Consider the following 186,642-nt stretch of genomic DNA (forward strand, 5'->3'; position numbering starts at 1 on the left):
CGCGACAAGCTCGCAAGGCCTTGCGCCCTCCCCTGCGACGGAACCCCCAAATGCTGCCCCACGCACGAACCGACGTCGGAAAGTCGCCGCTGAAAAAACGCAGGGCGTTGAAAGGGCAAAGAAAGACGGGAGAAGTCGTCACAACTGCGCGCAGAGAGCCGACGCATCGCCTTCCCCGCTTGCCGGGGCGCCTGGCCGATCGCATGCGATCGGCCTGCGAGGCTCGCGAAGCGAGGCGGATGGGGTGGCTCGCGGGGCCTCGCTCACCGGTCGACGCTCGGCTTGATGACACAGCCACCCCATCCGACCGACGCTGTCGGCCACCTTCCCCGGCAAGCGGGGAAGGAAAAGGCAGGCGTCGCCCTACGGCTTCCGTTCTCGGCGGGACAGGACAGGCGGCCCGCGACCCTACGGCTCTGGACGTCGGGGCCGGCTGCGGCCATGTCGGAGGGATGAACCGTCGCGGGCTTCTGATCCGGCTGGGGGTGCTGGCCGGCGCAGTGGGCGGCGGCTGGTGGGTGAAGGATCATGTCCTGTGGCCGGCGCCCCGTCCGGTGTTCGACGGCAGGACCACCCCCTGGCTGAGCTATCGCGCGCCGGCCGTGACGCCGACGATCGACGTGACCGTGGGTGGGGTTCCGACCGTGGCCCTGATCGACACGGGCGCCCAGTATTCGGTGATCGACCGCGGCCTGCACGAGCGGCTGGCGGCGCAGGGGCGGGAGCGGCTGAACTTTCCCCTGCCCGTGCTCGCCTATGGCGTCGGAGGGCGGCCCCAGCTGGGGCGCGGCGCCGTGGTGGACGTGGAGACCGAGGGGCTGAGCCTGCCCGGGCTGCGTGCCGCCATCTTGGACCTGGGGCCCATCGCCGACCGCGAGCGGGGGCTGGGGGCGGAGCTGATCCTGGGCCACGACGTCCTGGAGACGATGGTTCTGGACGTCGAGACGTCGGCGCGGCGCAGCCGCCTGTCGGCGCCGGGCGCCCTGCCGCTTCCGGCTCAGGCGCGGGCCCTGCCGGCCCGGAAGTCGGGCGCCTCGATGCGGCTGGACGTCACGCTGGAGGGGCGGCCGGTGGAGGCGCTGGTCGACACCGGGGCCTCGTCGCTGCTGGCCCTGTCGCGCCGGTCGGCCGAGGCGGCGGGCCTGCTGGACGGCCGGGTGCTGACGCGCGGGTCCAGCCTGGTGCTGGGCGGACAGGTCGGCGCCCTGGTGGCGCGGGCCCGCACGGTCGGCGTGGGCGGGCGGACGTTCGCCGACGCGCCGGTGGCCATCTTCGCCGACGTCTCGGCCCCCGGCTTTCCGGGGGCCCTGCTGGGCATGGCGGCGTTCGCCGGTCAGGCGGTTCGTTTCGATCTGGCGAGCGCCGGACTGTGGGCGACCGAGGCGCCCGACGTCACCGTGGGGCCGCGGCGCCGACGCCGCTCCTAGCGCGCCGCGAAGGTGTCGCAGGCGGCGGGGTCGCCGCTCTCGTAGCCGCGACGCAGCCAGGCCGCCCTCTCCTGGGACGTGCCGTGGGTGAAGCTCTCGGGCGAGGCGCGGCCGCCGGTCAGGCGGTCGTCGCCGATGGCCGAGGCGGTCTGCAGTCCGGCCTCCAGATCGCCCGGCGTCATCGCCACCTGGCCGTTGGAAACGGCCGAGGCGTTGGCCGCCCAGACGCCGGCATAGCAGTCGGCCTGCAGCTCCAGCGCCACGGACCAGCGGTTGGCCTCGCCCCGGCTGCGCGCGTTCTGTTGCGCCTGCTGCACCTGCTGCGAGGCGCCGGTCAGGGTCTGGACGTGGTGACCGAACTCGTGGGCGATGACGTAGGCGCGGGCGAACTCGGCGCCCGATCCGCCCAGCTGTTCCAGCTGCCGCCAGAAGCTCAGGTCCAGATACACGGTCCGGTCGGTGGGGCAGTAGAAGGGACCCATCGCCGCCTGGCCGAAGCCGCACTGGGTGCCCGTGCCGCCTTCGTACAGCACCACGCGCGGCGGCTGATAGCCGACCAGGGCGCGGGACCAGACGTCGTTGATGTTGGCGCCGACCACGTCGACGAACAGGCCGGCCTGATCCTCGGGCGTGCCCTTCTCGCCCTCCTGTTGGGTCGCGGCGCCGAACTGGCTGGCGACCTGGGTGGTCGTGGCGGGGTCGATGCCGAAGAACAGATAGCCCAGAAGGGCGATCACGCCGACCCCCAGGCCCCCGCCGACCACGCCGCCCGCGCCCATGCCGCGCCGATCCTCGATGCCGCCGCCGCGACGTCCGCCCTGCCAACGCATGTGATCCCCTCCAGAATGCTTTGCCGGGCCTGAACTCACGCCCGCGACGTCGCCTGGAGCGCCGCCTCGGCCGACCTGGGCCCGTGGCCGCCACGGCCACGCTAGGTCAGAACGGGGTTAAGTCAAAAGGGATGCAGCCGCGTGACGGCTCAGCGCGGCGGGCCCAGCCAGGCGTCGATCTGGCCGACGTCGCCGCCGGGCGTCGAGGCGGGGAAGCCGCCGTTGGGCCGCACCGGAGCGACCGGCGCGGGCTGGCGGGCGCCGGGATAGGGCAGAGCCGGGGCGCGGCCGGCTTCGATCCGCGCCGCCGCGCCGCGCGCGTCGGCATGGCTGCGCGCCGCCTCGGCCTGGCGCAGGTCGGCCTGACGTCGCTGGTCGGCCATGGCCTGCAGGTTGCGGTCGGCGTCGTGGCGGTGGCGGTCGAACTCCGACGCGCCCGGCCAGGGCGCGACCTGGGCCTGGGCCGCGCCGGCGGCGAGGCTGAGACCGACGGCGAGCAGAAGCGGACGGATCATCCGCGCACCATGCGCCCAGCGGACGGCGCCACGAAGGCGCCCGCGATCACTTTCCGGCGAGGGGTTCCGGGCCGGGGCGAAGCTGGGCATTGTGGGCGCATGGCCGCCCGCCGGATCCGCACCGACCGCCTGATCGCCGTTCTGGGCGCGGCCGTGCTGCTGCTCGGAGCCGTGGTGGGCTGGCGCCTGATCGCGACGGAGGGCGTGGCCCCGTGGGAGACGCCGCCTCAGCGTCGGGCGCTGCAGCAGGTACGCGAGCGGTTCGGCCCGACGGGACAGGTGCGGCTGATCGAGCGGGGCCGGGGGCCGGTCGTCTGCGGCTATGCGGGGCGTCGTGGCGAAGCGGAGACCGTGGCCTTCGTGTCTCGCCCCAACCGCATCCTGTTCGCCGACGATCCGCTGGTGGGCGAGTTCCGGGCCATGGTCGACGTCGACTGTCCCGGCCTGCCCGTCGCTCCGCCCGCGCGAGGCGCGCCGTGACGGAGACGCCCACCGCCGGATCGTTCGACGGCCGCGAGCACCGGCTGCCCGTGCGCGTCTACTACGAGGACACCGACTTCACGGGCCTGGTCTATCACGGCAGCTACGTCCGCTTCTTCGAGCGCGGGCGGTCGGACTTCCTGCGCGCCGCGGGGGTGGGACACGCGGAGCTGATGGACGGGCCGTCGCCGCTGGCCTTCGTGGTGGCCGAGATGAGCCTGCGCTGGCTCAAGCCCGCCCGCATCGACGACGCCCTGATCGTGCGGACGCTCTACGAGCGGATCCGGGGGCCGCGCCTTATCATCGACCAGAGGATCACGCGCGGCGACGAGACGCTGTGCGAGGCGCGGGTGACGGCGGTGTGCATCCATCCCGACGGGCGGCCGCGGCGGCCGACCACTCTCCTGATGGAGAAGGTCCGGCCGTGGCTGGCGCCCGCATAAGCTGACCATAAGTGACGAAGCGTCCCGACCTCGCTAGACCCGCCATGAAATCGCCTTGCCGTCCTCCACGATGGGCGGCGCAACCTTGACCGGAACGCCCGCATGACCGTGCCCGCCGAAGCCAGCCTGTTGAACCCCGTCGAGCTGTTCATGGCCGCCGACTGGGTGGTGAAGGCCGTGATGGTCGGCCTGGCGCTGGCGTCGCTGTGGTCGTGGGCGGTGATCCTGGACAAGGCCTTCCGCTTTTCCGGCATGAACCGGCGGGCGGATCAGTTCGAGGACGTGATCCATTCCGGCCGACCATTGGAGGACGTGGCGGCGCAGGCGGGGCCGAACCCCACCGACCCCCTGCCGCGCATGCTGGTGCTGGCGGTGACCGACTGGCGCGACGCCCGGGCCAAGGGGCAGCTGGGCGAGGTGCAGGGCCAGATGCTGATGGCGCGCATCGACCGGGCGCTGGACAGCCTGATCGCGCGCGAGGGCCAGCGGATCGAGAACGGTCTGGGCGTGCTGTCGGTGGTGGCCACCGCGTCGCCGTTCATCGGCCTGTTCGGCACGGTGTGGGGCATCATGAACGCCTTTTCGGCCATCGCCTCGGCCGGGAACACCAACCTGACCACCGTGGCCCCGGCGATCGCCGAGGCCCTGTTCGCCACCGCCATCGGTCTGGCGGCGGCCATCCCGGCCTACATCGCCTACAACAAGTTCTCGATCGACGCGGGCAAGTTCACCGGCCGGATGGAGGCCTTCGCCGACGATCTGCAGGCCGCCGTGGCGCGCCGGGTGGGCGCCCCTTCGGCCCCGCCGGCGCCCGCGCCCGACTACAGCGACCGCCGGGGGCTCTGAGCCATGGCCCTGAGCGTCGGAGGCGGCGGGCATCAGAGAGGACGCAGGCGTCCCCGCAAGAAGCCGCTGAGCGAGATCAACGTCACGCCGCTGGTGGACGTCATGCTGGTGCTGCTGATCATCTTCATGATCTCGGCGCCGCTGCTGACGGTGGCCGTGCCGGTCGACCTGCCGGACACCGAGGCCGGCGCGGTCGAGGCGGAGCAGGAGCCGGTGGTCGTGTCCATCGACCGGTCGGGCGAGGTCTTCGTGGGCGAGGCCCGGGTCGGCTACGACGGCCTGATCGAGGGCGTGCGTCAGGCCGGAGGGTCGCCGGACGCGGCGGTGTCGGTGCGCGCGGACGGCGCCGCGCCCTATTCCGAGGTGGCCAAGGTCATGGCCCGGCTGTCGGCGAACGGCTACGCCAAGCTGAACCTGATCACCGACACCGCCCCGCGCGCCGCGCCGGCGGCGACTCCCGTCACGGCGACGGAGGGCTGACGGCATGAAGGCGCCCGGGCCCGGCACCATCGGCTCGATCGTCCTGCACGCGGGACTGGGCGCCCTGCTGTTCGTGTCGTGGCCGGACAAGCCTTTGCCGCCCGCGCCGACGGAGGGGATCCGCGTCTCGGTCATCTCCGACGTCCAGGTCGAGGCGGCCGCGGCCGACAATCCGTCCGAAGAACTGATCGCCGAGGACGGGGCCACGGTCCCCCCGCCGGAGACCGAGGCGCCGCCGACGCCGGAGCCGACCCCGCCCCCGCCGACGCCCGCCCCGCGCAAGGCACCCACTCCCACGCCCCGCCCGCCGGTCACCCGCCCTCCGACCCCGCAGCCGCGCCCGCCGGCGCCGGCGCCGAAGCGCGAAGAGCCGTCGCTGGACTTCGACCGCCTGGCGAAACGCCCCAACGAGGGCCGCACCAACCGCCGTCCCAACACCGGAGACGCGGGCCGCGGCCAGGCGCCGCGGGCGCTGGGGCGGGCGGACATCAGCGCGCTGGGGCGGCAAGTCAGCGTCAACTGCACCCCCGGCGTGATGCAGGCGGGGTCCATCGTGGTTCAGGTCAGCGTCACGCTCGACACGAGCGGCCGGCTGGTCGGAACGCCGCGACTGGTCAACCCGCGCAACGACGCCGCCTATCGCGCCATGTCGGACTCGGTCTTGCGCGGCATCCGTGCGGCGGCGCCCTTCGACATGCCGGCCGGGTATGAACAGCAGACATTCACCTTCGCCTTCGACAGCGCCTCGGCCTGTTGATGCGTGATGCATGATGCGCCGCATCATGCTATCATGCAGTCATGCGCACGACCCTGACCATCGACGACGACGTGCTGGAAGCCGCCAAGGCCCAGGCCGAACACGAGGGAAAGAGCGTGGGGAAAGTGATTTCCGAGACGTTCCGCGCCGCGCGGTTCAGGTCGGCGACCATCGAGGAAGGTCCCGTCTATCGCAACGGCATCCGGCTGTTGCCGCTGAGAGGCAAACCGGGTGACAAGCCGGTCACGCACGAATTCGTCAGGCAGCTGCTGGACGAATTTCCTTGATCCATCTGCTGGACGTCAACGTCCTTATTGCGCTGCTCGATCGACATCACGTCGGTCACATCTCGGCGTGGCGGTGGTTCCCCGAGGTTCAAGCTGACGGCTGGGCCACCTGCCCCTTCACGCAGGCGGGCTGGGTGAGGATCGTCTCAGGAGCAAGTTATCGTCCGAATCCAGTTCCCATCGCGGAGGCGACGTCTGCGTTGGCGGACATGTGCGCCTCTCCCGGCCACGTGTTCTGGCCGGCGGACGTCAGTCTTCTTGATGCCGGCTTCATCGACGCCGCGCGCCTCGGCAAGGGCGGCCACGTCACTGACGCCTACCTCCTGGCCCTCGCCGCCTCGCGCGGGGCCCGGCTGGCGACCTTCGACCGGAAGATGCGCACCGACGCCGTGCCGAACGGAAAGGCCGCCCTGTTCGTCATTCCCGCCTGACGCCACCTGACGCGTCGTCGTTAACCGCCAAGCTCGCCCGAAAGTCGCCGCATTGGGGCCGAGAGTGGTTTTTCGTCACGTCGTGCGTTCAGTATGCGGCGGAGATCATGAGCCGGAGCCTGCAATGCGATTGAAGACCGTCCTGACCGCGTTCGCCGCCGCCTGCGTCGCCCTGCCCGGCGCGGCGTTGGCGCAGGACCCGACGACGGGCGAACCGCAGATCGTGGTGATCGATCAGGCGGAGCTGCGGCCCTTCCCGATCGCGATCGTGGGCTTCACAGGCCAGTACGGCGACGACATTTCGAACGTCGTCCGCGGCAATCTGCGCCGCTCGGGCTTCTTCGATCCGCTGAACCCGGCGGGCTTCACCGAGCGGCCCGGACTGGGGGCGCGCCCGACCTTTCCGGCATGGACCAGCATCGGGGCGCAGGCGGTGCTGTACGGCGGCGTCACCCAACGCGCGGACGGCCGAGTGGACGTGGGCTTCCGCCTGTACGACACCTACCGCGAGTGCCAGCTGGTCAGCTACCAGTTCACCGCCACGGCCGAGCAGTGGCGGCGCATCGCGCACAAGATCTCCGACGTCGTCTATCAGCGCATGACGGGTGAGAGCGGCTTCTTCGACACGCGCGTGATCTACGTCGCCGAAAGCGGCACGCAGCTCAACAAGCTGAGCCGGCTGGCCATCGTGGACCAGGACGGGTTCAATCCGGTGTTCCTGACCCAGGGCGACGAGATCATCATGTCGCCGCGCTTCTCCACCTCGAACCCGGACGAGGTGACCTACGTCGCGCTGGGCAAGGACTACAGCCGCATCTACCTGTACGATCTGTCGACCGGGCGGCGCGAAAGCCTGGGTCAGTTCGACGGACAGGTGCTGGCGCCGCGCTATTCGAACGACGGGTCGAAGCTGGCGTTTTCGATCATCCGGGGCGGCAACACCGACGTCTACACGATCGACCTGAACACCCGCGAGCTGCGCCGCCTGACGACCGATCCGGGCATCGACACCTCGCCCAGCTTCTCGCCCGACAACTCCATGATCGCCTTCACCTCGGACCGTTCCGGCTCAGCGCGCATCTACGCCATGCGCGCGGACGGCACGGGCCAGCGGCCGGTCAGCCGGGGCGGCGGCCTGTACACCGCGCCGTCGTGGAGCCCGCGCGGCGACCTGATCGCCTTCACCAAGCAGCAGGGCGGACAATTCCACATCGGGGTGATGGGCACGGACGGATCGGGCGAGCGCATCCTGTCTTCGAGCTATTTCGAGGAGGGACCGTCATGGGCCCCGAACGGCCGCTACGTCATGTTCGCGCGCCAGACGCGGGGCGGCGACACCCGGCTGTGGACCGTGGACCTGTCCGGCCGCGTCGTGGCGCAGGCGGGGTACGAAGGCCGCGGCTCCGACCCCGCCTGGTCGCCGCTGCTGGACCAGCCGCCCGCCGATCTGGGCTTCAACCAGGGGGCCGACAGCTGCCCCACCTGACCGAACCTCACAATCGCGTCATCACCGCTGGCGAGGCGCGGTTTCAGGCGTTAGCCGATCACCAACGGTGAAGCTTCACCGGACGAAATCCAGGAGACCCACCCGATGCAGACGACCTCTCTCATCCGCCTGGCGCTGGTCGGCGCCTCGGTCCTGACCCTGGCGGCGTGCACGCGTCCGGCCCAGCCGGAACCCGGCGTCCCCGGCGGCGGCACGGTTTCGACCACGCCGGACACGCGCGGTCCGGGCGCCGGCACGGGGACCGTCGGCGGGGGGAACATTCCCGCCGCGGCCGGCTCGGTCGAGGACTTCTCGGTCAACGTCGGCGACCGGGTCTATTTCGACCTGGACAGCTATGAGATCCGCCGCGACGCCTATCCGCGCCTGGACGCCCAGGCCGCCTGGCTGCGCCGCTATCCGAACGTCATGGTCCGCATCGAGGGCAACGCCGACGAACGCGGCACCCGCGAATACAACATCGCGCTCGGCTCGCGCCGGGCGGAATCGGTGCGGTCCTATCTGATTGAGCGCGGCATTCCGGCGAACCGGATCGACGTCATCAGCTTCGGCAAGGAACGTCCGATCGCCGAGGGCTCGAACGAGGAAGCCTGGGCCCGCAACCGCAACGGCCGCACGGCCATCGTCTCGGGCGCGCCGGCCCGCTGATCCCGAGCACGCAAGTGCAAGAGGGCGGTCGCTTCGGCGGCCGCCCTTTTTCTTTGACCGGCGGCGCGGGTCGGGCGACATCTCGGGCGCATTGGACGCTTGGGGGCGGGCATGGTGGACATCGACGCGGCGGGCGGGGCGGCGAGCGCGGGGCTGGTCGCCTCGGCGATCGAGAAGCCGACCGGCCACGCGGGCGACGAACACGGAAACTGCACCGACTGCGGCCTGCCCGTCTCCGGAAACTTCTGCGCCAACTGCGGTCAGCCGACCCATGTGCACCGCAGCCTGCTGCACCTGGTGGAGGAGGTGCTGCACGGCGTGGTGCATTTCGACGGCCGCATCTGGCGGACCCTGCCGTTGCTGGCGATCAATCCGGGGCGGCTGACACGCGAATGGATCCAGGGCCGCCGCACCCGCTACGTGTCGCCGCTGGCCATCTTCCTGTTCAGCGTCTTTCTGATGTTCTTCGTGTTCAGCTTCACCGGCTCGCTTGAGCCGAACGTGACGGTGAATCTCGAAGAGGAAATCACCGAGACCCGGACGGCGCTGGCGGAAACGCGACGGGAATTGGCGGAGGCCCGGGCGGAGCCGGACGCACCCGGCGCCGCCGGCGTGATCGTCGGCCTGCAGCGGGCCGTCGAGACGTCCGAACGTCGCCTGGCCTCCCTGGAAGAAGCGCAGGCAGGCGGCGGAAAACGCACCGACGGTCTGGAACCCGGCAGTTGGCAGGCGGAGGTGCGCGACGCGGTCGAGGCGGGAAATCTGAACGTGAGTCTGGGGAACGCGGGGCTGAACGAAAAGGTGGAGAAGAAGCTGCTGAACCCCGACCTCGCGATCTACAAGGTTCAGCAGACCCTCTATAAATTCAGCTTCCTGCTGATCCCGCTGTCGATCCCGTTCGTGGCGCTGCTGTTCCTTTGGAAGCGGGGATTCACGCTTTATGACCACGGCGTCTTCGTCATCTATTCGCTGACGGCGGTGTCGATCCTGATGATCCTGACGGCCGCCTTGGGTGCGATCTGGGTGGGTTTCGGCGTCTTGGGCGCCGGGGTGTTCACTTTCGGCCTGCCGGTCCACATGTTCGCCCAACTGAAGGGGACGTATGGACTTTCGATCTTCTCGGCCCTGTGGCGGACGGTCCTGCTGCTTTTGTTCTGCATCCTGACCTCGACCTTGTTCTTGATCGCCGTCATCGTGCTGGGCCTGACCGGCTGACGAGATTCAGCCGCAAACTTCGTGGACGCTGCCTCTCATGCTCAAGCTGCCCAAACTCTCGCGCAACGCCCTGATGACCGCGCTGGGCGTCTCGCTGATCGCCGGCACGGTGATCGCCCAGGTCGCCCCGACCGAGCCGATCATCTGGGACAAGCGGCGGCTGGACCAGTTGGACCGCAACGTCCGCAAGCTGGAGCGCGCCATCTTTCAGCGGAACGCCGACGGTCAACCCTTCCTGATGGAGCCCGACCCCGAGGTCGTGGCCTTGCAGGGCCGCGTCGGCGGGGTCGATCGGCGACTGGCCGACGTCGAGGCGACGATCCAGCGCATGAACGGCGACATCGAGAGCCTGACCCTCGATCTGGAGCAGATGAAGACCGAGAACGGCCGCCTGCGCACCCGCCTGGGCGAGGCCGAGGCGCGGGTGGGATCCCTGGAGCAGCGCGCGCGGGAGGAGGCGGAGCTGAACGCCCCGATCGTCGCCAACAGCCCGACGGGCGCCGCGGCCGGCGACCTGGCCGCCGCCAACCGCCTGCTGTCCACCAATCCGGCGCGCGGCGAGCGGGCGCTGGAGGTCGTGATCGTGACCTGGCCGGACGCCGAAGAGGCGCGCCTGGCCAACGTGCGGCTGGGCGACCTGCGGGTCGAGGATCAGGACACCGCCGGAGCCGTGCCCTATTACGCCGCCGCGCTGCGCGGCTGGCCGACCGCCGGCTGGGCGCCGGAGGCCACGATCAAGCTGGCCGAAGCTTTGGAGGCCGAGGATCAGAGCACCGACGCCTGCATCGCCCTGCGCGAGTTCCGCACGCGCTACGGCACGGGCGCGCCGCAATCGCTGACGACGCGCGCCACGGCCGTGCGCACCTCGGCCGGGTGCCGCTGACCGATCCCGAGGCCCTGACGGCGCGGGTCCGGGCGCGTCTTGACGCGCGCCTGTGCCGGGATGAAGCGGCGCCGTTGGCGGTGGCGCTGTCGGGCGGCGGGGATTCCGTCGCCCTTCTGGCGCTGGTCGCGGACTGGGCGCGCGTGAACGGTCGGCGGGTGCTGGCCCTGACGGTCGACCACGGCCTGAACCCCGACAGCCGGGACTGGTCCGGCCGGTGCGCCGCGCAGGCGCGAGCTCTGGGCACGGACTGGCGCGAGCTGAGCTGGACCGGCGACAAGCCGGCGACGGGACTGCCCGCCGCCGCCCGCGCCGCGCGCCACGCCCTGCTGGCCGACGCCGCGCGCGCGGCCGGGGCGCGGGTGATCCTGATGGGACACACGGCCGACGACGTGGCCGAAAGCGACCTGATCCGCGCCGAGGGCACGCCCATCGGCCGCCTTCGTGAATGGTCTCCCAGCCCGGCCTGGCCCGAGGGTCGCGGCCTTATGCTGGTGCGCCCGCTGCTGGGCGAACGCCGCGAGGCGCTGCGCGATCTGCTGCGCGCGCGACGGCTGGACTGGATCGAAGACCCTGCGAACGCGGACCTGCGGTTCGCGCGAGCGAGAGTTCGCGCCCAGTTCCCTCTCCCGGCGGGAGAGGGCTTGAGGCTCGCAGAGCGTCAGCGATGCGCCAGCCGAAAGGGTGAGGGGCTCCCTGTCGAACGTAGCCCCTCACCCTTTCGCGTTACCAATCGCTTCGCTCTTGGACGCTCAAGCCCTCTCCCGCCGGGAGAGGGAACCATGCGTGCGGATCGCTCGATCGCCCCGGCTTCGCTCGCCGCAGCGCTGACCTGTGTCGGGGGCGGGGTCCGGAGTCCGCGCGGCGACGCGCTGGCGCGTTTGACGGCGCGTCTGCGATCCGGCGACGACTTCGACGTCGTCCTCTGCGGCGCGCGCCTGACGGCGCGGGGAGATGAGGTTCTGATCCACCGCGAACCCGGCGAGCAGCGGCGGCAGGGCCTGGCGCCGCTGCGCCTCGAACCCGGCCAGCCCTGCGTCTGGGACGGCCGGTTCGAGATCGCCGCCGACGCGCCCGGCCTGACCGTCGTGCCGGCCCGCGGCCTGCTCAATCGCCTTTCGCCCGCCGACCGGGCCGCGCTGAACGCCCTGCCGCCCGCCGCGCGGGGGGCCGAGCCGGTCCTGATCCAGGACGGCGATCTGCGCCCGGTTCTTGCAGGGAGCGCGGCCAGGGTGCGGTCGCTGGTCGAGGCGCGCCTGGCGGCGGCGCTGGACGCGACGTCGCATGAGGCCGACCTGTTCCGTGACCGGATGGCGCCCGGCCGTCCGCCCGCCTATCTTGAGACCGACGCGGCGATCGCCACCGGCGACCGCCTGACCGAGAGGACCGAATGAATCTGCGCAACCTCGCCGTCGCCGGCATGATCGGGCTGGGCCTTCTGGCCGTCTACGCCATGATGAGCCAGGGCGGCGGCCCCACCATGCCCGGCGCCAAGGCCGCCGCGGCCCGGCCCCAGGAAATGACCTACTCCCAGCTGCTGGCCGCCGCCGCCGACAGCCGCATCAAGTCCGTCGAGGTGCGCGGCGAGGCCATGACCGGGGTGTTGAAGGACGACACGCGGTTCACGGCCACCACGCCCCTGCCCAACGTCGAACTGGTCAACGAGATCGAGGCGTCCGGCGCCGAAGTGGCCGTGAAGTCCATGCGCCAGCCGCTGTGGATGAGCATCTTGCTGGGCCTGCTGCCCATCTTCGTGCTGGTCGGCCTGTTCTTCCTGATCACGCGCCAGATGCAGGGCGGGGCGCGCGGGGCCATGGGCTTCGGCAAGTCCAAGGCCAAGCTGCTGACCGAGCACAAGGGGCGCAAGACCTTCGAGGACGTCGCCGGCGTGGACGAGGCCAAGGAAGAGCTGCAGGAGGTCGTCGACTTCCTGAAGGACCCCGGCAAGTTCCAGCGCCTGGGCGGCAAGATCCCCAAGGGCGCCCTGCTGGTCGGCCCTCCCGGCACCGGCAAGACGCTCTTGGCCCGCGCCGTCGCGGGTGAGGCGGGCGTGCCCTTCTTCTCCATCTCGGGCTCGGACTTCGTGGAGATGTTCGTGGGCGTCGGCGCCAGCCGCGTGCGCGACATGTTCGAACAGGCCAAGAAGAACGCGCCCTGCATCATCTTCATCGACGAGATCGACGCGGTCGGTCGTCACCGGGGCGCGGGCCTGGGCGGCGGCAACGACGAGCGCGAGCAGACGCTGAACCAGCTGCTGGTCGAGATGGACGGGTTCGAGGCGTCGGAGAACATCATCCTGATCGCCGCGACCAACCGTCCGGACGTTCTGGACCCGGCCCTGCTGCGTCCCGGCCGCTTCGACCGTCAGGTGGTGGTGCCGAACCCGGACGTGGGCGGGCGCGAGAAGATTCTGCGCGTGCACATGAAGGACGTGCCCCTGGCCGCCGACGTGAACGTGAAGACCATCGCGCGCGGCACGCCGGGCTTTTCGGGCGCCGACCTGGCCAACCTCGTCAACGAGGCGGCGCTGATGGCGGCGCGCAAGGACCGCAAGATGGTCACCCACCGCGACTTCGAGGACGCCAAGGACAAGGTCATGATGGGCTCCGAGCGGAAGTCCATGGCCATGAACGAGGAAGAGAAGCGTCTGACCGCCTATCACGAGGCCGGCCACGCCATCGTCGCCATGAACGTCAAGATGGCCGACCCCGTGCACAAGGCGACCATCGTGCCGCGCGGCCGCGCCCTGGGCATGGTCATGCAGCTGCCGGAAGGCGACCGCTATTCGATGAAGTACCAGCAGATGGTCGACCGCATCGCCATCATGGCCGGTGGCCGCGTGGCCGAGGAGCTGATCTTCGGCAAGGCCAACATCACCTCCGGCGCCAGTTCCGACATCGAGCAGGCGACCAAGCTGGCCCGCGCCATGGTCACGCGCTGGGGCTTCTCCGACGTGCTGGGCACCGTGGCCTATGGCGAGAACCAGGAGGAGGTCTTCCTGGGCCACTCCGTCGCGCGCAGCCAGAACGTCTCGGAAGAGACGGCCCGGATCATCGACGGAGAGGTCAAGCGGCTGGTCACCAGCGGCTGGGAAGAGGCGCGCAAGATCCTGAAGCGCAAGAAGCTGGATCACGAAAAACTGGCCCAGGCCCTGCTGGAATACGAGACCCTGTCGGGCGAGGAGATCCGCGACCTGCTGGAGAAGGGCGTCGCCCCGAACCGCGACGAGACCGCCTTCCCCAACTCCGGCCCTTCTGTGTCCGTGCCCGTCACGCCGGTGTCGGACGGGACGACGGTGGAGACCCCGACGGTCCACTGACGCGCTGACCCTCTCCCAACGGGAGAGGGCTTGAGCGCACGGCGGCGCAGCCGTCGTCCTGGCGCGAAAGGGTGAGGGTCGGCTGGCGAAAGGTGCCCCTCTCCCTTTCGGCTGGCGCATCGCTTCGCTCTGCGAGCCTCAAGCCCTCTCCCGCCGGGAGAGGGTTCGCGATACCCCACATCTAGTTCCTGTGGACGGCACGAAATCCACATATTGCGCGTCTTAAGGGGAGGTTTACGATTAGTGGTGGGTCGCCGGCCACGCACCGGGGTTTCGGCGCCATATGTTGAATCTTGGAGGGCGACATGAGCCTGGGCTGGACCGAAGACCGCGTCGGCGCGCTGAAGAAACTCTGGCTCGAGGGCCAGTCGGCCAGCCAGATCGCCAAGCAGCTGGGCGGCGGCGTGACCCGCAACGCCGTGATCGGCAAGGTGCATCGCCTGGGCCTGTCCGGCCGCGCCGCGCCGTCGCAGCCGGCCCGCACCACCTTCCGCCCCACGCGCCCGCGCCCGGCCGCCGCCGCGCCGACGCAGGCCCCCAGCGCCCCGCGCCGCATCGAGGCCGCCCAGCCGCGCCCGGCCGCGCCGGTGGCCCCGCGGCCCGAGCCGATCCCCGACCTGCCGGGCACCGCCACGGTGATGACCCTGGGCGCCCATATGTGCAAATGGCCGATCGGCGACCCGTCCTCGGCCGAGTTCAGCTTCTGCGGCCGCCGCGCTTCGGAAGGCGTCTACTGCGTCGAGCACGCCCGCGTCGCCTATCAGCCCGCCCTGAAGAAGAACGGCGCCGGTGAGTTGGCCCGGTCGCTGCGGCGGTACATCTAAGCGCCCTATCGCTCGGGACGCGGTCCCTCGCTGCTTGAGGGCAGGGCCGCCACACAGGCGTCATGAACGGCCTCTAACAGGCCCGCCGTCCGCCCGGCGTCGCCCCGCAATGCGACGCCGGATCGGGACGGGGCTGCGGTTCTCCGGGTTGACGCAGCCCCGGTCTCGCCCCTCGCTCAGTTCAGCGTGCGCCCCGCGCCCGGCACGTCCAGACTGAAAGCCGGGATGGCCACCTCGAACCGCCCGCCCTTCTCGTCCGCCATCATGTACGTCCCCACCATGGCGCCCGACGGCGTCGACAGCGGGCAGCCCGAGGCATAGCTGTGCGACCCGCCTGGGGGGATCACCGGCTGCTCGCCGACCACGCCGGCCCCCCGAACCTCCTCCGTCCGCCCCAGACCGTCGGTGATGGTCCAGTGCCGCGCCAGCAGCTGCACCGGCTCCGGGCGGCAGTTCACGATCTCGACCTGATAGGCCCAGACCCAGCGCCCAGCTTCCGGGTCCGACTGCCCGGCCAGATAGCTGGGGCGGACGCGCACGATGACGTCGTGGGTCTCGGCGGAATAGGCGGGGCCGTCGTGCATCCCCCATGGTGACGCGCGCGACCAAACCGTGCAAACCCGGATCATGAGCTTGACCGAAACACCGGGCATCCTGCCCTGCCAGGGCATCGAGGCCCTGATCGCCGCCGGCGCCGTGACCACCGACACCCCGTGGGACGCCGACCAGGTGCAGCCCGCCAGTCTGGACCTTCGACTGGGGGCTCAGGCGTGGCGCGTGCGCGCCAGCTTCCTGCCGGGCGCGCGCCGCGTGGAGGACCGCATCGCCGACGTGGCCATGCATTCCATCGACCTGACCCCCGGCGTGGTGTTGGAAAAGGGCTGCGTCTACATCGCGAAACTGCAGGAGCGGCTGAGCCTGCCCCAAGGCCTGATCGCGCGGGCCAACCCCAAGAGCTCGACCGGACGTGTGGACGTCTTCGTGCGCCTGCTGACCGACCGGGGCGACGCCTTCGACGACGTGGCCGAGGGTTACGACGGGCCGCTGTATCTGGAGATCGCGCCCCAGACCTTTTCCATCTTGGTGCGGCCCGGCACGCGGCTCAACCAGCTGCGGCTGAAGGCGGGCGAGCCGCCGAAGCTGGAGACCCGTTCGGTGGGCGTCGACCTGGCCGGGGCGGACGGAGAGATCGTCGGGTTCCGCGGTCGCCGCCACGCCGGCGTGGTCGATCTCGACCGCATCGACGGCCACGATCCGCGCGACTTCTGGGAGCCCCTCTACGCGCGCAAGGGCGAACTGCTGCTGGACCCCGGCGAGTTCTACATCCTGGCGTCGAACGAGGCGGTCGAGATCCCGGTGCTTCAGGCCGCCGAGATGACGCCGATCGACCCCTCGGTGGGCGAGTTCCGCGTCCACTACGCCGGCTTCTTCGACCCCGGCTTCGGCACCGACGAGGCGGCAGGCAAGGGATCCAAGGGTGTGCTGGAAGTGCGCACGCACGACACCCCCTTCCTGCTGGAGCACGGCCAGACGGTGGCGCGGCTGGTCTATGAGCCGCTCACCGAAAAGCCTTCACGCCTGTATGGCCAGGGCGGCAGCCACTACCAGCGACAGGGGCTGAAGCTGAGCAAGCACTTCAGGGTGTGGGCGTAGACGCCGCCTTCGTCGGGCTTCCGGCGAACTCGTCGGCATAGGCGGGCGCCAGCAGCGACTGGAACGCCGACAGCGGCACGGTGACCGCATAGGCGCCCTCCGCATAGGGGCCGACCTGATAGGGGCCGATCAGGAAGGTCAGGCCGCCCGCCTTGCCGCCGGTCGTGCCGGGGGCCAGCACGAAGGGCGTCTCCGACGCACGGGGGCAGGCCCAGTCCTTGCCGCCCAGCGTCACGGGCTGAGCGTCGGGCACGCGGGCGCGCTTCTCGGCGTTGATGGCGGCGCACAGGGCGCGGTCCAGCGCGGTGAAGTCCGCGCCCTTGGCGAAGAGGTCCGTCCAACCGATCTGGCGCTTCAGCGCCTTGTCCCACAGCACGCCGGTCGCGGCGCTGTTGGGGTGCGCCCCGCCGGTGAATTCCGACGCGCTGCGGGTCAGGCTCAGCAGCTTGCCGGTCTCATGCGCGACCGTCAGCTCGACGGTCTGCTCATAGGCCATGTTCGGCGCGCCGGCCTCGGTGTTGTCGGCCTGGGCGCCCTCGGCGAACTCGCGCAGGTGGGCCACCTCGTCGGCATAGACCTTGGCGTGCAGGTCTGGCTGGGCCTTGATGGCGTCCGGCAGCTTCAGACTGACGGTGGCGAAGGCGGTCTTTTCAGAAAAGATCAGCGGCGCGGCCGCGTCGGCCGGGGTCACGGCGGCGCCCGGCGCGGCGGGGGCGGCGACGCCGTCGGCGACGGGCTCCCGGTCGCGGTTGCAGGCCGACAGCGTCAGCACGGCGGCGGAGGCGAGCAGCAGGAAGCGGGCGCGGGCGGTCATGGCGGTCTCCTTCGAGAGCTTCACCCTAATGCGCCCAGGCCTATGGCGAAAAGGAGGATCAGGCCGGCGTCGCGGTTGGACTTGAACAGGCGAAGGGCCAGCAGGCCGTCCTCGCGGCGGACGCGCGCGGTCTGGAAGGCGAGATGGAGCGCGAACAGGACGAGGCCCAGCCAGAACCAAAGGCCGAGCCAAGCCAAGGCTCCGGCCAGAGCGGCGAAGGCGACCGCCAGCGCATAGAAGACGCCCACGCCGATCCGCACGTTCGCCCCAAGACGCCGTGCGGAGGACTTCACCCCGATCATGGCGTCGTCCTCCACGTCCTGCAGCGCGTAGATCGTATCGTAGCCGAGGGTCCAGAAGACGCCGGAGAGCCAGAGGAGGACGGCGGGGGCCATGCCATTCCAGTTCGGGACGACGAAGTAGGTGTCGTGCAGGCTGTAGTCGATCGGCCCTGCGAAGCCGTAGGGCTGGATGGTCAGACCTGTCTCGGCGGCGAGCATCGCCGCTGAGGCCGATGCCGACGCCGCCGCGAAGCCCATCAGGGCGCCCCAGTTGAAGGTCATGCCCAGCCAGGCCTGCGGCCACCAGGTGATGCGCTTCATGAAGGGGTAGGCGGCGACCAGCGCCAGCGAGGCGACGCCAAGCGCGATGGCGACCGGCCCCAGAGTCAGCAGGATGCCCAAGGAGATCAGGCTGCACCCGACGACATAGGCCCAGGCCCCCTTCACCGAGATGCGCCCCGCCGCCACCGGCCTCGAGGCCGTGCGGGCCACCTGGGCGTCGATCTTGCGGTCCACCACGTCGTTGAAGGCGCAGCCTGCGGCGCGCATCAGGCAAGCCCCGATCAGAAAGCCGCCGTACAGCCAGGCGTCATAGGCGTCGGGCGCCTTCCGATATTGCGCCAGCGCGAGCGTGATCCCCTGCCAGCCGGGCAGCAGCAGCAGCCAGATGCCGATCGGCCGGTCGAAGCGCCCCAGCTTCAGCCAGTCCTTCAGCCCCTCCGGCGCATGGCGGTCGACCCAGTTCGTGGGCACAGCGTCGGGCAGGGGCGCGGTCATTCCGGAGGGATAGCGCGGCGGCGGATCAGACGAAACAATCCCTTCCCCGCTCGCCGGGGAAGGTGGCTCGCGGAGCGAGACGGATGGGGTGGCTCCGCGAGCCTAGCTCACTGTCGGGCGGTCGGCGTGAGGCAACAGCCACCCCATCCGACCGACGCTGTCGGCCACCTTCCCCGGCGAGCGGGGAAGGAAATCTTACGCCGCCGCCTTCTGCCCGGTGAACCGGCCGTAGAAGGTCTCGCCCTTGGCCGCCATGTCGCGGAGCAGCTGGGGCGGGCTGAACCGGTCGCCGTACTTGGCGGCATAGGCGTCGGCCTGTTCGACGAAGGCCTTCAGTCCATACTGGTCGATGTAGGTGATGGGGCCGCCGGTCCAGGGCGCGAAGCCCCAGGCCAGGATGGCGCCGACGTCGGCCTCGCGCGGATCGTCGATCACGCCCTCTTCCCAGCAGCGGGCGACCTCGACGGCCTGACGGAAGATCAGGCGGCGCTTCTGGTCCTCGACCAGCTCGGGCGTCGAGTCGCTGATGGTGACCGGCGCCAGCTCCGACAGGCCCTTCCACAGGGTCTTGGGCTTGGAGGCGTAGTCGTAGAAGCCCATGCCGTTCTTGCGGCCATAGCGGCCCAGGTCCTCGACCATGGTCTGGACGATCTTCCAGCCGGGCAGGGGCACATAGGCGTCGCCCAGGTCTTCTTTCGTCTGCTTGGCGATCTTCACGCTCAGATCGAGCGCGACGTCGTCGTGCATCTCCAGCGGGCCGCGCGGCATGCCCGTCATGCGGCCGATGTTGTCGATCATCGCCGGGGCATAGCCCTCCTCCAGCATGGCCAGGCCCTCGGCCACGTAGGTGCCGAAGCAGCGCGAGGTGTAGAAGCCGCGGCCGTCCTGGACGACGATCGGGGTCTTCTTGATCTTCATGACGTAGTCGAGCGCCTTGGCGAGCGCCGCCTGGCCGGTCTTCGCCCCCATGATGATCTCGACCAGCATCATCTTGTCGACGGGCGAGAAGAAGTGGATGCCGATGAAGTCCTCGGGGCGGACCGAGGCCTCGGCCAGGCCGGTGATCGGCAGGGTCGAGGTGTTGGAGCCGAACACCGCGCCGGGCGTCAGCTGGGCCTCGGCGCGTTTGGTGACGTCGGCCTTGATCTCGCGGTTCTCGAACACCGCCTCGATGACCAGGTCCGAGCCCTTGATGTGGTCGTAGTCCGTGGTGGCGATCACCGACGCCAGCAGGGCGTCGTACTTGTCCTGGGTCAGCTGGCCGCGCGACAGGCGCTTTTTCAGCAGCTCCTCGACGTGGGCCTTGCCCTTGTCGGCGGCCTCCTGGTCGCGGTCGATCAGGATGGTCTGGATGCCCGCGAGCGCGTTCACATAGGCGATGCCCGCGCCCATCATGCCGGCGCCCAGCACGGTGACCTTCTTGGGATCGGATTGGGGCACGTCCTTGGGCCGCACCGCGCCCTTGTCCAGCTCCTGCTTGGACAGGAACAGGCTGCGGATCATGCCCTGGGCCTGGGGCGTCATCAGGGTCTTGATGAAGTAGCGGGTCTCGATGCGCAGCGCCGCGTCCATCGGCACCTGCACGCCTTCATAGACCGCCTTCATCAGGTTCAGCACGGCCGGATAGTTACCGTAGGACTGCTTCCGCAGCATGGCGTTGCCGACCAGGAAGTTCTGGATGCCCGCCGGGTGATAGGGGCCGCCGCCAGGCAGCTTGAAGCCCTTGTCGTCCCACGGCTGGGCCGCCTTGCCGCCGCCCTTGATCCAGGCCTTGGCGGCCTCGACCTCGGTCCCGGCGGGCACGACCTCATGCACGATCCCCGCGCCCTTGGCGTCGTTGGGGCGGAAGGACTTGCCCTCGCTCATGGCCATCATCGCGGCCTGGACGCCGACCAGGCGCGTCAGGCGCTGGGTGCCGCCGCCGCCGGGGAACAGGCCGACCTTGATCTCGGGCAGGCCCAGCTGGATCTTCGGGCTGTCGCCGACGACGCGGTAGTGACAGGCCAGCGTCAGCTCCAGCCCGCCGCCCAGCGCCAGACCGTTGATCGCGGCGGCGACGGGCTTGCCGCAGGTCTCGAGCGCGCGCAGGGCCCCGTTCAGCTTCCAGCCGGCATCGTAAGCGTCCTGAAGCGAGCCGCCGGTCAGCATGCCCGCCGCCATCTCGCCCAGGTCCGCCCCGGCGCAGAAGCCCGAGGCCTTGCCCGACGTCAGGACCGCGCCCTTGATGGCGTCGTCCGATTTGATGCGCTCGACCACCTGCGGGATCTCGGCCATGACCGAGCCGGTCAGGGTGTTCATCGACCGGCCCGGCACGTCGAAGGTGACCAGGGCGATGCCGTCGGCGTCGACGTCGATCTTGAAGTTTTCCATCGGCTTCAGCCTTTGCATTCTGACGTCGGCGTTCGGACCGACCGTTGTTGTTTCTTCACCAAGGACACCAAGGGGCCACCAAGGACACAAAGGGATTGGAGCGAGGCGCTGCCGGCAATCCGACTTACGAATGCGCTGCGCGCGGCTGTTAAGGACTCCGCTCTCTTGGTGTCCTTGGTGGCCCCTTGGTGCCCTTGGTGATGAACCCCCTAAACCTAAACCCGCTCGATGACCGTGGCGGTGCCCATGCCGCCGCCGATGCACAGGGTGATGAGGGCGGTCTCCTTGCCGGAGCGCTCCAGCTCGTCCAGCACCACGCCGGTGATCATGGCTCCGGTGGCGCCCAGCGGGTGGCCCATGGCGATGGCGCCGCCGCAGACGTTGATCTGGTCGTGCGGGATGTCCAGCGCCTGCATGAAGCGCAGCACGACGGCGGCGAAGGCCTCGTTCAGCTCCCACAGGTCGATGTCGGCGGTGGTCATGCCCAGCTTGCCGAGCAGCTTATTCGCCACGAACTCCGGTCCCGTCAGCATGATGGACGGCTCCGACCCGATCGAGGCGGCGCCGCGGATCTTGGCCCGAGGCTTGAGGCCCAGCGCCTTGCCGGCTTCCAGCGAACCGATCAGCACGCCGGCCGATCCGTCGACGATGCCCGAGCTGTTGCCCGGGGTGTGGACGTGGTTGACGCGCTCGACCTCGGGGTAGCGCTGGTTGATCACGGCGTCGAAGGCCATCTCGCCCATCATGGCGAAGGACGGGTTCAGCGCGCCGAGCGTCTGCATGTCGGTGTTCGGACGGATCGTCTCGTCGTGATCCAGGATGGTCAGGCCCAGCTGGTCCTTGACCGGCACCACCGACTTAGAGAACCGGCCTTCGGCCCACGACTTGGCCGACCGCTTGTGGCTCTCGACCGCATAGGCGTCGACGTCGTCGCGGCTGAAGCCCCACTTGGAGGCGATCATGTCGGCCGACACGCCCTGAGGCACGAAATAGGTCGGAAAGGCCGAGGACGGATCGACCGGCCAGGCCCCGCCGTCGCTGCCCATCGGCACGCGGCTCATGGCCTCGACGCCGCCGCCGACGGCGAAGTCGGCCTCGCCGGACTTCACCTTGGCCGCGGCCATGTTCACGGCTTCAAGGCCCGAGGCGCAGAAGCGGTTGATCTGGACGCCGGCGACCGTCTGGGCCCAGCCCGAGTTCAGCACGGCGGTGCGGGCGATGTCGGCGCCCTGTTCACCGACCGGCGAGACGCAGCCCAGGATGACGTCGTCGACCTTTGACGTGTCCAGCCCGTTGCGGTCGCGCAGGCTCTCCAGCACCTGGGTCGCCAGCGACAGGGCGGTGATCTCGTGCAGCGAGCCGTCCTTCTTGCCCTTGCCGCGCGGCGTGCGAACCGCGTCGTAGATATAGGCGTCGGTCATGAGGGTCTCTCTACGTTCGCCCTACCGCTCGGCGCGCGGCGCCTCGCTGCATGAGGGCATGAGTGCGGAATCGAAACGTGCCCGCCAAAGACCCTACGTTTACGTCAACGTCAAGTAACGACTTGAACGTCAGCCTTCGGTGGAAAGGCGCACCAGCTTGCCGTTCTCCTCGTCGGTGATGACCCAGACGGCCCCGTCCGGGCCCACGGCGACGTCACGGACGCGTTCGCCGAGGTCGGTCAGCAGGCGCTCCTCGCCGACCACTTCTCCGTTCTCCAGGACCAGTCGCGCCAAATGCTTGCCGCCCAGTCCACCGATCAGCAGGTTGCCGTTCCAGCCAGGAAACATGGCGCCCTGATAGAAGGTCATGCCGCCCGGCGCGATGACCGGATCCCAGTAGTAGACCGGCTGAACCGTGCCTTCCTTCTGCGTCAGGCCGGCGTTGATCTGTCCGCCGCGATATTCGATGCCATACGCGACGTCGGGCCAGCCGTAATTCAGGCCCGCGCGGTCGAGGTTCAGCTCGTCGCCGCCGCGCGTGCCGTGCTCGATGGTCCACACCTCGTCACCCGCGACGGCGATCCCCTGCATGTTGCGGTGACCCAGCGACCAGATTTCCGGCAGGGCGCCCTCCCGACCCACGAAGGGATTGTCGGCCGGCACGCTGCCGTCGGCGTTGATCCGGATCGTCTTGCCCATGTGGGAACCCAGGTCCTGGGCCTGGGGCCGCATCTGCGGCACGGATCGGTCGCCGGTCGTGACGAACAGACTTCCGTCCCGTCCGAAGGCCAGCGACGAGCCGTAGTGCATCGTTCCGTCGAAGGTGGGCGAGGCGCGGAAGATGACCTGCACGTCCTCGATCCGCGTCGCGTCGGCCGACAGGCGGCCGCGCGCGACGGAGGTGGCGTTGCCGCCGTCGCGAGGTTCCGCATAGCTCCAGTAGACCAGACGGTCCTGGGCGAAGCCGGGCGAGACGACCACGTCCAGCAGGCCGCCCTGACCGCGGGCGTCGACGGCCGGCAGTCCGGCGATCGGCTCCCCGACCTGCCCCCGGGCGGTGATCAGGCGCAGGCGGCCCGGGCGCTCGGTCACCAGCCAGTTTCCGTCGGGCAGCAGGGCCAGACCCCACGGCTCGACCAGGCCCGAAGCGACCACGGCGTGAGTCAACGCCGCCTCGGTGCGGACGCCCGGCGCGCGCGTCTGGCCCTCGAAGGCCGGGCGCTGGTCCGGGGCGTTGGCGGGCCGCGTCTCGACCGGGGCGCCGGGCGCGGGATCCTGGGCCACGCCGGGGCCGCAGGCGGCCAGCAGGGCGGCGATCGAGACGGCGGCGAGGCGGATCATGGCGAGGAACTCCGGTCTGAAATCTCGGACCCGCAACGTCGGGCGCCCGAACGCGATCCGCAAGGCGCGGAATGGTCGCGCGTGGGCGCTTGAACCGGAGGCGTCCGGTCGTTATAGGCCACGATCCCTCGCGCGGCCCCTCGACCGGCCGCGGCGGGTTCCCTTTTTGGGGCTGGGTAGCTCAGCTGGTTAGAGCGGTGGATTCATAACCCACAGGTCGGCGGTTCGAGCCCGCCCCCAGCCACCATTTCGTGAACGCGTCAGCCGCCGCGCATCCGCCGTCCGCGTGGCGTGACCGCGCCCGTGTTCCCCGGGCAGATCTGACGCACGCGCAGCGCCATGTTGCGGTCGCCCTCGGCATTGGCCAGATCACGCGCCTCGCGGCAGCGGCCCTGATGGATCAGGTGATCGACGCGGACGGCGCGATCGACGCGATCGAGGCCGTAATGCTCGACCAGCTCCAGCCATGAGGACCGTCGGCGGCGGCGCTCCTCGTTCTCGAAGCGCGACACCTGCTGGCCCTCGGTGAGCTGCAGGGCCTGCTGAGCGGACTGGGCGGCCGCGTCCCCCGCGGCGCCGGACGCGGCCACTGCCGCCAAGGCGATCAGCACGCCCCTGAGGCTCATCCGCGCTGGCGGCAGGTTTGACGGATCCGGATGACCATCGAGCGCTCGCCGGCTTCGGAAGCCAGTTCGCGGGCCTCGCGGCATTTGCCCTGGTCGATCAAATCCGAGACCCGTCGGGCCAGATCCATGCGCTCGGCGCCGTACTCTCCCTCCAGCTCCTCCGGAGAGCCCAGCCGCGCCCGCCGCATTTCCTCGGACTCGAAGCGCCACGTCTGCTCGCCGGCGGTCATCCGGCCGATCGGCCCCCCGGCGGCCTGCTGGGGGCTGGGCGGCGCGCCGCTTTGGGCCGACGCGGCGCCGGCCGTGACCAGAATTGCGCCGGTGGCGCCGACGACAGTCATGAGCATGCGCATTGCGATCTCCTCGATGCTGGCGCAACGACAATGACACAGTCCCGACCCGCTGCAACCTCGCCGTGGCCGCCGCGTTCACGGCCAAGGTTCACATCAAGGAGACCGCCATGCGCATCCGCACCCTTTCGCTCGCCGCCGTCGCCGTTCTCGCCCTAGGCGCCGCCGCCTGCTCGGAATCGACGCAGGAAAGCGCCGAGGCCGACGCGGAGGCCGCCGCCGCAAACACCGGCGAGGCCGCCGAGGACGCGGGCTCTGCCCTGGCGGAAGAAGCCGCGCAGGTCGGCTCGGCCATCGAGGCAGGCGCCAAGGAGGCCGCGCAGGAGGTCGACGAGGCCACCGACCGTCTGGCCCGGGAGGCCCGCGAGCAGGAAGCCGAGACCCAGACCGACGCCCGCGGCAACTGACGTCTTGTTTGCCCTACCGCTCGCGACGCGGTCGCTCGCTGCTTGAGGGCGGCCTATCGCTCGCGACGCGGTCGCTCGCTGCTTGAGGGCGGCTCAGGCCGGTTCGGCCAGCAGGGCGTCGACCAGCGCCCGTGCTTCCGGACCGGCCCAGTCGGCTTCCCCCGAGAAACTGGCGCGCATGCGGCCCTGACGGTCCAAGATCACCGTCTGGGGCATCTTGCCCTCGCCCGGCAGGACGAAGGGCAGTTTGAAGTCCTTGTCGCCGTAGAACGGCAGGGGCTCGTGCACGTCGATGAAGCTCAGCGCGTCGGCCACCGCGTCGTCGGTGGCGTCGACGTTGATGGGCAGGACCACGAGGTCCCTGCCCGCATAGGCCTGGGCCAGAGCCTGCAGCGTCGGCATCTCTGTGCGGCAGGGCGCGCACCACATGGCCCAGAGGTTCACCACCACCACCTTGCCGCGGAAATCGGCGAAACGCGCGTCGGCCCCGCCGCGGGTCTTGAAGACGTAGTCGGGGGCGACCGGCGTGTCGGCGGGCGTTTCCAGACGGGCCAGCGAGCGCGTCGCGAAGCGCGCCAAATCGCTCTTCTGCGCCTCCGCCGGCGTCGAGCCTTTGAACAGGGCGTCGGGTTTGGCATAGAGCAGCGCGCCCCCGGCCGCGCCGAGTACGACCACGCCCGCGATCACGGCGATCGCCGCTTTGGACAGTCCCATGACCGAAAACCCCGCCTCCGACGCCGATCACAAAGACCCCGGCAGGGCTGAAGGTCAAGACATGTGGGGCGGGCGCTTCAGCCGCAAGCCGGCCGAAATCATGCAGGCGATCAACGTCTCCATCGGCCTGGACCGGCGCCTTTGGGCACAGGATCTGGCGGGATCGGAGGCGCACTGCCGCATGCTGGCGGCTCAGGGGATCCTCCGGCGGGAGGACGCCGAGGCGATCTTGGGCGGTCTTCAGACCATCCGCGAAGAGATGGCGGCGGGGACGTTTCCGTTCCGCGAACAGTATGAAGACGTCCACATGAACGTGGAGGCGCGGCTGGCCGAGCTGATCGGCGAGCCGTCGGGCCGGCTGCACACCGCGCGTAGCCGCAACGACCAGGTGGCGACCGATTTCCGCCTGTGGGTGCGCGAGGCGTGCGACGCGGCGGCGGAGGGGCTGAAGGGACTGCAGCGCGCGCTGCTGGTTCAGGCCGAGGCGCACGCCGACGCCTTGGCGCCCGGCTTCACCCATCTGCAGCCCGCGCAGCCGGTGACGTTCGGCCACCACCTGATGGCCTATGTCGAGATGTTCGGGCGCGACGCGGGGCGGTTCGCCGACGCCCGGGCGCGGATGAACGAGAGCCCGCTGGGGGCCGCGGCGCTGGCGGGATCGCCCTTCCCCATCGATCGGCACGCGACGGCGGCGGCGCTGGGCTTCGACCGGCCCATGGCCAACAGCCTGGACGCCGTGTCGGACCGGGACTTCGCGCTGGAGGCCCTGGCGGCCGCCGCGATCGCCGCCTCGCACCTGTCGCGGCTGGGCGAGGAGATCGTGGTGTGGATGACGCCGCAGTTCAGCTTCGTCTCCCTGCCCGACGAGCTGACGACCGGCAGCTCCATCATGCCGCAGAAGCGCAATCCGGACGCGGCGGAGCTGGTGCGGGCCAAGACGGGGCGGATCACCGGCTCGCTGGTGGCGCTGCTGACCGTGATGAAGGGCCTGCCGCTGGCCTATTCGAAGGACATGCAGGAGGACAAGCCGCCGGTGTTCGAGGCGTTCGACGCCCTAGGGCTGGCGGTGTCGGCCATGACGGCCATGGTCGCGGCGCTGGCGCCGAGCCGCGAGCGGATGGCGGCGGCGGCGGGCGCGGGCTTCTCCACCGCCACGGACCTGGCCGACTGGCTGGTGCGCGAGCTGGACCTGCCGTTCCGGCGGGCGCACCACGTGACGGGCGCGACGGTGAAGCGGGCCGAGGAACTGGGCGTGGACCTGGGGCAACTTCCTTTGGCCGAAATGCAGAAGATCGAGCCCCGCGTCACCGAAGCCGTTTACAAGGTGCTGTCGCCTGAGGCTTCGTGCGCCAGTCGCACCAGTTATGGCGGCACGGCGCCGGAACAGGTCCGCGCGCGCATCGCAGAGTGGAAGGCGCGCCTGTCATGAGCCGCAAGACCCTGATCCTGACGTTCTGCGTCCTTGGAAGCGCCGCCGTGGCCCTGTCCGCATGCGGGCGCATGGCCGACCTTGAAGCCCCGCCCGCGCGCAAGACCGAGCGGTCTGAACGCGGAGCCGAGGTCGCTCCGATGCCGGAGCCGGCGACCCAGAACCGATCGTCGAACCAGGTCCCGATCGACGGCGGCCCGAACAATCCGTATCGCGGCTCCGGCAGCCCCTTCCAGGAGTAGGGTCGGGTGCACCATTTCGCCCTGTCCGGGGGGGCGCTGAAGGCCGAGGCCGTTCCGCTGGCGACGATCGCCAAAGCGGTCGGCACTCCCGTCTACGTCTATTCCGCCGCGACCCTGCGCCGACACGCGCGGGCCCTGACCGACGCCTTCGCCGCGCATGAGGCGACGCTGGGCCGGCCGCTGATCGCGTTCGCGGTCAAGGCGGCGTCGAACGTCTCGGTGCTGAAGGTGCTGGCCGGGTGCGGGCTGGGGGCCGACACGGTGTCGGAGGGCGAGATTCGGCGGGCCCTGGCCGCGGGCGTGCCGGCCGATCGCATCGTCTTTTCCGGCGTCGGCAAGACGGACGCGGAACTGGCCTTCGCCGTCGGTCTGGGCCTGCGCCAGATCAACGTCGAGAGCACGGTGGAGATGGAACGGCTGGCGGCGGTCGCGGCGGCGGCCAGGCGCGTGCCGGATGTTGCCCTGCGCGTGAACCCCAAGATCGGCGCCGGCGGCCACGCCAAGATCACCACCGGAGGGGAGGGCGACAAGTTCGGCGTGCCGGTGGAGGAGGCGCTGGACCTGTATCGCCGCTTCGGGCGCGATCCGCGCGTGAACCTGGTCGGGCTGGCCTGTCACATCGGCAGCCAGATCACCGAACTGAGCCCCCTGCGGGGCGCGTTCGGCGTGCTGGCGGAGATGACGCGGACGCTGAGGGCCGAGGAACTGACCGTGCCGCGGCTGGACCTGGGCGGCGGGCTGGGCGTGGCCTATGCGGGCAGCGATCCGACCGCGCCGCTGGCGGAGTATGCGGCCATGGTGGCCGAAACGGTCGGCGGGCTGGGCGTCGCGGTGACGCTGGAGCCCGGGCGGCTGATCGCGGCCAATGCGGCGGTGCTGCTGGCGCGCGTGATCCAGGTGACGGAACGCGGGGACGGGCGGCGCATCCTGGTGCTGGACGCGGCCATGAACGACCTGCTGCGTCCGGCGCTGTACGACGCCTTCCACGACCTGATCCCGGTCGCGCCGCGTCAGGGCGAGGCCCTGCCTTACGACGTGGTCGGGCCCGTGTGCGAGACGGGCGACACCTTCGCGCGGGACCGGCCCCTGCCGCCGCTGGAAGCGGGCGATCTGGTCGCCTTCACCGGCGCCGGCGCCTATGGGGCAACGATGGCGAGCGAATACAACAGCCGCCCGCTGGTCCCCGAGGTGCTGGTCGACGGCGACCGCTGGGCCGTGGTGCGCAAGCGGCCGACCTACGACGAGATGCTGGCCCGCGAGCCGGCGGCGGACTGGCTCTGAGGAGCGCGGACGTCCACGTCCGCGATTGCCTTTTCGACTGTCTCGCGGACCTGGAGGTCCGCGCTCCATATCTGGCTCAATCCAACGCGCAGACGTCCGGCAGGCCGCGCCATTTGCCGGCGTGGTCGAGGCCGTAGCCCACCAGGAACCGCTCGGGCGCCTCCCAGCCGACGAAGTCGGGGACCAGGGCGCGGGGCTCGGGCCAGGGTTTGCGGGCGAAGACGCAGGTCAGCACCTCGGCGGCGCCCTCGCGCTTCAGCAGGGCCACGGCCTCCGACAGCGACAGGCCGGTGTCGAAGACGTCGTCGAGGATCAGGACGCGCCGCCCCTGGACCTCACGCTGGAATTTTCCATGGACGTCGATGCGGCCCCGGCTGGCAGTGCCGTCGCCGTAGGAGGCCAGCCACAGGGCGTCGAACCGCAGGTGCCGGCCGCGCCGGGCCAGGGCACGCGTCAGGTCGGCCCCGAACCACAGGCCGCCGGTCAGCAGAACCATGGCCACGGTCTCGTCGTCGACGACGGGGGCGATGCGGTCGGCCAGCGCCTCGACGGTCGCGGCCACCTGATCGGCGGGAAGGAGGACGGTCGGGGTCGCGGATGAGGGCTCGGCCATGGGCCGAGGTCAATGACCCGCGGCGGGCACGGCGTCCAGAGGGACGGCGTCGATCGGGGCCGCCACGGCCTCACGCACCGGACCCAGGGCGGGGCGCAGGGTGGCGGTTCCGGCGGCGGGGGCGGACGGCGCGTGGTCGGCCTGCGGTAGTGGGCGGGCCTTTGGCGCAGCCTCGTGATGCGTCTTCGGCGCCGGGGCGTTCGGGGCGAAGTCGGTCGCCACCTCCTGCGCGCGGCCGCCGGGGTCGGACAGGCGGACGGCGAATCCCTGAACCTTGCCCGGCAGGACCGGCGGCGCGTCCAGGCGGACGTAGTCGTGGGCGATCTCGTGCCCGTCCTCGTCCAACAGGGCGACGCGGATGGTCGGAACCACGCGTTCGTCGTCACGCACGTTGCGCACGGCGCCGGAGACGATGACCATGGACGGGTCGGCCGGCGAGGGGCGGGCGCTCAGCGCCTCGAAATCCAGACCGACGGGGTTCACGTCGACGCCGACGGCGGCGTAGGCGGAGGCGGTGCGGGGCAGGACGTCGACGACCTCCGCCCGGAACAGCCAGGCCGAGCCCAGCAGGCCCAGGGCGACGCAGGCCGTGCCGGCCCAGGCCACGCCGTGGGCGGCGGCGCGGCGCAGTCGGCGCTGCTGCTCGGCGCGGGCGCGATAGGCCTTGGGCAGCTCCGGCGCGGGCGTCTCGGCCAGAGTCTCGGGCGCGGGCTCGGGCGAGGGGGCGCGCGCGACCACGGGCGTGGCGGCGGCGGTCAGGTCCAGCGGGGTCTCCGGCAGGGCCTTCCAGGTGTGCTTGCACGACTGGCAGCGGACGGTGCGGCCCAGCGGACCGATGGCGTCGTCGGGGGCGAAATAGCCGGTGGCGCAGGACGGGCAGGTCAGTATCATCGCCGACTGCGTGGCCTGACGGCCGCCTCCCGAAGGGCGCGCCGCGCCCGTTGCTGCTGGTCCCATGCCGAACCCCGACCGCCGTGCCGTCCCGGCCGCCGCGCCCGTCGCCCGTCTGATCGGGGTCGTGGAGGCGCGCGCCAGGGGGGCCGGGCGGACCGACTCCGGCGAACTGATCCTGCCGCGCGGCTCTTTCCACTTCATTACCGGGGGGCCGGGAACCGGGAAGTCGGCTCTGCTGGCGGCGCTGGCCCTGACGCGGCCGCCCGTGCGGGGGCGGATCGAGGTGTTCGGACAGGATCCCTGGGCCCTGACGGAGGGCGAGCGGGCGGCGCTGCGGCGGCGGATCGGGGCGGCGCTGGGCGAGGACGGGCTGATCGACCGGCTGGGCGTGTTCCGAAACGCGGCCCTGCCTCTGCTGCTGGCCGGCGCGCCGCCGGAGCGGGCGGCGGACGTGCGCGAGATGCTGGCCTGGCTGGGTCTGTCGGAGCTGGCGGAGACGCCCGCCGGGGCGCTGGACCGGGCGCGGCGGCGCGCGCTGGCGGTGGCCCGCGCCCTGGTGGCCCAGCCGGAGCTGATCGTGATCGACGACCCGTTCGAGGATTTGGCGCCCGAGGTCGCCACCAAGGTGCTGGGCCTGTTGACCGCCTTGGGTCAGGGCGAGGCGGCGGTCGTCATGGCCGGTCGCGACCCCGCGCGGGCGAAGAAGGCGGGGGCGACGGTGATCACCCTGGGGGGCGCAGCGTGAGGAGTTGGACGGAGTTTCGCGGGGCCCGCCTGTTGCGGGCGCCGGCGCGGCGGGCGTCGGGCGTGGCGCTGGGTCTGGCGGCCCTGCTGGCCGGACTGGCGCTGATCGGGGCGGCGGCGGCGGACCGGGGGGCGTCCGGCTGGGTCGCCGAGATCGGGCGCGAGGCGACGGTCGTGGTGCGGCCGCGCGTCGATGAGACCGGCCCAGCCGCCGCCGCGCGCGCCGCCGAGGCTCTGGCCGGCGTGCGCGGGGTGGACGAGGCGCGGGCGCTGGACCGCGACGAGGCCGAGCGTCTGCTGCGGCCATGGATTCGCGAGGGCGACCTGCAGGCGCTGACCCTGCCCATGCTGGTCGAGGTGCGGCTGGACGCCGAGGCGCCGGCGGGGGCGCTGACGCTGAACCGGGCGCTGGCGGAGGCCGGGCTGGACGCCGAGGTCGACGACGACGCCCCGTGGCGGGCCGAGGCGGCGCGGGCGGCGACGGGGGTGCGGGCGCTGGCGGTCGCGCTGGCGCTGGCGGCGCTGGGCGCGCTGGGAGCCCTGGCCTGGGCGCGGGCCAGCGCGGCGGTGGTGGGCATGCGGACCGATCTGGCCGTGCTGCATCGCCTGGGCGCCGATCCCCGGCGACTGGGCCTGTTGACGCTGGGAGCGGCGCTGCCGCTGGTCCTCGTGGCGACGCTGGCGGGCGGGGCGGGGGCGGCGGTTCTGGCGGCGGCGTGGAAGCTTCTGGCGGGCGCGGGCCAGGCGGCCTCGGCCCTGCCGGTGGGCTGGAGCGATCTGGCCCTGGCCCTGGCGGCGCCGGCGACGGCCCTGCCGGCCGCGGCCATGGGGGCGATGCGCCTGCTGCGCGAAACGCTTGGCGCGCCCCCCGCACACGGCTAGGCTTCGTTCATCATGAAGTTTCTCGCCGCACTGGCCATCGCGGCCCTGGTCTGGCTGGTGGGGCTGTTCGCCTTCGCCGAGCGGGTCCGCGGGCTGACGCCGGCGGACGAGCCGGACCGCGCCGACGGCATCGTGGCCCTGACCGGGCCGTCGCCCGAGCGGGTCAACGCCTCGATGCGTCTGCTGGAACAGGGCAAGGGCGACCGGCTGCTGATCTCCGGCGTCAATCGTCAGGTCAGGCGGCAGGAGCTGCGCGAGGTCACGCCGGGGTCGCGGCGGCTGTTCAACTGCTGCGTCGACCTGGGCTTCGAGGCGGAGAATACGCGCGGCAACGCCCAGGAGATCGCCCGCTGGGCCCGCGCGCGCGGCTATGACCGGCTGATCGTCGTGACCTCGGATTATCACATGCCGCGCAGCCTGGTGGAGATCCGCACCGAGGCGCCGGAGATCACGCTGATCCCCCATGCCGTCACCACCCCGTCGCTGGACGATTCGCGCTGGTGGCGGGCCACGGTCACCGCGCGGCGGATGACGCTGGAATACACGAAGTATCTGGCCGTGCTGTTCCGCGAGCTGGTGCGGCGCGTCTCGGGCGACGAGGGCGCCCAGGCGGTGCAGGACGCGGCCGAGGCGGCCGAAGACGCGCGCAAGGCGGCGTGACGTTTGATGATCCCTCTCCCGGCGGGAGAGGGATCTTTTTTTGAGATGACCGCCAATCGGCAATCGGCCACACAGACCGCATGACGACCGTCCGTTCCCTGCTGTTCGTGGCCTGGCTCTATCTGTCGATGGCGATCTTCGCCGTCGGCCTGTCGCCCCTGCTTCTGGGGCCGCACGCCGGGGCCATGTGGGTGATCCGGAACTGGGCGCGGTTCGTGCTGTTCGGCCTGCGCTGGATCGCCGACGTCCGGGTCGAGTTCCGGGGGCTTGAGCACCGGCCGACGGGCGCCGGCCTGATCGCGGGCAAACACCAGTCCATGCTGGACGTGATCGCGCCCTTCGCCGTCCTGCCCGACAACTGCTTCATCATGAAGAAGGAGCTGATGTCCCTGCCCTTCTTCGGCTGGTTCGCCTGGAAGACGAAGATGATCGCGGTGGACCGCTCGGCCCACGCGAAGGCGCTGAAGGACATGGTGCGTCAAGCGCGGGACCGCTTCGCCGAGGGCCGCCAGCTGCTGATCTTCCCGGAGGGCACGCGCGCCCCGGTCGGTGCGCCGCCCGACTACAAGCCCGGCATCGCGGCGCTGTATCGAGATCTGGACGCGGCCTGCACGCCGATGAGCACCAACTCCGGCGTCCACTGGCCCGCCCACGGCTTCCGACGACGCCCCGGCGTGGTCGTCTACGAATTCCACCCCGCCATCCCCGCCGGCCTGAAGCGGGCCGAGTTCATGGCGCGGCTGGAGACGCAGCTGGAGGCGGCGTCGGGGGCGTTGTTGGCGGGACCGCTTTGTCGGCGCGCCGTTTCGACATAAAGTTCAGCAATGACCAATCCGGCGCGATCGCAACTGGATGAGCGGGTCCGTCCCAAGGCGGCAAAGCATCTTCGCCAATTCTCTCGTGAGGTGAACGGTCGGTTTCCCGGACAGGTGAGCAAGATTTTGCTGTTCGGCTCCCGCGCTCGCGGCGACGCCAAATCCAAATCCGACTACGACGTCGCGGTGGTGATGACCGCGATCGATGATCGTCGCGCGGTCGATCACCAACTGGCCGACCTGGCCTATCCTCACATTCTGGCGGGCGTTCACATACGCCCCATGTCGGTTCCCGCGTCCGCGCTTGATGGAGGCGCCGATCGTCCGCTGATCGCCAATCTGAAGCGCGATGGGCTTGAGGTCGGGCATGGCCCGTGAGCGGCATCCGCCCAAGAAAAAGCACCAGAACCGTCCCCGGCCGCTGCCCGTCGTGCCGTTGACCGACACGCAGCGTCGAGCGCGGGCGATCGAAGAAATGGTCAAGGCCGAGACTCTGCTTGCGGAGGCCGAAAAGCTGGCGGTGTGGGGCGAGGCGCCGCTGGCCTGCGTGCATTCGGCCTACTATGCCATGCATCACGCCGCCGTAGCCGCGCTTTTCGCAACCGGCGGGGTCGGCAGAGTGGGCGACGTGCCCAAAAGTCATGAGCATGTCATCCAGCATTTCGGAAACTTGGTGGAAGGTCTTGGCGACGAAGCCCTGCGGGCATCGGGCGTCGCCCTCAGCCGGGCGCGAACCGACAGGGTCGCCGCGGACTACGACATGGACGTCGGCTTCACCTCGGCGGAAGCCGCCGACCTCGTGGCTTCCGCACGGGCTCTGGTTGAGGCCGTGAAGGCGACATGGCCTTCGGTGAGCGCCGCCGCCCGCGCGCCATGACGCTAGGGGACAGATCGACGCTCGCATTGAGACCTTCCCTCTCCCATATAGGGCCCATGACTTTCAGACCCACGACGCTGGAGCGGGCCTATCAGCTGGCCGATTCCGGCGAATGCCGCACCGTCACCGAGGTGAAGAAGCGCCTGCAGGCCGAGGGGTACGACCGGATCGCGGACCAGCTGTACGGGCGGGTGGTGACCAATGCGCTGCGCGACCGCTGCGCCGCCGCGCTGGCCCGCGTCGAGGGTTGAGGGGCCGCGCGCCTTGCTTTCGCCGCCCCGGTGGGCCAAGATGTAGACGTCGATCTCTTCTGCGTAACGCTCTCGTTCTCCCGCGCTTCGCCCGAGATCCTCAGCCGCTCCCATAAAAGACCGACCTCTCCGGCGCGCGCTCTTGCGCGTCGGCAATGCAAGACGGAGGTCCAGAAAATGGCGACCGGCACTGTGAAATGGTACAACTCCACCAAGGGCTACGGCTTCATCCAGCCCGACAACGGCGGCAAGGACGTGTTCGTCCACGCCTCGGCGGTCGAGGCCGCGGGCCTGGGCGGCCTGAACGAAGGTCAGACGATCTCGTACGAGATCGAGCAGGACCGTCGCTCGGGCAAGGAATCGGCGGGCCAGCTGAAGGCCGGCTGATCGATCCCTTTCGGGTTTGAAATCGTCGCCCCCGTCGGTCCGCCGGCGGGGGCGATTTCGTTTCAGGCCAGCTTGTCCCAGCCGACGGCGTGGACCTTGTCGCGGCCCAGAACGGCGACCAGCGGGCGCGGCTCGAACAGGTCGGCGAAGGCGGCATGGCGCACGTCCAGACCGCCGGTGAAGGCGCCGAAGGCGGGCATGACCAGCCTGCGTCCGTCGGTGACGAACGCCGGCCGGCGCACGCCACGCGCATAGGCTACCACGGTGGCGCAGGGGTGCAGGTGGCCGACCACCTCTCCCGGCGCGGGCTCGGCTTGCGGTTCGTGGATCAGGGTCAGGCCGCCGACCGCCATCGTGGCGACCACCTCGCCCGCCAGCGTGTCCAGGGCGTCGGCCAGGGCCGCGACGTCGTGGTTGCCCTCCAGCCAGACCCACCGTCGCCCGGCCGCCAGCCGGTTCAGGCGCTCGCGGTCGGCCTCGGCCAGGCGGGCGATGGCGCGGGCGTCGTGGAAGCTGTCGCCCAGCAGGACGACGACGGCGGGATCGAGCTCAAGGATCTCCGCCTCCAGCTTGGCGATGGTGGCGAGGCTGTCGTAGGGCGGCAGCATCTGGCCGCGCGCGGCGAAGGCCGATCCCTTTTCCAGGTGCAGGTCCGAGGCGATCAGCGTCCCCTGCCCCGGAAGCCACAGGGCGCCGGAACAGCGCAGCACGCAGGCCTCGCCGTTCACCCGCACCTTCAGCCCGCCGCAGGGGTGGCGGAAGGGGGAGAGGGTCTGTCTGAGGGCGGCGTTCATCATCCTTCCCCGCTCGCCGGGGAAGGTGGGCGACGAAGTCGGTCGGATGGGGTGGCTGTTCGCATACGCTCATCGCTGGAGACTGAGCGCGTCGCAGTCAGCCCCCCCATCCGTCTCGCTCCGCGAGCCACCTTCCCTCGCAGGGAGGGAAGGATCCTGAGCCCGGCCCTCACGCCATCACCTCGGCGATCAGGGCTTCCTCGGAGAACTCCATGGCGCTGTCGTCCAGGATCATCTCGGCCGCGCCGCCGCCGACGCGCTCGCGGCCGATCTGGACCAGGACGGGCACGCAGAAGGGCGAGGGGCGCTCCAGCGGCTGATGCGTGATCCGGCCCTGGATGCGGGTCAGAAGCGCGCCCAGCCGCGCGACGTCCAGCAGGCCCGCGGCCGCGTCGGCCCGCGCGGTGCGGAGCAGCAAATGGTCGGGCTGATGGCGGCGCAGCACGTCGTAGATCAGGTCGGTGGAGAAGGTCACCTGCCGCCCCGTTTTTTCGGCGCCCGGCTGGCGGCGCTCGATCAAGCCGGAGATGAGGGCGCAATTGCGGAAGGTGCGCTTCATCATGAAGCTCTCCTCCAGCCAGGTCTCCAGGTCGTCGCCCAGCATGTCGGGCTCGAACAGGGCGTCGAGGTCCAGCCCGTCCATCGGCCGGATCGACCAGATGGCCAGCGAATAGTCCGTGACCACGAAGCCCAAGGGACCCACGCCGAGACGATCCAGGCGTCGCGTCAGCAGCATGCACAGGGTCGAATGCGCCACGCGGCCTTCGAACGGATGGCCGACGAGGAAGTGGCGCGAGCCGCGCGGGAAGGTCTCGACCAGCATGTCGCCGGCGCGCGGGATGATGGAGCGAGCCTCCTGCAGCTCAAGCCACTCCTGGACGTCGGGCGGCAGGAGGCGCCAGCGCCCGCGATCCTGGATCAGACCCCGAACCCGCTCGGCCAGGCTCGTGCCGAGCGGATATTTGGAGTTGCCCCAAGAGGGAAATTTCGGATCCGCGTCCTGTGCGCGGGTCACCAAGGCGTCCATCCCCGAAATTCCCCGGAACGCCCAGACCTGACCCGCGAACACGAAAGTGTCGCCGGGCGTCAACTGTTCGAAATACCACTCCTCGGCCTCGCCGACCTTGCGGCCCGCGGTCCAGCGCGCCGCGCCCGTGCCGCCGCCGCGCCGGTGCGCGACCTTGATGTTCATCGTGCCCGCCGAGACGATGGCGCCCACGTTCATGCGGTGGCGCTGGGCGACCTGACCGTTGCGGACCTTCCACTTCCCGTCCTTCGTCCGGACGATGCGGGCGAAGCGTTCGTAGGTGCGCAGGGCGTAGCCGCCGGTGGCGACCAGATCGACGACCTCTTCGAACGTCTCGTACGCCAGGCCGCGATAGGGGCCGCAGCCGGTGATCTCCGCATACAGATCGTCCATGGCGAACGGCTCGGAACAGGCGCAGCCCATGACGTGCTGGGCCAGAGTGTCCAGCGTGCCGACGTGCGTCGGCTCCCAGTCGAAGGCGTTTTCGGCCACCGCCTCGCGCGCGGCCTGGCACTCCAGCATCTCGAAACGGCTGGCGGGCACCATCAGGGCGCGCGACGGTTCGTCCAGCCGGTGGTTGGCCCGGCCGATGCGCTGCACCAGGCGGCTGGCCCCCTTCGGCGCAGCCAGCTGGACGACAAGGTCGACGTCGCCCCAGTCGATGCCCAGGTCCAGCGTCGATGTGCAGACCACCGCCCGCAGGTCGCCCCGCGCCATCGCCGCCTCGACCTTGCGCCGCTGCTCGGCGGCGAGGGATCCATGATGCAGGGCGATGGGCAGGTTTTCGTCGTTGATCTCCCACAGCCGCTGGAAGACGAATTCCGACTGCCAGCGCGTGTTGACGAAGATCAGGCTCATGCCCGCACGTTTGATGGCGTCATAGACCTCGGGGATGGCGTGCTGACCCGTGTGCCCCGCCCACGGCACGCGCCCCCCGGAGATCAGCACGTCCACCACCGGCGGCGCGCCGAGGTCGCCGTGGACGATGGTGACCGGCGCCTGATCCGACGGCGCCAACCACCCCGCGATCATCTGCGGATCGTCGACCGTCGCGCTCAGCGCCACTCGCCGCATGTTCGGCGCGAACCGCTGCAACCGACCCAGCCCCAGCGACAGCAAATCCCCCCGCTTGCCGCTCCAGATCGCGTGCACCTCGTCCAGCACCACGCACTTCAGGTCGGCGAAATAGGCGCGCGCGCCCTCCCAGGCGCAGAACAGGGCCAGTTGCTCGGGCGTGGTCAGCAGAACGTCCGGCGGAAACTCGCGCTGGCGCTGGCGCTTGGACTGTTTGGTGTCGCCGGTGCGGCTCTCGACGTGAATGTTCAGGCCGATCTCGCGGATCGGCGTCATCAGGTTGCGCTCGACGTCGGTGGTCAGCGCCTTGAGCGGGGACAGATAGAGGGTGTGCACCCCCGACCCCGGGCCATGCTCCGGCTTCGGGCCGCGCTCGGCCAGTTCGATCAGCGAGGGCAGGAAGCCCGCCAGCGTCTTGCCGCCCCCCGTCGGCGCGACCAGTAAGGCGTGCGCCCCGGCCTGCGCCGTCGCGACCATCTCCAGCTGATGCCGCCGGGCCGCCCAGCCACGCGACGCGAACCAGTCGGCGAAGAGCGGAGGAAGGGTCGTCACTGGCGAGGAAGCGCTCCCTCGCAGAACCCTCGCCCTTCATTCCAGCGCCCGCCCGCGTCCAGGCAGCCGTCCACGGCGTCGAACTCCGCGAACCAGCAGCCCGCGCAGAACGCCAAGACCAAGGCCATGGCGCCGAAGGCTATTTTGACGCGGCGGGAGACCTGTCGGGCCATTTTCAAACCTGTAGGCGATGACTGCACGGTCCGCCAGTGTTCCGGTTTCGTTTCCGGACCGGAGGGACTATCTTTCAAGTGTGTCCCTCGACTCGCCGACATCGCCGACGACCCGCGCGATTGCGCTCGCCGCCCTGCCCGCCGCGCTGGCCGTGCCGCCGGGCAGCGGGGCCGTGGCGGACGCCGAGGGGGCGCGGAAGATCGGGCGCGGGGCTGCGGAGGGGCTGTTCACCGGCGGGCCGGTGCTGGTGTGCCATGCCAGCCTGACGGCGCGGCGGCTGGGGATCGCGCCGCCGCTGCGGTCGCGGGATCTGCTGGACGTGCTGGAGCTGTTCGCCTTCGTGCGGCCGGCTCGGTTCTGCGCGCCCTCGCCGACCGGACTGGCGCTGGCCACCGGTCAGGCGGAGCCGAAGGGGGCGGAGGCGCAGGCCCTGGCGCTGCGCGAGGCGGGGCGGCTGCTGCTGGAGGAGATGACCGAGGCGGCGTGGCCGGGCCGCGAGGAGGCGGTGACCCTGGCCGAGACGCTGAACCGCGCGGGCTGGGCCTGGGGCGAGCGGGTGCTGGAGGCGCTGCACGCCCAGCCGGTGCGCGAACGACGGCAGAGGGGATCGGGCCTGGACGCCTGGTCCCGCCTGCCGGAATGGGAGGACGAGGCCCCGCGCGGGGAGGCGGGGTCGGCGCCCGTCGACTCGGAGAGCGCGCGCATTCGGCTGGAGAAGCTGCTGCAGGCCTCGGGTCTGGACGAGGCGCGGCCGACGCAGAGCGACTATGCCGCCGAGGCGGCCTATGCTTTTTCCCCCCGCGACGAGGAGGGGCGGCCGCGCGTGCTGCTGGCGGAAGCCGGCACCGGCACGGGCAAGACGCTGGGATACCTGGCGCCCGCCAGCCTGTGGGCCGAGCGGAATGCGGGAGCGGCCTGGGTGTCGACCTACACCCGCGCCCTGCAGCGGCAGATCGACCGGGAGAGCGCGTCGCTGTGGCCCGATCCGGCCGAGCGCAGAAAGAAGGCGGTCGTCCGCAAGGGACGCGAGAACTACCTCTGCCTGCTGAACCTGCAGGAGACGGTGCAGGCGGCGCAGCTGGGGAACGGCGATCTGATCGGCGCGGGGCTGGCGTCGCGATGGGCGATGCACACGCGTGACGGCGACATGACCGGCGGCGACTGGCCCGGCTGGCTGCCGACGCTGTTCGCCGTCTCGCCGGGGCAGCAGGCCTCGGCCGCCAATCTGGTGGACCGGCGCGGCGAGTGCGTGCACGCCGCCTGCCCCCACTACCGCACCTGTTTCGTCGAGAAGACCATCCGGGCCAGCCGGCGGGCCGATCTGGTCATCGCCAACCACGCGCTGGTCATGACCCAGGCGGCGTTCGACGGGGCACGCACGGCGCGGGGGCTGAAGCAGGACGGGGAGACGGCCGCGCTGAAGCGCATCGTCTTCGACGAGGGGCACCACCTGTTCGACGCGGCCGACGGGGCGTTCTCCGCGGCCCTGTCGGGGCAGGAGGCGGCCGAGCTGCGGCGGTGGATCCGCGGGCCGGAGGGGCGCGGCCGGCGCGGGCGCGGGCTGGAGCAGAGGATCGGCGAGCTTTGCGGGGACAGCGAGCAGGCCACGCAGGCGCTGAACGACGCCATCCGCGCGGCGGCCCAGCTGCCGGGCGAGGGCGTGTCCAGCCGCATCGCCCCGCCCTCGGGCGAGATCAATCCCGTCGGGCCGATCGAGCGGTTCCTGGTGGCGGCGCTGGAGCAGCTGCGCGCGCGGACCAGCGAGAACGCCACGCCCGGCGGGGGCGAGTTCGGCATGGAGTGCGCCCTGTTCCCCGTGACCGAGCCGGTGCTGGAGACCGCGCGGGCGGCGGCGCAGGCGCTGGCGGCGGTCGAGGCGCCGCTGCTGGCCCTGTCGCGGCATCTGGAAGACATCCTGGACGACGAGGCCGCGGATCTGGAGCCCTCGTCGCGCGCCCGAATCGAGGGGGCCCTGCGCGGGCTGGACCGGCGGGCGCGGATGACCCTGCCCGGCTGGCGCGCCATGCTGCAGGCGCTGGAGAGCGACACGGGCGAGCCGGATCCGGACTTCGTCGACTGGCTGTCGGCAGAGGCCGCCTTCGGGCGGATCCACGACGTGGCCCTGAGGCGGCACTGGATCGATCCGACCGTGCCGCTGGAGGCGGCGGTCGTCATGCCCTCGCACGGGGTGCTGGTGACCTCGGCCACGCTCAGCGATCCGTTGGCGCCAAGCGACTCTGGCGATCCGTTCGAGCTGGCCCGGCTGCGCACCGGGGCGGCGCGGCTGATCGAGCCGGCGCGGACGCTGAAGGTCGACAGCCCGTTCGACTATGCGGCGAACAGCCGGGTGATCGTGATCACGGACCTGATCAAGGACGACCCGCGCCAGACGGCGGCGGCGATGCGCGAGCTGTTCCTGGCGGCGGGCGGCGGCGGGCTGGGCCTGTTCACCGCCATCCGCCGGCTGAAGGCGGTGTACGAGCGGCTGGGGCCCGACCTGGCGAAGGCGGGCATCCCCCTGCACGCCCAGCATGTCGACCCGCTGGAGGTCGGGGCGCTGGTCGACGTGTTCCGGGCCGAGGAGGACAGCTGCCTGCTGGGCACCGACGCGGTCAGGGACGGGGTGGACGTGCCGGGACGGTCCCTGCGCATCCTGGCCTTCGACCGGGTGCCGTGGCCGCGGCCGGACCTGCTGCACAAGGCGCGGCGCGAGCGGTTCGGCGGCAAGGGATATGACGACGCCCTGGCGCGCGGGCGGATGGCCCAGGCGTTCGGCCGCCTGATCCGCCGGGCCGACGACCGGGGGGTGTTCGTCATGCTGGACGCCGCCTGCCCCACCCGCCTGTTCGCCGGCCTTCCTCCGGGCACGGAGGTCCGGCGGCTGGGCCTGGCCGAGGCAGTGGAAGAGGTGGGGGCGTTCCTGGGCTGAAGGAGCTCACCCCGTCCGGTGCGCGAAAACACCGTCCGTCGAGTCCGTCGAGTCCGCTGAGTCCGCGTCGGCGCGGTGCACGTGCCAGAGCGCCTCATCCTCGGCAAGCAGACGATGGACCTCCGCGTCATCCTCGTCCATGGCCAGGCGGACGCGGCGCCAGCGCAGGGCGTCGGCGGCGTCTCCGCGCAGCACGGCCCGCAGCATACGCCGCCAGGCGACGTAGGACAGTTCTCTCAGTTCGACCCGGTCCAGGTCGCCGCCGATCCGTTCCTCAAGCACCCGCCCCTCGTCCTGGGGGTCCAGCCGGTCGGGCGGCCTCCACGCCTGGTCCGCGCGGCGCCACCCCTCGCGCGCCGCCCGGCTGTGCAGGGCCGTCCGGCCGACGCCGTGCCGCCGGCAGGCCTCCGCCGCCGACATGCCGGAGACATAGTCGTCGCGCACCCGCGCCCAGACCTCGTCCGGCGCGATGCGCGGGTTCGCGCGGGTGAGGGGTGAGGGGGTTCCGGCCATGGATCGTCGTCCTGCGTGATGAAACGCGGGATTATGCGGGGCGCCGGGAGGGGTGTTCGAAAGAAAGGAGTTCGAACGGGGACGGGCCTTGATCCGAATGGGGAAATCTGGGCGTGCTGTGACGACTTCCCCAGTCTGCGCGGTCTCGACGGCTGTGCCGGACGGGTCCGGGAAAGGAAGGTGCGCCATGCGAAGACGAGGCATTCTGATCGCGACGATCGCGGCCGCAGTCGCTCCTGGCTGGGCGGGCCAGGCCCAGGACGGCGGGGCCCAGGACGGCGGATCAAGGGCCGAGGTGGCGGCGGCGAACGCGGCCTATGACGCCGCGATCCTGGCCCGGGACGCGGCGGCGCTGGACGCCCTGTTCGCGCCGGACTTCGTCTATGTCGGCACCCACGCCAACCGGCGCGACCGCACCGAGCAGATCCGCAACATGACGGCGGGCGAGGGGCGGCTGGTCACGGGCGGCAGCGAGGAGGTGGAGATCACCCTGCTGGGCGACGACGCAGCCCTGGTCACCGGCCGCGTCCGCGGCGTCTGGCGCGAAGGCGGGACCGACGAGGCGGTGGACGAACGCTACACCACCGTCTGGGTGCGGATCGACGGCCGCTGGCGGCTGAAGCACGAGCACGTCAGCCTGAGACCGGCGCAGCGCTAGCGGCGGGCGGACGGGCTCAGGCCGCCTTGGTCTTCCGGGGCTTCACCGGGGCGTCGGCGGCGGTGACGAGGTGACCCTTCCAGCCGGGGGGCGGCAGGAACTTGCCGGACTGTTCCTCGCGCGTGCCGTGCTTGGCCATCTCCGCCGCGCGGCGCAGGCCCTTCAGGACGGTCTCGTGATCGAAGATCGACTTGTTCATCGCGGTCCCCAATCTAGCAGTTCCGGGGCCTCGCCGCCACTGTCGTAGACCTTCCAGTCGTCGGCCAGGGGTTTGTAGGTCGTCTCCAGATATTCGAGGCTGAGCCCGAAGCGGCGTCGCAGAGCGTCCTCCGGGATGCCGTGGCCGCCTTGCGCCACGCGGCGCGCCACGCGGGCGACCGAGTGGTCCGCTGTGGGCAGGCGCAGATAGACCCGTTTGAACCGATAGCCATCGTCATCCTCCGGCCGGGCAAAGCCCGGACCGGGGGAGGCCTTCCAGTCGCGGATGCGCACCGCATGGGACCGCGTGGCGAGCGTCGTCTCCAGCACGAAGTCCGCCCGATCCGCCACCAGGGCCTCCAGACGCTCCAGCACCCGGCGCCCGGCCATCAGATCACGCGCGGCGCCCACGCCGGTCAGACCGCGCGCGACCTCGTCCGGATTGACGAACTGGAACGCCTCCGCCCGCTCGCGCAGAAAGCCGTTGATGAAGGTGGTCTTCCCGGCGCCGTTGGGGCCGGCGAGGAGGACGAGGGTGGGCATGGGTGGAGGTTAGCGCAAAGGTTGAGGCAAGGCGACGTTCGCATCGACCTTCGCTTCCGCCACGTCCCGGCGGCCCCCATGTGCGGGGCATGACCGACGCCGCGCCCCCTGCCCCCGCCATGACCCGCACCCTGAAGATCGACTTCGTCTCGGACGTGGTCTGCCCGTGGTGCGTGGTGGGGCTGGGCGGGCTGGAGGCGGCGCTGGCGACACTGAAGGCCGAGGGGATCGGGGCGGAGATCACCTTCCGGCCGTTCGAGTTGAACCCGCAGATGGCTCCCGAGGGCGAGAACATCGTCGAGCATGTCGGCCGCAAATACGGATCGACGCCGCAGCAGTCGGCGGCCAACCGGGCCATGATCACCGAGCGGGCCGCCGAGGCCTGGCCGGGGTTCGAGATGCGGATGGGCGAGGAGAGCCGCATCTGGAACACCTTCGACGCCCACCGCCTGCTGCACTGGGCCGGGACCGTGGGACCGGACGCCCAGCGGGCGCTGAAGGCGGCCCTGTTTACCGCCCACTTCACCGAGGGGCGCCGCCTGACCGACCCCGAGGTCCTGGCCGACGCGGCGGCGGCGGCGGGGCTGGATCGGGCCAAGGCCGTCGAGGTCCTGGCCGACGACCTGTACGCCGCCGAGGTGCGCGCCGAAGAGGCCCTGTGGCTCTCGCGAGGCGTCACCGGCGTGCCCGCCGTGGTGGTGGAGGGGAAGTGGCTGATCAGCGGAGGGCAGCCGGCGGGGGTGTTTGAGGAGGCGTTGCGGGGGATGGCGGGGGAGAGCCATCCCTCACGCAACTAGGGAACGGGCTTCAGGCGCACGACTGGTGCCGCTTCTTGCCGAAGGTAGCCGCGTGGCAGCGAGGCCAACAATTCGAGATCGCCCGGTTCTAGGCCTACGCCGTCCAAAATTTCCTCGCGAGTTAGCACCTTTCCCTCAATGCAGATTTTGACGGCCTCGGCGAGCGCCACGGGCAGTTCAGGCTTAAGATCATCATCCAGAGGTTCAGCTTTCCGCCAGCCTCTCGCGCTTAGATACTTGAACAGACGAGCCTTATATTCCGGTTCGACCACGCCAAGGGCGGCGGCGCGCATGATCATTCCTGCAACAGACACTCTCCATTTACGCTTGAGAGAAACGAAATGGTCTAAATCTAGCGAGTACAAATCTTTCGCGAACGACTCTGCGGGCAAGAGAAACGCGCTGGCAAACTTATGAGCTTGAGACTCCAGCTCAGCGTACTGAGCACGGTTGAGGCTCAAGGGTTGAATCCCTTGGTGCATGACCAAGTGGCCGAGCTCATGTGCGGCGTCAAAGCGCGAACGGGCGGCAGATGCCTTATCCGCGGAAAGAAGCACGAAGGGTCGCCGGCAATCGATCGACCAAGCCGAAACCCCGTCCATCTTCGCGCCGCCCAACTCCTCCCGTACGACAATGGCTCCAGCGTTCTCCAGAACTGCCACCATGTCGGCGATCGGCCCAAATCCTAGTCCCCAGTGCTCTCGACACGCCGCCGCTGCGGATTCGATACCAGCGTCATCAATCTGACCAAGATCGCCCATGTCCAGGGCGGGAAAATCCACGCGGGCGAAATCCACCCACTCGGACAAAAATTCTTTCAGCAATTCTGCCCAGCGCAGTCGGGACTTCGATTTCTTCTGAAGTCCAATGGTGATGCTGGCGTTAGACCGGAAGAAATGCTGCTCTGGACAGCTGCCTGCTTGACTGAACAACGTCGCTCGCACGCTCAGCGCTGCGCAGAGCTTCGAAACTGCATCCCAATCAGGGTTCTGACGTCCCGTTTCCCAAGCTGAGACCGTGGAAGAATCCCTGCCCACCATCTGAGCGAGCGAAGTCTGAGTGAGGCCACGCGCCAAGCGTGCCTCTTCCAGGCGTGCTCCATTAAAGGTCGCGATCCCGCGTGCCATATACTCTACCCTATCTTAGGTCGCAGACCGTCAACCGGTGCCTTCGTCGGCCGATCCCTCCGACTTGCGCCGGGGGCGCAGCTGCGGGATTCGACGCTCCGGGACAGGCGGGGTTTCGGCCCAATCGGCCTCTTCGTAAAGAGCAGTCACTTCATCAAGCGAACGATAAAAGTGCCACGCCTTCAGCGAGGACGTGGGTACGCCGAAATAGATGCCAGCCGGGAGGCTCTGGTCCTCATCGCGATGGGGTTTGGCGATTAGGAGCATTCCGAAGCGGAAGCCCTGAAGCGGTCGCTTCTCGTCTTCCTCCCAAAACGAGGGCTGCTGCGGTTCTAGTTCCTCGTTCAACTTGGCCAACTGGGCCCGCGCGTTGGAGCGTCGGAGATCATCCAACGAGTTCGTAATGCAGGTGGCCAGAATCATGCGGCCCAGCCGCACCAGCGGCATCGGATAATGGGACGAGCCGGCCCGAAGGATGAGCTTCTCCCCCCCTACCGCCTCTCCTGCATCCACGACCCGCTTCTGCACGGCGTAGTGCCGGTCCGTTCCTCGGGCGTAGGCATACTGCTCCGGCAGCACGCGCCCGTCTGCCACGGCCAAACGATGCGCGGAGGCGAAAGCCCCGTCGATCCCTTCGCGAACTGACGGGAAGAAGTCGCTCGGTATCTCCTGCCGGACGACCCGCGAGAAAAAGCCCATTTAGCCCACCTGATCTGTGCCTAGGCGGAAAATGGCGCATATTTCTGCGTCATGCAAGGGGACTGGAAGATTTTTATGTGGGCAGGACCTTCACCTCGATCTCCCCGCCCCCGGCTCGGAACTTCTCGCTCATCGCCTGCATCCCCGCCTCCGCCTCGGCCAGCGAGGCGCCCGCGTCGTTCTGGACGCGCGCGGCGTCGCGGATGTCCTGGCTGATCTTCATGCTGCAGAACTTCGGCCCGCACATGGAGCAGAAGTGGGCGGTCTTGTGCGCCTCCTTGGGCAGGGTCTCGTCGTGGTATTGGCGCGCGGTTTCGGGGTCGAGGCCGAGGTTGAACTGGTCCTCCCACCGGAACTCGAACCGGGCGCGGCTGAGCGCGTCGTCGTGCAGGCGGGCGGCCGGGTGGCCCTTGGCCAGGTCGGCGGCGTGGGCGGCGATCTTGTAGGTGATGACGCCGTCCTTGACGTCCTGACGGTCGGGCAGGCCCAGGTGCTCCTTGGGCGTGACGTAGCAGAGCATGGCCGTGCCGAACCAGCCGATCATGGCCGCGCCGATGGCCGAGGTGATGTGGTCATAGCCCGGCGCGATGTCGGTGGTCAGCGGCCCCAGGGTATAGAAGGGCGCCTCGTGGCAGTGTTTCAGCTGCTCGTCCATGTTGGCCTTGATCTTGTGCATCGGCACGTGGCCGGGGCCCTCGATCATGACCTGGCAGCCGTGGTCCCAGGCGACCTTGGTCAGCTCGCCCAGGGTGCGCAGTTCGGCGAACTGGGCCGCGTCGTTGGCGTCGGCGATGGAGCCGGGGCGCAGGCCGTCGCCGAGGCTGAAGGAGACGTCGTAGGCGCGCAGGATCTCGCAGATCTCGTCGAAGCGCTCGTACAGGAAGCTCTCCTTGTGGTGGGACAGGCACCACTTGGCCATGATGGAGCCGCCGCGCGACACGATGCCGGTGACGCGGTTGGCCGTCAGCGGCACGAAGGGCAGGCGCACGCCCGCGTGGATGGTGAAATAGTCCACGCCCTGTTCGGCCTGTTCGATCAGGGTGTCGGCGAAGATGTCGAAGGTCAGGTCCTCGGCCACGCCGCCGACCTTCTCCAGCGCCTGATAGATGGGGACGGTGCCGATGGGGACCGAGCTGTTCCTGATGATCCAGTCGCGGATGTTGTGGATGTTGCGGCCGGTCGACAGGTCCATGACGTTGTCGGCGCCCCAGCGGGTGGCCCAGACCAGCTTGTCGACCTCGTCGTCCACCGAGGACAGGACGGCGGAGTTGCCGATGTTGGCGTTGATCTTCACCAGGAAGTTGCGGCCGATGATCATCGGCTCGACCTCGGGGTGGTTGATGTTGTGCGGGATGATGGCGCGGCCGCGGGCGATTTCGGAGCGGACGAATTCGGGGGTGACATGGTCGGGAATGCTGGTGCCGAAGCTCTCGCCATCTCGCTCGGCCCTAACGCTCGCGACGCGGTCGCTCGCTCCTTGAGGGCCCTCGCTGCGGCCCCACAGATCCTTGGCCTCGGCCCGCCTCATGTTCTCGCGGATGGCGACGTATTCCATCTCGGGCGTGATGATGCCGGCGCGGGCGTATTCCAGCTGGGTCACCGGGCGGCCGGGCACGCCCTTGAAGACGCGGTGACGGCTGGTGTCGAAGCGGGGGGCGAGGTGCTTGCCCGAGGCATGGCCGTTGTCTTCCGGCTTCACCTCGCGCGGATGGGCGACGGGGGCGATGTCGCCGCGGTCCAGCTGCCACGACGACTTCACCTTCGGCAGGCCTTTCGTGATGTCGATGGTCACGGTCGGGTCGGTGTAGGGGCCGGAGGAGTCATAGATGGTCACCGGCGGCTCGTTGGCCGAGGGATGCACCGCCACCTCGCGGAACGGCACGCGGATGTCGGGGTAGAGTTCGCCCTGCACATAGACCTTGCGCGACCCGGCGCGCTCGCCGGTGGGGATCGATCCCGTCTCCTTCATCACGGCCTCGCGGGCGTCCTTGAGCGGGAGCGTGCTCTCCGGCTCGTGCGGCTGGTCGGCGGGGGTGACGTGGACGTTCATGGCGGCCTCTTCTCGACAAGAGGGACCGCCGGCGCGGGGAAGGACTCCGGACGTCGTCCGGAGCGTGTCTCGTCCCTTCGCCGGCATGACCCGGATCAGGTTCGGCCGGTCAGAGGGACACCTCTATCTCAGCGGCTGACCTGCCGCCCCCGGGAGAACGGGCGGACGATAGGCGCGCCCGGCCCGGGACACAATCGGCGAGAAAGGCGGCGGCCGGAGACCGCCGCCTTTCCCGATCCCGTCAGCGGCGACGCAGCGGCTTGCGGCCCGGCGTGGCCGGGAACTCCCGCTCGTAGAAGGCGGCGCCGGCGTCGTCGAGGACCAGAGACCCGCCGACCTGGCTCCCGTTGGTGCGGAACAGCTTGAAGGCCGTGCGCGGCGTCCATTGCGCGGCGGCGTGCTTTCCAGGCGTGGTCAGGTGGGTCTTGATCTCGGCGTTGCGGAACGAGCCGACCTGCGTCGCGCTGGTGTAGCCGAACTTGTAACTGAGGCTTCCCGAGACCTTGGTGCTGACCGGGCCGGCCTTGATGCCCGACTCATAGCTGACGGTGATGCCGACCTCGTGGCTGAAGGTCTTGGTCGACTGCTCGCTGACCCCGACCGTCACCGTGGTCTCGATGGTGTGCGGCTCGGCCTGCTGGTTGTCGTCGAACAGGGTCAGTTCGAAATTCTGCCAGCGCTCCAGGACATAGAAGGGGGATTCCTCGATCTGGCGATGCAGCTGATCGCGGAACTCCTCGTCGTGAACGGCGGTGAAGGGCAGCGTCACCTTGCGGTCCCAGACCTCGGTCGACTGGGCCGGCGGCCGCTCGCGGCTGGGGAGGGTCGGCACCGGCGGATTGGCCGCGCTGACCGTCGGGGGGGCCAGCTTCAGCACCCGCACCCGCACCGCCGGCCGGTCATGGCTGGCGACGCCGCGGAAGGTGTTGGGCGCCACCAGGATCTGGGTCTCGCTGACGAAGTCGGGTTTGGGCGACACGCCCCAGGCGCTGAAGTCGAGGTCGGAGCCGGTGCCGGCGTCGTCCCAGATCCATTCGGCGACGTCGCCCTCTCCGACCAGATCCTCGCGCACGCACCAGACGTCGCCGAGGTCGGGCTTGCCGTGTCCGGTCACGAAGACGTCGCCCAGCGCGACGTAGCCTTGAGGCGCGCGCGGCCGCCAGCACGAGCCGTCGGCGTCCGCGCCGGAACCCGCGTCGGACCAGACCCAATCATAGTCTTCAGGCGCGCGCACCGCGGTGGGATCGGCGTCGGCCGCGGCGACGCACAGGGCCCAGTAGCGGTTGTTCGGTCCCTCATAGCCCTGGATGCCGATGCTCCCCAGGGCTCGGAAACCGGTGAGGCCCGCGGGAATGCGCGGAGCGTAGAAGCCGGCGTCATAGTCGCCGCCGCTGCCCGCGTCGGTCCAGCGGTAGTCGAAGATGTCGGTGAAGGCCAGTTTGAGGCCGCCGAACGTGACCGGAGCGGCGGTGAGGACTGCGCCGTCACGTGGGCTGATGAGATCGTGAGCCATGTTTCGGCCCTCCATTGCGATCGCCGTTCTGCGAACGGTGCTCGTTTACACCTGAAGGGCGAACATGCGCGGGATATTCGTCCCTTGGGCGAGCCCAATGTGGGCAAGCCTGTGGATAAGCTGTGGATGAACTGCGGCGGTCAGGGTTCCGACCAACCCCTCACCACCGGCGGCGTCAGACCGGGATCGGCGGGGACGATCAGGGTCAGGCGGGCCTTGCCGTGGCCGGGGACCCAGTCGGTCTCGGCCTCCGACCCCATCAGGGCGACGCGGGCGCGGGCGGCTGTCTGGTCGCCGCGGTTGATGATCTCGATCTCCGCGGCCCAGACGTCGCCCAGAGGCCGGACCTCGACGACGTGGGCGGTCAGCTGAGGCGGGGTCGGCTGCCCGCGTCCGTCCCTGAGCAGCAGGGCCAGGGTCACGAGGACGACCAGGGCGCCGAGGGCGGCCATGATCCACTCCAGCACCGGCGGGCGGGGCGGGGTTTTCGGCTTCGGGGTCATCAGACCAGCAGCCGAGCGGCGGCGGCCCCCAGGCCGGCGGGAAAGCCGAGGACGACAGCGAGGGACGCGATCTCGTGCGCGCCCTGCCCGTCCGCGCGGCCCAGCAGCCACAGCACGTAGAGGCAGGTCAGCAGAACCAGGCCATAGCCCGCCAGGGTGAAGTGGAAGAAGGCGAGCAGGGGCCGGTCATGCTCCTCCTGCCCCGCGAAGCCGACCGCGAAGACGAGGGCGTGCATGACCGCTAGGGAGGCGGCCAGCAGGGCCACGGTCTGAAGCGGGCCGATGCGCCAGGCGATCAGGGCCATCTCCTCGGTCGGGGCCAGGTTCAGGGCCAGGAACAGGGCGCCGACGATCATCAGGAACAGTTCGGCCGGATAGGCGCGGGGCTCCTCCCGTCGGCCCGCCCCGCCCAGCTGGCGGCGGGCCAGGAGGGCGCCGACGCCGGCGGGCACGCTCTGCAGCGCGACCTGCCCCAGCCAGACGTCGGGCGGCAGGTCCAGTCTCAGCGCGCCGACGCCGAACAGAACGGCCGCCGAGACGCCGAAGCCCAGAGCCACAGCGGTCAGCGTCTCGAGCGCATGCTCGCGCCAGCCGCCGCCCGGGCGCAGGCCCACGGCCCAGGACAGGCCGAACAGCAGGGGCAGGCCCGAAGCCAAGAACAGGGCCAGTCGCGCCCGGTCCATGGCGTGGCCGAGCGACCACATCTCCATGGTCATGAGCAACGGGACGGCGAAGATCAGCGCCCCCGCCGCACCGCGCGCCAAGTCGCGGGCGAAGTGCAGGTCGGCCCCCTTCTTTACGGATGGGGCTCGTGGGGCGACGGCGCTCATGCCGGGGGAAACGCCCGTGTCGGGCGCCCGGCTCCCGTTCAGTCCGGATAGGCCAGAAGCATGCGTTCCAGAGCCGCCTCGACGCGGTCCCAGCCGGCGTCGTCCAGCGTGACGCCGGCGAAACGCCCGCGCGTTACGGCGGCCAGCGCCAGGTGCTGGATCGCAGCCAGGAAGACGACGTTCAGGGCCACCACGTCGACGCCCTGGGGCAGAGGCAGGTCGGGGCGGCGCGAGGCCGTCCACCGCTGCAGCACCACCGATCGCGACGCCTCCAGCCGGCGCAGCAGCGGCGTGTCCTCACCGAGGCCCCAGGCCACCAGCCGCAGCATCAGAGGACTGGCCCGCAGCGCCGCCAGATAGCCGGTCAGCATCTCGCGGGCGAAGTCGCGATAGGTGGTGGCGCGGGTCGGCGGCCGGGCGGCCAGGGTTTCGCCCAGCCACAGGTCCAGCCGGCCGGCCAGCCGCTCGACCACGCCCTCCACCCCCTCGAAGTAGCGATAGATCAGTTTGCGGTCGACGCCCGCCTCGACCGCCAGGGTCTGGACGTTCAGGCCGGTCCAGCCGTCGCGCAGCAGCAGCCGCTCGGCGGCGGAGACGATGGCCGCCTCCGTCGCGGCGCGGTCGCGTTGGCGCGGCGCTGTGGTCGCCTGATCCATCATCCGTTCGTGGGGCCGGCGGCGCAGGCGCGCAAGGCCCGGGCGCGATCGCGTTCGAAGGTTCGGGCCCAGCGCGCGTCGTAGGCGCCCATGCGGATCTCGGCGCGCGAGCCCTTCGCCGTGGGGCGGATCGTGACGCTCTCATAGGCCGCCCCGTAGCCGGCCAGCGAATAGCGCCAGTCGGGCCCGGTCATGACGAAGCGGCTGAGCGGCAGGAAGTCGGCCCGCTCCTTAAAGCAGGCGGCGACGGTTTCGACGGGCAGGGCGCTGTCCACGACCTCGTCCGGGACCTGCTCGGACAGGGCGTCGAGGTCGGCCACGCCGACGCGGGGGGCGGCGCAGGCCGCGAGGGTCACAAGCGTGGCCAGCGGCAGGATCAGGCGAAGGACGGGGGTCATCAGGGACTCCAGGCAGGGAAGTTCGAGACCGCGGGATTGACATGTCTCGTTATTGAGACATACATAAGTCCCATTACTGTGACAACAAGGGAAACGACATGACTTCCTCAACACGAACGGCGGGGGCGGCGATGGTCGGCTTCGCCTTGGCCGTGAACGGGCCGTATCTGCTGCTGATCGACCGGTTCGGGTACGACGACGTTCTGCGCGAGCCGCCGCTGCAGGTGCTGGGGGCCTTCCGCGACGGCGGGCCGGAGCTGATTCTGATCTGGCTGGCCTTCGCCCTGTGCGCGCTCGGCTTCCTGTGGGTCTCGGCCTGGACGGGCGCGGCGATCCGGTCGGGCGGCGGACGCTGGCCCGCATGGGCGGCGGCGGCCGGCGCGGCCTCGGCGGTGGCGCAGGCGGTCGGCCTGTCGCGCTGGACTTTCGTCGTGCCGGGTCTGGCGGAGCGGGCGCTGGACGGGTCGGCGACGGACAGCGCCGTTGCGGTCGGCATGTACCAGACCCTGCATCAGTTCGCGGGCGTGGCCGTGGGCGAATGGCTGGGCCAGACCCTGCTGGCGGCGTGGACTCTGGCGGTGGGGCTGGCGCTGGTGCGCGGGCCGCTGGCGCAGGGGCCGTGGACGCGGGCCCTGGGGCTGGTCGCCCTGATCCTGACGCCGCTGTGGATCGTCGGCCACGGCGAGCTGCTGGCCACCGTCAGCCCCACCTTCCCCGACCCCGGCATCACCCAGTGGGTCTTCACCGCCTGGCTGGTCTGGCTGCTGACGCTGGGCGTGACCTGGCTGGTGCAGGGAGATCGCAAATGAGCGCGCCCCTGGTTCAGACTCACGGCGGCGTCACCGGTTGGCCCGGACGGCTGCTGAGACTGGAAGGCCTGGGCCTGCTGGTCTTGGCGTGCGTGCTGTATCACCGCACCGGCCAGTCGTGGTGGATGTTCGCCGCCCTGTTCCTCGTGCCCGACCTGTCGTTTCTGGCCTATCTGCTGGGCCGGCGCGCGGGCACGCTGGCCTACAATCTGACGCACACGGAGGTGGGGCCGATGGCACTGGGCGTCGCGGGCCTGACGGTTCTTCCGGCCGCCCTGCCCTTCGCCCTGATCTGGGGCGCCCATGTCGGATGGGACCGGATGATCGGCTATGGGCTGAAGTACGCCTCCAGCTTCGACCACACCCACCTGGGGCCGGTCGGCAAGGCGGCCCGGTCGACAGGGTGAGGGGACCGGGCCGCCGGGGCCGGCGCGGCGGGAGAGGGCCCGCGCGGCGACGCAGATGACACGCGCGCGGCGGTCCTATCCGTCGCGCGGCGGCGGCGAAGGATGCTAGTCAGGCGCGTCGCCTGATCCCTTCCGGAGCCCGCCCCATGCACCTCGCCCGCTTTCCCCGCGTCCGCCTGGCCCACCTTCCGACGCCGCTGGAGCCCCTGCCGCGGCTTGGCGAGCGGCTTGGGATCGACCTGTGGATCAAGCGCGACGACGCCACCGGCCTGGCGGGCGGGGGCAACAAGACGCGCAAGCTGGAATTCCTGCTGGGCGACGCCTTCGAAATGGGCGCCGACGTGCTGGTGACTCAGGGGGCGGTGCAGTCGAACCACGTGCGTCAGACGGCGGCGGCCGCGGCGGCGCACGGGCTGGGGTGCGCCATCATCCTGGAGGCGCGGACGGGGTCGACGGCGACCGACTATCTGAACAACGGCAATGTGCTGCTGGATCGGCTGTTCGGGGCGTCGATCCGCACGGTGGACGCCGGCACGGACATGAACGCCGAGCTGGAGGCCGAGGCCGAACGCCTGCGCGGCGAGGGCCGGCGGCCCTACGTCATCCCCGGCGGCGGCTCGAACCCGATCGGGGCCTTGGGCTACGTCGACTGCGCGCGCGAGATCGTGATGCAGGCCGACGATCTGGACCTGGCCATCGACCGCATCGTCACGGCGACGGGCAGCGCGGGCACGCATGGCGGCCTGGTGGCCGGGCTGGCGGTCATGGGGTCCGACGTGCCGGTGCTGGGCTTCGGCGTGCGCGCGCCCAAGGTTCGGCAGGAGGCCATGGTCCTGAAACTGGCGCGTGAGACCGCCGCCTTGCTGGGCCGGCCGGACGCGGTGACGGACGGGATGGTCGTCGCCGACTGCGACTACGTCGGCGAGGGCTACGGCCTGGTCGATCAGGGCGTGATCGACGCCCTGGTCATGGCCGCGCGCACCGACGGCATCGTGCTGGACCCGGTCTATTCCGCCAAGGCGATGAAGGGCCTGATCGCGCGGGCGGCGGAGTTCCGGGGCGAGACCGTGGTCTTCCTGCACACCGGCGGCGCGCAGGGGCTGTTCGGGTATCAGAGCGTGGTGGGGGAGGCGTTGGGCGCAAGCGCGTGAAGGCGCGCCGGAGTGGCGAGGGCCCACCGTTGAACGGAAAAGATCGCTCGCGATCGGAGACGCCCATGAGACGCTTACTTTCGCGAGCCGCGCCCGCGCCGGTTCTCATCCTCGCCGCGGCGACGCTCGTCGGGTGCGGGGGCGGGGGGGACGGTTCGACGCCGCCTCCCGCGCCGCCGCCGCCGCCGCCGCCGCCGCCCGCCGCCCGCCGCCTCGGTGGAGCGCGACGTGTCCCCCGCGACGGTCAATCCGGCCCTGACGGCGAATCTGTCGGCCCATTTCGTGGTCACGCCCAATCTGGCCGTGACGGCGCAAAACCGCCTGTTCGTCATGCTGCCGGGCACGGGCGGCGTGCCGCGCTTCTATCGCGAGATCGTGCGGACGGGGGCCGAAAGGGGTTGGCATTCGATCGGGCTGACCTATCCCAACGACGTGGCGGTGGGCGATCTGTGCGCCGGAAGCCCGGACCCGGACTGCGCCGGCAAAGCGCGACGCGAGATCATCACGGGCGAGGCCCTGAGCCCGGTCGTGGCAGTGACGCCGGAAAACTCGATCATCGGCCGGCTGACGGCGCTGATCTCCTGGCTGCACGCCACCTATCCGACCGAGGGCTGGGGTCAGCTGCTGATGGGCGGCCAGCCGAACTGGATCCGCGTCACGGTCGCCGGCCACTCCCAGGGGGCGGGTCATGCGGCCTATCTGGGCAAGATGCAGTCGCTGGACCGGATCGTGATGTTCTCCGGACCCGGCGATCTGGGACCGACGGGCAGCACCGCGCAGTGGCTGAGCCTGCCCAACGTGACGCCGCCCGGACGGCAGTACGGTTTCACGCACACCGCGGACGAGCTGGTGCCGCTCGCCCTCGTCAGTCTGAACTGGTCCCTGATCGGCCTGCCCACCTTCGGCCCTGTGACCTCGGTGGACGGCGCAGCGCCCCCCTATGGCGGATCACGTCAGCTGGTGACGAGCGCGGCGCCAAACCCCAGCCCGCCGGGCCCTGTTCCGCAACCCCGCCATTCCTCGCCGGTGGTCGATGCGGTCACGCCGCTCGACGCCCAGGGGCGGCCGGTCTATCGCGAGGTGTGGATTCACCTGGCGTTCTGAGGGGCGGCCGAAATCATGAAACCCCTCGGCATCCTCGGCGGCATGGGGCCGGCGGCCACGGTGGCCTTCCTCCAGCGCATCCTGGAGCTCACGCCCGCGCGTGAGGATGAGGATCATGTCCGTGTGCTGATGGACATGAATCCGCAGGTGCCGAACCGGCATCGGGATCCTCCGGGCGCGAAGGAGGAGCTGGGAGCCATGGCGGCGCGGCTGCGGGACATGGGGGCGCAGGTGCTGGCCATGCCGTGCAACACGGCGCACGCCCACGCCGACGCCATCCAGGCGGCGGGCGTGCCGTTCCTGGACATGATCGAACTGACGGCGGCGGAGGCGGCGGGTCAGGGGGCGACGCGCGTCGGCGTGCTGGCCACGCCGGGCGGGCAGGACCTGTATGTGGCCGAGCTGGAGCGGCGCGGGCTGACGCCGGTCGTGCCGGCGGTGGGGGGGCGGCGCGCGTTCCTGGACCTGGTGTTCGCCATCAAGGCGGGGGACGTCGGCGAGGACCGGCGATCCGAGATGCGGGCCCTGGCCCAAGCGCTGATCGACGCCGGGGCCGAGGCGGTCATCGCGGGGTGCACGGAGATCCCGCTGGTCATGGGGCCGGGCGACGTGGGCGTGCCGCTGATCGATTCGGCCGAAGTGCTGGCGCGGGCGTGTGTGAGGGAGTGCGCGTGATCTGACCCTCTCCCGCCGGGAGAGGGCTTGAGGCTCGCAGAGCGAAGCGATGCGCGAAGCCGAAAGGGAGAGGGGCACCCTCTCGCCCGTAGCCCCTCACCCTTTCGCGCAAGGACGACGGCTGCGCCGCCGTGCGCTCAAGCCCTCTCCCGCTGGGAGAGGGAGCTAAAATCCCAGTTCGGCCCGCAGCTGGGCCGGGTCGACGCCGCGTTCGCGGAGCGACTGCAACGTCTCGGCCTTGTCGCGCTTGGCGAGGCGGCGGCCGGTCGCATCGAGCAGCAGGGGGTGGTGGCGGTATGTCGGCGTGGGCCGGCCCATCAGGGCCTGGATCAGAACTTGGACATGCGTGGCCTCGAACAGGTCATGGCCGCGGATCACGTGGGTCACGCCCTGCAGCGCGTCGTCGTGGGTGACCGCCAGATGATAGGCCGTGCCGGCGTCCTTGCGCGCCAGCACCACGTCGCCGGCGATTTCGGGGCGCGCGGGGATCAGGCCGCGCTCGCCGTTCGGGCCCGCGCCCTCTTCCACCCAGGCCAGCTGCGACCAGGCGCGGTCGCCCAGCGTGGCGCGAGCCCGGTCCAGCGACAGGCGCCAGGCGAAGGGGCGGCCCTCGGTCAGCAGGGCGGCCTCCTCCTCCGGCGCGTGGAAGCCGGGGCGCGCCGCCTCCACGGGGCCGTGCGGCGCGTCGCCGATGGCGTCCAGCACTTCCTTCCGTGTACGGAAGCAGCGGTACATCAGGCCGCGCCGGTCAAGCACGTCGACGACGACGGCGTACTCCGGCAGGTGATCCGACTGGCGGCGCACGGAGCCGTCCCAGTCGAGGCCCAGCCAGATCAGGTCCTCAAGAACGCCCGCCTCGAACTCCGGCTTGCAGCGGGTCGGGTCGATGTCCTCGATGCGCAGCAAAAACCGCCCGCCCGCCGCCCGCGCGGCGCTCCATGCCGTGAGCGCCGACAGGGCGTGGCCGCGATGCAGGCGGCCCGTGGGGGACGGGGCGAAGCGGGTGGTGAGCGTCATCGGTCTTCACCAAGCAGGGCCTCGGCGTCTCGAGCGCCGTGAAGCACGCGCAGGATTTCGACCTCTTCCGTCACGCGATAGAAGATGAGGTAAGCTCCAACGCTCCGCTTCCTGAGGCCCTGCACCGTCACCGGATGGCGCAAAGGGAAGCGCCCGAGGCCGCGGCAGGCGCTCATGATCCGATCGCTCAGGCGGCGCGCGGCGGCCGGATTGTCCTGCGCGATCCACGCCTCGATGTCAGCCAGGTCGATCAGGGCGGGACGCGTGAGTCGCGTCTTCATTCGTCGGACCAGGCGGCGCGCCGCTCGGCGAGGAAGGCGGCCGCCTCCTCCATCGTCACGAAGTCGCCCCGATCGGCGGCGTCGATCCCCACCTGCAGCTTGGCGCGCAGCGCGGCCAGCTTCGCCTCCTGCGCCTCCACCAACCGCACGCCGGTGCGCAGGACTTCGCTCTTGGAGCCGTAGCGGCCGCTGTCGACGAGATCCTGGACGACCTTTTCGAGGGCTCCCAGTTCGACGGTCATGGTCATGGCGATCTCCTTCACCGGGATAATAACAGTTATTGCCCGCGCCGGCGACGAGGTCCGGAAGTCGCGGGGCCGGTCTTGCCCGGGCGGGCGGGGCGCTTCAGGCTGGCAGGCATGGCCCAGCCCCCTTTCCCCGCCGACCTGGCCGCCGCGCGCGCGGCGCTGGCGGCCGCCGATCCGGCGCTGGCCCGGGCGCATGCGGTCGTGCCGCCGTTCGAATGGCGGCGGAGGACCGGCGGGTTCGAGGGGCTGTTCCGCATGATCGTGGAGCAGCAGGTGTCGGTGGCCGCCGCCGCCGTGATCTGGCGGCGCGTGGTGGAGGGGCTGGAGGGCGAGGTCACGCCGCAGTCCGTGCTGGCGCGCGACGTCGAGACGCTGCGCAGCTTCGGCCTGTCGATGCAGAAGGCCGCCTATGGCCACGAGATCGCCCGGGCGCACGTCGAGGGGCGGATCGACTTCGACCATCTGGAGCGGCTGTCCGACGCCGAGGCGGTGCAAAGGCTGACCGCGATCAAGGGCGTGGGGCTGTGGACGGCCGAGACCTTTCTGATGTTCTGCGAGGGGCGGCTGGATGTGTTCCCGGGCGGGGACGTGGCGTTGCAGGAAGCGATGAAGTGGGCCGACGGGCTGGAGGTGCGGCCCAAGGAGAAGGCCGCCTATGCCCGCGCCGAGGCCTGGCGGCCGCATCGCGGGGTGGCGGCGCACCTGCTGTGGGCGTGGTACGGCATGGTGAAGCGAGGCGAGACCCAGGCATGACCGCAAACGTCCTCGTCGATCCCGAGATCGTCGCGCCCGAGCGGCTGCTGGCGGTGCTGGACTTCGCCGGGGTGGCGGTGTTCGCGGCGACGGGCGCGCTGGCGGCGGCGCGGCTGAAGCAGGACCTGGTGACGGCCGCCTTCTTCGCCGCCATCACCGGCGTGGGCGGAGGGACGCTGCGGGACCTGTTGATCGGAGCGCCGGTGTTCTGGGTCACCGACTGGCGCTACGTCGCCGTCTGCGTCGCGGCCGCGGTGGCGGTGTGGCTGATCGGGGCGCGCGAGTGGCGGTTCCGGGCCCTGCTGTGGCTGGATGCGGTCGGGCTGGCCGCCTATGGCGTGCTGGGCGCGGCCAAGGCCGAGGCCTGGGGCGCGCCGGCCCTGATCTGCGTCGTCATGGGGGCGCTGACGGCCTGTTTCGGCGGGGTGGTGCGCGACCTGCTGGCCGGTCAGCCGTCGATACTGCTGCGGCGCGAGATCACGGTGTCGGCGGCCATCCTGGCGGCGGGGGCCTATGTGGCGGCCAAGGCTCTGGGGCTGGACGACTGGCCCGCCGCGATCCTGGGGGCCGGGCTGGGCTTCGCGCTGAGGGCCGGGGCGTTGAAGCGGGGCTGGAGCCTGCCGGCCTTCGCCCCCCGAAGCTGAGGGGCTTTCACGGAACCGACGCATGGGAGTCATGGCCGCGTGATCGAATCGCGGCTAGACTCATCGCACTGCTGGAAGGAGACGCGTCTTCAGTTCCTGCCTGATCGTCATTCCGAACACGGATCGGAGCCCGACATGATGCGGGTGTCCGATCGACCGCCGTCCGGCTGGCCCGCCCTGGTGCTGAACGCCGACTTCCGGCCGCTGTCCTATTATCCGCTGTCGATCTGGCCCTGGCAGGAAGTGGTCAAGGCCGTGTGGCAGGACCGCGTCGACGTGGTCTCGGTCTACGACAAGGTGGTGCGCAGCCCGTCGCACGAGATCCGGCTGCCCAGCGTCATCTCGCTGAAGAGCTACGTCGATCAGGACCGGGCCCCGGCGTTCACCCGATTCAACGTCTTCCTGCGCGACGACTTCCGCTGCCAGTACTGCGGCGAGACGAAGGAGCTGACGTTCGACCACGTGATCCCGCGCAGTCGCGGCGGGCGCACGACGTGGGAGAACATCGTCGCCGCCTGCGGCCCGTGCAATCTGAGAAAGGGCGGGCGCACCCCGGCCCAGGCCGGCATGCCCATCCGCCGCGCCCCGCACCGGCCGAACGCCTGGCAGCTCCAGGACGCGGGCCGTCGGTTTCCGCCCAACTACCTGCACCAGAGCTGGCTGGACTACCTCTACTGGGACATCGAGCTGGAGCCCTGAGGCCGGGCCGGATCAGCGGATCCACCAGCCGCGCGGGTTGGGCACCGGGCGGCCGCGGGTGGCCAGCCAGACGCCCCAGGCGCCGCGGATCACCAGCCAGATCACAAGGGCGAACAGGACGAAGACGCCCAGGTTCACGACGATCAGGATGACGCCGATCACCGCCGTGATGGCCGCCGCCCAGAGGGTGCGCAGCTGATAGAGGTGATGGCTGGCCCACGGCTCGTCAGTCGGGGCGTCGCGGAAAAGGACCGAGGCCAGGCCGATGACGGCAGAGACGCCGAAGGTCGGCACGGCGAACAGGATCAGGGCATAGACGGCGTTCAGGCCGATGGGCGCTTCGGGCATGGCCTCGCGCTCGCGACGACCGAAGCTTGGCTCGGGCTCCGGGGCGGGCGGCGGCGGCGGAGCAGGCGGAGGCGGCACGACGGGGTCCGGCGACGGGGGAATGGGTTCGGCCGCGACCACCGGCTCAGGGTCGGACAGCGGCGCGGGCTCGAGCGCCGGGGCGGGCTCGGGCTCCGGTTCGGGCGCGCGGGGGCGGCCGGCGAGGGACGCGGGCGAGGCGAAGCCGACCAGGTCGTCCGGATCGGGGCCGGGGGTCGGATCGGTCGGAGGCTGGCGGTCGCCGGTGTCGGTCATCGTCTACCCTTGAAGCGCGCCGATCATGCCGGGCGGGTCGTCCCGGCGCAACGTCAGGCGCGCGAGAGGCGGACCTCGCAGCCGGCCGCCTGGGCCCCGCGCAGGGCGCCGGGCTTTTCCACCCGCACCGTCGCCGACCGCACGCGCGGATCGGTCAGACAGGCGGCGCCCAGACGCTCGGCGAAGGTCTCGATCAGTTCCATATGGCCCTGGGCGACGAGATCGAGGGCCGCTGCGCGCACGAGCTCGTAGTTCAGCGTGTCGGCCAGGTGTTCGACCGGACCGGGCGTCAGCTCCAGCGTGACGTCCACGTCCAGCGGCTGGGTGATGCCGCGTTCGTGCGCATGGACGCCGATCTCCGCGGCCAGCGACAGGCCGCGGACGAAGACGGTCAGGCCGTCGCGGTGAAAAGCGGGCTGGGACATGGGCTCAGTCGTGGACGTCCGGCGTGCGCCAGGCGAGATGCTGGCCGGAATCGACGGCGATCGTCTGGCCGGTGACGTGCGCCGCGCCCGCCAGCCAGATCACGGTCTCGGCCACCGCCGCGGGGGCGACGGCGCGTTCCAGGGGGACGTTCGACCATTCCGCTTCGAAGTCGGCGTCCGACTGGTGCGTGGACTTCAGTGTGGGGCCGGGCGCCACCGCGTTCACTCGAATGCGCGGGGCCAGGGCCTGGGCCATCGTCGTGGTGGCCCAGTGCAGGCCGGCGCGCGACAGGGCGTAGGAGAAGAAGCGCGGATCGGGCTTCAGCACCCGCTGGTCCAGCAGGTTGACGACGCTGGACCCCTCGGGCGCTTGCCCGGCGAAGACCTGGGCCAGCAAGACCGGCGCGCGCAGGTTGACGTCCATGTGGGTGGACCAGCTCTCGCCCGTGACGGTCTCCAGCTGATCCTCCTGGAAGACCGAGGCGTTGTTGACCAGAAGGGTGACGGATCCCAGCGCGTCGGCGGCGCGGCCGACCAGGGCATGCGCCGTTTCGACGTCGGCTAGGTCAGCCTGGAGCACGACCGCGCGGCGGCCCAGCGCCCGGACCTCGGCGGCCACCGCCTCGGCCTCTTCGGCGGACGAGCCGTGATGCAGGGCGACGTCCCAGCCGGCGCGCGCGGCGTGCAGGGCGATCTCGCGCCCGATGCGCCGGGCCGCGCCCGTGACCAGGGCGACGCCGCGGCCGGCGTCAGTCAACCCGGCCGAACTCGAACAGGTTCACCGCGGCCAGGACGGCCACGAAACCGAGGATGATGCCCAAGGCGATCATGATGTCTCTCTCCGGAAAGGCCGTCGGCATACCGGGCGCGCCGCGCCGGTTCAACCCCGGGCGATCAGGGGTCAGCGCGGCACGACGTCCAGAAGGTCCAGCGTGGACTCATAGACCGGATAGGGCATGACCAGCCGCCAGCGGCGGTCGCCGATGCGTTCCCACACCCCCACCACGTCTCGCTCGGAGCTGCGGCCGTAGGAGTTGGCCGGCGGCTCGTCGGCCAGGGCCAGCCCGCCGAGGAAGATCAGCCGATCGGACGCCTCGGGGAACAGCAGGCCGGTCTGGCGCTGCGACCCCGTCAGCTTCGAGAAGCGCAGGCCGGCGGCGGTGCGTTCGACGCGGCAGTCGAACCATCCGTATACGACATATCCCAGTCCGTCGCGGTTCTGGTTGCCCAGCTTCACCGTGCGGCAGCGGTAGTCGCCCACCGGCGGCTCGGCCCCCGCGCGGCCCGAATCGGGATCGGTCAGGGCGCCGACCGAGGCCAGGTCGCCCGACCCTTCGAACCGCCGCGCCTCGGACAGGGCCTGGGACCAAGCGCGGTCCAGTCGGTTCAGGCGGTCGCGGTCGAAATCGGTGATCGGGCCGCGCCAGTCGCTGAGCACCTGACCGTCGGGGCCGGGGGGAGGCGGCGGGGGCGGAGGGACGCCGGGCCCGCCCGGGGGCGGCGCATAGGGCGCGGCGCACGCGGCGAGGGTCAGGGCGGCGGCGAGGGAAGACGCGGCGAGACGCATGCGGACGGTCCTGTGTCGACGGGCCCGCCCACAGGGCCGAAGCCGACGCCGTCCGTCAAGGGCGGCGCGGGACTCGATCAGTCCGCTGGGGTCGCGGCCTTGCGGCGCGGCGCGCGGCGCTTGGGGGCCGGGGCCTCTTCCTCGGCCGAGGCCTCTGCGGCGGGGGCGGGCTCGGGCGCGCGGGTCAGGAAGCCCGGCAGGGCCGTGGGCGCCTCGTCCTCGGCGCGGTCGGCCTCGGGGGTCGGCTGCGGAGCAGCCTCGGAGACGGGGGCGTCTTCGGCGCCGCCGTCGGCCTCGCCGCGCTCTTCGGCGAAGCGGCGCTGGCGTTCCTGCTGGCGGCGTTCCCAGCGTTCGCGGCGGGTCTCGCGGCGTCCGCCCTCGCCCTCGGCGCGGGTCTCGCCGTCGTCGCCGTCGCGATCGCGGTCGGCGCGGTCGGGCCGGTCGCGGTCCTGACGATCGCGGTCCGGGCGTTCAGGGCGATCCCGCTCCTGGCGCGGCTCGGTGCGCTGCTGCTCGCGGCGGCGCTCTTCCTCCGCGGCGCGGTCGGCGGCCTGCTGGGCGGCCAGGAAGGCGGCGGCCTGGGCCCCGGATTCGTCCTCGAAGTCGATGTCGAAGCCCTGACCCGCCAGTTCGCGCTGGGCGATCTCGCTGGCCGGACGCTGGGGCTGAAGGGCGCGCAGGACGCGGAAATAGTGTTCGGCGTGCTGCAGATAGTTCTCGGCCAGAACCCGGTCGCCGGCCGAGGAGGCGTCGCGCGCCAGCTGCATGTAGCGCTCGTAGACGGTCTGGGCGTTGCCGCGGACCTTGATGTTCTCAGGGCCCTGCGAATCCCATGAGCGGTTGGGATTGGCGCTGTTCGCGCCGCCGCCGCCGCCCGGCTTGCGGTTGCGGCCGCGCTGGCGCTTCATGCCCTTGAAATCTCTCATATGACGCTGCCGTGTCCTGGAACCGCGCCGCCGAAGGGAAGGCGTCGGTCGCCGTGATCGTCGTTCCGCTCGCTCCGGGACCAACTCCCGTCGTCGATGTTTCGGAAAACCTCGCCTCCCGTGGTCCGCCGGACGCCCGGAGGCGGCCGACCCTCACGTGAACCGCTCGCGCGCCGCCGGGCGATCGGGCCCGGAAAGATGCGAAGGGGTGGGAGACGAAAGAAGACTTAGCGCGCCCGAACCGACTTGGGAAGGGGGCGGAAAATCAGAGCATGACCGGCGCGGCGCGGGGGTCCGGGCCGTTGGTGACCACGCGGGCGCGGTTGGCGAGGTCCAGCGTGATCTTCACGTCCTCGAACCCCTGGGCCTCGAACAGCGCCTTGACCGCCTCGCCCTGGGTCCAGCCGATCTCGACGGCGAAGATCCCGCCGGGCTTCAGGATGCGCCGCACCTCGGGCGCCAGCACCCGATAGGCGTCCAGCCCGTCCTCGCCGCCGTCCAGCGCCAGACGGGGATCGTGGTCGCGCACCTCGGGGTCCAGGGTCTCGATCTCGGCCGAGGCGATGTAGGGCGGATTGGAGACCACCAGGTCGAAGGCGGCGTCGTCCAGACCGGCGGCCCAGTCGGTGCGCAGGAAGGCGGCGCGGCCGTCCAGCCCCAGATTCGCCGCGTTCTCCCGCGCCACGGCCAAGGCCTCGCTCGACACGTCGGTGCCCAGGCCCGTCGCGGCCGGGCGCTCGGCCAGCACGGCCAGCAGGATGGCCCCGGAGCCCGTGCCCAGGTCGATCATGCGGAAGGCGCGCCCTTCCGGGAAGGCGGGAAGGACGACGTCCAGGATCGCCTCGGTGTCCGGGCGGGGGCTGAGCACGTCCGGCGTGACGTTCAGCAGGATCTTCCAGAACCCCTTGCGGCCCAGGATGCGCGAGGTCGGCTCGCGGCGCAGGCGGCGCTCGACGAAGCCGTCCAGTGCGACCTGCTGATCGGCGGTCACGGCGCGATAGGGGTCGGTCAGGATGTCGGTGCGCGAGGCGCCGGTCGCCGCCTCCAGCAACAGGCGGGCGTCGATGGAGGGGCTGTCGATGCGGCCGGCCTTCAGGCGGGCTTGCGCCGCCTTCCAGGCGGTCAGGAGCGTGGGGGCTTCGGACATGGGCGCCGAGATAGGGCGTCGGGCCGCGCATGGGAAGCGCGGGAACGCGGGGCCAGCTTCACCGTTGGCGATGGGATGTCCGACCGCCGCGCGCCCTTCAAGTCCTCGACCCGCAAGGGAGGCGGCCTGCCGATCATGATCGCGGCGGTGTTCGGCGGCCTGGCCGCCGGGGCGGGGGCGGCGCATCTGCTGTACCGGCAGGGGCATCGGGTGGGGGTCGATCTGAGGGTCTACAAGCCCGATCCGCCGGACACCGGGCCGCCGCAGCCGCAGGATTTCGAGGACCGGGAGCCGGGCCGCGGGCGCATGGCGGACCACCCGCGGCGCATCCCGCGCAAGGGCTGGACCGACATCTTCTGGCGCTGGGGCGCGTCCTATTTCGGGGACCGGGTCGGCTTCGTGGCGGGGGGCGTGACCTTCTTCGTCATGCTGTCGCTGTTTCCGACGCTGGCGGTGATCGTGACGGTCTATGGGCTGTTCGCCGACCCGGCCGACGCGGCGTCGCGGCTCTACTATCTCTACTCCGTCCTGCCGCCCGGCGTGGCGGAGTTCTTGGCGGGCGAGATGGACCGGCTGGCGGCCAACTCCAACAGCCAGCTGACCTTCACCCTGGCGTGGACGCTGGCCCTGTCGCTGTGGACGGCCAACGGGGCGGTGAAGGTGCTCTTCTACGGGCTGAACGTCGCCTATCACGAGGTCGAGAAGCGCAACATCGTCTCCTACAACCTGATGTGCATGGGCTTCACGGTGGTGGGGCTGGCGGCGGTGCTGATGTCCGCCGCCCTGGTGGTGGCGACGCCGGTGATCCTGGGGCCGCTTGAGCTGCTGGACGACCAGGCGTATCTGGCGCCGCTGCGCTGGCCGCTGCTCCTTCTGATCTACGGCGCGACCCTGACCCTGATCTATCGCATGGGACCGTGCCGGGCGCGGGCGCGGTGGCGGTGGCTGACGCCCGGCGCGGTGGCCGCAGCGCTGATGAGCCTGTTGCTGTCGCTGGGCTTCAGCTGGTTCCTGACCACCTTCGTGCGCACCGCCTCCTATGGCCCGCTGGCGGCCATGATGGGCTTCCTTCTGTGGACCTGGCTGACCGTGCAGATCATCCTGATGGGCGCCGAGCTGAACGCCGAGATCGAGCACCAGACGGCGCTGGACACCACCACCGGCGGGCCGAAGCCCATCGGCGAGCGGGGCGCGGTCGTGGCCGACACGGTCGGGCCCCGGCGCGGCAATCCGGCGGCCCTGGCCTTCACGCTGAAGCACGCCGAGGCGCTGTCGGATCGGCTGCTGAAGCGGCGGATCGGGCGGCGCTGAGCCGGGCTTGCCGCCGCAGTTCAATCCTCTAGCGTGGCCGCATGACCTCGCCCGCCGCGCCGCCCGCCCCCCTGCCCGCCTCGGCGCTGGCGGTGCTGTTCCTGACGGTCTTCATCAATCTGGTCGGCTTCGGCCTGGTGGTGCCGCTGCTGCCGTTCTTCGCCCAGAGCCTGGACGCAGATCCCTGGCAGGTGACGTTGGTCTTCTCGGCCTATTCGCTGGGCCAGTTCTTCGCCGAGCCGTTCTGGGGGCGGCTGTCGGACCGGATCGGGCGCAAGCCGGTCCTGTTGATGACCCTGATCGCCAACGCCGTCGGTTATCTGGCCCTGGCCTTCGCGCCGAACATCTGGGCGGCCATCGCGATCCGCGCCTTCACCGGCCTGGGCGCCGGCAACATCTCGACCGTTCAGGGCTACGTCGCCGACGTGACGCCGCCGGAACAGAGGGCCGGGCGGATGGGGCTGATCGGCGCGGCCTTCGGCATGGGCTTCATCGTCGGGCCGGGTCTGGGGGGCCTGCTGACCCAGCCGCAGCTGGGCCGGCTGGGGTTCCAGCTGCCGATCTTCACCGCCTCCGCGCTGGCGGCGCTGGCGGCGCTGGGCGTGATCCTGTTCCTGCGCGAGAGTCGGGCCAAGGCCGACCCGGCGGCGCCGCGCCCCGCCTTCCTGTCCGGCCTGCGCGACGCGCGGTCGAACCCGGTGGTGGCGCGGGTGCTGGTCGTGACCCTGCTCTACATGGGCGCCTTCGCGGCGATGGAGAGCGTGTTCGGCCTGTGGGCCGAGAGCCGCTATGCCTGGACCGCGCGCGAGGTGGGGCTCAGCTTCATGATCGTGGGGATCGTCTCCAGCCTGAACCAGGCGATCTTCACCGGCCGGCTGGCGCGCCGCTTCGGCGAGAGCCGGGTGCTGGCGGCGGGCATGCTGCTGTTCGGGGCGGCGCTGGTGATCCAGGTGGTGGCGCCCGTCGCCTGGTTCCCGGCGACGCAGATCAGCCTGGGCGTCCTGACCGTACCGATCCTTCAGGGTTGGATCATCCCCGTGGTCATGGCGCTGGGGGCGTGCGGCATGTCGCTGGCCATGCCCAACATCTCGGCCCTGATCAGCCGGGCCACGCCGCCGGACAGGCAAGGCGCGATGCTGGGGCTGAACATGGCGTCCGGGTCTATCGCGCGGGTGATCGGCCCTATCCTGGCCGGGGCGCTGTTCTCGGGGGTCGGCCACGACTGGCCGTTCCTGGTGGGAGCGCTGCTGACCGTGCCGGCCGCGATCATGGCGATCAACGCCGGACGGGCGATGCGGCGGGAGGCGCGGGCCGAAGCGCCGGCCCCGGCGGTCTAGGCGAACTCCGCCTCCAGATCGGCCAGACGGGCGGCCTGGTCCTCGGCGATCAGGGCGTCCAGCATCGGATCGAGGTCGCCCTCGAGGATCTGAGGCAGGCTGTGCAGGGTCAGGCCGATGCGGTGGTCGGTCACGCGGCCTTGCGGGAAATTGTAGGTGCGGATGCGCTCCGACCGGTCGCCGGAGCCGACCTGAGACTTGCGCGCGTCGGATCGCGCCGCGTCCTTGGCCTGACGCTGCATGTCGTACAGGCGCACGCGCAGGTTCTTCATCGCCTTGTCGCGGTTGACGTGCTGGGACTTCTCCGAGGACGTCACCACGATCCCGGTCGGCAGGTGGGTGATGCGCACGGCCGAGTCGGTCTTGTTGACGTGCTGGCCGCCCGCGCCGGACGAGCGATAGGTGTCGATGCGCAGGTCCTGGTCCCGAATCTCGATCTCCACGTCCTCCACCTCCGGCAGGACGGCGACGGTGGCGGCGGAGGTGTGGATGCGCCCCCCGGCCTCGGTCGCGGGCACGCGCTGGACGCGATGGACGCCGCTCTCGAACTTCAACCGGCCGAAGACGCCGTCGCCGGTGACGGTGGCCACGACCTCCTTGTAGCCGCCGACCTCGCCTTCGGAGACGCTGTCGATCTCGACGCGCCAGCCGCGCGCCTGGGCATAGCGGCTGTACATGCGGAACAGGTCGCCGGCGAACAGGGCGGCCTCGTCGCCGCCGGTGCCGGCGCGCACCTCCAGCACGGCCGAGGCGTTCTCGTCGGCGTCGCGCGGGGCCAGCAGAAGCGCCACTTCACGCTCCAGATCGGGCAGGCGGTCCTTCAGCAACTGAAGCTCCTCCCCCGCCATCACGGCCATTTCGGGATCGGCCTGCATGGCCTCCAGATCGGCCATCTCGGCGCGGGCGCGGGCCAGGCCACGAACCGCGTCGGCGACGGGCTTCAGCTCGGCATGCTCCTTGGACAGGCGCACGATCTCGGCGCCGTCGGACGCAGCCCCCATCCGCGCCTCCACCTCGTGGAAACGGTCCAGAACCTGGTCGAGGCGGGCCTGGGGCAGGCGCAAGCGGCGGCGTCCTTTGCGGAAACGGGCCGGAGCGATAGCGGACGCGCGGGCGGGCGTCCATGCGGTCACGTTCGCGTCAGCCGGGATGCGGACCGGAACCCGAAACGCCACCTTTACCGTTGACCGGCGGACGAGGCGTTCCGGGGGCTGAATGGAAACCTTCCTGCTGTTTCTCATGGTCGGCCTGCTGGCCCAGGCCGTCGACGGCGCCCTGGGCATGGCCTACGGCGTGATCTCGACGTCGGTGCTGCTGGCCTTCGGCGTGCCGCCCGCGACGGCCAGCGCCAGCGTGCACGGGGCCGAGGTGTTCACCACCGCCGCCTCCGCCGGCAGCCATGTCGCGCACCGCAACGTCGACTGGCGCGTCTTCGTGCCGCTGGCGATCGCGGGCATGATCGGCGGGGCGCTGGGCGCCTACGTCCTGACCGGGATCGACGGCGACGTGGTGAAGCCCTTCATCATCGCCTACCTGGCCGTCATCGGCGTATGGATCCTGTGGCGGACGCGCAAGCGGCGCGAGACGCGGCGCATCCGGCCGGCCTGGATCACCGCGCCGCTGGGTCTGATCGGCGGCCTGTTCGACGCGATCGGCGGCGGGGGTTGGGGGCCGACGGTGTCGTCGACCCTTATGGGCGCGGGCGCGGAGGCGCGCCGGGTGATCGGCACGGTCAACTCGGCGGAGTTCCTGGTGACCTGCACCATCTCGGCCACCTTCGTCTGGGCCCTGCTGACCGGCCGGTGGAGCGACGTCGGGGCGCTGCACGATCATGCGGCGGCGGTGGCGGGGCTGGTGGTCGGCGGCCTGATCGCCGCGCCCTTCGCCGGACACATCGTCAAGCGCGTGCCGCAGCGGGCGCTGAGCTATGCGGTCGGCGGACTGCTGATCTGCCTGTCGATCTTTCAGGGAATGCAGCTGGCCGGCGTGGTCGCCTAACCGGCGTCGGGCCGGGTCTCCGCGAAGCTGGAACGCGCTTCCAGCTCGGTCTGCAGCGCGATCAATCGCGGCCTGCCCTTGTCCCAGTTCAGGTCCGGATGGCGGAAGCCGACCCAGGTGACCAGCACGCCCGCCGTGATCCGCCCCATGTCCAGCGGCAGGCCCGCCGCTATGCCCGGATCGGCCTCCAGCCGGTCCAGCACGCGGTTCAGATTGTCGGTCCAGCGCGCGAGCCACGAGGCCGACCGCTCGGGCTCAGGCCGGCGCAGTTCCAACACCCGCTTGACGCCCATCTCCAGGCCGGAATTGGCCAGGGTCTCCAGCCGCTTGACCCGCCACCGCTCGGCGCCGTCGGCGGGCAGCAGGCGGGGGCCGGAGCCGGTGACGTCCAGCCATTCGCAGATCACCGGACTGTCGGTCAGGACGCCGTCGTCCGTCTCCAGCGCCGGGACCTGCACGATCGGATTGGCCGCGACCAGCCGGGGATCCGAGGCGTAAGGATCGACCACGACCTCCTCGACCGCCAGCTCCTTCTCCCGCGCGACGATGCGGCACTTGCGGGCATAGGGCGAGGGGACGGTGATGTGGAGCTTCATGGGTACCGTCTTGCTGTGTGCAGCACGTTGAGGATGCGGACCGCGTCCAGATCGACGCGATGGACGAGGAGCATCAGGCCCGCTTCTTGCGATTGCGCTCGATGGTCGCCTTCACTTGGCGCAAGACCTCGTCATGCGGGATCGGCGGGCGCGGGTCGGCCAGCGCTTCCCTCACCTTCTTGCGGAACCAGACGTCGTAGACCTCAGCCTCTTCGGTCGTGGCGAATTCCGAGACGATGGGATCCAGTTTGGCCATGGTCGGAAGATGCGCTCCAGGCCGCGACGACGCAACGTCAGCGCCGCTCGACCGTAAGGCCGTCGGCCGCCAGTGCGTCCAGACGCGCCGCCGCCGCCGCGTCGTTCGCCGTGCGGGCCAGAACGAAGTCGACGGTGGCGCCGGCCATCAGGGCGAAGTCGTCGGCGTCGGCGTCGCGCACGAAAGAATGGTCGGCGCCGGCGAACACCAGGATCACGCGGCCCGGCGCGCCCGACTGGTCGAAGGCGTCACGATGGACCGTCCAGTCGGCCGCATAGCCGTCCACCACGTCGGCGTCGCCGGTGACGGTGATCGCCGGGACGGCCAGGCCGGCGAAGGTGTCGGGCCGCATCAGGCCGGGAATGCGGCCCGTCGAGGACAGCAGGATCACCGCATCGACGTCGGCGTCCCGACGCGGCCCCACGGCCGTGACCGCCCCGCCGGCGATGGCGGACATCAGAGCGCCGTAGGAATGTCCCGCCGCGATCAGGGGCACGCCCGGCGATCGGGCACGCGCCAGGTCACGCACCGCCGCCAGGTCCGCGATCCGCAGCATGAAGGCTTGCTGGAGATTGTATTTGCCGCGCTCCGGATAGGCTTGGGAATCGACGTGCAGAGGGGCCATGACGGTGAAGCCAGCGGCCTGCCAGGCCTCTATGATCCGGCCATAGGCCCTCGGCTCGCCGCCCGCGCCGTGGCTGAACACGACGACGGCCCGCTCGGTCCCGTTGGCCGGCCAGACGGCGACGTCGACCTGGCGGTCCTGGACCGTGAGGGTCTCGTGCGCCGCCGCCGCGTCCTGGGCCTGGGCCGGAGCCGCCGCAAGGACGGTCGCGGCCAGCACTGCGGTCAGGATCAATCTCAGGATCATCTCGCCCTCCTTGGCTCGTGACTATTCCGCCGCGACCTTCTCCGCCGCGCGTGCGGCGTCCAGCTCGGCGGCCTTGCGTTCGACCATGTCGACGATCTCTTCGACCATGTCGGCGTTGGCCAGTTTCCGTGCGATGGCGCCGTTCAGGTACATCATGCCCGAGCCGGCGCCGCCGCCGGTGAAGCCGACGTCCGTGTACAGGGCCTCGCCCGGGCCGTTGACGACGCAGCCGATGATCGACAGCGACATCGGCGTGGTCACGTGGGCCAGCCGCTCCTCCAGAATGCCGACGGTCTTGATGACGTCGAAGCCCTGACGCGCGCAGCTGGGGCAGGCGATGATGTTGACGCCCCGATGACGCAGGCCCAGCGACTTCAGGATGTCGAAGCCGACCTTGATCTCTTCCACCGGGTCGGCGGCCAGCGACACGCGGATGGTGTCGCCGATGCCGGCCCACAGCAGGTTGCCCATGGCGATGGACGACTTGATCGTGCCGGTGCGCAGCGGTCCCGCCTCGGTCACGCCGACGTGCAGCGGGCAGTCGATGGCGTCGGCCAGCTGGTGATAGGCGGCGACGGTCAGGAACGGGTCGGACGCCTTCACCGAAATCTTGAACTCGTGGAAGTCGTGGTCCTGCAGGATGCGCGCGTGGTTCAGCGCGCTTTCGACCATGGCCTCGGGGCAGGGCTCGCCGTACTTCTCCAGCAGCTCCTTCTCCAGCGAACCGGCGTTGACGCCGATGCGCATCGAACAGCCGTGATCCTTGGCCGCCTGGACGACCTCGCGCACCCGGTCTGAACTGCCGATGTTGCCCGGATTGATGCGCAGGCAGGCGGCGCCCGCCTGGGCCGCCTCGATGCCGCGGCGATAGTGGAAATGGATGTCGGCCACCAAGGGCACGCGGACTTCGCGCGCGATGGTGCGGAAGGCGGCTGTGGACTCCTCGTCCGGGCAGGAGACGCGGACGATGTCGGCGCCGGCCTCCTCCAGCTGGCGGATCTGGTCGATCGTGGCGGCGGCGTCCGACGTCGGCGTGTTCGTCATCGACTGGACGGTGATCGGCGCGTCGCCGCCCACGGGAACGGCGCCGACCATGATCCGGCGGCTCTTGCGGCGTTCGATGTGCCGCCAGGGGCGGATGTGGCTGTGGTCGGCGCTCATGGACGACGAAGATAGGCGCAAGGGCGCGTCAAGACCATGACGCCCGAACGCCCTCAGCCCGGCAGGGCGTCATATGGCACGCCTGGCCCCTCGGACGCGGCGGGGGTCGGACGCGACGGCGGGGCCTGGGTCGGAGAGGCGGTGGCCGCCGGGGGCGTCGCAGCGGCTTCGCGCGTGGCGCGCTCGCGAGCGGCGGCCTCGGCGGCGGCGGCGGATTGGCGGGCCTTGGCCTGGGCCTGGCCGTTCAGCGTGGCCAGCGGGGTCTGGGCCTGCGGCAGGCTGCCGGCGTGCTCGCCGAACATGTAGACGTCGAAAGCGACCGGATCGGCCACGTCGATCACGGCCGTCATGCCGCGCGGCGCACGCCACGCCTCGCCCGCCGCCATCTGCCGCGCGAACACCACGCGCTCGCCGCTGCGCACGACGACATAGGCCGGGCGGCGCGCCTGGATGATGACGTCGGACGATCCCGCCGCCGCGCCGTGCACCGCGCCGCGCGGGTTGAAGGCGCGGGCGACCGGGCCGGTGGAGACCTCGACGCCGCCCTCGGTCGGGGCGACGCCGGTCAGCTGTTCTTCGAGGCCCGGCGTGACGTAGAGCACGGGCACCGTCTGGTCGGCCGGAGCCGGCTGGGGCGCGCTGAGCGCGGCCGGCGCGCCCTGGCCCAGCACCCCGCCCAGACGCCACGTCTCCGGCACCTCGACCAGGTCCGAGCGGGACGGGGCGTCCATCAGGTTGACGCGCTGGAACACGTTCCAGCCAAGGACCGCGACGATCACCACGGCCACGGCGGCGATGACGCGCGGCGAGTGGCGGCGCACCTCCTCGAAGGCCACGCCCACCGGCGGCTGAAGCGGGACGGAGCCGTCCGGCACGTCGCGCTTGAACCGTTCGACCGCCAGCTGTTCGTCCAGACCCAGGGCATGGGCGTAGGCGCGGACGTAGCCGATGGAGAAGACCCGCGTCGGCAGAACCGACCAATCGTTCTCTTCCAGGGCGGTCAGATAGCGGGTGTGCACCCGGGTCGCGGTCGACAGCTCGGCCAGCGAGCGGCCGGATGCGACCCGCGCGTCGCGCAGTCCGGCGCCCAGAGTCGGCGCCGCCGTGATCGGAGGGACGGGATCCTTCCAATCCGGATGCGCCTTGAACTCATCGGGGACGTTCCCCGTATCCAGCGCCATTACGCCCGACCCCAACATCGCTCCGGCCACGTCGGCCGAAGCGTCACGCACATACGGGTCGCCGAATACGAGGTAACCATGACGGAAATCGCGTCCCCCACGACCGGCGCCCGTCTCATCCTGTGGATAACCCATGAAGCCCGCCCGTTCAACGACTTCGTTAACGACGTCGTGCCGTCCCACGTCGGGACGAGTCAGAGGGCGACGTTCAACTTCCGGGCCAGGGATTCGATCTCGTTACGGACGGATCCGGCGGAGGATCCGAGCAGGCCGGGCATGGCCCGGCGCGCCGCGGCCAGGTCGGCCGACAGCACCATCCGCTTGACCGGGCCGACCCCGCCCGCGGGGGCCGACAGGCGGTGGAAGCCCAGCGTCAGCAGGGCGAAGGCCTCCAGCGGCCGGCCCGCCAGTTCACCGCACACGGACACGGGCGTGCCTGTGTCCACGCACTTCCGCTGGATCTCCGCCAGGGCCCGCAGCGCCGGAGGCGACAGGGGGTCGTAGCGGTCGCTGACGAGCGGGTTCGTCCGGTCGGCGGCGAACATGTACTGCAGCAGGTCGTTGGTCCCCACCGAAATGAAGTCGGTCAGCGGCAGAAGCGCGTCCAGGTGCCACAGCAACGACGGGCACTCCACCATGGCCCCGACCCGCAGCACGGCCGGCAGGGTGCGCCCCCGACGGCGGGCCCAGGCGCACTCCTCGTCCACCATCTCGCGGGCTGCGCGGAACTCGTCGACCGTGGCGATCATGGGGAACATGACGCGCAGCTCGCGTCCTGCTCCGGCCGCCAGCAGCGCGCGCAGCTGCATGCGCAGCAGCGCCGGCCGATCCAGCCCCAGGCGGATGGCGCGCCGGCCCAGCGCGGGGTTCTCCTCCCGCTCCTGGTCCAGATAGGGCAGCACCTTGTCGCCGCCGACGTCCAGGGTGCGGAAGGTGACCGGCCGGTCGCCGGCGGCGTCCAGCACCAGCCGATACAGCGCCGTCTGCACGTCCAGCCGGGGCAGTTCGTCGGAGACCATGAACTGGAACTCGGTGCGGAAAAGGCCGATCCCCTCGGCGCCCGTCTCGTTCAGGTTTTCCAGATCGACCGCCAGACCGGCGTTGGTCAGCAGGGTCACGCGCGTGCCGTCCAGCGTCACGGCCGGCACGTCGCGCAGGCGGGTGAACTCGGCCCGCCGCTGGTCGCGGACCTCCATGCGCGACTGCACCGCCTGCAGCATGTCGGGGCGCGGCCGCAGATGCGCCTCGCCGGTCTCTCCGTCGGCGATGACCAGATCGCCCTCGCTCAGCCGGTCGCGCAGGCCCTGCAGGCGGCCGACGCACGGGATCTGCAGCGCGCGGGCCACGATGGCGGCGTGACTGGCGGCGGACCCCTCCTCCAGCAGCAGGCCCTTCAGCTTGTCGCGCGGATACTCCAGCAGGTCCGCCGGGCCCAGGTTGCGCGCCACCAGGATGGCGTCGTCGGGCAGGTCTCGCCGGCCGCCCGTCGCCCCTCCCGCCAGCACGCGCAGCAGCCGGTTGGCCAGATCCTCGAAGTCGTGCAGCCGCTCCTTGATGTAGGGGTCGCGGGCCTGGGCGAAGCGGGCGCGATGCTCGTTGCGGACGCGGTCGACCGCCGCCTCGGCCGTCAGGCCGTTGCGCACCGCCTCCTCCAGCGACCGGTTCCAGCCCCGGTCGTCGGCGAACATGCGATAGGTCTCCAGCACCTCGAACGAGGGCCCGGCCAGGTTGCCCAGGCCGCCTTCCAGCATGTGATCGACGTCGGCCTTGAGCCGGTTCAGCGCCTCGCGCAGGCGGATCTCCTCGACCTGCTGGTTTTCCGCCAGCAGGCGTTCGGGCGGCAGGGGCGCCTCGTGCAGGACGACGTGGCCATAGGCCAGGCCGTCGCCGAACTTCTGGCCCTTGATCCGCTCCGGCCGATGGGGCGCCACCTCGATGTCGCGCAGCTCCTCCTGCGCCAGCAGCTCGCCCGAGGCGACGGTCTCGGCCAGCACCATGGCGATGGTCTGGATGTCCTCGACTTCGTCCTCGTCATAGCGGCGCTCGGCCCGGTTCTGGACGACCAGCACGCCGATGGCCCGGCCTCCGCGCAGCAGGGGGGCGCCGAGGAAGGCGTGATAGGGATCCTCGCCCGTTTCCGGGCGGTACGAGAAGCTGGGATGCGACGGCGCGTCCGACAGGCTGATCGGCTGGGCCAGCCGCGCCACCTCGCCCACCAGACCCTCTCCGGGACGCAGGCGGGTGTTGTGCACGGCCTCGCGGTTCAGGCCTTCGGTGGCGAACAGCTCCAGCTCGCCCGAGGCGCGCCGCAGATAGATGGAGCAGACCTCCGCCACCATGGAGCGGGCGATGATGCGCACGACGCCGTCCAGCCGTTCCTGGGCCGGGGCCGCGCCGGCCATGGCCTCGCGGATCTGACGCAGGAGGTTCCTCGGCCCCCTCGTCGGCATGGCTGACCCTGTCGGCATGGCCGCTCCGGAAGGCGCCCGTCGGGCGCGGTCAGTTCCCTATACCGCTTCCAGCCCATAGGCCGAATGCAGGGCGCGTACGGCCAGTTCGGCATAGGCGGCGTCGATCAGGACGCTGATCTTGATCTCGGACGTCGAGATGGCCTGGAACTTGATCCCCTTGTCGGCCAGCGCCCGGAACATGGTCTGGGCCACGCCCGCGTGGCTGCGCATGCCGACGCCGACGACCGAGACCTTGGCCACGTCCTCGTCGACGCGGATCTCCTCGAAGCCCAGGGCGTCCTGGGCGCCGCGCATCAGCTCGGCCGCGCGCTGGGCGTCGCGACGGCCGGTGGTGAAGGTCAGGTTGACCGCCCCCTCCTTCCGCGACTGGCTCTGGACGATCATGTCCACGTTCACCCCGGCCTCGGCCAGGCGGGTGAACACCTCCGCCGGGGTCTCGGTGCGGTCGGAAAGGCCGAGCAGGGTGATGCGGGCCTCGTCCCGGCTCATCGTCACGCCGGACACGATGCGTTTTTCCACGATCTCCTCCTCGTCGCAGATCAGGGTGCCGCCCTTGTCGGGCAGGCGGCCGGTTTCGCCGGGTTCGATGAAGCTGGACAGGACGCGCACGGGCACGCGCTTCGCCATGGCCAGCTCGACCGAGCGGGTCTGCAGGACCTTGGCGCCCAGCGACGCCATTTCCAGCATCTCCTCATAGGAAATCTTCTCGATCCGCCGGGCCCGGCTCTCGATGCGCGGGTCGGTCGTGTAGACGCCGTCCACGTCGGTGTAGATGTCGCACGGACACTCCAGCGCCGCGGCCACCGCCACCGCCGAGGTGTCCGAGCCGCCGCGGCCCAGCGTCGTGATGCGGCCGTCGCGCGTCACGCCCTGGAAGCCCGGCACCACCGCCACCTGTCCGGCGTCCATCGCCCGGCCCAGCACCTCGCCCGGCACGTCCTCGATGCGCGCGCGGCCGTGGGCGTCGTCGGTCAGGATGGGGATCTGCCAGCCCATCCAGCTGCGGGCGTCGACGCCCATGTTGCGCAGGGTCAGGGCCAAAAGGCCGCTGGTCACCTGTTCGCCCGACGCCACGACCACGTCGTACTCGTCGTCGGACATCTCGATCCCCTGCGCCGGACGCCCGGCGCCGTCGGTCCAGGCGACCAGCTCATTGGTCTTGCCCGCCATGGCCGAGACGACGACGGCGACCTTGTTCCCCTGCGCCACCTCGGCGGCGACGATGCGGGCGGCGCGACGGATGCGTTCCAGATCGCCCATCGACGTGCCGCCGAACTTCATCACCAGGCGCGTCATCGTGAAACGGGGGGCTCCGTCTTGCGGGGAAGGGCCCGGCGGTCCATGCCTCCGGTCATGATCGGTTCTAGCGATGGGTCCGGGGCGCGCAATCCCCAAACCGAAGCCGTGCCCGGCGCGGCGGGGCCGTCGATCGATCCCGCCGACGTGGCGCGCTTCTCGGCCCAGGCGGCGGAGTGGTGGGACCCCAGGGGGCCGTTCGCGCCGCTGCACCGGTTCAACCCCGCGCGCCTGGCCTTCCTGCGCGAGCGGTTCGAGGCGCGGTTCGACCGGCGAGGGCGCGGCGCGTTTCAGGGGTTGAGCTTGATCGACGTCGGCTGCGGCGGCGGGCTGATCGCCGAGCCGATGCGGCGGCTGGGCTTTGCGGTGACGGGCGTCGACGCCTCGACCGAGAACGTCGGCACCGCGCGCGCCCATGCGGAGACGATGGGGCTGGAGATCGCCTATCGCGCCGCCACGGCCGAGCAGGTCGCGGCCGAGGGCCGGACCTTCGACGTCGTCCTGGCGCTGGAGATCGTCGAGCACGTGGTCGATCCCGAGGCCTTCCTGAAGACCTGCGCCTCCATGGTCGCGCCCGGCGGGATGATGGTCGTGGCGACGCTGAACCGCACGCTGAAGTCGCTGGCGCTGGGCAAGGTCATGGCCGAGTACGTCCTGCGCTGGGTGCCCGCCGGCACGCACGACTGGCGCCAGTTCCTGAAGCCCGACGAGATCGCCCGCATGCTGGACGGGACGGGTCTGACCGTGTCCGGGCCGTTCGGCGTCGCCTACGACCCGCTGAACGACCGCTGGAGCCAGGGCGACGACGCGGACGTGAACTACTTCATGGTCGGCGTGCGGGATTGAGCCTTACCAAGGTTTCATCCAGCTTTCAGACTTGTAACGGGCGCCGAAAGCGTCGCCGTGAGAGGGAGCGTCATCCCCGAACACGGAGCTGATCGACATGCACAAGAAACTGACCGTCCTCGCCCTGGCCGCCGCGGCCCTGGCCACCGGCGCCTGCGTCACCGTGATCGACGCCGGCGACGGCGGCGACTACGCCTGGACCGGAAACGGCGCCCAGCCCTTCGACGGCGCGCGCGAGCAGTGCCGCGACCGTGCCGGCGACAAGGAGGGCACCACCGCCTTCATCACCTGCATGTCCGAAAAGGGCTGGACCCGCACGGACGACTGACGGCAGCGATGGGAGCGCGGACCTCCAGGTCCGCGACTGCCGGCCACCACACACGCGGACCTGGAGGTCCGCGCTCCTCAGGACGGCGCACTCCACACCTTTCGTAAACCGTGTTCGATCCGCCTGATCTTAAACCTTCGCGGGCAGGATCGGGGCATGTCGCGTGCTCCGAAATCCTCCGCCCCGCCCGCCGAGACGTCTCCGGAACGGCAGTTCCTCAGGCTGATGAGCCATGAGATGCGCACGCCCCTGAACGGGGCGATCGGCATGCTGGGCCTGTTGCAACGCACCCGGCTGGACGGCGCCCAGCGCGCCTATGCCGAGGCCGCGCGGGCGTCGGCCGAGCATCTGTTGGGCCTTGTGAACGACCTGTTGGACTATGCCCGGCTTGAGGCCGGCAAGCTGGAGTTCGACCTGGCCCCGGTCGATCCGGAGGCGCTGGTGCGCCAGGTGGTCGAGCTCTTGGCGCCGCGCGCCCACGACAAGGGGCTGGAGATCGTCGGCTGGTCCGAGGGGCCGAGCCTGCGCCTGTCGGCCGACGAGGGCCGGCTGAGGCAGGTGCTGTTCAATCTGGCGGGCAATGCGGTCAAGTTCACCGGGGCCGGCGCCGTGGCCGTGAAGGCGACGACGAAGACCCTGCCGGGCGGCCGCGCGCGGCTGACGCTGACGGTCGACGACACCGGGCCGGGCGTGCCCAAGGCGGCGCGCGGGCGCATCTTCGAGGAGTTCGGCCATGCCGAGGCCGGCGACGCCGTGCGCGTCGACGGCGCCGGTCTGGGCCTGGCGGTGGTGCGCAAGCTGGCCGAGGCCATGAGCGGCTCGGTCGCCGTGCAGGACCGGCCGGACGGGCCGGGCGCCCGCTTCGTCTTCGCCGCCGAGTTCGACGCGACGCCGGTGAAGATCGCCGCCGCCCCGCCGCTGGCCGGACTGACGGTCGCGGTGCGCAGCCCCGATCCCTTCGTGCGCCGCGCCGCCGAGGCCCAGGCCCGCGCCTGCGGCGCCCTGATCGGAAACCAGGCCGACGTGCTGCTGGTCGATCATGCCGAGGCCGCCGCCGCCGGCCGCGCCCTGGCCGAGCGGCCGGACCGCCCCGCGCTGATCCTGCTGCGCCCGGCCGACCGCGACCTGATCGCGCGGTATCGCGGCGCCGGGTGGGCCGGATACCTGATCAAGCCGCTGCGCGGCGCCTCGCTGGCCGAGCGCGTGACGGCCGCCGTCAAGCGCGGGCCCCAGGCCGCCGCCGTGGTCCCCGACGACGACCGCGTGGCCCCGCCTCGCGCCTTCGCCGCGCGGGTGCTGCTGGTCGAGGACAATCCGGTCGGCGCCCTGCTGGCCAGAACCCTGCTGAAGCGCGAGGGCTGCACGGTCGAGACGGCCGCCAGCGGCGACGAGGCGCTGCAGGCGCTCAAGCGCGCGCGCTACGACCTGGTGTTCATGGACATGCGCATGCCGGGCATGGACGGACCCACGGCGACGCGGGCCATCCGCGCCGGCGGCGACCGCACGCCGATCGTCGCCCTGACCGCCAACGCCTTCGAGGAGGACCGGCGCGCCTGTCTGGAGGCCGGCATGGACGACTGGATGCCCAAGCCGCTGGAGCCCGACGCCCTGCGCGCCGCCCTGGCCCGCTGGACGAACCGCGAAGTCCGCGCCAAGGTCGCCTGATCGACACGCCTTGGGGGGCGTTCGAAGAGGGACGCCTGCAATGAGCGACGAGAAGGGCCGCGAGGTCGGGCGCGAGGAACGCCGGGCCGATTCCGCTTCCACGGTCGGCGGCCCCGAAGGCCCCCGAACGGCGAAAGCGGCCTCGACCATGGACGTGATCCGCGCGCTCGGGCGCCGGCGCGTCCTTGTCATGCTGCTGATCGGGTTCGGTTCGGGCCTTCCCTTCTTCCTCGTCGGCAACACCTTGGGACTTTGGCTGGCCGAAGACGGCGTGGAGCTCGCCGCCATCGGCTTCATATCCTGGGTAGGCCTCGCCTATTCGTTCAAATTCCTGTGGGCCCCGATCATCGACAGGTTCGACGTGCCTGTTCTGGGCAAGCTTCTGGGCCGGCGGCGCGGCTGGCTGCTGCTGTCGCAGGCGATGGTCGGCCTGTCGATCATCGCCATGGCGCTGATCGGTCCGCAGGGCGGCCTGACCATGCTGGGCGTCGCGGCTCTGGTGACGGCGTTCTCGGCGGCCACCCAGGACATCGTCGCGGACGCCTTCCGGATCGAAACCGCGGGCGACGACGACGAAGACCAGGCGTTGCTGACCTCCGCCTTCCAGCTCGGCTACCGCTTCGCCATCCTTGCCGGCAACGCGCTGATCCTTCTGGTCGCGGCCCAGGTCGGGTGGTCGGCGTCGTACATGATGTGGGGCGTGGGCATGGGGCTGGCGATCGCCGCGACCCTGTTCTCGCGCGAACCCGTGGATCGGCGCGATCTGAGCCAGGCCATCGGCGACAAGAAGCCCTGGACCCTGATGGGCGTTTTCGACGCCGTCGTCGGACCGTTCTTCGCCTTCTTCAAGACGCACGGCGCGGTGGCCTTGCTGATGCTGGCGGCGATCAGCCTCTATCGTCTGCCCGACTTCGTCATGGGGCCGATGACGGGGCCGTTTTATCTGGAGTTGGGGCTGACCCTGCCGGACATCGCCGCCATGCGCCTCAGCGCGGGTCTGGCCGGAACGATCCTCGGCATCGTTTCCGCCGGCCTGTTCGCCCTCCGGTTCGGCTTCGGCGCCACCCTGCTGGTCGGCGCCTTCGTCGGACCGATGTCCAACCTCGGATACACCATCCTGGCCGTCGTCGGTCTGTCCACGCCGGGCTTCGCGACGGTGCTGTTCGTGGAGAACTTTTCGGAAGGGTTCGCCGGCGGCGCCCTCGTCGCCTACATGGGCTCGTTGACCAGCATCGGCTACACAGCCACGCAGTATGCCCTGCTCAGCTCCTTCTACGCCCTGCTCGGCAAGTTCCTGAAGGGCTTCTCCGGCCTGGCGGTCGAGACCCTGCAGGCCGGGCGCACCGAGATGGAGGGCTTCGCCCTTTTCTTCGCCGGAACGGCGGCCGTCGGCATTCCCGCGCTGATCCTGTGCTGGATGCTGCAGTACAGGACGAAGAAGCAGGCGCGCGAAGCCGCGGGCTGAGCCTCTCCCTCCCCGACAGGGGAGGGAGAGACGAGGGTCACCCCTCCTCGATCACGCCTTCCTCATAGGCCGCGAACGTCGCCGCCGTGATGATCTCGCTGACCGAGGCCCCTAGCGAAACGATCTGCACCGACTTCTCCAGCCCCACCAGCAGCGGCCCGATCACGGTGGCGCCGCCCAGGGCCTGGACCAGTTTGGTCGAGATCGAGGCCGAATGCACCGCCGGCATGATCAGCACGTTGGCGTCCTTCGTCAGGCGCATGAAGGGGTAGTTGGCGCGCTGTTCGGGATCCAGCGCCAGCTCGGGCGGCATCTCGCCCTCGTACTCGAAGTCGACGCCGCGCCGGTCCAGGATGCGGATCGCCTCGCGCACCTTCTCGCCCCGGTCGCCCGGCGGATTGCCGAAGGTCGAATAGCTCATGAAGGCCACGCGGGGCGACCGGCCCAGCCGGCGCACGGTGTCGGCCGCCTGCACCGCGATGTCGGCCAGTTCCTCGGCGTCCGGCAGCTCGTGCACCGTGGTGTCGGCGACGAACAGGGTGCGGCCCTTGGCCAGGACGATCGACATCCCGATCAGGGTGCCGCGCACGTCCAGCACCCGGCCGACCTCGCGCATGGCCATGTTGAAGTTGCGCGTGACGCCCGTGACCATGCAGTCCGCGTCGCCGTGGGCCAGCATGGCGGCAGCGAAGTAATTGCGGTCCTGATTGACCATGCGCTGCACGTCGCGCTTCAGCCAGCCGCGCCGCTGCAGCTTGCCGAACAGGAAGTCCACGTACTGCGCGTTCTTGTGCGAGACGCGGGCGTTGTGGATCTCGATGCCCAGCTCGTCGAAGTTCAGCCCCGCCTCGGCCGCGTTCTGGCGCACCAGATCCTCGCGCCCGATCAGGATCGGCGTGCCCAGCTCGGCCTGTTTGAACTGCCAGGCGGCGCGGATGACCGACGGCTCCTCGCCCTCGGCGAAGACCACGCGCTTGTTCGGCGCGCCGCGCACGGCCGAGCTGATCTTCTGCATCAGGGCCGCGGACGGATCGACCCGCTCGCGCAGCTGGGCGCGATAGGCGTCCATGTCGGCGATGGGCTTGCGCGCCACGCCGGTGTCCATGGCCGCCTGGGCCACGAACGGCGGGATGTACCAGATCAGGCGCGGGTCGAACGGCGAGGGAATGATGTAGTCCGGCCCGAACTTCAGCTTGCGCCCGCGATAGGCGGCGGCGACCTCGTCCGGCACGTCCTCGCGCGCCAGCGCCGCCAGGGCGTGGGCGCAGGCGACCTTCATCTCGTGGTTCACCTGCCGCGCCCGCACGTCCAGCGCGCCGCGGAAGATGTAGGGGAAGCCCAGCACGTTGTTGACCTGGTTCGGATAGTCCGACCGGCCGGTGGCCACGATCGCGTCGGACCGCACCGAGTGCACGTCTTCCGGCGTGATCTCCGGGTCCGGATTGGCCATGGCGAAGATGATCGGATTGGGCGCCATCGACGCCACCATCTCCTTGGTGATCGCGCCCTTGGCCGCCAGGCCCAGCACCACGTCGGCGCCGACCATGGCCTCTTCCAGCGTGCGGTGCGGCGTGTCGGTGGCGTGCGCCGCCTTCCACTGGTCGACGTTGGGGCGGCCTTTGTACACGACCCCGTCACGGTCGAGGATGACCGTGTTCTCGGCCTTCACCCCGGCGGCCTTCATCAGGCCGATGGACGACAGGCCGGCGGCGCCCGCGCCCACCAGAACCACCTTCACCTCGTCCAGCCGCTTGCCGGCTATGTGGCAGGCGTTGATCAGGCCGGCCGTGGAGATGATGGCCGTGCCGTGCTGGTCGTCGTGGAATACCGGGATGTCCAGCAGGTCCTGAAGCTGGGTCTCGATCTCGAAGCATTCCGGGGACTTGATGTCCTCCAGATTGATGCCGCCCCAGGTGTCGCCGATGTTCTTGACCACGGTGACGAACTCGTCCGGGTCGGTGGTCTTCACCTCCACGTCGAAGCTGTCGACGTCGGCGAACCGCTTGAACAGGACGGACTTGCCCTCCATCACCGGCTTGGACGCCATGTGACCCAGGTTGCCCAGGCCCAGGATGGCCGTGCCGTTGGAGATGACGGCCACCATGTTGCCCTTGGCCGTGTAGTCGTAGGCCCGATCCACGTCCTCGGCGATGGCCAGCACCGGCACGGCGACGCCGGGAGAATAGGCCAGCGACAGGTCCCGCTGCGTCGCCATCGGCTTGGTCGGCGCCATGGAAATCTTGCCGGGCGTCGGCAGGCGGTGAAACTCCAGCGCTTCGTCGTCGGAGAAGGTCTGCTTGTCGGTCTGGTCGGGCATGGGACTCGGGCGGGGTGGAGGATCGCGGCGACCCTAGAGCGTCGCGCGGCGCGTTGGAACCGGCAGCGGCCCCTCACCTTTATCCGCAGACCCCAACAGGAGCGACGTGATGAGCATTCTCGGCAGGATCTGGGACGGAATCCGCGGCGGACGCGACCGCGCGAAAGCGGCGCCGGCGCCGAAGCCCGCGCCCACTCCGACGGCCGCCGCGCCGGCTCCGGCCGCGCCGACCCCCGCCGCCCCGCAGGTCGTCGACGTCGACGGCATCCTCGACTTCATGAACAACCAGCGCGAGCAGAAGCTGAACTGGCGCACCTCCATCGTCGACCTGATGAAGCTGACCGGCATGGACTCCACCCTCGACGAGCGCCGCGAGCTGGCCGACGAACTGGGATACGCCGGCGACAAGTCCGACACCGCCGCCATGAACATCTGGCTGCACCAGAAGGTGCTGGAGCGCATCCGCGCCGACGGCGGCCAGATCCGCGACCTGACGGACTGACGCCCGACCGCTCGCGCAAGCGAGCCATCATGTTCGAGATCGCTGGTTCATCACAAAGACCACCAAGAAGGCACGAAGGACACCAAGAGCGCCGATCTCTTCGTGTCCTTTGTTGTTCCTTGGTGTCCTTGGTGATGAACCAGGGCTGTTGAAGGCCGCTTCGCGGCGGCGAAACATCAGTTCCAATCCAGCCGCCCCTCGTCGTAAGACGTTCCCATGAGCGACGCCGGAGCGAATCCCGACGGGCCGCCGTGGGACGAGGACGAGCCCTCGGACGCGGCGCCCGAGCGCGATCCCAACACCGAGGACATGTTCGGCGCGCCCGAGCCGGAGGGCATGCGCGTGGCCGAGGCTCTCGCCACTCCTGACGAGACGCCCGAGCTGGTTCCCGCCGATGCCCCGGCCCTGCCCAAGGCCAAGCCGCCTTTGCCAGCGTCCGAACCGGCCGAGGCCGCGTCCGAGTACACCGTGCTGGCCCGTAAATACCGGCCCCGCACCTTCGAGGATCTGATCGGGCAGGAGGCGATGGTCCGCACCCTGACCAACGCCTTCGCCACCGGCCGCATCGCCCACGCCTTCATGCTGACCGGCGTCCGGGGGGTGGGCAAGACGACCACCGCCCGCCTGCTGGCCCGCGCCCTGAACAACGAGACCGAAACCATCGACCGCCCGTCGCTGGAGCTGTCGCCCACCGGCCGGCACGACGCGGCCATCATGGCCGGCCAGCACATCGACGTCATGGAGATGGACGCCGCCAGCCACACAGGCGTGGGCGACATCCGCGAGATTTTGGACAGCGTCCGCTACGCCCCCGTCGAGGCGCGCTACAAGGTCTATGTGCTGGACGAGGTCCACATGCTGTCGACGCAGGCGTTCAACGCCCTGCTGAAGACGCTGGAGGAGCCGCCGCCCCACGCCAAGTTCATCTTCGCCACCACCGAGATCCGCAAGGTGCCGGTGACCATCCTCAGCCGTTGCCAGCGGTTCGACCTGCGCCGCGTCGAGCCGGAGGTGCTGGTGGGTCACCTGAACAAGGTGGCGGAGAAGGAGGGCATGGCGATCGAGGCCGACGCCCTGGCCCTGATCGCGCGCGCGGCCGAGGGCTCGGTGCGCGACGGCCTGTCCCTGCTGGACCAGGCCCTGGTCCAGGGCGAGCGCGGCGCGGTGGTCGAGGCCGAGACCGTGCGCGACATGCTGGGTCTGGCCGACCGCACCCGCACCATCGCCCTGTTCGAACAGGTCATGGGCGGTCGCACCCCTGAGGCTCTGGAGACCTTCCGCACCCTGTACGGCTACGGCGCCGATCCGGTGCAGGTCATGGGCGACCTGCTGGAACACTGCCACGCCGCGTCGGTGTCCAAGATGCTGGGACCGCAGGCGACGCGCCTGCCCAACGACCAGGCCCAGGCGCTGGCGGCGCTGGGCGCGGCGATCTCGGCCGGCGCCCTGTCGCGGGTCTGGCAGATGCTGCTGAAGGGCCTCGACGAGGTGCGCCGCGCGCCCAATCCGGCCGACGCGGTCGAGATGGTCATCGTCCGCCTGGCCTACGCCGCCGACCTGCCGGGGCCGGAGGAGGCGTTGAAGGCTCTGCGCGACGGCGACGTCACCGGCGGAGCCGGTCCGTCGCGCGGCGGCGGCGGAGGGGGCGGCGGCGCCTCGGCCGCGCTGGCGCCCCGCGCCCAGCCCGCGCCCGCCCTGCCCGACCCCCAGACGTTCGAACAGGTCGTCGGCCTGATCGGGGCCAAACGCGACGTGGCGCTGCAGATGGACGTCCAGCGCTACGTCCGCCCCGTCAGCTTCCAGCCCGGCCGCATCACCTATGAGCCGGTGCAGGGCGCGCCCGCCAACCTGGCCACGCGGCTGGCCGGCCGGCTGAAGGAATGGACCGGCAAGGTCTGGCTGATCGCCGCCAACGGCCAGGGCGGCGGCGAGACCCTGATCGAGATCGAGAAGAAGGCCCGCGCCGCCGAGCGCGCCGCGGTCGAGGCCGATCCCTTCGTCGCCTCGGTCCTGGCGACGTTCCCCGGCGCCAAACTGGGCGAAATCCGCGTCCCGCCCCCCGCCCCCGACCTGCCCGTGATCCCCGACGAGGTCGAGGACGAGGAGTGAGGAGCCGACCGTTCAGCAAGCCGCTACGGCACCGTCCGGACGACCACCCATTTGTGTTTCCCGATCCGGCGCGAACGCTCGAAGCCCAGACGCTCGAAGGTGGACAGGCTTCCGTTGAACAGAAAGGCGGCTGAAGCCTTCCGACCCTTGGTGTCCTCGGGGAATCCCTCGACGCGTCCGCCCCCCATCGCGGCGATCTGCTCCAACACCCCCCTAAGTGCGGCATCCGCCACGCCCCTGCCGCGATGTCCCTTCCTGGAGAAGAAGCAGGTGATGCGCCAATCCGCAGGTGCCCCGGCTCCGGCCAGGTAGGCGCGGCTGTTGTGAATCCGGGGCAATTCGCTCGGTGACCCGAACTGACACCAGCCCACGCACAGGTCTCCGTCATAAACGAGGGCCGCATGAGCTCGCCCCTCCCTTACGCGGTGAGCTTTCGCCTCACGACGCGCCGCCGGCGTGTCCTCGCAATCCCCCTGGCCGTGGTACCACATGCACCAGCATCCGCCCCAGACGCCGTTGTTCTCCTCGACCAGGCGGGCGAAGTCCGGCCAGGTGTCCTGACCCAGAGGCCTCACGGCATAGAGGTTCATGACCCGCCGCTGGCGCGGAACACCGGCACGACGCGCCTCAGTTTTCCGGCTGCAGAACGGCTGAATCGAAGATGACGTGCTCTTCGATCGCCATGCCCTCAGCCAGGCGGAAGCGGTCTACGCCGACGAAAGTGCGCTGCGTGCCGTTGATGACGCTGGTCGTCTCCCAGAAGATGTACAGCCGCTCGCCGTCGCCCGCACAATCGACGGCTTTGACCGTCATCCCGGGATAGGCGGCGAGCATGCCGTCCATGTAGCCGACGTAGTCAGCGCCCGAGATGGTCCCAGCACCGGTGAAGTGAATCCTCGCGTCGGGGCGGATGATTTCCAGAACCCGCTGACCGCTGGGGTCGGCCCAGAACGACTTAAAGCGTTCATAGAAATCCCTGTGTTCGGGCGTGAGAGCCGTAGCTTCAGAGGTGGTCATGACCGCTCCTTCGAATGAGTGACCTCGGACTGCTGAGTCAATTATGTGCGCCGCGCACATATCGTCAAGTTGGAATTGGTGCGTTGCGCACCTATCCTCGCAAAGATGACGGATCGTGTGGCCAACTTGCTCGGCGTCGTGGGTCTCGCCGTGGCGGATCGCATCGAAGAAGCGGCGCGCGAGATTCTCGACCGCGCGGGAGAGACGCCGGCGGCGCTCGTCGTCATCGGATACGGCCAAGGGCCCTCGAATGACCAGCTTCGTCGCATTCTCGGGCTGTCCCACCCAGGGGCGGTGCGGCTTGTCGATCGTCTGGTCGGCGATGGTCTTGTCGAGCGACGGCAGGGTCGCGACAGACGGGCGATCGCGCTTCATCTCACCGATCAAGGTCGGGCTCTCAGAGAAACGCTGCTCATCGGACGTCTCGCCGCCATCAAGCCGCTGGTGACGGTTCTGAGCGAGGCCGACCAGACAGGATTGGCAATCCTGCTCCATAGGATGCTCGCGTCGATGGAGACGACCGATCTAGATCGCTGCACGCTTTGCCGCCTGTGCGACGATCGGGTCTGCACAGACTGTCCGATCCCCGTCGACAAGCCTGAGATCGTGTGACGGCGCGCTCTCGCGCCTTGCTCCTCCCGCCAGGCCGCGCCTATTTACCTGCCATGAAGGACCTCACCGATCTGATGAAACAGGCCCAGGCCATGCAGCAGAAGCTGCAGGAGGCCCAGGCGCGCATGGCCGAATCCACCGCCGAGGGCACGTCGGGCGGGGGGCTGGTGACCATTGCGCTGAAGGGACCCGGGGAGATCACCCGCGTCGCCATCGACGACAGCCTGATGCAGCCCGGCGAGGGCGAGATCCTGGCCGATCTGATCGTCGCCGCCCACGCCGACGCCAAGCGCAAGCTGGACGAGGTCAACGGCGAGCTGATGCGTCAGGCCGCCGGGCCGATGGCCGGGATGAACATCCCCGGCATGCCGAAATTGTTCTAGGAGCCTCGCTCCCACAGTTTCCGCTCATCCCCGCGAAAGCGGGGACCCAGTTCTTGAAAGAGGCACGATGCGAGGGATCAGGGTCAGCGATGAGAGTTCGGCCAGCCGTCGCCCAAAGCACTGGGTCCCCGCTTTCGCGGGGATGAGCGGAATGGAAAGGCGGGGCTAGGATGGCCGCCTCCGCCGGACCCGAGATCGAGCGGCTGATCGGCCTGCTGGCCAAGCTGCCGGGCATGGGGCCGCGCTCGGCGCGGCGGGCGACGCTGGCGCTGCTGAAGCGGCGCGACCAGCTGTTGCTGCCGCTGGGCGAGGCGCTGGCTGACGTGGGGGCCAAGATCAAGTCGTGCTCGGTCTGCGGCACGCCCGACACCCGCGATCCCTGCGCCATCTGTTCCGATCCCGCGCGCGACGGCCGCCTGATCTGCGTGGTCGAGGAGGCCGGCGCCCTGTGGGCCATGGAGCGGTCGGGCGCCTTTCGCGGCCGGTATCACGTGCTGGGCGGCCTGCTGTCGGCGCTGGACGGCGTCGGTCCCGACGCCCTGCGGGTCGCCGAACTGGTCGGGCGGGTGAAGGGGGGCGAGGCGACCGAGGTCGTGCTGGCCCTGCCCGCCACCGTCGACGGCCAGACCACCGCCCACTACCTGGTCGAACGCCTGGCCGGCGCGGGGGCCGAGGTCACCACCCTGGCGCGCGGCGTGCCGGTCGGCGGCGAGCTGGACTGGCTGGACGACGGCACCATCGTGCAGGCCTTGAGGGCCCGCCGGCCAGCTTGAGCAGGGGCGTGGGCGACAGGGACATCGGCCGACACAAAAGCAGGACGGCGGCGAGGACATCGACGGGGACACCCGCGACAAGCGAGTCTTGCTCCATGACCGACTCTGACGTGGGCGGCGACGATGGTCCGAAGCCGCGACTCCCGCTAAGGAACGGACCATGAACGCTGAATTCGCCCTCGCCCTGGCCGCCGGAGTGGTCGCCGTCGTCGCCCTGATCTGGGCCCTGATGGAGCGCCGCCGCGCCGCCGCGGCCGAGACGCGGGCGTGGGAGCTGCGCGAGCGGTTCGCCGACACCGAGGCCCGCCTGCGCCTGGCCGAGGATCAGGCCGCGGCGCAGGCTGAGTTCCTGCGGGCCCAGGCGGGGGAGCAGGCCCAGGCGGCAGCCGAGGCCCTGCTGAAGCGCACCGACGAGACCTTCCGCAATCGCGAGCTGATGGCCCAGCAGCGGCTGGAGGCCCAGCTGAAGCCCGTGGCCGAGACCCTGGCCCAGTTCCAGCAGCACGTCGCCGCCCTGGAGAAGACCCGCGCCGACGAGACGGGCGGCCTGAAGGAACAGCTGGCCCATCTGATGTCCGCCTCGGCCGCCACCCGCGACGAGGCGCGCAAGCTGACCGAGGCGCTGCGCGGCAACACCGGCCGGCGCGGCCGCTGGGGCGAGCAGACCTGCCGCAACGTGCTGGAGGCCGCCGGGATGGCCGGGCGCTTCGACTTCGTGGAGCAGACCTCGGCCGCAGACGACGAAGGGCGCCAGAAGCGGCCGGACTTCCTGGTGCGCATGGCCGGGGGCGGCCAGTTCGTCATCGACGCCAAGGTGCCGCTGGCCTTCGCCGACGAGGGGGAGGGCGACGACGAGGCCCGCGCGCGCGCCGCCGCGATCCGCACCGCCGCCAGCCTGAAGACCCATATGCGCCAGCTGGCGTCCAAGGCCTATCAGGACCAGTTCAAGCCCAGCCCGGACTTCGTCGCCCTGTTCGTGCCGTCCGACGCCTTCCTGTCGGCGGCGCTGGATCACGAGCCCGACCTGCTGTCGGACGCCATGGCCAACCGCGTGGTCATCGTCACCCCCTCGACGCTGTTCGCCCTGTGCAAGGCCGTCGCCTACGGCTGGCGCGCCGAGGAGCAGGCGAAGAACGCCGAGGAGGTCGCGAAACTGGGACGCGAGCTCTACAAGCGCCTGTCGGTCATGGGTGGCCACGCCGCCGCCGTCGGCCGCGCGCTGGACACCGCGGTCGGCAAGTACAACGCCTTCGTCGGCTCGCTCGAAAGTCAGGTGATGGTCTCCGCCCGGCGCTTCGAGGACCTCCACGTCGATCACGAGGGCAAGGACCTGCCGGAACTGGCCCCGGTCGAGCCGACCCCGCGCGCCTTGTCGCGGCCCGAGCTCCTCGCCCCGCCGTCCGACGCGGCGAACGGCTAGAGCGCGTTCACGACACAGGACAAGGCTTGCGGACTTTTTGACAAGGCTGCTTGACATCACCGGCGTATGATGTAAAACACCCTTGTCACAACGACGAGGAAGCCCGCCATGTCCGACCTGCCGCCCAAACGGCGACGCCCGCTGAGCTACATGAGCCTTCTGGGCCTCAGCGTCCTGGTCGGGCTGGGTCTCGGCGGTTCGGTGGCGCTCATCGAGGCCGTCGGCGGGGAAGCGTCCCGCCCGCTGCAGGCGATCGCGCTCGGTGTGGGCGTCTCCCTCGGCATGGCCATCTGCCTGATCTGGTGGCGCAACGCCGACGAGGCGGTGCGCGAGGCGCACAAATGGGCCTGGTACTGGGGCGGCTCGGCCGGGATCGGTCTGGTCATGATCCTGTTCGCCTTGTCCAGCTGGAACCTGATCGAGGTGAACGTCCCGCCCTATGGCGACGGGCCGAACGGCCTGCTGCTGTCGGGCATCGCCGTCACCCTGGGCGCCCAGCTGGTCGGCTATCTGATCGCCTGGGCGGCCTGGTGGCTGCGGCATCGGTGAGGGCGCGATGAACAACCGCCTCAAGATCCTGCGCGCCGAGCGCGACTGGTCGCAGGCCGATCTGGCCGACCGGCTGGGCGTGTCGCGCCAGACCGTCAACGCGCTGGAGACCGGCCGCTACGACCCGTCCCTGCCGCTCGCCTTCAAGATCGCGCGCGTCTTCGGACAGCCGATCGAAGCCATCTTCCTGGAGGACTGATCATGACCGCTGAGGAGACCCGTCTTCCTCTGCCTCTCCGCATCGGCGGCGGCGTTCTGCTGGCTTTGGCCGGCGCCGCGATCGGCGCGCTGATCGGCCGGGCGACCGAGGCCCAGAACCTGCCGTGGGACGACGCGCTGAACCTGCTGATCGCCGCCATGCTGCTGGGCATGTCGGGAGCCATGGTCTTCGTCATGGCCAGCCGCCCCGCAAGCGTGCCCAAGGGCTGCGGCGTGCTGCAGATCGCCGTCACGGCCCTGGCCGGGGTCATGCTGCTGATCCCGCTGTACGCCACGCGTTGGGTGTCGGCCGACGTGGCCTTCCTGGCCCTGGTGGTCGTGCTGGCGATCCAGACCGTCGCCAACGTGATGCTGTGGCGCCGCGCCGACGAGATGCTGCGCAACATCATGGTCGAGACCGGCTCGCTGGCCTTCTGGAGCCTGCAGCTGGCGCTGTTCCTGTATGCCACAGCCGAGCGCCTCGGCCTGATCTCGGGCGTCACCGCCTGGGGCATGATCGGGGTGATGATGGGGGTCTACCTCCTGGCCTCGATCGTCATCTCCGCCCGCCGGGGGATCAAGTGACCGCCCCCGCCCTCCCCTCCGCCTTCGCCTCCCTCATCCCCTCCCCGAAAGGAAACCCTGCCATGACCTTCGTTTCCCGCCTCAAGACCTCCGTCGCCGCCGCCGGCCGCACCGTCGCCGGGACCGCGCTGGGCCTCGGCCTGGCCGCCGCCCTGGTCGGCGCGCCCGCCGCCTGGGCCCAGGAAGCCCCCGCCGCCCGCGCCGTGCCCCAGGCCGCCGCCGGAACCGGGCCCGCCCTGTGGGTGATCAAGGACGCCGATTCGACCATCTATCTGTTCGGCACCGTCCACGTCCTGCGCCCGACCACCGCCTGGGGCAGCCCCGCCGTGGACGCCGCCTTCGACAGCGCCGACGTGATCTATTTCGAGATCACCAATCCCGACGACGTGGCCGCGGCGCAGCCGCTGATGCTGCAGTACGGCATGTCGCCCCAGCGACCGCTGAACACGCTGTTGACCGAAGCCGAATACGCCAAACTGGGCGAGGCCGCCGGAGTGGTCGGCGTCCCCGTGGAATTGCTCAACCAGATGCGGCCATGGCTGGTCGCGCTGACGCTGTCCATCAGCCCGGTGGTCAAGGCCGGCTATGACCCCATGTCGGGCGTCGAGCTGGTGCTGCGCGCCCGCGCCCAGGCGGCCGGCAAGCCGCTGAAGGGGCTGGAGACGCTGGAGGAGCAGATCCGGATCCTGGCCGGCTTCCCGGAAGAGGCCCAGCTCGCCTTCCTGCGCCAGACTCTGGAAAGCTATGAAGAGGCCACCACCCAGCTGGACGGTCTGGTCGCCGCCTGGGCCGCCGGCGACGTCGAGGGCATCGAGCGCCTGGGCGTGGCCGAGATGGCGTCAGAGCCCGTCATCTACGACGCCATGCTGACCAAGCGGAACACCAACTGGGCCAACCAGATCGAAACCATGCTGGAAGGCGAAGGGACCGTCTTCATCGCCGTGGGCGCCGCCCATCTGGCCGGCGACGACTCCGTCCAGGCCATCCTGGCCCGGCGCGGCGTGACCAGCGAACGGGTGCAGTGATGCCGCGCGAGCCCAAACCCGCCCCGAAGAAGGGCATGGACCCTGGCGTCCGCGGCGCCGTCGTGGTGATGGGCCTGATCTGGACGGGCATCGTCCTGGTCAACTTCGCGCTGGGCGACTTTCCCTCAGCCGTCATGTGGGCCGGGGTGGGGATCGCCACCACGATCCCCGTCGTCACGACGGCGACGGCTTCGACGACGGATCGCGGCCGCCGGGCCACCGTGTGCCGCGATGCGAAGACGGGAGAGTCGCTGTGACCTCCCCCGCCCCGGCGCCCGCGTCTCCGGACTGGCTTCGTCCCGTGGTGATCGGCATCGCCCTGTTCACCTGGCTGGCCGTCGCCTTCCTGGCCTGGCGCGGCGACGCGTGGAAGGAGGCGGCCTTCTTCGCCGCCTTCGCCACGATCTGTCTCGGCGGCGTGGACTTCGCGGTCCGCCCGAAGCGGGCAGGGACGGGCGTGGACTGACCCCCGCACTCTTCTCTCCCCCGCGCCGCCCAAGGGGCCCGGCCACCCTCGCCGGGCCCCTTTACTTTTGGCTGGACCACGGGTGTTGCAATTGACAATGCCTCTCAATAGAGGTGCGCACCCGAACGCCAGTCACGCCGAGTCCCATGCGCCTTCTCCTCTCCGCCACCGTCTCCTTCCTCGCCGTCGCCGGCGCCGCCAAGGCCCAGCAGGGCCCCTCGGATCCCGTCTCCACGGAGGTGGAGCCCATCGTCGTCACGGGTCGCGCGAACGGCTATCTGGCGTTGGACACGGTGACGGCGACCAAGACCGACACGCCGCTGATCGACGTGCCGCAGAGCGTGTCCGTCGTCACGGCCCAGCAGATCGAGGATCAGGGCCTGCGCGCCGTCGGCGACGTCCTGCGCTACGTGCCCGGCGTCACCGTGGGACAGGGCGAGGGCAACCGCGACCAGATCACCCTGCGCGGCCAGAACACCACGGCCGACTTCTTCGTCGACGGCGTGCGCGACGACGTCCAGTACTACCGCCCCCTCTACAACCTCGAGCGCATCGAGGTGCTGCGCGGTCCCTACGCCCTGATCTTCGGGCGCGGCGGCGGCGGCGGCATCGTCAACCGCGTGCAGAAGGCGCCCAGCGCGGACGCGGCCTTCGGCGAGGGGCGGGTCTTCGCCGACAGCTTCGGCGGCCACGGCGCCTGGATCGACGTCAACCGCCCGCTGGGCGACCGCGTGGCCTTCCGCCTCAACGCCATGATCGAGGAAAGCGAGAGCTTCCGCGACTTCGTCGACGGGTCACGCTGGGCGATCAACCCCTACCTCGCCGCCGAGGTCGCGCCGGGCTGGAACCTGGGTCTGTCGTACGAGCACGTCGACGACGACCGCGTGCCGGACCGCGGCGTGCCGTCGTATCAGGGCCGCCCGCTGGAGGGGTACGACGAGCTGTTCTTCGGCGTGCCGGGCGTGAACCGCACCACGCTGGACGCCGACGTCGCCAAGCTGCGCCTCGACGGCCGGATCGCGCCGGGGCTCAGCCTGAACACCACCGTCGTCTTCGCCGACTACGACAAGCTGTACGCCAACGTCTATCCGAACGGCCCGGCCAGCTCGCCGACCGGGACCGTGCCGCTGGCCGCCTACGTCGACACGACGGACCGGACCAATGCCCTGTTCCAGTCGAACCTGATCTGGGAGGTTCTGGGCGGCCCGATCGAGCATCGCGTCATGGTCGGCGTGGAATACGGCGATCAGGAAACGGACAACGCCCGCCTGAACGGAACCCTGTCCAACCCCAGCTTCAGCCTTACCGCGCCCACCTATCCGACGGTGACGTTCGGCACGCCCGCGCGCGACACCTTCAGCCGGGTGACCACCACCTCGGTCTACGCCCAGGACCAGATCGGTCTGGGGCGGTTCTTCGACGTCATCCTGGGCCTGCGCTGGGACCGGTTCGAGATCGAGGGGACCGACTTCCTGCCGACGCCCGACCGCGCCTTCGGCCGCACCGACGAGATGGTGTCGCCGCGTCTGGGGCTGGTGTGGAAGCCCGCTGAGAACGCCTCGGTCTACGCCAGCTACAGCCGGTCCTTCCTGCCGCGCTCGGGCGAGCAGTTCGCCTCGCTGACGCCCACGACCCAGAACCTTGAGCCGGAGGAGTTCGAGAACCTGGAGGTCGGGGCCAAGTGGGACGCGCGGCCGGGCCTTTCGCTGACCGCCGCCCTGTTCGAGCTGCGCCGCACCAACGCCACCACGCCCGACCCCGCCAACCCCGCGACCACCATCAACGTGGGCGAGACCCGCACGCGCGGGCTGGAACTCGGCGTCGCCGGCCGCGTCACCGACCGCTGGACCGTGGCCGGGGGCTACACCTGGCAGGACGCCGTTCTGCAGGGCAACGACGCGGTCGAGCTTGCCCAGGTTCCGGAGCACAGCCTGTCGCTGTGGAACCGGTATGAGGCGACCGACCGACTGGGTCTGGGCCTGGGCGTCGTCCACCAGTCCGATCAGTGGGCGGCGATCCGCACCGCGCCGACCACCACCCGCCTGCCCGGCTTCACTCGCGTGGACGCGGCGGTGTTCTGGGCGCTGACGCCGACGGTGGACGTGCAGCTGAACGTCGAGAACCTGCTGGACGAGGGGTACTGGGCCGACGCCCACAACAACAACAACCTGACCCCGGGCGCGCCCCGCAACGCGCGACTGACCCTGTCCGCCCGGTTCTGAGCCGGCGCTCACCGGGCATGAAAAAGGCCCCCTCCGGCGACGGAGGGGGCCTTCGTCATTCAGGCCGGCGAAGCGTCAGCCGCGCACGCCCAGTTCGCGCAGCAGCCGCGGTTGGGGATAGACGACCCGCAGCGATTCCGTGATCGCCGCCGTCGACACCGACACCGTCCGGTTCAGGGCGGCGTCGTAGCCGAAGTTTCCGCCCAGCGAGTGGATGTTGCCGTCGAAGGCCGCGCCGATCACCTCACCGCGCGCGTTGATCACGGGCGAGCCGGAGTTGCCGCCGATGATGTCGTTGGTGGACGAGAAGTCGAACACCAGGTTCTTGTCGATCCGCCCCTCGGCCGCCAGGAAGCCGGCGGCGGCGTTGAACGGCTCGGCCCCGGTGTGGCGCTCGTACAGGCCGCCGATACGGGTGAAGGCCGGCACCTCGACCCCGCGATGGGTCCAGCCCTTCACCTCGCCGTAGCTGATGCGCAGGGTGAAGGTCGCGTCGGGATAGATGTTGGAGCCATAGACGGCGAAGCGGGCCTGGGCCACGCGCTCGGCGGCCTGGGCGGTGGGGATGACGACCTTCTGGTTCCACTCGCCGGCCACGGCCTGGGCGGCGGCGTCATTGGCCATGACCCAGGCGACCAGGGGGTCGGCGGCGGCCAGCTCTTCCGGCGTCATCGACAGGGCGGCGACGCGGAAGGCCGGATCGGCCAGCTTGGTCCCCGCGACCAGGCGGTCGGCCAGCCCCTCCGGGCTCTCCTTGCCCAGCAGCGCCTTCACCTGCGGATGGTCGACCGTCAGGTATTCGCGCGTCTTGGACAGCCAGTATCCCAGCCGGATCTCCTCCATCTCCAGATAAATCGGCGTCTCGGCGCCCAAGGCGCCTTCCAGCTGCGCCTTGCGCTCGGCGGTCAGCGTGCCGGCGGCGTTCTGGGCCGCCGCGCGGCCGATCGCGCGGGCATAGCCGAACAGCTGCGATCCGCCGCCGGCGGAAGCCGACAGTTGGCGCCACGGCAGATACAGGTCGCGCGCGACGCCCTGGATGGCCTCAAGCTCCGTCCACGGATCGCCGATGCGCTGCTTCAGGGCCGGATCGGCCTCGACGGCGGCGCGCAGCTCGGCCTCTTCGCGGCGCTTCACCGCCATGAACGCCGGGTCCATCAGCGCCTGATGCTGGCCGTACTGGGCCTTGAAGCTGTTCTCGATGCCGAAGATGGGATCGACCGACACCCGCTTGGCCTCCTCGCCCGTCGCGGCATAGGCCAGCATCCGACCGCGCAGCTCGGACGCCTGGATCAGGGTCACCGGCAGCTGCTGGTCGCGCACCCGTTCCAGCTGGCTGATCGTCATCAGCCGCGAAGTCGATCCCGGATTGCCCACCACGAAGGTCGGATCGCCCTCGGCCGGGGCGTTCGCGTTCCACTTCAAGTGATTGGGCGTCGCGACCGGCCGGCCGTCCTCGTAGGCGCGCAGGAACGACGCGTCGAGCGCGTAGCGGGGAAAGTTGAAGTTGTCCGGGTCGCCGCCGAAGAAGGCCGCCTGGAACTCCGGCGCGAAGGCGATGCGCACGTCCTCATAGCGGCGGTACTTGTACAGGGCGAACCGGCCGCCGCGGTAGAAGTCCACGACCTGGCAGTTGAACTTGGGGTCGCCGGCGCAGTTTTCCTGGGCGATGCGGGCGACCTCGGCCTGGCGCGCCTGGGCGAAGGCCTGGCCTTCCATGCCCATGCCGGCCGTCAGCATGCGGTCGGTGACGTCGACGATGTCGGTCAGCACCTCGGCCGTCTGGCCCGGGCACTTCTTCTCTTCCTCACGCGAGCCGACGACGAAGCCGTTCTTGACGTAGTCGGTCTCGGGCGACGACAGTTCCTGCAGGCAGCCGACGACGCAGTGGTGGTTCGTCAGGATCAGCCCCTCAGGCGAAACGAAGCTGGCCGAGCAGCCCTGGATCCGCACCGCGGCCAGCCGCACGCGGTCCAGCCACGCCTGGTCCAGGTTCAGGTCGTACTTCTCGTTCACCGTCCGAAGCGGGAAGTTGTCGAAGGTCCACATGCCCTCGTCGCGCGCGATCGAGACGCTGGGCACGGCGACCATGGGGGAGGCGGCGATCACCGCCGACAGCGCCATCGACAGGCGCAGGGATCGGAATTTCATGCTCGAAGGCTCCGAAGGCCGCGGGGCATCCGCGGCGATGTCCGCATCATCCACCGACCCGCCCGCGTCGCAAGCGTGGCCGTATGTGCCTGGACCCTTGCACGCCGATCCCTTACCCCGATTTAACTTGGCCCCCCCGACCCTGACCGGCGTATACCGGAGCTCTGTCAGGGGAACTCGCGTCGTATGTCGCTCGCGCTCGCAACGCTGCTCTATGAGTGGCGCCGTTACATGGCCGCCGTGATGGCGCTGGCGCTGTCGGGCCTGCTGGTGCTGGCCATGACCGGCGTCTTCATCGGCATCGGCAAGGGCTTCACCGCCACGATCGAGCGCTCCGGCGCCGACATCATGATCATGCAGCCGGGCGCCAAGAGCCTGATGGGCGGGCCGTCGGGCGTGCCGCGCCGGTTCATCCCCCTGGCCTACGCCCACCCCGAGGTGGTCGAGGTCAAGCCGCTGGACGGCGCGGGCGGCACCTTCCAGAGCGTCAAGAACTACGATCCGACCTTGTCCCAGGCCGAGCGCGCCAAGCGCGGAGCCCCACGGCAGGAGTTCGTGCAGACCTCCATCATCGACACCACGCCCGGCTCGGTCACCATCCCGCAGGACTATTCCCAGGAACTGGTCGACGCCCTGCGCCAGCCCTACACCGTCGCCATCGACGAGACGGCCCAGACCAAGCTGGGCGTCAAACTGGGGGACAAGGCGCTCTACAACGGTCAGACAGTGACGGTGGTGGGCGTGACCCGCGGCTATCCCAACATGATGCAGGCCAACATCGTCATGTCGCGCGACACCCTGCGCATGGTGGGCCAGGCCGACACCGGCCCCCGCGTCGGCCCCCTGATGATCAAGATCCGCGATCCGGCCCGCGCCGAGATCGTCGCGACCCAGCTGAACGCCAGCGGCAACGGGCAATGGAAGGCCTGGACCCGTCAGGATCTGGCCGACGCCAACGCCGGCGCCATGTTCGAAGAAGGCATCCTGGTGATCATCATCGGCGGCTGCGTGGTGCTGGGCACCATCATCGGCGTCGCCATCACCTGGCAGACCCTGCGCGGCGCCATCATGGCCAACATCAAGGAGTTCGCGTCCCTGCGCGCGCTGGGCGTCGGCATGGGATCGCTGCGCCGCATCGTCATGGAGCTGAGCTTCTGGGTCGGCCTGGTCGGCGTGGCGGCGGCGATCTTCCTGACCTGGCTGGTGCAGATGCTGGCCATGTCCAACGCCGTGATCATCGCCCTGCCGCCGGTCCTGCTGATCGTCGTCGGCGGCGGCCTGATCGCCATCGCCATGCTGTCGGGCATGCTGTCGATGGGCGTCCTCAAGAACAGCCAGCCGGCGGACCTGCTGCGATGATGACGACCAAGGTCCACGGAAAGCACGGCGACTTCGCCATCGAGGCCAAGGGACTGCGCAAGCGGTTCAAGACCGGCCGCACCTTCATCGAGGTGCTGAAGGGCGTGGACTTCGACGCCCGCCACGGCGACCTGACCATGGTCATGGGCCCGTCCGGGTCGGGAAAATCGACCCTGATCGCCGCCCTGTCGGGCCTGCTGAAGCCCGAGGAAGGCCGGGTCGACGCCCTGGACGTCGACGACCTGTGGAAGCTGTCCGGCGGCCGCATCGACAAGTTCCGCCTGGATCACTGCGGCTTCATCTTTCAGGGCTTCAACCTGTTTCCGGCGCTGACCGCGCTGCAGCAGGTCGAGACGGTGCTGAAGTTCCAGGGCCTGTCCGACGGCGACGCGAAGAAGCGCGCCACGGCCGCGTTGGAGGAGGTGGGCCTGGGCCCGCGCCTGCACCAGCGGCCCTCGTCCCTGTCCGGCGGCGAGAAGCAGCGCGTGGCCATCGCGCGGGCTCTGGCGAAAGACCCCAAGATCCTGTTCGCCGACGAACCGACTTCGGCCCTGGACGGCGAGAACGGCCAGATCGTCATCCGACTGCTGCGCCGCGCGGCCAGCGAGCACGGCGCGGCCGTCATCTGCGTGACCCACGACCCGCGCCTGGAGGCCTGGGCCGACCGCATCATCAAGATCGAGGACGGCGTCATCATCGACGACCGTCGTCACGTCCCCGACCCGAACGCCGTCCTGGCGTCGCACCACTGACCTGAAAGACCACGCCCATGCCCGGTTTCCTGAAAAAGAAGCGAGTCTGGATCGGCATCCCCCTGATCCTGATCCTGATCGCCGGCTTCTTCTTCATGCAGTCGCAGGGGGCCGCCAAGAAGGCCGCCGACGAGAAGGCCGCGGCCAATGCGCCGGCCAGCCCCTATGCCGCCGTGGCCAACGGCAAGGCCGACGTCGAGGGCGGCATCATCCAGGTGGCGGCGCGCCGCGGCGGCATCGTGCGCGAAGTCCTGGTCCAGGAGGGCGACCGCGTCGTCGCCGGCCAGATCCTGGCCCGGCAGGAGGACGACGAGGCCCGCCTTGCCTACCAGCGCGCCCAGGCCGAGGTGGCCCAGGCCGAGGCCCAGCTGGCCCAGATCCGCGTCGACATCTCGTCCTCGCGCCGCGAGCTGGAGCGGCTGTCGGCCCTGGTGGATTCCAACTTCGTCGCCGCCCAGCGCATCGACCAGGCCCGCGACGCCGTCGCCGCCGCCGAGGCCCGCCTGCAAAGCCAGCAGGCCGTGGTCCAGACCGCCCGCGCCCGCCTGGCCGAGGCCGCCTACAATCTGGAACTGACGGTCATCCGCGCGCCCATGAGCGGCCGCATCGTGCGCCGCTACGCCAACCCTGGCGCCGGCGCCTCGACCCTGAACGTCTCGACCATGTTCGACCTGGAGCCCGACGCTCCGCGCATCGTCCGTGCCGAGATCGTCGAGAGCGACATCCCCAACATCACCATCGGCCAGCAGGTCGAGATCAGCCCCGAAGGCGATCCGTCCAAGGTCTACGTCGGCACCGTCCTGCGCCGCGCGGCGGTGTTCGGCGCCCGCAAGCTGGCCTCCGACGACCCGTCGCAACGCTCGGACGAACGCGTCGTGGAAGTCGTCGTCGCCTACGACGAGGCGCCGCTGCTGATCGGCCAGCGCGTGCTGGTCAAGTTCATGAAGCCGGGCCAAACCGCCGGCGCCGCGCGAGCGACCGTCACGGGCGTTGGGCCGGATCGGGCGATGAAGGCGGCGGGATAGGGGCTCACCGCCCCTCGAACCGCGCCTCCCGCTTCTCCAGCGCCGCGCTCACCCCCTCGGCGTGGTCGTCGGTCAGGTGGGCCAGCGCCTGCATGGCGGCGGTCATTTCCAGCATCTGGTCGAAGGTGACGTCGCGGCCCTGACGCAGCAGGGCCTTGGCCATGCGGAGCGCGTGCGGCGGCTGGGCGGCGATCTGGCCCGCGGTCTCCATTGCCTCGTCCATCAGGAGGTCGTGCGGCACGACGCGGTTGACCAGACCCCAGCGCTCGGCCGTCTCCGCGTCGATGGAGCGGCCGGTGAACAGCATCTCGGCGGCGCGGGCGTAGCCGACATGCCGGGGCATCAGCCAAGCCCCGCCGTCGCCCGGCACGATGCCCAGCTTCAGGAAGGGGATGCCGAACACCGCGCGGTCGCTGGCGATCTTCACGTCGCCCAGCCCGGCCACGTCGCAGCCCAGCCCCATGGCCGGGCCGTTGACGGCGGTGACCAGCGGAACCTCCAGCCCGTACAGCGACCGCACGATCCGGTGCACCACGCGGCGATAGCGCTCGCGGATCTCGGCGCCCGAGCCGGCGAACAGGTCTCGCCGGTCCTTCATGGCCTTGAGGTCGCCCCCGGCCGAGAAGGCGCGGCCTTCCCCCGTCAGCACGACGCAGCGCACGGACAGGTCGGCGTTCACGGCCTCGCACGCGGCGGCGAAGGCCTCGCCGTCCTCCAGATCCGGCATGGCGTTCAACCGGTCGGGCCGGGCCAAGGTCCAGACCTCGATCGCGCCCTCGCGCCGCCGCTCGATCAACCCGCCCATCGATGCCCCCAAAAGAAACGCCCCGGCCTTTTCAGGGCCGGGGCGCGGTCACGCAAGCGTGGATTGGGCGTCAGCGTCGCCGGGAACCGAACAGGCCCTTCAGCGAGATCAGCGGCGCGCGCCGCGGCTGGGGGTTGGGATCGACCAGCAGTCCGCCCCAATAGGCGAACGAGGTCATGGCGTGTTGCAGGTTTTTGCGTTCTTCGTTCATTCTTGGCGTCTCCTTTCGCGCAAACGAGGAAAAGAGACGCGGCGTGCTCTCAGGGTTTCTCACCCTCTCAGTCGTTTCGCGTCACGATCCCATATGGGGTCGCAGCCCCTCGCTTGTCCAGTTTTTTAATCCGGTTTCGGAGTAATTTTCGTGAAACCGTATCTGAAAGGCGACATGCCGAACGCACCGCCGCCCAAGGCCGTGGCCACTCCGTGCGTGCAGGTTTGCGTGGTCGACGGGGCGTCGGGACTGTGTTTCGGCTGCAAGCGCACCCTGCCCGAAATCGCCCAGTGGTCACGGTTCAGCGACGACGAACGGGCCCGGATCATGGGCGAACTGGCCGGGCGCGCCACGCCGTTCTGAGCGTCAACCTTTCGTCAGCCCTGTCTCTTCACCGCGTTCTCACGCGTGCCCGATAGAACGGGGTCGTCCGCAGAAGCGGGCGCGGTGAACGAGGGCGTGGATGCGACTGGGCCTGTCCAATCTGGCGGCGGCGGCGATGGCCGTGGGGTCGGCCTTCACGGCGGCCTGGTGGCTGAACCAGCTGGACGGCCCCGCGCCGGCCCACGCCGCCGTGCCGGTGGTGGTGCAGCAGGAGTGGCCCGAACGGTCGCAGGCCTCGGCCGCCCAGGTGCTGCGCGCGCCCGACGGGCACTGGTGGGCCGACGCCGTGGTGGACGGCCGCGCCGTGCGCCTGATGGTCGACACAGGCGCCACCGTGGTGGCCCTGACGCCGCAGGACGCCCGCCGGCTGGGGCTGGAGCTGGCGCCCGGCGACTTCTCCGATCAGATCACGACCGCCGCTGGGCCCGCCCGCGCCGCGCGCGTGCGTCTGGCCTCCCTGTCCGTCGGCGCCGTGCGCGTGTCCGACGTGGACGCCGTGGTCGTCGAACGCGGCCTGCCGCACTCCTTGCTGGGCATGAGCTGGCTGGGCCGCCTGTCCGGCTTCGAAGCCTCCGCCGACGCCCTGACGCTGAGGCCCTAAAGCGCCTTCACGACCACCGCTCCGGCGGCGATCAGCAAATAGATCGCGAACGACAGTCGCAGGGTCCGCTTCGGCAGGCGGTGCGCCAGCTTCGCTCCCCAGGGCGCGACCAGTCCCGTGACCGTGCCCATGATCAGGGCGGCGGGCAGATTGACCCAACCCAGCGACAGCGGCGGCCGCCCTTCCGCGCACCAGCCGAACACGACGAACCCCAGCGTCGCCGCCGCGCCGATGGCCATGCCGAAGCCCGATGCCGTGGCCACGGCCTGATGGATCGGGCGCCCGCACAGCGTCATCATCAGCCCGCCGAAACTGCCGCCGCCGATCCCCATCAAAGCCGACAGGCCGCCGATCCCGGCCCCCACGCCGCGCCGGCCCCACCCCGTCGGCAGGTCGGGCGCCAGCCGGAACCCCTCGGGCGTCAGGGCCATCTGCACCGCCACGGCGCCCAGCCCCAGGCCATAGACGATCGCCAGCCCTTGCATCGACGCCAACCCGGCCACGCCAGCGCCGATCAGGGCCCCGATCCCGACCCAGGGCGTCCACGCCTTCAGCACCGCCTCGTCCACCGCCCCGTGTCGCCGGTGCGCCGCCAGCGAGCGCCAGCTGGTGATGACGATGCTCAGCAGGCTGGATCCCACCGCGACGTGCAGATTGCTCTCACCGCCCACCCCCAGGATTTCGAAGGCCCAGAACAGCACCGGCACGATCACCGTGCCCCCGCCGACGCCGAACAGGCCGGCGATCATCCCGGCGAAGACGCCGGCCGCGAGCAGGGCCACGATCAGGGTCGCCAGATCGGTCGCCGAAAGGGGGAGCATGCGTCCCGGTTAGCGCCGCGTCCTCAGAAACGATAGGTCAGGCCCAACTGGGCGACGGGAAACAGGCCGTAGTCGGCCTCTTCTCCTATTTCGCGGGCTTCCGCCTCGAGACGCGCGCGGAAGGCGGGATCGTCCGACAGCGTCCCGCCGCTCGAGCTCAACCCGACCTCAGGATCCTCGCTGAACGCCACGCCGAACAGGGCGCGCACACCCAACGGACCGCTTCGCGTCATGGCGTCGTCGAAGCCGATGCCGACGAACGGCGACAGGTCCGACAGCTTGATCGTTCCTTCCAGCCGCCCGACCTGAGCCGGTGTGAACGTCGCGCCGCCGATCTCCACCGGGACGGTCGGACGCGCGTCGAGCCGGACGTCCCGCGTGCCCAGATAGGCGCCGCCCGAGATGAGGAAGGCATTGGCGAAGGGGTGCAGGTCGACGAAGCCGCCCACGGTGTCGAAGGCGAAGTCGCCGGACCAGTCGACGTCGCTGAAGGTCTCGTCGAAGTCGTGATCCAGTCGGTCGATCGTCGCGCGCACCGTGAAGACCGGACCCAGCCCGACCTGGACCTCGGCGCCCAGACCCGGCGTGCCGACGTTGCCGGCCACCGCGATCTGCGCCGCGGCGGGGGTGGCCAGCACGCATGTCGCAAGGGCGACAAGGCAGGATCGGATCATCTGGGCGCCCCTCGTTTCGGACGCAGGGGACGCGGTCGTGCTTAAGGAAGCGTTGCCGTCATGCGGCCCGACGCGCCTCCGCCTCGCGCACCGCGTCCAGCGCCCGGTCAACGACCTCCAGCCCCGCGCCGGACCTGATCGCCTCGACCGTCAGGATGCGGCGGAAGGCGCGTGCGCCAGGCCGGCCGTGCATCACGCCCAACATGTGCCGGGTCATCGCCGCCAGCGGCACGCCCTCGGCCAGCCGCGCGGCCAGATAGGACTTGTGCGCCTCCACCGCCTCGAAGGCGTCGACGTCCGCCACATCCTGACCGAACACCTCGCGGTCCGCCGATCCCAGCAAGGCCGGCTCATGATAGGCGGCGCGGCCCAGCATGACGCCGTCCAGCGGCACTCCGTCGGCGCCGGGGGCCAGGTGGTCCAGTGCGGCCTCCAGCGACGGCACCCCGCCGTTCAGGCAGATCGTCAGCTCCGGCCGTTCCGCCTTCAGCCGTCGCACCAGCCCGTAATCCAGCGGCGGCACGTCGCGGTTCTCCTTGGGCGACAGGCCCTGCAGCCAGGCCTTGCGGGCGTGCACCACGAAGGTCGTCACCCCGGCCGCGGCGCAGGCGTCGACCAGAGCGAACAGGGCGCCCTCCGGCTCCTGCTCGTCCACGCCGATGCGGCACTTCACCGTGACCGGCACGTTCACGGCCGCGCCCATCGCCGCCATGCAGTCCGCGACCAGAGCCGGCTCGCGCATCAGGCAGGCGCCGAACCGGCCGGACTGGACCCGGTCGGAGGGGCAGCCGACGTTCAGATTGATCTCGTCATAGCCCAGGTCAGCGCCGATCCGCGCCGCCCGGGCCAGCTTCGTAGGCTCAGATCCGCCGAGCTGCAGGGCGACGGGATGCTCCATCGCATCGAAGCCCAGCAGCCGCTCGCGGTCGCCGTGCAGCACCGCCTCGGCCGTCACCATCTCGGTGTACAGCAGGGCGCGTTTCGTCAGCGCGCGGTGAAACGCGCGGCAGTGCCGGTCGGTCCAGTCCATCATCGGCGCGACGGACAGTCTGTGCGCGGGGGCCGTCATGACGGCGGCCTCCTACACCAAATCCCCGGCCGGCGCGACGCGCCCCATTCCCGGCGCCGTCCCGCCCAAGTTGCAAGTCGCTCGCACCTTCGACTAGGCTTGTGGCAACTCCCGGCCACACGCCGGATCGGGAGCCGCGGAGCCTTCCGCCCGGCCTCGACGTTTCAGGGGCCGCATTCCTCCCCAAGCTTGAAGGACAGTACGCATGCGCATCGCCATCCTCGCCGCCGTCTCCACCCTGGCTCTGTCGGCCGCCCCAGCCCTGGCCCAGGACGCCACGACCCCGGCCGATCCCGCCGGCGCCTCGGCCTCCGCCACCGCCGAGATCACCGACGCCGAACTGACCGCCTACGCCGCCGCCCTGGCCAAGGTCACCCCGCTGGCCCAGGCCCTGAACGGCGCGACGCCGTCGGCCGAACAGCAGGCCGAAATGGCTGCGGCCATCACGGGCGAAGGCCTGACGCTGGAGCGCTTCAACGCCATCTCGCAAGCCGCCTCGTCGAACGACCTGGTGCGCGCCCGGGTCGAACTGGCCCAGACCCCGGCCTCGGCCACCGCGACGTCGATCACCGACGCCGAGGTCGAGGGCTTTGCCAAGGCCATGTCGGTGCTGCGGCCCATCGCCGAGGGCCTGAACGGCGCCGCCCCGTCGCCGGAGCAGCAGGCCCAGATGGAGGCGGCGATCACCGACGCCGGTCTGACCCGCGAGCGGTTCAACGAGATCTCGGGGGTCGTCGGCTCCGACGTCCATCTGCGCGCCCGTCTGGCCGTCGCGGACGTCCGCGCCGGCCGCTGATCCTCCCACGGGATCGATGAGACGAAGGGGTCGCCTCGGCGGCCCCTTTTTCGTGCGCGTCAGGCCTCGGCCTTCTCCACTTCCTCCTCGTTCAGCACCACGCCCTCGCGGCGCGGCTTGACGTAGGGGGCCGGCTGCGGCGTCACCGCATTGCCGCGCATCAGCGACCGACCGGCCGTGATTCCCCCGGCCAGCTGCAGGGCCAGCCGCTCTTCGTCGCGGCGACGAACGTCCTCGACGGTCTCGTCCGCCTGTTCCGGATCGACCCCCAGGCCGATCAACACCTCGTGCCCGAAGACCAGGGCGCTCTCGAAGGTCTCGCGGATGTGATAATCCACGCCCGCCTGGATCAGGCGCAACGAATGGCCGCGGTCGAAGGCGCGCACGAACAGCTTGGTCAAGGGAAACTCAGCCTTCACCAGCTCCACGATCCGGTCGGCGCTCTCGGGCTTGTCCACGCACACCAGCACGGCTTCGGCCTGCTCCACGCCGGACGCCCGCAGCACGTCCAGCCGCGTACCGTCGCCATAATAGACCTTGAAGCCGAAATTCCCCGCCGCCTGGATCATCTCGACGTCGTGGTCGATGATCGACACGTCCACGTCGCGCGCCAGCAGCGACTGCGACACCACCTGGGCGAAGCGGCCGAAGCCGACGATCAGCACGCGCCCGCCCAGGCCCTCGGCCTTGTCCACGCCGTCGAGGGACGGCGTCTCCTTCGGCCTGATCCGGTCGGCGATCATCAGGCGCAGCGGCGTCATCGCCATGGACAGGACCACGATGGCCGACAGCACCGCCGCCGTGCGGGGATCGAACAGGCCGACGGCCAAAGCCGCGGCATACAGCACGAAGGCGAACTCGCCGCCCTCGCCCATCAGGGCGGCGCGGGTCAGGGCCTCGCCATGCGAATGCCGGGCACGCGCGATGGCATAGACGACGCCGGCCTTGATCGTCATGAACACGCCCAGCCCCGCCAGGACCAGAGCCCAGTCGCGCGCGACCACGCCCAGGTCCAGCGACATGCCGACGCTGAGGAAGAACAGGCCCAGAAGGATGCCGCGGAACGGCTCCACGTCGGCTTCCAGCTGATGGCGGAAGGTCGACTCCGACAGTAGGACCCCGGCCAGGAAGGCGCCCATGGCCATGGACAATCCACCCTGCGACATGGCCCAGGCCGCACCCAGCACCACCAGCAGCGCCGCCGCCGTCATGACCTCGCGCCCGCCGAACCGCGCCAGAAGGCGGAACAGCGGGTTCAACGCCCACCGCCCGGCGACGTAGACCAGGGCCACCGCCCCCACGGCCGTGCCCACGGTCATCCAGATGGGCCGGGCATCCGCGACCTGAGTCCCGAAGGCGGCGCCCAGGGCCGCCACAAGGGCCAGCAAAGGCACGATGGCCAGGTCCTCGAACAGCAGGATCGACACCACGCGCTGCCCGGCCGGGTCGGCGTTCTCGTTGCGCTCCTCCAGCAACTGCATGACGATGGCGGTGGACGACAGGGCGAACCCGGCGCCCGCGATCACGGCGGCGGGCCACGGCAGCCCCGCCAGCAGGGCGGCCCCGGCCAGCAGGGCCAGACAGATTCCGACCTGCAATGCGCCCAGGCCGAAGATCTCTTTTCGCAGGCTCCACAGCCGCGCGGGCCGCATCTCCAGGCCGATGATGAACAGGAACATCACCACGCCCAGCTCGGCGACGTGCAGCACGGCCTCCGGCTCGCGCACCAGGCCGATGCCCCATGGCCCCACCAGCAGGCCGGCCGCGAGGTATCCCAGCACGGACCCCAGGCCCAGCCGCCGGAACAGCGGCACGGCCACCACCGCCGTGGCCAGCAGCGCCACCGCATGCCCCAGTTCCAGCCCGCCGCCCGCCGCGTCCGCCATCGTCGATCCCCAAGCTTCGCCGACAGTTAGGGCGCCCGTCGCGCTGACGCCAGTTTCGGTCAGCAGGGTCATGCTAAGCGGAGACGTGGACCAGATCAGCCTGAAGACCGCCCGCCGCATCGCCCTGGCCGCCCAGGGCTTCGGCCGCGCGCGCCCCGCGGCGCCCGACCGGCGGCACGTGCGCGACCTCGTCCGGCGTCTGGGCGTTGTCCAGATGGACGGCGTCAACGTGCTGACGCGCACCCATTATCTGCCCAAGTTCGCCCGGCTGGGCGCTTATCCGTGCGAGGCGCTGGAGGCCGAGGCCTGGGGCCCGCGCCGGTCGCTGTTCGAATACTGGGGGCATGAGGCGTCGCTGCTGCCGCTGGAGACCCAGCCCCTGCTGCGCTGGCGCATGGACCGGGCCCGCGCCGGCGCCATGTGGACCGGCCTGGCCCGCTTCGGGCGGGAGCGGCGCGACTATATCGACGGCGTGCTGGCCGAGATCGAACGGCGCGGTCCTGTCACCGGTGGGGACTTCGCCACAGGCCCGCGCGGCGCGCCGGGCTGGTGGGAATGGTCCGACGGCAAGCGGGCGCTGGAATGGCTGTTCTGGGCCGGGCTGATCACCACGAAGACCCGCCGCGGGTTCGAGCGCGTCTATGACCTGACCGAGCGGGCGCTTCCGGCGCGCATCCTGGACCTGCCGACCCCGACGGAGGCCGACGCCCAGCGCGAGCTGGTCCGCATCGCCGCGCGGACCATGGGCGTGGCGACCGGGGCCGACCTGCGCGACGTCTTCCGCCTGCCGCTGGCCGAGACCCGCGCGCGCGTCGCCGAACTGGTCGAGGCGGGCGAACTGACCCCGGTCGCGGTCAAGGGCTGGCGGCACACGGCGTATCTGGCGCCCGACGCCCGCGCGCCGCGGAAGGTGACCGGCGACGCCCTGCTGTCGCCCTTCGACAACCTGATCTGGACCCGCGACCGCACCGAGCGCCTGTTCGGCGTGCGCGTGCGGCTGGAGATCTACACCCCGGCGCACAAGCGCGCCCACGGCTACTACGTCCTGCCGTTCCTGCAGGACGAGGCGATCACCGCGCGGGTGGACCTGAAGTCGGATCGCAAAGCGGGCGCGCTGCGGGTCCAGGCCGCCTGGCGGGAACCGGACGCGACGCCCGACACGCCCGCCCGTCTGGCGGCGGAGCTGGCGCGCATGGCCGGCTGGCTGGGGCTGGAACGGGTGACCGTCGCCGCCAAAGGCGATTTGGCCGAGGCGCTGACCGACGCCCTCTGAGCCCTGCGACCGTTTCAGTCGCAGGCGACGGCCAGGATATGCGCCTGGGATCGTTCCCTGGTGATGGAAATGAGAGTCTTTTTTTGTCGGACTCTCATTTCCATCAGTCACACCTCGAACCGCACCCCCTGCGCCAGCGGCAGGGCGCGGCTGAAGTTCACCGTCTGGGTCTGGCGGCGCATGTAGGCCTTCCAGGCGTCCGAGCCGCTCTCGCGCCCGCCGCCGGTGTCCTTCTCCCCGCCGAAGGCCCCGCCGATCTCGGCGCCCGAGGGGCCGATGTTGACGTTGGAGATGCCGCAGTCGCTGCCCCAGGCCGACAGGAAGGCTTCGGCCTCGCGCACGCTGTCGGTGAACACGCAGCTGCTGAGGCCCTGGGGCACGGCGTTCTGCATCTCCACCGCCTCGTCGAAGTCGCGCCACGTCAGGACGTACAGGATCGGCGCGAAGGTCTCGTGCGCGACCACCGCCGTCTGCGCCGGCATGCGCACGATGGCGGGGCGGACGTAAGCGCCTTGGGGGGCGCCGTCGCGCGCGACGCGCTCGCCGCCGACGATCACCTCGCCGCCCTGCTCCACCGCCTGCGCCAGCGCCCGGTCGAAGGCCTCGGCCGCGTCGGCGTCGATCAGGGGGCCGACCAGCGTGCCGTCCGCGCGCGGGTCGCCGACGGGCAGGGTGCGATAGGCCGCCTTCAGCCGCCCGATCAGGGCCTCGGCCACGTCCTCGTGCACCAGCAGGCGGCGCAGGGTCGTGCATCTCTGGCCGCAGGTGCCGACGGCCGAGAAGGCGACGGCGCGAACCGCCATGTCCAGGTCGGCCGAGGGCGTCACGATCATGGCGTTGTTGCCGCCCAGCTCCAGCAGGCTGCGCCCCAGACGGGCCGCCACGACTTGCGCCACCGCCCGGCCCATGCGGGTCGATCCAGTCGCCGACACCAGCGGGATGCGCCGGTCCGCGGCCAGCGCCTCGCCCGCTTCGCGCCCGCCGATCACCACCTGCGACAGGCCCTCGGGCGCATCGGCGCCGAACCGGGCCAGCGCCCGCTCGAACACCGCCTGCGTCGCCAGGGCCGTCAGCGGCGTCTTCTCCGACGGCTTCCAAATCACCGGGTCGCCGCAGACCAGCGCCAGCGCCGCGTTCCAGGCCCACACCGCCACCGGGAAGTTGAAGGCCGAGATGACCAGCACCGGCCCCAGCGGCTGCCAGGTCTCGCGCATGTGGTGGCCGGGCCGCTCGCTGGGCAGGGTCAGGCCGTACAACTGGCGCGACAGGCCGACGGCGAAATCGCAGACGTCGATCATCTCCTGCACCTCGCCCAGGCCTTCGGAGGTGATCTTGCCGGCCTCCAGCGTCACCAGCCGCGCCAGCTCGGCCTTGGCCGCGCGCAGTTCCTCGCCGAACAGCCGCACCAGCTCGCCCCGCCGCGGCGCCGGCACGCGACGCCAGGCGCGGAACGCCTCGACCGAGCGGGCGACGACGCCGTCCAGGTCGCCGGTCTCCGCCAGCGACGGTCCCGTCGATCCGTCGACGGGCGAGCGAGTGGCCCAGCCGGCGTCGGTGCGGGCGGGAGCCACGCCCAGTTCGTTCAGTATGCCCCACGCCTCGTCGATCGCCGTCATCGTCCGCTCTCCGTTCGCCGCCCGCATAGCGGGGCAAGAGGCCCGGCGGAACCCCGCGCGGCTCCTGGGGTTTCCGCCTCAGACCCCAACCTGCTGGAGAGGACACAGACCATGAAGGTGCGCGACGTGATGAGCCGGGACGTCCAGGTGGCCCGCCCGACCGACAGCCTGCGTGAGGTGGCGGCCCGGATGAAGGCCGGCGACTTCGGATTCATGCCCGTGGCCGACGGCGACCGCCTGCTGGGGACGGTCACCGACCGCGACATCGTCGTGCGCGGCCTGGCCGAGGGCTCGGGCCCCGACGCCACGATCGACGGCTGCATGAGCCGCGACGTGAAGTCCGCGCATGAGGCGGACGACCTGAAGACCGTGCTGGACGCCATGGGCGGCTCCCAGATCCGCCGCCTTCCGGTGTTGGACAAGGACGAGCGCCTGGTCGGCGTCGTCTCGCTCGGCGACCTGTCCACCCGCGTGAAGGAACGCTATGCCGGCGAGGCGCTGGAAGAGATCTCGCGTTAACCCCCCGGTCACCCTGCGGGCACACGGCCCGTTCATCCGCGCGCGTCATGATCCGAGCTCCTGATCTCCCGGAGCGGTCGATGGCGCGCGCGCAATTCCAGAAAGGCCAGCGGGTCTGGGTCGAGTGCGTCGGCGCCTGGGCCCAGATCGAGAAGGTCCAGCCCGTCTGGGCCAAGGGCTTCGAGGAGCCCGTGCGCGTCACCTACGACGTCGGTCTGGGCCGCGAGTTCCTGGCCCACGAACTGCTGCTGCCGGTCGAGGACCAGGCCGGCCACGGCGGCGAGCACTGGCGCCTGCTGCGGGCCCGTAACAAGTGGCAGACGGCCGAGGACTGTCCGCACCATCCTTTCCCCGGCACCTATCCGGTGGTCGTCACCGACCCGACCGACTGGGGCGGCTGGCGCGTGCCGGGCGCCGAATACGACCGCGACCCCGAACGCATCGAGCGTCAGGCCCGTCTGATCGCCGCCGCGCCGGGCCTCGAAACGCTGGCCCGCACCCTGCTGGAGGCGGTCTCCGAAACCCCCGAGGACGCCCCGCCGGTCATGCAGGGTCTTGCGCGGCAGGCGCGCGACCTGCTGCGCGGCGTCGACGAGGTCCTCGCGCCGCCGGAGACGGCCGCGCGGGCGGCTTAACGCCCTCGACAGGAATCCGCGACGCAGCCTAGATTCGCCGGATCGGATCACATCGGTCGGGAGGCGCGCACGTGCGGGGCCAGGAGCGCCGCATCACCGGGCAGGGGCGACGCGCGACCGACCGTCGTCGCGGCCCGCCGACGTGGGCGCGCATTCTCGGTCTTGTGTCCGCCCTGGCGCTGGGCCTTTACGCCCTTTGGACGGTTCGCTCGCAAGGGGCGGCGCTCGACCCCCGCGCCCTGACCACGGACGGCTGGATCCTGATGATCCCGGCCGCGGTGGGGATCATGATGATCTGCCTGCTGCTGGTGCTGAACGCCCGGCAGGACGCCATCCGTAGGGAATGGGCGGAGACCGAGCACCGGTTCCGCATCGCGGTCGAAGGCGCGCGCTGCGGCATCTGGGAATGGGATCTGCGCACCGATCAGGTCGATCTGTCGGACTACATGGGCGCCCTGATCGGCTTGCCGGGCGGAGTGCATCCGGCCGAGACCGTGCTCGCGCGCATCCACCCCGAGTACCGGGAGGAGTTGACCCACGCCCTGCGCCAGGCCCAGGCGTTCGGGGCCTTCGAGGCCACCTTTCCTGTGCCCGATCCGCACGGCCGCCCCCGCTGGATCGACGCGCGCGGTCAGGCTCAGGGACGACGCGACGACGTCGGCTTCACCCTGATCACCGGCATGGCGCTGGACATCACCGAGGAGCGGCGCGCCAAGGCCAAGGCCCAGGCCGCCGAGGGCCGCCTGCGCGACGGAATCGAGAGCGTGACGGACGCCTTCGTCCTGTTCGACCGCCACGGCCGGCTGATCCTGTGGAACGAGGCGTTCGAGGACGCCTTCGGCTTCGAGCCCGGCGCGGTGAAGCGCGGCGCGCGCAAGGACGATCTGAACCGCATCGCGGCGCTGGCCGTGAAATCCGACCAGCCGGCGCCGGGCGGCCGCGCCGGCGCGCGCGAGCTGGAGCTGCACGACGGTCGCTGGCTGCAGGTGTCGGAACGCTTCACCGGCGACGGCGGCACGGTGGTCACGGCCGCCGACGTCACCGCCATCAAGCGCCAGGAGGAGGAGCGCCGGAAATCCACGGAGCGCCTGCGCGTCATGGTGAACCAGCTTGAGGCCAGCCAGGAGAAGCTGGCCCTTCTGGCGCGCAAGTACGAGGTCGCCATGACCCGGGCCGAGGCCGCCAACCAGGCCAAGTCCGAGTTCCTGGCCAACATGTCCCATGAGTTGCGCACGCCGCTGAACGCCATCAACGGCTTCTCGGAGATCATGTCGGCCGAGATGTTCGGCCCTCTGGGCGACGCGCGCTACAAAGGCTACGCCGCCGACATCCTGAAGTCGGGCCAGCATCTGCTGAGCCTGATCAACGACATCCTGGACATGGCCAAGATCGAGGCCGGCAAGCTGACGCTGCATTATGAGACGGTGTCGCTGAAGGAGATCTGCGACGACGCCCTGCGGCTGATGCGCGGCAAGATCCAGGAGGCCGGCCTGACCGCCACGCTGGACGCCCCGGACCTGCCGGACGTGGAGGCGGATCATCGCGGGCTCAAGCAAGTCCTGCTGAACCTCGTCTCAAACGCGGTGAAGTTCACGCCCGAGGGCGGGTCCATCGTCGTGGCCCTGTCGCAGCCGGGGCACGGCCAGGTGCGGGTCGCCGTCACCGACACCGGCATCGGCATCGCGCCGGAAGACATCGACCGCCTGGCCCGACCATTCGAACAGGTCGAAGGACAGCACTCCAAGACCACCCAGGGCACCGGCCTGGGCCTGGCGCTGACCAAGTCGCTGATCGAGATGCACGGCGGCCGACTGGCGCTGGAGAGCGAGCCCGGGCGCGGCACGACCGTGTCGTTCGTCATGCCGACGCAACGGCAGTCGGCGAACGCCGACGCGCAGGCTCAGGCCCGCGCCGCCTGATCGGGTTCAGTCGGCCTGCGGCGCGTCCGGCGGGCCTCTGTCGCGACCGCCGCGACCGCGACCGGACCGCGCCAGCATCGGCGCCAGACGCGCCCGATCCGCCGGTTCCAGCGTGGCCATCAGAGCCAGGGAATCGTCCTCGAGCCGCTTGCGACCGCGCAGCTCGGCCGCGCGCGACCGCTCCAGAAGGTCCGCCACGGCTGCGGCGTCGAACCGCTCGGCGGCCACGGCCTCCACGGCTTCGCGGCGCAGTCGCCGCGCCTCCTCGAAGTCCGGTCGCGCCGCCAGGGCCGAGGCGCGCAGGGCCTCGCCGACGAGATCCCGCACCTCGGGGTCGAGGTCACGCATCATGCGGCGGGGTGAGCGGCGCTCGCCGTTCGGGCGGGCCTCCACCTCGGCCTCCAGCCGGGTCTCGACCCGGTTGAGCTGCACGAGCGTGGTCCCCAGCGCCGCCAGGGCGAAGACGTTGACCAGCACCAGCGCCACCAGGGCGATCTTCAATCCGCGCGCGCTCATCCCAGCAGATCCACATCGTCCACTGTGCTGAGCGACGCCTGATACAGCACCGCGTCGGCCTGAAGATCGGCGGTCAGCACCTGGGTCAGCATCAACCCCGCGACCACGCCGGCGCAGGCGGCGGCGGCCCAGCCGGCGCCGAAAGCCACGCCCGAGCGGCTCCATCCCGCCGGCGACAGCACGCCGATCCATCCCGCGACGCCGGCCAGAGCCGGCACGCGCGCGGGCTTGGGCGCGGCCGCGATCACCCGGTCGCGCAGGGCCTGCGAAGGCCACGGCGTCGGCGAGGCGTCCAGCATGGCGTCCAGTGACGCCGCCTCGTCCAGCACGGAGCGCAGGGCGGGCGTTTCGGCCAGCAGCCGTTCGGCGGCCGTCCGTTCGCCCTCGGGCCAGCGGCGCAGGTCGCCGCCGTGCATCCCGGCCAGATCCTCGAAGCGCTCGCGCTTCATCGTCATGCTCCTTCCGCCCCGGGCCGGAGATCGGCCAGGGCGGTCCTCAAGGCGCGGCGTCCGCGCGACAACAGGCTCTCCAGAGCCTCGACGCTGATCTCCATCGCGGACGCGGCCTCGATGTTGGTCAGCCCCTGATGGTGGCACAGGACCACCGCCTCGCGCTGGCGGTCGGGCAGGGCGGCCAGGGCCGCGTCCACCCGCCGGCCGACGTCCAGGGCCAGCAGGCCCCGGTCCGGCGCGGGACCGTCGTAAATCTGCTCCGGCGGCGCCTCCGTCGGCCGCTCGCGCCGCCGTCTCAGCCGGTCATAGCACAGGTTCAGCGCCACCCGGTGCAGCCAGGTGTCGAACCGGGCCTTGCCGGGCGTCCAGCGCGGGGCCTGTTTCCAGGCGCGCAGCATCGCCTCCTGCGCCACGTCCTCGGCCTCCGCCGGGTCGTTCAGCATGCGCTGCGCCAGCGCCAGCACACGCGGCAGCTTGCGCGAGACCAGCGCCTGGACCGCGGCGGGGTCGCCACGGCCCACGCGCCGGATCAGGTCCTGATCGGGATCGACGATCACGTCTCGCGGCCGCTCCGCCTCGCGCTTGAGGAAAGGGCCGCCGATCGCGATCGTCGATCCCGGCATCAAGCTTACTCCGAAGCGGGCGCCGGGCGCGACCGGCGTTCGCGGCGCTCGGCGCGCTGGGCCTGGCGCTCTTCGGAGGTGACGTAGCCGTCTCCGTCAGCGTCCAGACGGGCGAAGCCCTGCTCGGCGCGTGACTGGGCCTCGGCGATCACCACCGGCCCGCGCTCCATGCCCGGACCACGACGGCCGCCGCGGTGCATGCCGCGACCGCCGCGACGCTCACCGCGTTCGGCCCGGCGCTCGCCCCGCTCTGCGCGCGAGGCGTCGAACTCGGCGCGCGTGATCGCGCCGTCGCTGTCGGCGTCCATGCGGGCGAAGGCCCGGTCGGCGCCTTGGGTCCGGCGCGCCTCGCGGCCCTCCTGCATCTCTTCCGGCGTGACGGTGCCGTCGCGGTCGGCGTCCAGCGCGGACAGGCGGCCGACGCGGCCGTCGACGAACTCCGCCTTGGAGATCCGGCCGTCGCCGTCCTTGTCGCCGCGGGCGGCGCGGGGCGGGTCCTGCGGGGCTTGCTGCGCCAGGGCGGCGCCGCCGGCGACGAGCGTCAGGGCGGTCAGGCCGCCGACGATGAGGGTGCGCTTCATGTCTTCGATGTCTCCGATGGGGCCCTTTTCCCGTGGCCCGGTCTTCCCTGTCGAAGGCTTCAACGCGCCCGGGCGGACTCTCCGTCGCGGCGCGGCAGAAGGCGTTCCAGTTCCGCCCGCGTGGCGGCGCGCAGGGCCGACATCTCGGCCTTCAGGGTCTCGAAGTCGGCGACGCCGGCGGTCCGGGCCATCAGGTCGCGCAGCCCCTGCGGCTCGCCTTCGGGATCGGGCCGGTCGTCGAAGGCGCAGGCCAGCACCTGGCCCACCGCCTGATGCAGGGCCCACGACCGCGCCGGCACGGGATCGTCCGCGAGCGCGGCGACGGTCGAGACCGTCAGGGGTCCGCCGTCGCGCGCGGCTTCCAGCTGGCGGAACTGGGCGATGAACTCCGCGTCCACCTGTCCGCCGGGGGTCAGTTTGAGGTCCCAGAAGCCGGACGGCGCCCGCTCGCGGTCCATCAGGTCGCGCATGGCGCGGACGTCGCCGGCCAGATCGACCTCGGGCCGGGGCGCACGCAGCACGGCCTCTATGGTCGCCTCCACTGCGCGGCCGAAGTCGGGATCGCTGGCCCAGACCCGCCGCGCCCGCGTCAGGGCCATCCGCTCCCAGGTGTCGGCCTGATCCCGGTGGTGCGCCTCGAACGCCGACAGGCTGAGCGCCACCGGCCCCTTCGACCCGGTGGGCCGCAGGCGCATGTCGACCTCGTACAGCTCGCCCTCGGCCGTGTGCGCAGACAGGGCCGCGATCAGCCGCTGGGTGAAGCGGACGTAGAAGACGTCGGCCGAGCAGCCCTTGACCGACGACGCCGCGTCCGGCGCGGCGCGATACAGCGTCATCAGGTCCAGGTCCGACCCGGCCGTCATCTCGCGCGACCCGGCCTTGCCCAGCGCGACCACGGCCACGGCCCCGTCCATCGTGCCCGCCTGACGCGTCACCTCACGCAGCGCGGCCTCCGACAGCGCCTCCAGGATGCCGTCGGCCAGGGCGGTGTAGCCGCGCCCCGCCGCGTCGGCGCCCGCGCGGCCCGTCAGCACCTGCAGCCCGATGCGGAACGCTTGTTCGCGATGCACGCGCCGGGTCACGTTCATGGCGCCCTCGAAGTCGGTCGCGCGGGCGTCGGCCAGCATCTGACCCACGACGCCGGAGTCCTCATCCAGATCCAGATACAGCCGGGCGTCCAGCACGCTGTCCAGAATGGCCGGGCGACGGCCCAGGGTGCGCGCCAGACGGGGCGCATGAGCCATGACTCCGACGATGGTCTGGAACAGGGCCGGCTGGTTCAGGAACAGGGCCTGGACCTGCACCCCGGCGGTCAGCCCGGCGAAGAAGGTCCCGAAGCGGCGGAAGGCGGCGTCGGGCGCGCCCGTCTCGGCCATGGCGGTCAGCAGTCGCGGGGCCAGCCGGGTGAACAGCTCGCGTCCCCGTGCGGTCCGGGTCGCCGGAATCCGGCCGTGGTGCCAGGAGCGGATGGCGTCGGCCACGGTCGCGGGCTCCGAGAACCCCATGCGGCCCAGCGTCTCCAGCGTGCCGGGGTCGTTCTCCACCCCGGTGAACACCAGGCTGCCGTAGGGCGACGACAGATCCTCCTCGCCCTCGAACAGTTGGCCATAGCGGGCGTTGACGCCGGCCAGCAGGCCTTCCACCCCCGCGTCGAACAGGGCCAGGTCTCCCTCGCCCGCAAGGGCCGCGACCGCGCGACGGCGCTCGGGCTCGACCGGCAGGCGATGGGTCTGCTCGTCCTCCAGCATCTGGGCGCGGTGCTCCAGACCGCGCAGCTCGACGTAGGCCTGCGACAGCTCCAGCCGGACCTCCTCCGTCACGTGGCCGGCGGCGGTCAGCGCCTGCAGCGCGTCGAGCGTGCGGGGGCTGCGCAGGCGGGCGTCGCGGCCGCCCAGGATCAGCTGCTGGGTCTGGGCGAAGAACTCGATCTCGCGGATGCCGCCGCGGCCCAGCTTCAGGTTCGCGCCCGCCGCCTCCAGCCCCTCGCCGGTCTTGTGGACGTGGATCTGGCGCTTGATCGAGTGGACGTCGAGGATGGCCTGATAGTCCAGGCTGCGGCGCCAGACGAAGGGCGTCAGCGCCTTCAGGAAGTCTTGCCCCGCCTGCAGATCGCCGACCACTGGTCGCGCCTTGATGAAGGCCGCCCGTTCCCAGTTCTGGCCGACGCTCTCATAATAGCTGAGCGCGAACGGCGCCGCGACGCAGGGCGGCGTCGACGAGGGGTCGGGCCGTAGCCGCAGGTCGACGCGGAAGACGTAGCCGTCGCCGGTCCGCTCCTGCATCAGCTGGGCGAAGGCGTGGGTCAGGCGGTCCAGGAACCGTTGCGGCTCCACGCCACTGGCGAGGGCGCCCTCGACACGATCGGGATCCCAGAACAGGCTGACGTCGACGTCGGAGGAATAGTTCAGCTCGCCCGCGCCGTGCTTGCCCATGGCCAAGCCGAACAGGCCGGGCACGGGACCACGCGGGTCGTCGGGGGCCGAGACCAGCTTGCCGCGCTCGCGCTGGTCGTGGGCCACGGCGGCCAGGGCGGCGACGCAGGAGGCGTCGGCGAAGCGGGTCAGGGCGTCGGTGACGTGATCCAGCGACCAGGCGCCGCCGAGGTCTGCCAGCGCGGTCAGCAGATGCAACTCGGCCTTCAGCCGCCGCAGCGGGGCCCTGATCTCGTCCGCCCCGCCGGCCAGAGCCTCGGTGGTGGCGAGCACCTGCGCCAGACGCGCGTCCGGCCCCTGCTCCAGCACGCCGCGCAGCATGTCCGGCCAGCGCCGGGCCAGGCCGAACAGATAGGGCGAAGCGGAGAAGACGGGCGCCAGCGCGGGCCAGGCCGCGTCGAGGGTGGCGGCCCACCCCTGATCCGCCGCCGTCTCGGCCAGCCGTTCGCGCGCGCGGTCGGCGGCCTCCGGATCGACCATGGGACCGCAGGGCGAAAGCCTGATCACGCCGTTGCCGCCGGCAGGATCAGGGCCACGCGCAGGCCCGGGCCCTGGCCGCCGTATTCGCCCGGCCCCTCGTCCAGCTGGATGCGGCCGCCGTGCGCCTCCATCACCGCGCCGACCAGCGACAGGCCCAGGCCCGAGCCGGGCTCGGTGCGGCTGTTGTCCAGCCGGACGAAGCGCTGCAGCACGCGCTCGCGGTCTTCCTCGGGCACACCGGGGCCGGTGTCGGTGACCGAGAACTCGACGTCGCCCGAACTGCGCCGTCGCGCCCGCAGCACCACCGCCCCGCCCGACGGCGTGTACTTGACCGCGTTGTCCAGCACGTTCGCCAGCGCCTGGGACAGAAAGGACCGGTTGGCGTCGACCATCAGCCCGCGCTCGATCTCGGCGGAGAACTCCAGCCCCTTGTCCTCGCTGGCGGGCTCATAGAGCTCGGCCATGTCGGCGGCCAAGTCGGCGGCGTCGAAGCGGCTGGGATCGGGCGTGCGGCCGGCGCCGGCCGCGGCCTGCAGTCGGGCGATGGCCAGCACGGCGTTGAAGGTCTTCAGCAGGTCGTCGGCCTCGTTCAGCGCCATGTCCAGGGCCTCGACGCCGTCGATCTTGCCCGCCTCGGCGTCGATCAGGGCGACCTCCAGCTTGGCGCGCATGCGGGTCAGGGGGCTGCGCAGGTCGTGGGCGATGGCGTCGCCGGCGTGGCGGATCGAGGCCATGGACGCCTCCATCCGGTCCAGCATGGCGTTCAGCCCCTGGCCCAGCTCGTCCAGCTCGTCGCCCGTGCCCTTGACCGCCACCCGCGCCTTCAGGTCGCCGTCCTGGACCGCGCCGACCACGGTGTTCAGCCGGCCCATGGCGCGCTCGACGTTGCGGCTGACCAGCAGGCCCCCGCCGACGCCCAGCAGCACCACCATGGCCATGGCGCCCCACAGGGCCTGGGTCAGGCGGGCCAGATACTGCTCGATCTCGCCGATGTCCTCGCCGACGAACAGCATCTCGCCGGTGGGCAGGCGGACCTGCACGCCCATGGACTGGCGCCGCACCACCCGCCCGTCCGGATCGACGTCGGTGAAGCGGAACGTCTCCCACTGACGCGGGCCCTGAAAGTCGGTGATGGGCGAGGTGGTCAGGTTGCCCGTGATCTTCTGACCGTCGTCGGTCATCAGCAGGTACAGATAGTCGCCGTTCGACAGCGTGCGGTCGATCAGGGCGCGGTTCAGGGCGTCGAAACCGCGTTCCCGGTGGATGCCGGTCAGGATCTCCATCTCGCCGCGCACGCTGCGTTCCGCCCGCGTCCGCGCCTCCTGCGCCGAGGCGACGTAGACGTAGGCCAGCACCGCCGCCGCCACCGCCGCGAACAGCGCCAGGAACAGCAGCGTCAGCCGGAACGGCGTGCGGCGGAAGAGGGAGGGGAGCTTCATGCGGAGGCCTCAGGCCTCCAGCCGATATCCCGCCCCGCGCACCGTCTGCAGCATCGCCTTGTCGAAGCCCTTGTCGATCTTGGCGCGCAGGCGGCTGATGTGGACGTCGATGACGTTGGTCTGGGGGTCGAAGTGGTACTCCCACACCTTCTCCAGCAGCATGGTGCGCGTCACCGACTGGTTGGCGTGGCGCATCAGGAACTCCAGCAGCTGGAACTCGCGCGGCTGCAGGTCGATCTCCTGACCGGCGCGGTGCACGGTGCGGGCGATCAGGTTCATCTCCAGCTCGCCGACCTTCAGGACGGTGGCGACCGAGCCCGTCTCGCGGCGACGCGCCAGGGCCTCGACCCGCGCGATCAGCTCGGAGAAGGCGTAGGGCTTGACCAGATAGTCGTCGGCCCCGGCCTTCAGGCCCGTGACCCGGTCCTCGACCTCGCCCAGCGCCGACAGGAACAGGACCGGCGTCTGGTCGCCGTCCTTGCGGACGGTCTCGACCATGCCGATGCCGTCCAGACGCGGCATCATCCGATCCACGACGTAGACGTCATAGCCGCCCTTCTGCGCCTCCAGCAGACCGAAGGCGCCGTCCACCGCATGAACGACGTCGTGCCCGGCCTCGGTCAGGCCCCGCACCATCGCGGTCGCCGCCTCCGCGTCGTCCTCGACCACCAGAATCCGCATCGTCAGCCCCTCCGCCCGGCCCGAATCGTCGGCCCTCGTTCGTCCGTGATCGTTCTACCGTTCCCGCGGCAGGTCCAGAGCGACCGCCTCGTTCCCGCGCCCGGTCCAGACGAGCAGGAAGATGGAGTCGCGTCCGGCGGCCCGCGCGCGGCGGACCTCGGCCTGAATCTGTTCGACGGTGCGCGCTTCCGACATCCCGACCCTGACGATCACCAGACCTGGCCAGAACTGGTCGTTGCCGCCCGGCGCGACGCCGGTCACCACCACGCCGTTCACGCTGGCGGGAATGGAATAGCGGGCGCGTTGCTGGGCCGTCATGGGCGACAGCAGCAGGCCCGCCGCTTCAGTCCCTGGTGAGGCGGGAGCATCCCGTCCGGCCCCCTGAGGCTCACGGTCCGCGTTCAGCTCAGATTCCGGCGGGCGGCGCGTGGTGCGGACGGTCGCCGTCACGCGGCCGTTGCCGCGCATCACTTCAAGTCTCAGCGACTGGCCCACGCGGGCGGCGCCGACGCGGCGCGTCAGCTCGGTGGAGTCGGCCACCGGCTCGCCGTCGATGGACAGGACGATGTCCCCCGCCTGCAGGCCGCCGCGCTGGGCAGGCCCGCCGGGCGTGACGCCGGCCACCAGGGCGCCCTGCATGTTGGCGGGCAGGCCGAGCGCCTCGCGGAAGGGCTCCAGGTCGCCGATCTCGACGCCCATATAGCCGCGCTGGATCGTCTCGCCGCGCATCAGGCGTTCGGTGATGGTCTTGGCCACGTCGGCGGGGATTGCGAAGCCGATGCCGACCGAGCCGCCCGTCGGCGAATAGATGGCGGTGTTGACCCCGATCACGCGGCCGCGCGTGTCGAAGGTCGGGCCGCCGGAATTGCCCGTGTTGATGGCCGCGTCGATCTGGATGTAGTCGACGTAGGCGCTGGACTGCTGCTCGCGCAGGTCGCGCGACTTGGCCGAGACGATGCCAGCCGTGGCGGTCCCGCCCAGACCGAAGGGGTTGCCGACGGCGATGACCCAGTCGCCCACGCGCGGCTCGGCCGCGTCTTCGAAGCTGACGTAGGCGAAGCGCTCGCCCTCCACCTTGATGACGGCCAGGTCGGTGCTCTCGTCGCGGCCGACCAGGCGGGCGTTCAGGGTGCGGTTGTCGGCCAGCCGGACGACGATCTCCTCGGCGTTCTCGACCACATGGTTGTTGGTGACGATGTAGCCGTCGGGCGAAATGAAAAAGCCCGATCCCGCGCCGGCGGCCAGACGGCCCTCCTCGTCATCCGACTGGCCGGGCTGGCCCGGCTGGACCGGGCGGCCGTCGGGCGTCTGGAAGTCGAAGGGCACGCCGGGGATCTGGAAACGGCGACCGCCGGGGATGCGGGTGCGCACGTCGATCTGGACCACGGCCGGGGCGACCTGGTCGAAGATGGAAGCGAAGCTGGCGGGCGCGCCCGGCGGCGGGGCGAAGGGCTGGCCCACGACGCCCGAAGACGGCGTGATCCGCAGGCCGTCGCCCGCGGGCACCCAGCGCATGAAGCCGCCGGCCGTCGCGGCGGCGGCCACCAGCAGGCCGGCGGCGGCCCCCAGAATGAATTCCTTGCGCTTCATCATCCGGCGTCGGCCGTCCCTGTGCGAGGCTTCGTCAAGATCGGGATATAGCGGCTGACGCGCCGCCCCCCAAACGCCGAACCTGAATGGCCGCGTTCAACGACCGTCGTCGGGCGTGCCTGAGGCCGCATCATGGCGAAGTCTGTCGGCCTTGAGAGCTTTGGCCAGCGCCCTCTCTTCGGCGGGCGTCAGCGGCGGCGTCTCGACCGCGCCCTTGCGGGTCCGCGCCACGGCCCAGGCCGCGCCGGCCAGAAGCAGGATCAGCGGCCCCAGCCACAGCATCAGGGTGCCGGCGTCGAACGGCGGCTTGAACAGGACGAAGTCGCCCCAGCGATCGACCAGTCCGGCGCGGATCTGGTCGTCGGTCGCCCCGGCGGCGATGCGGCCGCGCACCTCGCGCCGGACGTCGGCGGCCAGGCCGGCGGGCGAATCGGCGATCGATTCGTGCTGGCAGACGACGCAGCGGATCTCCTCGAACAGGGCCTGGGCCCGCGCCTCCTGCGCCGGATCAGGCAGGGGCGCGTCGGGCGCGGCGGCGGGCTCGGCCGCGATCAGCGACAGGGCCGCCAGTCCGGCCAGCGCTCTGAGGCCCCACGCTCTCATGCCGTGGCCGCCTTGCGCCGGCGGCCGGGCAGGGCGATTCGCAATCGACGGTCCATCAGCGACATCAGCCCCCCCAGCGCCATGATGGCCGGTCCCAGGAAGATCAGGCGCGCCAGCGGATTGTGCGCCATGCGGACGCTCCAGCCCCGCTGCCCGTCCGGCGTCGTCGCGCGCTCGCCGACCGTCAGATAGACGTCGTCCAGCCCCCGGAAATCCAGCCCGACCTCGGTCGTCGTCTGGCCGCCGACGGGGAAGAAGCGGCGTTCGGCCGTCAGGGTGCGGGCCGCGGCGCCGTCGGTGGTGCGGACGGTGAAGGTGGCGCGTTCGGCCAGGAAGTTCGGCCCTTCGATCACGCCGACCTGCTCCACCTTGGCCATGTAGGGCCCGGCCACGATCTCTCCGCCGACCGGCAGGATCGCCTGGGTCTCGGTCTTCAGGCCGGTCTCGACCGCCGCGCCCAGGATGAAGACGCCCAGCCCCAGATGCGCCAGCGTGGCGCCCCACGCCGACAGCGGCAAGGCCCTGGCCCGCCGCCCGACCTCGGCCGCCGGCGCGCGGAACAGGCGCACGCGGTCGGCCGTCTCGCTGATCGCGCCCAGCACCAGCCAGGCGGCGATCGCCGCGCCCAGCGCCGTCAGCGCCTCGCGCGGGCTCCAAAATGCGAGGGCCGCGAGGCCCACGGCGATCGACAGGCCCGCCGCCAGCGCCAGCCGCTGACCGACCCCGCGCAGGTCGCCGCGCTTCCACGCCAGCAGCGGCCCGGCCGGCAGGATCAGCGCCATGGCCGTCATCAGGGGCGTGAAGGTCAGGGCGAAATAGGGTGGGCCGACCGAGATGGTCTGGCCGGTCGCCGCCTCCAGGATCAGGGGATAGAGGGTGCCCAGAAGCACGGTCGCGGCGGCCACCGTCAGGAACAGGTTGTTCAGCACCAGCGCCGCCTCGCGGCTGACGGGGGCGAAGGCGCCGCCGGGCGTCAGCTTCGGCGCGCGCCAGGCGAACAGGGCGAAGGCCGCGCCCGACGCCAGCCCCATGATCCCCAGCAGGGCCATGCCCCGCTCCGGGTCCACGGCGAAGGCGTGCACGCTGGTCAGCACGCCCGAGCGCACCAGAAACGCGCCCAGCATCGAGAAGCTGAAAGCCAGGATCGCCAGGAAGGTGGTCCAGCCCGCCAGCGCCCCGCGCCGCTCGGTGACCACGGCGGAGTGCAGCAGGGCCGCGGCCGCCAGCCACGGCATGAAGCTGGCGTTCTCGACCGGGTCCCAGAACCACCAGCCGCCCCAGCCCAGCTCGTAGTAGGCCCAGAAGCTGCCCAGCGCGATGCCGGCGGTCAGCAGGGCCCAGGACGCCAGCGCCCACGGCCGGATCCAGCGTCCCCAGGCGGGCCACAGCCCCGATCCGGTCCGGCCCTCGATCAGCGCCGCCACGGCCAGGGAGAAGCAGACCGACAGGCCGACGTAGCCGCCGTAGAGCAGCGGCGGATGTATGGCCAGGGCCGGATCCTGCAGCAGGGGGTTCAGCCCCGCACCCGACACGGGCGCCTCCACAAGACGCTCGAACGGATTGGAGGTCAGGACGGTGAAGCCCAGGAACAGGGTCGTCAGGGCGCCCTGAACCGCCACGGCCGAGATCTTCAGCCGGAAGTTCAGACCCCGCGCGCCCGCCAGGATCGCGCCGAACCCGGCCATGACCAGGCACCACAGCAGCAGCGACCCCTCGTGGTTCCCCCAGGCGCCGGCGACCTTGTAGAGCGCCGGCTTGTCGACGTGACTGTTGGCGGCGACCACCGCCAGCGAGAAGTCCGAGGTCCAGAAGGCCAGGATCAGGGCGCCGAACCCCAGCAGCAGGCCCAGCGTCGCGCCGATCGCCGCCCCCTGCGCCGCGCCGGCCAGAAGCGCGGACCGGCGCAGGCGGCCCACCGCGCCGAAGCCGGTCTGGGCCAGGCTGAGCGTCAGGGCCAGGATCAGGCAGAACGCCCCGAACTCGGCCGTCACAGGTCGGGGCTCCCGTCCTCGGGCCGCCACTCGCCGCGGGCCTTCAGCTTCTCGGCGACCTCGCGCGGCATGTAGGTCTCATCGTGCTTGGCCAGCACCTGGGTCGCCTCGAAGCTGCGGTCGGCCCGGAACGTCCCCTCGGCGACGATGCCCTGTCCCTCGCGGAACAGGTCGGGCAGGTCGCCCTTGAAGGTCACCAGAGTGGTCGCCGCGCCGTCGCCGACGCGGAACCGGACCACCCCGTCGGCGTCGCGCGCCACGCTGCCGGCCTCGACCAGACCGCCCAGCCGCACGTGCCGGCCCGCCGGCGCCGCCTCGACGGTCGCTTCGGACGGCGTCACGAAGAAGGTCACGCCGTCGCTCATGGCCCACAGCGTCAGCCCGACGGCCAGCGCCATAATCGGCCCCACGGCCAGAACGACCCACAAGCGGCGTCGCGCCTTGGGCGATTTGGGCAGCCAGCTCACGACGGCGCTCCGGGCAGGCGGGCGATCAGGTCGGCGCGGCGCGGGTCGGACGGCGGCAGCATGGCGATCAGAGGGCCCCACATCTCGCGCACCACGGCCGCGTCGCCGCGTTCCAGCGCGGCCTCGCCGAGGAAATAGCGGGCCCCGAACTGCTGGGGATCCAGCCGCACGGCCTCGCGGAAGGCGGCCTCGGCGTCCCCGTCGATGCGCCCTTCGGCGGCGCGCACCAGGCTTTCGCCCAGCCGGGCCCAGCTCTGCGCGTCCTGTGGCTCGCGGTCCAGCACGCGGCGAAAGGCCGAAGCGGCGCCGATCGCGTCGCCCGCCTCGAACCGGGCCGCGCCCAGCAGGCGCAGAACCTCCAGGTTTTCGGGATTCTTGCGCGCCTCCTCGCCCATGACCGCCGCCATCTGCACGGCGTCCAGGCTCTCCGGGCGTGCCGACCAGTCGGCGACGCGCGCGGCGAAGGGCTGGTTCTCCATCCCGGGATTGCCGATCACGGCGTAGAGCCCGGCCGCCGCCAGCACCGCCGCCCCGGCTCCGGCCAGGACCCAGCGCCGGTCGCCCGGCCGCGCCCGCGGCGGCGCCGCGTCCGTCGGGCGGGCGATCAGCCGGCGCGCCGCTTCCGCCCGGGCCTGGGCGTGGGCGTCGTCGTCCATCAGCCCGCGCGCCTTGAGCCGATCCAGCTCGGCCAGCTCGCGCGCCGGGCCGTCGTCGGCCACGGCGTCGCCCCGCGCCAGTTCGGCGCGCCGGGCGAAACTCAGGATCAGGAGGGCGGCCCCCGCGGCCGCCAGGCCCGACAGGCCCCAGAAGGCGATCATGTCGGATGCTCTAGCCCATCGCGCGGTTGGACGGAAACGCGACGCCGCGCCTCAGGCGACGCGTGGCGTCTGGGGCTCGGCGCCGGCCACCGCCAGACGGCGTCGCACCGTTCGGGCGGCGTCCCCGGCATCCAGCGCGGCCAGGATGTCGGCGACCTGACCGATGCGCGCCAGAGCCGCCTCCTCGTCCGCGGCATCGCCGCCGTTGACGGCATGGATCGCCTCGTCGGCCCAATCGATCAGCTCGGTCCCGAGCGCCTCGACGCACGACTTGCGGTCGCCCTCGCAGCCGAAAGTGGCCGCCGGGCCGCGCAAGGCCGCCAGCAGGCCGGCCCAGGCCTGGGCGTTCTCCACCTCGGCGACCTCGACCACCGCATCGACGTCGGCCGCCTGCCGGCTGGATCGGGCGCCGAGTTTCGTCCGGGCGCGGGGGGCGGCGGCGCGGATCGCCTTGTCGGCGGTCTTGATCCAGCGTCCGATGCGGTCCGCCAGCCCCTTGCGCGCGGTCTTGATCTCGCGGCTCCACTCGCCTTCGGCGTCGCGCTCCAGACAGATGTCCAGCTGGGTCAGGGCCTCGGTCGACCAGCGCAGGTCGGCCAGGGTCGCCTCGACCGCCTTCATGCCGCCTGCGGGATCGAAGGCGGCGGCGGCCTCGGCCCGCAAGCGCACCGCCCGCACGATGCGGGCGACGAAGTCGGCCAGCTCCGACCCCTCCAGGAAATCCTCGCGCGCGGCCGCGCTGGAGGTGCGGGTGACGATCCTCAGGATCTCCGGGGCGTCAGCCAGGTGTGCGAACAGGATTTCGATCATCCGCGCCGCGCCGTCGGGCGCGACCGCGGCCGCGTCCTTCAGCAACAGCCGCAGCGCCGTTTCGTCGCCGCCCTGCGATTGCAGCCAGCCCGGCAACTGTCTTGCCCCCGTCCGCGCCAGCGGCGCGAGATCCAGGCATCCCGCCAGTTCCATGAGCCCGCGCTCGCGTCGCTCGGGAACCAGGTCGGCCGGCCAGATCGTCTCGGGCGCGTCCCGAACCGTGCCCGCCGCCGCCCGGCACAGTCGATCCGCCATCTGGTCGGTCTCTGCATCCTCCTCATCCAGAAGCGGCAGCAGCGACTCCGACCCGACGACGGCCGCGGCCCACAGGCGGGGCAGGACCGGGCGGGGAAACGTCAACCCCTCGACCCCGTCGACCCGCGGCAGGAACAACGGCAGAAAGGGGGAGAACGCCGTGGCGCGACGACGACGGTTGCGGGCTTCGCCTTCCATCATGCGCGTCAGCTCGACCGCCTTGGCGCCGCCGATCTGCGGCACCAAGCGCATAAGGCGCAGCAACACGGCGTCCGGGCACCGGTCGATCAGGGCCGCCAGCGCGGCCACATGCGCGGGCGTGAGCGCCGCCATCGCGTGACTCCAGAGACCGGACGCGCGCCCGGCATCCGGACACTGACCAATTCTGGTTAACGATTTGAAACGGTCATGCTTCGGCGGCGGGCAGGTCCAGCGTGGCCTTCAGCCCGCCCAGATCGCTGGCGCCGAGCACCAGCCGTCCGCCATAGGCCCGCGCCAGGTCGTCCACGATCGCCAAACCCAGACCCGACCCCGGCGCCGTTTCGTCCAGACGCTCGCCCCGTTTCAACACCGTCTCGAGCCGGTCCGCAGGCAAGCCGGGCCCGTCGTCCTCGATCACAGCCACCATCCAGCCCAGTCCCGTCCCTCCCGCGGAGACGCGGACCCGGCGGGTCGACCATTTGCAGGCGTTCTCCATCAGATTGCCCAGAATCTCCTGCAGATCCTGTCGCTCTCCGAGAAAGTGCAGTTCGTCCGGCGCACGCCAGTCGATCTCGACGCCCTTGGACTGGAACACGCGCTCCAGCATCACGGCCATCTCGTCGATCACCTCCGCCACCGGCGTGCGGTCGCCCAGGCCCTGCGCGCGGGCGGCGGCGCGGGCGCGGCGCAGATGATGCTCGACCTGTCCGCGCATGGCCTCGCTTTGTCGGCGCACCACGTCGGCCAGCTGGTCGCCGCGTCCCTCGGCTTCGGCCAGCATGACCGACAGCGGGGTCTTCAGCGCATGGGCCAGATTGCCGACGTGGGTGCGCTGGCGCTCGACGACCTCCTGATTGTGATCCAGCAGCCGGTTCACCTGCTGAGCCAGCGGCGCGATCTCCAGCGGATAGTCGCCGGCGATCCGGGCCGCCTTCCCCTTGCGCACGTCCGAAATCTCGTCCCGGAGCGCGAACAGGGGGCGCAGTCCGATCCGGACCTGCAGGAACACCGCCGCCACCAGACCGAGGCCCAGCAGAACCAGCGAGATCCACGTCACCGTCGAGAACTGCCGCACGTCGGCCTCGAAGGCCGTTCGATCGACCGCCGCCATGAAGACGACGTCACGGTCCGAGACGCGTTTCAGCGTCGCCGCGACCCGCAAGGGCCGCCCGTCCGGCCCCGTGGCGTTGAAGCTGATCACCTCGCCCGAAGCCTCGGCCAGCATGCCCGGCAGTTCCGGAGGAACGGCCAGACTTTCGGTCCACAGCGACCCGGAGCGCGTCAGCAGCCTCAGCCGCCGCCCCTCCTCGATCGGCTCGGCCACCTGCCAGTAGGCGCCGCCGAAAAGGTTCAGCGTGGCCTGGTCGCCCAGCTGGCGGCTGGTGACGCCCTGAGGGGTCACCTCGGTGGCCAGAAGAACTTGGTCCAGCATGTCCGACAGGTCGGCCCCGACGCGCCGCAGGGCGGATTCCTTGAACGTGGAGGTCAGAACCAGACCGGTCGCCACCAGGGCGGCCACGATCCAGGCCGAGGCCAGCCAGATCAGCCGTCGGGTCAACGACCGTCCGGGCCGCCCGAACCAGCGGCCCCAGTCTCTCGGTCCGCCCCCCCGGGCCTCGATCACGCGGCGTCCGCCTCGCCGGGCAGGGGCGTCAGTCGGTATCCCAACCCGCGCACCGTCTCGATGCGATCCGAACCGATCTTCTTGCGCAGACGGCCGACGAACACCTCGATGGTGTTGGAATCTCTGTCGAAATCTTGGTCGTAGAGGTGCTCGACCAGTTCGGTCCGGCTGATCACCCGGCCCTGATGCATCATCAGATAGTGCAGCAGCCGGTATTCGAGACTGGTCAGGCGCAGGGGCTCGCCGTCCACGCTGGCGCGCGCCGCGCGCGGATCCAACCTCAGAGCGCCGCAGGTCAGCACCGCCGTCGCCACGCCCGCCGAGCGGCGCAGCAAGGCACGCAGCCGCGCCAGCAGCTCCTCGGTGTGGAACGGTTTGGTCAGATAGTCGTCGGCGCCGGCGTCGAAGCCCGACACCTTGTCCGACCAGGCGCCGCGCGCCGTCAGGATCAGCACCGGCGTGGTCTTGCCCTCGCGCCGCCAGCGTTCCAGCACGGAGACCCCGTCGATCTTGGGCAGTCCCAGGTCCAGCACGATGACGTCATAGGGCTCGGTGTCGCCCAGGAAGTGCGCCTCCTCGCCGTCCGGCGCGTGATCGACGGCATAGCCGGCGTCGGACAGGGCGCCCTTCAATTGGCGCGACAGATCGACGTCGTCCTCGACCAGCAGAACCCGCATCAACGCTCTCCCAGGATGCGCCCGCTGCGGGCGTCGACCACGATCTCGGCGATCCGGCCGCCGGGATACTCCCAGACGACCACGATGTTGGGCCCTTCGCTTCGGATGCCGACGCGGCGGCCGGGTCGACCGCGCTCGACGTTGCGGATGGCCGCCTGGGGATCCTGAACGGACAGGAAGCGGGGCCGTTCCTGCATTGCCTCGGCGTCGCCCGCGACGGGCAGCGCGCGCGCCTGTGCCGCGCCGGTCAAGGCGGCGACGGAGGCGACGGTCAGGAACAGAGAACGGATCATGTCGGCCTTTTGACTCCGGGGCTCTGAACGGCGTCTGAACGGGCCGTCTAGAGTCATTTCACCGGTTTCCCAAGCCCGCTCTCCCCGCGCGCGTGACGCGTCGTGCGAAGCGGCGCGGGCGGATTGCGGAGGCGTCAGGTTCATGAACCGCGCCTTAACCCCCTCGTTCAGGCCCGGCTCAGGCGCGGCGCGCTTTTCTGTGGTCAACGTCGATCCCTCCCGGATCGTCGAGCGTTTCGAAGGAGACCGCACATGAAGAAGTTCCTGATCCCCGCCCTCGCCCTGGCCGCGGCTTCGGTCGCGGTCCCGGCCGCCGCCCAGATCCGGGCCGACGTCTACGTCGGCGCCCAGCCGTCCTACGGGTACGGCAACGGCTACGGCTACGGCTACGGTCATGACTACGACCGCAATTGGCAGCCGATCCACCGCCGCGTCGCCAACCTGGATCGCCGTATCGACCAGGGCCTGCGCAACGGCGCCCTGACCCGTCGCGAGGCTTCCGGCCTGCGGGCCGAGCTGAACGCCCTCGTCCGTCTGGAGCGCCAGTATTCGCGCAACGGCCTGTCGCGCCAGGAAGTCCGTGATCTGGACTACCGCTTCGACCGTCTGGCGCAGCAGGTGCGTTGGGAACGCCGCGACCGTGACCGCAACCGCGGCCGCTGGTAAGCGATCGCGAAGACCTCCGACCCCAATCCGGAGGTAAGAGGGCGCGGATCCGAAAGGGTCCGCGCCCTTTCCTTTCGTCAGACCCTGAGACGGCTCTCGATCGTTGTGACCGCCCGGCCACGCAACAATACGCGGTCGCCGCGCGCCTCGGTCTCGATCTCACCGCCTCGCGTGGGGAAGACCTGCCGGAAGCGCACCGTCGATCGACCCAGCCGCTCCGCCCAGAAGGGCGCCAAGATGCAATGGGCCGAGCCCGTGGCCGGGTCCTCGTCCACGCCGCACCCCGGGGCGAAAAAGCGATCCACCACGTCGACGTCGTCGCCCGCTTCGGCCGGGGCGCAGACGATGACGTGCCCCACCTCCCCAGCCTCTCCGCGGATGGTCGCCAAGGCCTTCAGGTCGGGGGACACGGCGTGGACCGCGGCCGCGTCGGGCAGGACGACCAGCAGGTAGCGGCCGGCCAGAACCTCCACGGGCGTCGCGCCCAGCGCCTCCGCCAGCCCGGCCGGAACTTCATACGGGCGGGGAACGTGGGCTGGGAAATCCATCTCGTACAGGTCGCCCGTCCGCCGCACGAACAGCGGTCCCGACCGCGTGTCGAACGCAAGGTCGGGCGCGGCCGACGCCATCTCGGCCCACAGGGCATGCGCCGCGCCCAGGGTGGCGTGGCCGCACAGGTCGACCTCCTGTCCCGGGGTGAACCAGCGCAGGTCGAAGCGGGCGGGATCGTCCGTGCGCCGGAGAAAGGCGGTCTCCGCCTGATTGTTCTCGCGCGCCAGCGCCTGCATCCAGCCGTCGTCGGGCCACCGCTCGAACGGCTCGACCACGCAGGCGGGGTTGCCGAGAAAAGGCCCGGCGGCGAAGGCGTCAACGGTCCACTGGCGCATCAGAGGGTCTCCGGCCTGCACGCGTAAGCTTCGGCATAGGGCTTGTCGAAACAGGCGATCAGACCGTCGACCACATCCAGATTGAGCGGCCAGACGGGCGGCGGCAGGTCTGGATAGGTCCGCTTGAACCGTTCGATCGCCTGCGCGTAGCCGTCTGGCATGGGTAAGGCGACGAGCCGCGCGCGGGCCTCGATCAACGCCGGGCGGTCTTGGCGCAAAAAAGCGAGCGTCGCGTCGATGTAAAGCTGGATCGCCGGATCGCCCTCGACCTCGCGCGACCGGGTCATGATGTCGATGGCCCTATCGGTCTGACTGGCGGCGGCACGAAGTTGACCCTCATGCCAGTCCAGCGTGCCGATGTCCTGACCGACCAGAGCCTGCGCGTTCAGGGTCCGATAGCGGGCGATGACGTCGGCGACGATTGCTTCGCAGCCTTCCTCATCCAGGGAACGCCAACCGACCTCCGTCTGATCGAACTCGTGAAGGCCCAGCGCCATCATTTCCGCCGAGGGCTCGGGGCAGATCAGCAGGCCGAGGGCAAGCCCCGCGATCGTCAGCATTTCATCACTCTCACCTCAGGCCACCGGGCCTTCAAGCCCGCGATCACGCGCTCCCAGTCCTTGGCCAGCGGTCGGTTTGGATTGGGGCGGACGGTCATGGAGAACACATCATCAAGTCCGAACGGCGCCGCTAAGGCGATGTCGCCGTCCGCCTCCATCCGCACCCCGACCGCGAAGGCCGGCGCGACGAACCGATCCAACGCCTCGGCGGTGCGGGCGACGGGCGGATAGGTCTCCCCGAACTTGGCCGGAAACCACTCCGACACGCGGCGCTGGTTGCGCACCTCCACCCGGCTGCGCAGAGGCTCGTCGAAGGCCGCGGCGACCCGCCGGATCACCGCATCCTCGGCGTCCCAGCTGACGTCCTCATCGAAATAGCCGAGGTCGAAGTCCTTGATCCCGTGCCCGGCCGGTCGCCCCGTGATCGCGTTCCAGACGCACTGGTAGACGCTGCCGGAGAAGATCAGCCAGTCGTTCAGATCCAGGGTCGCGGCCGTGCGCAGCACCGTCATCAGGTCCGGATCGTTCCGCACCGTCGCGATCAGCCGTTCTTCAAGGGTCCGGTCCGCGTCCATGCCGCCGTTCAAGCCGATTCCCCCCGCGGCGTCACGCTGGCGTTTCGGCGGGTTGTTCTGTAAGAGGCGCGCGCCTCCCCGCACCGTCGCACGAAACCTCGCGGCCCGACCGTTTCCGGCCGCTCCTCCCCGTTATCTGAATGAACCTGCGCAACGTCGCCATCATCGCCCACGTCGACCACGGCAAGACCACGCTGGTGGACCAGCTGCTGGCCCAGTCCGGCGTGTTCCGCGCCAACGAGGCGACCACCGAGCGCGCCATGGACTCCAACGACCAGGAGCGCGAGCGCGGCATCACCATCCTGGCCAAGGCCACGTCGGTGCTGTGGAACGGCAAGGCCGGCGAGACGCGCATCAACATCATCGACACGCCGGGCCACGCCGACTTCGGCGGCGAGGTGGAGCGGATCCTGGGGATGGTGGACGGCTGCGTCATCCTGGTGGACGCGGAAGAGGGCGTCATGCCCCAGACCAAGTTCGTGCTGACCAAGGCGCTGAAGATGGGCCTGCGTCCGATCCTGTGCATCAACAAGGTCGACCGCGCCCACGCCGATCCGGACCGGGTGCATCTTGAGACGATCGAGTTGTTCGAGGCCATCGGCGCCTCGCCGGAACAGCTGGACTTCCCCCACATCTACGCCTCGGGCCGCAACGGCTGGGCGACGCTGGACCTGAACGAGAAGTCCGAGACCCTCGCGCCGCTGTTCGACCTGATCGTCGATCACGTGCCGCCGCCCCCGGTCGCCCAGAACAAGGACAAGCCGTTCCAGATCCTGAACGTGCTGATCGAGAGCGACCCGTTCCTGGGTCGTCTGCTGACCGGCCGCATCGAGAGCGGCAAGGCAGTTCCGGGCATGGCCATCAAGGCGCTGGACCGTGACGGAAAGCAGATCGAACAGGGCCGCATCACCAAGGTGCTGGCCTTCCGCGGCCTGAAGCGCCAGCCGGTCGACGAGGGCGCCGAGGCGGGCGACATCGTCGCCATCGCCGGGATGTCGAAGGCCACCGTCGCCGACACCCTCTGCGCGCTTGAGGTCACCGAGGCCCTGCCCGCCCAGCCGATCGATCCGCCGACCATCTCCATGACGGTCTCGGTCAACGACAGCCCGCTGGCCGGGCGCGAGGGCGACAAGGTGCAGTCGCGCGTCATCCGCGACCGCCTGCTGAAGGAAGCCGAGGCCAACGTCGCCATCCGCGTGACCCAGACGGCCGGCGCCGACGCCTACGAAGTCGCCGGCCGCGGCGAGCTGCAGCTGGGCGTTCTGGTCGAGAACATGCGCCGCGAAGGCTTCGAGCTGTCGATCAGCCGCCCGCGCGTGGTCTATCAGACCGGCGAGAACGGCGAACGGCTGGAGCCGATCGAGGACGTCATGATCGACGTCGACGACGAGTTCACCGGCGTCGTCATCGAGAAGCTGAGCCAGCGCAAGGCCGAGCTGAAGGACATGGGTCCGTCGGGCGCGGGCAAGACCCGCATCCAGCTGATGAGCCCGTCCCGCTCGCTGATCGGCTATCAGGGCGAGTTCCTGACCGACACCCGCGGGTCCGGCGTGCTGAACCGCGTGTTCAGCCACTACGAACCGCACAAAGGGGCCATCGAGGGTCGGCAGAAGGGCGTGCTGGTCTCGAACTCCGACGGCGACACGGCGGCCTTCGCCCTGTGGAACCTCGAGGATCGCGGCGTCATGTTCGTGGGCGCCGGCGAGAAGACCTATCAGGGCATGATCATCGGCGAGAACAGCCGGTCGGACGACCTGGACGTCAACCCGATCAAGGGCAAGCAGCTGACCAACGTGCGCGCCTCGGGCAAGGACGAGGCCGTGCGCCTGACCCCGCCGCGGCGGCCGTCCCTGGAGCAGGCCATCGCCTACATCGAGAGCGACGAGCTGGTGGAGGTGACGCCGAAGTCGATCCGCCTGCGCAAGCAGGTGCTGAACCCCTCGTTCCGCAAGAAGCGCGTCCGCGAGGACTGAGCGGTTTGCGGCCAAGCTGAAACGCTCTTGTTCCCTCGGACGTTAACGCTGCGCCGGTCGCCTCCCTGACCGGCGTCAATGGGGAGATGTCCCATGCGTAAACTTCTGCTTCTGACCGGCGCGGCCCTGGCCGTGTCGGCGGCCCCGGCGGCGGCCCAGGTATTGGGCGGCGTCGGCGGCAATGTGTCCGGCAACGTCGGCGTCGGCGTGTCGCGCCCTGATCTGGGCGTCGGCCAAACGGTCCGCGAAGGCCGACAGTTCGGCCGCGACACGGTCCGGTCCACCCGTGACGCCCTGCCCGGGGCGGAAGTCGGCGTCGACGCCCGCGGCGGCACGTCGATCTCGGCCCGCCCCAGCCGCGTCTCGACCCAGACCGATCTGGCCGTCGGCACCGAAGTCCGGGCGCGTGACGGCGACGTGATCGGCTCGGTCGTGGGCACGACCCGAAACGCCCGCGGCTATGTCCAGACCGTCCTGATCCGCACCGCCGACGGCGTGGTCCGCTCGGTGCCGGCGGCGTCGGCCGACGTCCAGGCGGACGTCGGCGGCTCCGTCATGGTCAGCCGCTGGGACCGTCGTCGTGTTGAGCGCCAGCGTCCGGTCGACGATTCGTCCATGGGCGATCGTCAGAGGGAAGTGCAGCCCTGAACAAGGGCTTGGGGCATGGGTTTCCCGGCCCATCCCCTGCATTCTTCACAATGAAGAAGGGCGGCCTCCTTGCGGGGGCCGCCCTTTTCCGTTCGGCTGGTCTGGAGATCAGGCCCGGCGCTTCACCAGACCCAGCAGGAACAGCAGGATGATCGCGCCGATGGTGGCGACGATGGTCGAGCCGATCCAGCCGCCCCAGTTGAAGCCCAGGGCGTTCGCCAGAAAACCGCCGATCACGGCGCCAACGATGCCGACGATCAGATTGGTCAGAAGGCCGTGATTGCGGCCCATGATCTGTTCGGCCAACCAGCCGGCGATGATGCCGACGATGATCCAGAAAATGATGCTCATGACGCTAGGTGCTCCCTTCGATTGCCAAGCTGCCCTGAGTAATGCGCCCGCGGCTGGGCGGTTGCGTCGCGACTGAACATCGTCGCGCCGCGCGTTCGCCGAACGCCGTCACTCCCCCGTCACGCGATCCCGGCATGTCCCTTGCCGCGTGAGGGGCGAGCCGTGCCGTTTCGGGACGGTCCGCAATCAGGGGAACTGGGGCCATGGCCACCGACATCGACCTTCACCTCGGCCGCCGCCTGCGTCGCCGCCGCCGCCTGCTGGGCCTGACCCAGCAGCAGCTGGCCGCCCAGGTCGGCATCCGCTTTCAGCAGATCCAGAAGTACGAGTGCGGCGCCAACCGCATCTCGGCCGCGCGCCTGTGGCAGCTGTCGGAAGCCCTGGAGGCGCCCGTCAGCTATTTCTACGACGGCCTGACCGAGGCCTTGGAGCGCCGCGAGGCCGCTCAGACCAACCACGGCGGCGAGATGTACAGCCGCAAGGAGACGCTGGACCTGATCCAGGCCTATTACCAGCTCGACGAAAAGCCGCGCCGGCGCCTGCTGGATCTGGCCAAGTCGCTGCACGTCGAGGGCGACGCCGCCTGATTTGAGGTCGTGACGGCGCGGGGCGGCGTCTGTATGCCCCCGCCCATGACCGAGCTCGAAGCCTTCGCCGTCGATCTGGCCCGCGCCGCCGGCGCCGCCAGCCTGCCGCTGTTCCGCACCGGCGTGGGGTTCGACGACAAGAACGCGGGCGGCGACTGCGATCCCGTGACCCGCGCCGACCGCGACGCGGAAGCGGCGATGCGGCGCCTGATCGCCGAGCGCTTTCCCGATCACGGCGTGGTGGGCGAGGAATATGGCGAGGACCGGCCGGACGCCGAGCACGTCTGGGTGCTGGACCCCGTGGACGGCACGCGCGCCTTCGTCGCCGGCCTTCCGCTGTGGACCTGTCTGATCGGCCTGCGGATCGCGGGACGGCCGACAGTGGGCGTGGTGGCCCAGCCCTATCTGGACGAGATCTTCGTGGGCGGCCCTTCGGGCGCGCGCCTGCTGCGGGCCGACGCAGAGACGCCGCTGGCGGTACGCGCCTGCCCCAGCCTGAACGACGCGGTGATCGCCACGACCGACCCCGACATCTTCACCGGCGCCGAACTGGGCGCCTGGCGTCAGGTGCGCGCGGCGGCCAAGCTGGCCCGCCTCGGATGCGACGCCTACGCCTATGCCATGGTGGCGGCCGGCCACATGGACCTGGTGGCGGAAACCGGACTGAAGGTGTGGGATTGGACCGCGCTGGTTCCGTTGATCGAGGCCGCCGGCGGCCGCATCACCGACTGGCTGGGCCAGCCGCCCGGAACCGACGGCCGCATCCTGGCCGTCGGCGACGCGAGCCTGACGGATCAGGCGCTGGTGGCGCTGAGACGCGCGGTGGTGTGACGCCGCCCTCAAGCAGCGAGCAGGCGCGGCGCGAGCGGTAGGGCAACCAAAAATGCGGGAAAGGTGGAGACCGCGACCCGAAGGGGAATTCGTTGTGGCTGCTGCCTTCCGGCCCTGACCAGGTTGGCGAAGCCTTCGCCCGCGATCTCCGGGCGCACATATGCGATTTCGCGGTCGCGGACGCAAGCGGGGCCGCGCTATTCAGGCGGCATGAGCGACGCGCCGCCCAACATCTTCGCCGGCAATCCGCTGGACCGGGCGGGCGACCGCCGCAACGACCCGACCTTCATCGCGGAGATGACCGCCCATCCCGAGGCGCTGGCCCTGCGCTGCGACGCCGCCGGCCCCGTGACCGAGCCTGGTCCGGACGGGCCGCGACTGGCCTGGGCTCCCCTGGCGAACGCGCGGGCCGGCGCGGTGGGAGGCGAGGTCTTTCTGGGGTTGTGGAAGGACGCGCCCGTCTTCGCCGTCGAAGTGGCGGACGGCGGCATGCCCTTGCGCGAGGCGGCGATGGCGCTGGGCGTCGCGGACGCGGCTATGGCGGGGACTGCGAAGAGCCTGTTCGACTGGCGGCGGCGGAACCGGTTCTGCCCCAACTGCGGGTCCGAGACAGCGGCGACCGGCGGGGGCTGGCGGCGCGCCTGCCCCGGCTGCGGCGCCGAGCATTTCCCGCGCGTCGATCCGGTCTGCATCATGCTGCCGGTGTTTCAGGACCGGTGCTTCGTCGCACGCGGCCCGGCGTGGCCTTCCGGCCGGATGTCCGCCCCGGCCGGCTTCATCGAGCCCGGCGAGACGATCGAGGAGGCCTGCGCCCGCGAACTGTTCGAGGAGGCGGGGCTGAGCGTCACGCGCGTGCGCCACCACTCCAGCCAGCCCTGGCCGTTCCCGTCGCAGCTGATGATCGGCCTGGTCTGCGCCGTCGACAGCGACGCGGTGACGCTGGACCCGAACGAGCTGGCCGAGAGCGCCTGGCTGACGCGTCAGGAGGCGGCCGACGCCCTGGCCGGCCGCCATCCGACGGTGATCGCCCCGCCCCCCGTCGCCATCGCCCGCACCCTGATCCAGGCCTGGGTCGACGGGTTCGAACCCTGAGGCGGCTCAGTTGCCGGCGTTGTAGGAGCGGACGCCGAAGTGGCAGTTCGACGCGCAGGTCGCCATCTGCACCTCGAAAGTGTAGCGGCCGCCCTGACCGGCCGGGATGACCACCATCGGCGCGTCATCCGGCTCAAAATCCGAGCCCACCTCATTGCCCGAGGAGTCTCTGACGACGAGATCGAGGTCCGAACAGCCTTCGTCGCATGCGCCGATGACGATGTAGTTGGCCCCGGAAGCCACGTTGAAGGTGCCGGTGGTCGAGCCGCCCTGCGACAGGCGGCCGGTCGCGCGGCTGGCGGCGGAAATTCCGAACTCGGCTTCCAGCTGGCCGAAGATGTAGTCGACCAGGGCGGCGCCGGTGGCGTCCTGGGCGGAGGCCGTGCCTGCGGCGCCCATCAAGGCGACGGCGGCCACGGAAGCGGCGATGAGGCGTTTCATGGTTCCCTCCCGAAGTGAGGCCACATTGATGCGCTTCTCCCCCAGAGGACGCAAATGACGTCTCCTGACGCGGCCGTCGTCAGACCAGCGCCCGTGCGGCCTCCAGATCGGCGGGATTGTCGATCGAAAGCGGTGGTGCGTCGATCACCGCGGCCCAGATCGACAGGCCCATCTCAAGAGCGCGTAACTGTTCCAGTTTCTCGCGGCGTTCCAGCGGCGAGGGCGGGGCGGCGCAGAACCGCTCCAGCGCCTCGCGGCGGTAGCCGTAAATGCCGACGTGACGCCACACGGGCCCGTCGCCGTAAAGGCTCGATCGCGTGAAATAGAGGGCACGACCATGCCGCTCGCCCGGTTCCATGGCCAGAACGGCCTTGACCACGTCGGGGTTCGACCGGTCCGAAAGATCGGTCTCCGGCGCCACCAGTGTGGCGACGTCGCAGCCCGGCTGGCCGTGAAGCAGGGCTGCGCATGCGGTGGACAGGCCGGGATCGGCGAACGGCATGTCGCCCTGCAAGTTGATCACCGCGTCGTGGCGGTGGTCGGGATCCAGCGCGTCCAGCGCCGCCCGAATGCGGTCCGAGCCCGACGGCAGGTCCGGATCGGTCAGCACCGCCAAGCCGCCGGCGTCGAGGATCGCTTCGACGATCTCCGGGTCGCCTGCCGCCACGGCCACGGGCAAGCCGGACGCCATGGCGCGTTCCCAGGCCCGGACGATCATGGGCGTGCCGCCGATGTCCGCCAGCGGCTTTCCTGGCAGGCGGGTTGCCGCCATCCGGGCGGGAATGAGCACGAGGGGGTTCATGCGGCGGTCGGTCCCTTCATGCCGCGGCCGGGGCCGGTTGCGAACCGGGCGCTAGCGTGTCAGAGACGCCCACGCAAGGCGAGGCCGCCTTCACGCGCCCCGGCGCGCGCGGTCCGCGGGTCATGACAACAAGTGGGATGCGACGACGCGATGAGCGGCGATCTGAAGTGGAACAAGATCATGGGCGCCGGTCTGGCGACCGCCTTGGTGATCATCGGCGTCCAGAACGTCACCAACGAACTCTATCACGCCGAGCCGCCCGAAAAGATGGGCTATTTCGTCGACGTGCCGGAAGAGGCCGCCGAGGGCGCCGCCCCCGCCGCCCTGCCGATTGACTGGGGCACGGTTCTGCCGGTCGCCGACCTGGCCGCCGGCGAGGCCGCCTTCGCCCGCTGCCAGGCCTGTCACACCATCACGGCCGGCGGCGCCGACGGCATCGGTCCGCATCTGTACGGCGTCGTGGGACGCGGCGTGGGTTCAGTCGGCGGGTTCGCCTATTCCGAGGCCATGGTCGCCCATCGCGGCGAAGCCCCAGTCTGGGATCTGGACGCGCTGGACGCCTTCATCACGTCGCCGCAACGCGCCGTGCCGGGCACCAAGATGTCGTTCGCCGGCCTGCGCGACGAGCAGACCCGCATCAACCTGATCGCCTATCTGAGGGCCCAGGGCTCGACCGGTTTCCCGATCCCGGCGCCCGACCCCGCCCGCCAGCCGGGCGCGGCCGCTCCGGTCGAGGGCGCGGCTCCCGCGGAAGGTGCGGCGGAAGCCGGCGCGACGACGGGCGCTCCGGTCGAAGGCGCCGCCGCCCAGCCCACCGCCGAGGCCTCTCCGGCCGCGGCCGGCTGACGCCGATCAGATCCGCCTGAAAATCGGCGCGCCGAAGCCGTCGGATCTCTGGCGGGCGTCGGCGTCCGCCATGGCCTCGATCACGACGGCGCCCACACGACCTGAAGCGTGGATCAGGGAGCCGGGCCCGACCATCAGGGCCGCATGGCCGCTCCATCCCGCCCCGCCGACCGGATGGGGCCAGATCACCAAGTCGCCGCGACGCAGGTCTGAAAGACTGACCGCCGACCCGATTTCCGCCTGACCGTCGGCATAGCGCGGTGCGGATCGGCCGCCGGCGATCAGACAGACCTGGACCAGCCCGGCGCAGTCGATCCCACGGTCCGACCGACCGCCCAGCACATGCGGCGCGCCGACCAGACGCTCGGCGACCACGACCGGATCCGGTTCGAACTCCCCGATCGGCGCCAGGCTCACGTCGCCGACCGCATCGCGCGTCGGATCGACCATGGCGTTCAACGGCAGCGTCCCGCCGATCGAAGCGACACGATGCGTCGGGGCATGGACGTCCGCCGACAGGCGGGAAGCGTCGACCCAGCCCACCACGCCGTCGCGGCGACACTGGCCCCAAGCCCGATTTCCTTCTCGCGTCAGGACGTCGAACGCCTCGCCGAAGAGAAGCTGGGAGACGCAGTTTCCCTGATCGTCGAACACGTCGGTCGCCGGAGCGGTCGCCTGCATGGACTCCGCAGTGCGGTATTCCGGCGCGCGAAAAACCCCCTCCAGCGCCTGGGCGGCGAAGTCGGGGCGCGCGGGCAGGAAGCGCGGGTCCGGGCTGTGGAGATCGTGCGGCAAACGTCGGGTCCGGTTCGTCGCCGATCCTGACGCGGAAGGCCGAAAGGGCCGTTAACGCGGGCGGTCAGCCCTGTGGAAATCTACACCGCATCATGTCGAAGGCGGCGCGGATTCCCTGCGCCTCTCCGCCCTCCGGCCAGCCAGGGCGAGCGCGGGGATTCCAGGCGAAGACGTCGAGGTGCGCCCAGGCGCCGGTATCGGGCGCGAAGCGTTGCAGGAACAGGGCGGCGGTGACCGAACCGGCCTGGGCCCAAGCGGCGGAATCGTTGCGCAGGTCGGCGATCTCGGCCTCGACCGAGGTGCGGTAGCCGGGCCACAGCGGCATGCGCCACAGCGGGTCGCCGACGCGGGCCGAGGCGGCCAGAAGGTCCGCGGCCAGCGTCTCGTCGTCGGTGTAGAGCGGCGGCAGTTCCGGCCCCAGGGCGACCCGCGCCGCGCCGGTCAGGGTGGCGAAATCGAGGGTCAGGTCGGGCCGATGCTCGCCCGCGCGGGCGAGGGCGTCGGACAGGATCAGCCGCCCCTCCGCATCGGTGTTGCCCACCTCGACGGTCAGGCCCTTGCGCGTCTGCAGCACGTCGCCGGGGCGGAAGGCGTCGGCGGAGATGGCGTTCTCGACCGCGGCGACCAGCACCACCAGCCGCACCGGCAGGTCCGCGCCCATGATCAGTTGCGCCAGGCCGAGAACGTGGGCGGCGCCGCCCATGTCCTTCTTCATGTTGCGCATGCCGGCGGCGGGCTTGATGTCCAGGCCGCCGGAATCGAAGGCCACGCCCTTGCCGACGAGGGCGACCAAGGGGCGGTCGGCGGCGTCCAGATTCCAGCCGATCTCGATCAGGCGCGGCGCGCGATGCGGGGCGGCTGCGCGGCCGACGGCGTGGACGGCGGGATAGTTCGCCTTCAGCAGGGCGTCGCCGGTGGTGACCTCGACGGAAGCGCCGTGGACCTTGGCCACCTCACGGGCCTCGGCCTCGATCTCGGCCGGGCCCATGTCGGCGGCGGGGGTGTCGACCATGCGGCGGACGCGGAAGCAGGCGTCGGCGATGGCGCGGGTCGCGTCCAGATCCAGAGCGGCGGGCGCGACCAGGCGCGGGCGGGGTCCGGACTTCGCCTTGTAGCGGTCGAACTGGTACGCCCCCAGCAAGAAAGCCAGAGTCAGGGCGTGCGCCTCCTCGTCCGACCACCCTTCCAGCCGCCAGTCCGCGGCGGGCAGCTTCGCGGCGAGACACCGCCCGGCCATGGGGTCCAGGCCCTTTTCGCCGACGCCCATCAGAGCATGGTCCGGCTTTCCGTCCGTCCCCGGCACGATCAGCACCTGACTCGGCTTGCCGCCGAAGTCGTTCGCCGCCGCCCAGGCCGCGGCCATCCCGCCCAGCCCGTCCACGCCGCGCGCGGGCCGCACCGGCAGGGCGGCGTCGGAGGCGGGGATCAGGACGTCGGCGGCGGCGATCATGCGGAGGCTCCGGATACACGAGCGTTAACGGTCCCTTGACGCGCGGGGGCGACTCTTCTCTCCCGAACGCCGGACGGACCGATCCCATGTCGCGCACCCTTCTGCTCGCCGCAACAGCCCTCTGCCTACTGACGACCCCGGCCGTGGCGCAGCAGGCGGCGGGCGCTTCGTCGACCGACCGCGCCGCCTATGAGCGGATGGACCCGCTCAGCCGCTCGCTGTTCTGGTCGCAGGAGTTCGAGAAGAACCCGTCCGACCCCGAGGCCGCCGCCGCCCTGCCCCGCGCCTTGCGCGAACTGGGCCGTCATCAAGAGGCCGCCGAGGCCGCCGAGCGCGCTCTGGTGGTACAGCCGGACAACGTCGACGCCCTGCTGGAGGCGGGACGCGCCCACATCGCGAGGGGTCAGGCCTTCTATGGCGTGGCGCATCTGGAACGGGCGGCCCGGCTGGCCCCGCGCGATTGGCGGCCGCTGTCGCTGCTGGGCGTGGCCTACGAGCAGGTCAAGCGGCCGGACGACGCCGCCGACGCCTGGGCCCGGGGCCTGGCGCTGTCGCCCGACAATCCCGCCATCCTGGCCAACATGGCCATGGGCCCGCTGACGTCCGGCGACTTGGTCACAGCCGAAGACCTGCTGCGCCGCGCCGCCGCCCATCCGGACGCGGGCCTGCAGGTGCGCCAGAACCTGGCTCTGGTGCTGGGGCTCAAGGGCGACCTGGCCGAGGCCGAACGGATGCTGCGCCGCGACCTGCCGCCCGAGGTCGCCGACGCCAACCTGGCCTGGATCCGACAGCGGGTGGAAACCGGCTCCGCCGGCGCGCGGACCTGGAGCTCGCTGCAATAGGCTCGCCGTCAGAGACGGCGCGTCCTATATCTCGCCCATGATCGACGAGATCTATTCCAAGGACATCCTGCGCCTGGCTGCGGACCTGCCGCACGCGGGACGGCTGGAGCTGCCGCAGGGCAGCGGCGAGCGCACGGCGAAGCTGTGCGGTTCGCGCGCCGTCGTGGACGTGAAGATCGGGCGGCGCGGCGAGGTGGAGCATTTCGCCCAGGACGTGAAGGCGTGCGCGCTGGGTCAGGCGGCGGCGTCGATCGTGGGCGCGAACGCCGTCGGCACGGACCTGACCGAGGCGAGGGCCGCGCGCGACGCCATGCGCGCCATGCTGAAGTCCGGGGGCGAAGGGCCGACGGGCCGGTTCGAGGGTCTGCGAATCTTGAAGCCCGTCGCAGATTATCCGGCGCGTCACGCCTCGACCATGGTGGCGATCGAGGCCCTTTGCGACGCGATCGAGGACGCGATCACCCGGCGCCTGACCTGGAGTCCGCCCTATTACGCGGAGCCGAGCTGGGAAGAGCAGGAAGCCGAGCGAACTCGCGGCGCCGGCGCGGCCTGAACCCGTGTCCGGCCGAAACCTGTACGAGGGCGGCGTTCGTTTGGCGCATCGCGCCTACAAGCTGACCTTCAGCCTGATCTTCGGACAGCAGTGCCGGTTCCTGCCGACCTGTTCCGACTACGCCCGCGACGCCCTGATCCTGCATGGACCGGCGCGCGGGGGATGGCTGACGGTGCGCCGCCTGTGTAAGTGCCATCCATGGGGCGGATCGGGCTACGATCCGGTGCCGCCGAAGAAGCCAGAAGCATGATCGACCTGAAATTTCCCGACGGCGCCGTGCGCCAGTTTCCCCCCGGCACGACGGCCCGCGACGTGGCCCAGTCCATCTCCCCGTCGTTGGCCAAGAAGGCGCTATTGGCCGAGCTGAACGGCGAGCAGCGCGACATGGGCCGCGAACTGGAGACCGGCGGCGACTTCCGCCTGATCATGCGCGACGACCCGGAGGCGCTGTACACCATCCGCCACGACACGGCGCACGTGCTGGCTGAGGCCGTGCAGACCCTGTTTCCCGGCACGCAAGTGACCATCGGCCCGGCGATCGAGGACGGATTCTACTACGACTTCTTCCGCGAGGAGCCTTTCTCGACCGACGACTTCGCCGCCATCGAGAAGGAGATGGCGCGCATCGTCGACCGCGACGCCAGGTTCGAGCGCGAGGTCTGGGACCGGAATGACGCCATCGCGTTCTTCGAGGCCAAGGGGGAGAAGTTCAAGGCCGAGCTGATCCGCGACCTGCCCGAGGACCAGACGATCACGCTCTACAAGCAGGGCGACTGGATCGACCTGTGCCGGGGGCCGCACTTCCCCTCGACGCGGCACGTCGGCAAGGCGTTCAAGCTGACCAAGCTGGCCGGCGCCTATTGGCGGGGGGACTCGAAGCGCGAGCAGCTGCAGCGCATCTACGGGACCGCTTGGGCGACGAAAGAGGATCTGGACGCCCATCTGCAACGCCTGGAAGAGGCCGAGAAGCGCGACCACCGCCGGCTGGGCCGGGCCATGAACCTGTTCCACATGCAGGAGGAAGGCCGCGGCATGGTCTTCTGGCACCCCAAGGGCTGGGTGCTGTGGCGGGTCATCGAGGCCTATATGCGGCGCCGCCTGGACGCCGCCGGCTACGTAGAGGTCAAGACGCCCCAGGTGCTGGATCGCAAGTTCTGGGAGGCCTCGGGCCACTGGGAGAAGTACCGGCCCAACATGTTCGTCTGCGAGACGGTCGAGGGCGAGGAGCTGTCGCTGAAGCCGATGAACTGCCCGGGCCACGTGCAGATCTTCGATCAGGGCCAGCGGTCGTATCGCGAGCTGCCCTTGCGCATGGCCGAATTCGGCGCCTGCCACCGCTACGAGCCTTCCGGCTCGCTGCACGGGCTGATGCGGGTGCGCGGCTTCGTGCAGGACGACGCCCACATCTTTTGCCGCGAGGACCAGATCGTCGAGGAGACCGCGCGGTTCATCGAGCTGGCCCGTTCGGTCCATGCGGACCTGGGCATGGAGACGGCCTACATCAGCCTGGGCACCCGGCCGGAGACCCGGGCGGGCTCGGACGCGTTCTGGGACAAGGCCGAGGCGCTGATGGCCGAGGCGGCCCGCGCCGCCGGGACCGAGCCGGTGATCACGCCCGGTGACGGCGCCTTCTACGCGCCCAAGCTGGACTTCATCGTCAAGGACGCCATCGGCCGGGAGTGGACCTGCGGCACGATCCAGCTGGACTACGTCCTGCCGGAGCGGCTGGGCGCGGAATATGTCGGCGAGGACGGGCAGAAGCATCGCCCCGTGATGCTGCACCGCGCGATCCTGGGGTCGTTCGAGCGGTTCATCGGCATCATGATCGAGAACTACGCCGGGGCCTTCCCCCTGTGGCTGGCGCCGGTGCAGGCCGTGGTGGCGACCATCGTGTCGGAGGCGGATCCGTATGCGGAGGACGTCGTGGCCCGGTTCCGCGCCGCCGGCCTGCGGGTCGAGACCGACCTGAGGAACGAAAAGGTCGGCTATAAGGTGCGAGAACACTCCGTCGCCAAGGTGCCGGTGATCACCGTGGTCGGCCGCCAGGAGGCCGAGCGGGGCGAGGTCGCCATCCGTCGTCTGGGCAGCCAGGCGCAGGAGGTGGTCACGGTCGAGGAGGCCATCCGCATCCTGACCGAAGAGGCGACGCCGCCGGACCTGAGGCGAGGCTGATCAGGAGTCGCGTGACAGGTCGGCCCGAATGCTGCCGATCCGTCGCTCGTCCAGGATGACGTGCGCCGCGATGCCGCTGGCGTGGGTTTTCAGCAGGGCCTCGGCCTGAGCCATGGCCTGCTCGGGCGTCTCGGCGTCCAACGCTTCCATGTGCGGGACGCCCATGAGGTCGCGCTCGATGAAGCAGAAGTAGGTCGGCATGCGCTGTGTCCCTGTCGAACAGGGGTCTAGCATCCGACCTTCCGGGTTTGTGCCCGCCGCGCGACACAGGGGAGCCGACCGCAGTCGCGGCGCGTTGGGGCAGGATGCCCCAACCGCCGGAAAACCTGTTCATCGCCGCGCTCGAACCTGAAGAGGCCGCCGCCCTGCGCCCACTGCTGCGGCGGGTCGCGGTCACCTCGGAGCAGACCGTGGTCCCGCAGGGCGCGACCCTGACCGAGGTGCATTTCCCGATCGACGCCCAGTTCGCCAACGTAGTGCGCTTCGCCGACGGCACGGCGGTGGAAACGGCCGTCATCGGCCACGAGGGACTGACGGGTCTGGCCCCCTTCATGGCCGACCGGCCGTGCGCCTGGGAAATCCTGTGCCGCGCCGGCGGCGAGGCCTGGGTCGTCGGCGTCGGCCCGCTGCGCGCCCTCGCCATTCGGCGGCCGGGCCTGATGGCGCGACTGCTGGCGCTGACGGATCTCTACCAGGCGCAGGCGGCGCAGACGGCGGCGTGCAACGCGCTGCATCCGGTGCCGGACAGGCTGGCGCGTTGGATCCTGACGGCGCGCGACCTGTCGCCGAACGAAACGCTGTATTTCCGCCAGGAAGAACTGGCGCGCTTGATCGGGGCCCGGCGGTCGACCGTCAGCGAGGCGGCGGCCCAACTCCGTCGCCGCAAGGTCATCGCCTACAGCCGCGGCGTGATCCGCATCGCCGATCGGCCAGGTCTCGAATCCGCTGCCTGCGAGTGCTGGCGCATGCTCAAACCCCGCCTGGACGCCGTCCACACGCCCGGAGTCGGCTCCCCGACATAGGAACCCCCTTCGGCCCCGGGGCTTTCGGATGCATCGCCAACCGGAGAAGAGCCATGGCCGAGAAGACCCTGGACACCCTGTTCCACGACACCCTGCGCGACATCTACTACGCCGAGCGAAAGATATTGAAGTCCCTGCCCAAGATGGTTCGCGCGGCGCACTCGCCCGAGCTGAAGGCCGCGTTCGAAAAGCACATCGGCCAGACCGAAGGCCAGGTGGAGCGTCTTCAGCAAGTGTTCGACATCATCGGCAAGCCGGCCCGCGGCAAGACCTGCGACGCGATCGAGGGCATACTGGCCGAGGGCGACGAGATCGCCGAGGAGTACAAGGGCACGGCCGCTCTGGACGCCGGCCTGCTGGCCGCGGCCCAGGCCGTCGAGCATTATGAGATCACGCGCTACGGCACGCTGAAGCGCTGGGCTCTCGTGATGGGCCTGAAGGATGCCGCCGCCCTGCTGGACGAGACCATGCAGGAAGAGTCGCAGACCGACGAGGATCTGACCGCCATCGCCGACGCCTCCATCAACGCCGAGGCCCTGCAGGCCCAGGCGGCCTGATCACCCGTCGAACGACAGGCTGGTGAACTTGCCCTCGGCGTCTCGCGCGCCGATGCCGACCTTGACGGTGCGCCCGGCGGAGAAATCGACGTCGTAGATTTCCCGCCGAGCGTCGCCTTCGCCCTCGACGTCGATCAGCCGCATCTCGGTGATGCTGCCGAAGGTCTGCAGCACCTGGCCGACTTCCCACAGCTGCTCTTCGCACAACGGCACGAAGTTCGCGGCCAGCAGGTCGGCGTCGCACTCGCCGTCGGCCAGCGCGACGATGATCTGTCCCAGAGGTGCGCGAAACTGCCCGTCCTTCGCCGGGTCCTGCGCCGACGCTGCGGCCGCGAAGAACAAGGCGCCGGCGAAGACGCAGAGAGCGGCGGTCAGGCGCATGGGCTCAGCCGCCGACCCCGACGGACTCGTATTTGCCGTCGACCTTGTCGCCGATGGTCCACACCAGGGTCTGTCCGCTCTGGAAGGTGACGTCGTAGGTTTCGACCTTGGTCGCGCCCTCGCCGGAGGAGTCCTGCAGGGTGATCATCTCGATCGAGCCCAACGACGCCAGCGCCGGCCCGATCTGGTCGACCTGCTCCTCGCAGCGCGACAGAACCGTTTCGCCCATCAGGTCGGCGTCGCAGCGGCTGTCGGCCGCGACCTCGATGATCTTGATCAGATCGGCGCGATATTCGCCGTCGGTGGCGGGGTCTTGGGCGGAAGCGGCGCCGGCGAGAGCGGCGGCCGCGGCGAAGGCCGCGAAGGAAAGGGTCAGGCGCATGGGAGAAGGTTCCGTGGATGTGGCTTCACCCTGCGCCCGGCCCCGACGGCGCTCAAGTTAAAGCCCCGTCAGGTAGGTGAAACCTGCGTAATGACGCGGCGCCCGCCCTCAAGCAGCGAGCGACCGCGTCGCGAGTGGTAGGGGCCGCTTAAATATGGATCGCGTGGCCCAGCGCGCGCAGGGACGCCTCGTGGAAGGCCTCGCCCAGCGTCGGGTGGACGTGGATCACGCCGGCGACGTCTTCCAGCACCGCGCCCATCTCCAGCATCTGGGCGAAGCTGTTGGACATTTCCGACACGTGCTGGCCGACGGCCTGAACGCCGAGCAGGCGATGGTCCGACTTCGACGCAAGCACCCGCACGAAGCCGCCGTCCTCGCCCGCCTCGATGGCCAGGGCGCGGCCGATGGCCATTAGGGGGAAGACCGCCTGGATCACGTCGTCGCGGCCCTCGACGTCCTGCGGGCCGAGGCCGGCGGAGACGATCTCCGGCTCGGTGAAGCAGACGGCGGCGATGGTCACGGGGTCGAAGCGCTTGTCGTGGCCGGCAATGATCTCGGCCACCACCTCGCCCTGGGCCGAGCCCTTGTGCGCCAGCATGGGTTCGCCGGTCAGGTCGCCGACGGCCCAGACGTTCTTCATCGAAGTGGCGCAGCGGTCGTCGATCTTCACGAACGGCCCGTCCATGGCCACGCCCATGTTTTCCAGACCCCACCCCTTGGTGCGGGGGCGGCGGCCGACGGTGACCAGCACCTTGTCGGCCTTCAGCTTGACCGCATTGCCGTCCTTGTCGGTGACGTTCAGCGCGCCTTTCTCGAAGCCGCCCGCCTTGGCGCCCAGCATCAGGGTGACGCCGTGCTTCTCCATCCACTTGGCGACGGGATCGGTCAGGGCCTTGTCGTAGAGCGGCAGGATGCGGTCGGCCATTTCGACCACCGTCACCTCGGCGCCCAGCTTGCGGTAGGCGATGCCCAGCTCCAGCCCGATGTACCCGCCGCCGACGACCACCAGCCTGCCCGGCACCTTGTCCAGCGACAGCGCATCCGTCGACGAAATCACGTCGCCGCCGAAGGGCAGGAAGGGCAGTTCGACCGGCTCCGACCCCGTGGCCAGGATGACGTGTTCGGCGGTGATCGTGACGTCGCCCTCGGCGGTCCTGACCGTGCAGGTCTTGGCGTCGCTGAACTCAGCCCAGCCCTTCACCACCTTGACCTTGGCCTTCTTCAGCAGGGCCGCGACGCCGCCGTTCAGCTTTTTGACGATGCCGTCCTTCCACGCGACCGTGGCCTTCAGGTCGATCGCCGGCTTGGACGCCGTGATGCCCAGCGTCCCGCCGTCGGCCGCCTTGCTGACGGTCTCGAACTTGTTCGCCGCATGGATCACCGCCTTCGACGGAATGCAGCCGACGTTCAGGCAGGTCCCGCCCAGCCCGTCGCCGCCGTCGACCAGCACGGTGTCCAGCCCCAGCTGGCCGCAGCGGATCCCCGCGACATAGCCGCCGGTGCCGGCGCCGATGATGAGGACTTTGGGGGTGAGGGTCTGGGTCATCAGGTCATTTCACTTTTCGAGGCGAAAGCGGATCCTGTCCGAACAGGATCAGGGCTAAATCCGCTTCGTCGACAGAGGCGTCGTTGGATGTCGTGTCTTTCCGCGCCTCTAGAACGACATCGAGAATGGCGGATCGGGCGTCAGGAGAAGAGAGGTTTGCGCCGTAGCGCTCAAGCTCGGCGAGCCGACTGAGAACTCGCGGGGACCCATACAGACCGATACGGCTCTTGGCGTCCGCCAGTGCTGCGACGGCGGTGCTAGATCGGCCGGCAGTTGCCAGGGTCGACACTGCTCGGAAGTAATCAGCATAGGCCGTGGCCCGCAGGCTGCTGAGATGCTTCCGCCGCTCAAGAGACGTGCTGGACAGGTACTGCAAGCCAGCGCCGATCAGGACGCCGATCAGCGGCAGGATTGCGATGATCCAGCCGTTCACGTCCTCACCCCATCCACAGCGTCGCAGGGTGCTCCAGCAGGCCCTTGATGCGCTGCACGAACACCGCCGCGTCGTGGCCGTCGACGATGCGGTGATCGAAGCTGGAGGACAGGTTCATCATCTTACGAACGACCATCTGGCCGTCGCGGACCACGACCCGTTCCTGAATCTTGTTGGGGCCGACGATGGCGACCTCAGGGTGGTTGATGATGGGCGTGTGGGCGACGCCGCCCAGGGTGCCCAGCGAGGTGATGGTGATGGTCGAGCCCGACAGCTCCTCGCGGCTGGCCTTGCCCGACTTGGCGGCGCCGGAGACGCGGGCGATCTCCTCGGCCGTGTCGTACGGATCGCGCGCCTCGGCGTGGCGCACGACCGGCACCATCAGGCCGTTCGGCGTCTGGGCGGCGATGCCCAGGTGGACCGCATTGTGCGTCGTCAGCACGCCGGCCTCGTCGTCGTACCAGCTGTTGATGGTCGGCTGGTCGCGCAAGGCCACGACGATGGCGCGGGCGATGAAGGGCAGGACGTTCAGCTTTCCTTTGCCCGTCTTCTTCGCCTCGGCGTTCAGATGGGCGCGGAGCTCCTCCAGCGCCGTGACGTCGATCTCTTCCACATAGGTGATGTGCGGGATGCGGCGGACGCTCTCGGCCATCTTCTCCGCGATCTTGCGGCGCAGGCCGATGATGCGGGTCTCGGTCGTGCCCTCGGCCCTGGCGTAGGTGGAGCCGGCCGATCCTCCGGATACGGACGACCCGCGCCCACCGGAGGCGACGTAGGCATCCAGATCGCCGTGCTCGATGCGGCCGGCGGGGCCGGAGCCGGGGACGTACTGCAGCTCGATGCCCAGGTCGCGGGCGCGGGCACGCACGGCGGGCGAGGCCAGCGGGCGCTGGCCGCGTTCGGAGAAGGAGCGGGCGGCAAGAGCCCCTCCACCGCCTCTGGCGGCCCCCCTCACCCCGCTTTCAGCGCGGGGAGGAGACTTGGCCGCCGTCTCCTCCCCGTCCGCGCTTGCGGATGGGGAGGGGGACCGCGAAGCGGTGGAGGGGCTCTGAGTCACAGGCGCGGACGCCACATTCCCCTTGCCCTCGACCTTGAACGACACCAGCGGCCCGCCGACGGCGACCTGCTGGCCCGCTTCGCCGTGGGTGGCGACGACGACGCCGGAGACGGGCGAGGTGATCTCCACCGTCGCCTTGTCGGTCATCACGTCGGCCAGGATCTGGTCCTCGGACACGGCGTCGCCGACCTTGACGTGCCAGCCGACCAGCTCGGCCTCGGCCGTGCCTTCGCCGACGTCCGGCAGCTTGAAGACGTAGTTGGCGCCGTCGGCCGCGGCGGGGGCGGCCGATGCCGCTGCGGGCTTCGGCGCTTCGGCCGGAGCGGGCGCAGGCTCGCCCTTCGACGCAGGTGCCGGAGCCGGTTCGTCGGCCGACGCATTCCCCGCGCCCTCGACCTCGAACTCCACCAGCGGCCCGCGCACGGGGATCATCTGGCCGGGTTCGCCGTGGACGGCGGTGACCTTGCCGGAAACCGGGGCGGTGATCTCCACCGTCGCCTTGTCGGTCATGACGTCGGCGACGATCTGGTCCTCGGCGACCACGTCGCCGACCTTGACGTGCCAGCCGACCAGTTCGGCCTCGGCGGTGCCTTCGCCCACGTCGGGCAGCTTGAAGACGAAGCGACCCATCAGCGGCCCCCGCTCATCGTGACTTTCAGGGCGTCGGCCACGCGTTGCGGGCCGGGGAAGTATTCCCACTCAAAGGCGTGGGGATAGGGCGTGTCCCAGCCGGTGACGCGCGCGATCGGGGCCTCCAGCCAATGGAAGCAGCGCTCCTGAACCAGGGCGGACAGCTCGGCGCCGAACCCGGACGTTTTCGGCGCCTCGTGCACGATGACGCAGCGGCCGGTCTTCTTCACCGAGGCCTCGATGGTCTCGACGTCAAGCGGCACGAGGGTGCGCAGGTCGATGACCTCGGCGTCGACGCCCGCGTGCTCGGCGCCCGCCAGGCTGACCCAGACCATGGTGCCATAGGCCAGGATGGTGACGTCGTTGCCCTCACGCATCACCCGGGCCTTGCCGATCGGCTCGACGTGTTTGCCGGTCGGGACCTGGGCCAGTTCCTGCGCCTTCCACGGCGAGACCGGCTTCTGGTGCCAGCCGTCGAACGGGCCGTTGTAGAGGCGTTTGGGCTCGAAGAAGACGACCGGATCGTCGTCCTCGATGGCGGCGGTCAGCAGGCCTTTGGCGTCATAGGGGTTGGACGGGATGACGACCTTCAGACCCGCGATGTGGGTGAACAGGCTCTCGGGGCTCTGGCTATGGGTCTGGCCGCCGAAGATGCCGCCGCCATAGGGACTGCGGATCGTGATCGGCGAGGTGAACTGACCGCCGGAGCGGTAGCGCATCTTGGCCGCCTCCGACACGATCTGGTCGTAGGCCGGATAGATGTAGTCGGCGAACTGGATCTCGACGACCGGGCGCAGGCCGTAGGCGCCCATGCCGATGGCGGCGGCGACGATGCCGCATTCGCTGATCGGGGCGTCGAAGCTGCGGGTCAGGCCGTGCTTCTTCTGCAGGTGGTCGGTGACGCGGAAGACGCCGCCGAAATAGCCCGCGTCCTCGCCGAACGAGAGAACGTCGGGGTCTTCGGACATCTTCACGTCCAGGGCCGAGTTCAGCGCCTGGATCATGTTCATGGCCTGCGTGCCCGACTGCGGCGCGATCGACTTCGGGGCGTTCTTGGCGTCGACCATGTCGGGTTCGACCCCGTCGGTGCGGTCCGCTTCGGTGAAGACGGCGTTGTCGCTCATGATCAGACCCCCACCTGGCGCCGTTGCTCCGTGATGCGCCAGTCCTCGGTGGCGTAGACCTCCTCGAACATCGTCTTAACGCTGGGGCGCGACTGGCCGAGGGTGCCGATGGCCTCGGACTCCTTGCCGGCGGCGCGGACCTGTTCGACGGCGTCGGCCTCGGCGGCGGTCTGTTGCTCGTCGGACCATTCGCCGAGCGCGATCAGGTGCTGCTTCAGGCGCTCGACCGGATCGCCCAGTGGCCACTTCTCGTGCTCGTCGCCCGGGCGGTAGCGGCTGGGGTCGTCGGAGGTGGAGTGCGGCGCGCCGCGATAGGTGAACAGCTCGATCACCGTCGCGCCCTGGTTCGTCCGTGCCCGTTCCTCGGCCCACTGGGTCGCGGCCCAGACGGCCAGGAAGTCGTTGCCGTCCACCCGCAGCGCCGGAAGGCCATAGCCGATGGCCTTGGACGCGAAGGTCGTCTCCAGCCCGCCGGCGATGCCCATGAAGGACGAAATGGCCCACTGGTTGTTGACGACGTTCAGGATCACCGGCGCGCGATAGACGGCCGCGAAGGTCAGGGCGTTGTGGAAGTCGCCCTCCGCCGTGGCGCCGTCGCCGATCCAGGCGATGGCGATCTTGTCGTCGCCCTTGTAGGCGCTGGCCATGGCCCAGCCGACGGCTTGGGGCACCTGGGTGCCGAGGTTCCCCGAGATCGTGAAGAAGCCGTACTCCCTGGACGAGTACATGATCGGCAGCTGGCGGCCTTTGATCGGGTCCGCCGCGTTCGAGTAGATCTGGTTCATCATGTCCACTAGCGGATAGCCGCGCGCGATCAGAAGCCCCTGCTGGCGATAGGTGGGGAAGCCCATGTCCTCGCGGTTCAGGATCATGCCCTGGGCGACGGCGATGGCCTCCTCGCCGGTGCACTTCATGTAGAAGCTGGTCTTGCCCTGACGGTGGGCGCGGTGCATCCGGTCGTCGAAAGCGCGGGTCAGGATCATGGCCTTCAAACCCTTGCGCAGGGTCTCCGGGTCCAGCTTCGGGTCCCAGGGGCCGACGGCATTCCCCTGATCGTCCAGCACGCGCACCAGCTTGAAGGCGTGGTCGCGCATGTCGAACGGGGCGGTCGACACCGCCGGGCGATCGACTGCGCCGGGCGCGTCCAGCTTGATGTGGCTGAAGTCCGGGGCGTCGCCGGGCCGGCCCGAGGGCTCGGGCACGCGCAGGCTGAGCGCCGGGGCATTTGGCTTCTTCATCATCGATCCCGTTCGGTTGATCCGACCGCGTTTCCTCGATGGTGCATTAGCACGAGGGTGCGCGGGAAGGCTCGCTCAAATCTGACTTGCATATCGCCATTTGACGCTATTTCATTGCGCTGAATCATCGTTCGGAGAAACGCCTTGGCCGAAGAGCTGGACGCCATCGACGCCCGCATCCTGGACATCCTGCAGCACGACGCGGGTCTGTCGGTCGCGGAGGTGGCGGATCGCGTCGGGCTGTCCGCTTCGCCCTGCTGGCGCCGGATCAAGCGGCTGGAGGACCAAGGGCTGATCCTCAAGCGCGTGACCTTGCTGGACGCGGCGCAGCTTGGCCTGGATTTCGAGGTCTACGCCATCGTCAAGCTGAACCTGCCCTCGACCGAAAACCTGGAGCGGTTCGAGTCGGCCGTGGCCGCCTGGCCGGAGGTGGTGCAGTGCGCCACCATCACCGGGCGCGAGGACTATGTGCTGCGCATCGTCACCTCGGACATGCACGCCTTCGACAAGTTCCTGCGGGAGAAGCTGCTCGCCCTGGGCATCGTCTCCGACTGCGAGAGCCACATCGTCACCCGCGGCGTGAAGAACGTGACGACGTTGCCGCTTGGCCTCGTCACGCCGCACGTGGCCTGACTCCGACACATTGCCGATCGTTCAGTAGCCGCGACGCGATGAATGGCGCAGCTTTCCCGAACTCGAGGGGAGACCGCCGGATGCGCCTGACCACCCTGATCTGCGCCGTCGCCTGTCTGACCGCGCCTGCCGCCTTGGCACAGGATGCGGAAGGCGACGTCGCCGCCTTCTTCCGCCTGAGGTCCGAGGGCGCCGCGGCGGCTCAGGCCGGCGACATGGCCGCCGCCCGCGCCCGGCTGGACGAGGCGGACGCGCGCAATCCCGGACATCCCGGCCTGACCCTGATGCGGGCCAGGCTGGCTATGGGCGAGGGTCGTACGGCGGACGCCGTCGTGCTGGTGGAACGCTATGCCGGGCACGGCCTGAGTTTCGATCCGGCCGCGGACCGGACCCTCGCGCCGCTGGCCGGCACGCCCGCGCTGGCCGGGGCGGAGGCACGGCTGGCGCGAAACCGCGAGCCGGTCGGGGCGGACCGACTGACGCCGCTGTTCGAGGTCGCAGGATCGGGCCTGACCGAGGCCGTCGTGTGGGACGCCGCGCGCAACCGATGGCTGGTTTCACAGATCGCCGGGCGCACCATCCTGTCCGTGGACGGATCGGGAGCCACGATGCCTTTCCTCGGCGACGCCCTGAACCTCGGCGGCGTCTTGGGTATGGCCTGGGCCCCGGGGCGGACCCGGCTGTGGGCCGCCACGGCGCCCGTGCCGCCTGCAGTGGCGGACCTTCCGGCCGGCGCCGCGCCGCCCGCGCCCGCCCTGCTGCGCATCGATCCGGCGACGGGCCGCGTTCTGGCGCGGTTCGACCTTCCGGGCGGCGCGGAGGCCTCGCCCGGCGATCTGGCCGTGGCGTCGGACGGCACGGTGTTCGTGTCGGACTCCGCGCGCGGCGCCGTGCTGGTCTTGCGCCGCGGGAACGGCGAGGTCGAGACCCTGTTGGCGCCGGGCACGCTGGGCTCGCCGCAGGGGATCGTGCTCTCACCCGATGGGCGGGCGCTCGTCGTGGCGGACTATCCTTCCGGCCTGTGGCGGATCGACGTGGTGACGGGGGCCGCCATCCGCGCGTCGGCGCCCGACGACGCCTCCCTGATCGGAATCGACGGCCTAGTCGCTCACGACGGCGCGATCCTCGCCCTGCAGAACGGCACGGCGCCCCAGCGCGTTTTGCGCATCGACCTGAACGCGGACTGGACGGTCATTGAGCGGATAGAGGTGTTGGTCGCGAACCTTCCGGCGATAGACGAGCCGACCAACGGCGTCCTTCTTGACGGCGCTCTGGTGTTCGTGGCCCGATCCCAGTGGAGCGACTTCGACGGCGAGGGCCGGCCGAAATCGCCGGACATGGCGCCCGCCCGGGTCATGAGGCTGGCGCTCGACTGAAGGGACGACCGCATGATCGAGATGGTGATCCAGGCCCGGAAGAAGGACTTGGGCGGGTTCGAGGTGGGGCGCATCCTGCCCTTCCACGCGCGGCGCATGGTCGGGCCCTTCATCTTCCTGGACCAGATGGGGCCGGCGGAATTCGCCCCGGGATCCGAGGCCATCAACGTGCGGCCCCATCCGCACATCGGCCTGTCGACCCTGACCTATCTGTTCGAGGGCGAGATCATGCACCGGGACAACACCGGCGCGACCCAGGCCATCCGCCCCGGCGAGGTGAACTGGATGACGGCCGGCAGCGGCATCGTCCACTCCGAGCGCACCGACCCGCTGAAGAAGAGCGGGGGCGGCCCCATGCACGGCATGCAGGCCTGGATCGCCCTGCCGGAGGAACTGGAGGAAACCGCGCCGGCTTTCCATCATCACGGCGAGGGCGACCAGCCCAGCTATTCCAACCAGGGCCTGTTCGCGCGCCTGGTGGCGGGCGAGGCCTACGGCGCCAAGGCCGCCGTGCCGGTCTCGTCGCCGCTGTTCTACGTGCACTGGGAAATGGACGCCGAGGTCCGCACGGCGCCGCCGCCCGGCAAGGGCGCCGGCGGCATGGCCGAGCGCGCGCTGTACGTGGCCAAGGGGGAGATCGAGGTCGGCGACCGCACCTTCGGCGAGGGGCAGATGGTCGTTCTGGAGCCGCACGCCGAGCCGACCGTGCGCGCTGTCCGGCCCTCGACCGTCATGGTGCTGGGCGGCGAAAGCGTGGGGCCGCGCCACATCTGGTGGAACTTCGTCCATTCGAAGCAGGAGCGGATCGATCAGGCAAAGGCCGACTGGAAGGCCGGTCGCATGGCCCTGCCGTCCGAGGACGATCAGGAGTTCATCCCCTTGCCCGACGTGCCCTCCACGCCGGAGCCGGCGCCGACGAAGCCGGACCAGACGCACCCCGTCTGAGGCGCTTCAGCGGCGCGCCAGCTCCAGCTTCAGACGCTTTAGTTCCAGGCGCAGTTGTCCGATCTGTGCGACGGGCCACATCGACGTCTTGACGATCAAGGCCATCAACAGCGCCGTCGCCGACGGCAGGCCCCAGCGCAGCGCCACAAGCGCGTCGGTAGCCTGGAAAAAGCGCCATGCGGCCCAGACGCCCAGCACGAAGAGCACGCTCTGAACGACCATCATCAGCAGGTTGATCCAGGCCGTGGAGCCGCGGAACAGGCCGAAAATCTGGGCGAAGACGCCCGGCCCTTCCCCGATACGGGCCAGAAGCTCGCGCTCCTCGGCAGAGACGGCGGCGTCCATTTGGCGGTCGAAGTCAGTCATGGATATCTCCTTCCAACGTGGTGCGCAGTTTGCGCCGCGCATGCATCAGGCGGGTCTTCACCGTGCCCGCGGGAACGTCGAGCGCCACGGCCGTTTCGGCCACGGACAGCCCCTCGAAATGGTGCAGGGCGACGGTCGCCCGCTGATCCGGCGGCAGGGCGCGCACGGCGGCGCGCAGGCGGGCGTGGTCGTCGGCCGCGTCCCGCGCCGGCGCGTCCTCCACGACGATCGCCGCCTCCCGCGCGGCGTCCACGGCCAGGGCCCGGTCGCGGCGACGCCCGCCGATCACGGCCGCGCAACGCCGCGTGACGATGCGATAGGCCCAAGCCGGAAAGGCGGCCGGGTCGCGCAGGCCTTTCAGCCCCCGGACCATCTCCACCCATGCGGCCTGGACCGCATCGCGCGCGGGTTCGGCCTCTCCGAGAAGCCGACGGGCATGCGCCGTCAGTCTCGGGTTCCAGCGCGTGGCCAGCCGCTCGAAGGACGCCCGGTCGCCCAGCTGCGCCGACAGCACGAGCAACTCATCCATGGCCCGTTCGGCGGCGATGTCGGCGGTTTCTGTCATCTCGGTGGATAGGTGCGCGCGCACACCGATCAGGTTCAATCGGCGGCGCCGATTTCCGACAGGAAGCCCAGCAGCAGTGCGTTCACCTCGTCCGCCCGCTCCTGCTGCAGCCAGTGGCCGGCTCCGGAAAGGACGTGTCGCCCGCGCAGATCGGTCAGCCAGTCCGGCAGGCCCGCCTCTTGGGCGCCGGCGTAATGGCGGACGGGGTCGCGCTCGCCGACGATGAAGAGTGAGGGCACGGTGATCCGCCGGTCCTGCAGCCAGGCGGTCAGCTCCCAGTTGCGGTCGAGGCAGCGGTACCAGTCTACGGGGCCCTTGAAGCCCGTTTTCGTGAAGGCGTCGACGTACTCCTGGAAATGCTCCGGCGACAGCCACGGCGGCAGGGCGGCGTCGTCGGCGATGCTCCGCAGCAGGTCGACGCCCGGGGCGAGGAATCCGGTCGACTGGCGCGCGTCGGGGGTGGCGCCGTCGTAGGCGTGGAACATCTTGCGCAGGGCCGTGGCGGGATCGACGTCGAAGGCGGCGTGGGCGTCGGGCGCCTGGAAGCGGCTGATGTAGAGGTCGCCCAGCCCGGCGCGCTTCGAGATGGCGGCCATTGCCGGCGTCGGCGGGCCCTTGGGGCGTCGGGGCTGGAACGGCACGGACAGGCCGGCGACGGCGGTGAACATGTCGGGCCGGATCAGGGCGCAGTGCCAGGCGACGGGCGCGCCCCAGTCGTGGCCCACGACGACGCAGGTCTCACGTCCCAGCGCCCGGACCAGATCGACCATGTCGTCGACGAGGTGCAGGATGGTGTGCGCCTCGGTCTCCTCCGGGCCGCCCGTGCCGCCATAGCCGCGCATGTCGGGTGCGACGGCGCGGAAGCCGGCCTGGGCCAGCGCCGCGACCTGGGCGCGCCAGCTGACGCCCAGCTCCGGGAAGCCGTGGATCAGCAGGACCAGGGGGCCGTCGTCGGGCCCGGCCTCGAGCACCCGCTGGGTCAGGCCGTCGGTCGGGACGTCTCTCTGGATCATCGGCGGCTCCGGCCCCATGTGCGGGGCATGAAGCTGTACACCATCGGATATGAGGGCCAGCCGCAAGCCGAGGTGATCGGGCGGCTGACGGCGGCGGGGGTTCAGGTGCTGGCCGACGTGCGGGCGGTGGCGGCGTCGCGGCGCGCGGGGTTCTCCAAGACCGTGCTGGCCGGGTCGGCGGCCGAGGCCGGCATAGACTACGTGCACCTGCGCGGCGTGGGCACGCCGAAGGCGGGGCGGGAGGCGGCTCGGGCCGGGCGGCGCGACGAACTGCACGCCATCTACGGCGCCCACATGCAGGAGCCCGCCTTCCGGCTGGATTTCGAACGGCTGCGCGAGACGGCGAAGGATCGGCCGACGGCGATCCTGTGCTTCTGCGGCGACCACCGGAAATGCCACCGGGGCATCCTGTCCGACCGGCTGGCGCGCGAGGACGGGTTCGAGGTGGTGAACCTGTAATCTCCGGTCTAAGGCGGGACATGGACGTCTCTCCCGCCGACCGCCGCATCGCCCTGATCGTGCTCCTGGGCGCGGCCGTGGTGCTGGGGCTGGCGCCCATTCTGGTGCGGCTGGGCGAGGTGGGCCCGGCGGCGGCGGGGATGTGGAGGTTCGCCTTTTCGATCCCGCTGCTCCTGATCCTGACGGCGCGGCCGGGAGGCGACGGCGTCGGGCGGCCGTCGAAGTGGATGGCACTGGCGGGGCTGTTCTTCGTGCTGGACCTGGGGTTCTGGCACTACGGCATCGTCATGACGTCGGTGGCGAACGCCACGACCCTGTGCAACCTGACGCCCGTGGTGGTGACAGCCTTCGCCTGGATCGTCTGGGGGCAAAGGCCCAGCCGGATGTTCCTGGTCGCGCTGGGGCTGGCGATGGCGGGCGCGCTGGCCATGGCGGCGGGGGCCGACGGGGGGCAGGGGACCAACCCTCTGCTCGGCGACGTCTTCAGCCTGTCGGTGGCGCTCTGGTACGCGGGGTACTTCCTGGCGGTGCAGGCGGCGCGGCGGACCGCCGGCGCACTGAGGGTCACGCTGTGGTCAACCGGGATCGGCCTGCCCCTGCTGCTGATCGCCGCCCTGGCGCTGCGCGAGGACCTGACGCCGGAGACGGCCGGGGGCTGGGCGGCGCTGGCGGGCCTCGGCGTCATGCACGTGGTCGGTCAGGGCGGGGTGGCGTGGGCGCTGGGCCGGCTGCCGGCGTCGGTCACGGCGGTGACCATTCTGGTGCAGCCGGTGGTGGCGGCGATCCTGGGCTGGATCCTTTTTGCCGAGGCGCTGACGCCGGTGCAGGCGCTGGGCGGCGCCCTGGTGCTGGGCGCGGTCGTGCTGGCGCAACGATCCGCCGCCCAAAAGAAAGCGGGCGCGGAACCCGAAAGTCCCGCGCCCGCCGGTTCGTAGATCAGCTTCGGATCAGAGGACCTTGAGGTCCACCGCCGAGGTCTTGCCGCGCTGGGATTCCAGCTCGTATTCGACCTTGGCGTTCTCATCCAGGCCCATCAGGCCGGCCTTCTGAACCGCGGTGATGTGAACGAACACATCGCTGCCGCCGCCATCGGGCTGGATGAAGCCGTAACCCTTCGTCGGGTTGAACCATTTGACCGTGCCGGTCGCCATCGTGCGTCTCCGTAAACGCGCTTTCCAGGCAGACGCCCCGGCGGGGCGCCCGTCAGCCCATCTGGACAGGCTCGTTCACGAGGAGGAGCTGCACGCGGCTTTGGACACCGCGAAAATCCGGACTGCGCCGACGTTGTCTCCCGCGTTTTCCGCGCGGTCAACCGGATTCCGATTCGCCTGCCCCGCGAGTATGGTTCACGAACAAAGACCTCGCTCGGCCCCGTCCAAGTGCAGATGGTCGCGGTGAGCCTCGTTGTACTCAGGACTGAGGACGGTCGAGAACACGCGGCAGGCGCCCTGGCGGATGCGCTTCAGGAAGTCCCCGCCCTCGGCTCCGGCCGGTCCGTCGCCGTTCCAGTCGGCCAGAACCGAGACCTTGCGGCCGTCCTGCAGCGTCACCCCGGCGACGTCCAGCGCATTGGCGCGGGCGTGCTCGCTGGGCCGGGCGTTCACATCCTCCTGCCCGTAGATGCGGCGGCAGGCGTAGGCGCCCATGTTGTCGACGCGGGCGACCGACTGGCCGAACACCTCGCGTGCGGCCGGTTGCAACACCTGGCGATCCCAGATCACGTAGCGGACGGCCATGGGGCACTGCATGACAAGGCCGCCGGGGGCCAGCGGGGTGATGGCGCCGCCGGTCAGGCGCACGGCCCCTTGGACGACGCAGAAGCCGCCGTCGTCGCGATCCTCGGCGCGCTCGACCTGCACCCCCGCCTCACGCAGCAATTGGATGCAGGCGTCGGTGACGGCCTTGGATTCCTCCGGGGCGGCGGCGCGGCGGACCTCGAAGTCCGCGACCTGGGCGGCGGTGGCCGTGCCGATCGGGCGGCTGAGGTCCAGCGGCTTCCACGGCAGATCCTGCGGCGGCGCGAACAGGTTGGCCAGGGCGAAGGCGGCGGCCAGGCCCAGCGCGGCCTCCCACAGCAGGTTCCAGAAATCGGCCAGGTCGCGCTTCATGGCGGGGTCAGGCCGCAGCCGTCCGGATCAGGCGGCCGATCAGGTCGCCCACGGCGTCGGCGCCGCGCCCGGCGTCGTTGGACGCGGCCACGAAGCCGATCCCGCGCTCGGGCGCCAAGGCGGCGCTGAGGTACCAGAAGGTGTTGGACCCGTCGTGCGTCAGCAGCGGGCCCGGGCCTCTGTCCCGCCCCGCCCAGCCCGAGCGGATGACGCCCCAACCGGCGGCATAGGCCGGGGCCGGCCCTTCGAACGGCGTCGTCAGGCGCCCCAGAGACGCGCCCGTCAGCCAGCCCTTGCCGCCGTCCAGAAACACCGAGAGGAACCGGCCGTAATCCGCCAGCGTCATGTGAACCGTGCCCGCCGGCCCCAGCGCGGCGGGATTGTCGGCCGCCGCTCCGGGCGGGATCGCCGTGGCGACGCCCGCCGCCGAGCGGTGACCCCAGGGCGCCGGATCGGCCGGCGCGCCGAAGCCGCCGCTTGTGATGCCCAGCGGGCCGAACAGGTCGCGCGCCATCAGATCTTCCCACGAGACGCCGTGCAGCCGCTCCAGCGCGGCGCCCAGGACGATGTAGTTCAGGTTGCCGTAGGCGAAGGTTCCCGCACGGCCCGTCGGCGCGGCCGACAGGGCCTGGGCCGCCAGATCGGCCCGTTGCAGGGTCAGCGGACGGGGATCGACGCGGGCGGTTCCGAGCCAGGCAGGAGACAGCAGCCCGGGATCGGTCAGGCCGACGCGATGGCGCATCAACTCGTCGATCGTCAGGCCCGCGAACCGTTCGTGCATCGCCACGTCGGGGAAGGCCTCGGTCAGCGGCAGGTCCCATCGCGCCAGGCCCGCCTGGACCGTGCGGGCCCAGAGCGCTGCCGTCATCGCCTTGGTGTTCGACCCCAGATGCCAGCGATCGTCGCGCGTCGCCTTGTCCGCCGCCCCCTGTCGCCGGACGCCGTGCACGCCGATCCAGGTCGCGCCCGAGCGGCCCACGACCATGCCGGCCAGGGCGGGCGCCCCGCCGCGCGAGGCCGCGAGGTCCAGCGCCGCGTCATAGGCGCGGGGGTCGGCGAAGGCGGGGCCTGCCATGGCGGAGGACGCCGCCAGGGCGCCGGCGCCCAGCATCAGGCCGCGACGGTGGGGAGCAGGGATCAGGCGCGTCATGCCCCCATCTAGCCCGGTCCCGGCGTCGCGCGCATGACATTTCGCGCGGGACGGCGCACGGTGGGTGCATGGGCAAGAAGGACGACTACGACCGCGAGCTGGAACGCCTGCAGGAGCGGGTGGTGGACCTGCAGCACCGGCTGATCGAGGAGGGGCGGCGCGCCCTGATCCTGTTCGAGGGCCGCGACGCGGCGGGCAAGGACGGGGCCATCAAGCGCCTGGCCGAATACATGGCGCCGCGCCAGACGCGGGTCGTGGCCCTGCCCAAACCGACGGAGCGGGAGACCACCCAGTGGTATTTCCAGCGCTACGTCCCGCACCTGCCGGCGGGGGGCGAGACGGTGATCTTCAACCGGTCCTGGTACAACCGCGCGGGCGTCGAGCCGGTGATGGGGTTCTGCACCCCGGCCCAGACGGACGCCTTTCTGAAGCACGCGCCGCGGTTCGAGCGGGCGCTGGTCGAGGACGGGGTCTGCCTGATCAAGCTGTGGCTGGACATCTCTCAAGGCGAGCAGGCCGGCCGGCTGGCGGAGCGGGTGGAGAACCCGCTGAAGCGGTTCAAGGTCTCGCCGCTGGACGCCGAGGCGCAGAAGCGGTGGGACGCCTATTCCGCCGCGCGCGACCGGATGCTGGCCGAAACCCACACCGACGCCGCGCCGTGGACCTGCGTCGTCACCGACGACAAGAAGACGGCCCGGCTGAACGTGATCCGGCTGGTGCTGAGGGCGCTGGGCGATCGCGAGGCGAAACCGGACCCGAAGGTCTGCGTGGCGGGGAACAAGGCGAAGGGCCGGCTGAACGCCTAGAACGTCACCACCGTCCGGACCGTCCGGCCGTCGGCCAGATCGTCGAAGGCGGCGTTGATCTGATCCAGTCCGATCGTCTTCGTCAGCAGGCGGTCGACCGGCAGGCGGCCCGCGCGGAACAGGTCGACGTAATGTGGCACGTCGCGCTCCGGATCGGCGTCGCCGATGTAGGAACCCTTCAGCGTCCGCGCCTCGGCCACCAGTTGCACGATGTTGACGGGCAGGACCGCATCGGGCGGCGGCAGGCCTGCGGTGACGGTGGTCCCCCCGCGCCGCGTCATGCGCCAGGCAGCGTCCAGCGCGCGGGCCGATCCGGCCATCTCCAGCACCACGTCGGCTCCGCCGCCGGTCAGGGCGTGGACCCGCTCCACCGCCTCCGGATCGGCGGCGTTCACCGTCTCCACCGCGCCGAACGACCGCGCCAGCGCGAGCTTCTTGTCGGACAGGTCGACGGCCACGACGGGCGTCGCTCCCGCCGCCAGCGCGCCCATGACCGAGGCCAGGCCGACCCCGCCGAGGCCCACCACGGCCACCGACTGGCCCGCTCGCACGGCTGCGGTGTTCATCACCGCGCCGACGCCGGTCAGGACCGCACAGCCGAACAGGGCGGCGTGCTCGAACGGCAGGTCGTCCGGCACGCGCACCAGCGAGCGGCGCGAGACGACGGCCTTCTCCGCGAAGGCCGAGCAGCCGAGGTGGTGATGCAGGTCGCCGCCCTCGTCGTGCAGGCGCCGTCCGCCGGCCAGCAGCTCGCCCTTCCCGTTGGCGGCGGCGCCGGGTTCGCACAGCGCGGGCCGCCCGGCGTCGCAGGGCGCGCAGTGCCGGCAGGACGGCATGAAGACCATGACGACGCGGTCGCCCGGCTTCAGGTCCGCGACGCCCGCCCCCACGGCCTCCACCACGCCCGCCGCCTCGTGCCCCAGCGCCATGGGCAGGGGGCGCGGCCGGTTTCCGTCGATGACGCTGAGGTCGGAGTGGCACAGGCCGGCGGCCCTGATCGCCACCAGCACCTCGTCCGGGCCGGCCGGGTCCAGCCGCACCGTCTCGATCGAGAGCGGACCGCTGTCGGCATAGGGTCTGGCGGCGCCGGCGGCGCGCAGCACGGCGGCGCGGATGTTCATGTCGGCATGCGGCCCGCTTGACGCCGCGTCCGTCAAGCCCAAGGCTGCCTATCAGCGCGCGAAGACGCGCAAACGGAAACGCACCCGCCCTCAAGCAGCGAGACGCCGCGCGTCGAGCGGTAGGGCAAAAGGGAGACTCATGAGCGGCACGATCGAACGGACGAAACGCAGCGACTATCGCCGCTTCCAGGCCATCTCCACGCGGTGGATGGACAACGACGTCTACGGCCACGTGAACAACGTGGTCTATTATTCGTGGTTCGACACGGCGGTGAACCGGCTGCTGGTGGTCAATGGCCTGCTGGACATCCAGCACGGCAAGACCATCGGTCTGGTGGCCGAGACGGGCTGCCGCTACTTCGCGCCGACGGCCTTTCCGGACGAGATCCAGGCGGGCGTGCGGGTGGCGCATGTGGGCACCAGCTCGGTGCGCTACGAGATCGGCCTGTTCCGCAACAACGAGGACGAAGCGGCGGCGGTGGGCCACTTCGTGCACGTCTACGTCGACCGCGAGACCAAGCGGCCCGTGCCGGTCGACGAAAAGATGCGCGGCTTCCTCGAGAGCCTGAAGGTCTAGTCGAGGTCCAGCCGGCCCATGACGACCAGGGCGCCGACGGCCACCAGGGCGCCGAGGGCGAAGGCGCCGACCAGCGAACCGGTGGCGGCGGCCGTCGAGACGGTGACGGGGCGCGCCTCGTACCATTCGACGATGTCGGCCTGACCCTCGTCGTCCTCGATCCAGGTCTCGTCGTGGGCGGTCATGGCGCTCTCCTGCAGGGTGCGCGGCTGAAATGCCCGGCGCACCGTCGCGGTTCCGGCGCCGTGACAGCCGCCGCGCCCTCGGCTAGATGCCGTCGCCACGCCCGACACGCGCGTGCGCCAGAACTCCACCCGCCCTCAAGCAGCGAGCCGCCGCGCGGCGAGCGTTAGGGCCAGAAAAGACCCTTCCATGGCCGGCCATTCGAAATTCAAGAACATCATGCACCGCAAGGGGCGCGCCGACGCGGTGCGGTCCAAGCTGTTCAGCCGCCTGTCGCGCGAGATCACCGTGGCGGCCAAGTCGGGCATGCCCGACCCGGCCATGAACCCGCGCCTGCGCCTGGCGGTGAACAACGCCAAGGCCGAGTCCATGCCCAAGGACAACATCGAACGGGCGATCAAGAAGGCCTCGGGCGGCGAAATCGACGCCATGGAGGAGATCCGCTACGAGGGCCGCGGCCCCGGCGGGGTGCAGTTCGTGGTCGAGGTGCTGACCGACAACCGAAACCGCGCGGCGTCGAACGTCCGCGCCGCCTTCGCCAAGCATGGCGGGGCGCTGGGCGAGACCGGCAGCGTCACCTTCATGTGGGACCGGGTCGGCAAGATCCACTATCCGGCCGAGGCGGGCGCCGAGGACGCGGTCATGGAGGCCGCCATCGAGGCGGGCGCCCAGGACGTCGAGAGCGATCTGGTCAAGCCGGACGTCTACGAGGACGCGCCGGGGCACGTGATCTGGACCGCCTTCGAGGACCTGAACGACGTGGCCGAGGCCATGTCGAAGGTGCTGGGCGACCCCAAGTCGACCTCCATCGTCTGGAAGCCGCAATCGACCGTGCCGCTGTCGGGCGAGGCCGTGGGCACTCTGGTCAAGCTGATGGACGCGCTGGACGCCGAAGACGACGTGCAGCAGGTCCACTCCAACGAGGACGTCTCGGACGAGGACTGGGAAAAATACGGCGGCTGACGCCGGTCATTGTCCGTTAGTCATCCTTCGGGCATGACTGGAACGGATGGCGAACGAAGCGACTCGCATTCTGGGACTTGACCCCGGCCTGCGCCGTACCGGCTGGGGGGTGGTGGAGGCGCACGGCTCGCGCCTGCGCTGGATCGCGCACGGCGTGGTGAAGGCGCCGGAGGCGGGCGCGCTGTCGACGCGGCTTCTGGCCCTGATGGAGGCGGTGGCCGGAGTCTGCGCCGCCCACGGATGCGCCGAGGCGGCGATCGAGGAAATCTTCGTCAACATGAACCCCAGCTCGACGCTGAAGCTGAGCCACGCGCGCGCCGCCGTCATGCTGGCCCCCGCCCGCGCCGGCCTGTCTGTGGCGGAGTATGCGCCGAACCTGATCAAGAAGGCCGTGGTCGGCGCCGGCCATGCCGACAAGAGCCAGATCGCCTTCATGGTGAAGCGGCTGCTGCCCGCCGCCGGCGACGTGACGGCCGACGCCGCCGACGCGCTGGCGGTGGCGATCACCCACGCGCAGCTGCGGCGGGCCCCGGGGCTGGCGGCATGATCGGGCGGCTGCGGGGCATACTGGCGGAGGTCGAGGCGGACCACTGCGTCGTCGACTGCGGCGGCGTAGGCTACGTCGTCGCCTGCGGATCGCGCACGCTGCAGCGCCTGCCCGCGCCGGGCGACGAGGCGACCCTGCACGTCGAGACCAGCTGGTCGGCGGAGAACGGGCCCCGCCTGTACGGCTTCCTCGACCGGGCCGAGCGGCGGGCGTTCACGACCCTGACCGGCATCCAGGGCGTGGGGCCCAAGGCGGCGCTCAGCGTGCTCGACGTCCTGCCGCCGGGCGACCTGGCGGCAGCCGTGGCGCGCGAGGACAAGGCGGCGGTGGCGCGGGCCAACGGCGTGGGACCGAAGCTGGCCCTGCGCATCGTCACCGAGCTGAAGGGCAAGCCGCTGGGCGACGCCAGCTTCACGCCGTCCGCGCCCGGCGTGCATGTGGAGGCCGCCGCGCCGCAGCCCAGCCTGGCCGGAGAAGCCGTCTCCGCCCTGCTGGGCCTCGGCGTCGCCGAGGTCAACGCCCGCCGCGCCGTCGATCAGGCCCTGATCCGGCTGGGTGAGGAGGCGGACCTGTCCGCCGTCATCCGCGCGGCCCTGCAGGAGCTGGGCCGGTGAGCGACGACCGCATCATCTCCGCCGCCCCCGGCCCCGGCGAGGCCTACGACCGGGCCCTGCGGCCGCAGACGCTGTCGGAGTTCGTCGGGCAGGAGCAGGCCAAGGGCAATCTGAAGGTCTTCATCGACGCCGCGCGCGGCCGGGCCGAGGCGCTGGATCACGTCCTGCTGTTCGGCCCGCCCGGCTTGGGCAAGACCACGCTGGCGCAGATCGTGGCGCGCGAGCTGGGCGTGGGCTTCCGCGCCACCAGCGGACCCATCCTGGCCAAGGCGGGCGATCTGGCGGCGATCCTGACCAATCTGGAGCCGCGCGACGTCCTGTTCATCGACGAGATTCACCGCCTGAACCCGGCGGTGGAGGAGATCCTGTATCCGGCCATGGAAGACCATGTGCTGGACCTGATCATCGGCGAGGGCCCCTCGGCGCGGTCGGTGCGCATCGACCTGGCGCCCTTCACCCTGGTGGGGGCGACGACGCGGGCGGGACTGCTGGCCACGCCGCTGCGCGACCGGTTCGGCATTCCGCTGAGGCTGGAGTTCTACACGCCCGAGGAACTGACGCGCGTGGTCATGGGCACGGCGCGCAAGATGGGGGCGACCGTCACCGAGGACGGCGCGCTGGAGATCGCCGCCCGCTCGCGCGGGACGCCGCGCGTGGCCGGTCGCCTGCTGCGCCGCGTGCGCGACTTCGCCGACGCCGAGGGCTCGAAATCTGTCGGCAGGCTGGAGGCGGCGCGGGCGCTGGCCCGGCTGGAGGTCGACGAGGCCGGGCTGGACTCGCTGGACCGGCGCTTCCTGAAGGCGCTGATCGAGAACTACGGCGGCGGGCCGGTCGGCATGGACACGCTGGCGGCGGCGATCGCCGAGGCGCGCGACGCGGTCGAGGACGTGATCGAGCCCTACTTGCTTCAGCAGGGCTTCATCCAGCGCACCCCGCGTGGCCGCATGGCCTGCGCCCGCGCCTATGCCCACCTCGGCCTGACCGAGCCGCCGAAGCGCCCGGAAACCGGCGGCCTGTTCGACTGATTTCGACGGGAGCGGCTGGAGCGGGCAGCGGGAATCGAACCCGCACGAGCAGCTTGGGAAGCTGCCAGGCTACCACTACATCATGCCCGCGGCGCCGGGGGCGTCGTAGCGCGGCGCAGGGCGCGGGATCAAGCCGGCCCCCCTTAAAGGAGCGCGGACGTCCACGTCCGCGACGGGGCTTTTCGACGGAGTCGCGGACCCGGAGGTCCGCGCTCCAAGGCGAGCGACTCGTCTTCGCGTGATGTTTCGCTAGAACGGGCGGACACTCATCGCCAAGGTCCGTCCCATGCGTTTCCGCCTCGCCCTGACCGCCGCCGTCGCCCTGTCGGCGCTCGCGCCCGCCGCCCTGGCCCAGGACATGATCATCCGGGGCGGGACCATCCACACGGGCGTGGACCGTGCGCCGACCGCGCGGGTGGTGGTCGTCGACGACGGGATCATCGTCCACGTCGGCGACGAGCGGCCCGATCTGGCGCTGGACGACGGCACGGTCGAGATCGACCTCAAGGGCGCGACCCTGTTCCCCGGCTTCACCGACGGCCACGCGCACCTCAACGGCATCGGCCAGCGCGAGCTGACGCTGAACCTGGAAGGCTCCGCCTCCGTCGCCGACGCCATGTCGCGTCTGTCGGCCTGGGCCGAGGCCAATCCGGAGGGGCCGATCATCGGTCGCGGCTGGATCGAGACCCACTGGCCCGAGGGCCGCTTTCTGACGCGTCAGGATCTGGACGCCGCCGCGCCGGGCCGGATCGTGCTGCTGGGCCGGGCCGACGGCCATGCGGTGGTCGCCTCGACCGCCGCGCTGGAAGCGGCCGGCATCGACGGCTCCACCGCCGCGCCCGACGGCGGCGAGATACTGAAGGACGCATCGGGCGCGCCCACCGGCCTGCTGGTCGACGCGGCCGAGACCCTGGTCGCCGGCCTGATCCCGCGCGAGGACGAGGCCTCGATCCGCCGCGCCTATGAGGCGGGTTTCCGGGTCTATGCCCGCTATGGCTGGACCGGCGTGCACTACATGAGCGTGCCGTGGGCCGACGTGCCCTTGCTGGAGCGGATGGCCGAGGAGGGCCAGGCGCCGCTGCGGGTCTACAACAGCGTGACGCCCGACGGGGCCGAGGCCCTGTTCGCGTCCGGCCCGCGCTCCGTCGCCGACGGGCGGATCATCACCCGGGCGGTGAAATTCTATGCCGACGGGGCGCTGGGCTCGCGCGGGGCGGCCCTGTTCGAACCCTATGCCGACCGGCCCGACACCACCGGCCTGATGCAGATGACCGGCGACCAGATCGTTCCGGTCTATGAGCGCGCCCTGCGCAGCGGCATCCAGGCGGCGACCCACGCCATCGGCGACCGCGGCAACGCCGAGGTGGCGGGCTGGTACGCCCAGGCGATGGAGAGAGTGCCGGCGTCCGAGCGGCCGCAGGGCGACGACGTGCGCTGGCGCATCGAGCACGCTCAGATCCTGAGGCCGTCCGACTATGGGTACTTCGGCTACCTGCCGATCATCGCTTCGATGCAGCCCAGCCACGCCATCGGAGATCTGCATTTCGCGCCCGCGCGGCTGGGTGACGCCCGGCTGGACGGGGCTTATGCGTGGAAAAGCCTCTCGGACATGGGCGTGATCGTGGTCGGCGGCTCGGACGCGCCGGTCGAGCGCGGCGACCCGGCCATCGAGTTCTACGCCGCCGTCGGCCGCCGCGACCTACAGGGCTTCCAGGGGCCCGACTGGCGTCCGAACGAGGCGGTGGACCGCGCCACGGCGCTGAAGATGTTCACCATCTGGCCGGCGGTGGCCAGCTTCCGCGAAGACGAGCTGGGCACCATCGAGGTCGGCAAGCGCGCGGACTTCACCGTCTTCGATCTGGACCTGATGACCGTGCCGATCGCCGACATCCCGAAGGCGAAGGCGCTGTACACCATCGTGGACGGCGTCGTGGTCTGGCGCGCCGAGGACTGACGACGGTCAGCCCCGGTCCGGCGCCAGAAACTCCAGCAGGGTCTCCGACAGGGCGTCCGGCGTCTCTTCCGCCAGCCAGTGGCCGGCGCCGTCGATGACCACGCCGCGCACGTCGTCGGCCAGCGCCCGCAGCGCCATTTCCGGCCAGGCGCCGGCCGCCCCCGCCCCACCGACGCCGAGACAGGGCATGCGCAGCCGCGTCTCCGCCGCCCGCGCCCTGAACCAGTCCATGTCTTCGAACACCGCGGCGAACTGCATGAAGCCGCCGCGCAGGGCGCCCGGCCGCTGCAGGGCCCGGACATAGACCTCGAAGTCCGCCATGGGCACGGCCTCGGGATCGATCGACCAGTGCTGGAAGTACCAGGACAGCAGCTCGCGCTCCTTGCCGGCGATGAAGGTCACGGCGACGTCCGGATGGGTGAAGAAGGCCAGCTGCCAGTTGACGTTGTCGGGCGCGGCGGTCAGCCCCGCCTCATAACCGAAACCCGGCGGGGCATATTCCAGCACGGCCAGCCGCGAGACGCGCGCCGGCTCGGTGAGGGCCAGGGCCAGCGCCGTCCCGCCGCCGTGGTCGTAGCCGACGACCGCCGCCCGCTCGACCTCCAGCGCGTCCAGCACGGCCGCCGCGTCGCGCGCCAGCTCGGCCTTGGCATAGCCCGCGGCCGGAATGTCCGAGCCGCCCATGCCCCTCTGGTCGATCGCCACGGCGCGGAATCCGGCTCCCGCCAGATCCGCCATCGTCCGCCGCCACATCCACCCGTGCTGCGGAAAGCCGTGGATCAGCAGAACCGCCGGCCCCTCGCCCTGAGAAACGGCATGCAGGCCGACGCCGTCGCGGACGACGCGGTGGTGTCGCAGGCGTCCGTCGGTCATGCCTGCCTCCCGAGGTTGGCCATGACGTACTCGACCCCCCACTGCACGCCCATGCCGTGCTCCAGGATGACGGGGTAAAGCCGCTGATACTCGGAAGACTGATTGTCCGGGGCCCACTCGGCCACCACGGCGAACCAGGTGGTCGGCGTGGCGCCGGCCTGGATCAACCTCTGACATGCCCGTTCGTGAGCTTCCGGACTCAGGCCGCCGGACGCGTCCGCCACGAAGTGGACCTCATAGCCGTCCCGCATGGCCGACAGCGCGGTCTGGGTCAGGCACACCTCCGTCCACAGACCGGCCATGACCAGCTTGCGCCGGCCCGTCGCCTTGACCGCGTCGACGAAGCGCGGGTCCGACCAGGCGTTGGTGTTGGTCCGGTCGATGGGCGTCTGATCGGGAAACACGCGCGACAGCCCACCGAACAGCGGGTCCTGCAGAGGTCCGCCCTCGGCGTTGATCGTCGTCAGCAGGGTCGGCACGCCCAGGGCGGTCGCGGCCTTCGCCAGCCCCAGCACGTTGTTGGTCAGACTGTCCGGAGCGATGGACCGGATGGGAAAGGCGACCCACGGCTGGTGGTCGATCAGGCACAGCAGGCTGTCTTCGATCCTCAGGTCGTTGATCGTGTGCATCGGGTCCTCACAGGGTTTGGGTGAACGCCAGCACGGCCTCGGCGAAGGCGTCGGGCCGTTCCTCGGCGCACAGGTGGCCGCAGGTCTCCAGCGTCACGCCGGTGACCGTTTCGGCCACCAGGCGCATCTGCTCCTCGACGCCGGGGTGGCCGTACTGACCGTTGATGGCCAGCACGGGCACGCGCAGCTTTTCGGAGGTCGCGGCGCGGATCTGGTCGGCGGTGGTCAGGGCCTCGCGGTACCAGCCGAACGAGGCGTCCAGCCCGCCGGGCTTTCGAAGGCCGCGCACGTATTCCGCCTTGTCCTCGGCCGTGATCGACGACGGGTCGGCCACCATCGAGGTCAGGAACCAGTCCACCAGTTCCACCTCCTTGCCCTGCCACATCAGGGCGGGAACGCGCGGCTGGGCGTTGAAGGCGAACCACCAGTAGACGAAGGGGTTCTCGCGCGTGAAGGCGGTGAACCGGTCCAGGTTGTAGCCCGGCAGGGGTTCATCGACGTAGACCAGTCCGCGCACCGCGTCCGGCGATCCGGCCGCGAACAGAAGCGCCGGCAGGGCCCCCATGTCGTGGCCGACGACCACCGGACGGTCCAGCCCCAGCGCGGCCGACGCCTGCCGCAGGTCCTCCGCCAGGGTCAGCCCGTCATAGCCGGCGTACGGCTTGTCGCTGTCGCCATAGCCGCGCATGTCCAGCGCCACCACGCGGCGCCGCGCCGCCAGCAGCGGCATGACGCGACGCCAGTGATAAGACGTCCCCAGCCAGCCGTGGACCAGCAGGATCGGCGGACCCTCGCCGGCCTCGACGTAGTGCAGGGTGACCCCGTTGACGGGGACCTTTCCGGATCTGAACGCGGTCATGCCACCTCCCGGGTCTGCAGGGCGCCGCCGTCGCGCGTCTGGTCGGCGAAGGGGGTCAGGCGGCCGAACCGCCCGGCCTGAAACGCGTCGCGGAACCGCCGGGCCTGCGCCGCGTCCGACGCCACGAACGGACCGGCGTGGACCCGCGGCCCGCCCAGCGGACGCCCTGCGAACAGGGTCAGCCGCGCGCCCTGCGGCCCGGCGACGATCTCCGCCGCCTCGCCGGCGCGGGCCAGGATCGCGGCGTGGTCGGCCGAGGCGTCCCGATCCCCGACGCGCACCGAGCCTTCAAGCACCACGAGGAAGGCGTTCTCGTCGGCCGTCAGCTTCTGCACATGCCGCGCGCCGGGCGCCAGCGTCAGGTCGATCAGCCGCACCGGCGTGGGCGTCTTCAGCGGTGACGCCTTATCCCCGGCCACGCCGAGCACGACGCGCGCGACGACGCCGTCGCTCGCCGCCACCGGCACCTCGGCCGCCTTCAGATGCAGGGCGAAGGGCGCGATCTCGCGGTCGGCGGCGGCGTGATCCATCCAGATCTGATAGCCGCGCGCCGCCGCGCCCGACGACTCCGGCTGCTCCTCATGCAGCACGCCGGATCCCGCCACCGTCACGTGCAGGGCGCCCGGCGCGATCCGGTTCAGGTGGCCCAGGGTGTCCTGGTTGACGAAGCCGACCGGGCTTTCGGGCAGGATGTAGGTGGCGACGGAGAAGCCTGCGTGCGGATGCGGAGGAAACGTCGGCCCCGTCATGTCGTAGAGGGACACGACCAGGAAGGGGTCCATGCCGGCGCCCACCTCCTGGCCCACCAGGTCGCGGGTGGTCAGCCGGGGGCCGTGACGCTCCGGCGTGACGGCGACGATGCGGTCGATCGATCTGAAGGCCATGTCTCGCTCCCGTGCCGAGGGAACAGATGACCGACCCGTCAAGCTGGACCAGATGGCCGTCGTGGGATAGTTCGTCTCGAAAAGTGGGACGAACATGGACGTCGAGGCCCTCACCGACTTCTTGGCGGTCGCCGACGAGGGCGGCGTCTCGGCCGCATCGCGCCGGCTGGGGCGACCCAAGCAGACGGTCTCGCGTCGTGTGTTGGCGCTGGAGGCGCAGCTCGGCGTTCGCCTTCTGGATCGGGGCGCGCGAGCCGTGCGCCTCACGCCGGAGGGCCGGCTTCTTCATGAGCGGGCGGGCCGGATTCTGGGCGACCTCGACGAGCTGAGGCGCACCTTGTCCGAACGATCTGAAACCGTGGAGGGACCTCTCCGACTCTCTGCGCCGATCCTGATGGGCCAGACCATACTGGGACGAATCGCCGCGGAGATGCTGGCCCGTCATCCCGGCCTCAGGCTGGAGATCGTCATGGCCGACCGCCAGGTCGATCTGGTGGAGGAGGGCTTCGACGCCGCCATTCGCGTCGGGCACGACGTCAGCCCCGGCGTCATCGCCCGCAAACTGACCGAGGCGGATGTGATCCTTGTCGCCACACCGGATTTCGTCGCCGCTCACGGCCCGGTGCGCGCGCCCGCGGACTTGGCGACGACGCCCTGCGTGCTCCTCGGTGAGGCGGGCCCCCGCAAGGTCTGGACGCTGGCGCATGAAGCGCAGACGGCGACGGTGGAGGTGGGAGGCCGACTGACGGCGTCGTCGCTCAAACTCTGCCTCGACGCGGCCTTGGCCGGAGCCGGAGTGGCCAGCGTGCCCGCCTTCATCGCCCGGCCGCATCTGGACGCCGGCGACCTGGTCCGCATCCTGCCGGAATGGCGCAGCGGGCGGATGCCGATCCGCCTGGTCCACCCCAGCCGCCGCCTCGCCTCGCCCCGCCTGCGCGCCGTGACCGCCGCCCTGTACGAAGCCTTCGCCGGCGCCGGCTTCCAGGCCTGAGTCCCCTCAAGCGGCGAGCGACCGCGTCGCGAGCGGCAGGGCGCGAACCCGCCCTCAAGCAGCGAGCGCCGTGTCGCGAGCGGTAGGGCGCAGATAAAGAGATGGTGCCCCGGGTCGGGCTCGAACCGACACTCCTCTCGGAACCGGATTTTGAGTCCGGCGCGTCTACCAATTCCACCACCGGGGCGCAGGCGTGCCGATGCCATGCCGCCGGACCCGCGTCCAGTGGCCGCGCCCGATGAACGACGATCTCAGCCCCTTGCGTTTCATCATGATGTAACGCATCTGGCGATCCATGACCGACCTGCCCGACCTCGCCGTCGTCTATGAGCATCCCGAGTGGTTCGAGCCCTTGTTCCGGGCGTTGGAGCGGCATGGGGTCAGCTATGTGAAGGTTCCGCTGGCGGGCAGCACGTTCGACCCGGGCGACTCGCCCGCTCCGGCGACGGTGGTGTTCAGCCGGGTGGCCATGTCGAGCTTCCTGCGCGAACCGGAACATCCGATCTTCTACGCCCAGAGCCTGTTCGAGCATTGGCAAGGACTGGGGACGCGGGTGATCAATGCGTCCGCGCTGAACATCGACACCTCCAAGGCGCGACAGATGAGCCTGATCGCGCGACTGGGGCTGAAAGGGCCGGCCACGCGCGTGGCGCACCGGCAGGCGGACATCCCGACGGCGGCCGAGGGCCTGCGGTTCCCCGTCCTGGTCAAGGCCGACATCGGCGGGGCTGGCGCGGGCATCACCCGCTATGAGACACCCGAAAAGCTGGCCGAGGCGGCGGGCGAGAAATGGTGCCCGGTGGGGGTCAACGGCATCTCGCTGATCCAGGAGTACGCGCCGCGCCGCGGCGGCAAGGTGACCCGCGTCGAGACGCTGAACGGCAAGTATCTCTACGCCATCGACATCGAGAGCCCGGGCGACGCCTTCGACCTGTGTCCCGCCGACGCCTGTCTGGTGCGGCCCGGCGCGCCGACCCTCACCATGACGAAGGCCGAGCCGTCGGCCGAAATCATCGCGGCTGTGGAGCGGATCGCGGTCGAGGGTGGGATCGAGGTCGGCGGCGTCGAATATCTGATCGACGCGCGTAACGGGGACGTCCTGTTTTACGACATCAACGGTCTGTCGAACTTCGTGGCCAATCCGGTCCAGGTGCTGGGCTTCGACCCGCACGACGATCTGGTGGAGTGGCTGAAGACGATCATCGCGGACGAGATGGCCAAGCGCGGCGGAGACCTGGCGGCATGAGATACGGTTACTGGGCCCCGGTCTTCGGCGGCTGGTTGAGAAACGTCGACGACGAGCGCGAGGCGAGCTGGGAGAACCTGTCTCGCCTTGTGAAGCGGTCGGAGGCCCTGGGCTATGACCTGACCCTGATCGCCGAACTGAACCTGAACGACATCAAGGGCATAGAGGCGCCGGCGCTGGACGCCTGGTCCTCGGCGGCGGCGCTGGCGGCGATCACCGAGACGATCGAGTTGATGGTGGCGGTCAGGCCGAACTTTCACCAGCCGGCCCTGTTCGCCAAGCAGGCGGCCAACATCGACCGGATTTCGAACGGGCGGCTGGCCCTGAACGTCGTTTCGTCCTGGTGGGCCAAGGAGGCCGAGAGCTATGGCCTGCAGTTCGACCAGCACGACGACCGCTATGCCCGGACTGGCGAATGGCTGGAGGTGCTGAACCGTCTGTGGACGGAGAAGCGGGTCGATTTCAAGGGCCGCTACTACACGCTCAAGGACGCCATCGTGCAGCCCAAGCCGACCTCGAGCCCGGATCGGCCGCGTCCGGTGATCTACGCGGGGGGCGAGAGCGAGGCGGCGAAGACCCTGATCGCCCGGTTCTGCGACGCCTACGTCATGCACGGCGACGAGCCTGAGTTCATCGCCGAGAAGGTCGCCGACATGCGGGCGCGGCGCGAAAGCTTCGGCCTGCCGCCGATGCAGTACGGCATGGCCGGCTATGCCATCGTGCGGGACAGCCAGGCGGAGGCCGAACGCGAACTGGAGCGGATCACGACCATCCCGGGTTTGGCCGAAGGGACGCCGCCCGCCGGATTCGCCAACTTCGACCAGTGGCTGTCGGGCACCGAACTGGAGCGGGAGCTGAAGATCCGCGAATACAGCGTGTCGAACCGCGGCCTGCGCCCCGGCTTCGTCGGCACGCCCGAGACCGTCCGGGAACGGATCGAGGCGTTCGAGGCGGCGGGCCTGGACCTGCTTCTGCTCCAGATGTCGCCTCAGGAAGAGGAGATGGAGCGGTTCTCGGCGCAGGTGATGCAGCCGAACTGAACCCGGCTTCACCGATGGCGATCGGAATCATTAAGTCAAGGTAACTTGACTATGTGGAAAGCATATTTGACATTGGCCCGCATCGGCGGGCCAGGTCGCATGCGCGCATCTCCCGCCTGACCACAGGAGGGAGCTCGTCATGAGCCATACGAACGTCAAGCCCGCCAAACGCCCCTGGCACCGCTGGGTCGTGGGGCCGATCCTCGTCATCCAGGGGTTGCTGGAAGGCGCCAACGTCGCGGCCGCGCTGGTGCTCGGCGGGACCGCGGAGACGCCGATCCCGGAAGGGCTGCCGCCCGGCGCGCTGGACTATTACGCCGCTCTGGCGCCCTGGGAGCATGCGGTCGGCGTCGTCTACTGCCTGCTCGCCGTCGTCACGGGCGTCGCGGTCATGGCCTGGGCTTCGTGGGGCCGGGCCGCCATCGCCGCGCGTGCGGGCCTGCATCTGGGCTATTTCGGCTTCCATCTCGCCACCTCGACCTACCTGGCCGTGTTCGGCTGGACGGGGTTCGCCATCTCGACCGGCCTTCTGGTCGCGGCGCTGGCCTACGTCCTCCTGCTGGTCCCAAGGGCCGCGCGTCGCGGCTGAACGTCCCGCTCCGAATGTCTGACGGGCGCCCGCTCCAGGCGCCCGTCAATCCCCCTGGCGCGCCGCCTCGCGCTCGCGCCGCTCGGCCTCCCGGCTGCGACGCCGACGCTCGCGGTCTTCGGCGTTGCTGTAGCCGTCCATCACGAAGCTGACCTGGAAATACATGCGTCGGATGGGCAGCGGTCCCTCCCCCTCCGCCGGTCCGACCCGGGCGCGGCGCACTGAGCTCAGCACTTCGTCGCCGAACCCCCCGTCGCGGGGATGCTCCGTCTCGATCACGCAGTCGCGCAAAACTCCGTCGGGGGACGTCAGGCAGGTCACGTTGGCGAAGCCCTTGGCGTACTGCCGACGCGCCGAGGGCCACTCCGGCTGCGGACGCCGAACCCACAGAATGCCGCCGGGCAGCCCCTGCTCGTCCAGTCCCTCCAGTTCGGCGTCGCGCGGATCGACCAGCGGCCGGCCGCAGGCCGTCAGCGTGGCGTCGATGGCCGACGACGAAGCGGGCAGTTCCAGATCATATCGCAGCGTGCGCCCCTCTCCGGCCCCGTCGGGCACCCGAAGCTGGAGACGGCCGCCCTCGCGCATCTTGCGCGCCAGCGGCGCGGGCAGGGGGCTGACCGCCATGGTTTCATCCACGGCGACGTTCCACAGATGGGCGTGCGGGATCGGGTCGTCGCCGAAGGCCAGGCTGAGCGGCCTCTGGTCACGATTTCCGGCCTCCGGCAGGCCACCGATCACCGCGTCGAACCCGCCGTCCAGGCACCGGAACGTGATGCCCAGACCGACGTCGAACACCGTGTAGGCCATGACCATCTTCTGCCGGTCGTCCCGGATCAGATCCCAGTCGGCGACGGCTTCCTGGGCCGACGCCGGCTGGGCGATCAGCAGGGGCAGACAGACGAGGGCGCGGAAACGCGGCATGACGGGAACTCGGGACACTGACGACTTGGGGTGGAGTTCCTGATCGCCGAGTCACACGACAGGGGCGTGACGGGTCAACCGGCAGGATCGAGCGCGCCGCGCTTCACGCCGTCGCCACCGTCTGTTCGATGGCCCCGAAGATCGAGTGGTGCTTCTCGTCCAGCATTTCGATGCGCACTGTGTCGCCCGCCCGCAGGAAGGGCGTCTCCGCCTTGCCGTGCAGAAGGGTTTCGACCGTGCGCACCTCGGCGATGCAGGAATAGCCCAGGCCGCCCTCGGCCACCGGCTTGCCGGGTCCGCCGTCGGCGTCGCGGTTCGACACCGTGCCCGAGCCGATGATCGACCCCGCGCCCAGCGACCGGGTCTTGGCCAGATGGGCGATCAGCGTGCCGAAATCGAACGTCATGTCGACGCCGGCGTCCGCCTGGCCGAACGGCTTGCCGTTCAGCTCGACCGTCAGCGTGCCGTGCAGCTTGCCGTCCTTCCAGCGGTCGCCCAGGTCGTCGGGCGTCACGAAGACGGGCGACAGGGCGCTGGCCGGCTTGGACTGGACGAAGCCGAACCCCTTGGCCAGTTCGGCCGGGATCAGGTTGCGCAGCGACACGTCGTTCACCAGGCCGACCAGACGGATCGACGCCAGCGCGGCGTCGCGGTCGGCGCCCAGCGGCACGTCGCCGGTCACCACCGCCACCTCGGCCTCCAGATCGCAGCCCCAGGCCTCGTCTTTCAGCGGGATCGGATCGCGCGGGCCCAGAAAGCCGTCGGACCCGCCCTGGTACATCAGCGGATCGGTCCAGAAACTGGCCGGCATCTCGGCGCCACGGGCCTTGCGCACCAGTTCGACGTGATTGACGTAGGCCGAACCGTCCGCCCACTGATAGGCGCGGGGCAGGGGCGCCGCGGCCTCCCGCTCGTGGAACCGCCCGCGGGGGACCGAGCCGTGCTCCAGCATCTCCGCCAGATTGCGCAGTTCCGGCTCGCATCGGTCCCAGCCGTCCAGCGCGGCTTGAAGCGTGGGCGCGATCAGGAAGGCGTCGGTGTACCAGGCCAGATCCCGGGAGACGACCACGAGGCGGCCGTCGCGGCCGTGCTTGAGCGAAGCGAGTTTCATCCCTGAGTCTTAGAGCGGGATCCGCGCGGGTGGAACCGTCCTTCGCGCCGTCGAGGTCTACTTCTTTCGCTCCCAGATCGGGCGGCGTGGAGCCGCCGGCTCGTCGCCGTGGGTCTCTGCGTCACCGTCTCCGTCGCCATGCCCGTGCTTGTGCGCGTCGTCATGGCCGTGACCGTGGTCGTCCTCGTGCGCCGCATCCTTCGGCATCCGGCTGAGCTGGCGGCGCGCGCCGACCAATTCCTTCACCCGATCGTCCTTGCGCGACCACCAGTCGTGGAAGGCGCGCACGGCCTTGGCCAGTTCGTCGATCTGCTCCTTGCCCGTCAGGTCGCCTGAGGGCGGCGGCGGCGGCGCGGGCGGCGGCACGGCGTTGACCGTCACGTTGATCGTCTGGTTCTGCGTCGTCGAGGCGGCGGGCGACGCGGTCGCGGCGGCGGCCGCCGCCGGCTTGGCGGCCGGACGCTTGCCCTCCAGGGCGTTGGTGATCGCCGTCATCGGGCCCGACAGCCCCCCGCCCAGGCTCTTCACCTGGCCCAGCTGGTCCTCGACGAGATCCTTCAGCGCCCGCGCCTTCTCGACCAGGCGGTCGCTCTCGGCGGACAGGGCCTCCTTGGCGGACTTCAGCACGCGCTTGTGAATCGCCTTGGCGACGGCCTCCTCGTCGCCGTCCGAACCTCCGCCGCCCCGGCCCATCAGAAAGCCGATGACGCCGGCCAATGCGATCAGCCCGGCCAGCAGCGCCGCCATCAGAGGGTCCAGCCCCAGGAACAGCGGTCCGGCCACGTCTTCGTAGCCGCTGGGCGCGCCCCCGAAATCCGGCGTGAAGTCCGTCATGCCCGTCCCCTCCGGCTGGGGCGCATGTTGCCCGAGGCCGCTCGCCGATCAAGGCGATTCCCGTTCCGGGAGGCGGGAAGTCAGCCTTCCGGCGCCAGCACCGCCTTGGCTTCGGCGCCCACCTTCAGCGTCGGATCACGCACCTCGACCTCGATCTGTATGCCGCCCGCCGGCTCGTGCGCCCACAGATAGCGCCGCTCCACCTCGACCTCGCGGCCCGACGGCGCGAAACCGGGGAACACGTCGCCCCACGGGGTGATCCGCTTCATCTCGGCGAAAGACAGGTCCAGGGCCGCGTCCAGTTCCTCCATGGCCATCACGGACAGTTCGTCTTCGGGCGACGTCACACCTCCACCCCCTGCGGCGCCGTGAAGGCCGACGTCGGCGCGTCGCCGGTGTTGATCACCTCCGACGGCTCGAAGATCACCACCTCGGCCTCCTCGTCCGCCGCCGTGCGGTGTTCGACGCCGCGCCGCACCACAGTGAACTGGCCCGGCCCCAGATCGACGATCCGGTCGCGGTACTCGACGCGGAACCGGCCCTTCCAGACCAGGAACATCTCGTCGGCGTCGGCGTGGCTGTGCCAGGGAAAGACGCCCTGCACCTTCACCAGACGCACGTCCTGCCCGTTCAGCCGGGCGGCCACGCGCGGCCGCCAGTGATCGTCGAAGGCGGCGAATTTCTCGGCCAGGTCGACGGCGGTCATTGGCCGTCGTCCGCGTCCTGGCGGTCGTCCGCATAGATGGCGACCCAGGCCGGGGCGCCCGCCGACACGGCCCCGCGGTACATGCCGGACGTGTTCATGGCGAAATGAGGCTGCCCGGTCTGCGTCATGACGATGACGCCGCCCTCGCCGCCCAGGGCGCCCACCTCGGCGATCTCCGCCTGCGCCGCCATGTGCGCGGGCAACTGCAGATGGACCATGCAGATGGCGTCCGGTGGAGCGTCGCGTTCGCAGATCTCGGTACGGCGCGCCAACTCCGCGGCGCGGACCTCGGGATAGGCGTCGAACGCCGCCTTCCGCGCGCAGATGTCCCGCGCCGCCGTCGCGCGGATGAAATACTCGCCCGAGCCCGTCGCCGACACGGCGCAGCCCTCGGCGTTGGAGGCATAGGTGCCCGCCCCGATCACCGGCACGTCGCCGACCCGGCCCCAGCGCTTGCCGGACATGCCGCCGGTGGAGGTGCCGGCCGCCAGCCGCCCCTCCCGGTCCAGCGCCACCACGCCGACGGTGCCGAACTTGCGCTCATCAAGGGGCGGGGCGACCACTGCGGCGGAAGCCTCGGGCGGCGGCGGCGCGCCTTCCGGGCGCGGCGGCACGGGCCGGCCCTCACGCTCCAGCTGGCGCACCAGCCCCTGCCAGCGGCGCTCGGTGAAGAAATAGCCGGGGTCCACCTCCTCCAGCCCCTGATCGCGGGCGAAGGTCTCGGCCCCCGCGCCGATCAGGAAGACGTGCGGCGACTTTTCCATCACCGCCCGCGCCGCGCTGATCGGATGGCGCGTGCGGGTCAGGCCGGCGACAGCGCCCGCGTCCAGCGTGGTCCCGTCCATGATCGCCGCGTCGTGCTCGATCCGGCCGTCGGCGGTGAAGACCGCGCCGCGCCCCGCGTTGAACAGGGGATCGTCCTCCATCACCTGGATCACGGCTTCCACGGCGTCCAGCGAGCTGCCGCCGCCGGCCAGAACCTGAGAGCCGACCTCCAGCGCATGGGCCAACGACGCGCGATAGGCCGCGTCCTGCTCCGGCGTCAGCTGCCCCCGCTCGATCACCCCGGCTCCGCCGTGGATGGCGAGGGACCACTGGACGCGCTCCTGCGCGGCGGCGGGCAGGGCGAACAATGCGAGCGCGATGGCGGCGACGAACGACTTCATGAGGGCGTCCCCAAGGCCCGTCACCCCCGGTGGTGCAGGCGTTTCCATATCTGATAGCCCACGACGGGCGTCAGGCCCACCGCCGTCGCCAGGGCGACCAGCAGCCACAGGTTCGGCACGTGCGGCGCGGCCAACCCCGCCGTCACGCCCGCCAGGATCGGCCCCAGAAACGGCAGCCAGGCCGGCGGCTTAGGCATCCACCTTGATCACGCCGCGCCGGATCTGGTCCAGCTCGATGGAGTCGAACAGGGCCTGGAAATTGCCCTCGCCGAACGCCTGGTTGCCCTTGCGCTGGATGATCTCGAAGAAGATCGGGCCGAAGGTGTCCTGGGTGAAGATCTGCAGCAGCAGGCCGTCCTGGTCGGACCCGTCGATCAGGATGCGGTTCTTGCGCATCCGCGCCACGTCTTCGCCGTGGCCGGGCAGGCGCTTGTCGATCAGCTCGAAATAGGTCTCGATCGTGTCCTGGAACGGGATGCCGCGCCGCTTCATCTCCTCGACGGTCTCGAAGATGTCGTCGGTGGCCAGGGCGATGTGCTGGATGCCCTCGCCGTTGTAGCGGCGCAGGAATTCCTCGATCTGGCTGTTCTCGTCCTGGCTCTCGTTCAGCGGGATGCGGATGGCGCGGTCCGGCGCGATCATGGCCTGGCTGAACAGGCCCGTCGCCTTGCCCTTGATGTCGAAATACTTCTGCTCTTCGAAGCCGAAGACCTGGCCGTAGAAGCCCGACCAGTTGCGCATCTGGCCGCGGCGCACGTTGTGCGTCAGGTGATCCAGGGTATGCAGGCCGACGGCGTTCTTGCGCTCGGCCTCCTCCCAGCCCTCGACCTCGTCCCAGCCGTCGTACAGCGAGCCGCCCTCGCCGTACTGGTCGACGATGTACAGCAGCGAGCCGCCGATCCCCTGCAGCACATGGGGATAGCCTCCGCCCAGGGCGCCGCCGTCATGGCCCTCGGCCGGGCGGGCGCCCCGCGCGACGGCGCCCTCGAACGCGGCCTTGGCGTCGGCGACCCGGAAGGCCATGCCGTTGGCGGACGGGCCGTGGTCGTCGGCGAAGGCCTTGGCCTGACCCTTGGGCGTCATGTTGACCAGCAGGGTGATGTCCCCCTGCTTCAGCCGGACCACGCCGTTGGCCGGGTTCACATGCGTGCGGGTGAAGCCCATCAGCTCCAGCCGCGCCGCCATGGCCTCGGGCTCCGGGCCGGTGAACTCGACGAACTCGAAGCCGTCGACGCCCAGCGGGTTCTCCCGATCGATGGTCTCGGCGGTGGGGTGCACGGCATCGTCCATGGTCGCGTCTCCTGAAGGTTCGGCTCTGCGGGCCGGTTTCGCGGCGGAACCTAGTGTCAGGGACGCCCCAAGCCAAGCCGCGCCACGGCCATGTGATCGACGGCTGGCCTTGCGCCGCGGCATCGGCTAACCGCGGGCGCCGAAACGGAGCGCCCATGACCGACCCCGACCGCCACCAGGACGACGCCGGCCAGGGCTTCATCGCCCTGATCCGCAGCCTGTCGGAGAACGCCGGGCCCGACGGCATGACGCTGCGCGAAATCCGCGACCGGCTGGACGAGCGCGCCTTCGGTCTGATGATCCTGATCCTGGCCGTGCCCTGTCTGGTGCCGGCGCTTTACGGCGTGCCCCAGATCGTCGGCATCCCCATCCTGCTTCTGGCCGGCCAGATGCTGGTGGGAAGACATGAGCCCTGGCTGCCCGAGGCCATCCTGAAGCGGTCGGTGTCCAAGCCCTGGCTGGACCGCATGGCCGACTTCGCCACGAAGAGCATGGGCTGGACCGAGCGCCTGTCCCGCCCGCGCCTGCGCCTGTTCGCCGAAGGCTGGGCCGAGCGGGCGGCCGCCGCCTTCATGATCCTGGCCACCGTGACCATCGTCCTGCCGATGACCAACACCGTGCCGTCCGTGGCCCTGACCCTGCTGTCGGTCGGCCTGATCCAGCGCGACGGCCTGTTCGTGCTGGGCGGGGCGACGGTGGCGACGGGATGGGTCGTGGCCCTGCTGACCGTGGCCGCCGGCTTCTGGCTGGGCGCGGGCTGGGCCGTGGGCCTGGCGGCGCGCGTCGGCATCGGCGCCTGATCGCATCGACGCGGCCCGAAGGCGGCGCTAGAACCCTCAGATGATCGGCCTCTATCGCCTCCTGACCCGCTGGTGGACCGCCTTCGCGCTGGCGGCCTCGCTGGCCCTCTTGGGCGCCGCCCACGCCTTCGAGCGGTTCGGCGGCCTGGCCCCCTGCAACCTCTGTCTCAAGCAGCGGGAGGTCTACTGGGGCGCCGTCGCCATCGCCCTTCTCGCCACGCTGTGGGCGGTGATCAGCCGCGCCAGCCGCGGCACGCCGCGGGTGGCCTCCTTCCTGCTGTTCGCCGTCTTCACCACGGGCGCCGTCACCGCCGCCTATCACGCGGGCGGCGAGATGAAGTGGTGGGAGCTGCCGGCCACCTGCTCCGGCGGGGGCGGCGACATCGATCTGGAGGCGCTGGCGGCGCTGGCCATGGGCACGGGCGAGCCTTCGCGGCCGGTGCTGTGCGACGCCGTGACGTGGCGCTTCGCCGGGCTTTCGATGGCAGGGTGGAACACCTTCATTTCGGCGGCGCTGGCGATCTTCAGCCTGCTGGCCGCCAAACGCCCCAAGGACGCCCGTGCCCCCAGAGGCTGATCCCTCCATTCCGCTTCCCCGGCCCGGCCCGGGCGAGCCGCATCGTCGCCTGGCCGAGATCCTGCGCGTCGACCACGCCGGGGAATACGCCGCCGTCCACATCTATCGCGCCCAGCGCGCCGTGTTCGAGGCCCGCGCCGGCAAGGCCGCCGTCGCCGCCGACCTGACGGAGATGGAAGCGCACGAACAGGTCCACCTGTCGCGGTTCGAGGCCCTGCTGACCGAGAAGAACGTCGCGCCCACCGCGCTTCTGCCGCTGTGGCGGCTGGCCGCGGGCGCGCTGGGCGCCGGCACCGCCCTCTTGGGCGAGAAGGCCGCCCACGCCTGCACCGAGGCGGTCGAGAGCGTGATCGAGAAACACTACGGCGCCCAGATCGCCGAACTGTCGGAGCGCGACCCCGATCTGGCGGCCGAGCTGACGCAATTCCGCGACGACGAACTGGCCCACCACGACCACGCCGTCGCCCACGGCAGCCGCGACGCCCCGGCCCACCGTCTGCTGTCCGAAGTCATCAAGGCCGGCTGCCGCACCGCGATTCGGCTCAGCGAACGGGTGTGATCAAGTTCGTTTCCTTCTCCCCTTGCAGGTGGAGGCGAGGCGCATCGCGCCGACCCGTGGAGTAGTCTTCCTTCTCCCCTTGCGCGAGAAGGTGGCCTCGCGGAGCGAGGTCGGATGAGGGGTCGCACCGACGGCGCCGATCAGGAGGCGGATGACCTCTCAGGCCTGAGAGACCCCTCATCCGTCAGGCTTCGCCTGCCGCCTTCTCCCGCAAGGGGAGAAGGACGATGCGTCGGCTTGATGCGCGAAGTCGTGACGACTTCTCCCGTCTTTCCTTTCCCTTTCAATGCGGTGCGTTTTTTCAGCGTCGACTTTCCGACGTCGGTTGGGGGCTGCTGCAGCATCCGGGGGTTCCGTCGCGGGGGAGGGCGCAAGGCCTTGCGAGCTTGTCGCGGCGGGAGCGGTTCGAGCGGGGGGCTCGACGGGCGCATGCGCCCGCAGAGCCCGGTGCCGGCTCCATCGTTCGACCTCGGACCTCGCGGCCCTC

Annotated in this window: 209 protein-coding genes, 3 tRNA genes, 1 other RNA gene and 1 riboswitch; of the genes, 102 read left to right on the plus strand and 111 right to left on the minus strand. The window is 70.7% G+C overall.

The annotated features are described in order from the left end of the window. Positions 1-452 precede the first annotated feature (452 nt). Positions 453-1,427, plus strand: a complete 975-nt coding sequence (locus VGN45_RS09650) for a retropepsin-like aspartic protease (protein WP_327461839.1) — start codon at positions 453-455, stop codon at positions 1,425-1,427. On the opposite strand, the gene ypfJ is transcribed toward VGN45_RS09650, so the two are convergent. Together ypfJ and VGN45_RS09660 are read right to left on the minus strand one after the other, a co-directional pair. Then, complete coding sequence (gene ypfJ, locus VGN45_RS09655; RefSeq protein ID WP_327461841.1) at positions 1,424-2,257, minus strand: KPN_02809 family neutral zinc metallopeptidase; 834 nt, start codon at positions 2,255-2,257, stop codon at positions 1,424-1,426. The two genes, VGN45_RS09650 and ypfJ, sit on opposite strands and share 4 nt — an antisense overlap. A gap of 149 nt (positions 2,258-2,406) precedes the next feature. Further along, positions 2,407-2,772, minus strand: a complete 366-nt coding sequence (locus VGN45_RS09660; protein ID WP_327461843.1) for a hypothetical protein — start codon at positions 2,770-2,772, stop codon at positions 2,407-2,409. A gap of 99 nt (positions 2,773-2,871) precedes the next feature. On the opposite strand from VGN45_RS09660, the gene VGN45_RS09665 reads away from it, so the two are divergent. The 14 genes from VGN45_RS09665 (at position 2,872) to VGN45_RS09730 (ending at position 14,889) form a co-directional block, all read left to right on the plus strand. Continuing rightward, a complete protein-coding gene (locus VGN45_RS09665) occupies positions 2,872-3,252 on the plus strand; it encodes a hypothetical protein (protein WP_327461845.1) in 381 nt (126 codons plus the stop codon). Beyond that, positions 3,249-3,695 (plus strand): YbgC/FadM family acyl-CoA thioesterase, encoded by a 447-nt coding sequence (locus tag VGN45_RS09670; RefSeq protein ID WP_327461847.1) that lies wholly within the window; start codon positions 3,249-3,251, stop codon positions 3,693-3,695. Before VGN45_RS09665 ends, VGN45_RS09670 begins: the two co-directional genes overlap by 4 nt. Positions 3,696-3,797: 102 nt before the next feature. After that, positions 3,798-4,541 (plus strand): protein TolQ, encoded by a 744-nt coding sequence (gene tolQ, locus VGN45_RS09675; RefSeq protein WP_327461849.1) that lies wholly within the window; start codon positions 3,798-3,800, stop codon positions 4,539-4,541. A gap of 3 nt (positions 4,542-4,544) precedes the next feature. Next, positions 4,545-5,021 carry a biopolymer transporter ExbD gene (locus tag VGN45_RS09680; RefSeq protein WP_327461852.1) on the plus strand — a complete coding sequence of 159 codons (477 nt, stop codon included), beginning with the start codon at positions 4,545-4,547 and terminating at the stop codon, positions 5,019-5,021. Positions 5,022-5,025: 4 nt separating this feature from the next. Further along, on the plus strand, positions 5,026-5,778 hold the full coding sequence (locus VGN45_RS09685; RefSeq protein WP_327461854.1) for a hypothetical protein: 753 nt from the start codon (positions 5,026-5,028) through the stop codon (positions 5,776-5,778). Between the two features lie 41 nt (positions 5,779-5,819). Beyond that, on the plus strand, positions 5,820-6,065 hold the full coding sequence (locus tag VGN45_RS09690) for a CopG family transcriptional regulator (RefSeq protein ID WP_327461856.1): 246 nt from the start codon (positions 5,820-5,822) through the stop codon (positions 6,063-6,065). Continuing rightward, complete coding sequence (locus VGN45_RS09695; protein WP_327461858.1) at positions 6,062-6,496, plus strand: TA system VapC family ribonuclease toxin; 435 nt, start codon at positions 6,062-6,064, stop codon at positions 6,494-6,496. Before VGN45_RS09690 ends, VGN45_RS09695 begins: the two co-directional genes overlap by 4 nt. 124 nt (positions 6,497-6,620) lie before the next feature. Continuing rightward, positions 6,621-7,982: a Tol-Pal system beta propeller repeat protein TolB gene (tolB, locus tag VGN45_RS09700; protein ID WP_327461860.1), complete on the plus strand. Its 1,362-nt coding sequence runs from the start codon at positions 6,621-6,623 to the stop codon at positions 7,980-7,982. 105 nt (positions 7,983-8,087) lie between these two features. Beyond that, entirely contained in the window at positions 8,088-8,648 is a 561-nt protein-coding gene (pal, locus tag VGN45_RS09705; protein WP_327461861.1) for a peptidoglycan-associated lipoprotein Pal, read from the plus strand. A 111-nt stretch (positions 8,649-8,759) separates the two neighbouring features. Further along, on the plus strand, positions 8,760-9,863 hold the full coding sequence (locus VGN45_RS09710; RefSeq protein ID WP_327461862.1) for a DUF3667 domain-containing protein: 1,104 nt from the start codon (positions 8,760-8,762) through the stop codon (positions 9,861-9,863). Positions 9,864-9,900: 37 nt separating this feature from the next. After that, positions 9,901-10,746: a tol-pal system protein gene (locus VGN45_RS09715; RefSeq protein ID WP_327461863.1), complete on the plus strand. Its 846-nt coding sequence runs from the start codon at positions 9,901-9,903 to the stop codon at positions 10,744-10,746. Next, on the plus strand, positions 10,737-12,140 hold the full coding sequence (gene tilS, locus VGN45_RS09720) for a tRNA lysidine(34) synthetase TilS (RefSeq protein WP_414643424.1): 1,404 nt from the start codon (positions 10,737-10,739) through the stop codon (positions 12,138-12,140). Before VGN45_RS09715 ends, tilS begins: the two co-directional genes overlap by 10 nt. Continuing rightward, complete coding sequence (gene ftsH / locus VGN45_RS09725) at positions 12,137-14,065, plus strand: ATP-dependent zinc metalloprotease FtsH (RefSeq protein WP_327461865.1); 1,929 nt, start codon at positions 12,137-12,139, stop codon at positions 14,063-14,065. Before tilS ends, ftsH begins: the two co-directional genes overlap by 4 nt. Before the next feature lie 311 nt (positions 14,066-14,376). Then, positions 14,377-14,889, plus strand: a complete 513-nt coding sequence (locus tag VGN45_RS09730; RefSeq protein ID WP_327462222.1) for a GcrA family cell cycle regulator — start codon at positions 14,377-14,379, stop codon at positions 14,887-14,889. A gap of 176 nt (positions 14,890-15,065) precedes the next feature. On the opposite strand, the gene apaG is transcribed toward VGN45_RS09730, so the two are convergent. Next, complete coding sequence (apaG, locus tag VGN45_RS09735) at positions 15,066-15,473, minus strand: Co2+/Mg2+ efflux protein ApaG (protein ID WP_327461867.1); 408 nt, start codon at positions 15,471-15,473, stop codon at positions 15,066-15,068. Between the two features lie 43 nt (positions 15,474-15,516). On the opposite strand from apaG, the gene VGN45_RS09740 reads away from it, so the two are divergent. After that, positions 15,517-16,542, plus strand: coding sequence for a 2'-deoxycytidine 5'-triphosphate deaminase (locus VGN45_RS09740; RefSeq protein ID WP_327461868.1), 1,026 nt, complete (start codon positions 15,517-15,519; stop codon positions 16,540-16,542). On the opposite strand, the gene VGN45_RS09745 is transcribed toward VGN45_RS09740, so the two are convergent. The 5 genes from VGN45_RS09745 to VGN45_RS09765 form a co-directional block, all read right to left on the minus strand. Further along, positions 16,526-17,356, minus strand: coding sequence for a DUF3298 and DUF4163 domain-containing protein (locus VGN45_RS09745; RefSeq protein ID WP_327461870.1), 831 nt, complete (start codon positions 17,354-17,356; stop codon positions 16,526-16,528). The genes VGN45_RS09740 and VGN45_RS09745 overlap by 17 nt on opposite strands. Positions 17,357-17,376: 20 nt before the next feature. Then, positions 17,377-18,414: a UbiA family prenyltransferase gene (locus VGN45_RS09750; RefSeq protein ID WP_327461872.1), complete on the minus strand. Its 1,038-nt coding sequence runs from the start codon at positions 18,412-18,414 to the stop codon at positions 17,377-17,379. A 195-nt stretch (positions 18,415-18,609) separates the two neighbouring features. Next, entirely contained in the window at positions 18,610-20,784 is a 2,175-nt protein-coding gene (locus VGN45_RS09755) for a 3-hydroxyacyl-CoA dehydrogenase NAD-binding domain-containing protein (protein ID WP_327462224.1), read from the minus strand. A 215-nt stretch (positions 20,785-20,999) separates the two neighbouring features. Further along, on the minus strand, positions 21,000-22,205 hold the full coding sequence (locus tag VGN45_RS09760) for an acetyl-CoA C-acetyltransferase (protein ID WP_327461874.1): 1,206 nt from the start codon (positions 22,203-22,205) through the stop codon (positions 21,000-21,002). Between the two features lie 129 nt (positions 22,206-22,334). Then, entirely contained in the window at positions 22,335-23,546 is a 1,212-nt protein-coding gene (locus VGN45_RS09765) for a PQQ-dependent sugar dehydrogenase (RefSeq protein ID WP_327461876.1), read from the minus strand. A gap of 170 nt (positions 23,547-23,716) precedes the next feature. Between VGN45_RS09765 and VGN45_RS09770 the strand changes: the two genes are divergently transcribed. Further along, positions 23,717-23,793 (plus strand) — tRNA-Met (locus VGN45_RS09770). 13 nt (positions 23,794-23,806) lie between these two features. Here the strand turns inward: VGN45_RS09770 and VGN45_RS09775 are convergent. Both VGN45_RS09775 and VGN45_RS09780 read right to left on the minus strand, forming a co-directional pair. Then, on the minus strand, positions 23,807-24,172 hold the full coding sequence (locus VGN45_RS09775) for a hypothetical protein (protein ID WP_327461878.1): 366 nt from the start codon (positions 24,170-24,172) through the stop codon (positions 23,807-23,809). Beyond that, complete coding sequence (locus VGN45_RS09780) at positions 24,169-24,525, minus strand: hypothetical protein (protein WP_327461879.1); 357 nt, start codon at positions 24,523-24,525, stop codon at positions 24,169-24,171. The genes VGN45_RS09775 and VGN45_RS09780 overlap by 4 nt, the downstream gene beginning before the upstream one ends. A gap of 62 nt (positions 24,526-24,587) precedes the next feature. Here VGN45_RS09780 and VGN45_RS09785 point away from each other — a divergent pair, with 62 nt between their 5' ends. Then, the gene (locus VGN45_RS09785; protein WP_327461881.1) at positions 24,588-24,929 is read left to right on the plus strand and encodes a hypothetical protein; all 342 of its coding nucleotides are present in this window, start codon (positions 24,588-24,590) and stop codon (positions 24,927-24,929) included. A 93-nt stretch (positions 24,930-25,022) separates the two neighbouring features. Here VGN45_RS09785 and VGN45_RS09790 read toward each other — a convergent pair whose 3' ends face one another. Continuing rightward, complete coding sequence (locus tag VGN45_RS09790; RefSeq protein ID WP_327461883.1) at positions 25,023-25,643, minus strand: TlpA disulfide reductase family protein; 621 nt, start codon at positions 25,641-25,643, stop codon at positions 25,023-25,025. 61 nt (positions 25,644-25,704) lie between these two features. Here VGN45_RS09790 and argH point away from each other — a divergent pair, with 61 nt between their 5' ends. The 3 genes from argH to lysA are packed head-to-tail and all read left to right on the plus strand — an operon-like array spanning position 25,705 to position 28,595. After that, on the plus strand, positions 25,705-27,072 hold the full coding sequence (gene argH, locus VGN45_RS09795; RefSeq protein ID WP_327462226.1) for an argininosuccinate lyase: 1,368 nt from the start codon (positions 25,705-25,707) through the stop codon (positions 27,070-27,072). Beyond that, positions 27,069-27,314: a hypothetical protein gene (locus tag VGN45_RS09800; RefSeq protein WP_327461885.1), complete on the plus strand. Its 246-nt coding sequence runs from the start codon at positions 27,069-27,071 to the stop codon at positions 27,312-27,314. The genes argH and VGN45_RS09800 overlap by 4 nt, the downstream gene beginning before the upstream one ends. Before the next feature lie 6 nt (positions 27,315-27,320). Then, positions 27,321-28,595: a diaminopimelate decarboxylase gene (gene lysA / locus VGN45_RS09805; RefSeq protein ID WP_327461887.1), complete on the plus strand. Its 1,275-nt coding sequence runs from the start codon at positions 27,321-27,323 to the stop codon at positions 28,593-28,595. Positions 28,596-28,671: 76 nt separating this feature from the next. Here the strand turns inward: lysA and VGN45_RS09810 are convergent, their stop codons facing one another. Next, positions 28,672-29,208 carry a phosphoribosyltransferase gene (locus VGN45_RS09810; protein ID WP_327461889.1) on the minus strand — a complete coding sequence of 179 codons (537 nt, stop codon included), beginning with the start codon at positions 29,206-29,208 and terminating at the stop codon, positions 28,672-28,674. 9 nt (positions 29,209-29,217) lie between these two features. Next, positions 29,218-30,099 carry an MJ0042-type zinc finger domain-containing protein gene (locus VGN45_RS09815; RefSeq protein ID WP_327461891.1) on the minus strand — a complete coding sequence of 294 codons (882 nt, stop codon included), beginning with the start codon at positions 30,097-30,099 and terminating at the stop codon, positions 29,218-29,220. A 64-nt stretch (positions 30,100-30,163) separates the two neighbouring features. Here VGN45_RS09815 and VGN45_RS09820 point away from each other — a divergent pair, with 64 nt between their 5' ends. The 8 genes from VGN45_RS09820 (at position 30,164) to VGN45_RS09855 (ending at position 34,718) form a co-directional block, all read left to right on the plus strand. Then, positions 30,164-30,847: an ATP-binding cassette domain-containing protein gene (locus VGN45_RS09820; RefSeq protein ID WP_327461893.1), complete on the plus strand. Its 684-nt coding sequence runs from the start codon at positions 30,164-30,166 to the stop codon at positions 30,845-30,847. Beyond that, on the plus strand, positions 30,844-31,728 hold the full coding sequence (locus tag VGN45_RS09825; protein ID WP_327461895.1) for an ABC transporter permease: 885 nt from the start codon (positions 30,844-30,846) through the stop codon (positions 31,726-31,728). Before VGN45_RS09820 ends, VGN45_RS09825 begins: the two co-directional genes overlap by 4 nt. A 12-nt stretch (positions 31,729-31,740) precedes the next feature. Then, complete coding sequence (locus VGN45_RS09830; protein ID WP_327461897.1) at positions 31,741-32,388, plus strand: YdcF family protein; 648 nt, start codon at positions 31,741-31,743, stop codon at positions 32,386-32,388. A gap of 80 nt (positions 32,389-32,468) precedes the next feature. Continuing rightward, positions 32,469-33,203: a lysophospholipid acyltransferase family protein gene (locus VGN45_RS09835; RefSeq protein WP_327461899.1), complete on the plus strand. Its 735-nt coding sequence runs from the start codon at positions 32,469-32,471 to the stop codon at positions 33,201-33,203. Between the two features lie 9 nt (positions 33,204-33,212). Beyond that, entirely contained in the window at positions 33,213-33,581 is a 369-nt protein-coding gene (locus tag VGN45_RS09840) for a nucleotidyltransferase domain-containing protein (RefSeq protein WP_327461901.1), read from the plus strand. Beyond that, complete coding sequence (locus tag VGN45_RS09845) at positions 33,571-34,080, plus strand: HEPN domain-containing protein (RefSeq protein ID WP_327461903.1); 510 nt, start codon at positions 33,571-33,573, stop codon at positions 34,078-34,080. Before VGN45_RS09840 ends, VGN45_RS09845 begins: the two co-directional genes overlap by 11 nt. A 56-nt stretch (positions 34,081-34,136) precedes the next feature. After that, positions 34,137-34,331 carry a hypothetical protein gene (locus tag VGN45_RS09850; RefSeq protein ID WP_327461905.1) on the plus strand — a complete coding sequence of 65 codons (195 nt, stop codon included), beginning with the start codon at positions 34,137-34,139 and terminating at the stop codon, positions 34,329-34,331. A 177-nt stretch (positions 34,332-34,508) separates the two neighbouring features. Next, a complete protein-coding gene (locus VGN45_RS09855; protein ID WP_327461907.1) occupies positions 34,509-34,718 on the plus strand; it encodes a cold-shock protein in 210 nt (69 codons plus the stop codon). Positions 34,719-34,780: 62 nt separating this feature from the next. Here the strand turns inward: VGN45_RS09855 and pdeM are convergent, their stop codons facing one another. The 3 genes from pdeM to VGN45_RS09870 all read right to left on the minus strand — a co-directional run bounded on the left by pdeM (position 34,781) and on the right by VGN45_RS09870 (position 38,338). Then, a complete protein-coding gene (pdeM, locus tag VGN45_RS09860) occupies positions 34,781-35,512 on the minus strand; it encodes a ligase-associated DNA damage response endonuclease PdeM (RefSeq protein WP_327462228.1) in 732 nt (243 codons plus the stop codon). Positions 35,513-35,681: 169 nt separating this feature from the next. Further along, positions 35,682-38,165, minus strand: coding sequence for a ligase-associated DNA damage response DEXH box helicase (locus VGN45_RS09865; protein WP_327461909.1), 2,484 nt, complete (start codon positions 38,163-38,165; stop codon positions 35,682-35,684). Continuing rightward, a complete protein-coding gene (locus VGN45_RS09870; protein WP_327461911.1) occupies positions 38,162-38,338 on the minus strand; it encodes a hypothetical protein in 177 nt (58 codons plus the stop codon). The genes VGN45_RS09865 and VGN45_RS09870 overlap by 4 nt, the downstream gene beginning before the upstream one ends. Positions 38,339-38,355: 17 nt before the next feature. Here VGN45_RS09870 and VGN45_RS09875 point away from each other — a divergent pair, with 17 nt between their 5' ends. Beyond that, positions 38,356-41,268 carry an ATP-dependent DNA helicase gene (locus VGN45_RS09875; protein WP_414643425.1) on the plus strand — a complete coding sequence of 971 codons (2,913 nt, stop codon included), beginning with the start codon at positions 38,356-38,358 and terminating at the stop codon, positions 41,266-41,268. Positions 41,269-41,274: 6 nt separating this feature from the next. Here VGN45_RS09875 and VGN45_RS09880 read toward each other — a convergent pair whose 3' ends face one another. Beyond that, complete coding sequence (locus tag VGN45_RS09880; RefSeq protein ID WP_327461913.1) at positions 41,275-41,781, minus strand: hypothetical protein; 507 nt, start codon at positions 41,779-41,781, stop codon at positions 41,275-41,277. A gap of 187 nt (positions 41,782-41,968) precedes the next feature. Between VGN45_RS09880 and VGN45_RS09885 the strand changes: the two genes are divergently transcribed. After that, positions 41,969-42,439, plus strand: a complete 471-nt coding sequence (locus VGN45_RS09885; protein ID WP_327461915.1) for a nuclear transport factor 2 family protein — start codon at positions 41,969-41,971, stop codon at positions 42,437-42,439. A gap of 16 nt (positions 42,440-42,455) precedes the next feature. Here VGN45_RS09885 and VGN45_RS09890 read toward each other — a convergent pair whose 3' ends face one another. After that, positions 42,456-42,638 (minus strand): hypothetical protein, encoded by a 183-nt coding sequence (locus VGN45_RS09890; protein WP_327461917.1) that lies wholly within the window; start codon positions 42,636-42,638, stop codon positions 42,456-42,458. Continuing rightward, entirely contained in the window at positions 42,635-43,180 is a 546-nt protein-coding gene (locus VGN45_RS09895) for an AAA family ATPase (RefSeq protein ID WP_327461919.1), read from the minus strand. Before VGN45_RS09895 ends, VGN45_RS09890 begins: the two co-directional genes overlap by 4 nt. Before the next feature lie 89 nt (positions 43,181-43,269). Here VGN45_RS09895 and VGN45_RS09900 point away from each other — a divergent pair, with 89 nt between their 5' ends. Beyond that, on the plus strand, positions 43,270-43,977 hold the full coding sequence (locus VGN45_RS09900) for a DsbA family oxidoreductase (RefSeq protein WP_327461921.1): 708 nt from the start codon (positions 43,270-43,272) through the stop codon (positions 43,975-43,977). Here VGN45_RS09900 and VGN45_RS09905 read toward each other — a convergent pair. The 8 genes from VGN45_RS09905 to VGN45_RS09940 all read right to left on the minus strand — a co-directional run bounded on the left by VGN45_RS09905 (position 43,974) and on the right by VGN45_RS09940 (position 51,753). Then, on the minus strand, positions 43,974-45,104 hold the full coding sequence (locus VGN45_RS09905) for an XRE family transcriptional regulator (protein WP_327461923.1): 1,131 nt from the start codon (positions 45,102-45,104) through the stop codon (positions 43,974-43,976). The two genes, VGN45_RS09900 and VGN45_RS09905, sit on opposite strands and share 4 nt — an antisense overlap. 30 nt (positions 45,105-45,134) lie before the next feature. Next, complete coding sequence (locus VGN45_RS09910; protein ID WP_327461925.1) at positions 45,135-45,803, minus strand: hypothetical protein; 669 nt, start codon at positions 45,801-45,803, stop codon at positions 45,135-45,137. A 73-nt stretch (positions 45,804-45,876) separates the two neighbouring features. Further along, positions 45,877-47,853 (minus strand): phosphomethylpyrimidine synthase ThiC, encoded by a 1,977-nt coding sequence (gene thiC, locus VGN45_RS09915; protein ID WP_414643426.1) that lies wholly within the window; start codon positions 47,851-47,853, stop codon positions 45,877-45,879. A gap of 54 nt (positions 47,854-47,907) precedes the next feature. After that, a riboswitch (TPP riboswitch) is annotated at positions 47,908-48,016 on the minus strand. Positions 48,017-48,094: 78 nt separating this feature from the next. Next, positions 48,095-49,366 (minus strand): Vps62-related protein, encoded by a 1,272-nt coding sequence (locus tag VGN45_RS09920; RefSeq protein WP_327461927.1) that lies wholly within the window; start codon positions 49,364-49,366, stop codon positions 48,095-48,097. 140 nt (positions 49,367-49,506) lie between these two features. Next, entirely contained in the window at positions 49,507-49,869 is a 363-nt protein-coding gene (locus tag VGN45_RS09925; RefSeq protein ID WP_327461929.1) for a hypothetical protein, read from the minus strand. Further along, positions 49,869-50,699 (minus strand): TIGR02587 family membrane protein, encoded by an 831-nt coding sequence (locus VGN45_RS09930; RefSeq protein WP_327461931.1) that lies wholly within the window; start codon positions 50,697-50,699, stop codon positions 49,869-49,871. Before VGN45_RS09930 ends, VGN45_RS09925 begins: the two co-directional genes overlap by 1 nt. Positions 50,700-50,737: 38 nt before the next feature. Then, the gene (locus tag VGN45_RS09935) at positions 50,738-51,355 is read right to left on the minus strand and encodes a TetR/AcrR family transcriptional regulator (protein WP_327461933.1); all 618 of its coding nucleotides are present in this window, start codon (positions 51,353-51,355) and stop codon (positions 50,738-50,740) included. Beyond that, positions 51,355-51,753 (minus strand): hypothetical protein, encoded by a 399-nt coding sequence (locus VGN45_RS09940; protein ID WP_327461935.1) that lies wholly within the window; start codon positions 51,751-51,753, stop codon positions 51,355-51,357. The genes VGN45_RS09935 and VGN45_RS09940 overlap by 1 nt, the downstream gene beginning before the upstream one ends. A 98-nt stretch (positions 51,754-51,851) precedes the next feature. On the opposite strand from VGN45_RS09940, the gene VGN45_RS09945 reads away from it, so the two are divergent. The 5 genes from VGN45_RS09945 to VGN45_RS09965 all read left to right on the plus strand — a co-directional run bounded on the left by VGN45_RS09945 (position 51,852) and on the right by VGN45_RS09965 (position 55,899). Next, the gene (locus VGN45_RS09945; protein ID WP_327461937.1) at positions 51,852-52,562 is read left to right on the plus strand and encodes a DUF4386 family protein; all 711 of its coding nucleotides are present in this window, start codon (positions 51,852-51,854) and stop codon (positions 52,560-52,562) included. Next, positions 52,559-52,969 carry a DUF4260 domain-containing protein gene (locus tag VGN45_RS09950; RefSeq protein ID WP_327461939.1) on the plus strand — a complete coding sequence of 137 codons (411 nt, stop codon included), beginning with the start codon at positions 52,559-52,561 and terminating at the stop codon, positions 52,967-52,969. The genes VGN45_RS09945 and VGN45_RS09950 overlap by 4 nt, the downstream gene beginning before the upstream one ends. 146 nt (positions 52,970-53,115) lie before the next feature. After that, complete coding sequence (locus VGN45_RS09955) at positions 53,116-54,120, plus strand: D-cysteine desulfhydrase (protein WP_327461941.1); 1,005 nt, start codon at positions 53,116-53,118, stop codon at positions 54,118-54,120. Between the two features lie 228 nt (positions 54,121-54,348). Further along, positions 54,349-55,224 (plus strand): BPSS1187 family protein, encoded by an 876-nt coding sequence (locus VGN45_RS09960; RefSeq protein ID WP_327461943.1) that lies wholly within the window; start codon positions 54,349-54,351, stop codon positions 55,222-55,224. Positions 55,225-55,239: 15 nt separating this feature from the next. Further along, positions 55,240-55,899: an aspartate/glutamate racemase family protein gene (locus tag VGN45_RS09965; RefSeq protein WP_327461945.1), complete on the plus strand. Its 660-nt coding sequence runs from the start codon at positions 55,240-55,242 to the stop codon at positions 55,897-55,899. Between the two features lie 165 nt (positions 55,900-56,064). Here the strand turns inward: VGN45_RS09965 and gluQRS are convergent, their stop codons facing one another. The 3 genes from gluQRS to VGN45_RS09980 are packed head-to-tail and all read right to left on the minus strand — an operon-like array spanning position 56,065 to position 57,445. Beyond that, positions 56,065-56,916: a tRNA glutamyl-Q(34) synthetase GluQRS gene (gene gluQRS / locus VGN45_RS09970; RefSeq protein ID WP_327461947.1), complete on the minus strand. Its 852-nt coding sequence runs from the start codon at positions 56,914-56,916 to the stop codon at positions 56,065-56,067. After that, positions 56,913-57,197, minus strand: coding sequence for a type II toxin-antitoxin system RelE/ParE family toxin (locus tag VGN45_RS09975; RefSeq protein ID WP_327461949.1), 285 nt, complete (start codon positions 57,195-57,197; stop codon positions 56,913-56,915). Before VGN45_RS09975 ends, gluQRS begins: the two co-directional genes overlap by 4 nt. After that, positions 57,194-57,445, minus strand: coding sequence for a type II toxin-antitoxin system ParD family antitoxin (locus VGN45_RS09980; RefSeq protein WP_327461951.1), 252 nt, complete (start codon positions 57,443-57,445; stop codon positions 57,194-57,196). Before VGN45_RS09980 ends, VGN45_RS09975 begins: the two co-directional genes overlap by 4 nt. Before the next feature lie 111 nt (positions 57,446-57,556). Between VGN45_RS09980 and VGN45_RS09985 the strand changes: the two genes are divergently transcribed. From VGN45_RS09985 to VGN45_RS09995, 3 genes are all read left to right on the plus strand, one after another. Further along, a complete protein-coding gene (locus tag VGN45_RS09985) occupies positions 57,557-58,198 on the plus strand; it encodes a DNA-3-methyladenine glycosylase 2 family protein (RefSeq protein WP_327461953.1) in 642 nt (213 codons plus the stop codon). Then, positions 58,195-58,842 (plus strand): trimeric intracellular cation channel family protein, encoded by a 648-nt coding sequence (locus VGN45_RS09990; RefSeq protein WP_327461955.1) that lies wholly within the window; start codon positions 58,195-58,197, stop codon positions 58,840-58,842. Before VGN45_RS09985 ends, VGN45_RS09990 begins: the two co-directional genes overlap by 4 nt. 138 nt (positions 58,843-58,980) lie before the next feature. Then, entirely contained in the window at positions 58,981-59,541 is a 561-nt protein-coding gene (locus VGN45_RS09995) for an HNH endonuclease (protein WP_327462234.1), read from the plus strand. A 12-nt stretch (positions 59,542-59,553) separates the two neighbouring features. Here the strand turns inward: VGN45_RS09995 and VGN45_RS10000 are convergent, their stop codons facing one another. From VGN45_RS10000 to prmC, 7 genes are all read right to left on the minus strand, one after another. Continuing rightward, positions 59,554-60,183, minus strand: a complete 630-nt coding sequence (locus tag VGN45_RS10000) for a hypothetical protein (protein ID WP_327461957.1) — start codon at positions 60,181-60,183, stop codon at positions 59,554-59,556. Positions 60,184-60,236: 53 nt separating this feature from the next. After that, positions 60,237-60,608, minus strand: coding sequence for a dihydroneopterin aldolase (folB, locus tag VGN45_RS10005; RefSeq protein ID WP_327461959.1), 372 nt, complete (start codon positions 60,606-60,608; stop codon positions 60,237-60,239). Positions 60,609-60,612: 4 nt separating this feature from the next. After that, positions 60,613-61,365 (minus strand): SDR family oxidoreductase, encoded by a 753-nt coding sequence (locus VGN45_RS10010; protein WP_327461961.1) that lies wholly within the window; start codon positions 61,363-61,365, stop codon positions 60,613-60,615. Continuing rightward, complete coding sequence (locus VGN45_RS10015) at positions 61,358-61,492, minus strand: hypothetical protein (RefSeq protein WP_327461963.1); 135 nt, start codon at positions 61,490-61,492, stop codon at positions 61,358-61,360. The genes VGN45_RS10010 and VGN45_RS10015 overlap by 8 nt, the downstream gene beginning before the upstream one ends. A 17-nt stretch (positions 61,493-61,509) precedes the next feature. Further along, positions 61,510-62,175 (minus strand): DUF4893 domain-containing protein, encoded by a 666-nt coding sequence (locus VGN45_RS10020; protein WP_327461965.1) that lies wholly within the window; start codon positions 62,173-62,175, stop codon positions 61,510-61,512. 77 nt (positions 62,176-62,252) lie between these two features. Beyond that, complete coding sequence (locus VGN45_RS10025) at positions 62,253-63,083, minus strand: DUF4167 domain-containing protein (protein ID WP_327461967.1); 831 nt, start codon at positions 63,081-63,083, stop codon at positions 62,253-62,255. 283 nt (positions 63,084-63,366) lie between these two features. After that, the gene (gene prmC, locus VGN45_RS10030; RefSeq protein WP_327461969.1) at positions 63,367-64,248 is read right to left on the minus strand and encodes a peptide chain release factor N(5)-glutamine methyltransferase; all 882 of its coding nucleotides are present in this window, start codon (positions 64,246-64,248) and stop codon (positions 63,367-63,369) included. 75 nt (positions 64,249-64,323) lie between these two features. Here prmC and VGN45_RS10035 point away from each other — a divergent pair, with 75 nt between their 5' ends. Continuing rightward, positions 64,324-65,559, plus strand: coding sequence for a YihY/virulence factor BrkB family protein (locus VGN45_RS10035; protein WP_327461971.1), 1,236 nt, complete (start codon positions 64,324-64,326; stop codon positions 65,557-65,559). 41 nt (positions 65,560-65,600) lie between these two features. Then, positions 65,601-66,896: an MFS transporter gene (locus VGN45_RS10040; RefSeq protein ID WP_327461973.1), complete on the plus strand. Its 1,296-nt coding sequence runs from the start codon at positions 65,601-65,603 to the stop codon at positions 66,894-66,896. Here VGN45_RS10040 and prfA read toward each other — a convergent pair. Next, positions 66,893-67,960: a peptide chain release factor 1 gene (prfA, locus tag VGN45_RS10045; protein WP_327461975.1), complete on the minus strand. Its 1,068-nt coding sequence runs from the start codon at positions 67,958-67,960 to the stop codon at positions 66,893-66,895. The genes VGN45_RS10040 and prfA overlap by 4 nt on opposite strands. Before the next feature lie 151 nt (positions 67,961-68,111). On the opposite strand from prfA, the gene VGN45_RS10050 reads away from it, so the two are divergent. Next, positions 68,112-68,894, plus strand: coding sequence for a sulfite exporter TauE/SafE family protein (locus VGN45_RS10050; protein ID WP_327461977.1), 783 nt, complete (start codon positions 68,112-68,114; stop codon positions 68,892-68,894). Here the strand turns inward: VGN45_RS10050 and VGN45_RS10055 are convergent. From VGN45_RS10055 to VGN45_RS10085, 7 genes are all read right to left on the minus strand, one after another. Then, positions 68,891-69,490, minus strand: a complete 600-nt coding sequence (locus VGN45_RS10055) for a glutathione S-transferase N-terminal domain-containing protein (RefSeq protein WP_327461979.1) — start codon at positions 69,488-69,490, stop codon at positions 68,891-68,893. The two genes, VGN45_RS10050 and VGN45_RS10055, sit on opposite strands and share 4 nt — an antisense overlap. A 73-nt stretch (positions 69,491-69,563) precedes the next feature. Further along, the gene (locus VGN45_RS10060) at positions 69,564-69,746 is read right to left on the minus strand and encodes a hypothetical protein (RefSeq protein WP_327461980.1); all 183 of its coding nucleotides are present in this window, start codon (positions 69,744-69,746) and stop codon (positions 69,564-69,566) included. Positions 69,747-69,783: 37 nt separating this feature from the next. Beyond that, complete coding sequence (locus tag VGN45_RS10065) at positions 69,784-70,617, minus strand: alpha/beta hydrolase (RefSeq protein WP_327461982.1); 834 nt, start codon at positions 70,615-70,617, stop codon at positions 69,784-69,786. Between the two features lie 21 nt (positions 70,618-70,638). Then, positions 70,639-71,778 carry a flavodoxin-dependent (E)-4-hydroxy-3-methylbut-2-enyl-diphosphate synthase gene (gene ispG / locus VGN45_RS10070; protein WP_327461984.1) on the minus strand — a complete coding sequence of 380 codons (1,140 nt, stop codon included), beginning with the start codon at positions 71,776-71,778 and terminating at the stop codon, positions 70,639-70,641. A 53-nt stretch (positions 71,779-71,831) separates the two neighbouring features. Further along, a complete protein-coding gene (locus tag VGN45_RS10075) occupies positions 71,832-73,010 on the minus strand; it encodes a helix-turn-helix transcriptional regulator (protein WP_327461986.1) in 1,179 nt (392 codons plus the stop codon). Between the two features lie 143 nt (positions 73,011-73,153). Next, positions 73,154-75,361, minus strand: coding sequence for a phosphoenolpyruvate--protein phosphotransferase (ptsP, locus tag VGN45_RS10080; protein WP_327461988.1), 2,208 nt, complete (start codon positions 75,359-75,361; stop codon positions 73,154-73,156). Positions 75,362-75,466: 105 nt separating this feature from the next. Continuing rightward, positions 75,467-76,726 carry an aspartate kinase gene (locus VGN45_RS10085; RefSeq protein ID WP_327461990.1) on the minus strand — a complete coding sequence of 420 codons (1,260 nt, stop codon included), beginning with the start codon at positions 76,724-76,726 and terminating at the stop codon, positions 75,467-75,469. A 57-nt stretch (positions 76,727-76,783) separates the two neighbouring features. Between VGN45_RS10085 and ubiG the strand changes: the two genes are divergently transcribed. The 4 genes from ubiG to VGN45_RS10105 all read left to right on the plus strand — a co-directional run bounded on the left by ubiG (position 76,784) and on the right by VGN45_RS10105 (position 81,030). After that, complete coding sequence (ubiG, locus tag VGN45_RS10090) at positions 76,784-77,572, plus strand: bifunctional 2-polyprenyl-6-hydroxyphenol methylase/3-demethylubiquinol 3-O-methyltransferase UbiG (RefSeq protein ID WP_327461992.1); 789 nt, start codon at positions 76,784-76,786, stop codon at positions 77,570-77,572. A gap of 97 nt (positions 77,573-77,669) precedes the next feature. Beyond that, positions 77,670-77,900 carry a hypothetical protein gene (locus VGN45_RS10095; RefSeq protein WP_327461994.1) on the plus strand — a complete coding sequence of 77 codons (231 nt, stop codon included), beginning with the start codon at positions 77,670-77,672 and terminating at the stop codon, positions 77,898-77,900. A gap of 156 nt (positions 77,901-78,056) precedes the next feature. Further along, the gene (locus tag VGN45_RS10100) at positions 78,057-79,565 is read left to right on the plus strand and encodes a response regulator (protein WP_327461996.1); all 1,509 of its coding nucleotides are present in this window, start codon (positions 78,057-78,059) and stop codon (positions 79,563-79,565) included. A gap of 40 nt (positions 79,566-79,605) precedes the next feature. After that, positions 79,606-81,030 carry an AmpG family muropeptide MFS transporter gene (locus tag VGN45_RS10105; RefSeq protein WP_327461998.1) on the plus strand — a complete coding sequence of 475 codons (1,425 nt, stop codon included), beginning with the start codon at positions 79,606-79,608 and terminating at the stop codon, positions 81,028-81,030. 37 nt (positions 81,031-81,067) lie between these two features. Here the strand turns inward: VGN45_RS10105 and VGN45_RS10110 are convergent, their stop codons facing one another. Next, complete coding sequence (locus VGN45_RS10110) at positions 81,068-83,347, minus strand: NADP-dependent malic enzyme (protein WP_327462000.1); 2,280 nt, start codon at positions 83,345-83,347, stop codon at positions 81,068-81,070. A 109-nt stretch (positions 83,348-83,456) separates the two neighbouring features. Here VGN45_RS10110 and VGN45_RS10115 point away from each other — a divergent pair, with 109 nt between their 5' ends. Both VGN45_RS10115 and VGN45_RS10120 read left to right on the plus strand, forming a co-directional pair. Then, the gene (locus VGN45_RS10115) at positions 83,457-83,849 is read left to right on the plus strand and encodes a DUF3597 domain-containing protein (RefSeq protein ID WP_327462002.1); all 393 of its coding nucleotides are present in this window, start codon (positions 83,457-83,459) and stop codon (positions 83,847-83,849) included. A gap of 216 nt (positions 83,850-84,065) precedes the next feature. Then, positions 84,066-85,958, plus strand: coding sequence for a DNA polymerase III subunit gamma/tau (locus tag VGN45_RS10120; RefSeq protein WP_327462004.1), 1,893 nt, complete (start codon positions 84,066-84,068; stop codon positions 85,956-85,958). Positions 85,959-85,981: 23 nt separating this feature from the next. On the opposite strand, the gene VGN45_RS10125 is transcribed toward VGN45_RS10120, so the two are convergent. Continuing rightward, the gene (locus VGN45_RS10125; protein WP_327462006.1) at positions 85,982-86,548 is read right to left on the minus strand and encodes a hypothetical protein; all 567 of its coding nucleotides are present in this window, start codon (positions 86,546-86,548) and stop codon (positions 85,982-85,984) included. A 37-nt stretch (positions 86,549-86,585) separates the two neighbouring features. Next, positions 86,586-86,975, minus strand: a complete 390-nt coding sequence (locus VGN45_RS10130; RefSeq protein ID WP_327462008.1) for a nuclear transport factor 2 family protein — start codon at positions 86,973-86,975, stop codon at positions 86,586-86,588. A 105-nt stretch (positions 86,976-87,080) separates the two neighbouring features. Here VGN45_RS10130 and VGN45_RS10135 point away from each other — a divergent pair, with 105 nt between their 5' ends. The 11 genes from VGN45_RS10135 (at position 87,081) to VGN45_RS10185 (ending at position 95,208) form a co-directional block, all read left to right on the plus strand. Continuing rightward, complete coding sequence (locus VGN45_RS10135) at positions 87,081-87,587, plus strand: MarR family winged helix-turn-helix transcriptional regulator (RefSeq protein ID WP_327462010.1); 507 nt, start codon at positions 87,081-87,083, stop codon at positions 87,585-87,587. Positions 87,588-87,640: 53 nt separating this feature from the next. Further along, complete coding sequence (locus VGN45_RS10140; RefSeq protein ID WP_327462012.1) at positions 87,641-87,970, plus strand: YbaB/EbfC family nucleoid-associated protein; 330 nt, start codon at positions 87,641-87,643, stop codon at positions 87,968-87,970. 170 nt (positions 87,971-88,140) lie between these two features. Beyond that, positions 88,141-88,743 (plus strand): recombination mediator RecR, encoded by a 603-nt coding sequence (recR, locus tag VGN45_RS10145; RefSeq protein WP_327462013.1) that lies wholly within the window; start codon positions 88,141-88,143, stop codon positions 88,741-88,743. 160 nt (positions 88,744-88,903) lie between these two features. Then, the gene (locus tag VGN45_RS10150; RefSeq protein ID WP_327462015.1) at positions 88,904-90,163 is read left to right on the plus strand and encodes a DNA recombination protein RmuC; all 1,260 of its coding nucleotides are present in this window, start codon (positions 88,904-88,906) and stop codon (positions 90,161-90,163) included. Between the two features lie 108 nt (positions 90,164-90,271). Beyond that, on the plus strand, positions 90,272-90,712 hold the full coding sequence (locus VGN45_RS10155; RefSeq protein WP_327462017.1) for a hypothetical protein: 441 nt from the start codon (positions 90,272-90,274) through the stop codon (positions 90,710-90,712). Positions 90,713-90,719: 7 nt separating this feature from the next. Continuing rightward, positions 90,720-90,911, plus strand: a complete 192-nt coding sequence (locus VGN45_RS10160) for a helix-turn-helix transcriptional regulator (RefSeq protein WP_327462019.1) — start codon at positions 90,720-90,722, stop codon at positions 90,909-90,911. A 2-nt stretch (positions 90,912-90,913) separates the two neighbouring features. After that, the gene (locus tag VGN45_RS10165) at positions 90,914-91,495 is read left to right on the plus strand and encodes a hypothetical protein (protein WP_327462021.1); all 582 of its coding nucleotides are present in this window, start codon (positions 90,914-90,916) and stop codon (positions 91,493-91,495) included. Between the two features lie 62 nt (positions 91,496-91,557). Beyond that, entirely contained in the window at positions 91,558-92,520 is a 963-nt protein-coding gene (locus VGN45_RS10170) for a TraB/GumN family protein (RefSeq protein WP_327462023.1), read from the plus strand. A 35-nt stretch (positions 92,521-92,555) separates the two neighbouring features. After that, complete coding sequence (locus VGN45_RS10175) at positions 92,556-92,777, plus strand: hypothetical protein (RefSeq protein ID WP_327462025.1); 222 nt, start codon at positions 92,556-92,558, stop codon at positions 92,775-92,777. Then, positions 92,774-92,986: a hypothetical protein gene (locus VGN45_RS10180; protein WP_327462027.1), complete on the plus strand. Its 213-nt coding sequence runs from the start codon at positions 92,774-92,776 to the stop codon at positions 92,984-92,986. The genes VGN45_RS10175 and VGN45_RS10180 overlap by 4 nt, the downstream gene beginning before the upstream one ends. A 146-nt stretch (positions 92,987-93,132) precedes the next feature. Beyond that, entirely contained in the window at positions 93,133-95,208 is a 2,076-nt protein-coding gene (locus VGN45_RS10185) for a TonB-dependent siderophore receptor (protein ID WP_327462029.1), read from the plus strand. A gap of 75 nt (positions 95,209-95,283) precedes the next feature. On the opposite strand, the gene VGN45_RS10190 is transcribed toward VGN45_RS10185, so the two are convergent. Next, on the minus strand, positions 95,284-97,356 hold the full coding sequence (locus tag VGN45_RS10190; RefSeq protein ID WP_327462031.1) for a S46 family peptidase: 2,073 nt from the start codon (positions 97,354-97,356) through the stop codon (positions 95,284-95,286). Positions 97,357-97,542: 186 nt separating this feature from the next. On the opposite strand from VGN45_RS10190, the gene VGN45_RS10195 reads away from it, so the two are divergent. Genes VGN45_RS10195 through VGN45_RS10205 form a run of 3 tightly spaced genes read left to right on the plus strand, consistent with a single transcriptional unit; the run spans position 97,543 to position 100,492 of the window. After that, positions 97,543-98,715, plus strand: coding sequence for an ABC transporter permease (locus tag VGN45_RS10195; protein WP_327462033.1), 1,173 nt, complete (start codon positions 97,543-97,545; stop codon positions 98,713-98,715). Then, complete coding sequence (locus tag VGN45_RS10200; protein ID WP_327462236.1) at positions 98,715-99,467, plus strand: ABC transporter ATP-binding protein; 753 nt, start codon at positions 98,715-98,717, stop codon at positions 99,465-99,467. Before VGN45_RS10195 ends, VGN45_RS10200 begins: the two co-directional genes overlap by 1 nt. Before the next feature lie 17 nt (positions 99,468-99,484). Then, on the plus strand, positions 99,485-100,492 hold the full coding sequence (locus VGN45_RS10205; RefSeq protein WP_327462035.1) for an efflux RND transporter periplasmic adaptor subunit: 1,008 nt from the start codon (positions 99,485-99,487) through the stop codon (positions 100,490-100,492). A 4-nt stretch (positions 100,493-100,496) separates the two neighbouring features. On the opposite strand, the gene VGN45_RS10210 is transcribed toward VGN45_RS10205, so the two are convergent. Beyond that, positions 100,497-101,297: a crotonase/enoyl-CoA hydratase family protein gene (locus VGN45_RS10210; RefSeq protein ID WP_327462037.1), complete on the minus strand. Its 801-nt coding sequence runs from the start codon at positions 101,295-101,297 to the stop codon at positions 100,497-100,499. A gap of 70 nt (positions 101,298-101,367) precedes the next feature. After that, entirely contained in the window at positions 101,368-101,508 is a 141-nt protein-coding gene (locus tag VGN45_RS10215; protein ID WP_327462039.1) for a hypothetical protein, read from the minus strand. A 150-nt stretch (positions 101,509-101,658) separates the two neighbouring features. On the opposite strand from VGN45_RS10215, the gene VGN45_RS10220 reads away from it, so the two are divergent. Beyond that, the gene (locus VGN45_RS10220) at positions 101,659-101,871 is read left to right on the plus strand and encodes a DUF1289 domain-containing protein (RefSeq protein WP_414643427.1); all 213 of its coding nucleotides are present in this window, start codon (positions 101,659-101,661) and stop codon (positions 101,869-101,871) included. Positions 101,872-101,971: 100 nt separating this feature from the next. Next, a complete protein-coding gene (locus tag VGN45_RS10225) occupies positions 101,972-102,493 on the plus strand; it encodes a TIGR02281 family clan AA aspartic protease (protein ID WP_327462041.1) in 522 nt (173 codons plus the stop codon). On the opposite strand, the gene VGN45_RS10230 is transcribed toward VGN45_RS10225, so the two are convergent. From VGN45_RS10230 to dusA, 3 genes are read right to left on the minus strand one after another with little or no spacing between them, the layout of a single operon-like run. Beyond that, positions 102,490-103,314: a sulfite exporter TauE/SafE family protein gene (locus VGN45_RS10230; RefSeq protein WP_327462043.1), complete on the minus strand. Its 825-nt coding sequence runs from the start codon at positions 103,312-103,314 to the stop codon at positions 102,490-102,492. The genes VGN45_RS10225 and VGN45_RS10230 overlap by 4 nt on opposite strands. Positions 103,315-103,337: 23 nt before the next feature. Then, the gene (locus VGN45_RS10235) at positions 103,338-103,988 is read right to left on the minus strand and encodes a hypothetical protein (RefSeq protein WP_327462045.1); all 651 of its coding nucleotides are present in this window, start codon (positions 103,986-103,988) and stop codon (positions 103,338-103,340) included. Positions 103,989-104,046: 58 nt separating this feature from the next. After that, entirely contained in the window at positions 104,047-105,057 is a 1,011-nt protein-coding gene (dusA, locus tag VGN45_RS10240) for a tRNA dihydrouridine(20/20a) synthase DusA (protein ID WP_327462047.1), read from the minus strand. A gap of 205 nt (positions 105,058-105,262) precedes the next feature. Here dusA and VGN45_RS10245 point away from each other — a divergent pair, with 205 nt between their 5' ends. Beyond that, a complete protein-coding gene (locus tag VGN45_RS10245) occupies positions 105,263-105,853 on the plus strand; it encodes a DUF4168 domain-containing protein (RefSeq protein WP_327462049.1) in 591 nt (196 codons plus the stop codon). A gap of 59 nt (positions 105,854-105,912) precedes the next feature. On the opposite strand, the gene VGN45_RS10250 is transcribed toward VGN45_RS10245, so the two are convergent. Then, a complete protein-coding gene (locus VGN45_RS10250; protein ID WP_327462051.1) occupies positions 105,913-107,811 on the minus strand; it encodes a monovalent cation:proton antiporter-2 (CPA2) family protein in 1,899 nt (632 codons plus the stop codon). Between the two features lie 13 nt (positions 107,812-107,824). Between VGN45_RS10250 and VGN45_RS10255 the strand changes: the two genes are divergently transcribed. Continuing rightward, complete coding sequence (locus VGN45_RS10255; RefSeq protein WP_327462053.1) at positions 107,825-109,012, plus strand: winged helix-turn-helix domain-containing protein; 1,188 nt, start codon at positions 107,825-107,827, stop codon at positions 109,010-109,012. Positions 109,013-109,119: 107 nt separating this feature from the next. Here VGN45_RS10255 and VGN45_RS10260 read toward each other — a convergent pair whose 3' ends face one another. Beyond that, positions 109,120-110,628, minus strand: coding sequence for an aldehyde dehydrogenase family protein (locus VGN45_RS10260; protein WP_327462055.1), 1,509 nt, complete (start codon positions 110,626-110,628; stop codon positions 109,120-109,122). A gap of 111 nt (positions 110,629-110,739) precedes the next feature. Between VGN45_RS10260 and VGN45_RS10265 the strand changes: the two genes are divergently transcribed. The 3 genes from VGN45_RS10265 (at position 110,740) to VGN45_RS10275 (ending at position 113,701) form a co-directional block, all read left to right on the plus strand. Further along, a complete protein-coding gene (locus VGN45_RS10265) occupies positions 110,740-111,147 on the plus strand; it encodes a CBS domain-containing protein (protein WP_327462057.1) in 408 nt (135 codons plus the stop codon). An 80-nt stretch (positions 111,148-111,227) separates the two neighbouring features. After that, entirely contained in the window at positions 111,228-111,782 is a 555-nt protein-coding gene (locus tag VGN45_RS10270) for a hypothetical protein (protein ID WP_327462059.1), read from the plus strand. A gap of 71 nt (positions 111,783-111,853) precedes the next feature. Beyond that, positions 111,854-113,701: a sensor histidine kinase gene (locus VGN45_RS10275; RefSeq protein ID WP_327462061.1), complete on the plus strand. Its 1,848-nt coding sequence runs from the start codon at positions 111,854-111,856 to the stop codon at positions 113,699-113,701. A 6-nt stretch (positions 113,702-113,707) separates the two neighbouring features. Here VGN45_RS10275 and VGN45_RS10280 read toward each other — a convergent pair whose 3' ends face one another. The 16 genes from VGN45_RS10280 to VGN45_RS10355 form a co-directional block, all read right to left on the minus strand. Further along, positions 113,708-114,217: a periplasmic heavy metal sensor gene (locus VGN45_RS10280; RefSeq protein ID WP_327462063.1), complete on the minus strand. Its 510-nt coding sequence runs from the start codon at positions 114,215-114,217 to the stop codon at positions 113,708-113,710. Further along, entirely contained in the window at positions 114,214-114,666 is a 453-nt protein-coding gene (locus VGN45_RS10285) for a hypothetical protein (RefSeq protein ID WP_327462065.1), read from the minus strand. Before VGN45_RS10285 ends, VGN45_RS10280 begins: the two co-directional genes overlap by 4 nt. A 2-nt stretch (positions 114,667-114,668) precedes the next feature. Further along, the gene (locus VGN45_RS10290; protein ID WP_327462067.1) at positions 114,669-115,292 is read right to left on the minus strand and encodes an RNA polymerase sigma factor; all 624 of its coding nucleotides are present in this window, start codon (positions 115,290-115,292) and stop codon (positions 114,669-114,671) included. A gap of 5 nt (positions 115,293-115,297) precedes the next feature. After that, on the minus strand, positions 115,298-115,873 hold the full coding sequence (locus VGN45_RS10295) for an EF-hand domain-containing protein (protein WP_327462069.1): 576 nt from the start codon (positions 115,871-115,873) through the stop codon (positions 115,298-115,300). Between the two features lie 59 nt (positions 115,874-115,932). Beyond that, positions 115,933-118,785: a bifunctional [glutamine synthetase] adenylyltransferase/[glutamine synthetase]-adenylyl-L-tyrosine phosphorylase gene (locus tag VGN45_RS10300; protein WP_327462240.1), complete on the minus strand. Its 2,853-nt coding sequence runs from the start codon at positions 118,783-118,785 to the stop codon at positions 115,933-115,935. A 23-nt stretch (positions 118,786-118,808) separates the two neighbouring features. Beyond that, entirely contained in the window at positions 118,809-120,224 is a 1,416-nt protein-coding gene (locus tag VGN45_RS10305; protein ID WP_327462072.1) for a HAMP domain-containing sensor histidine kinase, read from the minus strand. A gap of 9 nt (positions 120,225-120,233) precedes the next feature. Beyond that, positions 120,234-120,905: a response regulator transcription factor gene (locus tag VGN45_RS10310; protein WP_327462074.1), complete on the minus strand. Its 672-nt coding sequence runs from the start codon at positions 120,903-120,905 to the stop codon at positions 120,234-120,236. Positions 120,906-120,959: 54 nt separating this feature from the next. Then, positions 120,960-122,495: a trypsin-like peptidase domain-containing protein gene (locus tag VGN45_RS10315; RefSeq protein WP_327462076.1), complete on the minus strand. Its 1,536-nt coding sequence runs from the start codon at positions 122,493-122,495 to the stop codon at positions 120,960-120,962. Positions 122,496-122,591: 96 nt separating this feature from the next. Continuing rightward, positions 122,592-123,098, minus strand: coding sequence for a cytochrome c-type biogenesis protein (locus VGN45_RS10320; RefSeq protein WP_327462078.1), 507 nt, complete (start codon positions 123,096-123,098; stop codon positions 122,592-122,594). Then, positions 123,095-125,089: a heme lyase CcmF/NrfE family subunit gene (locus tag VGN45_RS10325; RefSeq protein ID WP_327462080.1), complete on the minus strand. Its 1,995-nt coding sequence runs from the start codon at positions 125,087-125,089 to the stop codon at positions 123,095-123,097. The genes VGN45_RS10320 and VGN45_RS10325 overlap by 4 nt, the downstream gene beginning before the upstream one ends. Further along, positions 125,086-125,556, minus strand: a complete 471-nt coding sequence (gene ccmE, locus VGN45_RS10330) for a cytochrome c maturation protein CcmE (RefSeq protein WP_327462082.1) — start codon at positions 125,554-125,556, stop codon at positions 125,086-125,088. The genes VGN45_RS10325 and ccmE overlap by 4 nt, the downstream gene beginning before the upstream one ends. Then, positions 125,553-126,374 carry a c-type cytochrome biogenesis protein CcmI gene (ccmI, locus tag VGN45_RS10335; RefSeq protein ID WP_327462084.1) on the minus strand — a complete coding sequence of 274 codons (822 nt, stop codon included), beginning with the start codon at positions 126,372-126,374 and terminating at the stop codon, positions 125,553-125,555. The genes ccmE and ccmI overlap by 4 nt, the downstream gene beginning before the upstream one ends. 51 nt (positions 126,375-126,425) lie before the next feature. Next, complete coding sequence (locus VGN45_RS10340) at positions 126,426-127,772, minus strand: hypothetical protein (RefSeq protein WP_327462087.1); 1,347 nt, start codon at positions 127,770-127,772, stop codon at positions 126,426-126,428. Between the two features lie 73 nt (positions 127,773-127,845). Beyond that, a complete protein-coding gene (locus tag VGN45_RS10345; RefSeq protein WP_414643428.1) occupies positions 127,846-129,264 on the minus strand; it encodes a sensor histidine kinase in 1,419 nt (472 codons plus the stop codon). Next, entirely contained in the window at positions 129,261-129,941 is a 681-nt protein-coding gene (locus tag VGN45_RS10350; RefSeq protein ID WP_327462089.1) for a response regulator transcription factor, read from the minus strand. Before VGN45_RS10350 ends, VGN45_RS10345 begins: the two co-directional genes overlap by 4 nt. Continuing rightward, the gene (locus VGN45_RS10355) at positions 129,941-130,234 is read right to left on the minus strand and encodes a PepSY domain-containing protein (protein ID WP_327462091.1); all 294 of its coding nucleotides are present in this window, start codon (positions 130,232-130,234) and stop codon (positions 129,941-129,943) included. The genes VGN45_RS10350 and VGN45_RS10355 overlap by 1 nt, the downstream gene beginning before the upstream one ends. Before the next feature lie 252 nt (positions 130,235-130,486). Between VGN45_RS10355 and VGN45_RS10360 the strand changes: the two genes are divergently transcribed. After that, positions 130,487-130,900: a hypothetical protein gene (locus VGN45_RS10360; RefSeq protein ID WP_327462093.1), complete on the plus strand. Its 414-nt coding sequence runs from the start codon at positions 130,487-130,489 to the stop codon at positions 130,898-130,900. A gap of 77 nt (positions 130,901-130,977) precedes the next feature. Here the strand turns inward: VGN45_RS10360 and VGN45_RS10365 are convergent, their stop codons facing one another. Genes VGN45_RS10365 through VGN45_RS10375 form a run of 3 tightly spaced genes read right to left on the minus strand, consistent with a single transcriptional unit; the run spans position 130,978 to position 132,922 of the window. After that, entirely contained in the window at positions 130,978-131,787 is an 810-nt protein-coding gene (locus VGN45_RS10365; protein WP_327462095.1) for a PhzF family phenazine biosynthesis protein, read from the minus strand. Next, on the minus strand, positions 131,787-132,347 hold the full coding sequence (locus VGN45_RS10370) for a hypothetical protein (RefSeq protein WP_327462097.1): 561 nt from the start codon (positions 132,345-132,347) through the stop codon (positions 131,787-131,789). Before VGN45_RS10370 ends, VGN45_RS10365 begins: the two co-directional genes overlap by 1 nt. Further along, on the minus strand, positions 132,341-132,922 hold the full coding sequence (locus VGN45_RS10375; protein WP_327462099.1) for a nucleotidyltransferase family protein: 582 nt from the start codon (positions 132,920-132,922) through the stop codon (positions 132,341-132,343). The genes VGN45_RS10370 and VGN45_RS10375 overlap by 7 nt, the downstream gene beginning before the upstream one ends. A gap of 140 nt (positions 132,923-133,062) precedes the next feature. Between VGN45_RS10375 and typA the strand changes: the two genes are divergently transcribed. After that, the gene (gene typA, locus VGN45_RS10380) at positions 133,063-134,895 is read left to right on the plus strand and encodes a translational GTPase TypA (protein WP_327462101.1); all 1,833 of its coding nucleotides are present in this window, start codon (positions 133,063-133,065) and stop codon (positions 134,893-134,895) included. 93 nt (positions 134,896-134,988) lie between these two features. Further along, positions 134,989-135,543 (plus strand): hypothetical protein, encoded by a 555-nt coding sequence (locus VGN45_RS10385; protein WP_327462103.1) that lies wholly within the window; start codon positions 134,989-134,991, stop codon positions 135,541-135,543. Between the two features lie 108 nt (positions 135,544-135,651). Here the strand turns inward: VGN45_RS10385 and VGN45_RS10390 are convergent, their stop codons facing one another. Continuing rightward, positions 135,652-135,894, minus strand: coding sequence for a GlsB/YeaQ/YmgE family stress response membrane protein (locus VGN45_RS10390; RefSeq protein WP_327462105.1), 243 nt, complete (start codon positions 135,892-135,894; stop codon positions 135,652-135,654). Between the two features lie 203 nt (positions 135,895-136,097). On the opposite strand from VGN45_RS10390, the gene VGN45_RS10395 reads away from it, so the two are divergent. Beyond that, positions 136,098-136,481: a helix-turn-helix transcriptional regulator gene (locus tag VGN45_RS10395; protein WP_327462107.1), complete on the plus strand. Its 384-nt coding sequence runs from the start codon at positions 136,098-136,100 to the stop codon at positions 136,479-136,481. Positions 136,482-136,526: 45 nt separating this feature from the next. Continuing rightward, on the plus strand, positions 136,527-137,312 hold the full coding sequence (gene hisN / locus VGN45_RS10400; RefSeq protein ID WP_327462109.1) for a histidinol-phosphatase: 786 nt from the start codon (positions 136,527-136,529) through the stop codon (positions 137,310-137,312). Positions 137,313-137,371: 59 nt separating this feature from the next. Here the strand turns inward: hisN and ffs are convergent. Beyond that, positions 137,372-137,465: signal recognition particle sRNA small type (gene ffs, locus VGN45_RS10405), an RNA gene on the minus strand. Positions 137,466-137,522: 57 nt separating this feature from the next. Here ffs and nudC point away from each other — a divergent pair. Next, on the plus strand, positions 137,523-138,404 hold the full coding sequence (gene nudC, locus VGN45_RS10410) for an NAD(+) diphosphatase (RefSeq protein WP_327462111.1): 882 nt from the start codon (positions 137,523-137,525) through the stop codon (positions 138,402-138,404). A gap of 6 nt (positions 138,405-138,410) precedes the next feature. Here the strand turns inward: nudC and VGN45_RS10415 are convergent, their stop codons facing one another. Continuing rightward, on the minus strand, positions 138,411-138,845 hold the full coding sequence (locus VGN45_RS10415) for a hypothetical protein (protein ID WP_327462113.1): 435 nt from the start codon (positions 138,843-138,845) through the stop codon (positions 138,411-138,413). A gap of 79 nt (positions 138,846-138,924) precedes the next feature. Next, positions 138,925-139,647 carry a 3-deoxy-manno-octulosonate cytidylyltransferase gene (locus VGN45_RS10420; RefSeq protein WP_327462115.1) on the minus strand — a complete coding sequence of 241 codons (723 nt, stop codon included), beginning with the start codon at positions 139,645-139,647 and terminating at the stop codon, positions 138,925-138,927. A gap of 150 nt (positions 139,648-139,797) precedes the next feature. On the opposite strand from VGN45_RS10420, the gene VGN45_RS10425 reads away from it, so the two are divergent. Beyond that, positions 139,798-140,493, plus strand: a complete 696-nt coding sequence (locus VGN45_RS10425) for a c-type cytochrome (protein WP_327462117.1) — start codon at positions 139,798-139,800, stop codon at positions 140,491-140,493. A gap of 6 nt (positions 140,494-140,499) precedes the next feature. Here VGN45_RS10425 and VGN45_RS10430 read toward each other — a convergent pair whose 3' ends face one another. Together VGN45_RS10430 and VGN45_RS10435 are read right to left on the minus strand one after the other, a co-directional pair. Continuing rightward, positions 140,500-141,288: an NlpC/P60 family protein gene (locus VGN45_RS10430; protein WP_327462118.1), complete on the minus strand. Its 789-nt coding sequence runs from the start codon at positions 141,286-141,288 to the stop codon at positions 140,500-140,502. Between the two features lie 64 nt (positions 141,289-141,352). After that, positions 141,353-142,738 (minus strand): leucyl aminopeptidase family protein, encoded by a 1,386-nt coding sequence (locus tag VGN45_RS10435; protein WP_327462120.1) that lies wholly within the window; start codon positions 142,736-142,738, stop codon positions 141,353-141,355. Positions 142,739-142,824: 86 nt separating this feature from the next. Between VGN45_RS10435 and VGN45_RS10440 the strand changes: the two genes are divergently transcribed. Genes VGN45_RS10440 through thrS form a run of 4 tightly spaced genes read left to right on the plus strand, consistent with a single transcriptional unit; the run spans position 142,825 to position 146,305 of the window. Beyond that, entirely contained in the window at positions 142,825-143,580 is a 756-nt protein-coding gene (locus VGN45_RS10440) for a tetratricopeptide repeat protein (RefSeq protein WP_327462122.1), read from the plus strand. Between the two features lie 37 nt (positions 143,581-143,617). Then, positions 143,618-144,133 (plus strand): iron-sulfur cluster assembly scaffold protein, encoded by a 516-nt coding sequence (locus VGN45_RS10445; protein ID WP_327462124.1) that lies wholly within the window; start codon positions 143,618-143,620, stop codon positions 144,131-144,133. Positions 144,134-144,137: 4 nt separating this feature from the next. After that, on the plus strand, positions 144,138-144,383 hold the full coding sequence (gene yidD, locus VGN45_RS10450) for a membrane protein insertion efficiency factor YidD (protein ID WP_327462126.1): 246 nt from the start codon (positions 144,138-144,140) through the stop codon (positions 144,381-144,383). Further along, positions 144,380-146,305 carry a threonine--tRNA ligase gene (gene thrS, locus VGN45_RS10455; RefSeq protein ID WP_327462128.1) on the plus strand — a complete coding sequence of 642 codons (1,926 nt, stop codon included), beginning with the start codon at positions 144,380-144,382 and terminating at the stop codon, positions 146,303-146,305. The genes yidD and thrS overlap by 4 nt, the downstream gene beginning before the upstream one ends. Here the strand turns inward: thrS and VGN45_RS10460 are convergent, their stop codons facing one another. Continuing rightward, on the minus strand, positions 146,306-146,506 hold the full coding sequence (locus VGN45_RS10460) for a hypothetical protein (protein ID WP_327462130.1): 201 nt from the start codon (positions 146,504-146,506) through the stop codon (positions 146,306-146,308). 104 nt (positions 146,507-146,610) lie between these two features. On the opposite strand from VGN45_RS10460, the gene VGN45_RS10465 reads away from it, so the two are divergent. Continuing rightward, a complete protein-coding gene (locus tag VGN45_RS10465; RefSeq protein ID WP_327462132.1) occupies positions 146,611-147,327 on the plus strand; it encodes a Crp/Fnr family transcriptional regulator in 717 nt (238 codons plus the stop codon). A gap of 53 nt (positions 147,328-147,380) precedes the next feature. Further along, positions 147,381-147,884 (plus strand): ferritin-like domain-containing protein, encoded by a 504-nt coding sequence (locus VGN45_RS10470; RefSeq protein WP_327462134.1) that lies wholly within the window; start codon positions 147,381-147,383, stop codon positions 147,882-147,884. On the opposite strand, the gene VGN45_RS10475 is transcribed toward VGN45_RS10470, so the two are convergent. The 7 genes from VGN45_RS10475 to VGN45_RS10505 form a co-directional block, all read right to left on the minus strand. Further along, the gene (locus VGN45_RS10475) at positions 147,885-148,265 is read right to left on the minus strand and encodes a hypothetical protein (protein WP_327462136.1); all 381 of its coding nucleotides are present in this window, start codon (positions 148,263-148,265) and stop codon (positions 147,885-147,887) included. A gap of 4 nt (positions 148,266-148,269) precedes the next feature. After that, complete coding sequence (locus VGN45_RS10480) at positions 148,270-148,647, minus strand: hypothetical protein (protein ID WP_327462137.1); 378 nt, start codon at positions 148,645-148,647, stop codon at positions 148,270-148,272. Between the two features lie 148 nt (positions 148,648-148,795). Further along, a complete protein-coding gene (gene lpdA, locus VGN45_RS10485) occupies positions 148,796-150,193 on the minus strand; it encodes a dihydrolipoyl dehydrogenase (protein WP_327462139.1) in 1,398 nt (465 codons plus the stop codon). A gap of 4 nt (positions 150,194-150,197) precedes the next feature. Continuing rightward, on the minus strand, positions 150,198-150,626 hold the full coding sequence (locus VGN45_RS10490) for a hypothetical protein (RefSeq protein WP_327462141.1): 429 nt from the start codon (positions 150,624-150,626) through the stop codon (positions 150,198-150,200). A gap of 4 nt (positions 150,627-150,630) precedes the next feature. Continuing rightward, positions 150,631-152,313, minus strand: a complete 1,683-nt coding sequence (locus VGN45_RS10495) for a 2-oxo acid dehydrogenase subunit E2 (RefSeq protein ID WP_327462143.1) — start codon at positions 152,311-152,313, stop codon at positions 150,631-150,633. After that, positions 152,313-153,380 carry an alpha-ketoacid dehydrogenase subunit beta gene (locus VGN45_RS10500; protein ID WP_349256090.1) on the minus strand — a complete coding sequence of 356 codons (1,068 nt, stop codon included), beginning with the start codon at positions 153,378-153,380 and terminating at the stop codon, positions 152,313-152,315. The genes VGN45_RS10495 and VGN45_RS10500 overlap by 1 nt, the downstream gene beginning before the upstream one ends. A 59-nt stretch (positions 153,381-153,439) precedes the next feature. Further along, positions 153,440-154,678 (minus strand): 3-methyl-2-oxobutanoate dehydrogenase (2-methylpropanoyl-transferring) subunit alpha, encoded by a 1,239-nt coding sequence (locus VGN45_RS10505; protein WP_327462146.1) that lies wholly within the window; start codon positions 154,676-154,678, stop codon positions 153,440-153,442. 141 nt (positions 154,679-154,819) lie between these two features. Here VGN45_RS10505 and VGN45_RS10510 point away from each other — a divergent pair, with 141 nt between their 5' ends. The 3 genes from VGN45_RS10510 (at position 154,820) to VGN45_RS10520 (ending at position 157,629) form a co-directional block, all read left to right on the plus strand. Next, positions 154,820-155,308 carry an Lrp/AsnC family transcriptional regulator gene (locus VGN45_RS10510; protein ID WP_327462148.1) on the plus strand — a complete coding sequence of 163 codons (489 nt, stop codon included), beginning with the start codon at positions 154,820-154,822 and terminating at the stop codon, positions 155,306-155,308. A gap of 80 nt (positions 155,309-155,388) precedes the next feature. Further along, a complete protein-coding gene (locus VGN45_RS10515; protein WP_327462150.1) occupies positions 155,389-156,684 on the plus strand; it encodes an SMP-30/gluconolactonase/LRE family protein in 1,296 nt (431 codons plus the stop codon). 12 nt (positions 156,685-156,696) lie between these two features. Further along, positions 156,697-157,629, plus strand: coding sequence for a pirin family protein (locus VGN45_RS10520; RefSeq protein WP_327462152.1), 933 nt, complete (start codon positions 156,697-156,699; stop codon positions 157,627-157,629). 6 nt (positions 157,630-157,635) lie between these two features. Here VGN45_RS10520 and VGN45_RS10525 read toward each other — a convergent pair whose 3' ends face one another. The 3 genes from VGN45_RS10525 to VGN45_RS10535 are packed head-to-tail and all read right to left on the minus strand — an operon-like array spanning position 157,636 to position 159,573. Continuing rightward, positions 157,636-157,995 (minus strand): DUF6768 family protein, encoded by a 360-nt coding sequence (locus VGN45_RS10525; protein WP_327462153.1) that lies wholly within the window; start codon positions 157,993-157,995, stop codon positions 157,636-157,638. After that, positions 157,988-158,560: an RNA polymerase sigma factor gene (locus tag VGN45_RS10530; RefSeq protein WP_327462155.1), complete on the minus strand. Its 573-nt coding sequence runs from the start codon at positions 158,558-158,560 to the stop codon at positions 157,988-157,990. The genes VGN45_RS10525 and VGN45_RS10530 overlap by 8 nt, the downstream gene beginning before the upstream one ends. A gap of 35 nt (positions 158,561-158,595) precedes the next feature. Beyond that, positions 158,596-159,573 carry an alpha/beta hydrolase gene (locus VGN45_RS10535; RefSeq protein ID WP_327462156.1) on the minus strand — a complete coding sequence of 326 codons (978 nt, stop codon included), beginning with the start codon at positions 159,571-159,573 and terminating at the stop codon, positions 158,596-158,598. Between the two features lie 27 nt (positions 159,574-159,600). Here VGN45_RS10535 and VGN45_RS10540 point away from each other — a divergent pair, with 27 nt between their 5' ends. Both VGN45_RS10540 and VGN45_RS10545 read left to right on the plus strand, forming a co-directional pair. Beyond that, positions 159,601-160,032 (plus strand): DUF488 domain-containing protein, encoded by a 432-nt coding sequence (locus tag VGN45_RS10540; protein WP_327462157.1) that lies wholly within the window; start codon positions 159,601-159,603, stop codon positions 160,030-160,032. Positions 160,033-160,052: 20 nt separating this feature from the next. Continuing rightward, positions 160,053-160,967, plus strand: a complete 915-nt coding sequence (locus VGN45_RS10545; protein WP_327462159.1) for a DMT family transporter — start codon at positions 160,053-160,055, stop codon at positions 160,965-160,967. Positions 160,968-160,979: 12 nt separating this feature from the next. On the opposite strand, the gene VGN45_RS10550 is transcribed toward VGN45_RS10545, so the two are convergent. From VGN45_RS10550 to VGN45_RS10560, 3 genes are all read right to left on the minus strand, one after another. Next, the gene (locus VGN45_RS10550; RefSeq protein WP_327448306.1) at positions 160,980-161,183 is read right to left on the minus strand and encodes a cold-shock protein; all 204 of its coding nucleotides are present in this window, start codon (positions 161,181-161,183) and stop codon (positions 160,980-160,982) included. 195 nt (positions 161,184-161,378) lie between these two features. Beyond that, on the minus strand, positions 161,379-162,140 hold the full coding sequence (locus VGN45_RS10555; protein WP_327462161.1) for an extensin family protein: 762 nt from the start codon (positions 162,138-162,140) through the stop codon (positions 161,379-161,381). Positions 162,141-162,147: 7 nt separating this feature from the next. Continuing rightward, positions 162,148-163,290, minus strand: a complete 1,143-nt coding sequence (locus tag VGN45_RS10560) for a serine hydrolase domain-containing protein (protein ID WP_327462163.1) — start codon at positions 163,288-163,290, stop codon at positions 162,148-162,150. Positions 163,291-163,358: 68 nt separating this feature from the next. Between VGN45_RS10560 and ppk2 the strand changes: the two genes are divergently transcribed. Then, on the plus strand, positions 163,359-164,096 hold the full coding sequence (gene ppk2 / locus VGN45_RS10565) for a polyphosphate kinase 2 (RefSeq protein WP_327462165.1): 738 nt from the start codon (positions 163,359-163,361) through the stop codon (positions 164,094-164,096). On the opposite strand, the gene VGN45_RS10570 is transcribed toward ppk2, so the two are convergent. Continuing rightward, positions 164,093-165,217, minus strand: coding sequence for a zinc-dependent alcohol dehydrogenase family protein (locus VGN45_RS10570; protein WP_327462167.1), 1,125 nt, complete (start codon positions 165,215-165,217; stop codon positions 164,093-164,095). The genes ppk2 and VGN45_RS10570 overlap by 4 nt on opposite strands. Positions 165,218-165,356: 139 nt before the next feature. Between VGN45_RS10570 and VGN45_RS10575 the strand changes: the two genes are divergently transcribed. Continuing rightward, positions 165,357-165,794 carry a thioesterase family protein gene (locus tag VGN45_RS10575; protein ID WP_327462169.1) on the plus strand — a complete coding sequence of 146 codons (438 nt, stop codon included), beginning with the start codon at positions 165,357-165,359 and terminating at the stop codon, positions 165,792-165,794. Here the strand turns inward: VGN45_RS10575 and VGN45_RS10580 are convergent. Then, positions 165,791-165,979, minus strand: a complete 189-nt coding sequence (locus VGN45_RS10580) for a hypothetical protein (RefSeq protein WP_327462171.1) — start codon at positions 165,977-165,979, stop codon at positions 165,791-165,793. The genes VGN45_RS10575 and VGN45_RS10580 overlap by 4 nt on opposite strands. 187 nt (positions 165,980-166,166) lie before the next feature. Between VGN45_RS10580 and VGN45_RS10585 the strand changes: the two genes are divergently transcribed. From VGN45_RS10585 to ruvB, 4 genes are read left to right on the plus strand one after another with little or no spacing between them, the layout of a single operon-like run. Continuing rightward, positions 166,167-166,940 (plus strand): YebC/PmpR family DNA-binding transcriptional regulator, encoded by a 774-nt coding sequence (locus VGN45_RS10585; RefSeq protein ID WP_327462173.1) that lies wholly within the window; start codon positions 166,167-166,169, stop codon positions 166,938-166,940. A 46-nt stretch (positions 166,941-166,986) separates the two neighbouring features. Further along, on the plus strand, positions 166,987-167,487 hold the full coding sequence (gene ruvC / locus VGN45_RS10590) for a crossover junction endodeoxyribonuclease RuvC (RefSeq protein WP_327462175.1): 501 nt from the start codon (positions 166,987-166,989) through the stop codon (positions 167,485-167,487). After that, entirely contained in the window at positions 167,484-168,101 is a 618-nt protein-coding gene (gene ruvA / locus VGN45_RS10595; RefSeq protein ID WP_327462177.1) for a Holliday junction branch migration protein RuvA, read from the plus strand. Before ruvC ends, ruvA begins: the two co-directional genes overlap by 4 nt. After that, complete coding sequence (ruvB, locus tag VGN45_RS10600; protein ID WP_327462179.1) at positions 168,098-169,126, plus strand: Holliday junction branch migration DNA helicase RuvB; 1,029 nt, start codon at positions 168,098-168,100, stop codon at positions 169,124-169,126. The genes ruvA and ruvB overlap by 4 nt, the downstream gene beginning before the upstream one ends. Positions 169,127-169,142: 16 nt before the next feature. Here ruvB and VGN45_RS10605 read toward each other — a convergent pair. Then, positions 169,143-169,216: transfer RNA gene (locus VGN45_RS10605), tRNA-Gly, on the minus strand. A 196-nt stretch (positions 169,217-169,412) separates the two neighbouring features. Here VGN45_RS10605 and VGN45_RS10610 point away from each other — a divergent pair. Next, a complete protein-coding gene (locus VGN45_RS10610) occupies positions 169,413-171,080 on the plus strand; it encodes an amidohydrolase (RefSeq protein ID WP_327462181.1) in 1,668 nt (555 codons plus the stop codon). Positions 171,081-171,086: 6 nt separating this feature from the next. On the opposite strand, the gene VGN45_RS10615 is transcribed toward VGN45_RS10610, so the two are convergent. Genes VGN45_RS10615 through VGN45_RS10630 form a run of 4 tightly spaced genes read right to left on the minus strand, consistent with a single transcriptional unit; the run spans position 171,087 to position 174,325 of the window. After that, positions 171,087-171,953: an alpha/beta hydrolase gene (locus VGN45_RS10615; RefSeq protein ID WP_327462183.1), complete on the minus strand. Its 867-nt coding sequence runs from the start codon at positions 171,951-171,953 to the stop codon at positions 171,087-171,089. Beyond that, positions 171,950-172,582 carry a hydrolase gene (locus VGN45_RS10620; protein ID WP_327462185.1) on the minus strand — a complete coding sequence of 211 codons (633 nt, stop codon included), beginning with the start codon at positions 172,580-172,582 and terminating at the stop codon, positions 171,950-171,952. Before VGN45_RS10620 ends, VGN45_RS10615 begins: the two co-directional genes overlap by 4 nt. Positions 172,583-172,589: 7 nt before the next feature. Further along, entirely contained in the window at positions 172,590-173,441 is an 852-nt protein-coding gene (locus tag VGN45_RS10625; RefSeq protein ID WP_327462187.1) for an alpha/beta hydrolase, read from the minus strand. After that, on the minus strand, positions 173,438-174,325 hold the full coding sequence (locus tag VGN45_RS10630; RefSeq protein WP_327462189.1) for a pirin family protein: 888 nt from the start codon (positions 174,323-174,325) through the stop codon (positions 173,438-173,440). Before VGN45_RS10630 ends, VGN45_RS10625 begins: the two co-directional genes overlap by 4 nt. Positions 174,326-174,419: 94 nt before the next feature. On the opposite strand from VGN45_RS10630, the gene VGN45_RS10635 reads away from it, so the two are divergent. Next, a complete protein-coding gene (locus VGN45_RS10635; protein WP_327462191.1) occupies positions 174,420-175,316 on the plus strand; it encodes a LysR family transcriptional regulator in 897 nt (298 codons plus the stop codon). 102 nt (positions 175,317-175,418) lie between these two features. On the opposite strand, the gene VGN45_RS10640 is transcribed toward VGN45_RS10635, so the two are convergent. After that, a tRNA-Leu gene (locus tag VGN45_RS10640) sits at positions 175,419-175,503 on the minus strand. Positions 175,504-175,611: 108 nt separating this feature from the next. Between VGN45_RS10640 and VGN45_RS10645 the strand changes: the two genes are divergently transcribed. The 3 genes from VGN45_RS10645 to VGN45_RS10655 all read left to right on the plus strand — a co-directional run bounded on the left by VGN45_RS10645 (position 175,612) and on the right by VGN45_RS10655 (position 178,191). Then, complete coding sequence (locus VGN45_RS10645) at positions 175,612-176,562, plus strand: alpha-L-glutamate ligase (protein WP_327462193.1); 951 nt, start codon at positions 175,612-175,614, stop codon at positions 176,560-176,562. Then, positions 176,559-177,602, plus strand: coding sequence for an LLM class flavin-dependent oxidoreductase (locus VGN45_RS10650; RefSeq protein ID WP_327462195.1), 1,044 nt, complete (start codon positions 176,559-176,561; stop codon positions 177,600-177,602). The genes VGN45_RS10645 and VGN45_RS10650 overlap by 4 nt, the downstream gene beginning before the upstream one ends. Before the next feature lie 139 nt (positions 177,603-177,741). After that, complete coding sequence (locus VGN45_RS10655; RefSeq protein WP_327462197.1) at positions 177,742-178,191, plus strand: hypothetical protein; 450 nt, start codon at positions 177,742-177,744, stop codon at positions 178,189-178,191. Between the two features lie 45 nt (positions 178,192-178,236). Here the strand turns inward: VGN45_RS10655 and VGN45_RS10660 are convergent, their stop codons facing one another. From VGN45_RS10660 to hppD, 8 genes are all read right to left on the minus strand, one after another. Continuing rightward, complete coding sequence (locus tag VGN45_RS10660) at positions 178,237-179,112, minus strand: hypothetical protein (protein ID WP_327462199.1); 876 nt, start codon at positions 179,110-179,112, stop codon at positions 178,237-178,239. 103 nt (positions 179,113-179,215) lie between these two features. After that, positions 179,216-180,223 carry a fumarylacetoacetate hydrolase family protein gene (locus VGN45_RS10665; protein WP_327462201.1) on the minus strand — a complete coding sequence of 336 codons (1,008 nt, stop codon included), beginning with the start codon at positions 180,221-180,223 and terminating at the stop codon, positions 179,216-179,218. Positions 180,224-180,280: 57 nt separating this feature from the next. Further along, entirely contained in the window at positions 180,281-181,057 is a 777-nt protein-coding gene (locus VGN45_RS10670; protein WP_327462203.1) for a hypothetical protein, read from the minus strand. Between the two features lie 80 nt (positions 181,058-181,137). Further along, the gene (locus VGN45_RS10675) at positions 181,138-181,404 is read right to left on the minus strand and encodes a hypothetical protein (RefSeq protein WP_327462205.1); all 267 of its coding nucleotides are present in this window, start codon (positions 181,402-181,404) and stop codon (positions 181,138-181,140) included. Next, complete coding sequence (locus VGN45_RS10680; protein ID WP_327462207.1) at positions 181,401-181,763, minus strand: cupin domain-containing protein; 363 nt, start codon at positions 181,761-181,763, stop codon at positions 181,401-181,403. Before VGN45_RS10680 ends, VGN45_RS10675 begins: the two co-directional genes overlap by 4 nt. Next, positions 181,760-182,929: an isoaspartyl peptidase/L-asparaginase gene (locus VGN45_RS10685; protein ID WP_327462208.1), complete on the minus strand. Its 1,170-nt coding sequence runs from the start codon at positions 182,927-182,929 to the stop codon at positions 181,760-181,762. The genes VGN45_RS10680 and VGN45_RS10685 overlap by 4 nt, the downstream gene beginning before the upstream one ends. A 20-nt stretch (positions 182,930-182,949) precedes the next feature. Further along, positions 182,950-183,126, minus strand: a complete 177-nt coding sequence (locus tag VGN45_RS10690; RefSeq protein ID WP_327462209.1) for a hypothetical protein — start codon at positions 183,124-183,126, stop codon at positions 182,950-182,952. Beyond that, complete coding sequence (gene hppD / locus VGN45_RS10695; protein WP_327462211.1) at positions 183,119-184,219, minus strand: 4-hydroxyphenylpyruvate dioxygenase; 1,101 nt, start codon at positions 184,217-184,219, stop codon at positions 183,119-183,121. Before hppD ends, VGN45_RS10690 begins: the two co-directional genes overlap by 8 nt. A 155-nt stretch (positions 184,220-184,374) precedes the next feature. Between hppD and VGN45_RS10700 the strand changes: the two genes are divergently transcribed. From VGN45_RS10700 to VGN45_RS10710, 3 genes are read left to right on the plus strand one after another with little or no spacing between them, the layout of a single operon-like run. Then, positions 184,375-185,019 (plus strand): exopolysaccharide biosynthesis protein, encoded by a 645-nt coding sequence (locus tag VGN45_RS10700; protein ID WP_327462213.1) that lies wholly within the window; start codon positions 184,375-184,377, stop codon positions 185,017-185,019. A gap of 40 nt (positions 185,020-185,059) precedes the next feature. Further along, positions 185,060-185,596, plus strand: a complete 537-nt coding sequence (locus VGN45_RS10705) for a disulfide bond formation protein B (protein WP_327462216.1) — start codon at positions 185,060-185,062, stop codon at positions 185,594-185,596. After that, the gene (locus VGN45_RS10710) at positions 185,580-186,155 is read left to right on the plus strand and encodes a demethoxyubiquinone hydroxylase family protein (RefSeq protein WP_327462218.1); all 576 of its coding nucleotides are present in this window, start codon (positions 185,580-185,582) and stop codon (positions 186,153-186,155) included. Before VGN45_RS10705 ends, VGN45_RS10710 begins: the two co-directional genes overlap by 17 nt. Positions 186,156-186,642: the final 487 nt, after the last annotated feature.

The organism is Brevundimonas sp., assembly GCF_035999125.1.
Lineage (GTDB): Bacteria > Pseudomonadota > Alphaproteobacteria > Caulobacterales > Caulobacteraceae > Brevundimonas.

What these genes read in the sequence shown, in the direction of transcription:
- VGN45_RS09650 (WP_327461839.1), top strand. Translation starts at nt 453, where the DNA reads ATGAACCGTCGCGGGCTTCTGATCCGGCTGGGGGTGCTGGCCGGCGCA.
- ypfJ (WP_327461841.1), bottom strand. Translation starts at nt 2,257, where the DNA reads ATGCGTTGGCAGGGCGGACGTCGCGGCGGCGGCATCGAGGATCGGCGC.
- VGN45_RS09660 (WP_327461843.1), bottom strand. Translation starts at nt 2,772, where the DNA reads ATGATCCGTCCGCTTCTGCTCGCCGTCGGTCTCAGCCTCGCCGCCGGC.
- VGN45_RS09665 (WP_327461845.1), top strand. Translation starts at nt 2,872, where the DNA reads ATGGCCGCCCGCCGGATCCGCACCGACCGCCTGATCGCCGTTCTGGGC.
- tolQ (WP_327461849.1), top strand. Translation starts at nt 3,798, where the DNA reads ATGACCGTGCCCGCCGAAGCCAGCCTGTTGAACCCCGTCGAGCTGTTC.
- VGN45_RS09680 (WP_327461852.1), top strand. Translation starts at nt 4,545, where the DNA reads ATGGCCCTGAGCGTCGGAGGCGGCGGGCATCAGAGAGGACGCAGGCGT.
- VGN45_RS09685 (WP_327461854.1), top strand. Translation starts at nt 5,026, where the DNA reads ATGAAGGCGCCCGGGCCCGGCACCATCGGCTCGATCGTCCTGCACGCG.
- VGN45_RS09690 (WP_327461856.1), top strand. Translation starts at nt 5,820, where the DNA reads ATGCGCACGACCCTGACCATCGACGACGACGTGCTGGAAGCCGCCAAG.
- tolB (WP_327461860.1), top strand. Translation starts at nt 6,621, where the DNA reads ATGCGATTGAAGACCGTCCTGACCGCGTTCGCCGCCGCCTGCGTCGCC.
- pal (WP_327461861.1), top strand. Translation starts at nt 8,088, where the DNA reads ATGCAGACGACCTCTCTCATCCGCCTGGCGCTGGTCGGCGCCTCGGTC.
- VGN45_RS09710 (WP_327461862.1), top strand. Translation starts at nt 8,760, where the DNA reads ATGGTGGACATCGACGCGGCGGGCGGGGCGGCGAGCGCGGGGCTGGTC.
- VGN45_RS09715 (WP_327461863.1), top strand. Translation starts at nt 9,901, where the DNA reads ATGCTCAAGCTGCCCAAACTCTCGCGCAACGCCCTGATGACCGCGCTG.
- ftsH (WP_327461865.1), top strand. Translation starts at nt 12,137, where the DNA reads ATGAATCTGCGCAACCTCGCCGTCGCCGGCATGATCGGGCTGGGCCTT.
- apaG (WP_327461867.1), bottom strand. Translation starts at nt 15,473, where the DNA reads ATGCACGACGGCCCCGCCTATTCCGCCGAGACCCACGACGTCATCGTG.
- VGN45_RS09740 (WP_327461868.1), top strand. Translation starts at nt 15,517, where the DNA reads ATGAGCTTGACCGAAACACCGGGCATCCTGCCCTGCCAGGGCATCGAG.
- VGN45_RS09745 (WP_327461870.1), bottom strand. Translation starts at nt 17,356, where the DNA reads ATGACCGCCCGCGCCCGCTTCCTGCTGCTCGCCTCCGCCGCCGTGCTG.
- VGN45_RS09750 (WP_327461872.1), bottom strand. Translation starts at nt 18,414, where the DNA reads ATGACCGCGCCCCTGCCCGACGCTGTGCCCACGAACTGGGTCGACCGC.
- VGN45_RS09755 (WP_327462224.1), bottom strand. Translation starts at nt 20,784, where the DNA reads ATGGAAAACTTCAAGATCGACGTCGACGCCGACGGCATCGCCCTGGTC.
- VGN45_RS09760 (WP_327461874.1), bottom strand. Translation starts at nt 22,205, where the DNA reads ATGACCGACGCCTATATCTACGACGCGGTTCGCACGCCGCGCGGCAAG.
- VGN45_RS09765 (WP_327461876.1), bottom strand. Translation starts at nt 23,546, where the DNA reads ATGATCCGCCTCGCCGCCGTCTCGATCGCCGCCCTGCTGGCCGCCTGC.
- VGN45_RS09775 (WP_327461878.1), bottom strand. Translation starts at nt 24,172, where the DNA reads ATGAGCCTCAGGGGCGTGCTGATCGCCTTGGCGGCAGTGGCCGCGTCC.
- VGN45_RS09780 (WP_327461879.1), bottom strand. Translation starts at nt 24,525, where the DNA reads ATGCGCATGCTCATGACTGTCGTCGGCGCCACCGGCGCAATTCTGGTC.
- VGN45_RS09790 (WP_327461883.1), bottom strand. Translation starts at nt 25,643, where the DNA reads ATGGGACTGTCCAAAGCGGCGATCGCCGTGATCGCGGGCGTGGTCGTA.
- argH (WP_327462226.1), top strand. Translation starts at nt 25,705, where the DNA reads ATGTGGGGCGGGCGCTTCAGCCGCAAGCCGGCCGAAATCATGCAGGCG.
- VGN45_RS09800 (WP_327461885.1), top strand. Translation starts at nt 27,069, where the DNA reads ATGAGCCGCAAGACCCTGATCCTGACGTTCTGCGTCCTTGGAAGCGCC.
- VGN45_RS09810 (WP_327461889.1), bottom strand. Translation starts at nt 29,208, where the DNA reads ATGGCCGAGCCCTCATCCGCGACCCCGACCGTCCTCCTTCCCGCCGAT.
- VGN45_RS09815 (WP_327461891.1), bottom strand. Translation starts at nt 30,099, where the DNA reads ATGATACTGACCTGCCCGTCCTGCGCCACCGGCTATTTCGCCCCCGAC.
- VGN45_RS09820 (WP_327461893.1), top strand. Translation starts at nt 30,164, where the DNA reads ATGCCGAACCCCGACCGCCGTGCCGTCCCGGCCGCCGCGCCCGTCGCC.
- VGN45_RS09830 (WP_327461897.1), top strand. Translation starts at nt 31,741, where the DNA reads ATGAAGTTTCTCGCCGCACTGGCCATCGCGGCCCTGGTCTGGCTGGTG.
- VGN45_RS09835 (WP_327461899.1), top strand. Translation starts at nt 32,469, where the DNA reads ATGACGACCGTCCGTTCCCTGCTGTTCGTGGCCTGGCTCTATCTGTCG.
- VGN45_RS09840 (WP_327461901.1), top strand. Translation starts at nt 33,213, where the DNA reads ATGACCAATCCGGCGCGATCGCAACTGGATGAGCGGGTCCGTCCCAAG.
- VGN45_RS09845 (WP_327461903.1), top strand. Translation starts at nt 33,571, where the DNA reads ATGGCCCGTGAGCGGCATCCGCCCAAGAAAAAGCACCAGAACCGTCCC.
- VGN45_RS09850 (WP_327461905.1), top strand. Translation starts at nt 34,137, where the DNA reads ATGACTTTCAGACCCACGACGCTGGAGCGGGCCTATCAGCTGGCCGAT.
- VGN45_RS09855 (WP_327461907.1), top strand. Translation starts at nt 34,509, where the DNA reads ATGGCGACCGGCACTGTGAAATGGTACAACTCCACCAAGGGCTACGGC.
- pdeM (WP_327462228.1), bottom strand. Translation starts at nt 35,512, where the DNA reads ATGAACGCCGCCCTCAGACAGACCCTCTCCCCCTTCCGCCACCCCTGC.
- VGN45_RS09870 (WP_327461911.1), bottom strand. Translation starts at nt 38,338, where the DNA reads ATGGCCCGACAGGTCTCCCGCCGCGTCAAAATAGCCTTCGGCGCCATG.
- VGN45_RS09875 (WP_414643425.1), top strand. Translation starts at nt 38,356, where the DNA reads ATGACTGCACGGTCCGCCAGTGTTCCGGTTTCGTTTCCGGACCGGAGG.
- VGN45_RS09880 (WP_327461913.1), bottom strand. Translation starts at nt 41,781, where the DNA reads ATGGCCGGAACCCCCTCACCCCTCACCCGCGCGAACCCGCGCATCGCG.
- VGN45_RS09885 (WP_327461915.1), top strand. Translation starts at nt 41,969, where the DNA reads ATGCGAAGACGAGGCATTCTGATCGCGACGATCGCGGCCGCAGTCGCT.
- VGN45_RS09890 (WP_327461917.1), bottom strand. Translation starts at nt 42,638, where the DNA reads ATGAACAAGTCGATCTTCGATCACGAGACCGTCCTGAAGGGCCTGCGC.
- VGN45_RS09895 (WP_327461919.1), bottom strand. Translation starts at nt 43,180, where the DNA reads ATGCCCACCCTCGTCCTCCTCGCCGGCCCCAACGGCGCCGGGAAGACC.
- VGN45_RS09900 (WP_327461921.1), top strand. Translation starts at nt 43,270, where the DNA reads ATGACCGACGCCGCGCCCCCTGCCCCCGCCATGACCCGCACCCTGAAG.
- VGN45_RS09905 (WP_327461923.1), bottom strand. Translation starts at nt 45,104, where the DNA reads ATGGCACGCGGGATCGCGACCTTTAATGGAGCACGCCTGGAAGAGGCA.
- VGN45_RS09910 (WP_327461925.1), bottom strand. Translation starts at nt 45,803, where the DNA reads ATGGGCTTTTTCTCGCGGGTCGTCCGGCAGGAGATACCGAGCGACTTC.
- thiC (WP_414643426.1), bottom strand. Translation starts at nt 47,853, where the DNA reads ATGAACGTCCACGTCACCCCCGCCGACCAGCCGCACGAGCCGGAGAGC.
- VGN45_RS09920 (WP_327461927.1), bottom strand. Translation starts at nt 49,366, where the DNA reads ATGGCTCACGATCTCATCAGCCCACGTGACGGCGCAGTCCTCACCGCC.
- VGN45_RS09925 (WP_327461929.1), bottom strand. Translation starts at nt 49,869, where the DNA reads ATGACCCCGAAGCCGAAAACCCCGCCCCGCCCGCCGGTGCTGGAGTGG.
- VGN45_RS09930 (WP_327461931.1), bottom strand. Translation starts at nt 50,699, where the DNA reads ATGAGCGCCGTCGCCCCACGAGCCCCATCCGTAAAGAAGGGGGCCGAC.
- VGN45_RS09935 (WP_327461933.1), bottom strand. Translation starts at nt 51,355, where the DNA reads ATGGATCAGGCGACCACAGCGCCGCGCCAACGCGACCGCGCCGCGACG.
- VGN45_RS09940 (WP_327461935.1), bottom strand. Translation starts at nt 51,753, where the DNA reads ATGACCCCCGTCCTTCGCCTGATCCTGCCGCTGGCCACGCTTGTGACC.
- VGN45_RS09945 (WP_327461937.1), top strand. Translation starts at nt 51,852, where the DNA reads ATGACTTCCTCAACACGAACGGCGGGGGCGGCGATGGTCGGCTTCGCC.
- VGN45_RS09950 (WP_327461939.1), top strand. Translation starts at nt 52,559, where the DNA reads ATGAGCGCGCCCCTGGTTCAGACTCACGGCGGCGTCACCGGTTGGCCC.
- VGN45_RS09955 (WP_327461941.1), top strand. Translation starts at nt 53,116, where the DNA reads ATGCACCTCGCCCGCTTTCCCCGCGTCCGCCTGGCCCACCTTCCGACG.
- VGN45_RS09965 (WP_327461945.1), top strand. Translation starts at nt 55,240, where the DNA reads ATGAAACCCCTCGGCATCCTCGGCGGCATGGGGCCGGCGGCCACGGTG.
- gluQRS (WP_327461947.1), bottom strand. Translation starts at nt 56,916, where the DNA reads ATGACGCTCACCACCCGCTTCGCCCCGTCCCCCACGGGCCGCCTGCAT.
- VGN45_RS09975 (WP_327461949.1), bottom strand. Translation starts at nt 57,197, where the DNA reads ATGAAGACGCGACTCACGCGTCCCGCCCTGATCGACCTGGCTGACATC.
- VGN45_RS09980 (WP_327461951.1), bottom strand. Translation starts at nt 57,445, where the DNA reads ATGACCATGACCGTCGAACTGGGAGCCCTCGAAAAGGTCGTCCAGGAT.
- VGN45_RS09985 (WP_327461953.1), top strand. Translation starts at nt 57,557, where the DNA reads ATGGCCCAGCCCCCTTTCCCCGCCGACCTGGCCGCCGCGCGCGCGGCG.
- VGN45_RS09990 (WP_327461955.1), top strand. Translation starts at nt 58,195, where the DNA reads ATGACCGCAAACGTCCTCGTCGATCCCGAGATCGTCGCGCCCGAGCGG.
- VGN45_RS09995 (WP_327462234.1), top strand. Translation starts at nt 58,981, where the DNA reads ATGCGGGTGTCCGATCGACCGCCGTCCGGCTGGCCCGCCCTGGTGCTG.
- VGN45_RS10000 (WP_327461957.1), bottom strand. Translation starts at nt 60,183, where the DNA reads ATGACCGACACCGGCGACCGCCAGCCTCCGACCGATCCGACCCCCGGC.
- folB (WP_327461959.1), bottom strand. Translation starts at nt 60,608, where the DNA reads ATGTCCCAGCCCGCTTTTCACCGCGACGGCCTGACCGTCTTCGTCCGC.
- VGN45_RS10020 (WP_327461965.1), bottom strand. Translation starts at nt 62,175, where the DNA reads ATGCGTCTCGCCGCGTCTTCCCTCGCCGCCGCCCTGACCCTCGCCGCG.
- VGN45_RS10025 (WP_327461967.1), bottom strand. Translation starts at nt 63,083, where the DNA reads ATGAAGCGCCAGCGCGGCCGCAACCGCAAGCCGGGCGGCGGCGGCGGC.
- prmC (WP_327461969.1), bottom strand. Translation starts at nt 64,248, where the DNA reads ATGTCCGAAGCCCCCACGCTCCTGACCGCCTGGAAGGCGGCGCAAGCC.
- VGN45_RS10035 (WP_327461971.1), top strand. Translation starts at nt 64,324, where the DNA reads ATGTCCGACCGCCGCGCGCCCTTCAAGTCCTCGACCCGCAAGGGAGGC.
- VGN45_RS10040 (WP_327461973.1), top strand. Translation starts at nt 65,601, where the DNA reads ATGACCTCGCCCGCCGCGCCGCCCGCCCCCCTGCCCGCCTCGGCGCTG.
- VGN45_RS10050 (WP_327461977.1), top strand. Translation starts at nt 68,112, where the DNA reads ATGGAAACCTTCCTGCTGTTTCTCATGGTCGGCCTGCTGGCCCAGGCC.
- VGN45_RS10055 (WP_327461979.1), bottom strand. Translation starts at nt 69,490, where the DNA reads ATGAAGCTCCACATCACCGTCCCCTCGCCCTATGCCCGCAAGTGCCGC.
- VGN45_RS10060 (WP_327461980.1), bottom strand. Translation starts at nt 69,746, where the DNA reads ATGGCCAAACTGGATCCCATCGTCTCGGAATTCGCCACGACCGAAGAG.
- VGN45_RS10065 (WP_327461982.1), bottom strand. Translation starts at nt 70,617, where the DNA reads ATGATCCTGAGATTGATCCTGACCGCAGTGCTGGCCGCGACCGTCCTT.
- ispG (WP_327461984.1), bottom strand. Translation starts at nt 71,778, where the DNA reads ATGAGCGCCGACCACAGCCACATCCGCCCCTGGCGGCACATCGAACGC.
- ptsP (WP_327461988.1), bottom strand. Translation starts at nt 75,361, where the DNA reads ATGGCCGGCGCGGCCCCGGCCCAGGAACGGCTGGACGGCGTCGTGCGC.
- VGN45_RS10085 (WP_327461990.1), bottom strand. Translation starts at nt 76,726, where the DNA reads ATGACGCGCCTGGTGATGAAGTTCGGCGGCACGTCGATGGGCGATCTG.
- ubiG (WP_327461992.1), top strand. Translation starts at nt 76,784, where the DNA reads ATGATCGGTTCTAGCGATGGGTCCGGGGCGCGCAATCCCCAAACCGAA.
- VGN45_RS10095 (WP_327461994.1), top strand. Translation starts at nt 77,670, where the DNA reads ATGCACAAGAAACTGACCGTCCTCGCCCTGGCCGCCGCGGCCCTGGCC.
- VGN45_RS10100 (WP_327461996.1), top strand. Translation starts at nt 78,057, where the DNA reads ATGTCGCGTGCTCCGAAATCCTCCGCCCCGCCCGCCGAGACGTCTCCG.
- VGN45_RS10105 (WP_327461998.1), top strand. Translation starts at nt 79,606, where the DNA reads ATGAGCGACGAGAAGGGCCGCGAGGTCGGGCGCGAGGAACGCCGGGCC.
- VGN45_RS10110 (WP_327462000.1), bottom strand. Translation starts at nt 83,347, where the DNA reads ATGCCCGACCAGACCGACAAGCAGACCTTCTCCGACGACGAAGCGCTG.
- VGN45_RS10115 (WP_327462002.1), top strand. Translation starts at nt 83,457, where the DNA reads ATGAGCATTCTCGGCAGGATCTGGGACGGAATCCGCGGCGGACGCGAC.
- VGN45_RS10120 (WP_327462004.1), top strand. Translation starts at nt 84,066, where the DNA reads ATGAGCGACGCCGGAGCGAATCCCGACGGGCCGCCGTGGGACGAGGAC.
- VGN45_RS10125 (WP_327462006.1), bottom strand. Translation starts at nt 86,548, where the DNA reads ATGAACCTCTATGCCGTGAGGCCTCTGGGTCAGGACACCTGGCCGGAC.
- VGN45_RS10130 (WP_327462008.1), bottom strand. Translation starts at nt 86,975, where the DNA reads ATGACCACCTCTGAAGCTACGGCTCTCACGCCCGAACACAGGGATTTC.
- VGN45_RS10135 (WP_327462010.1), top strand. Translation starts at nt 87,081, where the DNA reads ATGACGGATCGTGTGGCCAACTTGCTCGGCGTCGTGGGTCTCGCCGTG.
- VGN45_RS10140 (WP_327462012.1), top strand. Translation starts at nt 87,641, where the DNA reads ATGAAGGACCTCACCGATCTGATGAAACAGGCCCAGGCCATGCAGCAG.
- recR (WP_327462013.1), top strand. Translation starts at nt 88,141, where the DNA reads ATGGCCGCCTCCGCCGGACCCGAGATCGAGCGGCTGATCGGCCTGCTG.
- VGN45_RS10150 (WP_327462015.1), top strand. Translation starts at nt 88,904, where the DNA reads ATGAACGCTGAATTCGCCCTCGCCCTGGCCGCCGGAGTGGTCGCCGTC.
- VGN45_RS10155 (WP_327462017.1), top strand. Translation starts at nt 90,272, where the DNA reads ATGTCCGACCTGCCGCCCAAACGGCGACGCCCGCTGAGCTACATGAGC.
- VGN45_RS10160 (WP_327462019.1), top strand. Translation starts at nt 90,720, where the DNA reads ATGAACAACCGCCTCAAGATCCTGCGCGCCGAGCGCGACTGGTCGCAG.
- VGN45_RS10165 (WP_327462021.1), top strand. Translation starts at nt 90,914, where the DNA reads ATGACCGCTGAGGAGACCCGTCTTCCTCTGCCTCTCCGCATCGGCGGC.
- VGN45_RS10170 (WP_327462023.1), top strand. Translation starts at nt 91,558, where the DNA reads ATGACCTTCGTTTCCCGCCTCAAGACCTCCGTCGCCGCCGCCGGCCGC.
- VGN45_RS10175 (WP_327462025.1), top strand. Translation starts at nt 92,556, where the DNA reads ATGGACCCTGGCGTCCGCGGCGCCGTCGTGGTGATGGGCCTGATCTGG.
- VGN45_RS10185 (WP_327462029.1), top strand. Translation starts at nt 93,133, where the DNA reads ATGCGCCTTCTCCTCTCCGCCACCGTCTCCTTCCTCGCCGTCGCCGGC.
- VGN45_RS10190 (WP_327462031.1), bottom strand. Translation starts at nt 97,356, where the DNA reads ATGAAATTCCGATCCCTGCGCCTGTCGATGGCGCTGTCGGCGGTGATC.
- VGN45_RS10195 (WP_327462033.1), top strand. Translation starts at nt 97,543, where the DNA reads ATGTCGCTCGCGCTCGCAACGCTGCTCTATGAGTGGCGCCGTTACATG.
- VGN45_RS10200 (WP_327462236.1), top strand. Translation starts at nt 98,715, where the DNA reads ATGACGACCAAGGTCCACGGAAAGCACGGCGACTTCGCCATCGAGGCC.
- VGN45_RS10205 (WP_327462035.1), top strand. Translation starts at nt 99,485, where the DNA reads ATGCCCGGTTTCCTGAAAAAGAAGCGAGTCTGGATCGGCATCCCCCTG.
- VGN45_RS10210 (WP_327462037.1), bottom strand. Translation starts at nt 101,297, where the DNA reads ATGGGCGGGTTGATCGAGCGGCGGCGCGAGGGCGCGATCGAGGTCTGG.
- VGN45_RS10215 (WP_327462039.1), bottom strand. Translation starts at nt 101,508, where the DNA reads ATGAACGAAGAACGCAAAAACCTGCAACACGCCATGACCTCGTTCGCC.
- VGN45_RS10225 (WP_327462041.1), top strand. Translation starts at nt 101,972, where the DNA reads ATGCGACTGGGCCTGTCCAATCTGGCGGCGGCGGCGATGGCCGTGGGG.
- VGN45_RS10230 (WP_327462043.1), bottom strand. Translation starts at nt 103,314, where the DNA reads ATGCTCCCCCTTTCGGCGACCGATCTGGCGACCCTGATCGTGGCCCTG.
- VGN45_RS10235 (WP_327462045.1), bottom strand. Translation starts at nt 103,988, where the DNA reads ATGATCCGATCCTGCCTTGTCGCCCTTGCGACATGCGTGCTGGCCACC.
- dusA (WP_327462047.1), bottom strand. Translation starts at nt 105,057, where the DNA reads ATGACGGCCCCCGCGCACAGACTGTCCGTCGCGCCGATGATGGACTGG.
- VGN45_RS10245 (WP_327462049.1), top strand. Translation starts at nt 105,263, where the DNA reads ATGCGCATCGCCATCCTCGCCGCCGTCTCCACCCTGGCTCTGTCGGCC.
- VGN45_RS10250 (WP_327462051.1), bottom strand. Translation starts at nt 107,811, where the DNA reads ATGACCCTGCTGACCGAAACTGGCGTCAGCGCGACGGGCGCCCTAACT.
- VGN45_RS10260 (WP_327462055.1), bottom strand. Translation starts at nt 110,628, where the DNA reads ATGACGGCGATCGACGAGGCGTGGGGCATACTGAACGAACTGGGCGTG.
- VGN45_RS10265 (WP_327462057.1), top strand. Translation starts at nt 110,740, where the DNA reads ATGAAGGTGCGCGACGTGATGAGCCGGGACGTCCAGGTGGCCCGCCCG.
- VGN45_RS10270 (WP_327462059.1), top strand. Translation starts at nt 111,228, where the DNA reads ATGGCGCGCGCGCAATTCCAGAAAGGCCAGCGGGTCTGGGTCGAGTGC.
- VGN45_RS10280 (WP_327462063.1), bottom strand. Translation starts at nt 114,217, where the DNA reads ATGAGCGCGCGCGGATTGAAGATCGCCCTGGTGGCGCTGGTGCTGGTC.
- VGN45_RS10285 (WP_327462065.1), bottom strand. Translation starts at nt 114,666, where the DNA reads ATGAAGCGCGAGCGCTTCGAGGATCTGGCCGGGATGCACGGCGGCGAC.
- VGN45_RS10290 (WP_327462067.1), bottom strand. Translation starts at nt 115,292, where the DNA reads ATGCCGGGATCGACGATCGCGATCGGCGGCCCTTTCCTCAAGCGCGAG.
- VGN45_RS10295 (WP_327462069.1), bottom strand. Translation starts at nt 115,873, where the DNA reads ATGAAGCGCACCCTCATCGTCGGCGGCCTGACCGCCCTGACGCTCGTC.
- VGN45_RS10300 (WP_327462240.1), bottom strand. Translation starts at nt 118,785, where the DNA reads ATGGTCGATCCGGAGGCCGCCGACCGCGCGCGCGAACGGCTGGCCGAG.
- VGN45_RS10305 (WP_327462072.1), bottom strand. Translation starts at nt 120,224, where the DNA reads ATGAAGCTCCCCTCCCTCTTCCGCCGCACGCCGTTCCGGCTGACGCTG.
- VGN45_RS10310 (WP_327462074.1), bottom strand. Translation starts at nt 120,905, where the DNA reads ATGCGGATTCTGGTGGTCGAGGACGACGCGGAGGCGGCGACCGCGATG.
- VGN45_RS10315 (WP_327462076.1), bottom strand. Translation starts at nt 122,495, where the DNA reads ATGAAGCGCAAGGAATTCATTCTGGGGGCCGCCGCCGGCCTGCTGGTG.
- VGN45_RS10320 (WP_327462078.1), bottom strand. Translation starts at nt 123,098, where the DNA reads ATGAGAGCGTGGGGCCTCAGAGCGCTGGCCGGACTGGCGGCCCTGTCG.
- ccmI (WP_327462084.1), bottom strand. Translation starts at nt 126,374, where the DNA reads ATGATCGCCTTCTGGGGCCTGTCGGGCCTGGCGGCCGCGGGGGCCGCC.
- VGN45_RS10340 (WP_327462087.1), bottom strand. Translation starts at nt 127,772, where the DNA reads ATGGCGGCGCTCACGCCCGCGCATGTGGCCGCGCTGGCGGCCCTGATC.
- VGN45_RS10350 (WP_327462089.1), bottom strand. Translation starts at nt 129,941, where the DNA reads ATGCGGGTTCTGCTGGTCGAGGACGACGTCGATCTGTCGCGCCAATTG.
- VGN45_RS10355 (WP_327462091.1), bottom strand. Translation starts at nt 130,234, where the DNA reads ATGATCCGTTCTCTGTTCCTGACCGTCGCCTCCGTCGCCGCCTTGACC.
- VGN45_RS10360 (WP_327462093.1), top strand. Translation starts at nt 130,487, where the DNA reads ATGAAGAAGTTCCTGATCCCCGCCCTCGCCCTGGCCGCGGCTTCGGTC.
- VGN45_RS10365 (WP_327462095.1), bottom strand. Translation starts at nt 131,787, where the DNA reads ATGCGCCAGTGGACCGTTGACGCCTTCGCCGCCGGGCCTTTTCTCGGC.
- VGN45_RS10370 (WP_327462097.1), bottom strand. Translation starts at nt 132,347, where the DNA reads ATGCTGACGATCGCGGGGCTTGCCCTCGGCCTGCTGATCTGCCCCGAG.
- VGN45_RS10375 (WP_327462099.1), bottom strand. Translation starts at nt 132,922, where the DNA reads ATGGACGCGGACCGGACCCTTGAAGAACGGCTGATCGCGACGGTGCGG.
- typA (WP_327462101.1), top strand. Translation starts at nt 133,063, where the DNA reads ATGAACCTGCGCAACGTCGCCATCATCGCCCACGTCGACCACGGCAAG.
- VGN45_RS10385 (WP_327462103.1), top strand. Translation starts at nt 134,989, where the DNA reads ATGCGTAAACTTCTGCTTCTGACCGGCGCGGCCCTGGCCGTGTCGGCG.
- VGN45_RS10390 (WP_327462105.1), bottom strand. Translation starts at nt 135,894, where the DNA reads ATGAGCATCATTTTCTGGATCATCGTCGGCATCATCGCCGGCTGGTTG.
- VGN45_RS10395 (WP_327462107.1), top strand. Translation starts at nt 136,098, where the DNA reads ATGGCCACCGACATCGACCTTCACCTCGGCCGCCGCCTGCGTCGCCGC.
- hisN (WP_327462109.1), top strand. Translation starts at nt 136,527, where the DNA reads ATGACCGAGCTCGAAGCCTTCGCCGTCGATCTGGCCCGCGCCGCCGGC.
- nudC (WP_327462111.1), top strand. Translation starts at nt 137,523, where the DNA reads ATGAGCGACGCGCCGCCCAACATCTTCGCCGGCAATCCGCTGGACCGG.
- VGN45_RS10415 (WP_327462113.1), bottom strand. Translation starts at nt 138,845, where the DNA reads ATGAAACGCCTCATCGCCGCTTCCGTGGCCGCCGTCGCCTTGATGGGC.
- VGN45_RS10420 (WP_327462115.1), bottom strand. Translation starts at nt 139,647, where the DNA reads ATGAACCCCCTCGTGCTCATTCCCGCCCGGATGGCGGCAACCCGCCTG.
- VGN45_RS10425 (WP_327462117.1), top strand. Translation starts at nt 139,798, where the DNA reads ATGAGCGGCGATCTGAAGTGGAACAAGATCATGGGCGCCGGTCTGGCG.
- VGN45_RS10435 (WP_327462120.1), bottom strand. Translation starts at nt 142,738, where the DNA reads ATGATCGCCGCCGCCGACGTCCTGATCCCCGCCTCCGACGCCGCCCTG.
- VGN45_RS10440 (WP_327462122.1), top strand. Translation starts at nt 142,825, where the DNA reads ATGTCGCGCACCCTTCTGCTCGCCGCAACAGCCCTCTGCCTACTGACG.
- VGN45_RS10445 (WP_327462124.1), top strand. Translation starts at nt 143,618, where the DNA reads ATGATCGACGAGATCTATTCCAAGGACATCCTGCGCCTGGCTGCGGAC.
- thrS (WP_327462128.1), top strand. Translation starts at nt 144,380, where the DNA reads ATGATCGACCTGAAATTTCCCGACGGCGCCGTGCGCCAGTTTCCCCCC.
- VGN45_RS10460 (WP_327462130.1), bottom strand. Translation starts at nt 146,506, where the DNA reads ATGCCGACCTACTTCTGCTTCATCGAGCGCGACCTCATGGGCGTCCCG.
- VGN45_RS10465 (WP_327462132.1), top strand. Translation starts at nt 146,611, where the DNA reads ATGCCCCAACCGCCGGAAAACCTGTTCATCGCCGCGCTCGAACCTGAA.
- VGN45_RS10470 (WP_327462134.1), top strand. Translation starts at nt 147,381, where the DNA reads ATGGCCGAGAAGACCCTGGACACCCTGTTCCACGACACCCTGCGCGAC.
- VGN45_RS10475 (WP_327462136.1), bottom strand. Translation starts at nt 148,265, where the DNA reads ATGCGCCTGACCGCCGCTCTCTGCGTCTTCGCCGGCGCCTTGTTCTTC.
- VGN45_RS10480 (WP_327462137.1), bottom strand. Translation starts at nt 148,647, where the DNA reads ATGCGCCTGACCCTTTCCTTCGCGGCCTTCGCCGCGGCCGCCGCTCTC.
- lpdA (WP_327462139.1), bottom strand. Translation starts at nt 150,193, where the DNA reads ATGACCCAGACCCTCACCCCCAAAGTCCTCATCATCGGCGCCGGCACC.
- VGN45_RS10495 (WP_327462143.1), bottom strand. Translation starts at nt 152,313, where the DNA reads ATGGGTCGCTTCGTCTTCAAGCTGCCCGACGTGGGCGAAGGCACCGCC.
- VGN45_RS10500 (WP_349256090.1), bottom strand. Translation starts at nt 153,380, where the DNA reads ATGGTCGACGCCAAGAACGCCCCGAAGTCGATCGCGCCGCAGTCGGGC.
- VGN45_RS10505 (WP_327462146.1), bottom strand. Translation starts at nt 154,678, where the DNA reads ATGATGAAGAAGCCAAATGCCCCGGCGCTCAGCCTGCGCGTGCCCGAG.
- VGN45_RS10515 (WP_327462150.1), top strand. Translation starts at nt 155,389, where the DNA reads ATGCGCCTGACCACCCTGATCTGCGCCGTCGCCTGTCTGACCGCGCCT.
- VGN45_RS10520 (WP_327462152.1), top strand. Translation starts at nt 156,697, where the DNA reads ATGATCGAGATGGTGATCCAGGCCCGGAAGAAGGACTTGGGCGGGTTC.
- VGN45_RS10525 (WP_327462153.1), bottom strand. Translation starts at nt 157,995, where the DNA reads ATGACTGACTTCGACCGCCAAATGGACGCCGCCGTCTCTGCCGAGGAG.
- VGN45_RS10530 (WP_327462155.1), bottom strand. Translation starts at nt 158,560, where the DNA reads ATGACAGAAACCGCCGACATCGCCGCCGAACGGGCCATGGATGAGTTG.
- VGN45_RS10535 (WP_327462156.1), bottom strand. Translation starts at nt 159,573, where the DNA reads ATGATCCAGAGAGACGTCCCGACCGACGGCCTGACCCAGCGGGTGCTC.
- VGN45_RS10540 (WP_327462157.1), top strand. Translation starts at nt 159,601, where the DNA reads ATGAAGCTGTACACCATCGGATATGAGGGCCAGCCGCAAGCCGAGGTG.
- VGN45_RS10545 (WP_327462159.1), top strand. Translation starts at nt 160,053, where the DNA reads ATGGACGTCTCTCCCGCCGACCGCCGCATCGCCCTGATCGTGCTCCTG.
- VGN45_RS10550 (WP_327448306.1), bottom strand. Translation starts at nt 161,183, where the DNA reads ATGGCGACCGGCACGGTCAAATGGTTCAACCCGACGAAGGGTTACGGC.
- VGN45_RS10555 (WP_327462161.1), bottom strand. Translation starts at nt 162,140, where the DNA reads ATGAAGCGCGACCTGGCCGATTTCTGGAACCTGCTGTGGGAGGCCGCG.
- VGN45_RS10560 (WP_327462163.1), bottom strand. Translation starts at nt 163,290, where the DNA reads ATGACGCGCCTGATCCCTGCTCCCCACCGTCGCGGCCTGATGCTGGGC.
- ppk2 (WP_327462165.1), top strand. Translation starts at nt 163,359, where the DNA reads ATGGGCAAGAAGGACGACTACGACCGCGAGCTGGAACGCCTGCAGGAG.
- VGN45_RS10570 (WP_327462167.1), bottom strand. Translation starts at nt 165,217, where the DNA reads ATGAACATCCGCGCCGCCGTGCTGCGCGCCGCCGGCGCCGCCAGACCC.
- VGN45_RS10575 (WP_327462169.1), top strand. Translation starts at nt 165,357, where the DNA reads ATGAGCGGCACGATCGAACGGACGAAACGCAGCGACTATCGCCGCTTC.
- VGN45_RS10580 (WP_327462171.1), bottom strand. Translation starts at nt 165,979, where the DNA reads ATGACCGCCCACGACGAGACCTGGATCGAGGACGACGAGGGTCAGGCC.
- VGN45_RS10585 (WP_327462173.1), top strand. Translation starts at nt 166,167, where the DNA reads ATGGCCGGCCATTCGAAATTCAAGAACATCATGCACCGCAAGGGGCGC.
- ruvC (WP_327462175.1), top strand. Translation starts at nt 166,987, where the DNA reads ATGGCGAACGAAGCGACTCGCATTCTGGGACTTGACCCCGGCCTGCGC.
- ruvA (WP_327462177.1), top strand. Translation starts at nt 167,484, where the DNA reads ATGATCGGGCGGCTGCGGGGCATACTGGCGGAGGTCGAGGCGGACCAC.
- VGN45_RS10610 (WP_327462181.1), top strand. Translation starts at nt 169,413, where the DNA reads ATGCGTTTCCGCCTCGCCCTGACCGCCGCCGTCGCCCTGTCGGCGCTC.
- VGN45_RS10615 (WP_327462183.1), bottom strand. Translation starts at nt 171,953, where the DNA reads ATGACCGACGGACGCCTGCGACACCACCGCGTCGTCCGCGACGGCGTC.
- VGN45_RS10620 (WP_327462185.1), bottom strand. Translation starts at nt 172,582, where the DNA reads ATGCACACGATCAACGACCTGAGGATCGAAGACAGCCTGCTGTGCCTG.
- VGN45_RS10625 (WP_327462187.1), bottom strand. Translation starts at nt 173,441, where the DNA reads ATGACCGCGTTCAGATCCGGAAAGGTCCCCGTCAACGGGGTCACCCTG.
- VGN45_RS10630 (WP_327462189.1), bottom strand. Translation starts at nt 174,325, where the DNA reads ATGGCCTTCAGATCGATCGACCGCATCGTCGCCGTCACGCCGGAGCGT.
- VGN45_RS10635 (WP_327462191.1), top strand. Translation starts at nt 174,420, where the DNA reads ATGGACGTCGAGGCCCTCACCGACTTCTTGGCGGTCGCCGACGAGGGC.
- VGN45_RS10645 (WP_327462193.1), top strand. Translation starts at nt 175,612, where the DNA reads ATGACCGACCTGCCCGACCTCGCCGTCGTCTATGAGCATCCCGAGTGG.
- VGN45_RS10650 (WP_327462195.1), top strand. Translation starts at nt 176,559, where the DNA reads ATGAGATACGGTTACTGGGCCCCGGTCTTCGGCGGCTGGTTGAGAAAC.
- VGN45_RS10655 (WP_327462197.1), top strand. Translation starts at nt 177,742, where the DNA reads ATGAGCCATACGAACGTCAAGCCCGCCAAACGCCCCTGGCACCGCTGG.
- VGN45_RS10660 (WP_327462199.1), bottom strand. Translation starts at nt 179,112, where the DNA reads ATGCCGCGTTTCCGCGCCCTCGTCTGTCTGCCCCTGCTGATCGCCCAG.
- VGN45_RS10665 (WP_327462201.1), bottom strand. Translation starts at nt 180,223, where the DNA reads ATGAAACTCGCTTCGCTCAAGCACGGCCGCGACGGCCGCCTCGTGGTC.
- VGN45_RS10670 (WP_327462203.1), bottom strand. Translation starts at nt 181,057, where the DNA reads ATGACGGACTTCACGCCGGATTTCGGGGGCGCGCCCAGCGGCTACGAA.
- VGN45_RS10680 (WP_327462207.1), bottom strand. Translation starts at nt 181,763, where the DNA reads ATGACCGCCGTCGACCTGGCCGAGAAATTCGCCGCCTTCGACGATCAC.
- VGN45_RS10685 (WP_327462208.1), bottom strand. Translation starts at nt 182,929, where the DNA reads ATGAAGTCGTTCGTCGCCGCCATCGCGCTCGCATTGTTCGCCCTGCCC.
- VGN45_RS10690 (WP_327462209.1), bottom strand. Translation starts at nt 183,126, where the DNA reads ATGCCTAAGCCGCCGGCCTGGCTGCCGTTTCTGGGGCCGATCCTGGCG.
- hppD (WP_327462211.1), bottom strand. Translation starts at nt 184,219, where the DNA reads ATGGACGATGCCGTGCACCCCACCGCCGAGACCATCGATCGGGAGAAC.
- VGN45_RS10700 (WP_327462213.1), top strand. Translation starts at nt 184,375, where the DNA reads ATGACCGACCCCGACCGCCACCAGGACGACGCCGGCCAGGGCTTCATC.
- VGN45_RS10705 (WP_327462216.1), top strand. Translation starts at nt 185,060, where the DNA reads ATGATCGGCCTCTATCGCCTCCTGACCCGCTGGTGGACCGCCTTCGCG.